Origin of the sequence: Streptomyces sp. NPDC007901, assembly GCF_042959465.1 — a bacterium.
GTDB lineage: Bacteria > Actinomycetota > Actinomycetes > Streptomycetales > Streptomycetaceae > Streptomyces.
This window is the reverse complement of record NZ_JBIBKW010000012.1, coordinates 114,106-342,930: the sequence shown is the minus strand read 5'-3', so window position 1 is coordinate 342,930 and position 228,825 is coordinate 114,106. Positions and strand designations below refer to the sequence as shown.

Below are 228,825 nucleotides of genomic sequence, written 5' to 3'. Positions count from 1 at the left end.
GTCGGCGCCTACGGCCACAGTCCCGACCGCCTGACCTCGATCGCGGAAACCGCGTTCGCCCTGCTGCCCCGCCCCCGCCACCCCTGACAAGGACACGGCCAGCCCCGTCGCACAGGCGTCGTCCCCGACGTCGGTCACTTCCTGCACATCGAGTCCCCCGAGGCGATCGCGAAACGGATCGCGGCATGGGCCGAGTAGCGGATCACTCGACCCTCACGGCGAGACCACCGGGATGGGCGGAGCGGGGCGGACTCTGACATGGCGTTGTTGTGGACTGCGGACTGCGGGATGGGGCGGATCTCCGCCCGGTGACCAGCGTGCAACCTTCAACCCAGTCGGTCAGAACCGTCAGGTGAACGGTGCTCGCCGATGAAGGCCACCGTCAGCCGTTGCGGGGGGGCGAGCTCCCCGACGAAGAAAGTTGTAGCCGCCTTCAGGATCGCCACGTCCTCACGCAGCCGGCGGATCTCCTCGTTCTCCTCGATCGTGACCCCGGGCGCCTCGCCACCGTCAATCTCGGCCTGAGCGCCCCAGCGCCACAACGACTTCTGCCTACCCCGACCTGCTTGGGCACCGTCAGTACCGCTGCGGTATTTGGTCGGGTATTCGGCTGGTGCTACAGCACCAGCCGGACGGCTCGGGCCCTCAGCTCGGGATCCACCTTCTTCGGCATGACATGCATCCTTCCAGCTCAGAAAGATGCGGCCCAAGCCGACCGCACTTGACAACTCAGTACAGAACCGCCTAGGTTTCTGACTGTTCAGTACATAACCGTCCTGAGCTCACCGGACAGGCTGCGTGCACGCCTGGCGCCTCACCGTCCCGTCGCTCTACCTGTACGGGGCCATGACCCGGTGCAGGGCACTTCCTGCACCTCGAACAGCCCAAGACGGTCGCCGACCACATCCTCGGCTTTCTGAACAGCTGACCCCCCTGCAAGCACCCGGAACTCGAAGGGCTGACCGAACCATGACTGACAAGGAAAGGCTGGAGACCATGGCTGTGGCGACTCCTCCGTACGCGAGCGACGCACTGGCCGAGGGGACCGTTGACGCGGTGGTGATCGGCGGGGGCGCCGCGGGGCTGAACGGTGCACTGATCCTTGCCCGTTCCCGCCGCTCGGTCGTCGTGATCGACAGCGGCTCCCCGCGCAACGCCCCCGCCGAGGCCGTGCATGGCCTGCTCGCCCTGGACGGCACCCCGCCGTCCGAGATCCTTCGACGGGGCCGGGAGCAGGTACGCCAGTACGGCGGACGCGTCGTGCACGGCGAGGTGGTCTCGGCCGAGTCCGCCGCCCCGTCGGCGGACGGGGACCTGCGGTTCACCGTCACCCTGGCCGACGGCCGCCACATCACCGCCCGCCGCATCCTGATCGCCACCGGCCTCACCGATGTGCTGCCCCAGGTGCCCGGGCTCGCCGAGCACTGGGGGCACAGTGTGGTGCACTGCCCGTACTGCCACGGCTGGGAGGTGCGCGACGAGCCCATCGGCATCCTCGCCACCGGCCCCGCCTCCATCGGCCACGCGTATCTGTTCCGTCAGCTGACCGAAGACCTGACCTACTTCACCCACGGCACCGACCTGGACCAGGACAGCCGCGCCCGCTTCGCCGCCCGCGGCATCCGCGTCATCGACACCCCGGTCACCGAGGTCGTCAACGACGAGGACGGTGCCCTCGCCGGGGTGCGCCTGGCCGACGGCCAGGTCGTGGCCCGCCGCGTCGTCGCGGTCGCCGCGCCGATGCAGGCCCGCACCCAGGGCCTGGAAGGTCTGGGCCTGCCGGTGCAGGACCTGCCGAAGGGCCGCGGGTTCGCCTCCGGCACGGCCGGCGCCACCGAGGTGCCGGGTGTGTGGGTGGCCGGCAACGTCACCGATCTGGTTGCCCAGGTCGGGGCCTCCGCAGCGGCCGGCGCACTGGCCGGCGCCGACATCAACAGCACACTGGCCACCGCCGACACCGACGCGGCCCTCCACGCCATCGCCGAGGCAAGCCCCGAAGCGGCCACACGATGATCTCGAAGCCCTGAGATCCCAGCCCGTCACCCGCTCGCCCCACCTTCGCCGGCGAGGAAACCGACCTGTTCTCCCGTCTGGAAGCTGATCAGTTTCCAGACGGTTCTCAGCCATGCCCGGCAAGCAAGCAGCAGGAGCGTCCCACCGAGGTCAACGCCCCCTTCTCGACCTCCTCGCCCGCCTCGACGACTCCACATCCTCGGCTTCCTGAACGGCCGACCCACCCCCCCCACAAGATGAAGGACACGACAATGTCGGAGCGCAATCCCATGGACAAGAACACGGCATCGCGACAGCGGGCCCTGGTGGTCGGCCTCGGGATAAGCGGGATCACCTCCGCGCTGCGACTGCATCGCGCGGGCTGGGACGTGGTGGTGCTGGAGAAGGCCCCCGAGCGGCGCCGCGGCGGATACTTCCTCGCCCTGTTCGGGGCCGGGCTCGCCGCCGCCGAACGGCTGGGCTTCGCCGATGCGGTGTCGAATCGCGTCGCTCCGGAAAGCGTGAGCTACGACGTCGACCGCACGGGCCGGCGCCGCCGCGGTGTGGGCTACGCCGATGTGTTCCCCGGGTCTCGACTGACGGTGCGGGGCGACATCGAAGACGCGGCCTTCACCGCCCTGCCCGACGAGGTCGAGATCCGGTACTCGACCGTGCCGGTCGCGCTGGACCAGTACCTCGACGGGGTGGACGTCGAGATCCGCGACCTGACGACGGAGACGACGACCGTCGAACGGTTCGACCTGGTGGTCGGGGCAGACGGACTGCGCTCGACGGTGCGCCGGCTTGCGTTCGAGCCCGAGCCGAGCCCGATCCGTCGACTGAACTACATGATCGCCGTGTACAGCCTGCCCGAGCCGGTACCCGGCTACCGCCCACAGGACGGGCTGACCATGGCCGAGGCGGGCCGATCGGTGTGGGTATTCCCGTTCGCCAACCGCCCGCCGTCGGTGCTGTTCTCCTACCGCACCGACGACGTGGACGCCGAGTTCACCCGGCCGGCCATCGACTCGCTGCGCGCCGCCTACGGCGCCGAGCCCACCGGCTCCACGCTCGGTTGGCTGCTCGACCAGTTTGAGAAGGCCCCGGACCACCTGTTCGACTCCACCGAGCAGGTGCACCTCGACCACTGGTACCGCGGCCGAGTCGTGCTCGTCGGCGACGCCGCGTGGTGCCTGACCCTTTACTCCGGCATGGGGGCATCCGCCGGCCTGGCCGGGGCGGACCTGCTCGGCACCATGCTGGAACGCCACCCGCACGATGTGCCACGAGCGCTGCAGGACTGGGAGGACCACCTGCGCCCGTTCATCGACTACCACCTCGGCAGCGGTGTGAGCCAGCGCGGTTTCCTCACCCCGGGCAACCGCGCCGAGTTGCTGCTTCGGTCCGTGATGATCCGCCTCGGTCGGCTACCGATCGCCGGCCGGCTGCTCGCCAAGACGAGGGCCAAGAGTGCGCGGATGAAAAGTCTGGATATCGCCGCCGCCGCAGCGTGAGTGGAGTTCCTCGAATACGAGCGGGAGAACGAGGTCGTCTGGGCCCGCAACTTCGTCGACGAATGCTTGGACGCAGGTTGCGGGGATGGCCGGGAGAGGCATGTACCGGAGAGCAGGCTGTTAGCCGCTGCATCGGGGTTCACCCGAGCTGCTTGTTCCACGCGTTGCAGCAGCCGCGGTCGACGAGCCTGGTCCAGTCTGCGTCGAGGGTGGCGACTACCGTGGTCTGGCTGCGGGTGCCGCACCGGCTGCACGCGATCCCGGTCTTGCGGTCGAGGCGGTGGAGCTGCAGCGGACCCTGGGCGGGTTCAGAGCGCACGACGCGGTTGGCGAGGCGGGTCATCGGCGCCGCGGCTTGGTCGTGGAATCGCCGCCACCGAGTCTGCCGCGGACGACGAAGGAGCCGGGTCCGATGCTGGTGCGTGCGTTGTTGAGGAACGAACGCAGCCGGCCGGTGTATGCATCGTGCAGTTCGCTGGCCATGCCTGTAAGGCGAGCAGCCACAGCACAGATCAGCCGCGGGCGGGCCTGGGTAGCCGCAGCGGCCGGTAGCCGTCGGTGTCCAGCTTGGCCAACTCGCCGTCGATGTCCACCGAGTGAGTTTCCGTAAAAGTTGACGTCGGCGTGGTGGCTGGGCCAGATGTGCGCCACCAGCTCATCGTCGATGGGCCGGCCGGCACGACGCAGCGCGGTTACCGCCAGGCCGTAATAACTCGGTGCTCCAGGTAAGGATCGCGTTGGTGGCCAGCAGTACGCCGTGTTTGCCGTCGAACGCGGCGTAGAGGCTGCCGCGGCCCAGGCCGGTGGCGGTGCTGATGTCGTCGACGCTCGTGCCGTTGTAGCCCGAGGTGCGGAAATGCCGCTCGGCGGCGTGCAGGACGTGGTCGGGGTCGAAGCTTCGTGGTCTGGCCATATACCGAAGGTAAAGCCGACCCACCCTTCTTGACAACCCAGTACAGAACCGCCTAGGTTCCTTACCGTTCAGTCCATAACCGTCCTGAGCTCACCGAACAGGCTTGGTCCGGGAGTGCAGGACCGCGATGCCGCGCAGGCGGCTTGGACGTTGAACTCATGACGTTCAGGGCGTCGCACGCAGCTCGGCGCAAGAGCGAGCCAGCCGATGAAGGCCGCTTCAGAACCAAATACTTCGGAGGAGCTCATGACCGCGGTCAGTACGTACAACACCGCACCGGAAGGCACGATGTCCCGTGATTGCTGCTGACGAGACGTTCGACGGCACGTGGCCGTATCCCGCCCGCTTCAACGAGGCGGCCGGCTTCCGCCAGCACTACGTCGACGAGGGCCCCGAGCGGCCCGATCAGACGATCGTCATGCTGCACGGCGAGCCCACGTGGGGCTACGAGTGGCGCCACCTGATCGGGCCACTGTCACGTCACCATCGCGTGGTCGTTCCGGACCACATGGGCTTCGGCAAGAGCGAGACGCCCCAGGACCGCACATACGACGCGAGCGAACACATCCTCAATCTCGAATCGCTGCTCGTCGACATGCTCGACCTCACCGACATCACCCTGGTGGTCCGTGACTGGGGCGGCCCCATCGGCACCGGGTTCGCACTGCGTAATCCCGGCCGGATCTCCCGGATCTTCGCGGTGAACACCGTGCTGCCTCTCGCCCAGGGCATCGAGGATCTGATGAAGGCCAACGGCGCCGAGAGCCGGTGGTTCCAGTGGGCCCATTCAGCGCTCGCGGACGGTTCGTTCGAGCAGATCCTCGGAAACGCGGGTCACACCATCGCCCAGCTGATGATCGACCTGCAGCATGTCGCCCGACCGGAGATCGCCACGCCGACCTGGATCCGCGCCTACTCCAGCCCCTTCCCCACCCCCGCCGAGTCCCGCGGTGTCATCGCCTTCCCCCGGCAGGTCCTGGAGGGCCCGCAGGGCCCCCCGCCCGGCCCGCCGCCCATGGAAGCCATCGCCGCACTGCGCGCCGTGCCGGCAATGCTGGCCGTCGGGATGCGCGACACCGCACTGCTGCCCCAGTACGTGATCCCCTCGTTCCGGCTCAGCTACCCCGACGCACCCGTGGTCGAGATCCCGGGCGCCGGCCACTTCCCGACCGAGGACGCTCCCGAGACGCTGCTGGCACTGCTGGAGCTGTTCCTGCAGACGACGCCCGCCCGCACCTGAACCCTCAATGCCGAACGGGCAGCTCCGCGCGCGCGAAGCCGCCCGTTCACCGTGCGGCAGGTCGTGGCTACGAAGCCGAGCCGCCGCCGGGACGACGGTGCCCGGCCACGACACTCCGTCGTCGACGGCTTTCCCCCGTCCTGCGACTGCACCTCACCCAATCAGTTTCCAGACGGCTTTCAGTCCTGCCCGCAAGCAGGCAGCGGGAGCGTCGCGCCGAGGCCAACGCCACCCTCCTCGGCTTCCTGAACTGCCGACCCACCCCCCCCCACGAGATGAAGGACACAACAATGACGGAACGCAATCCCATTCTGATCACCGGCGCCGGCGGCCAAGTCGGTGGCGTGAGCAGGCTGATGGTCGGCATGCTGCTCGAACAGGGCCAACCGGTGCGCGCATTCGTGCGACGGGACGACGAACGCGCGCAGTCGCTGCGCGAGGCCGGGGCCGAGGTCTTCGTCGGCGACCTGCTCAAACTCGCGGACGTGGCCGCCGCGCTGAAGGGTGTCAAGCGCATCTACTTCAGCATGACCCCGCAGCCGTACTACGTCGATGCCCTCACCGTGATGGCCGCGGCGGCGCGAGCCCAGGGCGACATCGAGGCCTTCGTGCACCTGTCCAACTACGAGCAGTCATACATGACGCTCGAGAAGATGACCGCACCGGATGAGGAGCGGCATTCCTGGCTCGGCGGAGTGGTCACGGACTGGTCACCACAGCAGCGGGCCCACTGGGTCTGCGAGCGGGTGCTGGACTGGTCCGGCCTGCCGACCATCAACGTGCGTCCGACTCTGTTCGCCGAGAACCCCCACCTGACCTGGATGCAACAGGGCCCGCTGAGCAACGGTGAACTGCGCCTGCCCTTCGGCAAGCAGCGGCTCGCGCCCATCGCCGTTCACGACGTGGCAGAGGTGTGCGTGAAGGTGTTGGTCGACCCCGCACCGCACATCTCGAAGTCCTACGCGCTCACCGGCCCGGAGCTGAAGGACATGTACGGGTTCGCTGAGGACTACGCAGCCGTGCTGGGACGCGAGGTCACCTACATCCCTGAGGAAGTGGAGGCCTGGAACGAGGCATTCCTCGACGAGACCGTCCTGCAGGAGTCCCTGGGCGATCCGGGTGCGGCCCGGCACGTGGCGGCGCACCTGAGGATCCAGACCAGGCTGATCGCCAGCGGGCGGTACGACGCCCTCTCCGACCAACTGGAAACCCTGCTCGGGCACCCGCCGCGGACCGTGCGGTGGGCGCTGCAGAACAACACGCGCCTGGGCGAACTGGCGGGTGCTCCGAGCCACTGAGCGCTCCGGAGCAGAACATGACGCCACGCGATGGGCAATTCAGAGCTTCCGCTCGTCCGCCCCGTCCGACTTAGGAGCTACTGATGCCCTTCCTTGCGCATACCCCCGTGGAGAAAATGACCGGGCCGTACGCGCGGCGCTGGTGGGCGCTGCTCGTGCTGTGCCTGAGCCTGCTGATCACGGTGATGGCGAACACCTCGCTGATCGTCGCCGCCCCCGACATGACCACCGACCTGGGCCTGAGCAGCAGTGATCTGCAGTGGGTCGTCGACTCCTACACCGTTCCGTACGCGGCGCTGATGCTGGTGCTGGGTGCGATCGGCGACAAATACAGCCGGCGCGGCGCGCTGGTGCTGGGTCTGCTGATCTTCGCCGGTGGTTCGGTGATGGGGAGCCTGGTCGACGAGACCTCGCTGGTCATCGTGGCCCGCGCGATCATGGGTGTCGGTGCCGCGGTCGTGATGCCGGCCACGCTGTCCCTGGTGGTCGCGACCTTCCCCCGGAGCGAGCGGGCCAAGGCCATCACCGCCTGGGCCGCGACCTCCGGGGTGGCGGTAGCCGTCGGCCCGCTGGTCTCCGGCTGGCTGCTTGAGGACCACGCCTGGGGCTCGACCTTTCTGATCAACGTGCCGATCGCCGTCCTCGCCGTGTTCGGCGCGCTCGCCCTGGTACCGCCGTCCAAGGCGGAGGGCATGGGCCGGATCGACTACGTCGGTGGTCTGCTGTCGATCGTCTCCGTCGGCTCCCTGGTCTACGCCGCCATCGAGGGCCCGCACTCCGGCTGGGGCTTCGGCCCCGTCACCGCCGCCGTGGTCGCCGGTGTCGGTCTGGTCGCCTTCGTCGCCTGGGAGCTGCGGCACCCGCACCCGATGCTGGACGTCCGAAAGTTCGCGCTGCGGCCCTTCACCGGCTCGATGCTCGCGGTGATGTTCTTCTTCTTCGGCATGTTCGCCGTGATCTACTACTCGACGCAGTTCCTTCAGTTCGTCCTCGGCTACGGCGCCCTGGACACGGGTGTACGGCTGCTGCCGCTGGGCGGTGCGGTGTTCCTCGGGTCCGCGGTGACCGGGGTGCTCGCCCCGAAGCTGGGGGTGAGGGTGATGGTCGTGACCGGCATGGCCGTCGGCACCGCGGGCATGTTCCTGCTCACCCAGATCGACAAGGGGTCGACGTACGGGGACTTCCTGGCGCCGCTGATGATGCTGGGCCTCGCGCTCGGACTGGCCATCTCCCCGGCGACCGACACGATCATGGGCTCCTTCCCCGAGTCCGAGCTGGGCGTCGGCGGCGGGGTCAACGACACCGCGTTGGAGCTGGGCGGGGCGCTGGGCATCGCGGTGCTGGGCTCGCTGCTGGGAACGGCCTACCGGGACGAGCTGACCGACCTGGTGGGCAACCGGCTCCCGGCGCAGGCGATGGAGACCGCCAAGGACTCGGTCGGCGCCGGCCTGGCCGTCGCGGAGCGGGTCGCGCAGGATCCCTCCGCCGGGCCCCAGCAGGCCCAGGCCGCCGTGGACGCCGTCCACCAGGCCTTCGCCCACGGAGTCGCCCAGACCAGCCTCATCGGCGGGATCATCATGGCCGCCGGAACACTGATCGTCCTCGCCATCCTGCCGGGCCGGCGCGGCTTCGCGAAGCAGCGCGCCGAACCGGGGGCCGGGACGACGGCGAGCGAGGCGGCCACTGTGCAGGAGCACACCGGGTCCACCCGCTAGATCACCGGCGGGGCGTCCACTGGATCGCCGGGGACGCGTCCGCGGGATCGACGGGCGACGCGTCCGCCGGGCACCGGCTCCGCCGGATCGCCCGCCAGGCGCGTCGAGCAGGAGCCCGGCGGCGCGAGACGCGCAGGGCGCGCGTGGTCCACGGTCCACGGCCAGTGGATCTCCTACCGGAACACCTCACCGTCCTCGGCCTCCGGGCCGCCCCGGGGCTCTCCTGAGGGGCGGCCCGGAGGCCAAGGGCCGTGAGGTGACAGCGGCGGTCGCCGCAGACGCTGACCTGCGACGACAGGCGACCGCCGTTCTCCTCCGCTATGCCGCACCCACTGCTACGCCGCACTCCGCTATGCCGCACCCCACGCTGCTCACACCCACGCGGCGGCGTTGTGTCACCGCCCTTTGATGCTCGTGCCCTGCGGCCCTGCTCGCGCCCCCGCACTCTGAGCCTCGCGCCCCCATGGCGCCGCTCGCGTCGGCACCCCTCTGCCGCCGTCACCCTCAGCCGCTCGCACCCCCGCGACGGAGCCACGCACTCACGCCTGCCCCCTCAAGACGCAGGCGTCAGCCACAGGTTCTCGGCCGGCTGGCGGGAGGGCCTCGACCATAGCCGCGGTTCGGAGGTGTGGGCCGGCCGGGAAGCGGGCCAGACGGCCGCGATGCGGCGGTGGCCCGCCACCGGCACCGCGGGGCAGGGCCACGGTTTCGGGTGGGGCGCCGGTGAGGGCGAGGGTAGGGACCACGGCCACGCAGAGGCCCGCTCGGACCAGGGACAGTGCGGTGGGGAACCCCCGAGCGGCGTGGGCGCGGCTCGGGGTGTAGGCGTACTGCGCGGAGATGCGCGCGAGGGCACGGCCGCACGCCGCCCCGGGCGGGGCGGTCACCCAGGGGCGGTCGGCGAGGTCCCTGACCGAGCGGAGCGACGGTGACCAGTCGGCCGGGGTGACCACGCGGTACTCGTCGTCGGCGACCGGCGCGGACGCCAGGTCGCGTCACTGCTCGTGCTGATCGGGATCGTCGCCGTCGTACTCGACGACCAGGCGGAGGCCCGCCGTGAACTCGCCGAGCTGACCGGCCGTTCGACAGGGCCGGCGACGATCGCCGCGTTCTCCTCGGGCAACTGCTCGTCCCGGCCCTCACCGCCCTCGCCCGCCTACGCCGGAAAGCTCGTCGACTGGGCGAAACAGCACCTCAACTTGACCGCCAAGCCGGTCAGCCGCCCCAAGGACGACTCTGCCTTCGTCGTGCTGCCCCGCCGCTGGGTCGTCGAGAGGCCGCTCGCGTGGATGATGCACGCACGCCGCCATGCCCGGGACTCCGAACGGCTCATCCGGTACTCCGGGACCTGATCACCTGGGCCGTCATCACCCTCATGACCAGGCGTCTCGCACCGAAGGGGACCACCCCCAGCTGGTCGAGGAAACCCACATCGGCCACGAGCGCCTGACAGGCGTGGTCACCGTTCCCCGGTTCTGCGGATCCCCGCAGCCCGTGCTCCATCTGCTCTCTAGGCGGAGGCGGCAGCCACGAAGAACGGAATGGCGACGAGAAAGCGGTCGGCCTCCGAGCGTCGGCGCTGTTCGGCCAGCCACGCATCGGCCTGGTCACGGCCGACGGCACCGCTCATGCAGGCCGACTCGGCGAACCCGGTGAGCAGCGACAGCATCGCAGGATCGGTGAACACGATGGTGTGCACCTCGACGGTGACGTCGTTGAAGCCGCCGTCCAGGAGCAGGTTGCGGTACTGGCGGGCGGCGCGGGGCGTGCCCAGGAGGTCGGCGCGGGCGTGCACGATCGTGCGGGTGAGCTCCGCGTCATCAGAGTCGACCATGATGGCGTCCCAGTCCTGCCCGACCAGGACGATCCTGCCGCCCGGGCAGAGGACGCGCCGCGCTTCCGCCACCGCGCGCCACGGCTCCTGAAGTGCGTGGAAGACCTTGTCGGCACGGTAGCCGCGCATGCTTCCGTCGGCGAACGGCAGATCCTCCGCCCCCGCCTCCCAGAACTCAGCCGCCGACCACCGTTTCCGCGCCTCGGCCAGCATCCACGGATCGGGATCCACACCCACCGCGTGAACGCCACGCTCGGCCAGCTCGGCGACGGCCCGCCCGGCACCGGAGCCGACGTCCACGACAGACGAGCCCGGGACAAGAGACAGCAGCTCGTAGGAGCGGGCCCGCAGCAGGCTGGCGCTCGGCATCTGGTCCATCGCGTCGAGGAGGGCCAACATGGCCTCGGTGCCACGGTGCTTTTCCACGAAAGGAGTCGTCACAGCCATGGCATCCTGCCGTTCCTTGTCAGTCATGGTTCGGTCGACCCTTCGAGTTCTGGGTGGTTGGCGGGGGGTGCAGTCGTTCAGGAAGCCCAGGATGTGGTTGGCGACCGGTGCCCTGTGCCGGGTATGACGATGCGTTCGAAGCCGTTCGTGAACAGGCCGTCCATGCCGTCGCTCACCTCCACGCAAAAGCAGTTGTCGTCGGCCCCGTAGAGGTAGAGCGACGGGACGGTGATGGCGCCGGGCGTGCGCGCAGCCCGTCCGGTGAGCTCTGGACGGTTTTGTACTGAACGATCAGAAACCTAGGCGGTTCTGTACTGAGTTGTCAAGTATGTCGGACGGTGGTCCCGGCGACCACGGCGGGCGCGTTCACCGGGCCGGGGCCGGCCTTCACTGGGCCCTGCGCCGAGACCCCGCGCGAACGGGCAGGGAAGCCCATTGTCGTCAGCTCGGACCATGTGGGCCGGCGCGGCCATGCAGCCCATCGCAGTGCTCTCGACGTCGGACACGGGTGTGATGTCCAGCAGCAGGTCGAGGGTGAACCTCGCAGGCCTGTGGCCAGCGCAGCTCGAACTGGAACCCCTGAGCGGCGACTTGCGGCCGGGTGCGCGGTGGCGGCCGTGGGCCTGGGCGATCCTGCCGCCATCACAACCATCGAGAACGGCACCCGCGCCGTTCTCGAACGCGCCGGAAAGCTGCTCGTCCTCGGCGGCGACCACACCATCGCCCTGCCCGTCCTGCGAGCCCTGCACGCTCGGCACGGACCGATCTCCGTCCTGCACTTCGACGCGCACCTCGACACCTGGGACACCTACTTCAACTCGCCCTACCTGCACGGCACGCCCTTCCGCAGAGCCGCCGAGGAAGGACTGCTCGACCCCGAGGGCTGCCTGCACGTCGGCATCCGCGGCGGCCTGTACGGGCCGGGTGACATGAAGCAGGACCGCACCCTCGGATTCGTGCCCATCCGCTGCGAGGAGATCGAGGACATAGGCGTGCGGGGCACCATCGAGCGGATGCGCGCCCGCCTCCAGGACCGCCCGGTCTACATCTCGGTCGACATCGACGTCCTGGATCCCGCCTTCGCACCGGGCACCGGTACGCCGGAGCCCGGCGGGCTCACTTCCCGCGAACTGCTCATGATGCTGCGCGCGACGAGTGGGCTGAACGTCGTGGGCGCGGACATCGTCGAAGTGGCCCCCGCCTATGACCACGCCGAGATCACCGGCGTGGCCGCCGCCCATGTCGGTTACGAACTCCTCTCCGCCTGGGCGCCGAAGCCGACACCAGGGCGAGCGCCCGACACGACGCGCGGAACCTGACTGCGGCCGGCTCGGCAACCGGGCGAGGGCTCGGAAGGGTTGTAGAGGTTCAACACGTAGGACTTGACAGGGAACGGACCTGGTCAGCACATGCCACTTGGGCCAGAACCGGACCTAGGTGACGATATCGAACACCTGCTGGACGGGGCCGTTGGTGGCCAACGGGATGGAGGAGGTCATGTTCCTCCCCCGCCCCCGCGCACCTGTCGCTGGCGAGCTTCGACAACTGCTTCCTCGCCAAGATCCGCCACCTCTCCCTCACCAGCGTCGACATCGGCGCCCACGAGGTGGGCCGACGCGTCACCCGCGCCCCGCTCGACTGGACTCCCGCCGAGAACGGCAGTTTGACCGACACACGCACACGCTCTTGAAACGGCACCCAAGTCCGCGATGAACGGGCTTCTCGCCTGCGCCGCAACCCACCTGACACTCCATCACAAACGGCCACGGCCCGAGCCCAAGCCGGGCTACTCCTGGCCCGGCAGGTTCAAACAACCGCTTTACATAGGTCCGCCACCCCTTTGGCCTGCACTTATTGCTACAGGACCCAAAGAGCGGCGAATTCGACCCGGATTCGACCCCACGACCTCATTACACGGCGACGCGCACGCCTGATCAGCGATGACGCAACTTCTGCCGCTGTACCAACGAATTGCGGAAACTTAATCACCACGAGAGCCCCAATTAGGATCAATCTCGCAAGTCGACAACCCTGAAGCGGACACGCAGCCCAGCGATGCAGACACAGTGGCGCGTGTTGGCCCGAGCCCATCCCGACTCAACCCCACGAGGGACTACATACCCTGAACAGGCCTTTTACTGATCTACTTCCGTGAGGCGGAAGAGGTATTGCGGCGCAGTGACGCCCTTCCGGACGATGTCGCCATCACCCAACGACGGGAGCCGCAGCCATGCCGCACATGACGACTTTCGCCAGGAACCAGTGGTACAGCTAGCGCAACTTTCTGACCTGCGCTTGTGTGGGGGCGATGAGGCTGTGACCTGCTAGGACGGGTTGCAGAGGCGATCGGAGGCAGTCAGAGGAAATCGCTCTGATTCGACCCCGGTTCGACCCGGGTCGCTCGGAGGCAGTCAGAGGCATCAGCCTCTGTAACTGGCCTTCGAGGGACCTGAGTTGGCCGGTGTGGATCACGGGTGGACGCCTCTGGTGGTGCTCTGTTTCGATCTCGGTCGAGCTGTGATGGGGATGCCTGCCTCCGCTCGGGGCCGGTATTGCGAGGGCTTCCAGGACGGCCATCCTGGGGACCTTGCCGGCGCCGATGGAGGTCGGTTCCGGATGCCACCCGTGGTTTTAGCGGGCCTGGGTGGCGTCCACGTCTTTGCGAGACGACCTCACCGTGACAGACAGCACCCATCACGCCCTCTCTCAACGAAACTCCGCCGCATTCCGCGGCATTGTCGGCCACGCCCAACTGTCGTCGGCCGCGACCGATCTCATTCTGCTCGGCGACCTCACCGGCCGCTACGCCGCTGGTAGTTACAGCCGACTCTCCTCCGACGGGCGGACCGTGATCCTGCGCGGGGACCGCCAGGGCGCGGCCGAGCACGGCCACCGGATCACCGCGGCCATCGCCTGCCACGTCGCCCGCGCCGGCGGCAGCATCGACCAGCTCACCCAACTCCTGCTGCACCCTGAGCACGAAGGCGGACGGCACACCCGCAGCATCGCGCTGCGCTCCGGGCAGGCGCGAGCCCTGGACTACATCGACCGGGTCTGGACCAGCGCTTCCAAGACGGTCAGCATCACCGCGGCGCTGAGCTCCCGGCACGACGCGTACGAGGTCCTCGCTTCACTGCGCGACCGGATCGAGACGACACAGTGGCGTGGTGAGCGAGGACGGACCGCGCTGCGGGTGCTGCGGGCGCACCTGAACTTCGCCGAGATCGCGGGCGGTCCCCTGCACCACGCCAGTGAGCGGCAGACCGCGGAGGAAGCGGGGGTCTCCCGCACGACGCTGCGGGTCGTCTACGAGACGGTCCTGAAGCCGGGAGGGTGGTTGCGGCGTCTGCGGGTGGGTCATGGCCGGGAGGGCTCGACCTGGTACCTGGGCGACGGCACCATCGCGGGTCACGGTGACCCGGCTCTGCTGTCTCGTTTCCGGTCCACTCAGTTCCCCCCCGACCCGGCACTTGGGGAGTGGAGCACCCCTGAGACGGCCACGACGGCCGACATCGACTCCACCGTCCTCAGCCGACTCATGGGCCACGACACCTTCGCCCACCACGCCCTTGGCAGCGCCGCCCTCGTGATCATCAGCGCCCTGCATGTGCGCCCGGACCAGACGGTCATGGAGCTCGTCGGCACTTCCTCGGTCTCCCGCGCCACCACCTACCGGACCCTGAAACGCCTCGCCGACCACGGTCTCGTCCAGCACACCGGGGAGACCTGGACCCTCGCACCGCGTGCGCTGGAGGGATTCGGCATCCGCCTCCCGGACGCCGACAACGGCCACACCGCAGCGCCGGCACAGGGCTGGGACAGGGTCGCCGAGCTACACGGCACCTGGGGCGTAGCGGCCCGGCGCAAGGCCCTGCACGCGGCCGAACGGGCGGCCTACCAGGAGGCACTGGACCGGCTTGCGGAGCACCGCAGCAGGGCTCTCGTGATCGTCCGCGACGGCCGTCAGGTCCTGGTACCCGCGCCGCGCCCCGACGAAATCCCGCCCACGTGGCACGCCCCGGGCGGGCGCGTCCTCGACCCGGCCACCGGCCGTCCGGCCGCGGGCTGGCGGGTCGCCACCGACGGCCGCCTGATCTTCATCACCCCCGCCGACCAGCGCAGTTACGACGAGCTGGCCGCCGCCCATGCCGAAGCCCTCAGCGAATGGGAGTCCGCAGCATGACCTCACACGCCCAGAACACGCCTCCCGAGAGCGAACCGCCAAGCCCGCAGGCCTTGCGCGCGCGATACGAGTCCGGTGCCACGGTTGACGAACTCGTCGCCGATAGCGGGCTGTCGTATGGCACGGTTCTCAACCGGCTGCACGACGCCGGGACCGTCATGCGCACCTCCTGGCAGACCCGCAGAATGCGGCAGAACCCACAAGCCCGCAGGCGCCTCGCCGCCCACATGCGCACCCTGTATGAACAGCACGGCGCAACCCTCACCGAACTCGCCACAGCAGCGGGAGAGACGAGGCGCGGTGCCCGACGCCTGCTCATCGAGGCCGGCGGCACCGTACGCACCACCCAACAGACCCTGCGGATGCGCACCGCAGCCCGGGCCGCCGAACGGCACAAGCTCGCACTGTCCCTGCGCGCACGGTACGAGGCCGGAGCCACAGTGCCGGAACTCGCCACGGAGCACAGCTACTCCATCGCCAATGTCTACCGGTTCCTGCACCAAGCAGGCACCCCCATGCGGCCCCAGCACCGCCACGGCCCGGCCCATGACACGAGGAAGCGCCCATGAGCACCGCCGTCCTCGTAGGCATCTCCTGCGGTGCCACTCGGCTCGACGACCCGCCCATGCACCCTGCCCGCCTCGGTTGCGCAGCGAGAGCACCCCCGCTCGCCTGCAAGCAGCCAGGCCCACAAGCAAGCGTCGACGCCGTCGGCGACCGCCAACTCAACGACAGTTTCAGGAGATCAAGCACACGTGAACGAGAACACCCGTCACAAGACCCTGGCCGCGGCCACAGCCCGCGCCTGGGACGCCTTCATCATCGTCGTCGGCATGCTCAAGGGCGGCACCGGCAAGACCACCTCCGCCTGGTTCATCGCCCTCTACTACGCCGTTGTCCTCGGCGTCCCGACGCTGCTGCTGGACGCCGACGCCACCAGCCAATCCGCCTACGACTGGTTCAAGGTCGCCCAGGCCGAGGGCTTCGAGATCCCCGAAAACCTGGTTGTCGAACGGTACCCGTTCGACGACATCGCCGAATACATCCGCGCCAAGCGTGCCGAGTTCGGCGCGATCGTGGTCGACGCCGGCGGCGGCAGCGCCCGCATCTTCCACGAGGCTGTCACCGAGGCGAACCTCCTGCTCGTGCCGGTCGCCCCCACCAAGATCGAGCGCCGCAAGCTCGTGGCCACCTTCGACGAGGCCGAACGCGCCGCCGCACGCAACACCCACGGCGTCACCGCCCACGTCGTCATGGTCAAGGCCGACGACCGCACCAGCCTGCCCAGCCGGGCAAAGGACCAACTCCTCGACCCCGCCCAGGGCGAGGGCATCGGCCCCGACCGCGACGAGGCATTCCCGCTCGCCGAGACCACCATCCACTCCTGGGTCCACTACATGGAGGCCTTCGGTGAGATCCCGACCGAGCTGAGCGAGTACGCCAAGCTGATGAAGGAGCTGACCGCAGCATGACCGAACGCATGAAGCCGCCCGCCCGCCGCACGGGCGGCCGTACCTTGGGCGGAGCCAGGAACACGACCCCTCCGCCTCCTCCCCCGGCCGCCGAGCTCACCCCCGAGCAGTTCGCCACCGAACAGGCCGCCGCACGGGGCGAAGGCCAACCCGCTGCCAGCGAGCCGCAAGTACAGCCCGCCCCTTCCACCGTTCCCGTCGAGGGGGCGGCGCACAATAAGACCGAGACGGTGGCTGACGTGGCTCAGGCGTCCCCCCAGTCGACCTATGCGGTCGCGCCGAGCGGCCCCGCGCAAGAGGCGAACGTCAGTCAGTCGGCTCACCAGTCCGTCATCGCCCCCGAGGCTCGGATGGATTCCGTCGGCGATCCGGTGAAGGAGCAGGTGCCGCCCGGGGTCCCGACTGCCGAGCCCGCGCCACCTGCGGTTCAGCCCGCGCAGCCGCCCGAACCCATTGCTCGGCACGGGCTGTCCAACGACCCGTCCGCGGCTGCTGGTGTGGCCCCGGTCGCCGAGGTGGCGGTTCGCCCAGCAGCTCCTCCGGTCGCAGGCGACATGGCATTCCCGGTGAGGACCGATACTCCGGGGCCTCGTCAGGAACAGGACGCGCGGTCGCAGGCAGCACCCAGCGAGGGAACGCCGTGGGCTCACGGCCCCGGCCGCCCCAAGGACATCCCCGAGACAGCCGTGATCCTCAACCAGCGCATTATCACGCGCGAGAGCCTCGACTCGTCGGTTCCCGCTGCGCTGAAGCTGAAGAAGCGGATCAAGCGCTTCGCGCTGGACAACGAACTCGACCACCTGCCCATGGGCGACATCGTCGCGGTGGCACTGGACGAATGGCTCACCACCCGCGGCTTCTGACACACCGTACGGCACAGGGGGTGGCCGCCAGCTCGCTGAGTGCCCGGCCACCCCTTCCGCCGACTATTCCAATAGCCCAATAGGCGGCTAACTAGCCGCCTAGCCGGACCGACCGGAGCAGCCTTCGTGCCCAATCTCTCCCACCACGCCCGTCGTCTACGCGACGTGGCCGACGCACTCGAAGCGCAGTCCGAGCCCGCCGACGATCCACTCACCCCGCATCCAGACACTCTCGCGGTCGTCGGCGACCGCCGCATCAAACGCGGACAGCTCAACTACGCCGTCCCCGACATCCTGCAACTCCAGCGACGCATCCGCCGCTACAACGCCGACCAGGACGTCCCCCACGGCGACATCGTCGCCCTGGCCCTCGATAGCTGGCTTCGTGCCAAGGGCTACCCGCCCGATCTCACCCCGCCCCAGGCTGAAACGTCATGAGCGGGCAGCCGGACCAACTGCCGCTGGGCTCCCTCGCCTAGTGTCCTGCGCCAGGAATTCGTTCAAGATATGAGGCGAAGCACCGACCGAACGCTCAGACGCCGGCACCCGAACCCCCAAGTCGTTGCGGGCGGTTATCGAGGCCTGCTCTTCTATCCTGCGCACCGCAGCCTGCAAAAATTGACACCCTGGCTGATCAGCCTGTCGGTATCCGGACCTACCTTCAGCGGAGCCGGCACCGTACCGACACCGACCCGCCTGCGCGCGATCCGCCACTCCTGCCGTTCCTGCTCAGCCGCGGCAAGCTCGGTCTGGACGCGGTCGGCCTCCTCGTGCATGATCCGGCCCTCGTGAACAGGGCGCTCAGGATCCTGCCGGCGTACTACGGGAGAAGGCCCCCGCGGCGGGCGGCCACCACGGCCTCGAACCGTGTGCGGGCGTCGAGCTTGCGCATGGCGCTGCGCAGGTAGGCCTTGACCGTTTCCGGCCGGAGAGACAGACGAGCGGCCGCCTCGATGTTGCTGCATCCCAGGGACACTTGCGCCAGGGCATCGATCTCGCGGGGCGAGAGCGGTGAACGGGCCTGCGGTTTGTGTGCTGCGCCGAGGCCGGCCAAACGCTGGGAGGCGTCGAGGAGCCGATCGCGCAGTGTGTCGTCCTGCACTGCCTGCGCGATGACGCGGAGCTCCGCGTGCAGTTCGCGGATCTCCTCGGCCGCGCCGTGGCTCGTGCCGCGGCCCGATCCGGTTTCCGAGGCCAGCCGGAGCTTCAGCCGCCGATCGACCTCGTCCCGGAGGGCGAGTTCGGTCGCCAGTTGCCGTGAGGCGCCGACCATGGCGTCGGCTGCACGGTCCCCGAGCGGCGTCGAGGCGCGTGTCGCTCCGTACAGCACCCCGCGTACCGAACCGGACACGACGACGGGAACGGCCACGACGGAGCGGATACGTTCCGCCAGGACGGGGGCGTCGTAGTCGTGGGTGATGGAGTCGTCCGATCCGTAGTCCGCCACGGCGGCGGGGCGGCGCTCCACGAGGACATGCCCGCCCAGGCCGGTGGCGGCGAAGACGGAGAGTCCGCGCAGCCCCGCCGTCTGAACCCCGATGTGCTGTGTCAGGTGAAGGACTGCACCCTGGACCGGGCCGCCGAAGGCGATGGGGAAGTCGCAGCGCCGCTGAGCCAGTCGCAGCGCCTGCCGAAACGCGTCACCATCGTCAGGACGCATCGATATATCCGAAATGGGCCTCATTGCCCCTGCCCCTTTCCGGGGGTAGTCGGCCATCCACGTGATCCGGAGCATAGGTCGCCGTAGCGCCACCGCAAAGAGTCGGCCGACCGTGCCAGAAAAGGGGCTGATCATGAGCAGCATCGGTCAATCCGTCGGTGAACAAGGGGCTGACGTTCCGGCCGCTGCGTCGGAGCGGGTCCGGGAACTGCTGGCCCGGTTCGGCTCTCCGGGGGCATGTGCTGCGGAGTTGCTGTGCGACCGGCACCCTGCCGACGCCGTGGCTTTCACTGTCATCGAGGCGGATCTGTCGGCCCGCGATCTCACCTTTGGCGAACTCCGGCGTGACTCGGCGCGATGCGCCGCCGCTCTGGCCGGAATCGGTGTCGACCCTGGCGACGCCGTGGCCGTTCTGATGGGCAAGTCGGCCGACCTGATCGTGGCGCTTCTGGGTATCTGGCGGCGCGGTGCGGTGCACGTTCCGCTGTTCACCGCTTTCGCGCCGCCAGCCATCGCCCTGCGCCTGGAGGCGAGCACGGCGAAGGCCGTCGTCGTCGACGCCGATCAGCGGCACAAGCTCGCTCCCGGCGAGGACATGCCCGCCGACGCCCCGTGGCAGGTCGTGGTCGCGGGCGGTGAACCGGCCGAAGGCGAGTTGTCGTTTGACCGCCTGCTCGGCGCGTGTCGCGGAGACGAGCAGGAGGGCCAGGCGGTCGCCGTCGGCGGGGACGCGGCGCTGGTCCATCTGTTCACCTCCGGCACCACCGGGACACCGAAGGGCGTTCCCGTCCCGGTCAAGGCGCTGGCGTCGTTCCAGGCATACCTGGAGTTCGGCCTGGATGTCCGGCCCGACGACGTGTTCTGGAACGCCGCCGACCCGGGCTGGGCCTACGGGCTGTACTACGCCATCCTCGGCCCGCTGGCCGCGGGCCACCGGAGCCTGCTGCTGCACTCCGGCTTCTCGTCGGCGCTGACCTGGCAGGTCATGCGCGACTTCGGCGTCACGAACTTCGCCGCGGCCCCCACCGTCTACCGCAGCCTGCGCAGTGCCCCGGAGCCCGTGCCGGACGGTCTGCGGCTGCGCACCGCCTCTTCCGCCGGTGAGCCTCTCACGCCCGAGGTCATCACTTGGGCCGAGCAGGCGCTCGGCGTCCCCGTGCGCGACCACTACGGTCAGACCGAGCACGGCATGGTCATCGTCAACGGCTGGGCCAACGCCGTACGATCCCCGGTCCGGCCGGGATCTATGGGCAGGCCTCTGCCCGGCTGGTCGGCCGAGGTCCTGCACGACGAACGGGACGAACCCGCCCCGGCGGGGACGGCAGGCCGCGTCGCGATCAAGGTGGCCGACAGCCCGCTGATGTGGTTCTCCGGATACGCCGGCGCCCCGGATATGACCGCCGAACGCTTCACCGCCGACGGCCAGTGGTACCTCACCGGCGACGCCGGAACCCGGGACGAGGACGGCTACTTCTTCTTCTCCGCTCGCGACGACGACGTCATCATCATGGCCGGGTACCGCATCGGCCCCTTCGATGTGGAGAGCGTTCTGCTGCAGCACGACCTGGTGACCGATGTCGCGGTCGTGGGAGTGCCTGATGCGCTGCGCGGGGAGGTACTCGAAGCGTTCGTGGTGCTGCGTGTCGGCGCGGTCGGCGACGACGCACTCGCCAAGGAACTGCAGCAGCTGGTCAAGTCACGGTTCGCCGCCCACGCCTATCCGCGCACCGTCCACTTCACCGACCGGCTGCCGAAGACCCCCAGCGGGAAGATCCAGCGCTTCGTCCTGCGGAAACAGCGCCGTGACGAACTGGACGGCCACTGACACCGCCAGTCCCGTACGAGATATCCGGAGTCCCCTTTCCATGCCTGTCTCACGCCTGCTGCCGACCGAAGAGGCGGCGGACCTGCTCGACCTGACACGCGAGATCGCCGAGCGTCACCTGGCGCCCCGCGCCGCGGAGCACGAAGCGGCGGAACGCTTCCCTCGCGAGGTGTTCCGGACGCTCGGCCGGTCCGGTCTCCTCGCCCTGCCGTACCCCGTCGAGTACGGCGGTGGTGGACAGCCGTACGAGGTGTATCTGCAGGTCGTCGAGGAGATCGCGGCCCGTTGGGCGAGCGTCGCCGTCGGGATGAGCGTGCACGCGCTGTCCTGCTTCCCGCTGGCCACGCACGGCACCGACGCTCAACGCGAGCGCCTGCTGCCACAGTTGCTGGCCGGCGACCTGCTCGGGGCCTACTGTCTGTCCGAGACGCACGCGGGCTCGGATCCGGCCGCCATGACCAGCCGGGCCCGGCGCGACGGTGACGCGTACGTGCTGCGCGGTGCCAAGGCATGGACGACGCACGGCGGGCACGCGGACTTCTACACGGTCATGGCGCGCACCTCCGACGACCGGGCGCGAGGCGTCTCCTGCTTCCTCGTGCCGGCTGACGTATCAGGTCTCCAGGCCGATCCACCGGAGCGCAAGATGGGCCTGACCGGGTCGGCCACCGCGACCATGCGCTTCGATGACGTCCGGGTGCCGGACGACCGGCTCATCGGGGAGGAGGGCCAGGGACTTGCGATCGCGCTCGAGGGCCTGGACGCCGGCCGGCTCGGTATCGCCGCGGTGGCCGTAGGACTGGCTCAGGGCGCGCTGGACGACGCGCTCACCTACGCCCAGCAGCGGGAGACCTTCGGCCGCAAGATCATCGATCACCAGGCGATCGCCTTCCTGCTCGCCGATATGGAGGCCGCGGTCACGTCCGCCCGGGCGACCGTGCTGGCCGCGGCGCGCCGCAAGGACGTCGGGCTTCCCTACGGCCGACAGGCCAGTATCGCCAAACTCGTCGCCACCGACGCCGCGATGTGGATCACCACCGAGGCGGTCCAGATCTTCGGGGGCGCCGGCTACACCCGTGACTTCCCCGTGGAGCGCTACATGCGGGAAGCCAAGGTCATGCAGATCTTCGAAGGAACCAACCAGATTCAGCGCATGGTCATCAGCCGCGACCTCGCCCGCGGCAACCCCGGCCCCACCACCCACGTCGTGCCCGTCGCGCCCACGGAGGTCCACCCATGAACCCCAACGCATCGGTCGCCCTGGTCACCGGCGGCGCCAGCGGGCTCGGCCGCGCCGTCGCCACGGAGCTGCTCACCGCAGGAGCCCATGTGGTCATCGCCGACCTCCCCACGTCCCCGGGATCGGACGTCGCCGCCGAACTGTCCTCCCTGGGCAAGATGGTGTACGCCCCCTGCGACGTGACAGACCCCGAAACCGTACAGGCCGCCGTCGACACCGCCGCCGGGCTCGGACCGCTACGGATCGCCGTGAACTGCGCCGGCGTGGCCACCCCCGGCAAGCTGCTGTCCCGCCGCGGGCCGTTGCCCCTGGAGGAGTTCGAGCGCGTCGTCCGGGTCAACCTCGTAGGAACATTCAACGTCTTCCGGCTCGCCGCCGAGCGCATCGCCGAGGCCGAGCCGGTGGCTGGGGAACGAGGCGTGCTCATCGCCACGGCGTCGATCGCGGCTTACGACGGGCAGGTCGGCCAAGCCGCCTACGCCGCCTCGAAGGGCGGGGTGGTCGGGCTCACGCTCCCGGCCGCACGGGAACTGGCACAGCATCAGATAAGGGTCGTCACCATCGCGCCGGGAATCTTCGACACTCCGCTCATGGTCGGACTGCCGCTGGAAGCTCGGGAATCCCTGGGCCGACAGGTGCCACACCCGGCACGGCTCGGCGACCCGGCCGAGTTCGCGGCGCTGGTCCACCACGTCGTGGCGAACCCGATGCTCAACGGCGAGGTCATCCGGCTCGACGGCGCCGTCCGCATGGCCCCGCGCTGACGAGCCGCCCCTCGGCCGCCACCTGTCACTGTCACGATTCAGCCGCTTCTCACTCCCCGCTCAGGCGCGGGTCGACATGGATCTTCGGGCCGGCTCCCCCACCCGCGGGGCGATCACCGGCGAGTACTGACCCGACCTGGTCCAGGCTCACGGTCGCCCCCAGCAACGGCCGGGGATTCACGAGCCCGTCCGCGTACGCGGTGACGGTCGCGTCGAGGGCGGGAGACGCCGAGAGCACACCGACCGCGGTGACGTCCTTGAGCGCGAGCGTGCGGGTATCGATCCCGCTCGGTTCGCGGGCCAGACCGATGTAGACAACGCGGCCACCAGGCTCGACCAACTCCAGTGCCAGAGCGGGCAGTTGGGAAGCATTGGAGGCGTCGACGACCGCGTCGAAAGGAAGGTCCGGGAGGGTGCCCTCCCGCCAGAGCCGCTCGAAACCGAGGCTGCCCGCGAAGTCCAGGGAACTCTGTGTCTCGCCCATGAGGTGCACGTCGGCGCCCATGGCCCGCGCGAACATCGCGACCAGCAGCCCGATGGTTCCCGGACCGAGGACCAGTACCCGTTTGTTCCGGTCCGGCACCGCGGCGCGGGCCGCGCGCAGGGCGTTGCCGCCGGGTTCCACCAGGGCGCCGAGCACTGCGTCGACGGATGCAGGCAGGGCGTGCAACGAGGAGGCCGGTACGGCGACTTGCTCGGCCAGTGCTCCCGGCCGGGGGCCGCGGACGCCGAGTTCCTCCCGCCGCTCGCACACGTGCTGCTGACCGCGTACGCAGCGGCGGCACGTCCCGCAGCCCAGCATGGTGTCCCCCGTGACGCGCCGCCCCAGCCAGCCAGCGTCGACGCCCTGCCCGACGGAAGCGACGCGGCCGGACCATTCGTGGCCCAGGCGCAGCGGGTAGGCGGCCAACCCCTGGTGCAGGTAGGCCATGTCGCCCGTGAACAGCTCGACGTCGGTCCCGCACACCCCGACCCGTTCGACGTCGACCACAACCTCGCCGGGTGCCGCGGACGGCTTCGGCAGGTCCTGGACTTCGTACGTGCGAGGAGCAGTGACGACGAATGCCCGCATGGCGCGCGCTCACCGGGGCCCGACGACGCGCTGGCACTGTGCGCCGAGGCCGCTGATGCCCAGCTCCATCACGTCACCGGGCTTGAGCCACAGCGGCGGGTCGAAGCCCATGCCGACGCCGGACGGAGTGCCTGTGTTGATGAGGTCGCCGGGCTCCAGGACCATGAACTGGCTCAGGTAATGCACGATGAAGGACGGGTCGAAGATCATCGTTTTCGTGTTGCCGTTCTGGCGGCGCACCCTGTTGACGTCCAGCCACATGTCGAGCGCGAGGACGTCGTCGATCTCATCGGCGGTCGCCAGCCAGGGCCCGGCGGGGTTGAAGGTCTCGGCGGACTTGCCCTTGGCCCACTGCCCGCCGCGTTCCAACTGGAAGGCACGCTCACTGACGTCGTTGACGACGACGTACCCGGCGATGGCGTCGCGCGCCTCTTCCATTGAGCCGAGGTAACTGGTGCGCCGGCCGATGACAATACCGAGCTCCACCTCCCAGTCGGGCTTGGTGGAGCCGCGCGGGATGCGCACATCGTCGTTGGGACCGACGAGGGTGTTGGGCGACTTGGTGAACAGTATCGGTTCGTCCGGCACCGCCATCCCGGATTCAGCCGCGTGGTCGCGGTAGTTGAGGCCGATGCAGAGGATCTGGTGCGGTCGCGCGATGGGGGCGCCGATGCGCTCCCCGGTGAGGCGAAACACCTGGCCCGTCGCTGCACGCTCGGCCACTACAGGACGTACGCGGTCGAGCCCGCCGGTCCCGAAGAACGTCTCGCCGAAGTCGGTGACGACGTCGGACAGGTCTACGTATGTGTCGTCGTCCACGCGGGCGACGGGCCTCTCGGCGCCGACGGCACCGATGCGCATGAGGTACACGGGCTCAATCTCCAGATTCGGGTGGGCAGTTCAGGAGCGGAGCGGGCCAAAACGGTCGACGGTGGGGCTCGCCGGTCGGGGCCGTGAGGGCTGTCGTTCAGCGGAGCGGTTCTCCCCACGGGCCGAGCAGCCCGCGGACTTCGTCGTACGCGCCGACCAGCGCGTTCAGCGGCGTGCGATAGGTCAGCGCGCTGATGCTCACCGCTCCGGACGGGGCCGTCGCCGAGGTCGCGTATACGGGCAGCGCCAGGCAGTTGATACCAGGTTCGTTCTCCTGGTCGTCCAGGGCGTAACCCCGCTCCCGGGTGGTCTCGAACTCCAGGTGCAGTTCGGTGGACGTACAGCGCGTCCGCGGGGTGCGTCGCTCCAGAAGGTCGTCGCCGATCCAGGCCCCGACGTCGGCGAGGGACCTCAACTCGTGGGCGAGCAGCAGCTTTCCGACACCGGTGGCGTGCGCAGGGTTGCGGCCCCCGACCGTGGAGGTCAGGCGGACCGCGCCGGCTGGCGGGTCGACCTTGGCGCGGTAGACGACCTCCCGGCCGTCGAGCACCGCGTAGTGCGCGGTCTCGTTGAACCGCTCGGCCAGTGCCTCCAAGACGGGCCGTACGCGGACATGCTCAGGGCGCGCCTCATGGTGAGCGAAGGCCATGCGCAGGAACTCGTCCCCGAGCAGGTAGTGCCCCCGGGCGTCCTGGTCGGCGAGACCCGCTCGGCGCAGAGATTGCAGGGCGCGGTGCACGGTCGGCTTGGGGCTGGCGATCACGCGCGTCAGCTCGTCCAAGCCCGCGCCGTCCGGGTGGCGCGCGAGTTCCTTGAGGACGGCGAGCACCCGATCGGATCCCACAAGTCCCTGGTCCTCGCGCTCAGTTGAACGGGCTGTCGGGGGCACACCCTTCTTGTCGCCGGGGGCTTTCGGTCCGTCGAACGTCTGCGTATTATCCATGGCGTTCCAAATATTAGACCGCTGTACCGACTATTGGAAAGATTCGCGGGTGAAGCTTCGAAGCTCACAGTGGTACGCGGGCCAGGACCGCAACGCCTACATCCACCGGGCCTGGATGCGCCGGGGCGTACCGGACGACGCCTTCACCGGCCGGCCGCAGATCGCCATCGCCAACACGGCCTCGGATCTGACCCCCTGCAACGCCCACCTGGACGAGGTCGCCGCCCACGTCCGCAACGGCGTGTACGAGGCGGGCGGCATCCCGCTGGACCTGCCCGTGGTGTCGCTCGGCGAGACCAACGTGCGGCCGACCGCCATGCTCTGGCGCAACATGGCCGCGATGGCCACCGAGGAGATGCTCCGGGCCAACCCCATCGACGGCGTCGTCCTGTTGGGCGGCTGTGCCAAGACGATCCCATCGCTGCTGATGGCCGCCGCCTCGGTGGACCTGCCCGCCGTCGTCGTGCCAGGCGGCCCGATGCTCACCGGGACCTTCCGCGGCAGGCCGCTCGGCTGCGGCACCGACGTGTGGAAGCTGTCGGAAGAGGTGAGGGGCGGCACCCTCACCCAGGAGGACTTCACCCGCTCCGAGTCCGCGATGATCCGCAGCCGGGGCCACTGCAACACCATGGGTACCGCCTCCACCATGGCCCTGGTCGCCGAGGCCCTCGGCACAGTGATACCCGGTACGGCCGGAACCCCCGCGCCCGACAGCCGCCTGCTGCAAGCCGCACACGGCGCCGGGCGCCTCGCCGTCGAGATGGTCGGCGCCGACCGCCGCCCCGCAACCTTCCTGACCAGGGCGTCCTTCCACAACGCGATCGTGGCGCTGGCCGCCGTCGGCGGTTCGACCAACGCGGTCGTCCACCTTCTCGCCATCGCAGGCCGCCTCGGCATCGATCTCGTCCTCGACGACTTCGACCGCATCGGCTCGCGCGTCCCGGTGCTCGTCGATCTGCAGCCCGCCGGCCGTTTCCTCATGGAGGACTTCCACCGCGACGGAGGCCTGCTCGCGGTGCTGCGCGAGATCCGCGACCTGCTCGACCCCGACGCCCTCACCGTCACCGGGCAGCCCCTCGTCAACTACCTCCAGGACGCGCTCATCTCGGACGGTGACGTCATCCGCCCCAGGGAACAGCCCCTGATCGCCCACGGGGGCCTCGCCGTCCTGCACGGCAATCTCGCCCCCGACGGCGCCGTCATCAAACCTGCTGCCGCCTCCCCCCACCTGCTCAAGCACCGAGGCCGGGCCGTCGTCTTCGACTCCATCGAGGACTTCCACGCCCGCATCGACGACCCCGACCTGGACGTTGACGCCGACTCCGTCCTCGTACTGCGCGGCTGCGGCCCCAAGGGCTACCCGGGCATGCCCGAGGTTTCCAACATGCCTCTGCCGAAGAAGCTGTTGGAGCAGGGCGTCCGTGACATGGTGCGCGTCTGCGACGGCCGGATGAGCGGCACCGCATACGGCACGGTGGTGCTGCACATGGCCCCCGAAGCAGCAGCCGGCGGGCCGCTCGCCCTCGTCCGCACCGGGGACGTCGTCAGCCTCGACGTCGCGGCCCGCCGCATCGACCTCGACGTATCCGAGGACGAACTGGCCCACCGCACCCCGAACAAGGCCACCCTCGACGGCTTCGCCGCCCCGCGCCGCGGCTGGCAACGCCTCTATGTCGACCACGTGCAACAGGCCGACACCGGCGCCGACCTCGACTTCCTCATCGGCTCCAGCGGCTCCGACGTCAGCCGCGAATCCCACTGACGAGCCTGGCCGTACGGGCCACCAGGCCCTCGGCTCCTCACCCCTGACGACCCACAGGAGAGGCATGATGACGACCCCTGCCAGGACCGCCCTCGTCACCGGCGGCGCCGGCGGACTCGGTGCCGCCATCGCCGAACGCCTGCGAGCCGACGGCATCACGACGACCACCCTCGACCTCGCCGGTACCGCGGCCGACATCGGGGTGGACGTGACGGACGAGTCCGCGCTGCGTCAACTGGCTGTCGATATAGGGCCGGTGGATGTCCTGGTCAACTCGGCCGGCATCGTCGGACCGAACACCCCGCTCGTCGACACCATGCCCGAGCAGTGGCGCCGTGTCCTCGACGTCAACGTCATCGGGACCGTGAACACCATGCGCGCCTTCGTGCCTGGCATGCGCGAGCGCGGCTGGGGCCGCGTCGTCAACTTCGCCAGCATGGCGGGCAAGGAGGGCAACCCCAACCTTTCCGCCTACTCCGCGTCCAAGGCCGCAGTCATCGCCTTGACCAAGTCCGCCGGCAAGGAGCTGGCCACCAGCGGCGTCCTGGTGAACGTCGTCACACCGGCCGTCATCGCCACGCCCATGAACGATTCCACCGCCCCCGACGTGCTGGAACACATCACCGGACTCATTCCAATGAAACGCATCGGACGCCCGGAGGAGGTGGCCGAACTCGTCGCGTTCCTCACCTCCGACCGCGTCAGCTTCTCCACCGGCGCCGTCTATGACATCAGCGGTGGAAGGGCGACCTATTGACGGTCGAGGTCCATGCTCAGGTGGCTGGGGCCTGGTCCTGGACGGGCTCAGCATGGCCTGAGCCTTGATCCAGGTGCCTTCTGGCGCGCCTTCGGGGTCGCTACGACGTGATCCGCAGGACAGGCCCTATCCCTTGATCGCGCCTTCGGAAAGCCCCGAGACGATCCGCCGCTGGACGAACAGATAGGCGACGACGAGCGGCAGGCTCGTGAGCACGACGTGCGCGAAGATCAGATTCCATCGCACGATCGACGTGTCCGGCGACGCCGATGCGAACTGGTAGAGGGCCATCGGGAGCGTTGCCCTTTCGCTGCCCTGGAGAAGGAACGCCGCGAAGAAGAACTCGTTCCAGACGGTGATGATCAGGATCATGGATCCGACCAAGAGCACAGGAAGCAACAGCGGCAGAATGACGTGCCGGTAGATCTGAAGTCTGCCCGCGCCGTCGACCTCCGCGGCGTCCTCCAGTTCGGCCGGCATCGCCCGGATGAAACCGGTGGCGAGGAAGACGACCGTTCCCAGGCGGGTCCCTGTCATAGCGAGAAAGTAGCCGAGCCGCGTGCCGTCCAGGCCGGTCAACTGCAGCTCGTAGATGGTCGGGAGGACGGCCGGCGGAAGCAGGATCGACAGCACCGTGAGGTTGTAGGCGAACTTCATCGTCGTACTGCGCGATCTCGCGTACGCCCATGCCGCCAGCGAACCGAGAAGTACCGCCGAGGCGATGGTCGGCACGGCGATGAGAACGCTGTTCATGACGGCCGTGCCGTAATGGCCCTCGTGGATGACCGTGGAGTAATTGTCGATGAGGCTCCAGGCTTTCGGCAGCCCGAGCCCGAGCACACTGGCCTCTCTGAGGGGCTTGACCGAGTTCACCAGCAGGAGCCACAGCGGGATTCCGATCCAGCCCACAGCGACAGTCGTCAGGAGCACGACTCGGGTGGTCTCCCGGAGGCCCTTCCGACTGACACGGACTGCTGGACGTCGGCGAACCACCGCCTGAGGCCGAGAGCCAGTAGCGATGCCGGCCATCACGCCTCGATCTCTCGACTGCGCAGGAACGCGATCAGCGGAAGGGCGATCCCGGCCACCAACGCGGTCACCACCAGGCTCAACGCGCTCGCGGTTCCGAAGAAGCCCCCGCCGTACTGTGTGAACACCGCGATGTTGAGCACTGTGGTGGCATCGCCGGGACCTCCGCGGGTCGTCGCCATGATGATGTCGAAGGCGCTCAGCGCCCCAATGAGTGTCACGACGATTGTGAAGGTGAAGGCCGGCGCCAGGAGGCGAAGGCGGATGCGCCAGAACCGCTGCCAGGCGTTCGCGCCGTCCACCGTCGCGGATTCGATGACGGACCGTGGGATCGCGTTGAGTCCGGCGATGTAGACCAACGTCGTCAACCCGCTCCACTTCCAGGCGTCGATGAAGGCCGTGGTGGCCAACGCGCTGAAGCCGTGCCCCAGCCAGGCGTAGTCGAAGCCCGGTACGACCAGGCCCATGGCCCTGTTGAGCGGTCCCGCCGGGGCGACGATGGCCGACCAGATGTATCCCGCAGCGACCGGGGCGATGAGAACGGGCAGGAAGAACACGGCGCGGAAGACGCCGTTGACACGGTCGGAACGCTGCAGGGCCAGGGCCAGGGTGAGGCTGGAGGCGTTCTGGACGATCATGGCGATGACCGCGTACGTGAGTGTGGCCTCGATCGCGCCCGCCAGGATGCCCTGCTCGGCCATGCTCCGTAGGTTGTCCAGGCCGTTCCAGCTGATGTCTTCGACATAGCCGGTCCATCGGGTGAACGCGAAGCGCACGTTCAGCAAGAACGGGAGTAGAAAGAACGCGCAGACCAGGAGGAAGGCCGGCAGGGCGAAGGGCCACCACCGACTCCGGCCTCGGCGGGCTTTTCTCGATGGGCGGGCGCTCACCGAGAAAGGCCCGCCGGGCGCCGGAGGCACGTTCGCCATCGTCTGCGCTGATCGAAGGGATCGCATCGACTCGTCACCACCCCGGCAGACCAGCGGCCTCGGCGCCCTGCTCGAAGGCGGTCTGCGCCTTTTTCCCCACACCCTGCGGTGCCTCCTGGCCGCTGAGAATCCCGGTGGTGTAGGTGGGGAAGCGGTCACTGAAGCCCACCAGGTCGGTGTTGAACGCCAGAGCCGAGTTCCTTTTGTACGCATCGGTGATCTGCTGCTGCAGGTGCTGCACGCCGGATGGCTCTTCGAAGCCCGAAAGGAGCGGGGGGGTCTTGGATTCGTCGATGTACTGCTGGTACCCCTCGCCGGTGGCGTACTTGATGAAGGCGAGTGCCGTGCTCTGCCGTCTGGCATCCCCGGTTTTGGGGACGTACCAGGTGCCGGACACATTCGGCGCCCACGCAGCAACGGGAGCGTCGGCCGACACCGCGGCGAAGCCGACGGTCGCGTCCGTCTTGCGGGTGTCGCCGCCGAACTCCTCGTTGAACGGGCTGAGATCGGAGCCGAGTGCCACCATCGCGCTCGACCCGTCGGCGACGGATCTCACCGACGCCTCGAACGTGGCGGTGGTAGCGTCCCTGTTGAAGCAACCGTCCTTGCGCAGCCGATCGTATGCGGACACTCCGGCGACGAACGGGCCGTTCCGGTCGTCGAAGACGGTCTTCTTGTCCATGACCTTCTGCGCCCAGTCATCCTGCTTCTGAGCCGAGCTCATGTACAGGATGCCGCCCAGGATCTGCGTGGGCCATTGTGAACCGCCGCTTTCCCAAAGGGGGTTCACGGCAGGATCCTTCGCTTTGAGCACCGAGCAGATGTGGCTCAGGTCGTCGTACGTCTTCGGGGCTCGCAGTCCGGCTTTCTCGAGCACGTTCTTGTTGTAGAAAATGCCGAAGAGCCCAGGGCTCTGGGTGACCACGGCGTACACCTTTCCGCGGTACGCCCCGACGTGCTTGTAGAGGTCGCCGGACTTGGCGACGTACGGCATGCTCGACAGATCCACCATGTTCCGGGCCGGGTTGAGGGCCCAGAAGGCGGAGGTCGCATGGTATTCGAGGATGTCGGGCCGGTCTCCGCCGGCCCACTTCGTCTGAACCTGGTTCTCGAAGCCGTCGGCGGCGATCTCGATGATGTTCATCTTGACGCCGTACTTCTCCCCGAACCGCTCGTACACGTTTCTGATCGATTCGGGATCAGCGCTGTTGGTCCAGACGGTCAACTCCTTGGCCTGGACGGTGGCCTCCCTCGTCCCAGGAGGTCCGGAGTCTCCGCCGGCGCCGGGGTTCGAGCACGCGGTCATCGCCAGAACTCCGAGGATTCCCGCTGCTGCGCCTCTACGCGTCACGCCCTTCATCAGGCAACCTCCTCCTGTGCGTCTGCGGAGCCTGTCTCCGTGCATGAAGTTCGTGTCCGACGGGCGAGGGCAAGGACCTCGGCAGTCCTCGCCCTCGCCGCTGGACGCATCCGTCGCGCCGAGCCGACAGCTCAGCCGACCCGCAGGTTCGTCGGCGTGATCGTCTCGCCTGCCGTCACGTTCACGGTGACCGGGCGGCCCCCGGGGACCTTGATGACAGCCATGCCCCGGTCATCGGTGTAGGCGTCCTGACCTGGGGAGTCGATCCGCGCGTGGGTTACCGGCCGGGTGTCGACAGAGGTCTCGTTCGGTCCCATGCCGGCGACGCTCGCGGTCACCTTGATCTCGTAGCGGCCGTTGCCGAGGCTCTTGGCGGTCGCCTGCATCTGCGGCTTCTTCGGCAGTCGCTCGGGGCAGGAGCCCTTCTGCGTCAGCCACGAGGGAGGTCCCGTTACGGTCTTGCCGTCGTAGGTGGCGGTGGAGGAGCCCTTGTAGGTCGGCGTGCCGGTGACGTTGCCGCCGGTGATCTCGAGGTCCTTGCGGAGCGAGCCGGTGTGCTCACCCGTCATCACGAGGTTGGTGACCTCGTGGACCTTGGTGATACCGGGTTCCAGGACGTCGATCTTCTTGGTCCCGTCGAGGAACGTCTTGCCGTCCTCGGAGTAGTTCTTGTACGTCGCGGAGAAGTCGCCGTAGACCGCGCCCTGCTTGCCGTTGTAGTGGATGTCGACCGTGCCGCCGCCCGGACCGTCGAGGGTCACGTCCCCGACGTAGCCGAACGCAGGGTGCCAGTCCGCCGGGGCAGGGGCCCAGTCGCCGACATTGGAACTGACGACGGGTTCCGGCTTGGTCGGCTTGCGGCTGGACAACTTCGCGACGAGCAGATAGTCGGGCGCGTCGCCCGAGAAGAGTCCGGCTCCCTCCTTGAGCGCGGTGGGCGCGAACTTCGTGCCGTCCGGACTCCACGCGCCCCACCCCGAGACGGTGTCGTGCGCGTGGATCTCCGGGGCGATGATCGGCTGGCCGGACACCGAACCGCCGTGGTCACCCTCCCCGGGCATGAGCCACATGACGCCACCGCAGGCAATGTTGTTCGGTGTGTTGATCAGCATGCCGGACTCGGCGCCGATCATCGGCGCGTCGATGAAGCTGCGGTGCGGCATCAGGCCGCCGAGCGCGTCCCACATGTGGAGGGTCCGGTTGCTCCACACCATGGCGCTCTTGCCGTCGGGCGCCCCGGCGTAGTCCTCGTCCCAGTCGGGGTGGTTGGTCAGCCGCTTGCGGACGCCGGTCTTGAGGTTCACCTCCCAGACCTCGGGGTTCTCCGAGCGGGTGCCTCCCGCATGCACGTACGTCACATCGCGTCCGCCATGGGTGAAGGTCTTCAGCTCGTAGAGCCCGGTGCTCTCCGACCAGGCGTCGATGTTCCGGTCGGTCGCCGAAGTGGGGCCGGGCGGGTTGATGACCTTGGGGTCCTCCGCGACGTACTTGTCCTCCTTGCGTACGAGCCTGGCAACCACCATCTGCTCGAGGCCGTCGGTGCGGACGTCCGAGTAGCCGATGTGCTTGCCGTCCTGCGCCAGCGTCGGGTAGGCGCCCTGGCGGACGACGGACTGCGGTCTGTTCGCCGCTCCGCCCGGCGGGATCACGCCGCCCGGAGGGTTCGCCGTGGAGAGGTCGTACGGCAGGTACTTGGACGTGCGGCAGTTCACGATGCTGGGCGCGCATTCGAGCACACCGCTGAAGCCGAGGAAGACCCGTTTGCCGTCCGCGAACGGGAAGACGTAGGGGTAGGGGAGCGTCCGGGATTCCTCCCCGATCGAGCAGGTGAGGCAGCGGACGCCCTTGCCCTTCATGTCGGCGATCCACACATCGCTTCTCGACTTGCCGTCCACCGTGTGTGTCCCCGGGAACAGCAGATGCTTGCCGTCGGGGGCGAAGGACGGGCTGCCCGCCCGGATCTCCGGGGGCGCAGGGATGCGCTCGAAGCCGATCGGCTCGAACGGAACGTCGCCCGCCCTGCTCGCGGGTGCGGCGGCGCGTTCAGCCCCCGCTTCGTCGCTGCTGGCTCCGGCATCCGTCGCGCCCAACGTCAGGAGCAGGGACGCGGTGGCGCCCAGAGCGGGCAGGATCCGCCAACGGACGCTCGCGCTGACGGACGGATACCTCGACCGCGACGGCGCCCTGGCGGCGCGACGGCGCGAACCGGAAAGTGACATCTTTCCTCCCTGCGGGTGGATGTGGGTGGGGTGCTGTGGAGATGCGCCGCGTTCTTTACTTCGCGTCAAGCTAGGGTGGAGCTTTACACCGCGTCAAGAAGTCGTCCTATACTTTCTTGTCATGTCCGTCCGCACCGCGCTCGGCCCGAGTGGCCGCCGCTTCGACGAAGACCAACTGCTCGACGCCGCCCGTGGCGTGTTCCACGCGGCTGGCTACAGCGCTGCCCAGATCGCCGACATCGCACAACGGGCAGGGACCACCAGGCCCACGCTCTATGCCCGCCTCGGCAGCAAGGAGCAGATCTACCGTCGCGTCATCGAACGCGAGGCGGACATCCTCAATGCCTGGATTGCCGACGCCTACGAGCACGGGGCCGACCTGTCGCTCACACAACTCGCACGGACGGGAATGGAGCCGCTCTTCCGCCTCGCCGCACAACGCGCCGAGGGCTTCGACCTGCTCTTCCGTGGGGACAGGACCGGCGACCACCCCACAAATCTTCGGCGGCAGGTCCTGGGCGCGGTGACAGAACGGCTCGCCGGCCTCATCGAGCGCCGCCGGCACCCCTACGGCCCGGCGCTCGGGCCGACCGCCGAAGCACTCGCAGCCGCCTGCGTCGGCGTCGCCATCCAGGTCTGTGAGCACGCCATCGACCGCGGCGACGACCTCGACGAGGCCGGGCACCTGGCCGCGCACTTCGTCGCCAACGCGTTCCGCAACCTCGACTTCGACGCACTCACCGAGTAACGCGGCACTTCGGTACCAGGAAGGTCGAGGACGGGGAGGATGCCTGGTGTTCGCTCAGGATCCGTCCGTCACGCGCACCTGGAGCCGCGCCAGGTTCTCCACGACCCTCACCGGGTCCGAGGTGTCTCCTTGGCGATGGCTTGCCACGCGCAGCACGACCACATGGGTGCCCGCTTCCGTGAAGCTGTGCTCCACGTCGATCGTCAGGTTCGACGCCGGCTCCTTGATCTGGGCCTTCTGCTCGAAGCGGCCCGTGCCGTCCAAGTCCCAGGCCGCCTCGACCACCGAGCCCGCATCGGGCGGGACCTCGACGTCGGCCGTGAATCGCACGGCCTCCCCGGCCCTGGCCTCGACCGGTCCCTCGATGGAGACGAGCGGTTGGATTCCGCCCCGCTGCCCGGCTGTCGGCGCCAGCAGCGTCCTGTTCCAAGCGTCCAGCTCGTAGGAGGTGTCGGCCGGCGGTTTCACACCGTCCTCCACCCATGCCACGAGGTCATCGAGCGCCTGCAGCGCGGCACCGAGGAACCTGATGAACCGCAGGTTGATCTCGGTGCCGAGCTCGGGTGAGGCCTCGCCGTGCATGGCGTTGTCGAGGATCCAGAGCCGTATACGGTCGTCGCCGTCCCCGCATCGGGCGCGCACCGTCTCGACGTAGTCGTGCGCGAAGACCGGCGGGCACAGGTGGTCGAGGGCGCTCTGGACGACGATCATCTTGCCCTCGAACCGGCCGGTCGGAAGGGTGCAGAGCACGGCCCGGCGCTCGGCATCGGCGGGGCGCTGCGGCCAGATCGGCCGGCCGTCGTTCGCCCAGTGCCGCATGGTCGGCCGCGCCGGGTCGACGATGTGCCGGTGGTAGTGCGACCAGGCCTGTTCGAAGGTGTTGTCCAGGGTGATCTCGTCGCCCACCTGCGGTGCCGGGCGCTCGTGGAAGTCGACGAAACCGATGCAGTCACCGGCGACGGCCGTACACACTCGCAGGACCTCACGGCCGGGCTCGCCGACGGTGAACCGGCCGCCGATCAGGTCGCTGGTGAGCTCGGCACCGTCGAGTCGCGCACCGATCACGTGCTGGGGCGCAAGCAACTCACGGAACCCCTCGATGAGCGGCTCCATCAGCGCGGGAGCTTCGCGATCCGACGCGCGGACCAGGCCGGTGACGGTGCCGGTCAGGCGGAACGGTTCCTTGCCTTCGCCCGCATAGCCTGGGAGGTTCCAGTAGTCCTGTGCGTACTCGGGGTCGACGAGAGGCGTCCAGTTCGCCCAGTCGGACGCAGCCATGCTGAGCAGGTTCTCGGCCCTCTTCGGATATCCGGCGAAGTAGAGCTCGGACAGGCACTGCCGCTGCTCGTCCGTGTCGAGGACCGTGAAGGGGTCGGCGCCCGCGTCGACGGCGGCGGTGATCTCGTCCTTCTTGTGCCGCAGGGCGACTTCCGCGCGGATCCAGACCGACCAGTAGTGCCAGGCCAGGTGCTGATTGACCATGACGATCGGGACCGCGCCGTCCCACAGACCGGGCACCTGCTCCATGCCCGACACCGACCGGGCACCGCCGCCACTGCCGCCGATGAGGTAGGCGTGGTGCGGCCGCGCGCCCAGCAGCTCCGCCGCGGCCGTCTTGGCATAACGCGCGGTCTGCGCGCTCGCCCGGTGCGACAGGATCGTGAGGTCCTTCGGGAGCCCCGGCCCGCCGACCCCAGGCCGCTCAGGGGTCAGGATCCAGCCCTGGTTCGATGCCACGACGAAGGCGCCCAGCCGGAAGGCGCTGCGGAGCAGCTTCTCCAGGTACTCGGGAGGATGCTCCTCGGATCCTCCGACACCGCCCGCGAGTTCCTGGACCATCCGGCCCTGATAGGCGTCGCGCTCCGGCAGGTACATCACGAAGCGGGTCTCGGTGCCCTCGAAACCGCCGTGCAGGTAGCGGTGCGGGATGGGGCTCTCGCGCCACTCGTCGACATCGATGAACGCGGGGCCGAACCCGGGATCGTCCTGGTGGGGCGCATCCGCTACGGCGATCAGGTCCTGATCGGTCATTTCTCGGTGACTCGCAATCTCGGTCGTGAAGGCATCGGTCATGAAGGCATCGGTCACGGGCGGGATGACGATGGGTGGATCGGTACGGGGACAGCGGGTGGGCTCATGCGGCGCAGGCCAGCGCCGCCGCGTTCAGGTCGCGGGAGCGCCGTACGACGCGGACGTCCTTCCGGTCGCACCCGTTGGTCAGGTAGACGAAGGACAGGCCGCTGTCCGGATCGGCCCAACTGATCTGGCCCGCAGCCCCGTTGTGCCCGAACGTCCGCGGTGTGGCGCCTCCACCGCCGACGCGGTGGAGGCGCGTCGGGTCGTCGCCCTGCAGCTCAAGGCCGCGGGTGCGGTTCGCGATGATGTTGAACGGTGTGGCGGTGAACGTGTTCCGTACGTTGGTCGTGACGTCGTGCCGGATCGCTGGGTCCCATACGTGCTTGGGGTCGTGCAGCAGGTGCTGGTAGAACAGCGCGAAGCTCGCCGCGTCGCTCACTCCCCCGGCTCCAGGGAAACCGAACGCGACCAGGTCGGGCCGCTGCCACGTGATCAGGGCGGTGTCCGGGCGCACACTCGCGTTCCCCGCGGCCGCCGTGATCGCCTCGGTGATTTCGAGCGGCAGCGAGTCGACGCCAAGGAGGTCCTTCACTTCCTCCTCCGTGCTGGGCTCACCGGCGCCGAGGATGCGCTGGAGGTCGCCCTGCCGGTCCTCGGGAACGCCGAGTTCGAGCCGGTCGAGGCCCAAAGGATCGAGGATCCGCTCCCGCAACGCCGTGCGGTGGTCGGTGCCGGTCACGCGCTCCACCAGCTCCGCCATCACGTAATGCGCACTGAACCCGTGATAGCCATAGGCGGTGCCCGGTTCGAAGGAAGGCTTCCACTGTTCCATCTGCCGCACCCGGGCCGCCCGGTCGAAGATCGAGTCGCAGTCGAGCTCCGCCTCCGGGAATCCCGCGGTGAACAGCAGGAGGTGTTCGAGTGTCACCCGGTCCTTGCCGTGCGCCCCGAACTCGGGCCACAGGTCCACGACCGGTGCGAGGGGATCCAGCTTGCCCTCGCCCATCAACTGCCACACGAGCGAGCTGAACACCGGCTTGGTCGTCGACCAGATCGAGAACCGCGCGTCCGGCGGCGCGTCGCCGAGCGTCTCGTGCACGAGCACCTCGCCGTGCCTGGCCAGCGCGTACTGGCACGCCGGCAACAGCCCCTCGTCCACGTCCCGTCGCGCCCGCGCCTTCAATTCGGCAACGCGCTGTACGGACAGTCCTGACATGTCGGCTCCTCGCGCTTGGTGGTCGCTGACCGGCTGGGGGTGCAGGCCTCGGTCCTTGACCGCTCCACGGTGGTGTTTCGGCCACGGGGCAGTCCTCGACCGGTTCTCAGGGCGACTGCTGCTCGGCGCTCTCCGCGTCCCGCTCGTCCCCAGCGCAGGGCACCCTCGAATTGAATCTCAAGTGCAACTTGAATTTCATAGTGTCGGCTGCCCGGGTGCACGTCAACAGCGGGGCGAGAGTTGCCCGTTCCCATCGATGCTCCGCCGGTCACGTCGTCGTGCAGCGAACGGGCCTGCATGCGGAGTCGGATACGGTGCTGGCATGCCAGAGCCCCGTCGGCGCGGCCCGTATGCACGGACGCGCGAACGCCGCGCAACTATCGCCCAGGCCACATTGGCGCTGGTGGTCGAGCACGGCCACCGCAGTGTGACCACGCTCGGGGTAGCGAAGCGAGCCGGCATTAGTGAAGCGGGGCTCCTCTACCACTTCCCCTCCAAGGAAGCACTCCTCGTCGCAGCTCTGGCCTTGTTCGACGAGCAGGAGATGAGCCTGCTGGGGCCGGGCGAGTCCGTCGCGGCCGCCCCCGCGCTCGCCGTGGACGGCGTGCACCGCACCAACATCGTCCACCTCTACGCGTCCCTGCTCGGCGAGGCCAGCAACCCCGAACACCCTGCGCACGACTACTTCAAGGAACGCTGGCGCCTCTCGCGCGCACGGCTGGCCCAGGACATCTCGCTGCTCCAGGAGGCCGGAGAGGTCGGCCTCGCGGTCGATCCAGAACAGGCCGCAGCCTTGATCATCGCGGCCTGGGACGGACTGCAGAACCATTGGCTGGTCGATCCGTCGTTCGACATCGGCGCCCAGCTCGGAGCCCTCATCGACGCCGTTCTGCTGCGCTCCCCCAGCGGGCACCGGGGCAGCACGCGCAGGGTCACGTCGTAGGCGGTCGGGACTCGGCAGCCGCCGGTTCACCCACCGGCAGTTCAACATCGGTAGCCGGTGCGCCCGCTAGGGCACGTATTGAGTCGTGATCAATGGTTGGTCCGGGTGAGGTCTCTTATCCAGATCATCGAGGCGCGCAGGTGGAGGCCGGCGAGGTAGCTGTCTGGGGTCTTGTCGTACCGGGTGGCGATGCCTCGCCAGGCCTTGAGCTTGTTGATCAGGCGCTCGACCGTGTTCCTCTCCTTGTAGAGATCGGCATCGCGACTGACGGGCCGACCGCCCCGGGAGCCCTTCTTCTTCCGGTTGGCGGCCTGGTCCCTCTTCTCGGGGATGACGGCCTTGATGCCGCGTCTGCGCAGGTGGGCCCGGTTGCAGCGGGACGAGTAGGCTTTGTCCCCGGCAACGGCGTCCGGCCGGGTGAGAGGGCGGCCGACGGGGCCGCGGACCCGTATCTTTCCCAGCACGGGGATGAACTGTGGGCTGTCCGCGGCCTGGCCCGCGGTCAGGACGAACGCCAGCGGGCGGCACTTGCGGTCGGCGGCGAGGTGAACCTTGCTGGTCTGCCCGCCCCGGGAGCGTCCGAGGAGGGCGACCTTCAGGCGCAGGGCGCGCCGACGCCGGATGCGTCGCCGCTCCTCCCGTTCGGGACTGGGCTCGGCGTCCTGCCCGTTTTGTTCTTGGAGGCTGCCCCTTTTGACCTGGCCTTCCCTTCCTCGGCGGCGGCCTTCTCCAGTGCGGAGAGGACGTCTTCGTCCAGGTGGATCCCGGCAGCGTCGTGGTGAGCGCGCGCGGTGGTGGAGTCGATACTGACCAGGGACAGGTCCACCTCCCCCGCTTCGCGGTTTCCGCGATCAGACCCTCCAGCAGGGCCTCGAAGACGCCGGCGTCACGCCACTGCCGGAAGCGGTTGTGGACGGTCGACCAGGCGCCGAACTCCTGGGGCATCTCCCTCCACTGCCCGCCGGTCTTGAACCGCCAGATCACGCCCTCGAACTGCTGCCGCAGCCGCTCGGGGTACGGGCCGTACGTGCCGATTGGCAGGTACGGCCCGATGAACTCCCAATCCTGGTCCGTCAGTTGCACTCGCGTCACGCAAGAACATCTACCGGTCCGGGTCCCGCCGCGAGGGCGACTCCCGCAGATTGAGAAGCACCGGCGGAAGGTTCCTCTCGCCGGTGACGGAAGCCGGTTTCAGGACCAGGCGATCTCGCCGTGGCGGGAGAGGAAGCGTCCGGTGCCGGCGCCGGGCCCCTCGGTGGCGAGGGCGACGATCGCGTCCGTGCCCTCGGTGACGGTCTGGGGGCCGTTGTGACCGTTGAGGTCGGTCGCGGTGTAGCCGGGGTCGGCGGCGTTGACGCGGATGTCCTTGAGGCCCTTGGCGTACTGCGTGGTCAGCATCGTCAGGGCCGCCTTCGAGGAGGTGTACAGCGGCGCGACAACGTGCGACTCGGGCCGGGCGGGGTCGTGGGTGAGGGCGAGGGAGCCCATGCCGCTGCTGACGTTGACGATCACAGGGTCGTCCGAGCGGCGCAGCAGCGGCAAGAACGCGGTGGTGGTGCGGACGACGCCGATGACGTTGACGTCGAGGACGGTGCGGGCGTCGGCGGCGGTGAGGTCGCTGGGATCGCCGAGGGGGCCGTGCACACCGGCGTTGTTGATCAGGACGTCGATCCTGCCCTCGTGTTCGGCGACGTTCGCCACGGCGGCGGCCACGGACGCGTCGTCGGAAACGTCGATGGGGACGTAGCGTGCGCCGAGCGCGGCGGCGGCCTCCTCGCCCTGCTCGCGGTGGCGAGCTCCGACGAGCACGGTGTGCCCACTCTCGATCAGGCGGCGGGCTGTCTCACGGCCGAGACCCTTGTTGGCTCCGGTGATGAAGGTGATCGTCATGCGTTCGATACTGGCCCCGACGACGGAGGCGGGCCAGGGACGCTTCGACGGTAGGAAGACCAGTACCACCCTCGCGCCCGCACACACGATCGGGGATGCCGGAGGATGGAGATCATGTCGACGACACCCGGAACCGGACTGGGCGCGATGATCCGCACGTGGCGGGACCGGCTGCCCCCATCGGCCGCCGGGCTGCCGGCGGCCCGCGGGCGCCGGGCGGCCGGACTGCGGCGCGAAGAACTGGCTGACCTGGCCGGGGTATCGGTCGACTACGTCGTGCGCCTGGAACAGGGGCGGGCCACGACACCCTCCGCGTCGGTGGTGGCGTCCCTGGCGCGCGCCCTGCAACTGTCCACCGCCGAGCGGGACCACCTGTACCGGCTGGCCCAGCTCGTACCGCCCGTGGACGGCGCGATCTCTGACCATCTCCCGCCCGGCGTGCAGCGGGTGCTCACCCGCCTCGGGGACGTGGCGGTTGCCGTGTTCGCGGCGGACTGGCAACTGGTGTGGTGGAACCGTGGATGGGCCGCCCTGCTGGGCGACCCCTCCGCCTCGCCGCCGCGCCTGCGCAACTTCGCCCGCGACAGGTTCCCGGTGAACGCCGGCCCCGCCCACCTCGCGCTGTGGCCGGTGACCGAGGCGGACCGCGACGCCACCGACGCCGCCATCGTCTCCGACCTGCGCCGCGCCACCGGCCGCTTCCCCCAGGACAACCGCTTGGCCGCGCTGATCCGCGATCTGAACGCGGGCAACAGCAGGTTCGCCGAGCTGTGGGCGAGCGGAGAGGTGGCCGCACACCGCGAGGATCACAAGACGATCGACCACCCGTCAGTGGGCCCGGTCACGGTGGACTGCGACATCCTGGCCGACGGCGACTCCGAGCTCAAGATCGTCATCATGACCGCCGTGCCCGGCAGCGAGGACGAGACCAAGCTCCGGCTCACCGCCATCGCCGGCCCACCGGCCACCACCCACAACTGATCCGACCTACGCAGCGATCGACCGGCTTCATGTGCGCGGCGAGTGCCACACCACGATGCCGACCTCTCGGGAGAGGAACACGGTCGAGCGCCTGATCAACAAGCTCAAGGCATGGCGAGGCATCGCCACCCGGTACGACAAGTCCCCCGGACAGCTACCTTGCCGGTCTCCACCCGCGCGCCTCGATGATCTGGATCAATGACCTCACCCGGACCACTCATTGATCACGACTCGATACGCGCCCTAGTTCAGATTCCGCCGCCGCCACCGGTGAGGCCGGCGTTTCAGATGCGGCATCCGCCGGCGGTTCGCCCGGGCGGCCATACCCGCTGCCCACCCGACCGCTCGCCGCGCCTGAATTTCAGCGTGCGCTCGATATTGACGGCGTGCTGAACCCAGCCCTACCTTGAGCCCGAACTTCAAGTGTCACTGGAAATTCAGCGGTCCGAAACCGGTCTGGAACATCGACCGCCGTCGGCATCCGATCCGACCCACCTCCGGAGAGCGCCGTGCGCAAATTGCCTACCGCCGTGCCGTCACTCATCGCCTCCCCGTCGGGCGCCGCTCGTTCCGCGCCCGCAGGGAACCTGTCCATGCAGGACCTGCCGTGCTGAAACTCCTCGGGCACCGCCTGCTGTGGTCATTGCCCGTCGTCTTCGTGGCCACAGCCCTGTCGTTCGTACTCACCAGTGTGGTCCCCGGCGACGCCGCGCAGATGATGCTCGGTCCGCAAGCCACGCGGGCCCAGATTGTCGCCCTCCGTGAGAGCCTCGGCCTGGACAAGCCGATGTTCGAGCAGTACGGGAGCTGGCTGGCGCACGCGGTGCACGGTGATCTCGGAACCTCGATCATCTCCGGTGAGGGCATCACCACCCAGCTCAACGAGCACCTCGAGGTCACGTTCTCGCTGCTGATCCTCGGCACGCTGGCGAGTGCCGTCCTCGGTCTGGCGCTGGGCATCACCTCGGCGGTGCGCGGCGGTGTCACCCGCAGCATCGTCGACGTCCTGTCGCTGGGCGGCATGGCCATCCCCAACTTCTGGCTGGCGGTGGTCCTCACCTCGTTCTTCTCGGTCACACTCCGGCTCCTTCCGGTCGCCGGCTACGTCAGCTTCGCGGATTCACCGGGGCAGTGGGCGCGGTCCCTGGTACTGCCGGTGACCTCTCTGGCGATCGGGGGGGCCACGATCATCGCCAAGCAGACCCGCGACTCTCTCGGGCAGGTCCTGGGCCAGGACTTCATCAAGACGCTCCGGGCGAACGGCCTCGCGCACCGGTCGATTCTCTTCCGGCACGCGCTCCGCAACGCGGGTGTGCCGATCATGAGCGTCATCGGCGTCGTGTTCGTCGGGCTGATCGGCGGCACGATCTTCGTCGAGCAGGTCTTCGCGATGCCCGGCCTCGGTTCCATCGTCCAACAGGCAACGGCATCCCGGGACTTGCCTGTGCTTCAGGGAGCGGTTGTGTACTTCACGTTGCTCGTCGTCGCGGCGAACCTCCTTGTCGATCTCTGTTACGGCGCGATCGACCCCCGGGTGCGTGTCCGGTGACCGGCATCGAGCAGACGGCGGTGGACCCCACGCCCGGCGACATAGGCCTGAGGGACGATCCGGCAGAGCAGCCGTCGGTGACCCAGCGGCAGCCGCGGCGCGGGTCGGCACTACGGGCGTTGGTGCGCAGGCCGCTGGCGGCCCTCTCACTCCTGTGGCTGGTGGCGGTCGGCGTGATGAGCGTAGGGGCGGACGCGCTCGCTCCGTACCAGCCCACGAACACCGACCTGACCCACGTCCTGACCGGGCCCAGCCGGCAACACTGGCTGGGTACCGACCAGTTGGGCCGAGACATCCTCAGCCGCGTCCTGTTCGGTGGTCAAGGGGTGCTGCTGGGAATCGTGGAGGTGACGCTCGTCTTCGTCGTCACCGGCACCGCCATGGGCGTGCTGGCCGGCTACTTCGGCCGCTGGGTGGACTGGGCGGTGCTGCGTTGGATCGAACTCGCGGCGGCGCTCCCGGCCATTCTGATCCTCCTGCTCGTCCTCGCCGTGTTCCCCGGAAACCAGCACGTCGCGATGGTCGCTCTCGGCGTGCTCGGTGGGTCGGGACTCGCCCGGGTCATCCGCGGGGAGACGCAACGTGTCCGTACGGAGCGGTACGTCGCGGCGGCCCGAGTGTCCGGCCTCGGCGACGGTCAGATCCTGCTGCGGCACGTCGTGCCACGCCTCGCGACGACGATCCTCGTGCAGGCGTCGCTGGTGGCCGCGGGCGCGGTCGGTGTGCAGGCGGGTCTGTCCTTCCTCGGGCTCGGCGTGCAGGAACCGGAGCCGTCCTGGGGCGGTCTGATCACTGAGGCGAGCCAGGTTCTCGACCGATCCAGCTGGATGCTGGTGCCGTCGGGCGGCGTCATCGGTCTGACCATGCTCTCCCTCGCACTGCTCGGCGACGCCGTGCGCGATGTGATGGTGCAACGGTGGAGCGCCGCACCGGCACGGCACGGTGGCGCGCGCAGCGGTGAGCCGCCCCTGCGCGAGGAAGGCGAGGACGAGTCGACCGAACCCGGTGGCGCGACAGGCCAGTCGGCGCCGAGCACCCTGCTGGCGGTGCGCGGGCTCACGGTCGCCTTCAGTACAAGTGGCACGCGCACCACGGTCGTTCAAAGTGCCGGCTTCCACGTCGACAAGGGCGAAATCCTCGGCATCGTCGGCGAGTCGGGCTGCGGCAAGTCCGTCACGGTCGCCGCCGTACTCGGCCTGCTGCCCGCTGGCGCCGAAGTCCGTGCCCGGTCCTGCCGGTTCGACGGAGCCGAACTCCTGTCGCTGTCCGACCGTGACCGTCACGCACTGCGCGGAACCCGCATCGGCTACGTGTCCCAGGAACCCATGACGGCGCTCGACCCCACGTGCCGCGTCGGCGATCTGCTCGCCGAGGCCGTGCGCCGGCACCACCGTGTGGACCGGCGCGCCGCGCGGGCGCGGGCCGTCGAACTCCTCGACCTGGTCAACGTCCCGGATCCGGGTGCCGTTTCACGCCGGTACCCGCACCAGATCTCCGGGGGCATGGCCCAGCGGGTCGCCATCGCGCTCGCCCTGGCCGGTGACCCCGACCTGCTGGTCGCGGACGAACCGACGACCGCGCTCGACGCCCGCGTCCAGGCCGAGATCCTCGCACTGCTGCGACGCCTGCAGGCGGAGCGCGGACTCGCCATCGTCCTGATCACCCACGACTGGGGCGTCGCGGCGCAGTTGTGCGCGCGTGCGGTCGTCATGTACGCCGGGCAGGTCGTCGAGCAGGGACCGGTCGGCACCCTCTACCACTCGCCGGCGCACCCGTACACGGCCGGCCTCCTCGCGGCCAACCCGCACCGCGCACTCGACCGCACCTCGGCCGACGGCGGCGCCACCACCTTGACGAGGTTGCCGACGATCCCGGGCACTGTGCCGCCCCCGGCCGCCTGGCCCGTCAGCTGTCACTTCCGGGACCGCTGCCCGCTCGCCGCCACCGACTGCGCGCAGCGCCCGATCCCCCTGGCCGCGCTCGCCGCCGAGCACCACAGCCGCTGCATTCACATCGACCGCGTGCGGGAACTCGACATGGAGGATGCCTCGTGAGCCGGACCGACACGGCGGCGCCCACTCAGCCTCTGCTGAGCGCACGCGGAATCGTCCTCGACTATCCACAGGGGTGGCGCCGCAAGCCCGCCCGCGTTCTCCACGGAGTCGACATCGACATCGCCGAGGGCGAAACCCTCGGCCTGGTCGGTGAATCGGGCTCGGGCAAGAGCTCGCTGGCCAACATCGTCCTGGGCTTCCGGCCCCCGACCGAAGGGCACATCCGGTTCCGGGGGCGCGACATCACCGGAGCCGGCCGGCGCGAGCGCCGGGCCCTCAGTTCGGAGATCCAGGCGGTCTTCCAGGATCCCTACAGCTCGCTCAACCCCACGCGGCGGGTGGGCACGTCCATCGCCGAGCCGCTCCTGCTGAAGTCGTCCTCGCTGTCGCGGCGGGACATCGCCGCGCGCGTGCGGGACATCCTCGTCCGGGTCGGCCTGCCGCCCGACGCCGCGGACCGCTATCCGGCGCACTTCTCGGGCGGACAACGGCAACGCATCGCCATCGCCCGCGCCCTGATCATCAATCCGTCGCTCGTCATCTGCGACGAGCCGGTCAGCGCGCTCGACCTCTCCGTGCAGGCCCAGATCCTCAATCTCCTCGCCGAACTGCAGGAGTCGATGGGCCTCAGTTATCTCTTCATCGCGCACGACCTCGCGGTGGTGCGCTTCCTGTCCCACCGCATGGCGGTGATGCACCAGGGCCGCATCGTCGAGACCGGCCCGGCGGAGCGCGTCTACAGCGCGCCCACCGACCCGTACACCCGGCAGCTGCTCGCCGCGGTGCCCGACCCGGATCCCGAGCGAGCACCCTCCCAGCGGCTCACCGTCGCACAGGACTCCCGATAGCACCCCCGCCGTACGCGAACCGGGCCGCCGGCACCGACACCCGCTCCGGGCGCGCGGCACTCCATGGAGGAAGTTCCATGAACAGAGGATTCACCCGCACCACGACATTGCTGGCCGGCGTCGTGTGCGCCGCACTGACCGCGACGGCCTGCAGCGGCACGGCCGACTCGTCCACGGGCAAGTCCGGAGGCACGCTCAACGTCGTCTCGCTCATGCCGCCCAGCACCTTCAACCCGGCGCGCGCGGGCATCACCGTAGGGGAGAACTGGTACACCCCGCTGGCGTACGACTCACTCATCCACCGTGGCCCGAACAGCAAGTACGAGCCCGGCCTTGCCACTTCGTGGAAGTACGTGGGCAAGGGCAACCGTGAGTTCCAGCTCACCCTGCGCCCAGGTGTGAAGTTCGCGGACGGCACTCCGGTCACGACGGCCGCGGTGGTCAATTCGCTGAAGTACACCTTCGCCGATCCGAACAGCCCGCAGGCGCCGTCGCTCGGGAAAGTGACCGTCGAGGCGACCGGCGAGCGCACCGTCACCCTCAAGCTCGCCCGGCCCAACCCGGAAATGCCGTACAACCTGTCGTCGACCACACATCTCAGCTCGGTCATCAGCGCGAAGGGGCTCGCCAACAAGAAGGCACTGGGACACGAGACGTTCGGCGCAGGGCCGTACGTGCTCGACGAGAAGGCAACCGTCTCCGGCGACCACTACACCTACACGCCCAACCGGAACTACTACAACAAGTCCGCGATCCACTACGACAAGATCGTCATAAAGGTCGTCAGCTCGACCAACGCGGCGCTCTCCCTGCTGAAGACCGGCGCCGCCGACGTGGCGCAGGGCGACGTCAACACGCTTGACAGCGCCAAGAGCGCAAATCTCAAGACGTACTCCACCCTGGTCGCGGAGACCGGAATCCAACTGACCGGCCGTGCGAAGGGTGCCGGGGCGAAGCCCATGCGCAGCAAGCTCGTCCGGCAGGCGCTGAACTACGCCGTCGACCGCAAGGCCATCGCCGAGGGCCTGTTGCACGGCACCGGCAAACCGGTCAACCAGATCGGGACACCGGGCACGCCGGACTACCTCAAGTCGGAAGCCGACCGCTACGCCTACGACCCCGACAGGGCGAAGTCCCTGCTGGCGAAGGCGGGTTACCCGAACGGCTTCAGCGCCACCATGCTCAGCCTGACCGTGAACCCACCGGCCGGCGACGTCGCACAAGCCGTGATCTCGGACTGGGCCAAGATCGGTGTGAAGGTTCGCGTGGTCAACGCCAGCGACGGCGCCAAGTACTCACGGGAGTATCTGAGCGGGGAGCATCCCATGGTGTCCTACGGGTACGGCTACATCCCGCTCTTCCTTTACGCGAAGCAGTTCTACCTTCCGACCCCTGGCCTGATGTACGGCGGGGACGACCCGAAGGTGGCGTCACTGGTCAAGCAGGGCGATACGGCGACGGGTGCCGAGCAGCGCTCGCTCTACGACCAGGCCACGCGGCGGGCCATCGACCAGGCCTGGCTCGTGCCGGTGACCAGCTTCTCGGTCTTCTACTACACGTCACCCAAGGTGAAGGGTGTGAAGGTCGACCTGCAGCGTCCGCTCCTCGACCTCACCGAAATCTCCCCCGCCTGACAGCGGCAATTCCGACACCAGTCGCGCTCGGCGTCGACTCGGCGGTACACCATCCCGCCGGGTGACATCGGCCTGGCACGACGGGGCTCGGGCCGGTGGCCCGAGATCTCTGCCACGTGACCGTACGCGTGTCCGACCGGCCCACGACACCGTTCGAGCCGCACGCGGCCAACTGTCTCCGAACGAGAAATGGACACCATGCTCTCAGCACAGTTCGAAGCCGCCGGCGCGGTGTTCGTCGGCTCGCCCGAACGACGCGTGGGCGAGCCAGGCGATCCGGCGGTGTACTTCCGGACCGAGTTCGAAGCCTGCCCGGACCTCCTGAGCGCAACCCTCCACATCACCGCCCTCGGCGCCGTCGAGACCTATCTGAATGGATCCGAGGTCGGCGACGAGGTCCTGGCCCCAGGCTGGACGTCCTACCGGCACCGGCTCCTCGTCCGCAGCCACGACCTCACCGCCACGGTGCGCACCGGCACGAACGCGTTCGGCGCCATCGTCGGCGACGGCTGGGCCGTCGGCCGCCTCGGCTTCGAGGAGATCACGCGTCCCCGGATCTACGCCGACCGTCCCGCCCTGCTCTCCCTGATCGAACTGCGCTACCCGGACCGGACGGAGTACGTCGCCTCTGGCGAGAGGTTCCGGTGCGGGCAGGGCTCCGTACGCGCCAACTCTCTCTACGACGGGGTCACCATCGACGCAACGCTCGAACCAGCGGGGTGGACCGAGCCCGGATTCGACGACCGCACCTGGCACGATTCCGAACCGGTCGACTGGGACATGGCCACCCTGGCCGAGGCCACCGCGGAGCCGATCCGACGCGTCGAGGAGCTGCCGCCGCTGAAGATCTGGAAGTCCCCGGCCGGAACCACGGTCGTGGACTTCGGGCAGAACCTTCCCGGTTGGGTCCGGCTTCGCCTGGACGGGCCCCGCGGAACCACTGTGTCCGTCCGGCACGCCGAGGTGCTCGTCGACGGCGTGCCGGACTACACGACACTGCGCACGGCCGAGGCGACCGACCGGTACGTGCTCGCCGGCGACGGACCAGAGGACTTCGAGCCGCGGTTCACCTATCACGGCTTCCGATACGCCGAGATCGACGGACCCCCCGGCGACCTGCAGCCGGAAGACGTGCGAGCCGTCGTCGTCCACAGCGACATGACCCGTACGGGATGGTTCGAGACATCGAACGACCTGCTGAACCGGCTGCACGAGAACGTCATCTGGTCGATGCGCGGCAACTTCGTCGGCATCCCCACCGACTGTCCGCAGCGCGACGAGCGACTCGGCTGGACGGGAGACATCAACGCCTTCGCCCCGACGGCGACCTACCTGTACGACGTGCGTGGGGTGCTGATGTCGTGGCTCGGCGACCTCGCACTTGAGCAGAAGGACCTCGGGTTCGTCCCGTACGTCGTACCCGATGTGCAGCCCGGCCACGACACACCGACGGCCCTGTGGAGCGACGTAGCGGTGCGGCTGCCCTGGCAGCTGTACTGGGAGTACGGCGACGAGGAGATTCTGCGCCGCTGCTACGACTCGATGGCGACTTTCACACGCAGCGTGGTGCCGCTGCTCGATCCCACGGGCTTGTGGAATACCGGTTTTCAGTTCGGGGACTGGCTCGACCCCTCCACCCCGATGGACCGCCCCGGCCAGTCCAAGGCCGACCGGTATCTCGTCGCGACGGCCTTCTTCCACCAGACCGCACGTGAAATGGTGCGCGCCGCGGACGTGTTGGACCGTGCGGACGACCTCGCGTACTTCACGGAGGCCGCGGATCGAGTCCGAGCGGGGTTCCGGGCCGAGTACGTGAGCTCCAGCGGCCGTATAACCGGCGAGTGTGCGACGTCATACGCCCTGGCCATCCGGTTCGGCCTGCTCGACGAGGGCCAACTGCCCCACGCCGGCGCGCGCCTGGCCGACATCGTGCGGCGCGACGGCTACCGCATCTCCACGGGCTTCGCGGGCACACCGCACGTGGCGCACGCCCTGACGGCGACCGGGCACCCGGACGACGCCTATCGCCTGCTGCTGCAGACACGGGCGCCCTCGTTCCTCGATCCGGTCGTCCGCGGAGCCACCACCATCTGGGAGCGGTGGGACGCCATCCTGGCCGACGGCACGGTGAACCCGTCCGGAATGACGTCCCTCAACCACTACGCGCTCGGCTCCGTCGCGAACTGGATGCACACCGTCATCGGAGGCGTACGGGCGACAAGCCCGGGCTACCGGACGATGCGGATCGCGCCATGGCCCGGCGGCGGCCTGACCCATGCCCGGACCGCGCACGACACCGTCCACGGGCGAGTGAGCGTCGAGTGGGAACACGAGGACGACGCCATGACCGTCCGTGTCACGATCCCGTGCGGCACCACCGCGGTGGTGGCGCTGCCCGAGCATCCGGACCGGGCGGAGCACGCCGTGGGTGCCGGCCGGCACGCATGGACGTACACGCACACTACGACACCCGACCTGCTCACTCTCGACAGCCCGGTGGAGCGCCTCGCTGCGCACGACGCGGTCCTCGCGTCAGTGTCCGGCATCCTGCGGGATCACCTGCCTCCCCACCTGGACGTGGAGCAACTGCTCCGCCGGTCCATGACCCTGCCGTTGTCCGTGCTCCTGAACGAGCTCCCAGGAGTGACCGACCACATGCGCCGCGAACTGACGGCGGCCATCGAGTGCAACAACACCTCTTCCGAAAGGCCTCTGCTTCCATGACGTATTCCGTGCAGCTCTACTCGGTCCGCAACGCGCTGGAAGCGGACTTCGACGGGACGATCCGACAACTCGCCGAGATCGGCTACCGCCGGGTCGAACCCTGCGCCTTCGAGGCTCGTACCGAGGAACTCGCCGCAGCGTTCGCGGAGCACGACATCACGGCTCCCACGGGCCACACCCTCCTGATCCCCATCGGCGCCCCTGCGGACATCGCCGCCGACATCCCCGCCGAAACTCCCCCCGACCAGGAAAGGATCTTCGCCGCCGCTCAGCGACTCGGCATCGGCACCGTGGTCCACCCCCTCGTCCCGGTCCAGCGCTGGCAGGACATCGAGGCGATCCGCGACACCGCGGCCCACCTGAACGCCGCGGCGAAGAAGGGGTCGGAGTACGGAGTTCGCGTGGGGTACCACAACCACGACTGGGAGATCTCCTCGAAGATCAAGGGCACCACCGCTCTGGAGGTTCTGGCGGACCTGCTCGACCCCGAACTCGTCCTTGAGGTCGACACCTACTGGGCCGCCGTAGGCGGCGAGGACCCTGCCAAGCTCCTGGAGCGCCTGGGCGAGCGCGTGATCGCCATCCACATCAAGGACGGCCCGGCCACGAAGGACACGGCCGCTCAACTCCCCGCGGGACAAGGCGAGATCGACGTGTGGGGCATCATCGAAGCGGCGAAGCACCTCGAGGTGGGCATCGTCGAGTTCGACGACTACGCCGGTGACATCTTCGAAGGCGCCGCCTCCTCGCTGCGCTACCTCGAGGCCGGCCCCGGAGCCGACCGCACCAAGGGCGATGCCCGATGAGCCGCGGGCCGGTCGGGGTCGCCGTAATCGGCGCCGGCGTGATCAGCAAGGAGTACCTGAACAATCTCACGACGTTCCCGGACCTGAGGGTCCACGCCGTCACCGACCTTCTCCCTGAAGTCGCGAAGGTCCGCGCGCGGGAGTACGGCATCGCCGAGTACGGCACTCCTGAACTCGCCCTGGACCACCCGGACGTGGAGATCATCGTCAACCTCACTACACCGGCGGCTCACGTCGAGATCGCGACCGCGGCGGTGCGGGCGGGCAAGCACGTGTGGAGCGAGAAGCCCTTCTCGCTCGACCGGGAGAGCGGGCTCGGCCTGCTGAAGGAGGCGGACGACACCAGCCTGCGGCTCGGGTGCGCGCCGGACACGTTCCTCGGGGCCGGCCTGCAGACAGCCCGGCGGATCATCGAGCGCGGGGACATAGGGGTGCCGCTCACAGCCCAGACCATCCTCCAGTACCCGGGGCCGGAGTCGTGGCACCCCAATCCGGCCTTTCTGTTCCAGCGTGGCGCGGGGCCGCTGTTCGACATGGGCCCGTACTACCTCACCGCACTGGTGCAGACCTTCGGCAGCGTCCGCCGGGTCTCGGCGCTCGGTTCCATGGCCAAGGCCACCCGCACCATCGGCTCGGGCCCGCGAGCGGGCGAGGAGTTCGAGGTCGAGGTGCCCACGCACGTGAGCGCCCTGATCCAGTTCGCGTCCGGTGGCTCCGCGAACAGCATCTTCAGCTTCGAATCCCCGCACATCCGGGCGGGGTTCGTCGAGATCACCGGCACCGAGGCGACGCTCTCACTGCCCGACCCGAACACCTTCGACGGCGAGCTGAAGATCTGGGCCACCGGCGCCAGCGAGTGGACGACGGTCGAGACCACAGGCCCGGCGGACGGTCGCGGCATGGGCGTCCTCGACATGGCACGCTCCCTGCGACGCGGTGTACCGCACCGCGCGACCGGGCAGTTGGCCCACCACGTCCTGGACACGATGGTGTCCGTCGCCGAGTCGATCGACACGGGCTCGTTCATCGACGTCGCCAGCTCGGTACAGGCCTCCGGTCCGCTTCCGGAGGACTGGTCGCCGGGTGAGGCAACTTTGTAGCCTCCGTCTGATCTTGCGCGAGGAACCCTGGGCGTTCACGCCGGGGCTGCATGCCGGGTAGCGGCAGCGGTCGGCGCCGCTGCCGCTCACCTCCCCTGACCTACCTGACGCGGAGCATGGCGACGGCCCCGATCGGCGCCGCCGGCATTCACCACCGCCGCTGATGAGCGAGGCCCAGGCGATCTGCACTCGCTGACCTGAGCTGATGCCTCACTTCGTGCCCCATCTGACCCACGAGGAGACAACCGACGATGAGCTCGACGAGCCGGCCCTTGGCCGCGATGCGTGAGTGTATCCAGGCCGCGGTCGACGAAGGCATCTGGCCTGCGGCGCAGTTCGCCGTGGCCCGGCACAACGAGACGGTGGTGTTCGAGTCGTTCGGGGACGCCCGGGAGTCCGACCGGTTCTGCCTGTTCTCAGCCACCAAGCCGATCGTGGCCTCCCTGGTGTGGCAGTTGATCGGAGAGGACCTGATCGGCCTGGAGACCCGGGTGGCCGAGGTATGGCCCGAATTCGGCGCGCACGGCAAGGACGTCGTCACCATCGAGCAAGTACTGCTGCACACTTGCGGGTTCCCCAACGCCGCCATCGAGCGGGAGACCGTTGTCACACGCGAGGGGCGATCCGCGCGCATGACGGACTGGCGATTGGAGTGGCCGCCCGGCACCCGCTACGAGTACCACCCCCTCGCGGCGCACTGGGTGCTGGCGGAAGTGGTCCAACGGGTGACCGGACAGGACTACCGGGAGGCGCTGCGCGCCCACGTGCTCGACCCGCTGGGGTTGGAGCGTCTCGAACTGGGCGTGCCCAACGAGCGGCAGGGCGACCTCAAGCCGGTCACCGCAACCGGCAAGCATCGGATCGAAATGCTCGAAACGCTGTCCGGACGCCGCGTCGACGAAGCGGTCCTGGAAGCGAACGAGTCGGTGGTGCTGGCGCTCGCGAACGACCCGGAACTCATCGCGGTGGGTGCGCCTGGCGGCGGAGCCTTCTCGGACGCGGCGAGCGTGGCGCTGTTCTACCAAGAGCTCATCTGGAACTCGACGGAGCTGTGGCGGCCGGACGTGTTGGCGGACGCCACGGGCCACATCCGTAATACCTTCCCTGACCCGGACCGGGTGGGTGCGAGCGCCAACCGAAGCATCGGCCTGGTCATCGCCGGGCCGGACGACGGCGCGGTGCTGCGGGTGCCGTCGCGCGATGCCGCGATACCGATGCGGCCGTTCGGCGGCTGCACCTCCCCGCGGGGCTTCGGGCACGGCGGGGCCGGCGGGCAGTCCGCTTGGGCGGACCCGAAGACCGGCCTTTCGTTCTGCCTGCTCACCAGCGGGCTCAACCGTGACGTTCTGGCCGATTACGAACGGCACATCGTGATCGAGTCGTTGGTGTCGCAGTGGGCGTGACGCTTCCGAGGGCCGCGCGCTCGCGATCCTGCGCCCCACCGGGCCGGGCGAGATCTGCCTGCCGCCTCGGCGCGGGACTGCGCTCCCGTGTTGGTCAGGGCCGAGGTGCAGGAGGGACGTTGAGGGACATTCTTGCGCTCTCCATCGCTGATCACCAGTTTGCCCCGGCAGAACAACTGCCTTACGTATCAGTGGCCTTCGGTGACCCGCCGCGCATCGACTGCGTCCCGGGTTCCGCGTTGGGAGGACCCCGTGATCCCCTCGTTCATAAAGCACGGTCGCAAGCCCCTCGGCCGCGGAGAGTCCGCACGCCCTGGGACTTCGCGGAGATCCATCGGCCGGACAGCCGACCGGATTTGGCTCCGCACCGTGCTCGCCGTGACCGTCGCGGCGAGCTGCCTGACACTCGTCGCCGCCCCACCCGCCCTCGCAGCCGAACATGAGGACACCGCGGGCGGCGAGGGACGCGTCGACCAGCGGACCTACGAGGCGTCGACGGGCGTCAACGACTACCTGGTCTATGTACCCAAGGGCTGGAAGCCGGCCGACAGGCTCCCCCTGTACGTGATGGTGCACGGCTGCGGCACCACGGCCGAACAGCAGATGCACGCCAACCTGCTCAACCCGCTCGCGGACCGCGAGCGCTTCCTTGTCGCCTACCCCGACAACGGCGGACAGTGCTGGCACGCGGTCAGCAACGACAGGGCGAGCACCACCCGAGGCGGAGGCGGCGACGCGGACGACGTCGCCGGTATCACCCGGCAGACCAGCTCCGCCTACAACGTCGACACCGACCGCGTCTACCTCATGGGCATGTCCTCGGGCGCCTTCCAGTCGAGCGCGACAGCCGCCGCCTACCCCGAGCTGTACGCGGCGGCCGGCGTGTCGGCGGGAGGCGGCTACGGCATGGACTTCCTTTCCTGCATGGTCCTGCCCGACGCCACCGCCCCGCTCTACGCACCACAGGCCGTCGAGCAGATGGGGCCGCGGGCGCACGTGATGCCCTTCTTCTCGATCGGCGGGACCAGTGACCCGCTCGGCGAACAACCCGTGCTCGGCGGGTGCGCCCGACACGCCTACCTCGAGTGGCTCGCCGTCAACAATCTACTGAAGCCGGGGACGGACGGCGCCACCTTCCAGGACGACCCGGCATCGACCCGAACCGGCCAGGTCCCCGACGGCTACGCGTGGACCAGCAAGGTGGCACGGGGCCGGGACGGCTGTCAGATCGCCGAGCGGTGGATCGTGGACGGCATGTCGCACTACTGGCCCGGCGGTACCACGGACCCGGAGTACGCGGGCACCTTCAACGACCCGAAGGCGCCCAGCGCTTCGGAGGCCTCCTGGCGCTTCTTCGAGCAGTTCACGCGCAGCGGCGGGAACACCGCCTGCCGCAAGTGACCCTGCGGCGCCTCAGCGCGCTCGGGCAGCTCGCGCAGCGTCGACAGAAGTGCAGTTCCCGCATGCGCAACTGTGCACTGTCGGCGCGTTCCAAGCGCGGGGCCCGCTCCCTAGCGTTGCGGCCGCCGCAATTCCGCCGTTCGGAGGCGTGCCGGATGACCTCAGGCACTGGGTCCGGCCACGTCCTTCTGATTCCGAGGAGAAGTTATGAGATCCGCCTTTGTGCGTGCACTGACAGCACCCGTCATCGCGGTACTCACGATGGTCTCGCTCCCGGCGACGTCAGGGGCCGCGCCGGGGCCACCCGCCAGGTGCGAAGGGCTCGCCGAACTGGCCATCCCCGCAGACGCCCTGGGCCTCCCGACATCGGGAGGACGAGTCACCGAGACGAAGACCGTCCCGGCCTCCGGAACGGGTTCCGGAGCCGTCGGGGAGTACTGCCAGGTCGACGCGGAACTGTTCCCCGTCGACCCCGAAGCCCCGAACATCGAGATGCGCATCGCGCCCCCGGCCGAGTGGAACGGCAAGGCGATGATGTTCGGTGGCGGAGGCTACGACGGCGCCATTCCTTCGCTCACCGACAACGTCCCCTTCGGCGATGCCGCCGAGGGTGTTCCCCTCGCCCGCGGATTCGCCGTCTTCGCCGGCGACTCGGGCCACCAGCTCGCCCTGAACGACTGGAATCACGCGGGCGCCTTCGCGATGAACGACGAGGCACTGCGCAACTTCGCCGCGGACGCGCTCAAGAAGACACGCGACGCCGCGATGTTCCTCATCGCCGAACGCTACGGCACCCAGCCCCGCCGCTCCTACTTCGCGGGCGCATCCAGCGGCGGCCGCGAGGCCCTGGCCGTGGCGCAGCGCTGGCCCCGTGACTTCGACGGAGTGATCTCCGCCGCTCCGGCCTGGAACGCCGCTGCGCTCGACCTGTGGTTCGGCCACATGACGCAGATACTGCAGCGTCCCGGCGCCTTCCCGAGCCGCGAGAAACAGCAGTTGATCTACGACCGGGTCATGCAGAGCTGCGACGGCGACGACGGGGTACGCGACGGCGTCATCTCCGACGAGGCCGGATGCCACTTCGACCCGCGGGTCCTGCGTTGCCCCGGCGGCGAGGACCGCGGCCCCACCTGCCTGTCCGACCCGCAGATCAAGGCGGTCCAGGACCTGTCCTCACCCGTCGAGTGGGGCTACAAGCTGGCCAGCGGTGAACGCGGTTATCCCGGCACTCCCTTCTTGTCGGGCGCGGATCTGAGCACACCGGGGCTCGGGATCGGCAGCAGGCTTCCGGCCCATCCCCTGAATTTCACAGCCGCCTTCGCCGCCCTGTTCTGGGACCAGTGGGCGAAGTACTTCATCACACGCGATCCCGACTTCGACGGCCTGACCCTGGACCCGCAGAAGCCCGGGAAGTGGAAGGAGCGCATCAGCGAACTGACCGCACTGCAGGACATCAACAACCCCGACCTCACCGAGTTCGTCAAGGCCGGTGGAAAGCTTCTGCTCGTACAGGGGATGGCGGATCCGGCCGTCAGTTATCGCTCAACTGCCCAGTACTACCAGCGGGTCCGCGCGACGATGGGGCCACGCGCCACGTCGAAGTTCCTGCGGATGTACACCATCCCTGGCATGGGCCACGGGGGCCCCGCCGCGTTCACAGCCAGCTGGGACTCGCTGACGGCCGTACAGCGGTGGACCGAGACGGGAATCGCACCGCGCGAGCCGGTCGTCTCCGACCTCAACCCGGCCGCCTCCGGGCGCACCCGGCCACTGTGCGATTATCCGGAATGGCCCCGGTACAACGGTCATGGCGACCCCGACCGGGCCGAGAACTTCACCTGCGTGCGCTCGTGAGCGACTCTCCCGGAGACTTCACGCCCCCGGGGCGGTGGTGGTGGACAGCACGTTTCCCATCTCCTTCATCGTCCGCCTGAGTTGCTTCACCATGGCGGCGACCGCGGGGCGTCGCAGGGTGTCCTCGCGGGCGTCGAGCCGGTAGGCCATGTCGACCGTGACCTCTCCGGGAAGCAGCCTTACGACGTCACGGTGCGGGGCGATCATGAAGGTGGGCAGCAGCCCGATGCCGCCGCCGGCGCATGTGGCCTCGATGTGGGCGAAGACGTTGGTGGACGTCACCGCGTCGCGCATCTCGGGGAGAAAGCGGCCTCCCACGTCCAGGTCGTCGACCTGGAGCCTGGACGAGATGAAGTAGATCAGGCGGTGCCGAGCCAGATCGTCGAATCCCGTCGGCTTGCCGTGACGCGCCAGATAATCGGGGGTGGCGTACAGGCCGAGGACGTAGCCGCCGAGCCGGAGCGCGCGGGCCCGCAGCACGCGTGGCTCGCCGACGACGATCTCGATGTCCAGGCCATAGCGGTGCTGCGCGGCGCGCCGGGTCGCGGAGACGATTTCCACGCTGATTCCCGGGTGGTCCTGGTGCAGACGGGCCGCCGCAGGGGCGGCGACGAACGTGGTGAAGCCGTCGGGGCCGGCAGCCGGACGACATCCTCGATCTCCGCCCCGACCTCGGAGCCGGACTCCAACTTCTGCAGCACACCGTCGACTTGCTCCGCTGCCGCCAGCGCACGGCGGCCGAGGTCGGTGAGTTCCCATCCGGAAGCCGCGCGAACGAGGAGCTTGCCGCCGACCGCACGCTCCAGCGCGGCGATCCGCCGCGAGACGGTGACCTGGTTGACGCGCAGGGACTCAGCCGCCCTGCTGAAGCGGCCGCTGCGTGCGACCTCCAGGAGGACGAGGAGGTCGTCGGCGCTCGGACCCGGGGTCTGCATCTGCACATTTTTGCAGGGCGGTACTGCGAATCAAGCCCTTCACTGCGCATTGACTTGACTTTCCTGTCGATCGAGACTCTGTCGCACGCCACTCGTCGACACGATCCACCTCGCAAGACGTGTGTAAACGAGACGTGTGTTGTACCTCCGCGACCCCTGAACCTGGTGCGCCCGGGCCGACTCCGTCCTGCATCGCGGTCGCCTGCGTCAAGGAGACATGCGGCATCTCCTTGACGGCCCACGATCCTCCTGCCGGCTCCCACCAGTGCAAGGAAACCCGCACATGAATTCCGATACGTTCCAGCACACTTGGGACTCGGCCGTGCGTCGGCACACCAACTCCCTCTTCCTCGTCTTCCGTGCAGATTCGGGAGAGGCGGCCGAATGGACCTACGGGGGGTTCGACGCCGTAGTGGCCCGTGCACGACACCCGCAGCTGATCCGCGATCAGCAGTTGCACGCGCGAAAGCGTCCACCGCTCATCCGTCCAGCCCTGAGCCATCGCGCCTTCCAACAGGACCGGCTCGAGCGCGGCGAAGTCACGGTCGCCGACCTTCGGCCGCTTCGCCGGGCCCGACCTACAGAGCGCCCCTCTTCCGCCCTCCCGCCAGGACCGTCGCCACCGTTCCACCGACCGCGTACTGCCCCGGAGCCTTTTGGCTATCACCACGTTCTTCTCACCCTGAGCGAAGCCATCGGCGGCAAGCATGCGCACCCGCTCACGCGCGACCTGGCCCTGCGGAGTGAGACCACCACCCTGCGCATACCTCATGCCCACGAACTACCGCAGGGATCAAACGATGTCACTCCCCGACAACTCAACGGAAAGCCCAGTAACAAAGTGGCCCTGGAATGCGGGCAGTTGTGGGGCTGCTGACCGGCACATGGGGAAGGGGCAGCAGCCGCCGTGGATCGTGACGGTTGAGCTGTGGCCGCATCCTCCCGCAACAGCGTCTTCTACCAGCAGTTCCTGCAACTGGTCGAGGACACCCAAACTGACAGGTGAGATCTGGATCACCACCAACAACCTGCCCTCATCACAACAGACTGTCCACCCGGACCTGGTTGGAGGATCACCCCCGGATCCGTCACCCGTTCAACCCGCGCGGTGCGTGCTGGCTGAATCTGCAGGAAGGCTGGTGGCGGATCTCCCGCTAGACCGCCCTGGCCGGGCGGTCCTTTGCCAACCCCGACGACATCACCCAGACCGCCGTGGCCACCACACAACCCGCCCCTGGCTCTGGGGCCGGTCTGCCCCGTTCACTCGTGTCGGCGTACGCCCGAACGCGGCCAACGAGGTATAGAGATACGTCCCCACGCCGAAGAGAGGCTGGTGCGGGCCGGAGAGCCGGGGCCGCCCGATCTCTGAGGGTGCAGGACAGGGCGGCCCCGGCCCTGTGACGACCGCGCAGCTGGCCACGTTCGCGTGTACCTGACTGGGGAGAAACCCCGTCCCCGGACAACTCGCCGACTACGACGCCGATATGTGTACATCCATTGAGGAATCCAGCGCTCGTAGAACTCCGTCAGGTCTGACTCGGAGTCCTACGAGTCGGTGGCGAGGGTGCGGTTGAAGTAGTCGATACCTTCGCGGATTTGTCGCTGTGGGTCCGGGGACATGTCGATTTCTGCGACGCCCCAGCCCCGCCATCCCTGGTCGCGGAGGATCTGGGTCCACTTGGCCCAGTCGACGACGCCGTCGGGTCCCATGACGCGGAAGTACTTGATCATCACATCGTGCCGGGTCATGGGAGGGCCGCTGAGGGTGTGCGGGGGAAGGTGGCTGGCGCAGTCTTTCCAGTGCAGGACGGGGGCGCGGCCAGCGTGGCGCTGGACCACGGCGAGCGGGTCGCCGCCGTCGAGGGCGATGTGTCCGGCGTCGATGCAGAGCTTGACTCTGGCGGGGTCGGTCAGCGACATCAGAAGGTCGATGTCGTCCGTTCGGGACGCCAAGGAGTAGGCGTCGGTGTGGACGGCGACGTGCAGCCCTTCAGCGGCGGCGACTCGGCCGATGCGGTCGAGTTGTTCAGCGACGACACCCATGAGGTGTTCATCGACGGGGGCGTCGAACGCAGCCGCGGAGGCCTCGACGCCTGCGATGTCGGAGAAGGGGGCGCGGGGAATGGTGCTGGTCACCATGGTGGGGCAGCCAACCTCACGGAGGAACGCGGCGTGGCGAGCGGTGTCCTCTTCCAGTGCCCGGTTCGCGTCGGCCTGGGCCCGGGGGTCAGATGCGTCGATGGCGGCCTTGAGGAACACGGGCAAGACGTAGCTGGACGACATCTGCAGGTTGCGGCGGTCGAGTTCCCGCTTGAACGCGGCGGCTGTCCCGTAGGCGTTCAGGGCGTTGACCCAGCCGCCGGGGGCGGGTGCCAGCTCGATGCCAGCGAGCCCGACCTGGGCGGCTTCGTCGAGCATGCGGTCGAAGAAGCGGCGGGGATCGTTGTCGACCTCTCGCTCCCAGTCGTCGTAGGGGAGGTCGGCGGGCAGACCCCAATAGGGCGGGTCGAAGAAGGTGACCAGGTCGGTGGACCAGCGCAGGTCGAGGCTCATGCCTTCACCTCGTCGACGGTGACCCACTGGTGGCTGTCGGCGGACTGCATGACGGCGGTGATGACGCGCTGGGTGCGGGTGGCGTCCGCGAAGTCGGGTGAGCCGGACCGACCCTCGACGATGGCTTGCACGAACTTCTGCAACTGTAGGGCGTGGTCGTCGATGTAGCCCGATCCCATGCCAGCGATGGGCCACCAGACATCTTGGTGGTGCTCGTTGACGATAATGGTGCGAAAGCCCTGCTGCTCGGGGGGGTCGTTGACCAGGCTGAGCTGAACCTCGTCGGAACGGTTCCAGTCGAACTGGACAGTGCCACCGGTGCATTCCAGCTCGAAGAACATGCGGTTCTTACGACCGGAGGCGTACATGGTGGCCGCGAAGGAGCCGATGGCTCCGTTGTCGAAGGTGACCATCCACAGGGCGGCGTCGTCGAGGTGGCCTCCCTCGCGGCGGTCATTGTCGGAGAGCCAGCTGCTGTTCTCGACGGGATCCTTGGCCCCGAGGATGGCGTTGACCTGCTCGATGTCGCCGACCAGGTAGGAGGCCATGTCGATGATGTGGGAGCCGATGTCGCCGGTTACTCCGGATCCGCCGGCGCCCTTCTGGGCGCGCCAGCCGCTGATGACGCGGCCGAGGACGCCGCCGTCTTGGGTGTAGTGGGCGCGGAACTGCAGGGGATGACCGAGCGTGCCGTCCTCAAGCATCCGCTTGACGAAAGTGATGGCGGGCGCGTGCCGGTAGTTGAAGCTGACCTGGTTGACCACGGTGCCGGCCGCCGCGGCGACGGCCATGGCTTCGGCCTCTGCCAGGTCGTTGCTGATCGGCTTCTCGACAAGCACGTGCTTGCCGGCCTCGATCGCGGCGATGGCGATCTCGGCGTGCGAAGCGGGCGGAGTGACGATGTCGATGACGTCGATGTCGTCGCGGGCGATGACCTCTCGCCAGTCGGTGGACCACTCCTCCCAGCCGAGTCGCTCGGCGGCGGTCGCGGCGCGCTCGTCGTCGGCTTCGACGAGGACGACCTTGCGGATGCTGGCGCCGGGGTCAGCAGCGATGGGGGCCACCGCCCAGCCCAGGCTGTGCGCGAAGCCCATGAATCCAGCGCCGCCAACGATGGCGACCCGAATCTCGGTCATGACGGGTGCTCCTTCAGTGAATCTGCTCGAACGGTCAAGACTGTGGCGGGGAGCGGCTGCGGGGATGTTCCTGTGCCGCGCTGCCGGGGTGACTGGCCGAGGGACATGGATGGGTGTGCTGGCCGCGAGGCTCGGGTCGGGTGGCTATCCCGCGGCGGCCCGGCCGGCTGTGACGCTTCTCGATGTCCGGGCAGCGGCGACGAACTCGGTGAGGTCCGTCAGGGTGGGCATGGCCAGAGAGCACTCGCGGCGGGTGGCGACCAGTGCCCCGGCAGCGTTAGCCAGGTCGAGGGTCTCCTGTAGCGGGAGACCCCGCATGAGGGCGTGACACAGGGCGCCGCCGAAGGCGTCGCCGGCGCCGAGCCCGTTGACGACGTCGACGGGGATGGGAGCGGCGACGACTCGTTCGTCGCGGGTCCGGGCGAGGACTCCGCGGGGGCCCATTTTGACAATGGCCAGCTCGACGCCACGCTCAAGGAGCGCTTGGGCGGCTCGGTCGGGCTCGGTCTCGCCGATGGCGACACGGCATTCCTCGAGGTTGCCGACGGTGACGGTCACGTGGTCCAGGGCGGCGTCCATGGCGCAGTGGGCGTGATCCTCGCTGTCCCAGAACATGGATCGATAGTCCAGGTCGAGGATGGTGTTGGGCCGGCGTCCGCGGGCCTGCCAAGCCGCGTGGTGAGCACCGCGGGTGGGTTCGCGGGACAGACCTGTAGCGGTGGCCCAGAAAATAGGCGCCTGCTGGATCAGGTCCAGCGGGAGGTCGTCCTCGTCGACGTACATGTCGGGTGCGGTGGGCTTGCGCCAGATGTAGAGCGGGAAGTCATCGGGAGGGTGGATCTCGCAGAAGGTCAGCACTGACTGGGAGTCGGGCACGGGGGTGACCCAGGTGGTGTCGACCCCGAGTCGGCCGAGCTCGTCACGAGCGAACCTTCCGAACGGATCGTCACCGGTGCGGGTGACCAGGGTGGCGGTATCGCCAAGCTGTGCGATCGCGACGGCGACGTTGGCGGCGCTGCCGCCGATGGACTTGCTGAAGGTTCGCACCTGCTCCAGGCCGACGCCGACCTGCTCGGGGTACAGGTCGATGCAGATCCGTCCGACAACGAGAACGTCGGGGACGCCCGTCGGGCTTGGGTCGTGCGCACCGGCCACGCTTGCTTGTGCGGTGGCGGACCGTTTATTGGCGGGTGTGGCTGTGGTCATGAGACGGTGCCCCAGATGTGGTCGGTGAGGCCTTGCAGGTTGGTAGCGGCGTGGGACCGCAGGTACTCGTGAGGATCGGGCGAGGTGGCCGCGCCGCTCCATACCGCGCGTCCGGCGAGAAACCCGCTGGCTCCGCCTGCGGCTGATGCGGCGACTGCGGTCGCGAAGTCGTGGGCGGCGACGCCGGAGGACAGCACGACCCACGGGCAGGCGATCACATCGGTGATGGCCTCGGCGGTGGTGGTGGCCAGGCGCCGGTCGGCCGGTGAGCCGAAGACGACCTCGGTCTTGTAGAGGTCGGGCTGGGTGGGGGCGAGGTCGACTGCGGCGGCAATGAGGGCCTCGGCGAATCCGCCAGAGGTGGTGGCTCGACCGTCACGGGGTCGTACGACACCCTCGAGCACTCCCGGAAGCCCCAGGTCGCGGCAACGGGCCATGAAGGCGTGAGCGAGGTCGATGGCCTCGCTGCGGTGCTGCGGATGCCAAGGCAGGAGCAGCTTGAGGGCCTGGGCACCGAACTGGCTGACGGTCTCCGCGGTGACGGTGTCGTCGATGGCAGCGATGTCGACCGGTCCTCCCGCCTCGGAGGAGGACAGGATGTCGGCAGCGAGGATGACCGGGCACTGGGCTCGCTGTGCGGCCTCGAGGCCGTACTGCTGGTCGAGCAGGATGCCGCTGGCGGCTCCGCTGATGGCGTCCACGACGGCGGTCTTGAAGCCGGCCAGCGTCGCGTCGTCGACCTCGTCCAGCAGTTGGCCCTCGCGCAGCATGTGCCGGAGGGACTCGCGCTGGTCGACCGCGACCATGGTGAAGAAGCCGTGGGAGTCGCGGAAGACGTCGATCGCAGCGGCTGGGCCGCACTCGGCCATGCCACTCGTGGCGCCGACCATCTCGGCAGACGAGGTCGTGTGCGTGCCCGGAGGTGTGCTGGCAGGTGGGGTTGGGGAGGTGGTCATCGGATCACCAGCGGGTTCACTGGTGCTCCGCTGCCGCCGACGATTTTCAGGGGGGCGGCGGCGTAGAGGAAGGTCCAGCGCTGGTCGTCGGCGCAGGCGGTGGCCAGGTCGTCGAGTTGGCACAGCTCGGTGAAGGCGACTCCCAGGTTGCGCATCAGGGCGCAGTGCAGGGGCAGTTGGAGGCCGCCGGGGTAGAAGCTGAGCTCGTTGGCGATGGTGTCGGTGACCAGGTTGGGGATCTCCATGGTCTGGAACCACTTGACGAGTTCGGGAGTGTAGGCCAGTCCGGGCTCGTTCCAGTCGCGGTAGAAGTCCTCGCGGGCGGTGCGGTAGTAGGAGCCGATCCAGCCGGTGCGAATGATGAGGATGTCGCGCGGCTCGATGGTGGTTCCCTGCTGGTCGGCGGCAGCGAGCAGGTCGTCGAGCGAGATCTGCTCTCCGCTGTCGAGGACGTCTTTGCCACGGGCACGGGCGATGTCGATCAGGACACCGCGGCCGACCACGCCTCGTTCGCCGATGGGCAGGACCGAGGCACGGGCCAGGGCGCCGATGGTGGTGTCGGCCGGGTAGCCGTTCCACACCTGGTCGCCGTACCAGTAGTGCGCGAGTGCGTCGTACTGGGTGGATCCCTGGGTGAACATCTCGATCTTGTCGTCGGCCCAGTGATGCCCATCGGAGGGTTCGGGCTCCTCGCCGCGGGCGAAGAACCCCTCGTCCATGACCTGGGTACGCACTGCCGGGGTGCGGCCGGGCCATACGGGGTCGGACCGGTCCGGGTCACCGATGGGCACTTGGAGGGTGAACACCTCGCCGCTGCGCACTGCGCTGACCGCGCGAAGGATCTCGGCGGGGCCGAGGTAGTTCAGGCTCCCCACCTCGTCGTCGGGGCCCCATTTTCCCCAGTTCGATGGACTGTCCGGGCCCAGCAGTTGCTCGATGGTGGCTGCCGGGGAAGCTGCCGGGTTGTTGTCGGCCATGAGTTCTTTCTTTGTCGAAGTCATCGGCTGCCGGTAGGCCGTGGCGGCCAGGTCTGGCGGTGGTCGGATCCGGTTTCAGTCCGGGAGGCTGACGCCTCCTGCGAGGGCAGGAGTAGTGGGCTGACGGGCGTGGGTCACCCCTTGGCCGGCGGGTTCACCGGTGCGGTGGTCGTGGTGCTGTCCGGGTTGGTGACGGCGGCCTGCTCGAGCAGCCGCTGGATGTAGAGGGCTCGGTGGATGTCGATCTCGTGGGACTTCCCCGAGGCGACGACCTCGGCGAATTCGCGCCGGATCACGCCGGGCACGGCGGGATCGCCGTCCTTGCCGACGAACTCGCACTCAAGTTCGCCCTGCTCGGTGTAGACCTTGACCCCAGCAACGTCGCGGACGACCGGGCTGGTCAGGGACATGAAGGCCTGGCTGATGACACCGTTGGAGTGGGTTGCGGTAATGACGTACCAGCTCTGCGGGTCACCCTGTCCCTGGATGTCCACGATGGGACCGACGGCGGCGTCGAGGGTGTCCAGGACGTGGGGTCCCAGGTCGAGCAGGCCCCCCTTCTCCACCCGCCAGGGGGTGGCAAAGAATCCACCTGGGAGAGCGGCCTGGTTGACGTAGAAACCCACGGCACCGATCGGGGTCTGCTGGCCGGCCTGGTCGAGGAACTCGCGGATGCGAGGGCTGTATCGGTTGGTGAACATCACCTGAGTGGGCACCCCGGCGGCGTCGATCGCGGCGACGAGCTTCTCGGCCTGGGCCAGGTCGAGCCCGATGGGCTTCTCCAGCAGCAGCGGCTTGCCGGCGGCCGCGGCCTGGGGGGCGAGCTCGGCCTGCACGAAGGGCGGAACGGCGAACACGACGGCGTCGACGGCGTCGAGCAGGTCCTCGAAGGTGTTCGAGACCGTGGCCCCGAATTCGGCGGCGATCTCCTGGGCGGCCTCGGGGCGTCGCGCCCACACGGTGGTCAGCTCGGTCTCGGGACCGCCGGTGATCATCGGGGCGTGGAACACCTTGGCCCACGGCCCGGCACCAACCAGTCCGATCTTGACTCCGGTCATGACTGCTAACCCACTTTCTGTGCAGCTGTTGCTGGTGTGTCGGTTTGTTCGATGGGTGTCCCGCAGTGACGTGCAGGGTGTTGCGACCCGGTGCGTGCCCCGCCGCCAGTTGCGGGCCGGCGGCCGGCACTTGACCACGCTGATGCCTGACTACGCTGGACGGAGCGCTGACGGGGTGACGCCGCTGATGGCGGGGCACTGGGGCGGGTGTGGGTCAGGAGCCGCTGGTGGCCTCCAGCTTGGCCTCCATCTGGGCCTCGCCGGTGGGGTCGGTGGCGACGTTGTCTCCCTCGGCCCGACCGAGCATGGCGTACAGGTCGGGCCGGTTCCGCTTCATGTAGTAGGCGACACCGGAGCCCGCGGCCAGGAAGGCGATCAGCACCAGGAGCATCCAGAGGTTCTGGCCGGGTGCGCCGCCGACGAGAAGGTCGAAGCGGATGACCGCGAAGATCACGACCGCGGCCAAGAGCACGAAGGCGATGATCGGGGCGACGGTGACGCGCCAGGCGGTCTCGCCGGCCGGCCGGCCGGTGGCGGCGAAGTAGCGCCACACGGCCAGGCTGACCAGCGCCATCAGGACCAGCACGCCGGCGGTACCGATGCCACTTCCGGCGCCGATGACCTTGTTCTCGTCAGACACGAAGAGGGCCGCCAGGATGATGAGCAACCCGACGATGATCGAGTTGGCCAGAGAGGCCCGGTAGGGCGACTTGTGCTGGGGGTGGACGGCGGCGAGCCAGGTGGGCAGGGCGTGGTCGGCGCCCAGGTTCTGCAGGTAGCGGGCAACGACGTTGTGCGTGGACAGCACCGAGGCGAGGGCCGAGGTGGAGACCAGCAGGAGTGTGACGGTGGCCAGGTTGCTGCTGACGTAGACGGACATGGCGTGGTCGAACATGGTGGTGGGGTCGCTGACCGCTCGGCCGGCCGCACCGGAGCCGTAGGCGATGATCAGTGAGTAGGCGGACAGGGCGTAGAAGCCGCCGATCAGGAACACCGCCAGGTACGTGGCGCGGGGGATGGTCTTGCTGGGCCGGCGCACCTCGTCGCGGTACAAGGCGGTGGCCTCGAAGCCGATGAAGTTGCCGAAGGCGAACAGCAGAGCCAGGCCGGTTCCGCCGTTGAAGAAGTCCCCGGGGTTCAGTGGCTCGACCGACAGGCCGCTCTCGCCGCCCTTAGCCAGGACGAAGAGGTTGAAGACGCTGACGAGGACGACTTCGAAGACCATGACGGTGCCCAGCACCTTGGCCGACAGTTCGATCTTGAAGTGGCCGAGGATGCTGATGAGCACCCAGCAGCCGGCGGTACACGCCCACCAGGGGACGGAGGGGCCGCCGAGGTGGTCGATGGCGGCGGAGACCATGACGCCGGAGAAGGTGTAGATGCCGACGGTGATGAGCATGTACGAAACCGCAGCCAGGTAGGCCCCACCGACGCCGAGAACGCGGCCCAGCCCGAGGCTGATGTAGGCGTAGAAGGCACCCGGTCTGTGGATGTGACGGGTCATGGTCGTATAGCCGACCGCGAAGATGAAGAGGCTCACGGTCGCGACGACCCAGGCCAGGGGTGCCGAGTCACCGACGAAGCCGATCGCGAAGGCGATGTAGCCGGACACGGTGACGATGGGGGCGGAGAAGGCGAGGACGCTCAGGACCAGTGAGGTGGTCCCGAGGTTGCCGGACAGACGGGTCGAGGACTCGGTGACGCTGACGCCGGCAGAACCCGGACAGTTGGTTGCTTCGCTCACGGTGGCTCCCTCTGAGGGGCTGATCGGCAAGGTCACGGGAGATCGACGGAGATGTCGCGTCGCGCTTGCTCCAAGATGACTGGGGACCCTACCTAACGTTCGTCAGCATGGGAAGGGCCGTCTTGGAATTCCTGGCCCACCCCGCCAGCGAGCTCGATGACCTGCGGCTATATCGCCGCGACCGATCGCCGGGCATTGCGCGACGCCATAGGGGTCCGTTAATTGGCGGCCGACCACCGAGGCGATTTTCGCTATGTCAACGTCTAGACTTACTAACGGTCGTTAGGTATGTTCCCGGCATCCAATCTCGGGATCAGCCGAGACGCCGACGCCACACGGAGACGGTCAGATGACGCCCAACTCGTCCGGGAACACCGGTGGTTCCACCGGCTCTGTCGCCGCCCGGCCAGTTCGTGATGCGCGGCCTGCTCGTGATGTTCGGGCTCGACGCAATGTCCGGACGGGACTCGCGGACGCTGGCAACTCGGGGGTGACCGGAGAGGTCGCTGTCGTCGGCTGCGGACCGTCCGGCTGCTACACCGCGCTCGCCCTCCGGCGGTTGGCCCCAGAGGTGAAGATCACCGTCTTCGACGGTCGCCCCACCCCCTATGGCCTGGTCCGCTACGGCATAGCCGCAGACCACCAGGGCATGAAAGGCGTGAGTCGGCAGTTCGACCGGCTCTTCGCCTCCGAAGGCGTCGAGTTCGTCGGCAATACCGTCATCGGCCGCGACATCTCTCTCGCGACACTCGAGCAGGCCTTCGATGTCGTCGTCATCGCCACGGGACTCTCCGATGACCGGCCGCTGCAGGTGCCGACGCACCCGGAGGCGAAGGTCTACGGCGCCGGCCAGCTCCTCCGCTTCCTCAACGGCGACCCCGACAGCCGGATGCGCTCGCTCGGCGGCTCTCACGGGCCGCTGGGAACCGACCTCCTCGTGGTCGGCGCCGGCAACGTCGCCATCGACGTCGCCAGGCTGCTGTGCAAGACCGAAGAGGCGTTCGCCGGGACCGACATCGACGACGAGGCGTGGGCCAGCCTCGCGACCCACGACCTCCACCGGCTGATCCTGTTGGCCCGCGGACCCCACGAACGCGCCCGTTGGGACGCCTCGATGTTCACCGAGCTGTGCCGCCTGCCCGGCGTCGTGATCACGGTCGACGGTGAGGTCGTGGAACGCAGCCTGTCCCGCGGCGATGAAGCTGCCCCCGATGCCGGTTCCGAGGGCGAAGCGTCGGCCGTGCGTGATGCCATCCACATCGACATCCACTTCAACCGGTCCCCCACAGCGATCGAGTACGCCGACGGCCGAACCCTGGTCCGCGCCCGCCGGACCAGTGAGACCTCCACGACCACCCCCTCAGGCGAACCGGAGGAGTCCGGAAACTCGGGAGAGCGGGCCGGGGCGGGCGAGAAGGCCTACGTCGTCGACACCGTCGTGACGGCCATGGGTTTCGTCCGCCCGACCGTCGAGCAGAACCCGGTTGCGCATGCCGACCCCGAACGTCAGGTGTGGGCCGGTGGCGCTCACAGCGGTGCGTTGGGCAACCTGGCCGAGAACCGCACGCTGGCCAAGGCCGCCGCTGAGGAAGTGGTCGACCGGCTGCAGCGATCCTCCGGGCGGCCGGGCCTCAAAGGCATCCGTGACCTGCTGCCGCCGGACGCCGTCTCCTTCGAGGGCTGGAAAGCCATCGACCGTGCCGAGGTAGCGCGTGCGCGGCCCGACCGGCTGCGGTGGAAGTTCACCACCCGCGAGGAGATGGCCGACGTGGTGGAGACCCGCCGCGGGACCACCGCCCCCAGCCCGACCAACCTGACTGGCCCGACCGACCCTGTCACCCCTCAAGCCACTGATTCAGTCGAGGCCGACCGGGCGACCGACGCGACGCACGACGACGTGAGCGCGACGGACAGGCAGTAGTCGATCAGCAGACCAACACGAGACACGGCAACCCCGGAACCGAAGGAACACTCGCATGACACTCATCCATGTCTGGTACGGCACTGAGTCCGGCAATGCAGAGATGGTGGCCGACGAGATAGTCGAGACCCTCTCCAACGCCGGCATCGACACCCAGCTGACCGAGATGACCAAGCTGGAGGTTGGCGACGTCGCTGATGCCCAGATCGCGGTGGTCATCACCTCCACCTACGGGGAGGGCGGCCTGCCAGCCACCACCAAACCCCTCTACGACGCTCTCAGCGACGAGCGGCCGGACCTGAGCCACCTGCGCTTCGCCGCCTTCGGCCTGGGCGACAGCAGCTACGAGAACTACAACAACGCCATCAAGACCATGTCGCAGCTGCTGGTCGACCTCGGCGCCACCCAGATCGGCGTCACCGGACGCCATGACGCCGCGTCCGGGCTCGACCCCGCCCAGGCCGCCGCGGACTGGGCGGACAACGACGCTCTGCCCATCCTCATCCCCGCCACGGAAAGGACCACTGTGACGCCCACCACGATCGAGGACGACCTGTTCCCGTGGAGCGACAACGAGTTCCAGAACAACCCCCACCCCTGGTACGACCGGGCCCGCGAGCTCGGTCCGGTCCACCAGACCGACGAGCGCACCTTCGTGGTCCTCGGATACGAGGAGGCCATGCAGTTCGTCAAGGCCCCGGTGATGAGCATCCGCGAGCCCAGCTGGGTCGACGAGAACCCCTGGCTGGCCTTCGGGAACACCGTCCTCTCCCTGGACCCGCCCGAGCACACCAGGGCCCGCCGCCTCTTCTCGCGCTGGTTCACCCCCAAGCTGATCAAGCAGTGGGTGGAGGCCACCCGCGTCTCGTTGCAGGGGATCCTGGATGACTACCAGCCCGGCGAGGTCATCGACGCCCACTTCGATCTCGGGGTCCTGCCCACCCACACGACCATGGCCCAGGTCCTGGGCCTGCCCGACGGCGAGGTCGAGCCCCTGTTCTGGGCACTGTGGAACGCCATGCTGGTCCAGGCCACCGACCCCGGCGAGGGCATCCGGGAGAAATCCATCAAGAACCTGAAGTACATGTTCGACACCACCGAGGCCCTGCTCAAGGAGAAGGAGGCCAACCCCGGCAACGGCCTGGCCGACGAGTTGCTGGCCGCCAGCAAGCGGGGCGAGGTCACCCCGCGCGAGGTGCTGGAGAACATGGTGCTGTTCTACATGTCCGGCGCCCCCAACCCCGCCTATCTGGTCGGCGCCGGGTTCGAGCTGTTCGCCGAACGACCCGACATCATGCGCGACTACCGCGACAAGCCCGAGGCCCGCGAGCGCATCATCAACGAGCTCGCCAGGCTCCACCCCGTCGAACTGCTCCTGACGCGATTCCCGACCGAGGACGTCGAGATCGCCGGCACCATCATCCCAGCCGAGTCGATGATCAAGTTCCCCATCGGCGCCGTCAACCGGGACCCGGCCGTCTTCGACAACCCGCACGAGTTCGACTACGAGCGGCCCATGGAGACCAGCCGGAACCTGACCTTCGGTCTCGGAGCCCACAGCTGCGCGGGACAGCTGATCGCACGAGCCGAGGTCGACGTCATCCTCACCATGACCGCCGAGCGGTTCACCAAGGTCGAGCTGCTCCAGCCTCCGACCCGCGTGATCACCGACCGGCTAATCGCCTTCGAGAAGATGCCGGCCATTCTCACCTGACTTCGGCGAACCTCGGCCTCACACAGCTGGCTACGCACCAACCAACCCCGAGACCGACGGCGTCGGCCGGCCAGGGAGCCCACGACCCGCAGGCCGGCCGACGCCGAACCCTGCCACCGCCCAGCCTTACGGCGCCGTCGGGGCAAACGCGGCTCGCCTACCCACACCTCATTCCAACGTCCTCGCGACACCCCCCGATCTCACACAGAACGGACGTCGATGAACAGCAGAACTGCACCCAACGAGGCAGCGACCACGGCTCGGCTGCGGGAAACCGCGCTGAGTCAGGTCCCCGTCGGGCTCTTCATCAACGGCGAGTGGCGCAACGCCTCCGACGGCCGCACCATCGCAGTGGAAGACCCGGCAACCGGTCGCACCCTCACGGACGTCGCATCGGCGGCCATCGGTGACGGCGCCGCCGCCCTGGACGCCGCAGTCGCGGCCCAGACCGAGTGGGCGGCCACCCCGCCGCGACGGCGCGGAGAGATCCTGCGTGCGGCGTTCGAGCTGCTCACCGAGCGCTCCGACTACTTCGCCATGCTCATGACCCTGGAGATGGGCAAGCCGCTGGCCCAGGCCAAGGGCGAGGTGATCTACGGCGCGGAATTCTTCCGGTGGTTCTCCGAGGAGGCCGTGCGCATCGACGGGCGCTGGTCGACGGCGCCCGACGGCAAGACCCGGTTGTTGACCATGCGCCAGCCGGTCGGCCCGACGCTCATGATTACGCCCTGGAACTTCCCCCTGGCGATGGGCACCCGCAAGATCGGGCCCGCAATCGCCGCGGGCTGCACCATGGTGGTCAAGCCGGCCTCCCAGACGCCGCTGACCATGCTGGCCCTCGCCGACCTTCTCACCGAGGTCGGGGTCCCCGCCGGCGTCGTCAACGTCATTCCCACTGGTACCAGCGGCCAGGTCATGACCCCGCTGATCACAGACCCGCGCCTGCGGAAACTCACGTTTACCGGGTCCACCCCGGTCGGGAAGGCGCTGGTGAAGGAGTCAGCCGACCAGTTGCTGCGAGTCTCCATGGAGCTGGGCGGCAACGCACCGTTCCTGGTATTTGACGACGCCGATCTCGACGCTGCCGTCGACGGCGCGATGCTGGCCAAGATGCGCAACATGGGCGAGGCGTGCACCGCGGCCAACCGCTTCCTCGTCCACGAGTCCGTCGCCGACGAGTTCGGGCGGCGGTTGACCGCGCGCATGGAAGCCGAGGTCGTCGGCCCGGGGACCCATGAAGGAGTCACCGTCGGGCCCCTCATCGACGCCAAGCAGCAGAACAAAGTCACCGATCTGGTCAACGACGCCACCAGCCGCGGCGCCGACGTGCTCACCGGCGGCCAGCCGGGCAACGGCCCTGGCTACTTCTTCACCCCTACCGTCCTGGCCAACGTCCCCCAGGAAGCCAACGTCTTCCGCGAGGAGATCTTCGGGCCAGTCGCCCCGATCACCACCTTCTCCGACGACGACAAAGCCGTGCAGCTCGCCAACGACACCGAGTACGGTCTGGTCGCCTACGTCTTCACCGCCGGCCTGGAGCGGACGATCCGAGTCGCTGAGAGCCTGGAGTTCGGGATGGTCGGTATCAACCAAGGCATCGTGTCCAATCCCGCCGCGCCCTTCGGCGGTGTCAAGCAGTCCGGCTTCGGCCGCGAAGGCGGCCCCGAGGGCATCAATGAGTACGTGGAGACCAAGTACGTCGGCATCAACCTGCCTTCGAGCTCCTGACGGAAGACGCGGAGAGGCCAAAGGTCGAGGGCCTGCCATCGACACCCTGGACCCACGCGCAAGACCGGTCGTCGACCTTTGAAACAGCCGAACCTCGGGCTTCGACGAGCGGGCTTGCCAGCGGGGCCCATGAGGCAGCCGATGATCGAACTGACGAGTGTCGGGGGAGGAATCGCTGGATGACAGACGAACATCCAACACTACCCGGTGCGGACAACGGCAGCGACAGCATGCGTTCCATCCGGAGCTTGACCCGAACAGGCCTCCACTCCGGGCATGCGTCCAGGTAAAAGCCAGGGCGACGTCTGAGTCGTGAGCCGGGCGCGCTGCCGGTTGAACGGGCCAGCCGCCTGGCTCCCATAGACTCTCAACTGTGTCCAATCAGCGAGTGGGATCGGCGCCCTCCGCGCTGTCGGAGCTGCCCGTCGGCATACGTACGTCACACCGTCAGCAAGCCCTCGACGAATTCGTCCAGATAATCGGATCCGACAGCTGGACCGGCATGACCGCAGCTAAGCGGCGCGTCCTCGAAGCATTCCTGCAGCTGTGCATTCGCCACGGCATGGAGTCGGTCAGCATGCGGACGCTGGCCAAAGAACTCAACATCAAGGCACCGAGCATCTACTCTCACTTCCCCGAGGGTCGCGACGAGATCGTCGCGCAATCCCTGCGGTGGCACTTCCAACAGTTCGGACGAGCTCTCTGCGAGGCTGTCACTGAGGCAGAGGACGCGCCGGAGTTCTGGGACGCGATGGTGAGGCTTCACTTCACCCGCCAGATTCGGCTGCCCGAAAGCAACCTGTGGGACCTCTTGGTGGCCACCGACCGGATGGTACACATGCTGCCCACTGACCTCAGTGAGCAGGTGACGCACTGGGTCGATCTGTACGAAGCCCTCTTCAAAGCAGCGGCGCTCGACATGGGCTTTCCCGACGCCGAGCGACGCATCAAGGTCGTGATGACCGTACTGGAGGGGGCGACCCGTTGGTTCGACCCGGACAGTTCCGACGCTGAACTGGCTGCCGGCGCCGACCAAGCAGTCCTGATCTCCCACGAGCTTCTGAACCTGAGATCAGTGACCTAGAGGTCATCTCATGTGGTGAGTCTGCGGTAGCAGATCAGGGTGCAGGCGATACTGGTGACGGAGAGGAAGTGGTCGGCCTTGCGCTCGTAGCGGCGGTGCAGATGTCGGCGTCCGGCGAGCCATGCCGTACAACGCCCGCGGCGTCGACTGAGTCGCCAGCGACTTGGCCACCTGGGAGAACAGGGCCTTCAGCGGTCCCGGCCCAGCCTGTCCCGGGCCCGGGAAATCGCCGCCGTGTCGGTCACCTGCCATGAGCAGCGCTTCGCCCAGGCCAACCCTGCATGAGCAGCCGCGCCACCTTCTCGTATTCCTGCCCGGCGAACGGGCAGATACGCAAGCGACAAATAGACCACCACCCGCGCCCGCAGCTGCCGGTTGCACTGCCCGGACCTCCCGCACTCGGCCACCACCCACCCGACCAGCTCCGGCGGAAATGACCGTGCCAGTAGCCCATCCACGACTCTAGCGAACTAACGGACGTTAGGCTAAGTTGCTGGCTGCGAGATACAGCTCGCTAAGGCTCCTCAGAAGTGGCGACTCGGGCAGGTCTCTCACTGATGAGTCAGCCCGGTTCGAGGGTCGTCCGAAGACGACACCCCGGCGCCGATCGGTCAGGGTCCACGACGATCGGCAGTGAAGAACGGAGAAGACGATGATCAGCGTGAAGCGAGCCGGCGAGCCTCCGACCACGTGAACATGGCCGTACCGGACCTGGACCAGGCTGAACCCGCCGAAGCCACGCCCTGCCCCGCAGACCCGACGGCTGGCATCTGATCATCCACGTCGATGACATCCATGCCGCCGCCGAACTCGAGCAGGGTCCCGACGTCCAGTCGCTGTCCGGAGTCATCTCATAGGTGGGGCCGCCGCTGGACGGACTCCTGGGGACCTGCTTCCGCACTGACCGGGGGATTGGTCCTTGAGCTCGTCCAGTTGCGGCCCGGTTTGCCGTACAAGGCGAGTACCCACCGGCGGATGTCCGAGCCCCGCTGGGCAGCGGGCCCAGTCCTCTGCCCAACCCGCCGTCTCGCCACGCCCTCACCGGCTGCTACCCACCTACCGCCTGCCACTTCGGCTCACGAAGAGGGCCAGTTGGCTGCGGATCCTTGATCACCTGAGCGACGGGCCCGTGCCGCTGAGGTGACGCAGGGGCCGGCCCGCCCAGCGTGCAGTACTCACCAAGTTGCCTCCCGAGGACCACCCCATGACCTCTCCCCCTCCCCGGGCCGAGACCGACGGCCCCGCTTTCGCCGGACCGCAAGCAGCCGACCAGTCGACCCCAGCGACCGCTGTCGCGCCCCCCGCTCAGGCGCTGGCACGGTCGGGCGGAGGAGTAGCCACCAGCCCGGGCTGCTCGACCACCGTGCGGGTCGAGACGACGACCGCGCCGATGGCCATCGCCCGCCTGTCGCAGGCGGTAGCCGAGGCCAGTGGGGCGATCACCGCCCTTGACGTGGCCGAGTCCACCGAGGAGCGGTTAGTCGTCGACACCAGCTGCAACGCCGGGCGCAGCGCGGCGATCACCAAAGCGCCGGCCGCCCTACCGGACTGCACCGTGGTCGAGGTCTCCGACCGGACCTTCCCGATGCGCCTGGGAGGGAAGATCGAGGTGACGCCCAAGGTGCCGCTGCGGCACCGGGATGACCTGTCCCGCGAGTACACGCCGGGGGTAGCGCGGGTATGCCCGACCATCGCCGAGAACCCCGCCGACGTACGCCACCTGACCATCAAGCGCAATCGGAAAGAGGCGCCGGCCGACGCCGACGTGTTCATCGACGTCTCCGGGCCGAACCTGCTCGACGAGGCCGACGTCGCCGCCATGGCCCCGCGCGCGGTGGTGCTTGCGCTGGCCAACCCGGTGCCCGAGGTGCACCCCGTTGCCGCCCACCGGCACGCCGCGGTGGTGGCCACCGGCCGCAGCGACTACCCCAATGCCCACATCAGCGACACCATGCTGACCGCCGCGGCCAACGCCATCGCCATCGCCATCGCCATCGCAGGCACGGGTCGAGCCCAGCGAGCTCAACGCCAACTGCATCATCCCCAGCGTCTTCATCCCGACCGTCTCCCCCGCGGTCGCCGAGGCGGTCCGCCACGCGACCACCCTCAATGACGCGAGCGCCGAGAGCTTCCCCGCGGCGAGCGCCGAAAATCTCTGGCCGCCCGCCTCACTCCCTTCTCCAGAAAGAAGCCGATGCCGTCGTTGTCGCAGCAACGCGTCGCTCTGACGTCCAACTTCCTCACCCTGGGTTTCGTGCTCGGAGTGTGGGCCGTGTCAATCCCGTCGATCAAGGACAGGATGCCCCTCTCCTACGGGCAGGTAGGGCTGACGCTGCTGGTCCTCGGACTGAGCTCGCTCTCGGCCATGTCCGTCTCGGGACGACTGATGTCGCATTTCGGTGAACGTCGAATCCTGATCTGTGGAGGTGCGGCCTTCGGCCTGTCGGCTCTCGGACCGGCCGCTGCTGGCACCTGGCCTGAGCTGTTGGCGGCCGCTGTGGTCCTTGGCGCCTGCAGCGGCACCTTCGACGCCTCGCAGAACGCCCTGGCCGTGGCACTCGAACGCAAGATCGGCCGACCCGTCATCATCTCCTTCCACGCCTGGTTCTCAGCCGGGGGTCTGCTAGCGGCACTCCTGGGCAGCGTCGTGTCGCAGGCAGGTATCGATGTCAGGTGGCTGCTCGTCGGAACCGCGGCCGCAGCCGCCACCCTCAGCCTGTGCCTGGCCCCTTGGCTACCCGCTGCGCCCCGCCCCGCCCGCACCGAAGACGAACCCGCGGGGCAGCCGGCACTCAGGAACAGGCGAATCATCGTGCTGGGACTGGTCGCCTTCGCGCTGTTCACCGCCGAAGGGGCGGCCTACGACTGGTCCAACCTGTACCTGCGCAACGTCATCGGAGCCGCGCCCAACGTGGCCACCCTCGCCTTCGGGGCCTTCTCTGTCGGCATGATAATCGTGCGCGTCATCGCAGACCGGGTCGTCGCGCACGTCGGCCCCGACAAGTACTGCCGGGCCGCCACCATTCTGGCCGCAGCAGGACTCGGTCTGACCCTCCTGTGCAACAACGCACCCATGGCCATCCTGGGCTGGACCCTCGCGGGGCTCGGCATCGCGGGCACTGTGCCTCTCACGTTCTCCGTGGCCGGGAACGTAGATCCACGCCACTCTTCGACCTACGTCTCGAGGGTGGCGGCGTTCGGGTACTGCGGGCTTCTCGCAGGACCCTCTCTCATCGGATTCATCGCCCAGGTCACGACTCTCCGAATCGCCCTGATCGTCCCGGTCGTCTGCTGTCTCTTGGTCGCCGGGGCCGCCGGGATATTTAAGGCACGGCCCGCGCGTCCAACCGCCCGAAGACCGGCCTGGAGTGGTCGTCCGTAGCGTGCTGCAGGCGCCGGGGTGGGCTGTGAGAGCGGACAACCATCTTGCGCTGTCTGCTCTCGGGACGACGGTCCGCGGCCATCCGCGCCTGCTCCATCTGCTTCCTTGACTGCCCAGACGTAGAGCGCGCGCCATGAAGGTATTGGCCCGAGGGCGGTTCTGCCACTCGGCCATGTCCTTGAGGACCTTGTCGGTGATGGTGGAGATGATCTGCCGGGACACGTCGGCGCGGTAGACCTCCGCCACCGGCCCCACGTCGGTCAGCACCGTCTTGGAGCGTTTGCCATTGCGGGAGTTGCCGCCGTCCTTGCCCGCCGGATCGTGCTTGTCATGGCCGAGGTGATCGTGATTTCGGCCTCAAGGGCTGCTGCAGCAGCCCGCCCCCACCCGTCAACTGCAGGCCCTCAGACCGGGCACGGCTCGCCAGCTCGTCGATCAGCTGGTCTGCGAACTGCAGACACTCCTCGCCTCTGGGCCGGCGCCTGCCCCGCCTCGGCCACCCATCTGGGCATCTCAATGGCCGTTGACGCTCGGCGACTCGCGCAACAGCAAACAGATTCAGTACACGACAAATGAAGGGTGCGGAACACCGTCCGGCGCCGCTGCCGAACGAGGCAGGATGCACCAACGTCTTACGTCGATCCTGGAGACCACGGTGCTGCTGTACATGTCGGGCGGCCCGAACCCCGCCTACCTCATCGGTACCGGATTCAAGCTGTTCGCCGAACGACCGAACCTGATGGCCGAGTTCGACTACAGTTGACCGCCTGATTCGAGCCGGAACCTCTGCTTCATCGCCGAGCGGTCCTCGGTCGAGCTCGCCGGTGAGCTGCTGGAGGTCTGCACCGACGGTCTGGTCGCGTTCGACGAGCTGCCTGTCCGACTCTCCTGAGCCGGGCTCAGTCCTGAGCAAGAGTCGCGCGGGCATCTCCCGCGGAGCGCCGTACGGCGGTACCGGTCAGTTCCTTCACCATGTCTGCGGGTACCAGGAGGCCCGAGGTCTCGGAGAACCAGTGCCACTTCTCCGCATCGGTCAGCCCTTCGGGCTGTGCGGGCAGGTACGGCTGGACGTAGACGGGGGTACCCGGCTCGCTGCGCCAGCTGTCGGCAAGGGTTCCTATGTCGACAGCGTCGTAGCCCAGCACGTCCAACAGCTCGGCCACCTGTGATGTCCCGTCTCACGTGATCCCGTCTCTTTCTCATGGCGTCGTGTCGGATTCGCTACTGGTCTCAGCCTGTGGTGTCTGTACGGGCTGACGTGACGCGGCGAGTCTCACTGGATCGTGTTCGTCGGACCGGTTTGTCTCTGTGGTCCGTGTATGTGGGGCGGGTTCGTCTCATCTGGGTTTCGCCCGCCGGGGCGGTTTGAAGTGGTTTCTCTTGTCGCTCCGGCTGCTGTTGTGGCTCTCTCGTGTTCAGCAGTCGGACGGCGTCGAGGGGGTGTCACGGTGGTCTTGCTGGAGGGGCCAGATAGGTTCGAGGTTGAGTACGTCGACGCCGAGGGCGTACGCCGTCGGGTGAGGTTGGCGGAGTGCTGGGCGGAGGCGTTCGGGCGGCTGCCGCCGGTTCGTACGGTGCGGACCTATCCGGGGCAGAAGTCGGTGACGCGGCAGTACTGGGCCGCGACGACGCGGGGGCCGCTGCTGGTTGAGTCGCGCCTGGAACGGCACCACGCGATGCTGCTCGACTTCGATCCGCAGGTGACGGGGCTGGCCGCTCAGCCGTTCCGGCTGTTCTGGCCCACCCGCCGGGGCCGGCGCGGACACGTGCCGGACTTCTTCGCCCGCCGCGCGGATGGGGAGGGCTTGGTGGTCGACGTCCGGCCGGACGACCGCATCGAGCCGGATGACGCGGAGGCGTTCGAGGCGACCGCGCGAGCCTGTGACATGGCCGGATGGCGATTTATGCGGGTCGGGGCGGTGGATGCGGTGCTGCTGGCGAACGTGAAGTGGCTGGCGGGCTACCGCCACCCCCGTTACGACCGGCCGGAGCTACGGCAGGCCCTGCTGGAGGTGTTCGCCGCTCCTGCAGCGCTGTTCGCGGGGGCGGAGCGGGTCGGTGACCGGTTGGCGGTGCTGCCTGTTCTCTATCACTTGCTCTGGCGGCAGCTCCTCCATGTCGACCTGGACAACGGGGTGTTGGGTCCGCACAGCATGGTCAAAGTCGCGGAGACGGGTCGGTGAGCGTGGTCCGGCGGCCGCCCGTGGTGCGTCCCGGGGACCGGGTGCGGTTCGACGGCGCGGTGCACACGGTCGTGGGCATCAGCGGGATGCTGGTGCGGCTCGCGGACGAGTTGGGGCAGTCCAGCGCGATGCATCTGCCGACGCTGATGACCTCGCCGGGGTTCGAGGTGGTCGGCTCGGGGCCGGGCCGATTACTGCCGCCGGGCCTGCTGGACGGGCTGGAGCCCGGCCTGGCCGACAAGGCCCTGTGGTGGCACCGGCACATGACCGAGGTGCTGACCGGGCTGGCCCCCGATGCTCCGGCGGGCACGCTCTCGCGGCCCGAGTACGACCCGGCCTTGCGGTCGCTGGCGGATCGTGAGGAGGCCAAGGCCGCCGAGCTGTCTGCGGAGTTGGGGCACCCGGTGAGCCGTCACACGGTTCGGCGCCGCCGCCAGCGCTACCAGAAACGCGGGGTGCTGGGCATGGTGGACGGGCGCCATACCCCGCGCCGTCCGGCCTGGGGGCAGGTGGACCCCAGAGTCGTGGACGAGCTGCGGAAGCTGATGGACCAAGCCGTGGACGGCTCGACCCGCACCGTCAGCTACTACTTCACGCGGGTCGGCCAGGCGGTGAAGAAGCTGGACGGGCCGCCGGCCACGATGCCGTCGCGGGCGACGTTCTACCGCCTGTTCAACAGGCTGGAGACCGGTCGGCACACCACCGGTTCGGCCCGCACCCGCCGCTCGCTGGCCGCCCAGCCCGACGGGGCCTTCGACCAGGTCACGGTCTGCCGGCCGGGCGAGCTGATGGAGATCGACTCCACGCCGTTCGACGTGCTGGTGCGGCTGGACAATGGGGTGGTGGACCGCTGCGAGCTGGTCGGCATGGTCGACGTCGCCACCCGGTCGATCACGGCGGCGGTGCTGCGGCCGACCACGAAGTCGGTGGATGCCGCCCTGCTGCTGGCCCGCTCGGTCACCCCGGCATCGATGCGGCCGGGCTGGCCGGAGGCTTTGCGGATGGAGCACTCCGCGCTGCCCTACCAGCGGCTGCTGTCGGTGGACGAGCGGCTGCGGCACGCGGCCGCGGTGCCGCTGATCATCCCGGAGGCGATCGTCGTGGACGGCGGGAAGGCGTTCTTGTCGAAGAACTTCCACACCGCCTGCAACGCGTTCGGCACCGAAGTGATCCACGCGCCGCCCCGCACCCCGACCCACAAGCCCCACATCGAGCGAACTCTGGGCTCAGCAGCCTCGCTGTTCGCTCAGTTCGTCACCGGGTACACCGGCCGCTCGGCCGAGCACCGCGGCCGCAAGATCGAGGACGCGCCGCTGTGGTCGCTGCATCAACTCCAGGGACTTCTCGAAGAGTGGATCAGCTCGTGCTGGCAGACCAGGGCCCATGACGGTCTGCGCGACCCGCTCGCGCCCAGGCGGACGTTCTCGCCGAACGAGAAGTACGCGGCCCTGGTGGAGACGGCCGGCTACCTGCCTCTCGCGCTGAGTGCGGAGGACTACCTGGAGCTGCTGCCGACCCGCTGGCAGGCGGTCAACTCCTACGGCATCAAGGTCAACCACCGCATCTATGACAGCGACGAGCTGAACGGACTACGCCGGGTGAAGTCCGGGATCACCGAGCGGAAGGACCGCTGGGAAGTCCGCCACGACCCCTACGACATCCGACTCCTCTGGCTGCGCGACCACCACGAGGGTCGATGGATCACCGTCCCCTGGCGACTGCTGTCAACCACCGTCACCCCCTTCGGCGAACTCGCCTGGGACCACGAAGCGCGCAACCTGCGCGAGCAGGGCGGCCAGGTCACTGAGGACGCCGTCGCTGAGGCCGTCGGCGACCTGCTGGAACGGGCGGGCACCGGCCCCGAAGCGTCGGCCCCGGCCAAGCCGGCCCGCCGCGGCCGGGGCCGCGGGGCGAAGGTCGCAGCCCGCACCCGGGCGACCGCCCAACCCGCCTGGCCCCACCCCGGCCCTCCGGAGCCCGCGTCGGCGCGGGCGGCCGACGACGGCCCCGGAACGGATGAGGACGATGGCGAGCCGATCGCCGACGTCGTGCCGCTGAAGGTCTTTGACGCCCGTGAGGAGGCGAAGAAGTGGTGGTGAATTTCCCGGAGTTCGGGATGTCGGATGAACGGCGCGTGCCGACCACGACATTGGAGGGGTGGCGCCGGTTCGTGAACGCCGACCCTCTCACCTTCGACCTGCTACCCGCGGACGAGTGGCAGGCCCTGGAGCCGTCGGCCCGGCACGAGTACGACGAGGCCCGGGTGAACTACCACTCCGAACTGATCGTCGTGGAGACGCCCACGATCCGCGAGGTCACCCATCAGGGCAGGCTGCTGACCCTGGTGAACCGGCGGGAGATCAGCGCCCGCCGCGGCCTGATCGTCTCCGGGCCCTGGGCGACGGGTAAGTCCACTGCGATCAAGCAGCTCGGCCGCATCCACGAACTGCGAGTACGCCAGCGTTTTCCCGATCACGACCGTATCCCAGTCGTCTACGTCTCCGCCCCGCCCAACGGCTCTCCGCGCAAGCTCGCCACCCGCTTCGCGCACTTCCTGGGCCTGCCGCTGAAGTCGCGGCACAACGAGATGGACATCGCCGACACCGTCTGCCAGATCCTGACCGACGCCCGTTGCGACCTGGTTTGCGTCGACGAGATCCACAACATCAACATGGCCACGTCCACCGGCAAGGACATGTCCGACCACCTGAAGTACTTCACCGAGCACGTCCCCGCAACATTCGTCTATGCGGGCATCAACGTCGAACGTGAGGGCCTGTTCAGCGGGGTGAGGGGCCGCCAGATCGCGGCCCGCTGCGTGATGCGCACGACCGGGAACTTCCCCGACACCGCCGACTGGAAGTCGATGATTGCCACGATGGAGCACGCGCTCCGGCTCCACCGCCACCCCAGCGGGACCCTCCCCGGGCAGGCGAAGTATCTCTACCAGCGCACCGGCGGCAGCATCAGCAGCCTGTCCCACCTGATCCGGGCGTCCGCCATCAGCGCGATCATCGACGGCAGCGAACGCATCACCCGCCGCCTGCTCGACTCCGTCCCGGTCGACCACAGCACCCAGTCCGACAACCCGGCCCCGACCGACGACGAGGACGACGGGATTGGGGACGCCGCGTGAGTACACCTTCGCTGCCCGGCCTGAGGCTGCGGCAGCTGCCCCGCACGATCGAACCGCTCCACCGTGAGACCTCCGGCTCCTATTTGGGCCGTCTCGCCGCCGCGAACCGTCTCTCCCGCCAGGAACTGTCCGCGCACGTCCAGGACCCCGACCGCGTCCACCCGGGCAAGCTCACCACCCTGCACGCTCTTCACTGTCTGTCCGGGCACGCCGTCGACCGGCTCCTGCGAGCCCTGCCCGACCTGCGGACCGAGGAACTCACCTCTCGCTTCACCGCCCAGCCCCTCAAGCCGCTGCCAGACAAAGGGTGGACGACCCAGCCCGTCTGCACCCGCTGCCTGGCCGGCCTGGGCATCACCACCCACGCCTCACACCACGTCCCGGTCACAACCAACCTTTGTCTGCGGCACGGCCGTTGGATTGGCCGCCACGGACAACAGCTCGACCTGCGCGCCGTCCCAGAGGTGATCCGCGCGCAGCGGCACCACTACAACCTCGTTCGCCGCCACGGCCAGCGGATCGTCACCTATGCGATGGCCGAAGCCGCCGACATCTGTTTCCGCTGGTGGGATAGCAACCGGTTCGACCGGCGCTGGCGCCGCCGCATGACCGCGCTCAGCGGCCCGAAATGGCACGCTTTCAAGGAAGACATCGAGCTCGTCGCCTGCACCTACCCGGACGTCGTCGCCCTCGCCGGTCTCTTGGCCTCGCCCTGCCTGAGGTTCTTGCCCTTCACAGGCCAGGACCGGGACCTGCGACGGTTCATCGGGGAAGTCCACGACCGGGCTGCCCCCGGCTACGGCTTCGACGCTATCGGCAAACGCGACCCGCTGATCCGCTGGATCGAGCAAGAACCCTACGACCGCAGTCTGCCGTTCTATCCCTGGCGTCCTCCGGGCTCTTCCGACCGTGAGCAGGTGAGCACCCGATGACGACCGCGTCTTCCCTGTTGCGGGCACCGTCGGCCCCGGCCGTCGTCGGCTACGTCCGCGCGGCCGCGGGACAGAGCCCGGTCCCGCAGATCAACGCACTCATGCGGGCCGGCGTCGCCGAGGAGTACATCTACATCGAGCGCACGAACGGCCATAAGACTGCCTGGCCCGAGCGGGACTCACTGCTGCCCCAACTCCGCTCCGGCGACACCATCACGATCACCCGGCTCGACCGGCTGTTCTACTCCGTCCAGAACCTCATCGTCGTCGGCACCGACCTGCGCGACCGCGGCATCCGGCTCCACGCCGTCGAGCAGGACATCGACAGCAGCACCCTCGAAGGACGCGACTTCTTCAGCGTGATGTCCGTCTTCGCCGGACTGCACCACGAATTCGTACGCGCCGCCACCAACGACGGCCTCGCAGCCGCCCGGGCCCGCGGCAAGACCGGCGGGCGACGGCCACTGCTCACTCCTGAACAGGCCGAGCAGGCACAACAGCTCTACGACTCCGGCGCCTCCATCCCGAAGATCGCCCAGACGTTCAAGACCGCACGTTCCACCATCTATCGCTACATCACGCCCAAATGTCACTGAGCTCTTGAGCTGGCCCGCGAGCTGCATAGGATCCCTGGATGGCAATCACCAGTCACCTCCTGCAAGGGCCGCGGGTGGTCATACGCCACGTCCGTCGCCAGGACTACGACGAGCTCGCAGCGCTGGCCCAGGAGAGCGCCGAGATGCTTCACCGCTGGCTGGGCGCCCGCGAGAACACAGTGGAAGCGTTCGAGAGCCACCTTGAGCGGTTCGAGCAGCCCACCCATGAGGGCTTCGTGATCTGCCTGCGCGACACCGGCACGATCGTGGGCGGCATCAACATCAACAACATCGTCAGGGGCACCCTCCAAAGCGGAACTCTGGGCTATACCTCCTACGCCTCTACGACCGGCCGTGGCTATATGACCGAAGGACTGAGGCTCGTGGTCCAGCTCGCCTTCGGCCCGCTGGAACTGCACCGGCTGGAGGCGAACATCCAACCGGACAACACCTCCTCGCTGAACCTCGTCAAACGTCTGGGCTTCCAGCGCGAGGGCTACTCGGCTGCCTTCCAGTACATCAACGGCGAGTGGAGGGACCACGAGCGATGGGCCATCACCGCCGAGACGACACGAACAGCGGCACAACTCACGAAATGACCTTTCCAGACACGATGAACTGAGACGCAGCCTCAAGCCCGAACCCGGCGGGCACGATGAACTGAGACACCGGCCCCGATCCGTCTCACCGCACAATGCGTCATGCCTGCTCAGAGCACTGACCGAGAGCTAGATCCAATGAGACGGGACATGTGACTTGGCGAGGGCGTCGTCGCCGGCGATGGGCAGGGCACTGCGGTCGTCGGCGCCGGCGCGCCGGGCGGAGGTGAACAGTCGCACGAAGTCGATGTTGTTGAAGGCCTTGAGCACGTTGGAGTTGGCCAGGTGCCTCTGCACCAGGGCACTGGAGGTCTGCTCGCCGGCATCCAGCTCCGCCTTCCGGTCGTCGCGCTCGGGATAGTAGTTCATCGTGTCGATGACGGTCTTGCCGACCAGGGTGGCGGCGGGGAGCTGCTGGTAGGAGTTCAGCGGGACCGTCGTCACGACCAGGTCACCGGCCTGTGCAGCCTCGGTGGCTGTGGCCGCGCGTGCGTGCTCACCGAGTTCGGCGACAAGGTCGGTGAGGGTCTCGGGGCCGCGAGAGTTGCTGAGTACGACATCGAGGCCGGCGACGACGGCGAGACGGGCCAGCGCGCTGCCGATGTGGCCGGCGCCGATGAGTCCGAGGTTCTTGGTCATGGGTCATGCCTCGATTCCATGGGTAGAAGTGGGAATCGCGATGCGAGATATCGGCTGCGGGGGCTCACGCTTCTGTCGTGGGCCACGGCTGACTGCTGATCCAGGCGGCGCCGTCGGGCAAGAGGACGGCGCCTGGCGAGGTCGGCGGGTTTCCCCTGGTGTGGATGCGCTGCAGACGTGCTGCAGTGCCATGGCGTGCAACTGCCGACGGTCCTGCTGCGGCCGGGGCTCGGCCATTTCCGCCGCGAGTGCTTCGAGAAGGTCACCGTCAACGACCTGGCCGCGGCCGCCGGAGTATCGCGCAGCACTTTCCTGCGCTACTTCGGCAGCAAGGAGGATGTCGTCCTCAGCGCCGTTGACGCCTAGGACGAGCAGATCGCCGATGCTGTACGGGCCCGGCCCGCCGACGAAGACGACTGGACGGCATTGCGGCGCGCACTGGACACCGTCATCAGGCCCCACCGCCAGGACACGGACGGCGCACTCGCAATGTCCCAGCTGATCATGCAGACGCCCGCGCTGTGTGCCCGCAGCCAGGAGAAGCAGAACGGCTGGCGCCCCGCCATGGCACAGGCGCTCGCCGAACGCGACGACCCGGCGCGGCCTCCCACCCTGGGCCCTCTGGTGCGCGCCGCCGCCGCGGTGGATTGTCTGAACATCGCGGTCAACCACTGGACCGCCTCCGACGGCCGCTGCGACCTCGACGATCTGCTCGACGAAGCCTTCGCCGCACTCGCGCCGCGCTGAACAAGACGGATCGGATCGGAGTATCCGAGTCGCACGCACGGACGGCGCTCCACTCGATGTCGTGGGGCGCGCCGCCGGTTGGTCGATCAGCCGGCGGATGACAGCGGGCCGGATCGATGTCGACAAAAACCCTCCGCGCCAGGGCGACGCACGCTCCTCATGGCGTGCTTCCAGGGGGAGCCACCGCCGGGACCAGTGTCCAGGTCAGCGGCTGTTCCCGTGGCAGTCGAGCGGGGCGGCACCTGAGGTATCCGGGCGGGGCCTCCCACTCCTGCCGGGTGCGCAGGATGCTCGACTCAGGCAGAAGTCCGAACTCGGGGAGGCTGTGCAGTGGGCGGGAACGGACCTGCACTGCCTCCGCCGCGCCCGCGCGCGGCGTACCCGGCGGTCGATGCGGGCGGCCGTCGACGGGCCTTCCGGACCCACGACCGACGCGCGTGCGGGCCGCGGCAGCGGGCGCCGCAGCAACCGCCCCGCAGTTCGGAGGTAAGACCCTGGCACGCCACATCCCGGCGGGCACCGACCCGCCTGCACCGACAGCGCACGGGCCATAGCCGGAGCCCGCCTTGTCGGCAGACGCGTTCGGGGCCATCGTAGGCTATGACACTTACGGCAAAACGGTCAGGATGATCATCATGGGTGTCACATTCGATCGGCTCGTTCCTGGACCGCCTGGCGCCGACAAAAACACGTCCGCCGTCGTCGTCATGACGGACCCGAGCGGCCGCGTGACCTGTTGCAGCCCCGCGGCGCAGCGACTGCTTGGATACGCCCCTGCGGAAGTCATCGGCAGGCCCGTGGCCGAGTTGCTCTCCGAGGACGGCACGCGATTTCGTGACCGGGAGGGACGGGGGCTCAGTGCGGAGGCGCGTCTGGGTTTGCTGCAGGACGGTGAGCGGGAGGTCGGTTTTGCACTCATAGCCGTGGCCACCGAGCGAACCGGCGTGGTGACGGAGAATGCTGATGCCCGCGAGGAAGAAGCGCTCATGCGGCGGGAGTTCGACCAGTACCCCACCGCTCTGGTGATCTACGATCGGGATGGTCGGCTGCTGCGGATCAACGAGAAGATGGCGGAAGTGATCGGCCGTCCCGAGGACGAAGTCCGCGGCCTGCACCTGACCGAATTCCTGCAAGGGCCGACCTTCGAGGAAGCCGAGCGGCGGGTCCTACGGGTGGCAAAGACCGGTGAGCCGGACTACATGGAGCACGAGGTCAGTACACCGCCCGGAAGCAAGGCGCACCCTTGGGTCGCCCAATTCTTCCCGCTCAAGGATGCGGCCGGCGACGTGAGTGCGGTGAGCCTGGCGGTGTACGACTACACCCAGCAGCATTACTCACGGCAACGGCTACAACTGCTGAGCGAGGCCAGAACCCGCATCGGCACCACCCTTGACGTGGCCGGGACGGCCCGGGAACTGGCCGAGGTCGCCGTTCCCCGCTTCGCCGACTTCGTCACCGTCGACCTGTTCGACGCCGTTTTCCAGGGTGAGCAGCCCGGTCCTGTTCTCGCCGGCCGTGGTGCGGCGCTGCGCCGGGCCGCGAACCGGTCTGTTTACGAGTGGGCGGGGGAAGCCGCACTTTCCGTCGGCCAGAGCCAGGTCCACCTATCGTCTTCTCCTGTCACCCGCTCCGTCATCACTGGCCGTGCGGAACTGCATGGCATCACCGACCCGGAGATCGTCGGTTGGCTCGCCGATGATCCGGTACGCGCGGACCTGTGCCGCAGGTATGGGGCGCATTCGCTGATCACAGTGCCGATCCGCGCCCGGGGCACGACCCTGGGTACGGTCCTGTTCCTGCGCCACGCCGCATGTCCGGAGCCCTTCAGCCTCGAGGATCTGGCGTTCGCGGAGGACCTGGTCGCCAGGGTCGCGCTCCACGTGGACAACGCCCGCCGGTACACGCGCGAACGTGGCATCGCGCTGGCGCTTCAGCGCGCCCTGCTGCCCCCGAGCCCGATCCCCCATGCCGCGGTGGAGATGGCCGCCCGCTACCTGCCGGCGGGCGGCGATGCCGAGGTGGGCGGCGACTGGTTCGACGTGATTCAGTTGCCCGGCGCACGGATCGGCCTCGCAGTCGGCGATGTCGTCGGGCACGGCATCAACGCCGCCGCCACCATGGGGCGCCTGCGCACCGCCGTGCGGACCCTGGCGGACGTCGACCTGCCTCCGGACGAGCTCCTCACCCACCTCGACGACATCGTGACCCACGCCGCGTATGAGCGTGAGGCGCAGAGCTCCGAGAGCGCCGGCGACATGGGCGAGTCTTCCGGGGACGTCGGAGCGAGCTGCCTGTACGCGATCTACGATCCAGTCTCCCGCACCTTCTCCATAAGTCGGGCAGGCCATCCCGCCCCGATCCTGGTCCATCCGGACGGCACCCCACACGTCCTCGACCTGCCTGCCGGCCCGCCGCTCGGCCTGGGCAGCCTTCCCTTCGAGGCAACCGACATCACGGTGCCCGAAGGCAGCCTGCTGACAGTGTTCACCGACGGGCTCCTCGAGACGCGCGAGCACGACATCGATGAACGGCTCGATACGCTCTGCCGCGTCCTGGCCCGTCGCGTTCCCACGCTGGAAGCTCTTTGCGACACGGTCCTGGAGACACTGCGGACCGAGTCCCAGGCCGACGACATAGCACTGCTCATCGCTCGCACCCGGGCCCTCCACCAGGACCATGTCGCCGCCTGGGAGATCCCCGGTGATCCGGCTGCCGTGGCCGAGGCTCGCAAGCATGCCTCCGACTGCCTCACGGCATGGGGGCTACAGGAGTCCGCCTTCGTGACCGAGCTGGTGGTCAGCGAACTGGTCACCAACGCCATCCGTCACGCCACCGACCCGATACGGCTCCGGCTGATCAAAGACCAGTCGCTGATCTGCGAAGTCTCCGACGGCAGCAGTACGAGCCCGCATCTGCGCCGGGCACGCCTGTCCGACGAGGGCGGCCGGGGTCTTTTCCTTGTCGCCGAGTGCACCGAACGCTGGGGCACTCGCTACACCCACGACGGCAAGATCATCTGGGCCGAGCAGCGCCTCGTGCCCTCCCCCGTATGAACGGGATTAAGTGCACAGACGTGAGCTGTTGCACCAGCCCACGTACCGGCACGCCAGATATGAGCGAGGCATGTGCGCCTCGCCTGCCTGACGAGTGGAGGCAGTCCTGCCACCAGGGCGACACCATGGCAATGGCCTGTTGCGGGTCGAGGCGCATGTCCATGGCCGGCCGCATTGGTCCCGCCAGGTAGGTGACCGCATCACCCAGCGTCATCACACCATCGGCCCCGACGATGCTGCGGCCGTTGCCGCAGCGGGCGGTTGGTCGGAGAGCTGGCTCGCGGTGGCCTTCTCCGACGAGACGATCGGCACCAGGACTTCTGGCCGCACTCTGCGCGAGTTGGCCGACCGCCCCGAGCCAACCGAGGCCGCGATCGTGGTCTCGGGCGGGGTCGACGCCTCCCGTACCGAAGTGGCCGCCGGCTGGTTCTCCCGCACCAATCCGGACCGGCCACCGGCCACCGGCCACCGGCCAGAGCGTGCCACCGCAGCTGTGCGTCGCTATCGGCATCCCGCCGCCGTCCAGCACCGCATCGGCATGGATGCCTCGAGTCCGCACAGCTAAGCCATGAAACTGAGTGTCATACTGGCAACCAACAGGCGAGGCTGGGAGTGAGAGATGACTGCGCGGGTGGGCGTGCCAGGCGTACGCACGAAGACCCGGGACATCGCGCGCGCCGCCGTACGGGCCGAACTGGCCCAGATGGCATTCGACCTGTTCCTGCGCGAAGGGTTCGAGAAGGTCACTCTCGATGACCTGGCCACTGCGGCCGGGGTCTCCCGCAGCACCTTCCTGCGGTACTTCGGCAGCAAGGAAGAAGCGGTCCTCAGCGTCCTCGAGGCTCATGGCGAACAGGTCGCCGACGCCGTTCGCGCCCGCCCGGCCGAGGAAGACGACTGGACGGCGCTGCGTAGAGGGCTGGACGCCGCCATCGAGCACTACCGTCAGGACCCGAACCAGGCCCTGACGACGACCCGGCTCATCCTCGGCACCCCCGCCCTGTGCGCCCGCCAGCTGGAGAAGCAGCGCGGATGGCTGCCCGCTCTCGCGAATGCCCTTGCCGAGCGCACCGATTCACCGCAGCTCGTGACGCTCGACATCTCGGTGAAGGCAGCTGCGGCGCTGGCCTGTCTCAACATCGCGCTCGACTACTGGACCGCCTCCGACGGCGACCTCGACCTCGTCGATCTGCTGGACCAGGCCTTCGCCGCACTCAGCCCACGACAAGGTGACAGAACCCAGGCCAACTAGGCCGCAGAAAAACCGACCCACAGCAGCGCCAGTTCGCCTGGACGCTGCTTTTTTCATACCCGACTCTCATTTTCATAGTCGACTAATCATTGCTACTGTGACACTCAGTTCCACAATTGACCGCCGGTTTCCCAATAGCTTGGAGTCCGATGTCCACCCCGTTGAACGGCAAGACCGCACTCGTCACCGGATCCACCAGCGGTATCGGCCGCGCCATCGCCGACGCACTGGCCGAGCGCGGCGCCCATGTCATCGTCTCCGGCCGCAACGCCGAGCGCGGCGAACAAGCCGTCGCCGGAATACGCGAAGCCGGCGGAAAGGCCGACTTCATAGCGGCCGACCTGGCGTCCGCGGACAGCGCCCGGGCCCTGGCCGAGCAGGCCCGAGCGGTCACCGGCCAGATCGACATCCTTGTCAACAACGCGGGCGTCTTCCCCGAGGGCTTCACCGTCGACACGGCGGAGGACGTCTTCGACACGGTCTACAACACCAACGTCAAGGCGCCGTTCTTCCTGGTCGCCGCGCTCGTTCCGGCCATGATCGAGCGGGGCTCCGGCGCGGTCGTGAACATCAGCTCCTTCGCCGCCGACAAAGCGGCACCGGACAGGGCTGCCTACTCCTCCAGCAAGGCCGCGCTGAACAACCTCACCAAGGCATGGGCCAAGCAGTACGCCCCGTCAGGCGTGCGGGTGAACTCTGTCGCTCCCGGCCCCGTACTGCCCGAAGAGGTACAGGCCGCAATCGCCGGTGACCCCCGTGCCTCCGCCGTCCTGGACGCCCTTCCCGCACGTCGGTTCGGTCTCCCCCGCGAGATCGGCGAGGCCGTCGCCTACCTCGCCTCCGATGACGCCGCCTTCGTTCACGGCGCGTTCCTGAGTGTGGACGGAGGCGCGGGCCTGGCCTGACCGGCGTCAGGCGATGTGCACAGTCCAACCCGTCATCGAGGACGCGCCAGGATGCCCGAGCGACAGGGAGCGAACTCATCACCGCGCCGGGCACACCACCGATGACGATCGAGCCAGGGTGGCCGTGACCGAGGTCGACCCCGGTCACCGTCCGTCAGGCCCTCCCGTGGCAGCGGAGGCATTGGAAGCCTCCGGCGATCACGGTGCGCGGCGAGAAGCGTGGCAGGCCGGGCGGTCGACGCCGGTGGCCAAGTCGGCCAGGTCCTCGCCGATGAACTTGGCGGACCAACCGCCTCCATGAGGTGACCGAGCCGGCCGGGGCGGCCCACCTCGGCAGCCAGTGCGGCGGCCCGGAAGTCGCTGGTCGCGTATCCGATAGGGCGGGTACTGGGCCAGCGACAAGTGCGAATGCTGGAGCGTCAGTCGGTCGACATGGCGGCCAGCATGGCGGCCGGATAGCGGCTGCCCGCGGAACCCTGGGGCAGGATCGTCATGATGTGCTCGAGGTCGGCGTCGGTGAGTTCGACGTCGACGGCGCCGGCGTTCTCCTCCAGGCGCGTGGCGTTGCGGGTGCCGGGAATCGGAACCACGTCGTCACCCTGGGCGAGCAACCAGGCCAGTGCGAGCTGGGCGGTGGTGATGCCCTTGGCGGCGGCGAGCTTCTTCAGCTGCTCGGTGGCGCGCAGGTTGTACGTGTAGTTCTCGCCCTGCCAGCGCTCGTCCCAGCTGCGCATGTCGTCCGCCGGGTACTCGGCGGCGGGCTTGACCACGCCGGTGAGAAAACCGCGGCCCAGCGGGGAGTACGGGACCAGGCCGATACCCAGCTCCCGGAGTACCGGCAGGGTCTTTTCCTCCACCTCACGTTCGAAGAGGGAGTACTCGAACTGCAGAGCCGTGACCGGGGTGACGGCATGGGCGCGGCGGATGTACTGCGGGCCGACGTTGCTCAGGCCGAAGTACTTCACCTTGCCCTCCGCGATCAGTTCGCCGACGACACCTGCGACCTCCTCGACCGGCACCTCGGGGTCGGAGACGTGCTGGTAGAAGAGGTCGATGTAGTCGGTCTGCAGGTAGCGCAGGCTGTTCTCGGCGACCTTGCGGATGTTCTCCGGCCGACTGTTGAAGCCTGCACCGATCTGCTGCGCGATCATGTCGTAACCGAACTTGGTGGCCAGGACCACCTCGTCACGGAAGTCCTTCACAGCCTTGCCGAGCAGGATCTCATTGCTGCCCGTGCCGACGCCGTACAGCTCGGCGGTGTCGAAGAAGTCGATCCCGAGTTCGTGCGCACGACGGACGGTGGCGATGCTCTCCTCCTCGTTCGAGGAGCCGTAGGCGAGGGTCATCCCCATGGTGCCGAGTCCGAGCGCGGAGACACTCAGGCCTTGGGAGCCCAGGTTGCGGTGGTGCATGAGATTTCTCCATCCGTAGCTGCCAGCCAGGTCATCGTCAAACCAGACTGTTTGGTTTGAGTGTAGGCGTCAATCGCCCGCAATGCCAAACCAAACAGTTCGGCCGCTTATCCTGGTCGTATGCCTCGCCCCGCCACCACCGACCCGACCGCCGAGCCTCCTGCCCCGGAAGGCGCCGACTCGACCCGTGAACGCATCGTCGCCGCCGCCACGGACGAGTTCGCCCGCCATGGAATCGCCGGTGCCCGGGTGGACCGCATCGCCAAGCAGGCCAGGACCAGCAAGGAACGTGTCTACGCGTACTTCCGCGGCAAGGAGGCGCTGTACGGCCACGTTGCGGCCAAGGAGCTGACCGAGCTCGCGGAGGCCACCAGGATGGATCCGGCCGACCTGCCCGGCTACGCAGGCTGTCTCTTCGACCACTTCACGGCCCGCCCCGATCACCACCGCCTGATCACCTGGGGACGCCTCGAACTGGCCGACTCGGCTGTCGCCGACACCGGCACCGACCCCACAAGGGCGGCCATCGCCCGCAAGCTCGACCAGCTCCGGCAGGCACAGCAGGCCGGACAGCTCGACCCCGCCTGGGACCCGGTCGATGTCCTCGCCCTGGTCAACCAGATCGCCACTACGTGGGCGGCTCAGACCGAGATCGGCGCCGCCGCCGAACAGGCCGCGGACCCGTCCATCGCCGCTCGCCGTGCCGCAGTGGTTGCCGCGGTCGAACGCCTCTTCCCACGCGTGAAGCGGTGACAACCCGGCTGACCGTTTTTCGGGGATCGGCTACTCGACGCTGTGCACTCACCGCCACGACGCCCGGGGACGGCAGTGCCCTGACCGCGGCACTTGTTCTACGGCCGGGGCCAGTCCGGTCGCCGTCAGCCCGAGGCGGACCACATCGGGGCAGAGGAACCTGCCGCCTCGAAGGGCCGCTCCCAGAACAGCGGGGTCTCCTCGATCGCGACGGGAAACCGGAGCCGCTTCACCGGACGGCCGTCACCGCTGACGAAGGTGCGGCCCTCGTATGGTCCGTCGAGGGGCAGGCGGATCTCCGGTTCCTCGGCGACGTGGCCCGCGCTGATCAGCATCGCGGCGGTCCGGGCGAGCGAGAGACGGGAGACCGAGCCTTCGCCTGTTCTCACTCGGTGCGTCAGCCCCCGGATCGCGGCGGCGGCGATCTGGTATCCGGTCGCGAAGTCGAGTGCCTCGACGGGCAGGTGCCGGGGTCGGTCGGCGCCGACGAGCCTGCCGAGCGCGTTGATCGGGGTCCTGTTCGCCGGGTCGGCGAGGGCCCAGGCCGTCGTCGCGTCGGCGAGGCCGCTGCTGAACTGGACGAGGGTGTCGAAGCCTCTGCGGTTCTTCCACGGACCCGTCCAGCCGTATGCGTTGAGCGCCACTTCCACCAGGCCGGGTCGTGCGGCGGCTCGGACCTCCGGGGCGACGAGGCTGTCCAGGCCCCCGGGGCGGTATCCGTGGACGAGTACGTCCGCCTGGGACAGCAGCTTGAGGAACCGGTCGCGGCCGTCCTCGGTCCGCAGATCGAGGAACGCCCACCGCTTGCCCAGCATGATGTCGCTGCCCCGCCCGAAGACGCTGCTCTCGTCGGAGCCGGGTCGGTCGAGGCGCAGCACCTCGGCACCGGCGGCCGCCAGGAACCGGGTGGCCATCGGTCCTGAGATGACGCGGGTCAGGTCGAGCACGCGGATGCCGGCCAGCGGACGTCCTGGTGTGGGCTTCCAGGTGTCGCCGACCGCTTCACCGGTATCGGTGTGCACGATGGGTTCTGTGGCGACGGCCCGGCCCTGAGCGTGTCGTCGCCATTCCTCGACCGAGCGGCTGACCGCGACAGCGGCGCCCGCGTCCACCAAGAGCCGTTCGACGTCCTCCGCGGGATGCTTGCGGGTCTCGGACTCGAACTCGCCCCGGTCCTCTCTCGTTCCGAGTGCGCGCGCGATGCGGGAACGCAGCGTCGGAAACGTCGCCTGCATGCGAAGCCATCGGTCGTCGGCCGTCTGGAACTCACACATCCAGGTGTGGGAGACGTGCTGCCGCGCCGAGGCGTCGAGGGGCTGAGAAGGGCCGACCGGCAGATCGAACCATCCGCTGGCAAGAATCCGGTCCACCCGTACCCGCGGTCCCTCGCCGCCGACCGTGGCGAGGAGGTCGCTGAGGGCCAGCCCTGCTGCGGCGAACGACGCCGCGGCCAGGTCGGTCACCGCGAACGGCGACCGCAATGCCCCGTGTCCTTCGAACCGCACTCGGTCCAGTGCTTCCTTCTCCCCTCCCAGGGAGTCCCAGATCTCGGAGAGGAAACCCCGCGCGACGGGGTGAGCGGAGTCGGTCATGGCGCCGTCCTTCCCGTGGCCGCCGGTGCAGGGAGCTGCAGTGCCTTCGGCTGGAGGAACTCCTCCAGCCCGTGGACGCCCAGTTCACGGCCGTTGCCGGACTGCTTGTACCCGCCGAATGGGGCGAGCAGGTTCAACCGTGCGCCGTTGATGTGGACCATGCCGGTGTCCAGGCGGCGGGCGAAGGCGACGGCACGTTCCTCGCTGGCCGAGAACACCGCGCCGGACAGGCCGTACAGGGAGTTGTTCGCGATCCGCAGGGCGTCCTCCTCGTCCCCGTATGCCATGACGACGATGACCGGGCCGAAGATCTCCTCCTGGGCGATGGTCATGTCCTCGGTGACATCGGCGAAGACCGTGGGGCGCACGTAGTAGCCGGTGAGCAGGCCGGCCGGGGGCTCGACACCGCCGGTCACCAACCGGGCACCCTGGCCGACGCCGTCGACGATGTACGCGCGCACCCGGTCCCGATGGGCGGCCGAGGCGACCGGGCCGACCTGGGTCCGCTCGTCGGCGGGATCACCCACCACCGTGCTCTCGGCCGCCTCTTTGGCCAGTTCCACCGCACGCCCGTAGGAATCCCGGTGCACGAGCATCCGGGTCCACGCCGTGCAGGTCTGGCCCGAGTTGCTCAGGACGTTGGCCACTCCGTCGCGCACCGCGGAGTCCAGGTCGGCGTCGGGGAGGATGATGTTGGCGGACTTGCCGCCGAGTTCGAGTGCGACCTTCTTGACGGTGGCCGCCGCGAGTTCGCCGATGCGCTTTCCGGCTCGGGTCGATCCGGTGAAGGAAACCATGTCGACGTCCGGATGGACGACCAGCGCCTCACCGGCGACGGACCCGATGCCCGGCACGAGGTTGAAGACACCGGCGGGGAGTTCGATGGCATCGACGATCTCGGCGAGGAGATAGGCGTTGAGCGGGGTCACCTCGGACGGCTTCAGCACGACGGTGCATCCCGCGGCCAGGGCGGCCGCCACCTTGGCGACGACCTGGTGCAGCGGGTAGTTCCACGGGGTGATGGCGGCGACCACGCCGACCGGCTCCTTGACGACGAGCGAGGTGGCGATGCGCTCCTCGAAGTCGTACGTCTCCAGCAGCCGTGCATACGACTCGGCGACCGCGATCGGCAGCCCTGCCTGAACCCTCGCCGAGAGCTGCCGCGGCGCGCCCATCTCCGCGGTGACGGTCGCGGCGATCTCGTCGGCGCGCTCCACCAGGCCCTGATGGAGCCGGTCCAGGAAGGCCTTGCGTTCGGCGGGGGTGGTGCGGGACCAGCCGGGCAGCGCCGCGCGGGCGGCGGCGACGGCCGCGTCGACGTCCTTCGCGGAGGCGGCCGGCACGGTGGCGATGACCTGCTCGGTGGCCGGGTTGACCACCTCGGTCCTCTCGTCGCCGGAGGCCTGACACCAGGCGCCGTCGATGTAGAAGCTCTTGTGTTCGAGCACGATGTCCGGAACTCCCTCTTCGTGGTGGCGCATGTCAGTGGCGGCCGAACATCTGCGGGTTGCCCTCATCGATCCAGACGGACTTGGTCTCGGTGTAGTCGTCGAGCGCGTCGGGGCCGAGTTCGCGGCCGATGCCGCTCTGCTTGAACCCGCCGAACGGCACGGCGTAGTGGACGACGCGGTAGGCGTTGACCCAGACCGTGCCGGCGCGCAGCCGCTTGACCATGCGGTGGGCGCGGCCGATGTCCCGCGTCCACACGGCAGCGGCGAGACCGAAATCGATGTCGTTGGCGAGCCGGGCCGCGTCGTCCTCGCCGCTGAACCGCACGACACTGGCCACGGGCCCGAAGATCTCCTCCTGGGCGAGCCGTGAGGAGTTGTCGACGCCGGAGAAGACGGTGGGCCGGACGAAGAGGCCGCGGGCCAGCTCCGTGGTAGAGGCGTCCCGGACACCGCCTGCGGCCAGGCGCGCCCCTTCGGACTGCCCGATGTCGATGTAGTCGAGGACCTTGTCGAACTGGTTGCGGCAGGCGAGCGGGCCCACGTCGGTCGTCGGGTCGAGCGGGTCGCCCAGGACCAGTTTGTCCGCGGCCGCCGACAGGGCGTCGACGAACTCGTCGTACACGCTGTCCTCGACCAGGACCCGGGAGCCTGCCATGCAGGTTTGCCCCGTCGCCGCGAAGATGCCGCCCATGACGCCGTGCACGGCGTTGTCGAGATCGGCGTCGGCGAAGACGATGTTGGGTGACTTTCCGCCGAGTTCCAGGGTGACCCGCCCGATGCGGGGTGCGGCGGCGTTGAGCATGGCCTTGCCCGCCGCTGTGGAGCCGGTGAACGCGATCTTGTCGATGCCGGGGTGGCCCGTCAGAGCGGTGCCGGTGGGCTGTCCGAAGCCGGTGACGACGTTGACGACGCCCTTGGGATAGCCGGCCTGCTCGCAGAGTTCCGCCAGGCGGAGGGTGGAGGTGGGGGTCACCTCCGACGGCTTGATGACGAGCGTGCACCCGGCCGCGAGCGCGGGGAACAGCTTCCACGACAGCAGGGTCAGCGGTGAGTTCCACGGGGTGATCGCCGCGACGACGCCGACCGGTTCGGGCACGGTGTATGCGGTGAAGCCGGGGTGGGCGGGGAGGGTGGAACCGTGGTGGTTCTCCGCGAGCCCCGCCACGTAGCGGGCGTGGGCCGCCATCGCCCGCGCTCCGGGCAGCATCTCGCTGATGAGTTTGCCGTTCTCGTGGATCTGGATGAAGGCCAGTTCCTCGGCGTGCTCCTCGATCAGGTCGGCGAGCTTGCGCAGCAGGCCGGCGCGCAGGGCTGCGGGGGTGCGGGACCAGCCGTCCTCGTCGAAGGCCCGCCGGGCGGCGCGTACGGCCCGGTCGACGTCCTCCGCGGTGGCGGCGGGGACGCGGCCCCAGGAACGGTTCTCGTACGGGTCGAGGCAGGCGAAGGTCTCGCCGTCGGAGGCGGGGACCCACTCGCCGTCGATGAGCATCAGGTAGTCGCGGTCCGTACCGGCCGGAAAGCGCTCCGAGCGCGAGGAGGCCGCCGGGGCCGCCGTGTGGTCCGTCATTTCTCGTTTTCCCATCTGAGTGGTGCCTTGCATGGCTCAGAGCAGTTGCTTGAGGGGGACCGACAGGTCGCGGAGCGCTTCGGGGGCGACCCTGGCCCGTGCCGCGACCAGCTTTCTGGCGGCGGTGAATTCCCGGGGGCTGCAGACCACGTCCGCAGCGCGGACCAGGCCGTCCTTGAGGTAGAAGGCCGCGAACGACCGCCCGGTCTCGGTGGTGCCACGGATCACGACCTCGTCGTAGCCGGTGGACAGCCCTGTGGTCTGGAGCTTCACGTCGTACTGGTCGGACCAGAACCACGGGATGGCGGTGTACGGCTGAAGGCTCCCGGTCACGGTGGCGGCGGCGACCCGCGCTTGTTCGGAGGCGTTGGGCACCGACTCCAGTCGGCGGCGTCCGCCGTGCTCACCGCAGGGGTGGCTGGTGCAGTCGCCGATGGCGAGGACGGCGGGGTCCTCGGTACGGCAGTACTCGTCGACGACGATGCCGTTGTCGACGGCGAGCCCGGCCTGTTCAGCGAGTTCGGTGTCGGGGACCAGGCCGATGCCGACGAGGACAAGGTCGGCGTCGATCCGCTCGCCGCTCTTGAGCTCCACGGCGGCCACCGAGCCGTCGGGGGCGAAGGCGAAGCCGGTCACCGCGGTGTCGACGCGGATGTCCACGCCTTCCTCGGTGTGCACCCGCTGGTAGAACGCGGAGACCTGCGGCGCGGTCACCCGGGCCAGGACACGGGGCAGCGCCTCGATGACCGTCACGTCCAGCCCGACCTGCCGGGCGACCGCGGCCACCTCGAGTCCGACATATCCGCCGCCGACGACGGCCAGCCGGGCGCCCGGCACGAAACGGTGCCGCATGGCGGCCACGTCAGCGAGGGTCCTGAGGTAGTGGACGTTGGGCGCGTCGTCCAGTCCCGGGGCAGGCAGTCTGCGCGCCCGACCGCCGGTGGCGAGCACCAGGTGCGCGTACGACAGCCGCTCACCGTCCGCGAGGACCGCATGGCGGGCGGTCCGGTCGATCGCGGTCACTCGGGTGCCGGTGCGCAGGTCGATGCCCTGCTGCTCGTACATGGCGGGCGGCCGGATGTGCAGGTCCTCGGCCGTGGCCTTGCCGGACAGGTACGCCTTGGACAGCGGCGGGCGGGCGTAGGGGTAACCGGGCTCCGCGCCGACGAGCGTCACGGGCCCTTGGTAGCCGGCCATGCGCAGGGCGGCGACGAAGTCCGCGCCGGCCTGACCGCCGCCGACCACGACGATACGGTCGGTCGCAGTGGGTTCGATGTGCATGGTGTGCTCCCGCCCGTCCTACTTCTGGGTCTTCGGGATGTGCACGACGATGCCGTCGAGCGAGGCGTTCAGCGTGATCTGGCAGCACAGCCGGCTGGCGTCGGTGGGTTCCTCGGAGGTCGCCTCCAGCATCTCCTCCTCGTCCTCCGACCGCGCGGGCAGCGCCCTGAGCCACTGCTCGTCCACGAAGACGTGGCAGGTGGCGCAGGACAGCTCGCCACCGCACTCGGCGACGATTCCGGGTACCAGATGGGCGGTGGCGGCCTGCATGACAGAGGCTCCGTCGGGGGCGTGGGCCTCCTGCTTGGTCCCGTCCGGACGGACGAATACGACACGGGGCATGGCGGTCTCCTGATCGGGAGTGTGCGGGTTAGGGGTGCGGGAGGAGGTCAGTGGAGGGACGACGGCCGGTCAACGCCGCCGAGGAGCGCGTCGAGGGCGTGGTCGTCCAGGTGCTCGGCGTTGTCTCCGAGGGCAGGCGCGGGAGCGGGGTCGGGCGGCGTGTGGCTGTGCAGGATCATGGGGAATCCCTTCAGCCACTCCGGTACGCGCAGTGCCGCACGGCGCTCGCGGTAACGGGGGTCGCGTGCACGGTCCGCCGCGGTGTTCACGGGTACGGCGGGAACGCCCGCGCGGCGCAGTTTCGCCACGGCCTTGTCACGGGAGTGCCGGACCGTCCACTCCGAGATGGTCGCGTCGACGGTGTCCTGGTGGTTCAGCCACCAGTCCTCCGGCTCATGGCCGGGCAGTGCGGTGATCACCTCGGCCAGCGCGCGCCGGTGTCCGGCGCTGGTGCAGGCGATCGCCAGCCAGCTGTCGGGCTCCGCGGTGGGGTAGGTGTCGTGGGGGGCGGCGCCGGGGCGGCGGTTGCCGTCCGGTGCGGGCATGCGCCCCGTCCAGACGTACTCGCCGAGCTGATCGGCCAGGGTCCAGGCGACGGCCTCCCGCTGCGAGACGTCCAGATGGATGCCGCGCCGGCCGCTGCTGACGGCGTCCGCGACCAGCGCGGCACCGACGAACGACACCACCTGATCCGGATAGTTGACGTCGCCGCCCGACCACATGGGCCGCTCCCCCGGGTAACCCGTGACGGCCGCAAGGCCGGAGAGCAGGTCCAGAGTCGAACCGAAGGAGCCGTACAAGGCCTCGGGTCCGAAGACGCCCTGACTCGACAGGGACAGGTAGACCAGGTCAGGGTTGAGCCGGTGGGCGGTGGCGTAGTCGATGCCCATGCGGGCGGTGACGCCCACCCGGAAGTTCTCGACCAGAACATCCGCCCTGCGGATGAGCCGGTGAGCGACGGCCCGGCCGTGTTCGGTCTTCAGATCGAGGCTCAGACCGCGCTTGCCGGCGTTGTTGGAGGCGAACATCGGGGAAGCCGGTGCCTGTGCCCCGGCCGCCTTGTCGGCGCTGCCCGGCATCACCCACGCCCGGAACGGGTCCGGGCGGCCCTGCGACTCGATCTTGATCACTGTCGCGCCGTAGTCGGCGAGCAGGCGGCTCGTGGCCGCCCCGGCTGTGATGGTGCCGAAGTCGAGAACCACCAGACCGTCCAGAGGTGCCGCGTCCCTGTGCTGCCCGGCCGCGCTCGAGCGCGGCGTGCGGGCCGCAGCCGGTCGTGGCCCGGCCGTGAAACTGCCATCGTCGTCGCCCAACCGGGGTGCCGCGACCGTGGATGACGGCGCTCCAGGCACGGTCCACGGAGGGCCGACCACAGGGGCGTCCCTGCGACGCATACCGGGCGGAAGGACGAAGCCCCGGGTGCGGAGCTGTTCGTCGGCCATCAGGCTCTCGGCGTCGGCGGCATGGCCGAAGGGCAGTCCGAGGCGCTGCGCCTCGGTGTACAACTCCACGGCCTCACGGCTTGCCGCCACCTCCGCGATCACGGCCCACCACTCCTCCGAGCCCCGGGCACGCTGCTCGGGGTCGTCGAGGCCGGGCGCACTCAGGCGCGGGTCGCCGAACAGCTCGACAACAGCAGGCCACTGGTGTGCGGAGAAGATCACTCCGACCCAGCCGTCCTTGGCCCGCACCACACGCCAACCACCCTGCGAGGAGCCCGCACGCTTCGGGACCCCACCTCCGAGGTCGTGAAGGACGTCGCTCTTCCAGTCCATGTAGGCGGCGACGTCGCTCAGGGCGACCTCGACCACGTCGCCGCACCCGGTGCGGTCGCGGTTGCGGAGGGCGAGCATGGCGCCGTACAGGCCGACGAAGGCAGCCGAGTGCGCACTCTGTTCACCACCCAGGCTCAGCGGGCGCCGGTCCGGCTCACCGACCATGGTGGCCAGTCCTCCGTACGCCTCCGCCAGGAGGCTGTCGCCGACGCTCTCGGCGTACGCTCCGGTCAGCCCGAATGCGGTGAGCGAGACCGTGACCAGTCGGGGGAAGCGTTGCCGGAGCTCTTCGAGATCCAGGCCTTCGGCGGCGGCCGCGGCCGGCGTGAGATCGGTGATCAGGACGTCGGCCGTGGCCAGCGGGCTTGTCTCGTCGGCGGCCAGCTGCTCGGGGCGGAGGACGGCGCTGCGCTTGCCGGCGCCCAGGGCCGCGAAGGTGAACTCCCTGGACCGCAACGGCGTGCCGGTGGGCGGTTCGCACAGCAGCACATCGTGGCCGAGGGCGGCGAACAGGCGTCCGCACGCCGCGCCCGCGACCGACTCGGTAACCTCGACCACCCGGAAGGTGCGCTGCCCGGACATCAGCCTTGCCCCGGGTTGCGCTCGCCCGACCGGAACCGGTCGAGGCCCTCGGCCAGAGCGGTGCTGCGGCCGCGGAGTTCATCGGCGATCTCATGGCCGTAGGCGATGGCCTCGGTCCACTCGGAGATCTCACCGGGGATCTTCCACAGTGCCTTCTTCGACCATTCCAGCGTGGTCGCGTCGAAGGAGGCGACGCGTTCGGCGAGGGCGGTGGCCGCAGCGTCGAGGTTCTCCAGAGGAACAGCGCGGTTGACCAGCCCCCACTCGGCCGCGGTGGTGCCGTCGATGCGCTCGGCGGTGAGGACCAGCCAGGCCGCGTGCTTGGGCTTGAGCCGCAGTTGGGCGGCCGGACCCGCGAGAGTCGGGTAAAGGCCGAAGCCGATCTCCGGCATGCCTATCTGGGCCTCGACGGCCGCTACGGCCAGGTCGGCGACGTTGATCAGGGTGGAACCGCCGCCGAGGGCGGCGCCGTTGACGGCGGCGATGACGATGGCGGGGTGGTTGCGGATCTCCTCCTGTACGGCGGCCCACTCGCTGCGCCTGTCGAGTTCCGCGTCCCCGGTGCTGACGTCGCCCTCCTTCAGGTCGACGCCGGCGCAGAAGGCGGGGCCGTTGCCGGTGAGGATGATCACCTTGGAGCGGCCCCGGCACTCGTCGAGAGCACGCACGATCCCTACGCGGGCCGCCCGGTTCATGGCGTTGCGCTTGTGGGGGCGGTTGAAGGTGATGCGGGAGATGCCGTTGTCCAAGTGCTCCACGAGGACGACCTGGTCAGTCTCGGCCGGGGAGGTTGTGGTGGCGCTCATCCGGACACCACCTTGAACTTCGGGATGGCCCGGTCCTCGGAGATCTGCTCGAAGACGACCTCCAGCGGCATGCCGCACTCCAGATGCTCAGGCGGATCCGCAAGGGTGGTCATCAGGTACGGCCCCTCCTCCAACTGGACGAAGGCCACCAGGTAGGGGACCTCGCCGGCGAAGGCAGGGAAGTACTTCTGATACATGACGATCCAGGACCACAACGTGGCCCTACCGCTGGCCGCGCGCCACTCGAAGTCCGCGTCGAGGGTCACCGGGTCTACCGGCGACTCGGGGTAGCGGGGGGTGCCGGAGTCGCCGTACTGGAGGCGGAGTTCACCGGCGAGGGTGCCCTCCCAGAAGTCGCGGTTGGCGTCCGTGACGGGCGGGAGCATCTCGACGAGTTTCTGGTTGTCCATGGGTGTGCTCACTCCCCGACCAGGATGTGCGATGTGGTGATGGGTGAGGCGCAGATGTACTGGGCGACGTTGCAGTCCGTCACCTGTCGGGGGCCGGCCTCGCCACGGATCTGGCGCACGGCCTCGACGTGGTGTCCCCAGCCCTGCATGTAGCTCTCGCCGGTGTGTCCGCCGGCGGTGTTGACGGGCGTCTCACCGTTGCGGGCGATGCGGTCGAGGGTGGCCCACTTCCATGCCTCGCCCCGCGGCGCGTGGTCGAAGCCCTCCAGGCTGAACAGGACAGTGGGGGTGAAGTTGTCGTAGATCTGCAGGCAGTCCATGTCCTGCGGGCCGTAGCCCGAGGTGGTGTACACGCGCCGAGCCACGTCCTGGGAGGCGGAGTGGAAGAAGTCCGTGCTGGTGTAGTAGTTGCTGACGCTGGCACGTGCGGCGGTGGCCGCCACTCGTACCGGCCGCTTGGCCAGGTCGCGGGCCTTCTCCAGGGTGGTGAGGATCAGCGCGACGCCGCCGTCGTTGATGATGCAGTAGTCGTACAGGCGCAATGGGTCGGCGATGTAGCGGGCGCCGAGGTACTGCTCCTCGGTGATCTCCTCGCGCATCACGGCCACCGGGTTGAGGGCTGCGTTGCGGCGGTTGTTGATCGCGATCGAGGCAAGGGCGCCGTCGGGCACGCCGTACTCGTGCGCGTAGCGGCGGTACATCATGCCGACGTACGCGCCCGGGGAGGTCATGCCGTACATCGCGTCGTAGCGGGTGGTGGGGCTGTCGGTGTAGGCGCCGCCGTAGGTCATCTTCACCGAACGGCCGTTGTTGCCGTATACACAGGCCACGACGTCGGCCTGGCCGGTCTCGATCAGCGAGACGGCGTGCTGGACTGCGACGCCGCTCATGCGGCCGGATCCCTCGAGGGCGTTGATGACACGGGGATTGGGGATGCCGAGCACATGTGCGCCGTGCTCGTAGTGGATGCGGGCGGTGAGGAGGCCGTCGACCTCGTCCTTGCGCAGGCCGGCGTCGTCGAGCGCGAGGCGCAGGGCCTGCGCGCCGAGGGCGTAGGCGTCGCGGTGCGCGTCCTTGTTGGCGTAGAGGGCGCCGAAGTCGGTCTGGCCGACGCCGACGATCGCCACTTGCCTTCGTTCAGGCATGGTTCAGTCCTGAGTTCTGGTCATTCCGGGAATGACGGAGTGACGCGATGGGCCGTCATGGCGCGGTTTCCGCTGCGCGGCCGCCGATCGCGGAAAGGTGAGGAGTGAAACGGAGAATCTGAGGGGGCGGGTGACCCTGGAGCCGACTGCCACGCGTGGGGTGGCGCGGACGGCGAAGGGTTCTGCTCAGCCCTGGGAGAAGGGGCACTGGGACGCGTCGCCCGTGCCGTCGTGAGCGTGGTCGTCCGGACCGTCAAGGAGGGGAAGAGCCTGGATATCGGCCATGAGATCGCGCGCGTGCTCCATGGCGAAGGCACGGCTGTGCGGATTGGTGGCGATGACCGCCGTGCCCTTCAGCAGGCCGTCGAACGCCATACCGGCCACCACAGCGGGCTCCTGGGCGAACGGTTCGATGGCCGCGGCCGCATGCGGATCGGCGGCGACGAGTGCGCTGACCCTCTCGGTGCGGACCCAGCCGGGGGCGAGGAGGGAGACTCCGACGCCGAAGTCCTTCAGGTCGCGGCGTGCCGTGTCGGTGAGGCCGAGCGCGGCGTACTTCGACGCGGTGTACGTACTCATGGGCATCACATGAGGCGGCACGCCGAGAGAGTGCTCGGAACCGGTGTTCAGGATGTACGCCGATCCGCCTCGCGCGGCGGCGTCCTTCAGCAGCGGTGCGAAGGCGTGGACGACGTGAAACATGCCCAGCACGTTGACGTCGAAGAGACGTTTCGCCTCGCCCGGGTCCACGTCCTGGAGTGCACCGGCCACACCGATGCCGGCGTTGTTGCACACCACGTTGACGGTGCCGAACCGCTCGACGGTGGCCTCAGTCAACCTTTTGACCTGCGAGTAGTCCGAGGTGTCGGTCCGCAGCCAGTCCGCTGTGGCACCGTCGGCCCGCAGGCTCTCCACCGCCGCGCCCGCGTCCTCCACATCGGCGATCATCACCCGGGCGCCGCGTGCTGCGGCTTCGCGGGCGAGGGCCAGTCCGATGCCGGTGGCACCGCCGGTCACAACGACGACGGCATCCGTCAGAGTGGTCATGAGCGGGCCTCCCGCCGGTCGGCCGTGGTGACGACGATGGGCAGCGACAGCAGCTTGTTGATGAAGGTGCTCCAACCCCGCCTGGGCTCACCGTTCATGGCGATGGAGACACCGCGACGGTGCATCTCCTCAAAGAGGATCTTGAGTTCGAGCTTGGCAAGGTTCTTGCCGATGCAGTGGTGCGGACCGTTGCCGAACGCCATGTGCTCGTTCGCGGTCCGCAGCGGCTCGAAGCGGTGCGGGTCGGCGAAGACGGCCGGGTCTCGGTTGGCGGCGGTGAAGAACATCTGCACCAGGTCGCCCTTGCGCATCTGCGTGCCGTGGAAGTCGATGTCACGGGTCACCGTGCGAGCCATGTTCATGGCCGGGGTGACGTACCGCAGGAACTCGTCGACCAGCCCGTCCAGGTTGCCGGCGGCGATGGCCCGGTCGGCGGCATCGGCGATCTGCGGGTCCTCCAGGACCAGTCGCATCGACTGGGCTATGACCGTGTGAGTCGTCTCGAATCCGGCGATGAGGAGCAGGGTGAGATAGTGCAGGTACTCTGGCTGACTGATCTCACCGCGCTCGGCGCACTGGGCGAGCACGGTGGCGAAGTCGTCCTGGGGGTCTCGCAGCTTGTCCATGCGCAACTGTTCCAGGTACGCGTGGACGTCCGGGAGCAGCGCCAGTATGGACTCGCCGCCGTTGGGCTGCTCCGCGGCGTCGAAGATCGTGAGGGTCCAGTCCACGATGCGCTGGCGGTCCTGGTGCGGCACGCCGATCACCCGTGCGATGACGCGGGACGGGACGATGGCCGCTACGTCGCCCACCCAGTTGACCTCGCCGCGGACGGTGATGTCCTCCAGCACCTCCACGACGATCTCTCGGACCCAGGTGTCGAAGTTGGCGATGACCCGCGGTCCGAAGGAACGGGCAGCGGCCCGGCGCAGCCGGCTGTGGACCGGCGGGTCATTGTACATGATGTTGTGGCTGAACTCAGGATGCGGCGCGGGCAGGGTCGGGAAGAACGGACCCCACTGGGAACTGAAGACCTCAGGGTTCCGTTCGATCTCGACGATGTCGGCGTGCCGGGTGATGCACCAGAAACCGCCGTTGAGCGTGCCTGCCTTCGCCGGCTGCCAGTACAACCCGGGCATCTGCCTGACCGCATCGAAGGTCTGATGGGGTACCCCGGAGGCGAAGGTCGCCGGGTCCGACAGGTCTGGTATCGCCGGGGCGATGGTGTCCGTACTCATTTCCGCACTTCCTTGTGCTCTTGGTGTTCTTGCCGACTTCCTCGGCTTCTTCCGTGTCTTCGGGTTCCTGGTCCGTGAGCCGTACGCGGGCAGCCGTCCTCGACCGCGTCAGTCGGCTTCCCCCTTGAGCAGGCCCATCGCGACCTCGGCGGACGCTCGGGCCGCGGCAACGTGCCGACGGGCCACCTCCGCCGCGTCGGCGGCGGAACGGCGCCGGATCGCCTCGATGAGATCGGCGTACTCCTGCTTGGTGACGGTCATACGGCCAGGGGTGGCGGCCGAGATGCGGCGCAGGGCGTGGATCCGGCTGTACAGGCCGCCGAGCAGTTCCGCCAGCATGGGGTTGCGGCAGCCGGCGAGCAAGATCCCGTCGAAGCGGTCCAGCACGTCCTTGTTGGCGTCGCCCCCCGGGTTCAACTCTTGGGTGACGGAGGCGAGTTCGTCGACCTCCTCCTGGGTCGCACGCTCGACGAACAAGCGCACCGCGAGCGGTTCGAGTTCGGCGCGGATCTCATAGATCTGTTCGATCTCCTCCGCGGTCGGAGTGGTCACCCGCAGTCCTCGGCTGGGCGACTCTTCGACCAGCCCTTCGGCCTGGAGACGCCTCAGCGCCTCCCGCACGGACGTGCGACTCACTCCGGTGAGCTCGGTCAACTCGCGCTCGGTGAGTCTGCGACCAGGCTGCAGGGCCCCGTCCAGGATGGCCTGGCGCAGGGCGTCGACCACCTTGTCCCGTACGAGCTTGTCCTGCGTCACCCGAAGATCGAGTCCAGACCCGGCCACGTCACACCTCTGCTTCCCAGGGATGAACTTTGTATGACGGAATACAGAGTGCCGTGTACCAGGAGCCATCGTCAATGGGGCAGAGGGGACCTTCTTGTACACGGCACTGAGCGAATGAGCTGGGTCGCCGAGATCCAGATGCACAAGTGCGGGCGACGACTCCGCAGGCCAGGCAGGCCTTCGGCCAGTCGATCAACGCCCTGAGGGGAACCGGCCAGAAGGGCAGCCCTTTGGGGGCATCAGCGGTTGGAGTGTGTCGCCACGCCAGTCCACGCTTGGTCGCCCGCACACAGAACCAAATACGAGGCTCGAACCCCGGTGCTCCGTGCCTCGGGCCGTCCTGTCGGCGTACGTCCGGCCCCATGTCTTCCCCCGCGCACGGCGATCAGCTCTGCTGGCACGCGTCGCGCGAGCGCCTACGAGACGGCACTAGACACGACATCAACTACCCTGGCCGCAGCCGCATAGCCCGTGTCCAAGATCCGGGTCAAGGCCCGCCTGAGGGCCGAGGTGCTCTACGTGCGGGTAACTCGGAGACTGGTCGCGTGGCAGGAGGAGCAGCAGGCGTGACCGGGATCGTGGGCAACCTGCCTGTTGCTCTGACAAGTTTCGTCGGTCGGCAGCAAGAACAATCCGAGGTCCGTCGTCTGCTGGGCAGGGCGCGGCTGGTCACGCTCACGGGCATGGGAGGTGTGGGCAAGACTCGGCTGGCGACGGAGGTGGCGGCCGCGTCCCGGAAGGCGTTCGCCGACGGCGTGTGGCTGGTGGATCTCGCCCCGGTCCAGCAGCCGTCGGCGGTGGCCGGTGCCGTCGCAGCGGCGCTGCGGCTGCCGGACCAGGGATCGAAACCGGTCCTGGACCAGCTCTCGGAGCACCTTTCTACCCGCCGGGCCCTGATCGTCCTGGACAACTGCGAGCATCTGGTCGACGCCTGCGCCCAGGTGGCGCAGGTGCTCCTGTCGACCGCTGACGGGTTGCGCGTCCTCGCGACCAGCCGCCATGTGCTCGGCGCGCCGGGGGAGTACGTCTTCAATGTGGTCCCGCTGTCGGTGCCGGACGAGGCCGTGGAACTGCTGCGGGAGCGGGCGGTCGCGGTCCGGCCCGGATTCGCGGTCGACGAGACGAACCGGGATGCGGTGGCGCGGCTGTGCGCCGACCTCGACGGAGTGCCGCTGGCGATCGAGCTGGCCGCGGCCAGGCTGCGGGTCCTCACGCCCGAGCAGGTGGCGGCCCGCCTGGAGGACCGTTTCGCGCTGCTCACCGCCAGCAGCCGGACAGCGCGGCCGCACCAGCGGACACTGCGTGCGACGCTCGACTGGAGCTTCGAACTGTGCACGTCGGCCGAGCAGCTGCTGTGGACCCGGCTCTCGGTCTTCGTCGGCGGCTTCACCCTTGAAGCGGCGGAAGAGGTGTGCTCGGGCGACGGCATCGCCCGGCACGAGGTGCTGGACCTGCTCGACCGGCTGATCGTCCAGTCCGTCGTGCTCACTGGCGAACGCGAGGACCGGTTCTCCTACCGGATGCTGGAGACCGTCCGCCAGTACGGCAGGCCCCGGCTCGCGGCATCGGGTGAGGAACAGCGTGTACTGCGGCGGCACCGGGACTTCTTCCTCGCGCTCGCAGAACCCCTCGCCGACGGCTGGTGCGGCCCAGGGCAGCAGGAAGCCCTCGTCCTACTGCGGGCCGATCATGCCAATCTGCTCGCGGTCCTGGACTGCCCCGGCGATCCACAGACCAGACTGCGGCTCGCAGCCGCCTTGCGTTTCCACTGGTGCGTCGGAGGGTTCCTCACCGAAGGACGGCACCAGCTCGAACGAGCACTCGCGGCCGCGCCCGAGCCCACCGCGGACCGTGCCCACGCGCTGTGGGTGGCCGCCTGGGTGGCCCTGCTCCAGGGAGACCTGGCGGCGGTCGAACGGTGGCTCGACCAGGCCGAACCCCTCGGCGAGGCCCTGGACGACGCGGTGGTGCGCGGCCACGTTCAGGGTATGCGCGGCGCGGTGGAGTTCCGCCGGGGACGGTTGGACCGAGCCCTGCGGCTGATCCGGGACGCGCTGAGATGGCAAAGGGCCTCGGGGGACGACTTCACGCTCATCGTCGGGCTCTTCGAGCTGGCCGTGATCCAGACAGTTCTCGGGGATCCCGAAGCCGAGGGCACCGCCCGACAGGCGATGGGTGCCGCGCGGGGGCACGGCGACCGGTGGGGTCTGGCGCACGCGCTGTGGGTTCTCGCCCTGCATGCCTTCCTGCGCCATGACCTGGAGACGAGCACCGAGCTACTCCGGGACACGCTGAAGGCGGGACGAGGGCTTGTCGACTACACCTGGACCGCCCTAGTGCTGGAGCTGCTCGCCTGTGTGACTGTCTCCCGCGGCATGCACGAGCGGGCGGCGGGGCTGGTCGGCACGGTGCACGCCCTTCTGGAGCGCAGCGGCAGCTCGCTGCTGGTGACCGCCCCGTTCCTGTTCGGCCACCATACGCGCTGCGAAGAGGAGATCATCCGGTCTCTGGGGCGGACCGCGTACGAGAAGGCGATGGCAGGTGGCGTCCACCGGGCGACGCCGGCCGAGGCGATCGACTACGCCCTCGGCACCGGGGCGCAAGCGGTCGCCTCGACCACGCCGACCACCCCGTTGACCCGCAGGGAGCGGGAAGTGGCGGCGCTGGTCGCCAAGGGTCTGAGCAACCGGAAGATCGCCGCCGAGCTGGTGCTGTCGCCGCGCACGGTAGACGGTCACGTGGAGAACATCCGGGCCAAGCTCGGGTTCGCCAGCCGGGCGCAGTTGGCTGCCTGGTGGGCCAGGCGGGAACCACCCACTTCGTAATACCCGTAAGAACACCCATGGTCCGGAACACACCCCGGGGCCGAAGCTTGTGCCACGCCAGAGTCACAGCGGGCGACCCCGGAACCCGGTATGCGGCAGCGCTACAGACCCGCCGGCCCGGAGACGCCAGCAGTACCGGCCCGATGCAGTGCCGGTGCCACCGTCCTGACCTGGCCATCCCTCATGTCCCGCGCAGCCGGGTAGCCACAATCCGGCACGTCGCGTACCTGGAGAGTGCAAGGACCATGAACGAACCGGTCACCATCGAGGTCTCTGAGCCGGCCTCAGGCGGTCAACCGACGGCCGCGCCACCGAGCCGGCACAAGAGCCGTGTCCCCGGCATCATCACCAGGCCCAGAACGGTCGCTTCCGTCCTGGCCGCCGTTGTGCTGGCGCTGGTCGCCAGTCTGATCGGTCCCCTGGGGGTGGTGCAGCCCGCGGTCGCCGAAGACGGCAACCCCACGTTCCATGTCGGGGATGACGACGGGCTCGACTACTTCCACTTCATCAACTCGATCCGCGCAAGGGTCCACGACGGCGGGTCAAACTCGGTAGCGGGTGCATCGAACCAACTCGTGGACCACACCAATCCGTCGGCCACCACTTCGTATCTTCAGGTCGACGTCCACATGTGGGGCAACTCGAACTTCGTGCGCCTGCAGATACGCCGATCGGACCTATACATCCTCGGCTGGTGGGACAAGGGAAACAACTACCGCTACATGGGCAACCGCACAGTCCCGGACGCCGAGAGCGGGCGGGCGGAGAGCGGCGTCTGGCGCCCCGCCAACAAGACCATACGCACCCCATTCGCCGAGAATTACGGAAGTCTCGAAAGCTATGCCCACGAGACGCGCGCGGGCATGGGGATCAATCGCTCAGCCATCAGCTCGGCGGCCTGGTACCTCTACGACTCCGACAACAACACGAACATGGCGCGCGGAGTCCTGAGGATGACCCAGTTCATCGCGGAAGCGGCCCGTTTCCGTCCTATCCGCGACAGCATACAAGCCGTGATCGGGACAAACGGCGCCTGGTTCATCCCCGCGCAATTCGCCGCGCAGGAAAACAACTGGGGCGCCCTGAGCAGCCGCTTCAACGCTCTCAACATGCTGCCCCGGGGCACCAGGGACCAACACCCTGTCACAGCTTGGCGTCGAGGAGCCTTCAACGAGGCCGTGGCGATCGTTCTCTACACCGCGATCCAGTACGCCCAGTACGTCCTCGAGACATCGAAGGGCCGCTGACCGCGCGCCTGTATGTATCCGACAGTACGCCACACTTTTAGAGGAACACGATGCGAAGATGGAATCCGGTCGGGGCTGTACGTGCAGCGGCCTCTGTCCCGGCCTCGACACGACGACGGAAGTCCGCCGGTCTCGTCGCCGCTCTCTCCCTGACGCTGGTCGCCGGAGGGGCACTGATAACCGCAGCCCCGGCACAAGCCGACGTCACTGACGGCCTGGTGCTGCGCTACAAGCTGGACGAGACCTCCGGCACGGTCGCGCACGACTCGTCCGGCAACGGCCGCGACGGTACGGTCAACGGCACCGCCGACTGGAAGGGCGCGGACGGGCTGCGTTTCAACGGCTCAAACACCTACGTCAAGGTCCCGGACAACATCATGGCCGGGCTCAGCTCGATCACCGTCGACTTCGACGTATGGATCGACCCCACCATGGGCAAGCCGTACGCCTTCTACGGCTTCGGCAACACCAACGGCAGCAACGGCAACGGCTACCTGTTCACCACCGGGAACTCGTTCCGGACGTCGATCTCGATGACCGACTACACCGCCAAGCAGGACACCATCCCGTCGAACACCTCCTACCAGCTGGCGCGCGGCATGTGGAAGCACGTGACGTACACCCAGACGGGCAACACGGGCGTCCTGTACGAGAACGGCGTCGAGAAGGCACGCAAGACCAACGTGTCCATCACCCCGGGCGCGATCGGCGGCGGAACGACGACCGCGGACTACCTCGGCCGGTCACTGTACGCCAACGATCTGTACTTCAAGGGCCGGATGCGGGACTTCCGCGTCTACAACCGGGCGCTGTCCTCCGCCGAGGTGCAATCTGTCGCCAACGAGACCGAGGAGCACTGGGAACAGGCGCAGGAGCTGGCTTCGTACAACGGCGCGCTCGACGTCTTCCAGGACCCCACCGTCGGGCCCGTCATCATCTTCCCGTCGGACTACACCGGCGACATCGACAACCTGTCGGTCCCGACCGACTGGACCGACGCCTACGGGAACGTCCCCACTTCCTGGCCCACCTTCACGACTGCGAAGAGCCCGCTGTTCACGGTCGAGCAGATCGCCACCGTCGAGGACGCGGTCACCGCCCAGGTGCAGCCGAACGGTGACCTCACCTACCGGCTGGACATCACCTACGACGGAACTCAGGACCGGGTGGTGGCGAGGACCAACGCCCCGGCGTCGGTCACCGATCCGCTGGCCACCCAATACGTCGGCCGGCTAGTGATCGAGTCCGACACCACGCCGTCGGGCAAGTGCAGGCCGGACCAGACCAGCGTGGCCAATTCGCTCGCCACGATCGCGACGCCGGCCGGCGGTACCGGCGATGTCACCACGGAACTGCAGTGGAAGCAGGTCCAGGCGCTGGCCGACTACAACTGCGCGCTCACCGCCTTCGACGACCCCAACATCGGGCCTGTCATCATCTTCCCCTCCGACTACACCGGCGACATCAACAACCTTCAGAAGCCGCCCGGCTGGACCGACCAGTACGGGCAGGTTCCGGCCGACTGGCCTGCCCCCACGACCGCGAAGAGCCCCCAGTTCACCGTCGCCCAGATCCAGGACATCCAGACCTCGGCCGTCAACCAGATCGCGGGAGCGAGCAGTGACACCACCAACTACAGCGTGACCGTCCACTACGACGGCCCCAGCGACCGAGTGGTGGTCGAGACCGACGCCCCGGCCTCAGTGACCGGCCCGCTGCTGACCACGTACCCGAACAAGGTCGTGATCGCCACCCCGTCCACGCCGCCCCTCGCTGACAACTAGGAACGCATATCGAGTAAGGGGGGCCGGAGCCACCCGGCCCCCCTTACTCCCGAGGGCGCATGAGCGTGACGACCACGGCTGGGCACTGATGCGCGCCCCTGGAAGCGCACCGTCGTCGGATCCCCAGCATCGAACCGAGCGACAGCCCCGAACAGCACCAGCGCCATCTGTGTCGGCGGCGGTTGAATCCTGGCGGCTGATCCGGGCCATGCCCGATCCGCCGACAACTACGCCCAGAATTCTGGGCGGTGACGACTTCGCCCTGCGACGGGGCCACGTCTACGGCACCGTCCTGATCGACATCGAGACCCGCAGGCCGATCGACTGCTGCCCGACCGCGAGGCCGCAACCCTTGCCCGCTGGCTTGCCGAACATCCTGGTGTCGAGATCATCTGCCGCGACCGGGCCACCGCCGACGCGGAAGGCGCCCGTGAGGGCGCCCCGGACGCCATACACGTGGCCGATCGCAGGCATGTCTGGCACAACCTCGTCGAGGCGTCGGGCGCTGCGTCACCCGGCACGCCGCCCACCTGCGCGAACCCGAACCGCCCCCGACTCCCGCGGCATCGGCCGCCGCCCTCGCGGAACTGGAGAGATCGCCACGGCGGGCCACCCAGCCAGCACCGCCCACCGGTATGCGGACCGGACCCGCGAGCGTCATCGGGCCGTGCACGCCCTGGTCGACCAGGGCCGCCCGCAACGCGCGATCGCGCGGGAACTGGGCCTGTCCCGCAACACCGTCCGCCGTTTCGCCCGCGCCGCCACCTGGCAGGAACTGGTGACCGGCAAGTGGCAGTGCCTCCCCAGCATCCTCGATGACTTAAAGCCCTACCTCCACCAGCGCTGGAACGAGGGCTGCACCACCGCCGCCACCCTTTTCGAGGAGATCACGGCCGCTGCTTACCGCGGTGTGATCGACCTGCTGGCCTGGACGCGCGCCCTACTGCTGGACAGCGAACTCGCGGCTGCCGAGCCGAAGAAGCTCCGCTACCTCAGCCAGCCGCGCGACTTCCTCCCGCAAGCCCTCCACCCGCACGCGGGCAGCCGCCTCTCGCTCCTCCAGCATTCCCAGCACCGACGCCACCGCGCGCCCCTCGACCAGAAGCGGACACAAGACGTCGCGAGGTCTCCCTCAACCCGAGCGAAACCATGCCTGCCCAGCAGGAATCAAGGGATCACGTTCGGTTGGGATACGGCTTCTGAAGCCAGGCGCATTCCTCAGGGCTCGCCCGGCTTGTCCGGCGCGCGGCGCCGGTGGCGCGGGGTCAGGGTCGGGGTCGGGCTGCTTCGCACAGCAGCCGCAGCTGGCGGGTGACCATCACCGGATCCACGGCCTCCGGGTTCACCAGCCACTGGTTCTCCGCTCCCTCGCCGACAGCCAGGACGAGTGCGGCGAAAACCTCGGGGTCCACATCGGCACGCAGCTCGCCGGCCGCGATGGAGCGCCGTACCGCATCCGCCAGTACCCCGCGCAGGGTCGCGTACCGCCTGGCCACCCACTCCCGGGCCGGGTGTTCCTCACCCGAGGCTTCCGCCGTGAGGATGTGCGCGAGCTGGACAAGCGCCCGGTCGCCGACCACCTGTGCGGTGAACGCGTCCAGGTTCTCCAGGATTTCCAGCAACGTCAGGCCGAGGTCAGGCTGCACGACGTGCAGCTCGGCGTCCCGCTGCTCCAGCAGAGCAAGCAGGACGGCCTGCTTGTTCGGGTAGTAGTGCAGCAGTCCGGCCCTTGTCAGGCCTGCTGCCTCGGCGATGTCATTGAGGCTCCCGGCACGGAAACCGCGCGCGGAGAACACGTCCAACGCCGCCTTCAGGATGCGCTCGCGCCCGGCGCCGGATCCGCCGCCGGAGCGGCCGTTTCTGTCCATGTCGCTCCATGATATGGGCCTGATCAATCACAGCTGTGCAGGGTTCCACGCCGGTCCGGGCTCCCCGACCGTGCCGCTCACTGTCGGACTGGCTGCCGGGCCAGTCGGCGCTCACGTTGACGGACGGGATCGGCCACGGGTGCGGCCAACTGCAGGCGTTGGGTGTACGGGTGTTGTGGCCGATCGCACACCTGGTCGGCGTCTCCCTCCTCGACGATCTCGCCGTGCAGCAGCACCGCGACCCGATGGCTCATCCGGCGCACCACGGCCAGGTCGTGGGTGATGAAGAGGTAGGCGCACGCCGTGTCCTGCTGGATCTCGAGGAACAGGTCCAGCACCGTCGTCTGGGTGGACAGGTCGAGCGCGCTGGTGGGTTCGTCGCAGACGATCAGTCCGGGCCTGAGGGCCAGCGCCCGGGCGATGGCGATGCGCTGCCGCTGGCCGCCGGAGAACTCCCTCGCGAGCCGCTGCCCGGCGTCGGCGGGCAGCCCGACCCGGTCCAGCAGGCGGCGTACCCGGTCACGGCCCGTCTCCCGGCCCTGCCGGAGCAGGGGTTCAGTCAGGATCTCCTCGATGGTCATGGACGGATTGAGCGAGGAGTAGGGGTCCTGAAAGACGACCTGGACGTTCTGAGCGGTGCGGCGGCGCTCCTTCATACTCAGCGTGGTCAACTCGACCCCGCCCAGCCTGATCGATCCGCCAGTCACCGGCGCGAGGCCCAGAACGGCCCTGCCGACCGTGGTCTTACCGGAGCCGGACTCGCCCACCAGCCCGAGGGTCTCACCGGGCCGGATGTTCAGAGAGACGCCCTTCAGCACCTCAACGGGCCGGGACCGCCATCCCCGCACCGGATAGGCGACCCGCAGATCCGAGACGCTCAGCAGCGCGTCGTCGTTCATGCCGGGCTCGTCCATCCGGCACTCGTTCACGCCGTGCTCGTTCACGCCGACCTCGTCCAGGGCTCGCGGACGACGGAGCCGTCCAGCATCGAATCGAGCAGCGTCCGCGTGTATGCCTCCCGCGGCGCACGGAACAGGCCCTCGGTGTCGTTGGTCTCCACCACGGCTCCCTGTCTCATCACACTGACGCGGTCACAGATGTCGGCGACGACACCGAAATTGTGCGTCACCAGGAGGACGGCCATCCCACGCTCCTGCTGGAGGACGCGTATAAGGTCGAGCACCTCGGCCTGCACGGTGACGTCCAGGGCGGTGGTGGGTTCGTCCGCGATGATCAGGTCCGGTTCCGTTGCCACGGCACCGGCGATCAGGACGCGCTGCGCCATACCGCCGGAGATCTGGTGGGGATAGGCGTCGAAGGTGCGTCGCGGGTCCTTGATCCCGACCCGGCCGAGCAGGTCCGTGAGTTCCCGGCGTGCCTGGGCCCTGTTGATGTCCTTGACGGCTCGCAGGCCGTGGCTGAGCTGTGCGCCAACGGTGAACGACGGGTCGAGGTTCGACATCGGCTCCTGCGGCACATAGCCGATGCGTTTGCCCCGCACCTCGCGCAGGACCTTGCCGTCGCGCAGGTCGAGGCCGTCAAAAGTGACGGCACCACCGAGGACGACCGCCTGGCGCGGCAGGATGCCGAGGACGGAGAAGGCCGTCTGCGATTTACCCGAGCCCGACTCGCCGACGAGGCCGAGAACCTCGCCGCGGCGCAGCTCCAGGCTGACGCCGTGGACGACAGTCTTCAGCCGCGCGTCGGAGGTGGGATATCCGACAACCAGGTCACGCACGCTCAGCAGCACGTCCGTCGACCCCGAGGCGGCTGTCGACACCGAGTCGGAGGCGGTGGACCTCACAGCGGCTTCGGACTCGATACTCCCGGCGGAGAGACGGTGGCCGGCACGCAGCCGCGCGACTGCTTTGGGGTGCAGCGGCCGAGCCTGGGTGTGCGCGGTCTGCAGGACGTCCCGCAGCGCGTTGCCGACGAGCACCAGGCACAGGGTGGTCGCGGTGATCAGGATCGCGGGCCAGACCACGTTGAGCCGGGCCACGTAGATGTTGTTGAACGCGTCCTGGAGCATTCCGCCCCAAGAGGGCGCCGTCGGGTCGCCGAGTCCCAGGAACTCCAGTCCGGCCTGGATGGCGATGCCCGCGCTCAGGACGAACGAGCTCTGCACGACGACCGGTGCCCGGACGGCGCGGAGCACGTGCCGGAAGATGATCCGTGCGTCAGTCAGGCCCGCCACCTTGGCGGCGTCCACGTACAGCTCCCGCCGCACACCGAGCACCAGCGTGCGGACCAGCCGGTGGTAGGAGGGGGCGATCAGCACACCGAACACCGCCATCGCGGTCAGGGTCGACGGCCCGATCACCGAGTACAGCGCGATCAGCAGCACCAGGCCCGGAAGTGCCATGACCGTGTTGGACACCCAGGAGGCCACGGTGTCGAGCCGGCCGCCGAAGTAGCCGGCGGCCAGGCCGGAGGTGACTCCGAGCACCAGCGCCACCAGCAGCATCACCGAGGAGGCGGTCAGGGTTCCGAGCGTGGCGTGCATCAGCCGGGACAGGACGTCCCGTCCGGACTGGTCACCGCCGAGCAGGTAGCCGCTGGTCATGGGGGGAGCGTTGGTCAGCTCCAGCCGTGCCTCGTTCGGGTCGTGCGGGGCGAGGAAGGAGGAGCAGAGACCGAACAGCACGATCAGCAGGAGTGCCACGGAACCGACCAGGCCCAGGGGATTGCGCAATAGTCGTTTGACCGTCATGACACGCGCGCCTTCGGATTGAGCCAGCCGACCAGCAGGTCGACGGCGATGTTGACGATGAGGACGACGACGATGCTGAACAGCACCGATCCCATGACGGCCGGAATGTCACCCTGAACCGCGGAATCGTTGGCGAGCAGACCCATGCCCGGCAGAGCGAAAACCCGCTCGATGATCACGACGCCGCCCATCACTGCGACCGTCTGGAGCGAGAGGATCGTCAGGCCCGGTCCGGCCGCGTTGCGCAGCACATGGCGGAAGATCACGGCCCGCTCACTGATGCCCCGGGACCGGAGCGTGCGGACGAAGTCCTGTTCCAGGACGTCGATGACGGCTCCGCGGAACTGCTGGGCGGCCCCGGCGACCGAACCGATCAGTACGGCCAGCACCGGCAAGGCCAGCGAGCGGGCCCAGCCGACCGGATCGACGTCGGGCGAGACGTACCCGGTGGCGGGGAAGGCCCGAAGGGCGATCGCGAAGGCGAAGACCAGCACGATCGCGACCACGAAGTTCGGGATCGCGGCCCCGACGACGCCTGCCACCTGGAGGAAGCGGTCCAGCCCGCCACCGCGCACGGCGGCGGTGACCCCGACGAGCACGCTGAGGATCATGGTGAACAGCAGCGCGGGCACGATGACCGCCAGCGTCACGGGGACCCGGGTGGCCAGCATGTTCGTCACCGGCTCGCCGGTGAAGTAGCTGGCGCCCAGATCTCCCCTGACCAGCCCCCCGAGCCACTTGAGGTACTGGGCGGCTACAGGCTGGTCGAGACCTAGCTCCGTGACCTTGGCGGTGACTTGTGCTTGGGTGGCGCTCTGGCCCAGCACGCGCCGGGCGATCCCGGTGCCGTCACTGAACACCAGCGCGTAGGTGACAGCTGTGACAACGATCGTGAGGACGACGCCCGACAGCAGCTGCCGCACCGCGAACCTCAGCATGGTTTTCCTTTCCTCGCTGCACTTCCTCGTTCTTTCGCCGGCCGCCTGTCAGGCGGCCGGCTTGAAGCTCCGCAGATACGGGACGACGCTGCCCAGGTACGGCCGCGCGGACGTCGTCTTGTCCGTCGCGTAGAAGTTGGTCGGCAGCACCCACGGGCAGAACCAGGCCTGCTCGACGAGGAACTCGTTGGCCGCCTGTGCGTTCTCGGCGGCCGCGGCGCCGTCGAGTACCTGGGCCTTGTCCAGCAGCGGCTGCAGCCGGGGGTCGGCCGTGTGGGTGACGTTCCAGACCGCCTCGGGCGCCACGGTCTGGACGAGGTCCCACAGCGGGGTGCGCGACTCCATGAAAGTGAAGAAGATCGGGTACTTGCCGCTGAACAGCGCGGGGAGGACCTGGTTGGCGGCTATCTTCGCCTGCTTGGCCTTGATGCCCAGCAGTCCCAGCTGCTGGGTGATCAGCGGCGTGGCGAACTCCAGGCCGGGGATGACGGGGAGCTCGAAGCTGAAGCCGTCCGCGTAGCCGGCCTTCTCCATCAGCTTCTTGGCCTTCGCCACGTCGTACGCGTAGTGGTCGACCATGCCGGCCAGATAGGCCGGGCTGCCGTCGTGGAAGATCTGGTTGGTGACCTTGCCCTGGCCCTGGAAGAGCGCCTTCAGGATCGCTTGGCGGTCGAAGACCATGTTGATGGCCCGGCGCACCTCGACATGCTTCAGCGCGGGGATGACCTTGCCCTCCGGGTCGCCGAGGAAGAGCCCCGCCCAGTTCACCTCGTTCTTCAACAGGGTCAGGCCGGACGACTGGACCTCGGTCGTGGTCTGCGAGCTGATCGGAGCGGCATTGATCTGACCGGACTTGAGGGCGTTGACCCGGGCGGTGATGTCGGTCATCTGCCGCATGACGATCTTGTCGTAGGCGTACGCGGTCTTGTTCCAGTAGTCCTCGTTGCGCACGAAGGTGTAGGTGGAGCCCGTGGTGGTGGCCGCCGCGTCCAGCTTGTACGGGCCGGAGCCGACGGGAGTGGTGTCGCGATTCTTGGCGGTGTGCGACTTCGGGCTGGAGATGATGCCCGGGGCCAGGCAGAGGAACGTCGGCAGCAGACCCTTCGGCTTCGGTGTGGTCAGCACCACCGTCGAGGCGTCCTTGACGGTGACGGTGACGTCGGCCAGACGGCCGGCGTCGGAACCCCCACCATTCTTCATGTGCTCAAGCGAAGCCTTGACCGCGGCCGCGTCGACTGCCGTGCCGTCGCTGAACCTCATCCCGGAGCGGATCACGAGGGTCAGTTCCGTCTTGTCGTCGTTGAACGTGTAGCTCTCGGCCGCGTTCGGGGAGACGGTGCCGTCGGGCTCGTATCTGAGCAGCGTGTCGAAGCATGCCTGCCAGGGCAGGACGAGGGAGAAGGCGCTCTGCTGCTTGGCCGGGTCGAACGAGCCGTAGGCCATGTCGAGCGCCAGGCTCAGCGTCGTCGATCCGGCCGTGCCGCCGGTACCGCTGCCGGTCGCGCTGGTGCAGCCGACCGCCGATCCCGCCACGAGGGCCCCGAAGCCGAGTCCCAGCATGCCCTTGCCGAACGAGCGGCGATCCATGCCCACCATGAGATACTCCTTTGCATTGGTAAACGTATAGAAGAAGGTTGACGAGGTCGGGTCGGACGGGTGGGGATCGAAACCGCCGACGGCGGCCCACCTGGCGGATGCCGGGAGGCACCCGAAGCGAAAGACGGGACCGGCGGCAGGGCAGGGCGGTGCGCCGGCCTGCCCTGCCGGGCGCCACAGCAACCCGTTGAGGGTGCCGGTTCGGGCTCAGGCTGCTTGGCGTTCGGACATGAGGGGTCCCCTGATGCGGCGAAACGCGATAGCGAAACGTGGGCGACCCGGACGAGCGGACGCGCCGCTCGCGGACCTGTCGGCCCCACCGACAGCTCGCGCTCAGCCGATCCTGCCGGTGCGAGATGTGGCCGTAACGTAGCCGCCCCAGCGGACACAGGCAAGCCCTCTTCGTGAAACGTTTTAACCTCTCAGGCTGCAATGCGGCCACCGTTCAGGCACCGAATGGAGCGCGCCAGAGTAGGCGTTTTCCAGCCACATGAGCCTTCAACAGGCCCCCAAAAGCCGCGCCACGAGGGCAATCATCGACACGTCGACGGGGTGGGGGTCTGGACATACCTCCACACCCTCCGTCATGCCGACGGGAACGCGTGAATCGATTCAGAGCCTGGATTCCGTTCGGCCTTCCTCCCTGCAAAGCCCTGCCGCGTCCCCTACCAACTAGTTGGGAGGTGTGCTCTACTGTGCCTGCTTTACCTGTCCTGACGAGGCTGTCCTGAAAGGTGCGCCATGCACGCTGCCGTCCCGTCTCCCTCGCGCACCTCCCCCGTGGTCCTGCGGGACCCGTCCTGGCAGGGGCACTGGATCGGGCCGAAGGCGCAACAACCCGAACTGGCGGGCTTTGGCCAACCGGTCTCCCGCGCCCCGTTCGGCCGGTATCTGTTCCGCACGTCGTTCACCCTGACTGCTGTGCCGGGCTCCATACCGGCCCGGATCACCGCCGACGCCCGCTACGTCGTCCACCTCAACGGAGCGGAAGCCGGGCGCGGCCCCGTACGTTCGCAGCCTCGGCGGCTGCACTACGACGATCTGGATCTGGCGCCGCTCGCACGGCAGGGCGAGAACACCCTGGTCGTCCTGGTCACCTACTACGGCCAGGCCAACTCCTTCTGGCAGCCCGCCGTCGCGAACGCGACCCTCGGCCGGGACGCGGTGCTCGTCCTCGAAGCGGATCTCGGTGACCGGCTGCTGGTGACGGACGACACCTGGCAGGTGCTGGACCCCGGCGCCTGGCACATCGCCGCCGCCGAAGGAATCGACGGCCTCCCCGTCGAATGCCTCGACGCGCGCAAGCTCCCCCACGACTGGAAGACCGGATCGCCCGACGCCGCTTGGCGCTCCGCGCACATCATTCCCGCCCTCCACATGGGTGCCCTGGCCCGCAGTCGGCCGCCCACCGACCCCTACGGGCCGCTCCTCCCCCGCCCGATCGGACCGCTCGGCGGTGCCCGGCTCACCCCGACCATGGTCGCGGCCGCCCCGCCGGCCGAGGCCACGGACCATCCTCATCCGGTCGCCCGAGTCCGCGCCCACCTCGGCGATCCGTCGTGTCCGGCTCCCACCACGGCCGTGTTCCCGGTGGAACTGGCTCCCGGCCCGGGCAAAAACCAGCACCTGGTCGTCGACATGGGGCGGATCGTCTGCGGCTTCCTGACGGTTGACCTGGACGCACCTCGGGGCACACAGGTCGACCTGATGTACCGGGAGTCACCGCACAGACCTGGTGTGCCGGAGCCGATGTCGTCCCCGAACACCGGTGCCCGATACACCGCCCGTGGCGACGCGGACCGTTTCGAGGCCCTGGAGGTCAATGGGTTCCGCTATCTGCACGCCCTGATCAGCGGCGACGGCCCCGTCCGCGTCAACGGGATCGAGGTGCGGGAATACCTCTACCCCCGCGCCGGGAACGCGTATTTCCGCAGCAGCGATCCCGAACTGAACGCCCTCTACACGGCCGGGGTACGCACCGTGGAGCTCAACTCCCACGACGCCTTCACCGACTGTCCGACCCGCGAGCAGCGCGCCTGGGTCGGGGATGGCGTGGTGCACCAGATGGTGCACCTGACCACCTCCACCGACTGGCAGCTCGCCCGCCGGTACGTGGAACTGGGCAACTCACCGCGCCCGGACGGCATCCTGCCGATGAGCGTGGTCGGCGAGATCGAGCAGAGCGGTGGTACGACCATCCCGGACTGGTCCCTGCACTGGCTGCACGGCGTCCACAACCTCTACCGCTACACCGCCGACCGCGACCTGCTGGCGGAACTCGCCCCCACCGCACGGCGGATTCTGGCCTGGTACCTGCCCCACCTCACCGGCGACGGCGTACTCAGCGACGTACCCGAGTGGAACCTGGTGGACTGGTCGAGCGTGTTCGCCACCGGCGCGAGTTCCGTCGTCACCGCCCTGTGGGCGCGGGGCCTGCGCGAATACGCCGACATCAGCGTCCTTCTCGACAACCACGGCGACGCGGCCTGGGCGAACGGCCTGTGGGAGCGGGTCCGCGACGGCTTCGAGATGTTCTGGGACGAGCGGCGCGGAACCTACCTGGACCACATCGTGCAAGGCACACCTCAGCCCGCGACCTCCCAGGCGGCCGGCGCCGCCGCCATCGTCTCGGGTCTCGCTCCCACGCACCGCCACCAGCGGATCATCGACCGCGTCATGGACCCCTCCCGTCTGGTCACCCGGTCCTGGATCGGTGGCGACGGCGGCTACGACGACCGGAAGATCGGGGACGAACTGCGCGGTGTCCGGCGCGTCGACTGGGACGCCGAGGAAGAAGTCGTCCGGGCCCAGCCGTTCCTCAGCTACCTGGTCCACGACGCGGCGGCCGTCGCCGGAAGAACCGCCGAGCTGATCGGAGCGATACGTGACTGGAGCGTCTTCCTCCGCGACGGCTACGACACCTTCGGTGAGTGCTGGGACTGGGGATCACCGGTCCACGGCTGGAGCTCGACCCCCACCCGTGACCTGGTCACCCACGTCCTCGGCGTCACCCCCGGCGAACCGGGCTTCGGCCGTGCCCGTGTCGCCCCTGCCTACGGCCTGCTGGAACGGGTCGAGGGCGCGGCGCCGACTCCGGCGGGCCTGCTGTCGGTCGCATTCGACGCCGCGGGCATCGAGGTGGACAGCCCGTTGCCGTACGTACTGGTGCTGCCCGACGGGCAGGAGCGGCGGCACGGCGCCGGGCACCTCCGGCTGGCCTTCACAGTGTGAAACCTCAGGTCACCCTGTGTTGGTCGCTGCCTGCTGCGCACGGGTGCGAGAGAGGCGGTATGAGTCGGTTCCGGTCTCGGTGAAGTTACTGCCGACGGTCAGCCGGTCCAGGATTCCCGCGCGGAAGAGACTGCGCTGACGAACCACCCCTTTCGTCGCACCGCCCCCATGGTCAGCCGATCTCAAGCACGATCTTGCCGCGGACCCGTCCGGTCTCGCTGAGGCGGAAGGCGTCGGCGGCCTCCGCCAAGGGCAGCACACGGTCGATGTGGACGGTGAGCCCGCCGGCGTCTGCGAGGCTCGCGAGGGTGGCGAGGTCCGAGGGATCGGGCTGCGTCCATACCTGGTGTCCGCCGTGCTGAGTCACCTCGGGGTCGACGATCGAGGCGACCCGGGAGGGGTCCTTCAGCAGTTCCTGGGAGACAGCCACGGCGTCACCACCCACGCAGTCCACGGCGGCGTCCACACCCTCGGGAGCCAGCTCCCGCACGCGCTCGGCCAGGCCATCGCCGTAGACGACGGGTTCGGCGCCCAGGGAGCGCAGGAACTCGTGGTTGCGTTCGCTGGCCGTACCGATGACCCGGGCGGCCCTGGCCACGGCGATCTGCACGGCGACGGAACCGACACCGCCGGCCGCCGCGTGCACCAGGACCGTCTCCCCCGACCGGGCACCCACCCGGGACAGCGACTGCAACGCGGTGAGCCCGACGAGCGGGAGGCCGGCCGTCTGCTGCCAGGTCAGCGACGCGGGCTTGCGCGCGAGGGTGTGCACGGGTGCGGCGACGAGTTCCGCGTAGGTGCCGTGCTGCACCTGCTCCGTCCGGACGTAGCCGAAAACCTCGTCACCGGCGGAGAACTCCGTGACGCCGGGGCCGACGGCCTCGATCACGCCCGCGACGTCGAAGCCCGGCACCAGCGGAAGGCTCACCTCCAGGATCGAGTCGAGGTGGCCGGCGACGACGTGCCGGTCGACCGGGTTGACCCCTGCGGCCTTCACCCGTATCAGCACCGATCCGGCACCGGGCTCCGGCTTTTCGATCTCCATCAGTTCCAGGGCCTCGGGGCCGCCGTAGCGCCGGGCGACAACCGCTCGCATACGCCTCACCATTCCTCTTGATCCATGACGCCCGGGGCTCGGGCACGACCGTTACGCTAGAACCTCACAGTGGTGTCAGGGGCAAGGCCCGTGTCGAGGGTCACAAGGTGGGGGCGACATGCGGATCGGCGAGCTGGCATCGCGTTCCGGCGTCAGCGTCCGCTCCCTGCGTTACTACGAGGAGCAGGGTCTGCTCACCAGCACCCGCAGTGCCAGCGGACAGCGGCACTACACGGACATCGACGTGGAGCGGGTCGAATTCGTCCAGCGGTTGTTCGCCGCGGGGCTGTCCAGCCGTACGATCACGGAACTGCTGCCGTGCGTCGACGCACCCAGTGAGAGCAACTCCGACGCCGCGCTGGAGCGCATGGAGCAGGAGCACGACCGGTTGACCCGGCACATCGCCGACCTCGTCCGTACTCGGAACGCACTCGACGCGCTGATGACCACTGCCCGAGCCCATCGCGAGGCGCTGCGGGTGGCAGCGGTCGACTGACCTACGGCGCCGGATGCGCCATCGGGCCTCACGCGCCCGCGGCGGGGCCGCCCAGTCGTCGTGGGGCCTCTGCCGCGACCCCTTCCTCGATCCGGCGCACCGCGTCCTGCAGGTCATGCAGGTGACGACGCGCCACTTCCTGTGCGGACATGACCGTCCTGCGCCAGGTCACGTTGACGCACCCCAGCACCTCTCCGTGCACACGGATCGGAACAGCGATCGAGTTGCGTCCGTCGAAGTCGTACTCAGGTGCCCGCACGCTGTACCCCCGTGACCGAGTGGTCGCCAGCAGGCGGCGCAGCCATTCAGGGTCGTGGGCGTACTCGTTCCCGGGCGCGTCGTGTTCGCGGAGGCGGCGCAGGACCGCTTCCCGCTCTCGTTCGGGAGAGAAGGCGATGTAGGCCCGGCCCGAGGCCCCGAGCAGCATGTGCGAGCGGAAGCCGATGGGGGCGACGGGGACGACCTCGTCGAAGTAGGCCTTGGGGCTGTTCGTGTCGATCGTCTCCATGTAGTCCAGGCGCGGCACGGTCAGCACGGAGGGCCACATCACGCGTTCGCACAGCTCTTCCAGAACCTGCGACGCCAGTTCGCCGAGCCACTCGGCGTCGTCGTACGGGGCGCGCTGCGGTCTGAGGCTCGCGATGAACGCCCCGTCGGCCAGCCGCTGCCACACCAGGTCCTGCTGGTTGCACGTGTGAAGGATCCGGAGCAGCGTGGCCTTGGGGATGCCGGTTACCTGATGCAGATCGTGGAGGCTCGCGGCACGCATCTCCTGAAGGACCCGCAGCACCTGAAGCCCGCGTTCCAAGGAGCTGATCGTTTTCACCTGGTAGTTCCGCATGGGACCTGCTCTCACCTGCGGAGATGTCCTATCGATTTCACTGGGTGAAAAGTTAGCAGGCGATGGTTGCCTGGGCCATGGCCTGTCGTGGACCGTTCGCTTCGTGACGCAAGGAGGCGACATGGCCGTCGAGGCAGCAGCGAGCTCACCGGTCCCTGATTCGAGGCCCGGCACGGCCGACGAGCCCGTGATGGTGGCAGAAGGCGAGCTGCTGTGGACGCCCGGCCCGCAGCGGCTTGCCGAAGCGAACATGACGGGCTTCCTGGACTGGCTGGTCCGCGAGCGCGGGCAGCGGTTCGACGAATACGACGAGCTGTGGCGCTGGTCCGTCACCGACCTGGAGGGTTTCTGGGGTGCGCTGTGGGACTACTTCGGCATCCGGTCAGTGACGCCGTACTCCGCGGTGCTCGGCAGCCGGGACATGCCGGGCGCGCAGTGGTTTCCCGGAACCCGGCTGAACTATGCCGAGCATGTTCTGCGCCACGAACGCCCCGGGACCGACGCCTTGCTGTTCTGCTCGGAGGGCGCTGCTCCGGCCGGGTTGCCGTGGGAGGATCTCGCGGGCCAGGTGCGCATCCTGGCGACCCGGCTGCGCTCGCTCGGGGTACGTCCTGGCGACCGCGTCTGCGGCTATCTCCCGAACGTGCCGCAGGCCGCGATCGCGATGCTCGCGACGACGGCCGTGGGCGCGGTCTGGGCGAGCGTCTCCCCGGACTTCGGATCGCGAGGTGTGGTCGACCGGTTCGGCCAGCTGCGTCCGAAGGTCCTGTTCTGCGCCGACGGCTACCGCTACGGCGGGAAGACCTTCGACCGCCGGGAGGAGGCACGCCTCATCGCCGAGGCCCTGCCGGGCCTGGAGCACGTCATCCACCTGCCCGGACCCGGCGACGGGGACACCCGGCCGGTCGTCGACGGCGGCCTGCGGTGGGAGGAGGTTCTCGACCACCCGCCCGTGTCGGCCGAGGACTTCGCGTTCGAGCATGTTCCCTTCGACCACCCGCTGTGGGTGCTCTTCTCGTCCGGTACGACAGGGCTGCCCAAAGCGATCGTGCACGGCCACGGCGGCATCCTGCTGGAGCAGCTGAAGCTGCAGACCTTCCATATGGACCTGCGCGAGGGCGACCGGCCGCTGTTCTTCACCACCACCGGCTGGATGATGTGGAACTTCCTGATCAGCTCCCTGCTGGTCGGGGCCTGCCCGGTGCTGTACGACGGGAACCCGGCCCATCCGGAGCCGGATGTGCTGTGGCGGATCGCGCAGGACGCCAGGACCACCTTCTTCGGCGCCAGCCCGGCCTATGTCGACCTCATGAGCAAGTCCGGCATCGTGCCCGGCGAGCGCTACGACCTGTCGGCCCTGCGCACGGTCATGCCGGCCGGTTCACCGGTGTCGCCGCAGTGCACCGCCTGGTTCTACCGCAACGTCAAGGCGGATCTGTGGGTCACCACCGGCAGCGGCGGCACCGATTGCTGCACCGGCTTCGTCGGCGGGGTGCCCACTCTCCCCGTGTACGCCGGTGAGATGCAGGCACGGTCCCTCGGTGTCGCGGCGTACGCGTACGACGAGAGCGGTCACGAAATCGTCGACGGGGTCGGCGAGTTGGTCATCACCGAGCCCATGCCGTCCATGCCGGTGACGTTCTGGGGTCCGGACGGGGACGAGCGGTACCGCCGCTCGTACTTCGAGGACTTCCCCGGTGTCTGGCGGCACGGAGACTTCTTCAAGGTCAACACGCGCGGTGGCTGCTTCGTGCTGGGCCGGTCCGACGCCACGCTCAACCGGCAGGGTGTGCGTATCGGCACCGCGGAGATCTACCGCGTGGTCGAAGCCCTGGACCAGGTCGCCGCGGCCTTGGTCGTCAGTCTCGACCTGCCGGACGAGAAGTTCTTCATGCCGCTGTTCGTCGCCCTCGATGAGGGCGTGGCCCTCGACCCCGGTCTCGAGGACACGATCCGCACCCGGCTCCGCCAGGAGTACAGCCCCCGGCATGTACCAGACAGGATCATCCAGGTCCCGGCCGTCCCGACCACCCTGACCGGCAAGAAGCTCGAGGTGCCGGCGCGCAGGATCCTGCTCGGCACACCCGTCGAGCAGGCGGCCGACCGCAGCACGGTGGCCGACCCCCGCGCGCTCGACGCCCTCGCCCGGTACGCCCGTACCCAGCGCGACTACCCCCTGACCGCTGCCGCCATCTCCGCCATCTGAGCCGCATCCTTGGAGAGCACCGTGAACGATGCCAGACCCGCCTCCTCCTTCCCGCTTCCCTCAGAACTCACCGACGTTGCCGGCGCCGAGAACTGGGCGTCGATGTACCCCTACTACACCCGGTTCCAGCCCGAGGACGACCAGCGGTTCTGGTTCTACAACGCGATGCACTTCCCCGAGCCGATGCCCGCGTTCGACGCCGTCACGGCGGAGACGCCCTACACCGCCCTCGGCGCCAACACGGCACGCATGTTCGTCTTCCCCACGACGCTCGGCATCGAGCACCGCATCGTCAACGGTCGGGTCTACATCACCGCGAACCCGGTCACCGATCCCGAGGAGATCCAGCGCAGGCTCGCGGTGTTCAGCGAGCGGGCCGGGCACTACTACGAGAACTGGGACGAGCTCTACCAGGGCTGGGTCACCCGCATCACCGGGCTGATCGACGAGGTGCAGCGCATCGAGGTGCCCCGGCTGCCCGAGTTCGAGGACCCGGACGTCGTCTTCCAGGCCAAGGGCGTGCCCCAGAACCACTACGTGCGGGAGAACTACCACCGGCTCCTGGACCTGTACTCCAAGATGTGGCACCACCACACGGAGTTCCTCATGCTCGGATACGGCGCCTACGTGGTGTTCTTCGAGTTCTGCAAGACGTCGTTCCCCGAGATTCCCGACCAGGACGTGGCCCGCATGGTCGCGGGGATCGACGTGATCCTCTATCGCCCCGACGACGAGCTGAAGAAGCTGGCGAAGCTTGCCGTCGAGTACGGCGTCGACGATCTGTTCGTCGAGGGCTGCGACCCGGACAAGGTACTGGCCGCACTCGCCGCCTGCGGGGACGCTGGCCAGAAGTGGCTGACGGCCCTGGACGACGCACGGGAGCCGTGGTTCAACATGTCGACCGGCGCTGGTTTCTATCATCACCACCGCAGCTGGAACGACGACCTCACGGTGCCGTTCGCGGCGTTGCCCGGCTACGTCGACCAGGCACGGCGCGGCGAACTGCTCGACCGCCCCACAGAACAGCTCAGGACGGAGCGCGAACGCATCGCCCAGGAATACCGCTCCCTGCTGTCCGGCGAGGACGAGCAGGCGGCCTTCGACCAGATGCTCGGTCTGGCCAGAGCCGTGTTCCCCTTCATCGAGGACCACAACTTCTACTGCGAGCACTACTTCACCACGAAGTTCTACGGGAAGGTCCGCGAGTTCGGTGAGCTGCTGTGCGACCAGGGTGTCCTGGCCGACACCGAGGACATATTCCAGCTGAGCCACACCGAGGTCGGCCAGGCCCTGACCGATGTGATGCTCGCCTGGGCGGCAGGAACCAAGCCCGTCGGGTCGGCCCGGGTCCAGAGAATGGTCACCGAGCGGAGAGGGATGCTGAAGACCCTCGCGGGCTGGTCCCCGCCGCCGGCGCTGGGCCCCGTCCCCGAGGCGCTCAACGACCCGGCGGTGCGCATGCTGTGGGGCATCACCGCGGAGACCATCCAGGCCTGGTCGACACCGGCGGTGGCGGGCGACCACGAGGTGCGTGGGTTCGCCGCCTCGCCGGGCGTGGTCGAGGGCACCGCCCGGGTGCTGATGAGCGCCAACGACATCGGCCAGGTACGGGAAGGCGAGGTGCTGGTCTGTCCGGTGACCGCGCCCAGTTGGGGGCCGGTCTTCGGCAAGATCGCGGCCGCGGTCTCGGACATCGGCGGCACCATGTCGCACGCGGCGATCGTGGCCCGCGAGTACGGGCTGCCCGCCGTCGTCGGCACCGGACACGCCACCAAGCGGATCACCACGGGTCAGCGGCTGCGGGTGGACGGCGACCGCGGCATCGTCACCATTCTCGACTGACCTCCTCGACCACGCAGGGAGCACCACGATGGACACCTCACCCCTCGTCCGCCGGTTCGGGGATCTCCGGCTCACCGACCGGCCCACCGTCGGCGGCAAGGGCGCCAGTCTGGGCGAACTCACCTTCGCCGGCGCCCCCGTACCGCCCGGCTATGTCGTGACCACCGCCGCCTTCGAGGCCTTCCTCCACGTCCTCGACCCGGGCGGCGAGATCCGCGCCCGCGTCGAGGCTCTGAACGCCGAGGACACCGAGGCGATCGCCCGCGCGACCGCGCCCATCAGGGAGCGCATCGAAGCGGCCGAGCTGCCGGAGGAGGTCGCGGCAGCGATCCGGGACCGCTACCGGGACCTGGACAGCGAGTCCGACACCCCCGGTGAGCCCGCCCCCGTCGCCGTACGCTCCAGTGCCACCAGCGAGGACGCGGAGGACGCCAGCTTCGCCGGGCTCCAGGACACCTACCTGTGGGTGCGCGGCGAGGGCTCCCTGGTGGAGCACGTCCGGCGTTGCTGGGCCAGCCTCTACAGCGTGGAGTCGGTCAGCTACCGGCGGCGGCTGGGCCTGCCGGAGCAGGACCTCTCGATGGCCGTCGTCGTCCAGCGCATGATCGACCCGCGCTGCGCCGGTGTCATGTTCACCCGCAGCCCACTCACCGGAGACCGATCCGTCGTGGCTCTCGAAGGGTCCTGGGGCCTGGGATCGGCACTCGTCAGCGGCGATGTGACGCCCGACAAGTACGTGGTCGGCAAGGTCACCGGGGACATCTGCTCCCGTACAGTATCGGCGAAGCTGCGCCAACACCGGATGGACCCCAGCGGGGCCGGAGTCGTCGAGGAGGACGTACCGGAGTACCTGCAAAGCGAGCCCTGTCTGTCCGACACGGAGATCCACGAACTGGTACGGATCGGCCGGCAGGTCGAATCCCACTACGGGACCCCGCAGGACATCGAGTGGGCGATCTCCCGCAACCTCGTGCCCGGTCACAACATCTTCCTGCTCCAGAGCCGCCCCGAGACGGTATGGGCGAATCGTGAGAAGGCGCCGACGGCCGCACCCAAGGCCAGGGCGTTCGACCACGTGTTGTCGCTGCTGGGCGGAGCCGGCAAAGGCGGAGGCACCCCGTGAGCCTGACCGGCGAGGACGTCCAGGACATCCTGCGGATCATCGACGACATGGACGTCGATCGCCTCCAACTGCGCACCGGCCGGTTCGAACTCTCGCTGCGCCGTGCAACCGACGGCGAGTGGACACAGTCCGCCCGTACGACTGCCGAGCCGGTGCTGGTCGATCGTGCAGCGCGGGAGCAGCCGGCGGACGGGGGCGGAACCCCACCGGACAAGCAGGCGGTGTCCGCCCGTGAAGGCCTGACCGAGGTACGTACGCCGTTGCCGGGAGCCTTCTACCGCGCGCCGAAGCCCGGCGCACCGCCCTTCGTCCAGACCGGGGACGAGGTCACCGAGACCACGGTGGTCGGGATCGTCGAGACGATGAAGTTGATGAACTCCGTGTACGCCGGGGCGAGCGGCACGGTGGCAGAAGTCGCTCTGGCCGACGGTGACTTCGTCGAGCAGGGCGCCGTGCTGATGCACATCGACACGACGTCCGCAGGGGCGGCGACGCCGTGATCCTGCGACGTGTCCTGATCGCCAACCGGGGCGAGATCGCTCTGCGGATCCTGCGTACCTGTCGGCGGCTCGGCATCGAGTCGGTGCTCGCCGCCTCCGACGCCGATCTCGCCTCCGTACCCGCCCGGCTGGCCGACCGGGTGGTCCGCCTCGGCCCTCCCCCGCCGTCGGCCAGTTATCTGGATGTGGACGCCGTGCTCGCGGCGGCGAAGACCGCGGGAGTCGACGCCATCCACCCCGGCTACGGCTTCCTCTCCGAGAACCAGCGGCTGGCCCAGGCCTGCGCCGAGGCGGGCATCGTGTTCATCGGTCCCACCGTCGAGCAGCTCGCGGCCGTCGGCGACAAGTTGGAAGCCCGTCGGCACGCCATCGCGGCCGGGCTCCCGGTGGTACCGGGCGGACCGCTCGACAACGCCGGGGACTCCGCGCGACTCGCCGCGGAGATCGGTTTTCCCCTCCTGATCAAGGCGGTCGGCGGTGGCGGTGGCCGGGGAATGAAGCAGGTGCACGACCCGGCCGCGCTGGCCGCCACCATCGACCTGGCCATGGCGGAGGCGGGCGCCGCCTTCGGTGACCCCCGTGTCTACCTCGAACGCTTCGTCGCGACCGGACGTCACGTGGAGGTCCAGCTTCTCGCGGACGGCGAGAACGTCGTCCACCTCGGCACCCGGGACTGTTCCGTGCAGCGCCGCTACCAGAAACTCATCGAGGAGGCCCCCGCTCCCGCCCTCGACCCGGCCCTGCGCGAGGAGATGCACCGCGCCGCGGTGGCCCTCGGCAAGCACCTGGAGTACCGGGGCCTGGGCACGGTCGAGTTCCTCGTCGACGTGGACCGGGGCACCTTCTACTTCCTGGAGATGAACGCCCGTATCCAGGTCGAGCATCCGGTCACCGAGGCCATCACCGGGCTGGACCTCGTCGCCGAGCAACTGGCCGTCGCCGAAGGGCGATCGCTCTCCTTCGGTCAGGCGGACGTCTCCTTCTCCGGCCACGCCATCGAGTGCCGGATCAACGCCGAGGACTGGGCCCGCGACTTCCAGCCGAGCCCGGGGACGGTGACCGAGGCGGTCTGGCCGCTCGGGGAGGGCATCCGTATCGACACCCACCTTCAGGCAGGCGCCACCGTGCCGCCGTACTACGACTCCCTGCTGGCGAAGCTGATCGTCCACGGCCGGGACCGGGACGAGGCGCTGGTCCTGTTGCGCCGAGCCCTCGCCCGATGCGCGATCGACGGGGTCAGCACCAACACCGCCCTGCACCAAGCGGTGCTGGAGGAAGCCGACTTCGCAGAAGGCGGGGTGGACACCGCCTGGTTCACCCGGTTCCTTCGCGACCACCCGGCGACCCGATCGACCGACACCGCCGGATCGGCCACCGGAGGAGGCAGTCATGGCTGACATCCAGCTCGTCGACGTGTCGCTGCGCGACGGCAACCAGAGTCTGTGGAGCGCCACCGGACTGGACACCGGCAAGATCCTCCAGATCGCCCCCATTCTGGACCGCGTGGGCTTCCGGGCCCTCGACTACACCTCCAGCACCCACATGGGCATGGCGGTGCGCACCCACCGCGAGGACCCCTGGGAACGCATCCGGCTCACCCACCGCGCCATGCCGAACACCCCCCTGCAGTTCATCGGCACCGGGCTGCGCTTCATCTCCTGGGAGGTCGCCCACCCCGAGTTCATGCAGCTGGTCTACGACCGGCTGGTGGCCAACGGAGTCGCCCGGTACGTCGTCCTGGACCCCATGCACGACATGGACGCCGTACGCGCGTCGGCGCGGATGATCCGTCAGGCCGGCGCCACCGAGATCGTCGGGGCACTGACCTTCACCGTCAGCGACGTCCACGACGACGCCCACTACGGTGCGCTCGCCGCGCAGATGGCCGCCTGCCCGGACATCGACCGCGTCTACATCAAGGACCCCGGCGGACTGCTGACTCCAGAACGCGCCGTCACGCTGATCCCGGCCGTCCTGGGCAACCTTCACGATACCCCCCTGGAACTGCACTCCCACTGCACGATCGGCCTGCCAGGCCTGACCTACCTCAAGGCCGCCGACCTGGGCGTACAGGCCCTCCAGGTCGCCTGCGGAGCCCTCGCGGGCGGCACGTCCCTGCCCAACGCCCAGCAGGTCGTGGCCAATCTGCGCGAACTCGGCCACACAGTGGACATCGACGACCGGTTGCTGGGAGTGGTCTCGGACTACTTCCAGCAGATGGCGGCGGCCGAGGGGCTGCCCGTGGGTGGCCCCCGGGACTACGACGCGGCGTTCATGCGCCACCAGGTGGCCGGCGGTGTGATGACCACCCTGCACCGCCAGCTCGACGAACTGGGCTTCGGCGACCGCTTCGACGCGGTCATCGAGGAGGTGACCCGCGTCCGCGCCGAACTCGGACACCCGATCATGGTCACCCCCTTCCCGCAGATGGTCTGCACCCAGGCGCTCTACAACGTCATCGGCACCGAACGCTACGAGAACGTCTCCGACCAGGTGATCCGCTATGTGCTCGGCAGCTTCGGCCGCCCCACCGCCCCCGTGGACCCGGAGGTCGCCGACCGCATCCTGCGCCGGCCCCGGGCGAAGGAACTCGCCGCCGAACCGCCCCCGCCCACCGTGCCCGAACTCCGGAGGCGCTTCCCGCGCGGCATCAGTGACGAGGAACTGCTCCTGCGGGCCACCATGCCCGCCGAGCAGGTGGACGCCATGGTGGCGGCCGGTCCGGCCCGGCGGCACTACAACCCCCGGTTGAAGCCCGTGCTCGACCTGCTCCACGGGCTGCGGACGCGCCCGGCAACCCCCGAACTGGTCCTGGACCGGCCCGACTTCCGACTGGAGCTGCACCGTGACCGCCGAACCGGCTGACGAGACCGCCGACCTGACCGACCGTCTGCAGGCGATCAGAGGCGTCGTCTTCGACATGGACGGCACGCTCGTCCTGGGCGACCGACGCAACCACGGGCTCACCCCCCTCCCCGGCGCTCTGGAACTCACCGCAGCCCTCACCGCCCGCGACCTGCCCTGGGTCACCTTCACCAACGGCACCACCCGCACACCCGAGGCATACGCACAGACACTGCGTGAGATCGGCTTCGACCTGCCCGACGACGCCATGCTCACCCCCGCAACCAGCGCCGTCGACCACTTCCTGGCCATGGGCCACCGCAGCGCGCTGGTGCTCGGCGGCGACGGACTGAAGGAGCCCCTGCGGCGGGCCGGCATCGAGATCGTCACGCCGAAGGGAAACCCGAAGGCCGACGCCGTACTGGCCGGCTGGTACCCCGAGTTCACCATGGACGACCTGGAAGCCGCCTGCCACGCCGTCTTCGGCGGCGCCACCCTGTACAGCAGCTCGCAGTCGGTGTTCTTCGCCAGCGCCGCCGGCCGAGCACTGGGCACCTCCCGGGCCATCTGCGCCATGATCAGCAGCGTCACGGGCGTCACCGACCAAATCGTGGGCAAGCCCTCGCTGACCGGCCTGCGCTGCGCCGCGAAACGTCTGGGCGTCGACCCGCACCGCCTTGCCGTCGTCGGAGACGACCCGGAACTGGAGATGACGATGGCCCGGCGCGCAGGTGCCCTCGGCATCGCGGTGACCACCGGTATCCACACGGCGGACCGCTCCGCCTCGCTGCCGCCCGAACAGCGCCCGCATCTCACCGTCGCCGGCGTGGGCGAGCTCACCGACCTGTTGCCCACATCGCGCCCCCACCCCTCCGAGAACGGATCCGTACCGGCATGACCACCATGACCGCCGTCCTTCGGCCGAACGACCGCCCAGGGGTCCTCGCCGACCTCATCCCCGGATCCGCCCTCCTACGGGACACCCTTCTAGTCGTCGGCGGCGCGGGCATCACCGGCCTGTGCGCCCAGATCTCCCTGCACACCCCGCTCAGCCCCGTGCCCTTCACCCTGCAGACCCTCGCGGTCCTGTTGGCCGGCACCGCGCTCGGCACCGTTCGCGCGGCGACCGCCATGCTGCTCTACCTCGCGGCCGGTACCGCGGGAGTCCCCTGGTTCGCCGGCCACACCCACGGCCCGGGCGGCCCCGGCTTCGGATACATCATCGGCTTCGTCCTCGCCGCCGCCCTCGTCGGCGAACTCGCCCGCCGCGGCAACGACCGCGGCATCCTGGGGACCATCGGACTGATGACCTTGGGCAACGCCGTCATCTACCTGGCCGGAACAGCGTGGCTGGCCGTGGACCTGCACCTCGGAGCCCAGCGCGCCATCGCCCTGGGCGTCACCCCGTTCCTCGTCACCGACGCGCTCAAAACCACCCTGGCGGCAGGACTGCTGCCGCTCGCCTGGCGAGGCGTGGCGTTCCTGCGGCGCTGACGCACTTCGCCCGCGGGCGTCGGCGCGTACGTGCCACCGCGCCATCCAACAGGCTCCAGCGCCGTCGACGAACGCCAGGTGATCTGGGGCGAGCACGGTGCCGTCTGCGGTTACGCCGAGCCCACGTCGTCGGCCGTGGCGGGTACGTCGGCATCGACGGCGCGCCTCCCGGCCGAGCCCCCGGTGTGGGCCCCGGTCTCCACCGCGGGGGCCAGGAAGGCGGCGCATACGACACAGGCCAGAACGACGAGCATGGCGGGGCGCAGGCCGACGTGGCCGCCGAGAAAACCGAGTCCGGGCGGTCCGACGAGAAAGGCGACGTAGCCGATGACGGCGACCAGACTGACCCGGGCCGTCTGGTCCGGGCCGGACTCCCCGGCGGCCGAGAGCGCGAGAGGAAAGCCGAGCGAGGCGCCCAGCCCCCAGAGCAGGACGGCGGCTCCGGCAAGGACAGCGTTGTCGGAGACGATGACGATGAGCAGGCCGAGCGCACCAGAGAGGGCACTGGCGCGGACGACGACCGTGCGGCCGAAACGGTCGAGGAAGAAAGTGCCGCCAAAGCGGCCCAGCGTCATCGCGGCGGCGAACCCGGCGTAGACGAGGGAGCCCGATGTGGCGTCCATGCCGTGTCCGTCGACCATCAGCAGCGGCAACCAGTCGTTGGCCGACCCCTCGGCCAACGCCATGGCCAGCACGATCGCGCCGATGAGCAGAAGCCGCCCGTCCTTCCACACCGCCGGGCGACGCTTGCCCACGCCGCCCTCGTGCGGCTCTTCGGGCGCGGCACGACCGGTGCCCGGCGGGATGGCGCGTGCCGCGTAGACGAGGAGTCCAGCGGCGAACAGGACGATCGCCGCCAGGTGCCAGTGCACCGGTACGCCGGCCGCCGTCGCCGCCATGCCCGCCCCGGCGCCCAGCACAGTGCCCAGGCTGAAGCAGCCGTGCAGCGCGGGCAGCGTGGTCCTGCCGCCGACCCGCTCGACATCCGTGCCGTCGACGTTCACCGCGACGTCGCCGACGCCCAGCCCGGCGCCGAAGGCGCACAGGCCCGCGGTCACCATCGGCGCCGAAGCGGAGGCGCTCCCCCAGCAGATCACGGCCATCCCCGCGATGAGGAGCCATGTCCCCCAGACGATGACGGGCCGCGTCCCGAACCTGGACACCAGCCGCCCCGAGCAGGAGATACCCGCCATCGAGCCGAGCGACAGCCCGAACAGCACCAGCCCCATGTGCGCGGTGGAAAGTTCCAGCCGGTCGCGGATCGCGGGCGTACGGGTCACCCATGAGGACATGGCGATCCCGGCCAGCAGGAAGAGCAGGAACAGCGCGTGACGCCGCCGCCGTACGGCCTGATCCATGAGAACACTTCTCCGTCCGACGTGGGGCGGCTCCCGGCCGGGGCTCGACACCCCACACGCGGCCGGGATAAATGTACATGCCATTTCACCACGACAGAGAGCGCTTTCAGCGCTGAGGTGCAGCGCTCTACGAGGCGGATCCGTCCTTGCCCTCCGCAGGCGGATCCAAGCGCGTGTAGGCGTGCACGCGGCTCTCCAACCCCTGTGGGTTCGGAGCGTAGACGGCCACCATGCGGGCGTACTCCGGTGCCCAGTAGCGGCCGACACTTCCGGCCGGCACCCGGACCACGTCGCCCGTGACAGCCTCGACGGTCTCACCGTCACAGGCGACGAACAGGTGGCCTTCCAGCACGTAGTTGAACTCGTCGTGCGGGTGCTCGTCCGTCCATGACTCGCTCCGCAGTTCCCACTCCATCAGGGCGACTCCTGGCCGAGGACCCTCACCCGGGGGCACGAAGGCGTGGCCTTGGGGCCGCCCTTCCCGGCGAACGAGGGGACTGGAGGGGTACTTGTCCGGCGCCATCGTCTGTCCCTTCAGACCTTGGCGACTTCCAGCAGGGCGAGGGTGGCGCTGTTCGCCTTCTCGGCCAGCGGTACGAGCGACCGCCGCTTGCCGTCCCACATGGCCCAGCGGTTCGCGCCTTCGAGGACCGTCATCACGAGCTTGACCTGCTGGACCGAGGCGCCGAAACCCATGTCCTCGGCCGCGGCCCGGTAGAGCGCCTCGTACAGATCGACCCAGGCGTCGACTTCGTGGCGGAGCGTCGGCGGCAGGAAGTGGACGACCTGGTCGGTCGCCACCAGCAGGTCCCACAGGTTGCTCTCGGGAAGCTCGATCTGTCGGGTCAGGTGCACGTGCACCATCCGGCGCCAGCCCTCCCTGGCGTCCGTGATCCCTCGCACCTCGTCGAGTACGGCGGCACCGAACTTGTAGAAGTGCCAGCGAAGGGACTCGGCCACGATCTCGTCGCGGCCGTCCGGGAAGTGGTTGTACAGGCTCGGGGCCTTGATGGACATCTCCTTGGCGATCATCCGCATGGTGACCGAGTTGAAGCCGTTCTCGGTGGCCAGCCGGAGGAACACCTCCAGGATCGCCCGCCGAGAGGCGCTCTGCCGACTCCAGTCGAGCTCTCTGAGATGCTTGTCGAACTCCTCGACCGCGCGGGGCCACCGCTCCTCGGCCACTGACTCCTCCTTCACCTGCTTGCACCGCCGTGCGGCGCCGGAAACTACCTTACGTTAGTCAGGATCATCCGTGACGCCGCAGTAGCGAAGCTACCTTACGTTAGTTAGTGTGAGGCATGCCCGTTGACGCACAGCACGACCTCGCCGCCGCTCTTCGCACTGCGGGAGTCGAGTTCGACGACTCGCCCCTGACACGAGCTCTGTACTCTTCCGACGCGAGCCTCTACCGCGTCGTCCCGTCCGCGGTCGTGAAAGCGCGCCGCGAAGACGACGTGATCGCGGCCCACGAGGTGGCGCGTGGACTGCGGATGCCGGTGACAATGCGCGGCGCGGGCACCAGCATCGCGGGCAACGCGGTTGGCAGCGGCATCGTCATCGACACCCGTCGGTTCAACCGGGTGCTCGACATCGACCCGGTCGCGCGCACTGCGCGAGTGGAACCGGGCGTGGTGCACGCGGATCTGCAACGCGAGGCTGCCCTTTACGGGCTGCGGTTCGGACCGGACCCGTCCTCCCACAGCCGCTGCACGGTCGGCGGCATGATCGGCAACAACGCCTGCGGTTCGCGGGCGCTGGGCTACGGGCGGACGGTGGACAACGTCGAGTCGTTGCGCGTGCTGTACGGAAACGGCGAACTGTCCCTGGAACAGGGCGGCCGGGTCGGCGGCGACACCGCAAGACGGCTGGCGGCCGTCGGGGATGCCCACCTGGCCCATCTGCGTACCGAATTCGGCCGCTTCGGCCGCCAGGTCAGCGGCTACGGACTGGAGCACCTGCTGCCCGAGCGGCGCCGCTTCGAACGGTTCCTGGTCGGCAGCGAAGGGTCGCTGGCCACGGTCCTTGAGGCGACCGTCCGGCTGGTCGACGACCGGGTCGAACGCAGGATGCTGGTGCTCGGATACCCGACGATGGCCGAGGCGGCCGATGCCGTGCCGGCGCTGCTCGCCGCGGCGCCGGGCCGGCTCGTCGCGTGCGAGGGCATGGACTCGCGCATCGTGGATCTGGTGCGGACCACGGGTTCGCCGGTCCCTGATCTGCCACGGGGCCAGGGCTGGCTGTTCGCGGAAGTGGCGGGCGAGGACGCGACCGACGCGGTGCGGCGGCTAGTCGCCGCGGCCGCCGCACTGGACACGCGGCTCGTCGACGACCCGCGTGAGGCCGCCGCGCTGTGGCGCATCCGTGAGGACGGTGCCGGGCTCGCCGGCCGGTCGCTGTCCACGCCGGCGTACGGCGGATGGGAGGACGCCGCCGTACCGCCGGAGCACCTCGGTGCGTGGCTGCGCGACTTCCAGGAACTCCTGCGGGCGCACGGCCTGCAGGGCGTTCCGTACGGGCACTTCGGCGACGGCTGCGTCCACTGCCGCATCGACTTCCCGTTCCGGCCCGGCACCCCGGCCTCGGCCGCGGTGTTCCGCGAGTTCATGACCGCTTGTGCGACACGGCTGCGTGACTACCGCGGCACGCTGTCCGGAGAGCACGGTGACGGCCGGGTCCGCGGGGAGCTGTTGCCGTTGATGTACAACGAAACGTCCCTGTCCCTGTTCCGGCAGGTCAAGACGGTGTGCGACCCGGACGGCCTCCTCAACCCCGGCATCATCGCCGACCCGGTTCCGCTCACCGACGACCTGCGCCCGGTGCGCCCCCAGGCGCCGGTGCGTCCCGGTCTGCTGCTGGTGCACGACGCCGGGGACCTGGGCGCCGCCGTGCATCGCTGCACCGGCGTCGGGAAGTGCGTGGCCCCGAGGACCGCGGGAGTGATGTGTCCGTCCTATCTCGCCACGAGCGACGAACGGGACTCGACCCGCGGCCGGGCCCGGGTGCTGCAAGAGGCGCTCGACGGCGGCCTGCTGAGCGGCGGCCTGCAGGACCCGGCCGTGGCCGAGGCGCTCGACCTGTGCCTCGCGTGCAAGGGATGTTCGAGCGACTGCCCCAGCGGCGTCGACATGGCCACCTACAAGAGCGAGGTGCTGCACCAGCGGCACGACGTCGCCGGGCTGCGCCGGCCGCGTTCGCATCTGTTCCTCGGGCGGCTCCCGAAGTGGGCCCGGCTCACGGCACCGCTGGCGAAGCCGGCCAACCTGCTCCTGCGTGCCGGACCGCTCGCCGCGCTGGCCAAGTGGGCCGCCGGCATCGACCACCGTCGGTCCGTACCGCGGTTCGCCTCCCCCACCCTGAGAAAGGCGACGGACGCGGCGCACGCGAGGAACACGCCGACCGATGTGTGGATCTGGGCCGACTCCTTCACCGACCACTTCTTTCCGGCCTCCGGCCTGGCGGCGATCCGGTTCCTGGAGTCGCACGGCCTCACGGTCCGTGTCATCCGGGAGGACGCCTGCTGCGGCCTGACCTGGATCACGACCGGCCAGCTCGACCGGGCGCGAACCATCGTCGACCGGACCCTGCGAACCCTTGCGCCCTACGTCCGCAGCGGGATCCCCGTGATGGCTCTGGAGCCGTCGTGTCTCGCGACAATGCGCAGCGACGCGGGAGAGTTGTGCGACGCCGAGGAGGCGGACGTGCTGGCGTCGGGGCTGCTGAGCTTCGCCGAGCTCGTCGAGCGCTTCGACCTGCCGCTGCCCGACCTGACCGGTGTGGAGGTGGTCGCGCAACCTCATTGCCACCACAGCGCGGTCATCGGCTGGGACACCGACCAGCGTCTGCTGGAGAAGGCCGGCGCGACGGTCACCAAGGTGCAGGGGTGCTGCGGCCTGGCAGGCAACTTCGGTGTGGAGAAGGGACACTATGAGGTCAGCGTCGCGGTCGCCGAGACACACCTGCTGCCGGCAGTGCGGGTCCACGCGGACGCGGTGGTGCTGGCGGACGGCATGTCCTGCCGCGTCCAGCTCGACGACCTGGCTCACGTGCCGACGCAGCATCTGGCCGAGTTGTTCGCCTCCCGCGTCTGATGCCCGGTCCTTCCGGCCACCGTTCGGGGCGGCGGAAGGACCTGGCAAACGTCTGCGGAGCCGGCCCGGGGGTTCGGCTCCGCAGAGGGGTGATGCGGGGCAGCTCAGTGGATCTCGTTGCGCAGGGTCCCGACCTTCTCCAGGACGACCTCGACCTTGTCGCCGGGACGCAGCCAGAGGGGAGGGTTCCGCTTCGCCCCGATGCCCTCGGGGGTGCCGGTGGCGATGACATCGCCGGGGCCGAGGGTGAGGAACTGGCTGATGTAGGAGATGACCCTCGCGACCGGGAAGATCATGTGCCTGGTGTTGGAGCCCTGGACTCGGGCGCCGTTGACGAAAGTCTCGATGTCCAGGGCCTGCGGGTCACCGATCTCGTCCAGGGTGACGATCGCGGGCCCGAAGGGCGTCGCCCGGTCCACGGCCTTGCCCGCGAGCCACTGGGTACCGCGGTACTGGAGGTCGCGGGCGGTGATGTCGTTGAGGACGGACAGACCCGCCACGTACGCCAGGGCGTCGCTCTCCTTCACACGGCTGCACTCCTTGCCGATGACGACCGCCAGTTCGCCTTCGAAGTCGAGGTTGTCGGTGACGTCGGACCGGTCGATGGCGTCGTACGGGCCGATCAGACTGCTGGCGAACTTGGCGAACAGATCGGGATGGGCAGGCATGGCACGGCCGGTCTCACCGACGTGGTCCGAATAGTTCAGGCCTACGCACAGGACCTTGAACGGGTCGGTGACCGGCGGCCCGAGCCGCACGGAGTCAAGGCTCCCCACGGGCTTCAGGGCCCCCTCATCGAGGACTCGTCCGATGGCTGCGGCGATCTGAGGCAAGTGGCCGCCGTGTGTCTGGAGGAAGGCGCGGACGGACGGCAGGTCGGAGGAGGCCCTGCGGCCGGCGGCCCAGAGCGCGGCGTTGAGGCTGAACACCTGGTCGCCGTGGAGAAGGCCCGGCTGCCAGCCGGCGCGGGAATCGTAGGAAACGAGCTTCACGTCATGTCCTTCGGGGGTGAGTCGCAGGGCGGTGTGTGTACCGTTCACGGCTGCGCCCTGCCCGCCGGGGAGGGTTGCGGGCAGGGCGCCGTGTGCGGGACGGAACCCGTCAGGAGAGACGGATGGTCTTCTTGTTGGCGAACTCGTCCAAGCCGAGCCGACCGAGCTCACGGCCGATCCCGGAGGCCTTCACGCCGCCGAAGGGCAGGTCGGGCTGGCTGCGGATGAGGGTGTTGAGGCCGACCATGCCGACCTCCAGCCGCTCGGCGATGTCCGCGGCGACGTTCTCATCGCGGGTGAACACGGCGGACCCGAGCCCGAAGCGGGAGTCGTTCGCGAGGTCGACGGCCTCCTCGACGGAGTCGACCTTGTACAGGACGGCGACGGGGCCGAAGAGCTCCTCGCTGTGGGCGCGCATGTCCGGGGTGACCCCGGTGATGACGGTGGCCGGGTAGAACGCACCGGGGCCGTCGGGGACCACGCCACCCAGGTGCAGCTCGGCGCCCTTGGCCACGGCATCCTCGACCTGTTCGGCGATCTCCCGTCGGCCGGACTCGGACGCCATCGGGCCGATGCGTGTCTCCGGGTTCAGCGGATCGCCGGTGTTCCACTGTTTCGCGCGGTCGAGGAACCCTTCGAGGAAGTGGTCGTAGAGGTCGCTGTGGACGATCATCCGCTTGGAGGACGTGCAGGACTGGCCGGCGTTGCTGAACCGGCCGGTCGCGGCCAGGTCGAGTGCGAGATCGAGGTCGGCATCGGGCAGGACGATGAAGGGGTCCGAGCCGCCGAGTTCGAGGACGCACTTCTTGAGATGCCGGCCAGCCTGTTCGGCCACGGTCCGGCCGGCTTCCTCGGAGCCGGTCAGTGAGACGCCCTGGAGACGGATGTCGGCGATCAGGGCGCCGATCTGCGAGGACGACACGATGAGGTTCTCGTAGACGCCCTGTGGCGCGTTGGCGTCGGCGACGACGGCGTCGATGAGGAGCGCTGTGCGGGTGCAGGAGCGGGCGTGCTTGAGCAGGACGGTGTTGCCGAGCAGCAGGTTGGGGGCGACGAACCGCGCCACCTGGTAGAGCGGGAAGTTCCACGGCATGATCCCAAGCACAGGGCCCGTGGGCGCTGTCCGGACAACAGCCCGTCCCCCGGCTCCGATCTCGATCACCTCGTCGGCCAGCAACCGGGCGCCGGCGCCGGCGTAGTACTCGTAGATCGAGGCGGAAAGGTTGACCTCACCCTCGGCCTGGGCGAGCGGCTTGCCCATCTCGGTCGCCATCGCCTCGGCGAGTTCGGCGCCGCGTTCCCGGTGCAGCTCGGCGATACGGGCGAGCACGGCGACCCGGTCCTCGATCCGGGCCCGGGCCCAGTCACGGTAGGCGTCGGTGGCCCGGGTGAGCGCCTCGGCGGCCTCCGTGTCGGACATCATCGTGTACTCGGCGAGCACCTCACCGTTGAACGGCGAGATGGTCTGGTAAGTAGGCATGGCGTGCTTCTCCAAACCGCGTGCGGGGGTGGGGGGGTCAGACCGCGGACGGGACGCGGACCTCGTAGCTGGGGTATCCCTGGGCCGCTTCGGCCTCGGAGATCGCGATGTACTTGTCGAGACCGCCGACGTAGAAGTTGGCGGTGCGGGCCTTGCGTTTGCCGGGGATGTTGTTGCCGAAGATCCACGACCCGGTCTCCAGGAACAGGGAGCCCTTGAGCGCGTCGAGGCAGGTCCGCAGCCAGTTCTCCTCGGCCTCCTCGCGCAGCCAGATGGAGGCGCCGGGAGTGTCCTTGACGTTCTTGACGGCCTGGGCGATCCACTTGGCCTGGACGCCGATGCCGGCGGGGTTGTTGACGAACGGGCCGTTGGGCCCGAGGACCATGAACAGGTTCGGGAAGCCGGACACGGTCATGCCCATGTGACTGCGGGGGGCGTCGGCCCAGTGCTCCTTGAGGGTCCTGCCGCCGATGCCGCGGATGTCCATGTTCCGGTAGCTGCCCTCGACGGCGTCGAAGCCGGTGGCCAGGATCAGGACGTCCAGCTCGTGAAGGGTGCCGTCCTGGGTGACGATGCCGTCGGCCACGAACTCCTCGATAGGGTTCTCCCGGGTGCTGACGAGGGTGACGTTGGGCTGGTTGAAGATCTCGAAGTAGCCGGAGTCGCAGATGGGGCGCCGGGCGAACAGCTCGGTCGGGGTGAGGTTGCGTGCCGTCTCCGGGTCCTTGACGGTCTCCTTGATCTTCCGCTTGATGAAGTCGGCGGCGAGCTCGTTGGCGGCGCGGTCGCTGGTGACGTCGCAGAAGGTCTCGTTGGCGAAGGTGTAGTTGCCGCCCTTGCGCCAGGCCCACTCGAAGATGGCCTCGCGCTCCTCCTCCGAGACACTCCAGATGCTGCGCGTGGTCTCGTCGACACCGAAGCCGATCTTGGAGGTGCGGAACTCCTCCCAGCGGTCCTCGCAGGTGGCCTTGAACTGCTCCAGCTCGGCCTCGGACCACTCGCGGTTGCCGGCCGGGACGGTGTACTGCGCGGTGCGCTGGAACGAGGTCAGGTGGGCGACGGTCTTGGCGGCCTCGGTCATGAACTGGATGCCGGTGGAGCCGTTGCCGATCACGCCGATGCGCAAGCCCGTGATGTCGAGGTCCTCGGGCCAGTCGGCGGTGTGGACGATGCGGCCCCCGAACCGGTCGATGCCGGGGAAGTCGGGGATGTTGATCCGGGAGAGCAGGCCGGCGGCGGTGATGAGGAAGCGGGCGCGGAACTCCCCCTTGTCGGTGACGACGTGCCAGCGTGCGCTCTCCTCGTCGAAAGCCGCGCGGAGGAGGGTGGTCTCCAGCTGGATCCGGGAGCGCAGGTCCCAGAAGTCGACGGCGTCCTCGACGTACCGGCGGATCTCGGGGCCGGGGACGTAGCGGGTGCGCCAGTCGGTCCGCTGGAACAGTTCCCTGTCATAGGGCAGCTGGTACATGAAGCTCTGCGTGTCGGAAAGCGCCCCCGGGTAGCGGTTCCAGTACCAGGTACCGCCGACCTTGGGCGCCTTGTCGATGGCGATCGCGTCGAGACCGGCGTCGGCGGTGAGGGTGCGCAATGCCATGACGCCGCCCATGCCGGTTCCCACGACGAGCGCATCGATCTCACGCACGGTTTCTTCGCTGCCCATGTATTGCTCCTTTGCGGGATCTCGCGCACAAAAAAGCGACTCGACCGGCAGTGCGGACGCACGCGCGACACGCGGTCATTTGTTTTCGCCTGGATTGCCGGATGGGAGTCGAGTGCGATTTCGACAACGTGACGTTACTTCCGGGAAATGTTGATCGCCAGATGGAACTGATGCGAAGGTGGCGGACGATTGTTTCCGGAACTGAAATGATCAATGCGGCGACGAGAGTGTTTCAGGCGACGGCGGACGCGCGTTCACGCTGCAGGTAGCGGCGCAGGTGTCCGAGTGCGGCTTCGACGGGTGGGTCGGCGGACGCGGATCGCCACGCCGCGCGCAGGTGGACGTCGGGTACGAGTTCGCATTCGCGTCGGGTGAGCGGGACGAAGACGACGTTGGGATTGGCCGTCGAGCGGGAGACGGATCGCAGGGCGAGATGGCAGCCGACCTCGGCCCCGACCAGCGCCAGACAGGAGGAGGTGTCGGGGGCCCACTGGACGTTGTTGATGCCGCCGGTGCCGTGGGCGTAGCCGAGGCGCCACAGTCGGTCGGTGGTGACCGATCCGGTGGCGTAGGGCAGAGAGACGAACGGCTCGGCGGCCACGTCCTGGAAGGAGACGACCTGGGAGCCGGCGAGCCGGTGGGTCCGGGGCACCGCGACCACGAGCGAGTCGTTGATCAGGACCTCGCTGTCGAGGCCGGGGGGCAGGTTGTCGAAGCGGCCGAGTCCGACGTCCACCTCTGCGTCCAGCAGGCGCCGGATCGTCGGCCTGGAGACGGTCTGTGAGGTCAGATCGAGGCGGATGCCGGGGTGGTCGGCGCGCATGCCGCGGGAGAGGGCGGCCACCAGTGGATGCGCCGCGACGCCGCAGAACTCGACCCGGACGGTGCCTGACTCACCGGAGACAGCGGCACTGACCGCGGCCTCGGCGACTGCGACCGCATCGAGTACCTCGCGGGCCGGCCCTATGAGGGCTTTGCCGGAGGGAGTGAGGGAGACCGAGCGGGTGTTGCGCTCGAACAGGCGGCTGCCGAGCTCGCTCTCGAGGGCCTGGATGGTTCGACTCAGGGGTGCCTGGGCCATGAAGAGCTGCTCCGCGGCACGGCCGAAGTGCAGGTGTTCGGCGACCGCGAGGAATGCCTGAAGTTGTCGCACGTTCACGGTCGTACACCTCCGCTTGTGATGCTCGACACCTACCATATGCTAACGTTCGTTAGTTAGCTAGAGTCTCGGGGCAGCGAGATTAATCCGGTTCCGACAACACACCGTTTCCAGTTCGGACGTATTCCGATCCCATGGCCCGGGACCCGTTGACTGACAGTTCGGCGGTCCTTACGTTTCATTTCACTTTCCCCGCGAACAGATTTAGGCGGCTGTTGAAATGTCTCTTGCAAGCAGCACCGAAATCCCGGTCGGCACCGGTCGTTCCGGTGGTTTGCTCCTCGTCGGTCCTCAGCAATACCCGAGCCTGGAGCGGGAGCGGGCGCTGGCCGAGGAATTCGGGCTGGACTTCGTGGTGGCGCCGGACCGGAAGGCGTTCCGTGCGTCGATCCCGGAAGCGACCGTGGTCATGGTGACCCCGTACGCGCCCGTGGAGGCCCAGGACTTCGCCGCGATGAAGAAGTGCATCGCCGTGGTGCGGTACGGCATCGGCTACGACAACATCGACGTGCCGGCCGCCCGGACGAAGGGTGTGCCGGTCGCGATCGTGCCGGGTGCGGCGACCGAGGAGGTCGCGTCGCACGCGCTCACCATGGGGCTGCTGCTGGCGCGGCGCATCCCGGCGGGGCAGTCGGCCATCGAGGCCGGCCGGTGGGCGGGCAGCGTCGGGATGGACACGCCGCGGTTCTCACAGCTGGACGTCGCGGTCGTGGGCATGGGCCGGATCGGCCGCCAGGTCGCCCGGTGGTATGCCGCCCTGGGCACGAACGTGCGCGCCCACGACCCGTTCGCGACCTTCGACTCGGTACCGGCCGCGCCGCTGAGGGAGCTGCTCGAACACTCCGACGTGGTGTCGCTGCACCTGCCGCTGTCGGCCGAGACCCGAAACCTTGTGTCGGCCGAGGTCATCCGGCGTATGCGACCACGCTCGGTCATCGTCAACGTCTCGCGCGGAGGACTCGTCGACGAGGCCGCGCTGGCGGACGCGCTGCGGTCCGGCCATCTGGCGGGTGCGGGCCTGGACACCTTCACGACCGAGCCGCTGCCGGTGGATCACGTACTGCGCGGTGTGCCGAACCTGGTGATGACCCCGCACGTCGCGTGGCGGTCCGACCTGGCGATGGACGCGCTCCAGGAGGCCGTCGTGCTGCGCGCCCGGCAGGCGCTGACGGGCAGGCCGCTGTCGGATCTGGTCACCTGACCGGACCGGCATCCTGCCGCGGCCACCTCCCCCCACTCCCGAACGTCTGCGCGGGCATCGGTTCCGGCGCAGCGAGCTCCACGCGGTGAGCCCGTACCTGAACAGGACGGCATCACACGGGGAGGCGACACCTACACCCAACCGGCCCCGCGGTAGCTCGGTGGGCCTCACCAGGAAGAGAAACTCATGGCACGACACGAGCAGGTCCCCACTGTGAGTGGTGAAAGACGAAGGGCGGAGGTCGTGGACCAGCCGCGGCATCTGCAGGGCAACATGGGCGTCGGCGAGCTCGCCATGAGTGTGCTCGCGTTCTCCGCGCCGCTGACCACGGTGGCCGGGTTCATCCCGGTGCTGCTGATGTTCGGCGGCAAGACCGGGCCGGCGATCTACATCGTGGCCACGGTCATACTCCTGGCCTTCTGTGCGGGCTTCACCGTGATGGGCCGTACCGTTCCGAACCCCGGCGGCTTCTACGCCTTCGTGACACAGGGCCTCGGCCGCTCGGCCGGTCTGGGCGGCGCGTTCCTGGCGACGTTCGGCTACTTCATGATCGGGTTCTTCGCTCCGCCGTTCTTCGCCATCACCATCCAGAGCTACGTGGAGAAGAACCTCGGCGGTCCCCACATCGGCTGGGGCTGGTACGCGCTGGCGATCGTCGCGGTGACCACCGCTCTCGCCTACCGGCGCATCGACCTCTCGGCGAAGGTGCTGACCGCGGTCATGGTGCTCGAGGTCATCGTCGTCATCATCTTCGACGTCGCGTCGTTCGCGCACGGCGCCCCGTCCGGCGCGGGAGGTGCTTCGCTCAGCCTGCCGTGGGTCACCGACCCCAACATCGGTGTCGCCCTCCTGTTCGTGGTCGGCAACTTCTTCGGTTTCGAGGCAACCGTGATCTTCCGCGAGGAGGTCAAGGACCCCGACAAGACCATCCCGCGGGCCACCTACCTGTCCGTGGCGGGCATCGGCGTCTTCTACGCCCTGGCCGCGTGGGCCTACATCGCCTTCACCGGCGCCGACAAGGCGCAGGCGGCCGCCACGGCCAACACCGGCGGGATGTTCACCGACGCGCTGACCGCGCTGGTCGGCAAGACCGTGGTGGACATCGTCACCGTCCTGCTGATGACCTCGATCCTGGCGTCGATGCTGTCCATCCACAACGTCACGGCGCGGTACATGTACTCCCTCGGTACCGACGGTGTGGTGCCGACGGCGCTGGGCAAGGTGCACCCCAAGCACGGCTCGCCCTACGCGGCCGCGTCCATCATCGGTGCGCTGTGGGCGATCGGCGTGGTGCTGTTCGTGGCGCTGGGCAGCGACCCGAACGTCCTGTACGCGCGTGCCTCCGGCATCGGATCCTTCGCGATCCTGCTCCTCCTGTTCGCTGCCAGTGTGGCGGTGTTCTTCTACTTCCGCCGCAACCCGTCCTCCCAGCCCGCGTGGAAGACAGCGGTGGCACCACTCCTGTCGGCCGCCGGGATCGGCGTGGTCGCGTACCTCGCGGTGGCGAACTACTCGGACCTGCTGGGCGGCTCCGGCTTCCTCACCTCGTTCTTCCTGTTCTTCACATTCGCCCTGTTCCTTCTCGGGATGGCCCACGCGCGCATTCTGCGTCGCCGACGCCCCGAGATCTACCAGCGCATCGGTCGCCAGGAACTGTGACGACCTCCCTCTGACGGCGGCCAGCCGACCTCGAACAGGCAATCACACGTCTCGCCCGACCGGGGTCGGCACCACTCTCCTATACTTACGATCGTTAGTTAGTTAACCGTTCATCGCACCTGTCGAACACTTCCGCAGCAACCGAGGCAGCCATGAAAACACCGGCACAAACAGCGCACGCGATCCCGTTCCGGGTCGCGGTCGTCGGCGCCGACCCCAGCGGGTGTTACGCGGCCCCGGCTCTGCGCAAGGGGCAGCCGGACATCGAGATCGCAGTCTTCGACTCGCTGCCGACGCCGTTCGGGCTGGTCCGGTACGGCATAGCACCGGACCACCAGGGCGCCAAAGGGGTCTGTACGGTCAACTGGACAGACCCGCCGCCGTGATCACTTCCAAGTTCCGCCGAGGACAAGGAAATACCACGACCTGTCCGTTCAAGCGGCAGGCCAGCTGCCTACTCCGAGGCCGAAGGACTCCGACAGCATGTCGTAAGCCTTGCGCTGGGTACTGGAAGTCGACTGGGAGCCATCGTCCGGCAACCCGAGTTCCAGCCTAGAGGCCGGCAGCGCGATCACGATCAGAGCAGCGACAGCCGCGACCATCACCCTCACCGGGCGGCGCAGGATCAAGGCCGCCCAGCGCTCGCCGAGCGAAACCTTGCCACGTTTGTTGCGCGGGGACCGCGCCCGGTCCGGGGCGTCGGCCGACATGCGTGCCCGAGTACGCCCGCGGGAGCGTTCCGGAGCGAAGCCCAGCATCGCCGGCACCAGGGTGACCGAGATCAGGACGGCGACGGCCCCGGCAGCGGCCATACCCATGGCCGTGAGGACGGGCAGGTCGACCACGGCCAGGCCGACCAGGGCGATCATCACTGTCAGACCTGCGAAGACGACGGCGGACCCCGCAGTCCCGTTGGCCCGCCCGGCGGCCTCTCGCGGGCCATGGCCCGCTGCACGTTCGGCGCGGTAGCGGGACACGATGAACAAGGCGTAGTCGATGCCGACCGCGATGCCGAGCATGGAGGCGAGGGTGGACGTGCTGCTGTTCAGGTCGAAGGCAGCGCTCACCGCGGTGATCGCACTCGTGTTCACGGCCACTCCCACCAGGGCCGTCACCAGCGGCAACCCCGCTGCCACGAGTGAGCCGAGCGTCATGAGCAGGATGACGGCCGCAAGGGCGAAGCCGACGGCCTCCGCGGAGACGCCCGACTCTGCGGGAGCGAGCGCGCTCCCCGAGGCTTCCACGACGAGCCCGGCATCCCGGCCGTCCTCCAGCGCACGTTCGAAGCGCTCGTGATCGCCGTCGGTCAGCTCGGTGGCCGCGGCCTTGTAGACGACCGGCACGTATGCCGTCGTGCCGTCCTCGCTGACGGTGCCGCCCACGAACGGATCACCGACCGACGCGACACCGGAGGACGAATCCCGCAGACCCTCAAGGATCGCGGCTATGTCAGCCTTGTGAGCGCTGCTGGTGATCTTCTCCCCGTCAGGGGCCCGCAGGACCACGCGGGCGGTGGCGCCTTCGACGTTCGCGGTGGGGAACTTCTCGCCCAGCAGGTCGTTGGCGCGCTGGGCCTCCGTACCCGGAAGCGTGAAGGAGGAGGTCGCGCTCTCGGAGCTGTTCGCCGCGGCCGCACCTACGGCGCCAAGGACGACGACCCAAAGGAGCAGCGTCAGCCAGTGCCGCTTGAAAGCGGCCCGACCGATGCGGTGCAGGAAAGTGGCCATGAGGGGATGACGAACTCTCTGTCGGCACGGATGGTGATCGGCAGCTCGGCCTCTGATGAAGTGCCGCTCGCCGTGATCACCATGCTTTCGTCGTACCGTGGCCCGCGGCCCGCGGCGTCAGCCGTGGGGCCCGAGTGGGCACGGGACTGTCGGCCATTCGGCCGACACCCACCCCGGCTCACCTCGGCTCTGCGGCCGACCCACTCCCCGATTCCCGTTCCTAAGCTGAGGGTATGGACCCGAGGTTTCCGCTCACCCCCGCCGTCAGGCGGCTCCTCATCATCAGCGGCATCCTCACCTTCGCCAGGCGGCGTTCCGGTGAGCGCCGGGCCGGGTGCGGACATCCGCGGGGTCGGGGTCGTCGGCTGCGGTCTGATGGGTGCGGGGATCGCCGAGGTCTGCGCCCGGGCCGGCCTGGACGTCGTCGTGCACGAGGTGAACCCGGGTGCGGCCGAGGCCGGCCGGGCCCGGATCACCGCCTCGCTCGACCGCGGCGTACGGCGCGGCAAGCTCTCCGGGGCGGACCGTGACGCAGCGCTCGGCCGGGTGCGGGTCTCGACCGACCTGACGGACCTGGCCGACCGGGACCTGGTGGTGGAGGCGGCGACGGAGGACGAGAAGGTGAAGGCCGAGCTGTTCGCCGAGCTCGACCGGATCGTCGTCCGGGAGGATGCGCTGCTCGCGTCGAACACCTCCTCCCTGCCCATCATGAAACTGGGCATGGCCACCGCCCGCCCGCACCAGGTGATCGGCGTGCACTTCTTCAACCCGGTGCCGGTGCTGGAGCTCGTGGAGATCGTGCCGTCCTTGCTGACGGCCCCCCAAACACAGAGCAGGGCAGAGGAGTTCGTCACCCGGGTCCTGGCCAAGAAGGTGATCCGCGCCCAGGACCGGGCCGGCTTCGTGGTCAACGCCCTGCTCGTGCCCTACCTGCTCTCCGCGATCCGGATGCTGGAGTCCGGCCACGCCTGCGCGGAGGACATCGACACCGGCATGGTCCTCGGCTGCGCCCACCCGATGGGCCCGCTGAGCCTGGCCGACCTGATCGGCCTGGACACCCTCACCGCCATCGCCGAGGCGATGTACGCGGACTTCAAGGACCCGTTGCACGCCCCGCCGCCCCTGCTGCTGCGGATGGTGGAGGCCGGACTGCTGGGCCGGAAGTCCGGGCGCGGCTTCCACCACTACTCCGAGCACGACTCTTCCAAGAAGGGCAACTGACCTCATGGCACGAGAAGTTCGAGGTGTACAGGATGTCAGGAGAGCGCCGGCTGCCGCGCGAGGCGGTGGGGCCTCGCCCCCGTAGTCGGCCTTCCGCGCATCTCCTGGATGGCCCCTGACGCCCGGCAGGTCGGTCTCGGCCAGGAACCGCCAGCCCCGGGCCGTCGCGCATCAACCGCCCCGCCTGAACTTGTTTCCGCAGGACATGATCGCGAAAGGCGTGCACCACCTGCAGCGAAGAATCTGCTGGTGAGTTGCCTCCCTTTGGCAGCCGACTACAGCCACTCAGCATCTGTTCAGCGGCTCGTCGGTCTGACTGCTAGCCGCGCCGCCCCCATCCCCGATGCGATCCAGCGCGTGACTTCACACCATCCTGACCAGCGGCAACACGCTCAACAGCCTGAAAGGGTGCGGATTCGACCCGGATTCGACCCGAGGGCCCCAGAATCCAAAACGAACCGTAGTTGACCTGCAGTGATGCTGATTCTTGCCGCTGTACCGAGCATCCGCCGACAGAGGAGCCTCGCAATTGAAACTAAGTAGACATTTTTGGGCGATTAACGCCACGCGGTGAGTAGTCGCACTCGCCGTCGCCCTCTCCGGCTCCCCCGAGCACGAACCGAATGGCCGCACCACGCGGCACTCCACTCTGGCGACTAGGGGCTGACAGAACAGAGCTCTGACCAGCCTCTTTACAGAAGTTCTTCCGCCTGGCAGAAGCCGTCTTGCCGAGCCGATGCAAGCCTCACGACCCTGATTCCAACCACGGCACGCGGGGCGAGGACGCCCCGCCGACAGGGACGGGAACTGCCATGCCGCACATCACCGCTTTTGCCAGGAACCAGTGGTACAGCTAGCGCATCTTTCTGACCTGCGCTTATGCGAGGCGATGAGGCTGTGACCTGCTAGGACGGGTTGCAGAGGCGTTCGGAGGCAGTCAGAGCAAATCGCTCTGATTCGACCCCGGTTCGACCCGGGTCACTCAGAGGCAGTCAGAGGCATCAGCCTCGATAACTGGCCTTTGGCGGACCCGAGTTGGCCGGTGTGGATCACGGGTGGGCGACTCTGGCGGCGCTCTGTTTCGACCTCGGTCGAGCTGCGATGGGGACGCCTGCCTCCGCTCGGGGCCAGGCTTACGAGGTCCTCCAGGACGGCCATCCTGGGGATCTCGCTGGCACGGACGGAGGACGGTTCCGGACACCACCCGTGGTTTTAGCGGGCCTGGATGGCGTCCACGTCTTTGCGAGACGACCCCACCGTGACAGACAGCACTCATCACGCCCCCTCTCAACGCAACTTCACCGAATTCCGCGGCATTGTCGACCAAGCCCAACTCCCGTCGGCCGCGACCGATCTCATTCTGCTCGGAGACCTCACCGGCCGCTACGCCACCGGCAGTTACAGCCGACTCTCCTCCGACCGTCGGAGCGTGGTCCTGCGCGGGGACCGCCAGGGCGCGGCCGAGCACGGACACCGGATCACCGCGGCCATCGCCTGCCACGTCGCCCGCGCCGGCGGCACCGTCGACCAGCTCACGCAGTTCCTGCTGCACCCCGACCACGAAGGCGGACGGCACACCCGGCACATCGCGCTGCGTTCCGGGCAGGCGCGCGCCCTGGACTACATCGGCCGGGTCTGGGCCAGCGCTTCCAAGACGGTCAGCACCACCATCGCGCTGAGCTCCCGGCACGACGCGTACGAGGTCCTCGCCGCACTGCGCGACCGCATCGAAACCACGCCCTGGCGCGGGGAGCGGGGCCGGACGGCGCTGCGGGTGCTGCGGGCGCACCTGAACTTCGCCGAGATTGCGGGCGGACTCCTGCACCACGCCAGTGAGCGGCAGACCGCGGAGGAAGCCGGGATCTCCCGCACGACGCTGCGGGCCGTCTACGAGGCAGCCCTGAAGCCGGGAGGCTGGCTGCGGCGTCTGCGGGTGGGCCACGGCCGGGAGGGCTCGACCTGGTACCTGAGCGACGGCGATATCTCCGGTCGCGGTGGCCCGGCTCTGCTGTCTCGTTTCCGGTCCACTCAGTTCCCCCCCGACCCCGCACTTGGGGAGTGGACCACCCCTGAGACGGCCCCGACGGCCGACATCGACTCCACCGTCCTCGCACGTCTGATGGGCCACGACGCCTTCGCCCACCACGGCCTTGGCAGCGCCGCCCTCATGGTCATCAGCGCCCTGCACCAGCACCCCCACCAGAGCGTTGCCGAGCTCGTCAGTACGTCCTCGGTCTCCCGCGCCACCACCTACCGGACCCTCAAACGCCTCGCCGACCACGGCCTCGTCCAGCACACCGGAGAGACCTGGACCCTCGCGCCACGCGCTCTGGAAGGCTTCGGGACCAGCCTCCCGCACACGGACACCGGCCACACCGCAGCGCCGGCACAGGGCTGGGACCACATCGCCGAGCAACACGGCACCAGCGGCCTCGCGGCCCAGCGCAAGGCCCTGCACACGGCCGAGCGGGCGGCCTACCAGCAGGCACTGGACCGGCTTGCGGAACACCGCAGCAGGGCTCTCGTCATCGTCCGCGACGGCCACCCAGTCCTCGTCCCAACGCCGCGACCCGACGAGATCCCGCCTACGTGGCACACCGCCGACGGACGCGTCCTCGATCCGCTCACCGGTCGTCCGGCCGCTGACTGGCGGGTCGCCACCGACGGCCGCCTGATCCTCATCACCCCATCCGACCAGCGTAGTTACGACGAGCTGGCCGCTGCCCATGCCGAAGCCCTCAGCGAATGGGAGTCCGTCGCATGAACCCAGAACCCCCGGCCACCTCTGACGCGAGCGAGGCGGTGACGCCCCAAGTCCTGCGCGAGCAGTACGAGTCCGGTGCCACGGTCGACGAACTCGTCGCCGCCAGCGGCCTGTCCTACGGCACCGTCCTCAACCGGCTACACGACGCCGGAACCGTCATGCGCACCTCCTGGCAGACACGCCGGATGCGGCAGAACCCACAAGCCCGCCGGCGCCTCGCGGCCCACCTGCGCACCCTGTACGAGCAGCACGGCGCGACCCTCACCGAACTCGCCGCAGCCGCGGGAGAGACGAGGCGCAGTGCCCGGCGCCTGCTGATCGAAGCCGGCGGCACCGTACGCACCACCCAACAGACGCTGCGGATACGTGCCGCAGCCCGGGCCGCCGAACGGCACAAGCTCGCGCTGTCCCTGCGCGCCCGGTACGAGGCCGGAGCCACGGTGCCGGAACTCGCCACGGAGCACACCTACTCCGTCGCCACCGTCTACCGGCTCCTGCACCAGGCAGGCACCCGCATGCGGCCCCAACACAACCACGGTCCCACTTGCGGTGAGGGGCAACGGCCATGAGCACACCCGATGGAACTCTCCATCGCTCCGCCCACCGCATTCCTCAGCTGCGCCACCTGTCCGAAAGCCATCCCGACAGCAGCCACGGCGCGCGGGCACCTCCCCTGTCCGCACGCCGACGCACCTACCGATCAGCACCGCACGAGACATCACCCCTTCCCCTTTCAGGAGATCAAGCACACGTGAACGAGAACACCCGCCACAAGACCCTGGCCACAGCCACAGAACACGTCTGGGACGCGTTCGTGATCGTCGTCGGCATGCTCAAAGGCGGCACCGGCAAGACCACCTCCGCCTGGTTCATCGCCCTCTACTACGCCGTCGTCCTCGGCCTGCCCACGCTGCTGCTGGACGCCGACGCGACCAGCCAGTCCGCCTACGACTGGTTCAAGGTCGCCCAGGCCGCCGGCTTCGAGATTCCCGAGAACCTGGTTGTCGAGCGGTACCCGTTCGACGACATCGCCGAGTACATCCGGACCAAGCGCGCCGAGTTCGGCGCGATCGTGGTCGACGCCGGCGGCGGCAGCGCCCGCATCTTCCACGAGGCTGTCACCGAGGCGAACCTGCTGCTCGTCCCGGTCGCCCCCACCAAGATCGAGCGCCGCAAGCTCGTGGCCACCTTCGACGAGGCCGAGCGCGCCGCCGCCCGCAACGAGCAGGGCGTCACCGCCCACGTCGTGATGGTCAAGGCCGACGACCGCACCAGCCTGCCCAGCCGGGCAAAGGACCAGCTCCTCTACCCCGCCGAGGGCGAGGGCATCGGCCCGGACCGCGACGAGGCGTTCCCGCTCGCCGAGACCACCATCCACTCCTGGGTGCACTACATGGAGGCCTTCGGTGAGATCCCGACCGAGCTGAGCGAGTACGCCGAGCTGATGAAGGAGCTGACCGCAGCATGACCGAACGCATGAAGCCCCCGGCCCGCCGCACGGGCGGCCGCACCCTGGGCGGAGCCAGGAAGACGACCCCGCCGCCCCCGCCGCCGGCCGCCGAGCTCACCCCCGAGCAGTACGCCGCCGAACAGGCCGCCACCCAGGACGAAGGCCATCCCGCTGCCAGCGAGGCGCAGGCCCAGCACGCACCTTCCACCGTTCCCACCGAGGCGTCGGCACAGGGCAGAACCGAAGCGGTACCCGAAGTCACACAGATCTCCGCCCAGCCGACTACCGAGGCGCCAAGCGGCTCCGTGCCGGAGCCGACCGCCAGTCAGCCGGTTCGCCCGGACGTCGTCGCCCCCGAGGCGGGGGCTGGTGGGGAGCCGGTGGAGCGGCAGGTGCCGCCTGTGGTCCCGGCCTACGAACCTGCAGCTCCTGCGGTGCGGCCGGCGCAGCCGAGCGAACCCGCTGTGCGACACGGCCTGTCCCACATCACGTCCGCAGTTCCTGATGTGCCCCCGGCCGCCGAGGTGGCGGTCCGACCGGCGGCTGCTCCAGTCGCAGGAGGTACCGCGTTCCCGGTGAGGACCGATGGTCCGGGATCTCACCAGGAGCAGTACGTGCAACCGGAGGCAGCCCCCAGCGAGGGAACGCCGTGGGCTCACGGTCCTGGCCGTCCCAAGGACATCCCCGAAACGGCCGTGATCCTCAACCAGCGCATCATCACACGCGAGAGTCTCGACTCGTCGGTCCCCGCGGCGCTGAAGCTCAAGAAGCGGATCAAGCGCTTCGCGCTGGACAACGAACTCGACCATCTGCCCATCAGCGACATCGTCTCGGTCGCTCTGGACGAATGGCTGACCGCACGCGGCTTCTGATGCCGCGTTCATCTCCCAGGGTGTCCGCGAACGCTTGTCTCGTTCGCGGACACCCGTCCCACCAACTATTCCACTAGTCGACTAGGCGGCTGGCTAGTCGACTAGTGGGCCGGACTGGAGCAGCCCGTGCCCGATCTCTCGCGCCACGCCCGTCAGCTGCGTGAACTGGCTGACGCTCTCGACGCGCAATCTGACCTGACCGACGACCCGTTGGCGCCTCATCCGGATACATTGGACGTCATCAATGGCCGCCATATCAGTCGTGGGCAGATCAACTACGCCGTCCCCGACGCTCTCCAACTGCAGCGGCGCATCCGCCGGTACCACGCGGACCACGGTGTTCAGCACGGCGACATCGTCGCCATAGCTCTCGACACATTCCTTCGCGCCAAGGGTTACCCTCCCGACCTCACCACGCCCAAGACAGAAGAACAGTAGTCACTCGGCCGGCCCGCGATGTCCTGCACTTTGGGCGAAGTCAGTGAAGCCCTCGAAATGTCCAGGTGCCCAGCCTCCGAGTCTCCTCCCCCATGCGTGCACCGGTCGTTGTCAGTGGTCCCTCCTATCCTGAGTTGACGTGGACCACGCGTGAAGGAGGAGGATCACTCCATGGGGTGGGACAACAACGCGCGGCCTCGGCCTCCCAGATCCGGCCGGGCTACGACGGGCACTCTGGTGTCCTTCTCGGAGCACTGATCGGATGCCGCAGCGCAGCGTCCAGCAGCGGGCTGGGTTCCGGGGCGAGGCATTCGTCGACAAGGCCGTCTCCGACGCCAGCCATGTGTGGAACGACACCAAACGTGACTTCGCCATCGACGGTCAGATCGAGTTCGTGGACGCCGACCGGGAAGTCACCGGTGTCGCTGTCCTGGCCCAGGTGAAGGGCACAGAGGTCGGGTTTCGGGGCGAGACCGCGACCGGATTCAAATTCACCTGCAAGGCCGACCACATCGCTTACTGGCTTCGGCTGGGCCGTGCGGTCGTGCTCATCTGCGTGGACCTGCGTGTCCAGCAGGCGTGGTGGAAGCGCGTCGATACCTGGTTCGCCGACCCTGAACGCAAGGCACGGCGCGTCGTTCAGTTCGACAAGGCCGCAGACCGCTTCGACCTCGATGCCTTCAGCCGTCTGTCGGCCCTGGGCGTGCCTGCCGGAGAGCCGCTGCCACGGCTCGAAGGAAGCGAACAGCTCGTCTCGAACCTCCTCACGATTGAGGGCTTCGCCCCGCTCATCTACGAGGCGTCCACGCCGTGCCGTGACCGCGGTGATGCCTGGGAGCGGATGCGCTCGAACGAGGGGCTTCGTCCTGGCCGCCGGACGGATCTACTCGCTGTGCCGACTGGACGAGGGCCCGCTCGCCGTGCTCTGCGACGGGCCGGTCACCTCCATCCCCACACAGAACTGGGCGACCACCGAGGACCCTGACCTGCAACGCCGCTTCGTTTCCCTGTTGAACTTCACCCTTCGCTCCGCCCACCATCCCGAGCTGGTCTGGCATCCCACGAAGAAGATCGTCTACATGCAGGCCCCACCGGACCGATCCAGCCGAAAAATCAAAGGACGCTACCGCGGCAGCCGCGGGCGCACCTTCTTCACCCCGTACTTCGGCAAGGACGACACAACCAAGATCAGCTTCTGCCGTCACTACGCTGCCAGCCTGTACTTCCGCCGCTGGAGCGAACAGTGGTACCTGGAGATCAACCCCACCTACCACTTCACCATCGACGGCCACCGCGACTCCCTGTACGACGCCGAGTACGTCCAGAAAATCAAGCGACTCGAACGAAACAACGCCGTCTACCAGCTCGTACGCGCCTGGGCCGACTACTTGCAAGGCGACGACACCCTGTTCAGAAGCCGCGATGAGCGCATCCGATTCAGTCAGCTCCTCACGCTCGACTGCGACGCCGCCATCGACGAAAGCGTCTGGATCCCGCAAGAACCAGCGTCGAAACCGAGCGTGAACGGGCTGGCCGAGGGACTGTGGGAGCTGCCGCAATGAAAGCACCAGTGCTGCACGAGCCGGAACTGGAGTTCCGCGCCGGAAACCGCCACATCGATCCCCGCTACGGCATCAGCGTGTACGGCCCCGCCGACGCCGACTCCCCCACCGGACCACACCAAATCCCCATCGCCCTGGTCGGCCCCACCCCTGCGGTCGACGGCATCCGAAACTGGCTCCAGCGCTGCCAGAACCACATCGAGGCCAAGGACACCAAACCCGGCCAGGAGAACCTGCACCAGCCGTTCCCCGGCTTCAGCACCGACTCCCCATTCGGCGCCGAACTCGTCTTCGACGACGCCCTCGTCCGCGAGATCCCCGAACGCCAACTGCGCCGCCTGGCCCGCGCCGACACAGCCTCCGCCACCAAGGACGCAGTCGATCTCTACGCCGACGCCGCCCGGACCCTGGCCGAGACCGGACGCTGCCGCGTCGTGATCTGCGCCCGCCCGGAAGAACTCCAGGACCGCGAAGACCACCCACCGTCGGAGGAGCCCACAGGCGAGCACTTCGAGGAGCAGGAGGAGCGAGAGACCGGAGGCGACTTCCACGACCTGCTCAAGGCCACCGCGCTCACGCTGTCCGCTCCCCTGCAGCTGATGCGCAAGGAGACCTGGACCGGGATCCCCAGCAGGACCAACGGGCAGACCGTCCGCCCTCTGCAGGACGAGGCCACCCGGGCCTGGAACCTGCACACCGCCCTGTACTACAAGGCCGGCGGAACCCCCTGGCGCATGCAGCGCCACAGCTCCGACCTGGCCACCTGCTACGTCGGCGTCAGCTTCTACCGCAGCACGAACGGAAACGAGCTGCACACCGCCGTCGCCCAGGTGTTCAACGAACGCGGCGACGGCGTCGTCGTCCGCGGCGGCACCGCACAGATCTCCAAGACCGACCGCCAGCCCCACCTGACGCTCCCCGACGCCCGGCAGCTACTGCTGGACGCCCTGGCCGAGTACCGCACCACCCACGGCCACCAGCCCGCACGCATCGTCGTCCACAAGACCTCGAACTTCACCACCAGCGAGACCGACGGCTTCCACGAGGCCGCCGACATGCGCGACATCGACCATGTCGACCTGCTGTGGATCCAGCGGCGCGGCGCCCCGCGCCTGTACCGCACCGGACAGCTCCCACCGCTGCGCGGCACCAGCGTCCAACTGGACCCGCGTTCCCTGCTCCTGTACACCCGCGGCTCAGTGCCCTACTTCCGGACCTACCCCGGCCTGTACGTCCCCCAGCCGTTGCTGATCCGGCCCGCGACGCACGGCACGGATCTGCTGTCCGCCAGCACCGACATCCTCGCCCTGACCAAGATGAACTGGAACAACGCCCAACTCGACGAACGCGACCCCCTCACCCTGCGCACCGCCTACCGAGTCGGCTCCATCCTCAAACACGTCCCCGCCGACGCCCGGATCGCCACCCGCTACGCCTACTACATGTAGAACTCGATCGCCGCCCCGGCCACCGAGCTTTCCGCGGTTTCGGCTGCGGCGGCAGCGGTCGTGGCGGTGGCCGATCCGACCATCCGCCGCTTCCGCGGCGCGGCCGTCAGCGCGCTATTGGTAGACGGTGCTGATCGGCGTGGAGACGCTGGCTCCGCTACCGGGGGCGGCGTAGGAGATGGTCCACGCGGCGGATGTCTTGTTCGGGTAGCCGTACAGGTAGCCGCCGTTGTCGCAGCCGTAGTTCAGGCGCTGTCCCGCCAGCGTTGCGGTGCCGCCACCGGCGAACGTACAGCGGGCGCCGTTGGCCAGGACGAGGATGATCGGTTCGATGTCGGGTCCGCCCGGCATGTGGTCGTTGTTGCCGGGAAAGCCCTCGGGGACCGACAGTTCGACCATGCGGTCGGGGGCTCCGTCCAGGCACAGCGCGCTGGTGTCCGAGGGATCGGAGTCCGGGGAGAAACAGGGGTCGAGGATCCGGTCGCCGGCGGTGCAGCGCCAGGCGTCCGTGCGCATGGTGGATTCGGCGGTGCCGAAGCAGGAGCCGCTGGCCCGGTCGGTGATGGTGATGCCGGTTGCCGGGGTGCCGCCTGGGGACCAGGGGCTGAGGGTGACCACCTGGGTCTGCGTCGGCGCGGACGACGCCGCGGCGGTCGGGGTCTGTGACTCGCTGACGGCGGAACGGGCGAGAGGTGACGTGGTCGCAGCCGGTGTGGCGCCAGCACTGGAGCGGGCCGCGGCCGGCTGCGGGGAGTGGGTGGCGCGCGCTGAGGCGTGGCCCGGGGCCAACGCGAACCACGTCCCTGTGGCGGCCGCGGCGAACACGGCGGCCGCGACGACGATGAGCCGGGCGCGCCGGTAGGGAGGGCGTATCGTGGAAGCTGGCCAGGCCGGGTCTTCGACGGTCGGGGGGTGCCACTGCTCTGCGATCAGGTTCGGGACCTCGGTCGGCCGGTCGCGGACATCCCCGAGGACCTGGGTCGCCTGCTCACCGAGCAGCGCGGCGGTCTTGTGCGCCACGAGGACGGACGACGGCCGATGGCCGGGGTCTTTGGCGAGGCATGCTGTCACCAGGCTGAGCATGTCGTCGGGGACACCGTCGAGGTCCGGCTCGGCGCTCAGGACGCGGAAGGCGACGGCCTCGGCATTGCCGATGCCGAAGGGGTGGCGGCCGGTAGCCGCGAAGGCGAGCAGCACACCCCAGGCAAAGACATCCCCGGACGGCCCGGCGGTGCCATCACGGTAATACTCCGGGCTCAGCCAGCCCGGGGTCCCGGTCAGCATGCCGGTACGGGTCACCGCGGTGCCGTCAGCGACGTGGGCGATACCGAAGTCCAGCACCCGCGGCCCGTCCGGGGCCAGGATCACATTCGCGGGCTTCAGGTCGCGGTGGACCACCCCGGCGACGTGCACGGCCGCGAGCGCCCCGGCCGTCCCCGAGGCGAACAGGTGCAGCTGGATCCCGGCCAGCGGCCCGTACACCGCCGTGTGCTCTCCGAGCGTCAAGCCGGGTACGTAGGCCGTCGCCAGCCACGGGATGTCCGCCTCGGGATCGGCCTCCAGCAGCGGCACCAGACACGGACCCGACACCCGCCGCAGAACCTGCACCTCGCGCCGGAACCGGGCCCGGAACTGGTCATCCGCCGCCTGCCCGGCGTGCACGGCCTTCACCGCTACCCGCTCGCCCCGCTCCCCCACCGCGGCGTACACGGTGCCCATCCCACCCGCACCCAGCACCCCAACCACCCGGAAGCGCCCGATCCGAGCCGGGTCCGAAGCACGACGAGCAGCAATCCGCGACACGAACAAGACCCCCGCCAAGAGCAATTGTGGACGAGACGTGAACCCTAGCGGGATCGCCGACGCCACACGCCAGTCGGCATCAGATGAGATCCACCCGTGCCATGCCCGCGCAGCCGGACGCCGAGCCCTCCTCGATCAGCCTCCATTGATCACGGGGCGTCGTGCGGTGGGCCGGCACCCGGCACACCTTCGCCGGGCCACGCGACGGCATACTCTGAATTCCTGGATTGCAAGTTGACGCCACACCCCTCTATCGTATCTCTCAATCCCGGGCTTCAAAGTATTGCCGGGCTGGAGAACAGAGGGCTTGGCCATGCTCACCATCGCACTCGGCACCTACCGCACGTTCCCGGCGGACGAGTACGGGAAGTCGTTTGCCGGCTGGCGCCCGGGACTGACCGACGAGGAGGTCTACGAGGCGGGCCGGGGCCGATGGCGGCTCGGCGCCCGCGCCGACCGCGAGCGCCACGCGCTGTTCACCGCCAAGGGCATCGTCGTCCTGGCCGTCCGGATCGACAGCATCACGGCCGCCGACCCCGACGGCCGCCGCACCATCAACGGCACCATCCTCAAGCCCGGCGACCCGGTGTACGACAAGTACGTAGGCAGCCACGCCCCGGTGGGCAAGAGCCAAAATCCCGTCCAGTACATCGACTCCCCATTCGACAGGACGCTCTGCGCCTGCGGATGTGGCAGCCAGACCCCCTCGGGCCGCAGCTTCATCGCCGGACACGACCAAAGAGCCATTCACGACCGGATCGCCAAGGTCGGCGGAGTCGTGGCCTTCCTCGCCTGGTTCGACAGGACCTGGACAGAAAGCAACTGACCACCCGGCTCAGCGACACCTTCCCGCACACCCACAACGATCCGCCGGTCGCCGCTGCCAGCGGCGCCGAGCAGAAAGAGGAGTCCCCGATGGCAGCAGAGAGATCCATCCCGGTCCCAACCACCGCCGGTCACCCGCGGCCCGACTATGCGCTGGTGATCTACCGTTCGAACGACAAGCACGGAATCGGCTCAGACGGCCACCTCTACGGTGAGACCGGCCAGACCGACGCCGTCCAGCGGGAAGCGGACAGCCGGTACTGGAGCGTATCTCCGGCCCGAAGGCCGACCCTGCGCCTGCTCATCGTGGTTGCCGGCGGAGTGGTCTGCCGAATCTGGTCCGTCGACGCCGACGCCGACTGGATTGAGGAACCGAGCGGAACCGGAAAGGTCGCGCTGCCCCTTGCTGACCATCCGCTCGACCCCGACGAGGTCCAGGTGCTCTATCCGCACCTCGGCATGGCTGTTGGAGACGAACTGCCCGCACGCCGAGGACCCATACGCCACTACATGCCCATCGCCGCAGCATAGGGCTGAGGTTGAGGCCCGGCTCACCGCTCGGGTTCGGCGGTCGGCTCAGCGGGGGCCGATCCTCATCAGCGCTCTGTTGGGCCGAATGCCGCGGAATGAGACAACTCCTGTCAGTGTTCGAGGTGATGGCGTTACTCTGGCTTGGGGACGATGCACTGTGGGGGGCATGATGGCGGGGGCGACGCGTGCTCTGCTGGTCGGGGCGGGTTCTTCCTCCCAGTCCGCTTTGCGTCTGCCGCCCGGGACCGATCGGAATGTCAGCGCGTTACGCGCGGCTCTGACCGATCCGATGGTCGGGGGGCTTGCACCAGATCTGTGCCAGACGGTCCAGCCTGCTGGTGGAGACAGCGTGCTGCGCCACATGGCGAAGGCATCGGCTGGTGACGGTGGTCTCATCGTCTACTGGACGGGGCCGCCACCCTCTCTGCCGAAGGCGCGCTCTACCTGGCCCTGCCTGGCTCACTGCCAGGGGACCTGACGACGTGGGTGCCGGCGCGTCGGGTGACCGAGGCAATGACCGTCGACCGCTCCGCTGCGGCAGAGGAGCGGCTTCCTGGGATACACCCACCTCATCGAGCACACGCTCGGATACGTGGAGAACTACCACCCACTCATCGAGCACGGTACGGAACGTCCCCAGGCGGGGCTTCAGTTCGATCTGCGGATGCAGGACGACCACCCGCCCGGCACGGGACCGATCCGCGTCGTACGGGCCGTCGAAACCCATGCCGACATCAGCGAACGCTCCTGCAAGCAGGACCTCGGCGAGGCGCTGAGCGACCCGTTCATCCGCGACCACATCCTGGTCTTCGGAGCCCACGGCTGCGGTGAGCGGCAGGACCAGCGAGGCACGACACAGGCTCAGCTCACCCTCACCGACGGCGAGGCCATCTGCAGCTCCGACCTCGAATACTGGCGCGCCGCCCGGCAGGAACGGCTGCCCGACCCCCTGTGCTTCATGATGGTCTGCGAGGGAGGCCGCACCAGGACCTTCGTCCACGAGGGGCTCGGCCGCCCGCTGTTCGACCTCGGCGTCGGCTGCCTGATAGGCCCCGAGATAGAGATACCGAAGACCTTCGGCAGCCTGTACACCTGCCGATTCTTCGAAGAGTTCTTCAAGGGCGAGCGCGCCGCTCCCGTGGCGCGCAGCCTCACCCGGGAGTTCGTGACCAAGCACGCCACCCCGCTGGGCCTGGTCTTCACCCTGCTCCGGGGCATCGACAACCGTCTCGTGGACGCGTCCGCGGCAGGCAAGGAGCCGGCATGACAGTCGTGGACCTGCTCGACCTCGACGACAGCGGTCACCTCCTCGACCCCCACCACGGAAACCCGGTTCCCTCCGAACAGGTGCCGGCAGCCATCGAGAAACACCTACGTCTCCACGACGACACGACGGACATCTTCCTCTACGTCCACGGATGGCGCACCGACGCCGACCAGGCGGAGCAGGCCGCCACCCGGCTCTTTCAGCTCATGGAAGACCTGTCCGCACAGCAGCCCGATGCCTACCCGCGCATCAGCCCGTTCCGTCCCCAGTACGTGTGCGTGCGCTGGCCGTCGAGCAGCGCACCGACGAAGGCCGGCTACCGCACCATCCGCGACCGGACGTCCGCCATCGCCCACAGTGGACATGCCTCCCACGTACTGGCTGCCGTCCTGGGCTACTTCAACGAGCATCGCACCCTGCCCGAACCCGGACCGGACGTCCTGCGAGGCTCGTACGGGCAATATCTGCACGCCATCGGGCACTCGTTCGGCGGACGCTTCCTGTGCCACGCCATCGAACAGGCCAGCAACCGACTGGCGGACGGACCGGACACGTTCGCCTGGCCATGGAAGTCCGACGCATACCCCTGGACCCTCGACAGTCTCACCATGTTCCAAATGGCCGCCCCCGCCGACGCCTTCACCGCCGCACCCTACGCCCGACTGCTCGACGACAGCGTCCTCAACGCCCCCGTCACCATGACATTCTCCCCCCACGACCGCGCCCTGGGTCTCTGGCATCGTCAAACGGAAGACGTAAGCAACGGCATCGGCTTCCTGGGGGCGACCGGACCACGGGAGCACCTGAACACCACGCCACTACATCGCACTACCGACGCCTACGCCTTCCCCACCAACAGACTCATCAACATCGACGCCAGCACCTACTACCGCAGCTCACCCTGGCGGCTCGAAGGCGCGCACTCCGACTACTTCCACCCCGAGTCGGCGCACCTGCTTCTTTCGCTGACCAATCACGCACGCTGACCTCGGCACCCCGCTCGACACCGCCTGGAGCAGGTCGCCTGCCCGTGGCGTTCTCCGGGGCCGGAGGGGCAGTCTCACCATTGCAGCCGGGCAAACCAGGCGGTGCACAGCTTCCCCGTCAGCCGCCCGCCCCAGCAGCGATCCGGACCAGAACCTGTCCCCTACTGCCTACTGGCGCCGGAAGACGTCCACCTCGAACGCCTCCAGCGGTCGCAGCGGCACCTCGGACTCCTCATTGCCCAGCACCGCCGTCTGGATCCGCCATACAAGCCTCCTGCGCGGCCAACCTGCATGCCCTGGTAAACCCGGCTCCACGGACCGCCGTCGTGAGTGACCCATGGTGCCCTTCGGATTGATGCAGCAGTGAGCGCGGCACCGGATACGTCCGTACGTATCCGGGACACAGGAACCGGCCCCGGAGACATGACGTGGTGCGACGACAAGTGGACGACGGAAGGCGCACGATCGGCTCGCTCCTGGTGGTGATCGCCGTCCTTGCCTGTGTTCTTCTCCAAGGTGCGGCTCCCGCCTCAGCGCACGCGGTGCTGACAGGCAGCGACCCGCGCGAGAACAGCGTGCTGAAGGCGGCGCCGAAGCAGATCACCGTGACCTTCGACGAGTCGGTCGCGCTCGTCGAGGATTCCCTGCGTGTGCTCGATCCCGACAACCGACCGGTGACGGACGGCGATCCCCGGCACGCGGGCGGGCGGGGCAACACCGACAGCGTGCGGCTGGCAAGCGGACTGACGCAGGGTACGTACACCGTGTCCTGGCGGGTGGTGTCGGCGGACAGCCACGCTGTGTCCGGCGCCTTCACCTTCTCCATCGGCGAGCCGTCAGCGACCCGGGCCACTGCCGCTCCCCCGCCCGCCGTGGATCCCACCGTCGGCGCGTTGTACGGGGTCGGCCGCTACGTCGCCTATGCCGGGCTGGCGCTGCTGATCGGTCTCGCCATGTTCGTCCTGGCCTGCTGGCGCTCGGCCACGGCCGCGCGCGTGGTGCACCGGCCGTTCCTGGTCGCTTGGTGGGCGCTGTTCGTGTCCACGGTCGTACTGGTACTGCTGCGCGGCCCCTACGACAGCGGCGATGGGCTGGGCGGTGGGTTCGACCCGGGCGCGCTGCGGCAGACAGCCGGCAGCCGGCCGGGGCTCGCGCTGCTGGCCCGGTTGATGCTGCTTGTGGTGGTGGCCGTCCTGGTGCGGAGCCGGCGGGCGGAACAGTTGCCCGGTCGGCGTTCCCTCGCGGCCGGTGGCGTGCTCGTCCTCGGTCTGGCCGCCACCTGGGCGGCGGCCGAACACGCCTCCGTCGGCATCCAGGTGCCCGTGGCCGTGGCCTCCTCGATGTTGCATCTGCTGGCCATGGCAGTGTGGATGGGAGGTCTGGCCGCGTTGCTGCTCGCGTTGTACCGGGCCCCCGCAGAGGATCCGCTGCCACCTGTCGCGGTCGCCCGCTTCTCGCGCATCGCCCTCGGCTCGGTGGCCGTTCTGACCGTCACCGGCGTCTATCAGTCCTGGCGCGGGCTCGGGTCGTGGGACGCGTTCTCCACGACCTACGGCAGGGTCCTCGTCTTCAAGGTCTGGGCGGTGCTGGTGATCCTGGCGGCGGCTTCGTACTCCCGGCGCTGGACGGCCCGTCTGCTGCACGCCCCGCGGGAGGAGCGGGTACCGGTGGCTGCGGGACACGGCGAGAGCGCTCCCCCCACCGCCGGGGACGAACACAACTCGGACAGACCGGGGCCGCAGGCGCAACGGCGCGGGCTGCGCCGGTCCGTCCTGGCCGAGGTCGTGGTCGGCGTGCTGGTCCTCGTCCTGACGACGGTGCTGACCGGCACCGAGACGGGCCGTGCCGCGGAGACCATGTCGGCCACCTCCGTGGCCGGGCACCCCGAGGTGTCCCTGACCCTGATCCCGTACGACACCGGCAAGAACACCCTGTCCGGGCGCGGCAAGGTGCAGGTCACCCTGGAACCGGGCCGGGTCGGCCGGAACGTGGTGGAGGCGATCGTCTACGGCGCCGATGGCAGCCCCGTCGGTATCCCCGAACTGCGTCTGACCTTCACCCTCGCCGACCAGCAGGTCGGCCCGCTGGACGCCGACCTCGTCGACGAACGCGGCTACTGGGGCAGCGACACCCTCAACCTCCCGATCGCCGGGACCTGGACGATGAAAGCCACGGTCCGTGTCTCCGAGATAGACCAAGTCACCGTGTCGAAGACGGTGAAGGTCGGCCGATGACCGACCGCCGCGGACACCTCCGGGGAGCACTTGTGCCAGGGCGTGAACGCGGACGCCCCGTCAGCCGTACCCAACGGCAGCCCGACAAGGGCCCAGCACGAGCGAGTTGACGTCAGGGAGTGGTCGGATGTCCCGGGGGAGCCGCCACGGCGGACCGAGCCCGGGGCGCGGTGCGTTGGCCGTCGACGGAGGCGCCTTCGACGTCCCGCGGCTGGCGCGGGCCTCGGTCTTCGCGGCCGTCTGCGTGACGACGACCGCCCTGGGCCACGCACTCATGTCCGGGGACACGCTGCCCTGGTGGGCGATCACCTACGCGTTCGCCGGAACGGTCTCGGGCGCCTGGTGGCTGACCGGTAGGGACCGTGGCGCTGCGGTGGTCATCGGTGCCACGGTCGTCACCCAGGCGCTGCTGCACCTGCTGTTCGCCCTCGCCCATCAACTGGCCCACGCCCCCGTCACGATGTCTCCCCACTCGGGCATGGCGATGCACCATTCGGGGTCCATGGCAATGCCCTCCGGATCCATGAGGATGCCCTCCGGCTCACCGCTCGCGTCCGCCCTTCCGCACCTGGGCTCCGCCGGGATGGTTCTGGCGCATCTGCTGGCCGCCGTCGTCTGCGGGCTGTGGCTGTGGCGGGGTGAGACGGCGGCCCACCGGATCGCCAGTGCTCTGGCGGCGGTGGTGTTCGCGCCGCTGCGTCGGGTCTGCTGTGCCCTCTTCCGTGCGGTGCCCGAGCCCGAGTCCCCGTCGTGCAGGCCCGCCGCCGGTGGTGAGCAGCGCCGTCAGCCGACGGCGGCCTCATTGAGATTCGCGGTCGTGCGCCGAGGTCCGCCGCCGAGTCGTTCGGCAGTCAGCCGCCCGTCTCCCGATCCACTGCTCGCCGTAGGACTGTGATCCCGGTCTGAAACCGGCGGTCGCGCGGCCGGGGGACAGGCGGACGGTCGGCGTGCGCATATGCCGTCGACCGCTCCTCTCCACCTCCGGCCCGGGCCATGCCCTGACGTCGGCCGTCCGACGTGCCGATGCCGGCAACGGCCCAGCCCGTCATCGATCGGGAGTTTCATGTCCACGTACCCACACACGGGCCGCGCCTTCGCCCGTCTCGTCACCTGCTGCGCCACGGTGGCCGCGGCGGCCGCCTTGCTGTCCGGCTGCGGCGGCGATTCCTCGGGCAGCACGTCGCAGAAGGCCGCCGCCTCGCCTTCCGCATCCCCTTCCAAGAGCATGGGCGGCATGTCCGACATGAACATGTCGTACGGGGACCCGAAGGCCACCCCCGCCGACAAGGTGCCCGGCGCCGCCGTGGTGAAGGGCGCGTTCAAGCTGCTGGACACCCGCCCGCCCGGCATGGACGACGTCAAGGGCACCGCCTGGCTCGCCCAGGGCTCCAAGGGCACCACGGTGACCGTGTCCCTGACCGGCCTCAAGCCGGGCCACCACTACATGGCCCATCTCCACGCCCAACACTGCTCCGCCGACAACGGAGGCGAGCACTTCCAGTTCACCAAGGGCGGCCCGGCCAAGCCGCCGAACGAGGTGTGGCTGACCTTCACCGCCGACAAGTCCGGCATGGGAATGACGACGGTCGACAACGCCAAGAAGACCGGCAAGGGCGCAGTCGCCCTCGTCGTCCATCCCATGGAAGCGATGGACAACCGGATCGCATGCGCGGACTTCGACTTCTGAGGGCGCCGGCCGCCCTGCTGGGATGTCTGGGCGTGCTGCTGCTCCTCGGCGGCACACCCGCGTACGCCCACACCGCGCTGAAGGACGCGACACCGGCTCCCGGCTCCACGGTCGGGACCGGCACCAGCGTCGTCGAGCTGACCTTCGCCCAACTCAGGCCGGGCACCACACCGAAGGTCAGCCTGGTCGGACCCGACGGCGCCAAGGTGCCCGTCGGGCAGCCCGCGATGGCCGGCGGCTCCGTCACCTGCGCCGCCGTCAGCCCCCTGCGGGCGGGGGTGAACACCCTCACCTACACGGTCACCGCCACCGACGGCGACACCCAGACGAACGCGTTCCAGTTCCAGGTCGCCGACAGCGCCCAGGCCGTCACCAGTCCCACCGCCTGCAAGGGCCTGAGCCTGTCCGCGCCGGTCACAGCCACGAGCGCGGACACGGACGCGGACGACACGATCCTCGGACTCGGCCGCACCACCGCGCTCGTCGTTCTGACGGCGGTCGCCGTCGTGGTCGTCGGCGGGGTGCTCGTTGCCGTACGCACGATGCGCGGGACGCGACCAACCGGAAGGAGACGGGCCATCTGATGAACCGACAGGCCCGGCCCGGTGGACAGCCGGGCCGGGCCGCCGCCCGCCCGCGGTAACCCCGGCGTCCGCCGCCGCGCGGGCGGCTGGAATAGTGGCGTGCGCCATGAACGTCCCGGTACGGGCTGCCGCCGATCTGAGACTGCTGAGGGCCGCGGTGTTCTCAGCGGTGTGCGTCGCGCTGTCCGCGAGCGGGCACGCGCTGGTCTCCGGCGCCGCGATCCCGATCTGGTCCCTGGCGGCCGGCTGGGCCGGCGTGGTGTGCGTGGTGGGCCCGCTGGCCGGTCGGGAGCGCTCGCTGCCCGGCATCGCACTCAGCCTGCTGGCCGGTGAGACCGGTCTGCACCTGGTCTTCTCCCTGGGCCAGGGTTCCATGGCGCCGGCTCCCGCCGACCGGTCCGCTCAGGTGGTGGCTCTGGCCCAACGGTTCCTGTGCGGCGCCGGATCGGCACAGCTCACGCCGGAGAGCGCGGCGCGGATCCTGCGGCAGGCACGGATCGATCCGGCCCACGCCGCACACGGTGCGCCGGCCATGGCGGGGATGACCGGTCACGGCGGGCACGCGATGATGCTGGGCTCGATGCTCACGCCTCCGATGCTCGCCGCGCATGTGGCCGCGGTCGTCGCGACCGGCTGGGTGCTGCGCCGCGGTGAGATCGCGCTGTGGCAGGCCGTCCGGCTCCCGGCGGTCGCAGCGGGGCAGGTGGCCCGCCTCGTTCTGCTGTGGATGCTGTGCGGCCTGCTCGTCGCGGCCGCTTCGGTCCTGGTGCCGCTCTCCGCGCTGCTGAGGCGGATGCGGCGCGCGCTCGCCGCACGCCGTGCGCGGGGGAATACCCGCCGGTTGCTCACCTGTCTCCTGTCGTCGTGCGTCGTCCGGCGTGGTCCGCCCGCGGTGGTCGCGGCGGCCTGACCTCCCTGCGTCGAAGCACGGCGGGTGCGCGAGGCCGCCCTGGTGTCATCGGGTGAGATCCCCGCATGCGGCGAGCGGTTCGGCTGTCGGTGACGGCCTCGGACGCCACCGCGTACGTGTGCCGTTCGGCTGCTCGCACAAGCGTCGGCACGGCGAGGGCGTCTCGCCTCTCCCACCCGTGCGTACGCCGCCTTCCCCTGTCCGGAGAGCGCCGTATGCCCGCCGCTTCACACGCAGGAGTTCCTCATGCACGCCTTTCCCGCGCGCCGCGTCGCCGTGGCCGCGACGCTCGTGACCACGGCCGGTCTCGGCCTGACCGCCTGTGACGACGCGTCGGCCGACCAGTCGGCCGCCGTTGTCTCCACCCCTTCCTCCTCGGCGGCGCCCGGCACCGTCACGCTGGACACGCCGGACGCGAAACCCGCCCTGCACCTCACCGACCAGAACGGCCACTCCTACAACCTCGTCAGGCAGACCGCGGGCCACCCCACCCTGCTGTACTTCGGCTACACCCACTGTCCCGACGTATGCCCCACGACCATGGCCGACATCGCGCTGGCCGCGCGCAAACTGCCGACGGCGGACCGACGCGAGCTGCGGGTGGTCTTCGTCAGCACCGACCCCGCCCGTGACACCCCCCGGCGCCTCAAACAGTGGCTCGGCGCCATCGACCCCTCCTTCACCGGCCTCACCGGCGACTTCGCCGCCGTACAGAAGGCGGCGCGGAGTCTGGGCGTCGGCATCTCCCCACCGGTGAAACACCAGGACGGCACCGTGACCGTCAGCCACGGCGCCGAGGTGTTCGCCTTCTCCCCCAAGGACGACAAGGCGCACCTCTTCTACACCTCAGGGACCTCCCAGCAGCGGTACGCCGCCGACCTGCCCAAGATCGTCAAGGGACAGACACCGTGACCCGCTCCTTCGCCACCGCGCTCCTGCTCTCCGCCACCGCTCTGACCGGCTGTTCGTCGTCGTCCGCGGCGGCACCGGCCTACGACACTCCCGTGCTGAAGGTGACGGGCGCCTACGTACGTCAGCCGCCGACCTCCGACATGGCCGCGGGCTACTTCACCGTCACCAACACCGGCCGGCAGCCGGACAGGCTCACCGGCGTGAGCAGCGGCGACGCCACCAGCGTGACGATGCACCGCACCACGGCCCAGAACCGGATGGAACCGGTGACGGCGTTCACCATCCCCGCGGGCGGGCGCCTGGTGCTGCGCACCGGGGGCAACCACCTCATGCTCATGGGCTTCAAGAAGAAGCCGACCGTGGGCGAGACGATCACGTTGCGGCTGCGCTTCGCCTCCTCCGACTCGATCACGGTCCGGGCACCGGTCGAGTCGACGATGTACCAGCCCTCGAGCTGACCCACGGCGAGGGCCTGTCCGCGCGCCCGAACGCAGCGGCGGCCCTCGCCCCGGACATCCGTACTCCAGAGGTTCAAAGAGGCTTCGACATGCGCGAAGACAGCACACACCGTCACGAAGGACAGCGCGCCATCTCCCGCAGGCGGCTGCTGGGTACAGCGGGCGCCGCCGGCACCGCGGGCATCCTGGCCGGAGCGGGCGGTGGCACGGCCGCCTACGCCGCCAGGCACGATCCCACCCCGCTCACCGCGGTCGGCAACAGCGCCGTCCCCTTCCACGGCACCCACCAGGCAGGCATCACCACCCCTGTGCAGGCGGTGGGCCACCTCATCGCCTTCGACCTGGCCGCAGACGCAGGCCGCAAGGAGGCCGCCGCGCTGATGCACCGCTGGTCGGTGACGGCCGAGGCAATGACCCAGGGACACTCGCCCGCCGGCGCCGACGACGACCGGATCGCCCTCGACGCCGGCCCTTGCAGACTGACCGTCACCTTCGGCTTCGGCCGCACCTTCTTCACCAAGACCGGCCTGGCCCATCGCTCCCCGGCCGCGCTCGTGCCCGTCCCCCGCTTCCCGTCCGACGCGATCGACCCGAAGCGCAGCGCCGGCGACCTGTGGATCCAGATCGGCGCCGACGACCCCCTCGTCGCCTTCCACGCCCTGCACATGCTCCAGCGGGAGGCCACCGGAAGGGCCGACATCCGCTGGCAGATGAACGGCTTCAACCGCGCCCCCGGCGCCACCACCCGCCCGAGTACCGTCCGCAATCTGATGGGCCAGCTCGACGGCACCGCCAACCCCAAGCCCACCGACACCGACTTCACCGCCGAGATCTTCGCCCCCCACGGCCACGGCGCCGAGGCGTGGATGAACGGCGGCTCCTACGCCGTCGTACGCCGCATCCGCATGCGCCTCGACCACTGGGCCGACCTCACCCGCACCGAGCAGGAAGAGGTCATCGGCCGCGCCAAGGACACCGGCGCACCCCTGTCCGCCCCCCATGACGCCCCCGAGACCACACCCATGGACCTGAACAAGTTCACCCCCCACGGCTCCCTGGCCATCCCCGCAGACGCCCACATCCGCGTCGCCGCACCCGAGTCCAACGACGGGGCGAAGATGCTCCGCCGCGGCTTCTCCTACCACGACGGCTACGACACCGACGGACAACCGGACGCGGGACTGCTGTTCATCGCCTGGCAGGCCGACCCCGCCGCCTTCGTCAAGGTGCAGACGAAACTCGACGGCGCCGACCACCTCACCCGTTTCATCCGCCACGAGTCCAACGCCGTCTTCGCCGTCCCGGGCGGCGCCGCACCGGGCGAATACGTCGGCCAAAGCCTGCTGGAGGGATGACATGACAGGCATGCACGGCATGCAGCACATGAACATGACCGGCCCGATGTGGATGCCCACCGCGCCGCCGACCCTGGGACGACTGCTGGCCTGGCACCCCCAGCCTCTTCCCGTGGAGCCCCTCGTCTGCCTCCTCGCCCTGGCCGCCTACGGGCTGGGCGTGTGGCGGCTGCAGCGGCGCGGCGATGGCTGGCCGCTCGCCCGCATCCTGCTATGGACCGCGGGCGTGCTCACCGCCGCCGCGGTCACCTGTACCGGCGTGGGCGGCTACGGCATGGAGATGTTCAGCGTCCACATGGTGCAGCACATGGTGCTGTCCATGCTCGCCCCGATCCTGCTCCTGCTCGGCGCCCCCATCACGCTCGCCCTGCGGGCCCTGCCCACCGCCGGACGCGGCCGCACCGGCCCCCGGGAACTACTCACCCGGCTCCTGCACAGCTACGCGGCTCGCGTGCTCTCCTCCCCGCTGTTCACCCTGCCGCTGTTCATCGCCAGCCTCTACGGCCTGTACTTCACCCCGCTCTTCGGCTTCCTGATGGGCAGCTGGCTCGGCCACGAGTGGATGCTGGCCCACTTCCTGGTGACCGGCCTGCTGTTCTTCTGGCCCATCCTCGGCGTCGACCCCGCACCCCGCCGCCCCTCTCACCTGCTGCGCCTGCTGGAACTGTTCATCGGCATGCCGTTCCACGCCTTCTTCGGCATCGCCGTGATGATGTCCAGCACCCTGATCGCCACCTTCTTCGCCCACCCCCCGACCGCCTGGCACCTCAGCCCCCTGGCCGACCAGAACACCGGCGGCGGCATCGCCTGGGCCTTCAGCGAGATCCCCACCCTGCTGGTCCTGATGGCCGTGCTCGTCCAGTGGGCCGGCAGCGACCGCCGCACCGCCGCCCGCACCGACCGCCAGGCCGACCGGGACCACGACGCCGAACTCGCCGCCTACAACGCCTACCTCACCCACCTCGCCGCCCGCGACCACTCCACCTGAGACGCGGCGGTCCACGCGTTCGTGCCCTGCTCCGCCCCATCGGCTCAGCACGGAGGAACAACTCCCCATGGATATATACCGATTCACCCACTACACCCCCATGAACCGCCTGCCGTTCGCGCGGGACCGACAGCACGGCCGCAAGCGACCTTGGCACAATGCAAAGATGACAGGAACAGCCGCATGTACCCGCGCAACCCTGATCGCATTCTGTCCGTGGCCCTCGCTGTTCTGACCGCGGGCTGCGCGGACACCAGCCATGACGGCACCTCCAGGACCACCGCGGCCGACGGCGGGACCGCCTCGGGCGTCGCCTCGTCCCCCGGGCGCCTCAGCGTGCACACCGCCGATGTCGATCTGACGATCACCGGTGCCGTCGCGCGCCTCGGCCGATCCGGTGACGGCACCCTCACCATGTCGGTGCGCAACGACGGCGCGGTACCCGAGCACCTGGGCATGGTGGCGACCCCGGACAAGGGGCGGGGTGAACTGGTCGGCGGGAAGCCGGCCGAGGGCAACGGATCGCTGTCCACCGCGGGGATCCTGCTGCTGTCCGGTACCACCGTCGTCTTCCGGGGCGACGGGCCGCGCGTGGAACTGCATCACGTGCATGGCATCACCAGCCGGCACACACTCCCGCTGTCCCTCCAGTTCGGGGTGGCCGGGCTGGTCCACCTCCAGGCACGCGTCGCCTCGTCCTGACCGCCGCCGATCAGGCGGGTTTCAATGCCCCGGGCCCGCCGCCGTGGCACCGGGGAAGGCCGCAGCGAGGGCCTGGGCGCGGTCGGCATAGCAGGTGATGCGCGTGACGAGTCCGTCGGTGACGTCGAACACGTGGTATGCGACGGTCTGCGGGTCGGCCGGAGGCACGGTGCCGTGGATCCGGAGGCCGAGGACCACAGCCGCCGGGTAGGTGAAGGTCTCCTCTATGCCGGCCCACAGCCCGAGAGCGTGCAGGCGGGCGCACCGGCTGAGGACATGGGAGCGGGTGTGACAGCCGGTGCCGCTTCCGTCGGACGGGTTCCAGCACACATACGGGTGCAGGACATCGGCCAGCGACCGGCAGTCGGCGGTGTCCAGGGCTTCGCGCAGCCGAGCGGTCACGACACCGGGACCGGGCCGGGAACGTGGCAACATGTGGGTCTCCCGAGCATGCGACGTGCGGAACTGTTCCTGTCGAGGGGTCACGGCGCCCCGCCCTGACCCGGCTCAACTGGTCGGCACCGCGGCGAGTTGCCGCAGAGGGGGCCGCTGCTTCCCGGCGAGCGAGGTGCCGGCGAGGCGGCTCGCGACCGGCAGGCCGGCGAAGCGCAGGGCTGCACGGCGGACGCGCAGTCGCCGTGCCGTTTCGGGGACGAACCAGCGGGCCGTTCTGCGCGCGGCACGCTGTCTGTCCCTGATCACTGGCCGCCACAGGCGTTCGTAGCCGTGCAGCGCGTCCTCGACGCGGCGCGTACCGGCGAGCTGGTCGGCCAGGATATAGGCCCCGGCGATCGCCAGGGAGGCTCCCTGCCCGGCGAGCAGGGACACGGCCTGACAGGCGTCGCCGACCAGGACGACCCGTCCGCGGCTCCAGCAGGGCAGGTCGGTCTGGGCGACCTGGTCGTAGTAGACCTGCGCGGAGGGCGGACAAGCCGCCAGGGCGCGGGGCACGAGCCAGCCGAGGGAGCCGTACTCGCGATACAGGGCGGATCGCGCATCGTCGGGACGGCGGGGATCGGCGCTGCGGTGGACGGCGAAGGCGGCGACCGTGCCGTCCCGGAGGGCGTAGAGGCCCATCTGCCGCTCGGCGGTGTCGGTGAGGCAGAACCGGTTGCCCAGTTCCGCGTGGACGTACGGGTCGTCGAAGGTGAACGCAGCGGTGTGGTAGCCGAGGTAGCGCAGGCACCGCTGTTCCTCGCCGAAGACCATGGCCCGCACGGTGGAGTGGAGGCCGTCGGCCCCGATGAGGAGGTCGGCGTCGAGGACCGTGCCGTCGGTGAGGGTGACGCGGATGCCGTATGCACTTGGGTCGATGCGTGCCGGGCCGACGCCGAAGCGCAGGCCGACGGCAAAGGACAGCCGTTCGCGCAGGGCGAGTTCGAGGTCGGGCCGCATGATGCTGAGCAGGCGCCCGTTCAGGGTGCGGGCGAACCGGTCGTAGTCGAGCCGGGCGCGGCACCGGCCCTGGTCGTCGAGGAAGGCGGCCTCGGAGACCGGGTAGCCGAGCTCCTCCAGCCAGGGCAGCATGCCCATGGCCTCGGCCGCGTCATAGCCCGGGCCGAAGAAGTCGATCATGTATCCCTCGGTGCGGGGCTTCGGGGCCTTCTCCAGGACCACGACGTCCCAGCCGAGCACGTTGTGCAGGCGGCCGGCCAGCGCGAGTCCGGCGATACCGGCTCCGCAGATCACTGCTCTCATCGGTGCACATCGCCTTTCCGCTCGCCTGGGCGTTCCTCCCCACCCCCACTTTTGCACTATGCAAAACTCGATGGCAAGAAGCCCAGGATTCGCCCGGCCGGCCGGCGTGAATCTTGATGCGTCCCTAACGCCTTGATGACGGCTTTCTGACGTAGCGTCGACTGCGGTGTGCCGGGAAGTCGGGTCGGCGAAGTGTCCCTGTGAGTCGTCCGTACCAACAGCGATGAGTCGCCCGTGCGGGCATCAAGGAAGGTCTTCGCGTGACTTCGTCGAAGCCGGCTGCCGCCGTCGCAGCCGTCCCGTCCCTCGCCGTGCACGGCCGCAGCCCGCGCCGTTCCGTGCTCTTCTTCGCGTTCGCCTTCGCGGTGATCGCCGACCCGGTCTCCTCGGTGGCGTACGCGATCGAGGCCGCGCTGCGTGCCCTGCACGGCGATCTCGCTCTGCTGCTGCCGACGATGAGCCTGGTCATCGGACTGGTCGTGGTTGTCACCGCGAACTATTGGCAGCTCGTGCGGCGCTTTCCCAAGGGCGGCGGCGCGGCAGCCGCGGCCGGGCGGGCCTTCGGTCCGCGCTGGACGTTCCTGCCGATCGGCGCGCTGGTCGTCGACTTCGTGCTGACCATCGGCATCTCGATCGCGGCGGCGTCCAGCGCGGTCATCGCGCTGTTCCCGGCGCTGGCCCCGTGGCGCGTCCCGCTGGCGCTGGTCCTGCTCTTGGTGGTGGCGGGGCTGACCTGGTTCGGGCACGGCGGGCGGCTGCTGTTCGCGTTCATGACCGTGGCCTTCGTCCTCATCTGTGTGGCCGTGCTCGTCCTGGGCTTCACCTCGCCACACGCCATCGGCCACGCCGCCGCCACGGCCGACCCCGGCCGCTCCGCCGTACTCGCGGTGGTGCTGGCCTTCCCGGTCGCCATGGCGCTGGCCACCGGCATCGAGGCGCCCTCGACCGCGATCGCCCAGCTCGGCCAGCTCGACGACACCCACCGCCGGCGTTTCGGCCGCGGCACACTCGCCCTGCTGCTCGTCATCGTCGGCGGTCTGACCCTGGCCCTGACCGCGCTGGCCGTGCGCCTGCACATCGGCATCCCCGGCGCCGACTCCACCCAGATCGCCGACATCGCGCACGCCGCCGCCGGACCGGGCTGGCTCTACGGCGCCTTCCAGCTGACCAGCTCACTGCTGCTGCTCGCCGCGGCCAGCTCCTCCTTCCAGGCCGGACCCGGACTGCTCAAGGCTCTGTCCGGCACGGCGGAGCGGCCCGGTGTGCTGCCGCCGGTCCTGGGCCGGACCAACCGGCACCACACCCCGTACTGGTCCGTGGTGGTCTACCTGGCCGCAGCCGCGCTGATCATCGTCGCCGCGGCCGGTCAGGAGCAGGAGCTGGTCCTGTTCTACGCGGTCGCGGTCTTCGTCAGCTTCCTGGTCGGCCTGCTCGCCATGGCCCGCTTCGCCACCCGGGAGAACAAGACGGCGCTGGCCTGGGTCAACGGGCTGGCCGCCGCGGCCGTCGCCTTCACCCTCGCGGTGAACCTGCTGCGCGGCTGGCCGATGCTGTCCCTGGCCGCGACGCTGCTCATCGCGGCCGGCCTGTACGCGCGGTGGACACGGGCCGGGCGCCCCACGGGCATCGAGGACGTCGAGGCGCGCGCCGAAGCGGACTGACACCCGGGGAAGGGGCAGGTCAGGTCATGTCGGCACGGACGACGAGCACCGGGCAGGTGGCATGGTGCACACAGTGGTTGCTGACCGAGCCGAGAAGCATTCCAGTGAAGGCACCGTGGCCGTGGCTGCCGACCACCAACAGGTCGGCGTTCTGGGCCGCCTCGGCCAGCACCGCCGCCGGATGGCCCTCGACGACCTGAGGGGCGACGGGCACGCCGGGATGCTCCCCCAGCGTCTCCTCGACCGTTCGCCGCAGGCTCTCACGGGCCTGCTTCTCGAAGTCGGCGTCCGAGTAGTCCACCGGCATGCCATACGTGACCGGCAGCCGCCACGCCTGCACAGGGCGCAGTTCCGCACCGGTCAGCCGGGCCTGGTGGGCCGCCCAGCGCAGCGCCGCCCGGCTCGACTCCGACCCGTCGACGCCCACCACGATGAGGGATGGGGAAGCCTGACTGCTCATTGCTCACCTCTCATGACTTGCACCTCTGCCGACATTCCCGCGAGCGCGTCCCGGGCCGTTCACCGGCCCCGGTGGGGCCGGTGAACGGCCCGGGACCTGCCCCCTTGACTAGTTTTGCATAATGCAAAGATAAGGGAGCGAAATCGACGAGCGCCATACCGGCGGCAACGGACGGGAAGCACGTGCCTAGCAACGCAACAAGTGGTTTCACATCTACGCCGAGACTTCCGGGACTGCGGACCGCCCCGTGGGGCCTGATGGCGCTCGCCGTGGTGGTCGGCGCGGGCGCCGGCGTGGGATCGGTCGTCTTCCGCTGGTGCATCAAGACCTTCACGCGTCTCCTGTCCGGCCACGCCGACTACGCCGCCTCCCCCGGCGCGGGCAATCCGCACGCGCCCTGGCTCGGCCCGTACTTCGTCCTGCTCGCCCCGGTGGCCGGCGGCCTCCTCTACGGGCCGCTGGTGAACCGGTTCGCCAAGGAAGCCCGCGGCCACGGCGTACCCGAGGTGATGCTGGCGGTCGCCCAGCGCGGCGGGCGGATCAGCCCCAAGGTCGCCGTCGTCAAGACTCTGGCCTCCGCCCTGTGCATCGGGTCCGGCGGCTCGGTGGGCCGCGAGGGCCCGATCGTGCAGATCGGCTCGGCGCTCGGCTCCACCCTCGGCCGGGTCACGAAGGCGACCGAGGGCCGGATGAAGCTCCTGGTCGCCTGCGGCGCAGCAGGCGGCATCACCGCCACCTTCAACGCACCGCTCGCCGGCGTCTTCTTCGCCATGGAGCTGATCCTGGCCACCTTCAGCGCCGAAGCCTTCGGCGCCGCCGTGCTGGCCAGCGTCACCGCGAGCATCATCGGACGCGCCGCCTTCGGCAACAACGCCTTCCTGACCCTTCCCGACTTCCACGTCGACCACCTCGCCCAGTACGGCCTGTTCGCCGCGCTCGGCGTCGGCGCGGCGGTGGTGGGAGTGGGCTTCTCCCGCTTCCTGTATCTGATCGAGGACGCCTGCGACTGGCTCTGGCGCGGCCCGGAGTGGTTGCGCCCGGCGGTCGGCGGCCTCGCACTCGGGCTGGTGCTACTGGCCCTGCCGGAGATGTACGGGGTCGGCTACCCCGTGCTGCAGAAGGCGACCGAGGACCACTATGCGGTCGGCTTCCTGCTCCTGCTCCTGGTGGGCAAGATGCTGGCCACCAGCCTGACCATCGGCATCGGCGGCTCGGGCGGCGTCTTCGCCCCCAGCCTGTTCATCGGCGCGATGCTCGGCTCGGCGTACGGCATCGGCGTCCACCATCTGCTGCCCGGTTCGGTCGGCGCGGTGGGCGCGTACGCGCTGGTCGGGATGGGCGCCGTCTTCGCCGGCGCGGCACGGGCACCGATCACCGCCGTGGTCATCCTCTTCGAGCTCACTGGCGAGTACTCGATCATCCTGCCGCTGATGCTGGCGATCGTGCTGGCCACCGCCACCAGCCGCCTGCTGACCCACGACACGATCTACACCCTCAAGCTGCGCCGGCGCGGCATCGACCTCGAAGGTCCCGCCCCCGGCGCCCGCATCGGCACCCAGCACGTCAGCGCCGTCATGGAGCCCCTGCCCTCCCCGCTGGCCACGTCCACGACCCTCGCGGACGCCGCCGACCTGCTGAGCCTGTCCGGCCACGGCGCCCTCCCGGTGGTCGACGACGGCGGGGACTACGCCGGTGTCGTCACCGCGCAGGCGGTGGCCGAGGCGCTCGCGGAACAGCCGGAGGACGCTCCGACGCGGGTCGGGCAACTCGCCGAGACGCCCGCGCCCGTCCTCGCCGACCAGCCCCTCGCCAGGGCCCTGCACGCCCTGCTGTCGGCCGCTGGAACCGGCGTACCGGTCCTGGACGCGGAGCACGGCAAGCCGATCGGCTGGCTCAGCCACCAGAGCGCCCTGCGGGCAGTGCACACAGCTCCCCTGACGAAAGCGGCGGGCGGCTCATGAAAGCCCTATTTTGCACTGTGCAAGACTGGGTACCGGGGGCTGTACACCCGGATCGCCCGAAAGGGGAGTGGACCATGCACACAGAGCACGTCCAGCGCTCCTACTCGTTCGCGTGCCTCGACTGCGGCACGGCTGGGAAGACACGTACGACATCGACGCGACCGTGGACGAGCACGAGAGGATCACCGCGACGTACCATCTCGGCGCCAGTCGCGTACCGTCGCCACTGCAGTCACCCCACTGTCCCGCCTGCGAGAGCCGCAAGATACGCATCATGCGACCGGGGCGGGTCGCGACGGCGCGCCTGCATGAGAGGTGATGGCCACGGAGCCGCACCTCAAGCCTCCGGCATGGCTGGAGGCTCTGGGCCGGGCCACTCCGACCATGGCGGTATCAGCGCCCTGACGATCGCGGCGGACATGCCGCTGCGCGGTTACCCGCAGCGCATGTGGATCATGCATGTGGTGTATCCGGTCACAGCTCTGCAGTGGGATCCGTCCGCCCTGTAGTTCCACGTCCGCCGCGGTCAGCGTACGTTCCGGCCGGTGATCGAGCGGGAAGGCGAGCCGGATCCGGAGAAGCCGCCGGGCTGGCTCTCCTCCGCCAAGGCCATCAGCCACTGCGGTGCCGGATGTGCGCTCGGCGACATCGCGGGCGAGTGGCCGGTGCGGGCGACCGGCATGGAGATCACCGACAAGCGCTTGTGCGCCGACTTCCTGATGAACCTCGCCGATTTCGACCAGCGCCCCATCGCCCTGTGACGTCGTCCGCCGCACCGACGGATCACCTCCACTGCGAGTCGGCAACCCCGAGAACACAACTTGGCATAGTGCAAGCTTTACCTGAAGCAAGGATTCTCTTTCCCTTGCCGGCTCGTACCTGCCGACGTACCCGCCGTCCGCACCAGGAGGCACGATGCCCCTCTCGCGCAACACGATCGGAACCGTCTTCGTCGGCGGCGCGCTGAGCGTCACGCTCGCCGCCCTGGCCTACCCGAGCATGCTCGGCGTCCAGAACGCGTCCACGAACCAGGCGCGCGTGATCGCCAGCACCCAATGGGGGCCGCTCACCGAGGCCGACCGCAACTTCGTGGTCTTCGTGCGCTCCGCCGGGCTGTGGGAGGGCCCCTCCGGGGACCTGGCCATGAAGAAGGGGACGACCGCGGCCGTACGCGAGGCCGGCCGGCACCTGGTCATCGGGCACGCCGCGCTCGACGCCAACTGCCGCAGGATCGCACCCGAGCTGAACATCACCATCCCCAACCAGCCCACGCCACAGCAGCAGGGTTTCCTGGACACGTTCAAGTCCGACACCGGCAAGCAGTTCGACACCGACTTCGCCAACATCCTGCGCGTCACCCACGGCTCGATCTTCAACACCATCGCCAAGATCCGCTCCACCACCAAGAACACCCTGGTGCGCGCGCTCGCCGACCAGGCCAACGACGTGGTCCTGGACCACATCACGCAGATGGAGAACACCGGGCTGGTCAACTTCGACCAGGTCAACTTCCAGGAGACGACCCCGCCGAAACTCCCCTCCAGCCAGGTCACACCACCGGTGCCGCAGCCGGGGGCACCCATGGTCACCCTCACCGTGCCCCCCGGACTGCCGACCGAGGGAGTACCGACGGGCCCGGCCGCGACAGCCGCGCCGTCCCCCTCCCCCACGACAGGATGACCTCACTATGTGACGCAAAAAACAGAGCGGAATGCAAACTTTACTCAGAGCAATGATCGATGCGTCCCGCCCCTCCGTACCCCCTGGCGTACCAGCCGCTCACGCCTGGAGGCCGCATGCCCATCTCCCGCAACATGGTCGGATCCGTTGTCGTGGTCGGCGCACTCGGCCTGACCCTCTCCGCACTCGCCTACCCCGCCATGCTCGGTGTGCAGACCGTCTCCAGCGATCCGAACCGGGTCATCGCCAGCACGCAGTACGGCCCGCTCACGGAGGGCGACCGCGACTTCGTCGTCAAGGTGCGCTCCGCCGGACTGTGGGAGTACCCGCTGGGCGAGCTGGCGCTCCAGAAGGGCTCCACCCTGGAGATGCGGGAGGCCGGCAAGCACCTGATCGTGGGGCACGCCGGTCTCGACGAACTGTGCCGCAAGATCGCCCCCGAGCTGAACATCACCCTGCCCAACCAGGCCACCCCGCAACAGCAGCAGTTCGTGCAGACCTCGGCGGCCCAGTCCGGCACGCAGTTCGACACCACCGCCGCCAACATCATGCGCGTGACCCACGGCCAGATCTTCCCGACCATCGCCAAGATCCGCGCCAGCACCAAGAACACACTCGTGCGTCAGCTCGCCGACCTGGCCAACGACACGGTCCTCGACCACATCACCGTGCTGGAGAAGACCGGCGTCGTGAACTTCGACCAGGTCAACTTCCAGCAGACCACCCCGCCCAAGCTCCCCAAGGAGCAGCTCACGCCACCCGCAGCCCAGCCGGGCGCCCCGATCGTCGTCCTCACCGCCCGCCCCGACCTGGCCATCAACACCGCCTCCCCGATGCCCAGTCCGTCGGCCGGCTGATCAGCGGTGGTCGGGCTGACCAGTGCCGAACGGGATCACGGTCTGTCCGGGGCGGGAGAGCCGGTAGGAGCGGACGACGGCGAGCAGAGCCCCTGCTATGAGGGCTGCGGCCCAGGGGGCCAGGTCGCGCAGTGGTCCCGACACACGCGCCCCCGCCTGTGCACCGCGCGGGGGCACCCGCCCCTCGGGATCCGACACGACGGCGAGCGCGTCTCCGGGCCGGGTCGCTTCTCCGCAGCCACGCCAGATGCGGACCTTTAGCGGGACGCCGTCGGTGTCCGCCACCGAGCACAGGTAGCGGGCAGTCCCGCCGTCCGCCGCCCGGCCGTCCTCGACCGACGTCACCACCACGGACTGCACCTGCCCCCGTGCGGCCAGCACCATCCCGGTGGCTGCCTGCGGGGCCTGCAGCGCGAGGCACATACCGAGCAGCGCGGCGATGCCGATCAGCGCTCGCCCGGCCCCCACGAAGGACAAATACACGGCCAGCGCCCCCGCGCACACCAGGCCCGCCTCGCCGTCGGCCAGCGAGGGCCGACCCGTCCAGGCACCGAAGAGTGCCGTACCGACGATCCCCCCGGCACCGAGGACCCCCGCCAGGAGCCCCTCCGCCACGAGCCACCAGGGCGGCCGCCCGACGAACTCCGCCGGGCCCCACACTGAGGTGCGCAAGTACGCCATCAGGTGACGTTCGGACGGGGACAAGTGATGACGCCTCCGGCGCACGCGTGTCACACCCCGGCACCCTTCCCGTCCATGGCGACCGCTGACGCCACCGCCCGCAGACACACTTCGCGAGCGGCACCCGCACGCCGCAGCACTGCCGGAGCACGGCAGTGCAGCCGACGTTCGCAATTCCCTTGCATTATGCAAAATCTTTCGGACTCAGAAAAGAGCCGTCCGGGAATCGTGACAACGGCCGGGAGAAGCGTCAGGTGTCGTGCGCCATGACGCCGTCGACGACCCAGCCGAGCGGATGGGGTTCCTGATCGTCCAGGGCGGGAGCGGGAGGCTCGCCTCCCGCCTTGTTGAATGCGCCCAGGGCCTCGACCAGCGCCAGGCGCTGGATCGGGGAAAGCCGCTCGACGATGGCGGCGATCTCAGTACGGCGCCGGGCCGTGACGTCCTCGACGGTGCGCTGGCCTTCCTCGGTGAGCTGCAGCAGGGTCTCGCGGCGGTTGCCCGGGTTGGTCTGCCGGTCGGCGAGGCCAGTCGCGATGAGCCGGTCGACCATCCGCATCGCCGTGGACGGCGCCACCTGGAGCAGATCGGCCAGCGTCACCAGTTTGGTGGCGCCGCGGGTGGACAGCACGACCAGCATCCGGAACTGCGGGAGGGTTACCCGTTCCTCGACCTCGGCAAGCGAGCGGGCGGAGACCGCCACCAGCAGGCGGGACGCGGTCAGCACCGCACGGGTGACCGCGTCGACGTCGTCCATGGCCCCCGCGGGGTTCTCACGCTCCAGCATGTGTCCTTTCTACCCTGCCGAAGGCGGTGCCCCCTCACCCGATGGGAACAGATTTTCCTTCCCCATGACCGTGGTACCGCAGCAGCAGCATGGCGGCGTCGTCATGGAGCGGCCCTGCGACGTGGCGCACGAGGTCCTCGCGCAGTGCCTCCAGGGCGCGGCCGGCGTCGGGTTCCTTGAGCAGGTCCGCTCTCTCGCCGAGGGGGTAGAAAGTGCCGTCCGCGTCCCGGGCCTCGGTGACCCCGTCGGTGTACAGCAGCAGCTGCTCGCCGGGGGCGAAGTCCACCCGATAGGGCGTGGGTCCTTCGCTGCCGTGAGCACCCAGTCCCAGGGGGAGGGCGTACGCGGGTGGCTGCGGAAAGTCGACGTCACCGTCGCGGCGGACGACCATCGGGGCCGGGTGACCGTAGTTGAGGAAGACGACCCCATGGTCCGAACCGATCTCGGCGAGGACGGCGGTGACGAACTTCTCCCCCTCCAGCTCCCGGGCCACGCTGCGCTCCAGCCGCTCGCCCAGCCCGACCAGGTCGGGTTCGTCGTGGGCCGCCTCCCGGAAGGCGCCGAGGACCACGGCGGCCGTCTCCACCGCGGCCAGCCCCTTGCCCTGCACATCGCCCACGATCACCCTGATGCCGTGCGGTGACGCCACCATCTCGTACAGGTCACCGCCGATCCGCGCCTCGGCGACCGCCGACGTGTACGACACCGCGGCCTGCAGCGGGCCCGCGGTGCGTGGCACCGGCCGCAGCAACACCCGTTGCGCCACCTCCGCGATCGAACGGACACTGGCCAGCTCCGCCTCCCTGCGCGAGCGTGTCACCGCGGCCGCGATGCCCACGCCGGTGACCCCCGCCACCGACGCCATCGCCGTGAAACCCCGCCGCTCCTCGAACAGCCCGTCGTACATCCCCAGTGCCACGCACACGAGCAGCGCCACCGCACCCATCAGCGCCGTACGCCGCCATCCACCGACCAGCCCGGAGAACGCCGGCCCGAGCGAGACCAGCGGCAGGAGTCCCACCCCCGGCCCGGCGACGACATCAGCCCCGGCCACCACGGCCATCGCCGCCACCGGCATCCAGGACAGCACCGCAGAACCCTGCGTCGGCTTCTGCCCGGTCATGCATCCTCCAGAAGAAGTTCCAGCGCATGAGAGCCGTCTGATCACTTTTGGCACAGACACCCCTCCCCGGATTTAGACTATGCAAAGGTTCCTGTGAGGAAGGGACTCTCGGTCCAGGCCTTTACCCAACAGAGGCCGAGAGCCGACATGTCCGACGTCGGAAGGCGAAGATGCCCCACAGACACACTCCACCGGAATGGCCTCGACTCCCCACCGGATGGCGGCGGTTCCTCGCCCGCATGCCGATCTCCCTCTTCCGCTGCGGACTGGGATGGGTCTTCGGCGGTCGGTTGCTCCTGCTGCATCACACGGGCCGTGTCACCGGACGCGACCACCGCGTGGTGCTCGAAGTGGTGGAGTACGCGCCGGACGACGGCAGTTGGACCGTCGCGTCCGGCTTCGGCCCGAAGGCGGCCTGGTACCGCAATCTGCGCGCGGAGCCGAAGACCCTGATCGAGGTGGGCACCCGCCGTCACGCCGTCACGGCCCGCTTCCCCACACCGGACGAAGGCGCCGAGATCATGGCCCGCTACGCCCGGCGACACCCACGCACCGCACGCCGCCTGTGCGCGTTCATGGGATTGCCGTCCAACGGCACCGACTCCGGATTCCGGGAGGCAGGCCGGGCCATCCCCTTCGTACGCCTGGACGCCGGCCCGGGAACCCGGCTGCCGTGAAGGCCAGGCACTACGAGGGTTCAACTCCAGACCAAGACCACCCCAAAGCTCTGGCGATCAGATTTTGCACTGTGCAAAACTTGCACTCGGGGGGCCGAGTCGGCGGTCGGTGTCGCCCAGCGCCCAGGAGTGATCGGCACACTGTCCGAAGTGGGGGCGACATGCCGACCGCCGACAGGTCTCCCACCACCCGGTTCCCGGAGACGCGTGCCCTCCGTACCCACTCCGCCTATCCGCACGGTCCGCCGCGGTCCGCAGAATGGACCCGGCCGAGGAGAGCCGAGAAGGAGGGGGAGCGTGGTCGCTGAAGACCCGGGTCGGGGCGGAACTCCGGACGACGGGGGCGGCGTTCCGCCCGTCCCTGACACCGTATGGCGGAGGTTCCTCGGCGATACCGAACAGGCCATCCGGGCCTCCGCACCCAGGGAACTCTCCGCACGGGAGCGGGCAGCCGGGAGCCGCCCCGATCCGGCGGACTCACACGGCGCGCGGCAGGAGCGGCAAGGGGGCGCACCCGTCGAACCCCGGTCGGCATCTTTCGATGCGGTGGGTGAGGTGTGGCAGCCGGAGGAACGGCGGCCCTGCCCGGCATGGCGGGACATGGACGGCCCGGCCCGGTGGCGACGGGCGGGCCGCGTCCTCGCGACGGTCGCCGCGGTGCTCGTGGCCGCCGGGGCCCTTACCCAAGCGCCCAGCCGTTCAGATGCCCCGGGCGGCACGCCCACAGGTGTCACCTCACAGCAGTCCGGAGAGGTGGTGTCGGACGGCGTGCCCACCTCGACCGCCCCGCCGCCCGCTCCGGCCTACGCGGGCACGCCCCCGCCGAGGCCCCGTACGGGGTGATGCGCGCCAAAGGCACAAGGCGTGCCGCCCCCGCACCCCTGGACAGCGATTGAACGATCGTTTAGTATTCTGCACATGCGTTCAATCCGCGACGACCGGACCACCCGCGCGGTCATCCGTGACGAGGCCCTGCGCCTGTTCGCCGCAAGCGGTGCGGAGGCGGTGACGATGCGGCAGATCGCCGCTGCCGCCGGCGTGTCGCCAGGGCTGGTCATGCACCACTTCGGGTCGAAGGAGGGCCTGCGCCAGGAGGTCGACCAGTACGTCCTGGACGTCTTCGAGGCGATGCTCGGTGAGTTGACAGGGGACGGCGGGGCGCAGCTGCTCGATCCCGGGGCCGGGCCGAGTTCGCTGAGCGAGGTGTTCGCGCGGCACCTGCCCGACGACTCACCGCTGCCCAGCTACCTGCGCCGGCTCCTGCTGTCTGACACGGACGCCGCACGCCTGCTGTTCCGGCGTCTGTACGAACTGAGCAGGGCCGCGCTGGACGGCCTGGCGGCAGCGGGACTGGCCGCCCCCGGAAGGGATCCGGCGGTGCGCGCAGCCCTGCTCCTCGCCAACGACCTGGCTCTGTTCCTGCTGCGCGACCGCCTGGCCGAAGTCCTCGGCACGGACCCGCTGTCGGTCGACGGGATGACCCGCTGGGCCCCGGAGATGCTCAGTATCTACGCGGGCGGACTGAACGCGGTACCACCGGAACCGCAAGGAGACGCACCCTAGGGAGGCGGCGCATGGCGCCCGGCTCAACACCCGCACCATCACACGTACTTCAGGCCCACAACATCCACAAGTCCTACGGCAAGCATCCCGTCCTGCGCGGCGCCGACCTCACCGTCGCCCCCGGGCAACTCGTCGCCGTCGTGGGCGAGAACGGCGCGGGCAAGTCGACGCTGCTGAAGATCCTGGCCGGCACTCTGCCCGTGGACCACGGCGAGATCGTTCTGTCCGGCACCCTTGGCTACTGCCCGCAGGACCCCGTCCTGAACGCGAGCCTCACTGTCGAACAGCACTTGCGCTACTTCGCCGCCGCCCACCGCCTGCCCGATCTGGACCGCGGCCGTGAACTCGTCCGCCTCCTCGGCTACGACCAGTACGAAGCGTCCCTCGCCGGCGAACTGTCCGGCGGCACAAGGCAGAAGCTCAACCTCACCCTGGCCCTGCTGCACGACCCGGACGTCCTCCTCCTCGACGAGCCCTACCAGGGCTTCGACTGGGAGACCTACCTGCGGTTCTGGAACCTGGTCGAGGACCTGCGCGCCCGTGGAAAGGCCATCGTGGTCATCACCCATCTCGTGTTCGAACAGGACCGCTTCGACCTGCTGGCCGATCTGACCGACGGCCGGCTCACCCCGCGTACGACGTCGAGGGAGGACCACCATGTCGGTGCCTGACGCACTGCGACTGCGGCCGCTGTACGGCCAGTTCCCCACCGCCCTGCGCTTCTGCGTGCGCGACCAGACCCGCAACCGGCTCGCCGCACTGCTGCTCGTCCTCTTCGTACCCGCCTGGTACCTGATGATGGCCGCCTTGGCCGGACACACGCCGCTGGACTTCAAGCTCTACGCCACCGGCCGGGTCCTGCACGTCGACGGCGGCCACCTGACCCTGATCTCCGCCGGCCTCAACTCTGTCACGATGATCGCCGGGTTCGTCGTCTTCGACGCCGTCCGCAAGGCCCTCGCCTTCGACCGGCGCCTGGTGTTCGCCGGATACCGGCAGAGCACGCTCATCGGCGCCAAGTCCCTGGCCGTCGCCCTGGTCGCGGGGGCGATCGCGCTCTACACTGCGCTCGCGATGCTTCCCTTCTGGCGTCCGGATCCCGGCGGCTGGTTCGCCGTGCTCACCGGCTTCAGCGCCATCTCACTCACCTACGGCGCGCTCGGCCTGTTCCTCGGCGTCCTGGTCAAGCACGACCTGGAAGGCTTCTTCCTGATCATCATGGGCGGGCTGATGGACACCTTTCTGCAGAACCCGCTGGGCAACCCGCTCGCCAACAAGCCCGTCCTGGAATGGTTTCCCTCCTTCGGGCCCATGCAGTTCGCCGTCGGCGGCTCCTTCGGGAACACCGCACTGTGGGGCCACCTCGCGCTCGGCCTGAGCTGGGCGGCCGGGTTTGCCGCGATCGGGCTGGTGATCTTCCGGATCAGGACCCGCAACCGCACGCGCACCGGTGACTGAAGGCCGTCGTACTCCCGCCGCAGTAGTCCTCCACTCCCCTCGGAGTAACCCCAACCCGCTCCGTCCGTACGACGACCGCGAGGACCCGCCGATCGAGCATGAAGGCATGATTCTCATCGAGGTCTTCGCACCCGCGGGCGTTCTCGACCCGGCACGACACCAAGAAGTCGGCAAGCGGCTCATCGACGCGCTCATGGGTACCGAGGACGCCCATGCCGAAGCCGTCATGGACTCCGCACGCGCCCTCACCCAGGTACTCATCCACGAACCCGCCGCCTGGATCACCGGCGACCGTCCCCCCGTCGATCCCGCCGACTCGCCCCGCTACCTGATCCGGGTCAGCGCCCCGGCCGCCTGGCGCAAGGAGATGAGCGCCCACGCCATCGACCGCCTCACCCAGGCCCTCGCCGACACCGAGGCGGAGGCCGGCCGCGACCCCGACCGGCTCCGCGACCAGCCGCACGCCCTGATCCACGTCGTCGGCATCCCCGAAGGCAGCCTCGGCATGTGCGGCCGCACCATGGGCAGCCTCGACCTCATCCAGCACATGACCGCCCCGCACCGCGGCGCCATCGCGAATAGCCCCACCGACGAACTGCCGCCCGGCACCGTCATCGACCCCGTGTGCGGGATGACCGTGGACCTCAACTCCACCGATCTCACTCTTGAGGTGGAGGACACCGTCGACGGCTTCTGCAACGGCCAGTGCCGACGCATCTTCGCCGACGAGCACGGCGTACCGCTGACCGCTTAGAACTCAGCGATAGTCCGGGTTCGGCGCATCGGAGCGGCAGCCCGCATCCCACTCCGAGCGCTGGTTGCCGTGGGCGGGGATGCCCTTGGCCCGCTTGAGCATGGCCGCCAGGTGCATCAGGTTCCACGTCATGAAGGCGGTGTTGCGGTTGGTGAAGTCATTCTCCGCCCCACCCGAGCCGGGGTCGAGGTACGACGGGCCCGGGCCCGCCGGTCCGATCCAGCCGGCGTCGGCCTGCGGCGGGATCGTGTAGCCAAGGTGCTGGAGGCTGTAGAGGATGTTCATCGCGCAGTGCTTGACGCCGTCCTCGTTGCCGGTGATCAGGCAGCCGCCGACGCGGCCGTAATAGGCGTACTGCCCCTCGGAGTTGAGCAGGCCGGAGCCGCCGTAGAGCCGCTCGATCACCTTCTTGGTGACCGAGCTGTTGTCGCCCAGCCAGATCGGCCCGGCCAACACCAGGATGTCCGCGGCCATCACCTGCTCGTACAGTGCCGGCCACTCGTCCGTCGAGAAGCCGTGCTCGGTCATGTCCGGGTAGACACCGGTGGCGAGGTCGTGGTCGACCGCGCGGATCTCGGATGTCGTGACCCCACGCGACATCATGATCTCCGCGCTCTTGTCGATCAGTCCCTGGGTGTGGCTCTGCTGCGGCGACGGCTTGAGTGTGCAGTTGATGAAAAGAGCGGTGAGGTCGTCGAAGCGGTAGCTGTCGTCGGTGGCGTTCACGGCGGCTCCTTGTGCGCGAGGCGGCGTCTTGTCCCGGGAGGAACGGATCCAGCCGCAGCTTCTCGCGTGGATCTCCGTTTGTCGCGCTTTGTCCGCCATCCGTCATCGTTCCGACCGATGTCGTGCGCACGGGGACGTCGGCTGGGATCCCGGCCCCGTGGCAATCGCCGTGACGGCGCGGCGCGCGATCCCGCTGCCGCCCGGGCAGGTGGCGGCGTACGCCATGGACTGGCGTCACGACACCTGGTGGCACCTCCCATGCCCGTTCAGGGCTATGGGGGAAGACCCAAGGCATCCGGCAGGCGGAGGTGACCAGGGAAGCGGACGGCGGCGGGTTCGGAGTGGGCGCCGAGGGGACCCGTACGGCGTACTTCCCCGGCAAGGCGCATCGACTACGTCCTGCGGGTGACCGCACACGAGCCACCACGACTGCTGGACATGATCGCCACGGCCGCCCCCATGCCCCTGCACGTCACCTACACCTTCGAGACCCACCCACGCGGCACCCTGGCCGGCGTCCGGGTGCGCGGCGGCCCTGGCGGTCTCCTCCGCCTGGCGGCACCGCTGATGCCGGCCAGGTCCGGTCCAGTCTCGGCAAGGACCTGCGTGACCTCGAACGCCGGCTCACCGGCCTGGAAGGCGGCACGTGATGGCGTACGACGAAGGGCTGACCGAGCGCATCCGGCAGCGCTTGGGGGCGGATCCCGACATCGCAGAGAAGCGGATGTTCGGGGGCATCGCGTTCCTCCACCACGGCAACATGGCCGTCGGGGTGAGCGGCGACGACCTCATGGTCCGGGTCGGCCCCGAGGCCACCGACGAGGCGCTTGCCCGGCCCGGTGCGCGGATCTTCGACATGGCGGGCCGCCCGATGCGTGGGTGGGTCGTGGTCACGGGCTCCGCAGTCGCGGAGGACGAGGCGCTCGGAGAGTGGATCGACGAGGGCACGCGTTCGCGGCGAGCCTGCCGCCCAAGTGAGGATCGGGTCGCGGCGTCGCCGGGGAGCATCGCTCGACCGGTCCCTTGTCACGCTGCGATTCGGCCGCCGAAGGCGTGCAGCGCGGCGTCCACCGTCGCGTGCAGTGATTCGGCGTCGGCCCCCGCGCGGGAGCGCAGGTTCACGCCGTAGGCGAGCAGCGCCAGCAGTTCGGCGGCGGCGTCCGGTTCGGTTCCGGCAGCGAGTTGTCCTCGCTGCTGAGCCGTGACGAGTGCTGTGCGCAGTGCCTCCCTCAGTTCCCGGTGGTGCCGGTCGAGAAGGGCTCGGACCTCGGGATCGCGGTTCTCGGCTCCGGCATGCGCATTGGAGACCATGCATCCCCAGCGAGCGTGCTCGCCCGAGCAGCGCGCCTTGATCAGCCCGGCGAAGAATTCCGCGACGGCCGGCAGCCCTCGGCCGTCTTCGGCGAGGCGGCGGAAGGCGGGCCGAGACCGGCTCTCCAGGTAGCGGCGCAGCGTGGCGCGGTAGAGCTCCTGCTTGCCGCCGAACGTGGCGTACAGGCTGGAGCGGTTGACCCCGGTCGCCGTGACGACGTCCTGGATCCCCGTGGAGGCCACCCCCTGGCGCCAGAACAGCCGGACCACGGACTCCAGGACCGTGTCCGGGTCGAAGTGCTTGATGTCCGGCATGCCGTTACCACCCTCCCCGCTCCGCCATCTTGAAACGAGGGTTCCAGGATAAGCTCACGCCCGCTATCTTGGAACGGTCGTTCCGAGTTGATCGATTCACACTTCAGGAGGGACCGTCCTCATGACCCTGAACGCCGAGCTGCGCGCCTTCTACGAAGCGCGGCAGCAGCAGATCCCCGCCGAGATCCGGGAGATCATGCGCCGGGCCGGGCAGGAGCTCGCCGACTCCGGTCAGGCCGACCGCGCCCTGACCGTCGGCGACCCGGCTCCGCGCTTCCGATTGCCTTCCGCCACCGGAGAGTTCGTGGCGCTGGACGACCTGGTCGCTCGCGGCCCCGTTGTGCTGGCCTTCTACCGCGGCGCCTGGTGCCCGTACTGCAACATCGCCCTGCGCTCCCTCCAGCAGCACCACGACGCCATCACCGCGCGCGGGGCTCACCTGGTGGCCGTCTCCCCGCAGATCCCCGACGAGTCCCTCACCCTGACGGAGAAGCACCAACTCGCCTTCGACGTGCTGAGCGACGTCGGCTCCGACACCGCCCAGCAGTACGGCCTCGCCTTCGACCTCCCCGACGACCTCGCCGCCGTCTACGACAAGCTCGGCTTCGACCTCCAGCACGTCAACGACGGTCACCCACGCACCCTGCCCATGCCCGCCACCTACGTCATCGACCGCGACGGCACCATCCGCTGGGCTTTCGTCCACACCGACTACACCCTGCGCGCCGAACCCGCCGACATCCTCGCCGCGTTGGATGTCTCCGGCACGACCCGCTAGGGAACGCGCACCCACAGCGCCTTGGACGGTGTGCCCTGGTCGTCGGTGACGAAGAGCATGTACCAGCCGGCCGGGACGAGGTCGCGGTTGTTCGGGACGGTGACCTGGATGCCCTTGCCGTCCTTCGTCTTCTTGAAGTCGAGTGCGATGGAGCGCTGTTCGACGTCGGTGACGTGGGTGGTGGAGCTGGGGTGGATCAGCCGCGCGGTCTTGATGACCGAGGCGTACTTGGTGGCGAAGGTCGCGGTCGCGCCGAGCTTGACCGTGCTGGGGCCGCTCGTGAGTGAGGGCCGCGAGTCCCGGTACAGGTAGGGCGGGGTGTAGATCTCAAGGCGCTGTTCGAAGACCCCGGGCTTGGACTTGGCCTTGTCGGCGAAGAGCGAGTCGCGGCCGAAGGTGATGACCCGACCGTCGGGCAGCAGGATGGAGCCGGAGTGGTAGTTGCGGCCCACCTCGGGGTCGGCGACGCGGCGCATCCTGCCGGTCCTGGCGTCGTAGATGCGGGCCTGGTGGACGTTCTCGGAGGCGGGGCCCCGGTAGTCCTGGGAGCCGCCGGTGATCAGGACGGTGTCGTCGGGCAGGATCGACAGTTCCGGGTAGCGGGTGCTTTCCTCCAGTTGGGGTCCGTCCGTGAAGTGCGGGCTGGCCGCCTTGAGGTCGATGACCCGGGTCTTCTTCGACGACTTGGGCGACTCGCCGATGCCTCCGCCGCCGACCACCATGAACTTCTCGTCCTGAGCGGGCGGCAGCATCACCGTGCCCGAGGTCTCCATCAGGTTCGCGTCGTCCAGGCCGGGCAGCTTGGTGAACTTGTTGGTGTCGAACTGCCAGATGCCGGGCGTGCGGCCGACGTTGCTGGGTCCGTAGCCGGCGTTCGAGCCGGAGTAGAAGAAGGTGCCGTCGGGCAGTTGGAAGACGGCCGGGTAGGTGGGGAACTGGCGGATCTTGCCGCTGTAGTGCCAGGTCTTGGTCTTCGGGTCGTAGATCTCGCTCTTGCCCGGCACCACCTGGCCGATGTCGTCCAGGCCGGACAGCGCCAGCACCCGGCCGTCCCCGAGCCGGGTCAGGGTCGGGTACCAGCGCGCCTCGTTCATCGGGGCGACCTTGGTGAACTTCTCGGTGTACGGGTTGAACTCGTACGCCTGCCGGATCCCCTGGAAGTCCTTCTTGTCCAGGCCGAGTTTGTTGGCGATGCCGTACACGTTGTGGGTGTCGGAGCCGGTCAGGCCCTGGATGCGGTAGTTCTCCTGGGCGCCGGTCTCGTACTTGGCGCCCTTCTTCTGTGCTTCGACGTAGATCCGGCCGACACTCGCCTCGGTGCGCAGGAACCTGCCGGTCTTCTTGTCGAAGATCTTCTTCGCCGGTTTGACAGTGACTGGGTCTTTGGAGACGAAGGTCTTGCCGTTTTCCTTGCCGGTGAAGCGGGTGCCGGCGGGTAGGGTGATCGGCTTGTCCGGGTTCTCGTTGTGGACGACCATCAGTCCACCCGCCTTGGTGACGTCACCCTTGAGCTTCTCGTAGCGCTTGGCACCACCCGCGAACAACAGGTTGCCGTTGGCCAGATGGATGTGGCCGGTGCAGAACAGGTCGGCCGGGGTCTTGATCTCGTCGTACGTGTTCTTGACGGGATCCCAGACCACCGAGCGGAAGTTCTTCGCGTCGAAGTTGTCGAGGTTGTTGCCGGAACCGGCGACCAGCAGCACCTTGCCGGTCTGCAGCAGCGCCCCGTGGATGGTGTTCTGCCGGAACTCCTTCGGCACGTCCACCAGGTCCCAGTGGCCGTTCTCGGCCTTGTACTCCGGTCTGTTGATCTTGTACGTGTGGTACTTCTCGCTCCCGAAGCGGTACAGCCACGGCCCGTTCAGCCCGGCCAGTGCCAGCACCACCACGGTGCCGACAGCGAGACGGCGGGCGCGATGGCGCGCGCCGAATTCACGTGCGGAACTCATACCCACATCCCCCCGGAATGGGTGCAGCAGCGATCAACGACCACCCAGAGTGGCGGCCGCGCGACAAAGCGCCATCTTATTTTGCACCATGCAAAGGAGAGCCCAAACTCGTGTAACGGCTGCGATAACGACGCCACGCCTGCACCACCCGCCTCACGCGTCCGGTCGTCGGGAGCATCGACGGGAGGACACTGAGAACAAAGCGACGGACCTGTCAGTGCTCGCGAAGGGGGTATCGGCCGTGGCAAAGACCCGATGCGGCAAGGTGCGGATGTGGCGCTGGCGCCGCAATCCTCCTCCACTCTCGGCTTCGCTCGAGCGGGGGACCCCCATGGCGCCGCAGTGACGTCGTCGACGCCTGGATCGTGCTCGCGGCATGGTTGATCGCGCTCTGTGGAGGTGTGCTCACGGGACTGGCGGCCGGGTCCGCGGTGGACCACGGGCTGGACCGGCAACGGGCCCAGCGCCACCTGGTCTCCGCCGTCCTCACCGAGAACGCGCCGGGCAGGACGTCGGCATCGGCCCTCGTTGGCAGTCAGGTCTGGGCCATCGTGCGCTGGACGGCGCCGGACGGCTCGATACATACCGGCCAGGCGAAGGTGCACCCCGGCGCGAAAGCGGGCGCCCCGGCCACGGTGTGGGTCGACCGGCAGGGCCGGCTGACGTCGAAGCCGCTCACGCCCGTGAAGCGTCGTTCCAGGCGGCCTGGACCGGCGTGCTGGTCGGCCTGGGGGCGCCCAGCTGGTCCGCCTGCGCCTGGCCCGGCGGCAGTCGAGGCAGTGGGACGAGGAGTGGGCTCGTGTCGACACGCCCTGGGGGTGGAAGGCCGGCTGACACGGCATGGGGCAGCGTCATGAACGACGACGTCGTACAGCTGCCCGACCGTTTCCAGGGCCAGACATCGCGAATCGTGGCACGATGCAAAGACGGCCGGAACACAAGCTCGTGCCGCACGACGAGGGGGGTGACCGTGTCCGCCATCACCATCGCGATGCGCCGGGCGATGCGCCTCGACGGAGCGCTCGGCGTTGCGGTCGTCGACTACGTCAGCCGTATGACGCTCGGCACCCTCGGCGAGCCGGACGGTCTCGACCTCGCCAAGGCCGCGAGCAGTGGCACGGACGTCGTACGCGCCAAACTGTCGGCCATGGACCTGATCGGTTACCCACCGGCGCGCCTGGAGGACATCCTCATCACCCTGGACACGGAGTACCACCTCATCCGGCCTCTGACCCGCCGCACGCACGAAGGACTCTTCCTCTACGTCGTCCTCGACCGGGACCGCACCGATCTGCCCGGCATTCGCAAGGAGTTGCGGCAGATCGAGCAGCTCCTGTGACTGCTCTCCGCCAGCCACTCACGGCACCGACGCGGCAGAGATGGGGATGCGCCGGACCGCAACCGGGCAATCCTGTCCCAGTCGATCGCCCGCCGTGTGTGGCGATGCCCGGCCCTCAGCACCCCACGCTCCGCGCGACAGCCGCGAGTTCCTGAACCCACTCCGGTACAGGCGAGTACGCAGGACCTGATTCCTTTCCAAGGGCCCCGGTGGGTCAGGTCGAGTCACTGGGGTGTTCGAGTGGTGAGGGTGGTCACGCCTACTTCGAGCTGGGCTTGTGAAGCCTCTGGTTAGAGCGTGCGGACGATCCTCCTGCTTGTGCTGGTGGCGGTCGTGTGGGCGCCGAGCGGACGTCTTCACGCGACTTGGTCGACGAGAGGCCTACCCAGAGAACGGCGGCGCTCGACGTCTTCACGGCCGCCACGACCGAAGCGGTGGGTGGTGATGCTCCATGGGCGTCGAGCGGACGTCTTCGCTGGACCTGGCCTCGATGCGTCCAGGCACGGTGGGGTGGTAGGACGCTGAGGCGGTTGCGGCTTCGGCAGCGGCATCCGGCGGGATGGATGCGCGTGTTCCTGCTTCCGTGTCCCAGTGCAACGCGGCCTGGCGGGCCTTGAGCGACGGGGCGCTCCCCGGTGCGGGAACGTCAGCCCGGTAATGATCAGGATCGCGCCCACCAACAGACCGGTGAACCTCCAAACGCCGGGCGTGCACTGCGAGTTGGGAGACGATGAGTCAGTTTCCTGGTCGGTCTGCTCGCCATGACCCGCTTCGCCCGCCGCGAGGGCAAGCCTGCGCTGGCCTGGGTCAACGGTCTTGCCGCGGCCGCGGTCGCGTTCACCCTCCTGGTGAACCTGCTGCGCGGCTGGCCGGTGCTGTCCATGGTGGCCACGCTCATCATCGCCGCCGGTCTGTACGTGCGGTGGAACCGGGCCGGCCGACCGACCGGCATCGAGGACGTCGAGGCCCAGGCCGAAGCGGCCTGACCGCACACCGCTGCCGCGTTATTCCCCAAGGATCCGGGCCCCTGCGATGAGGACGGTGAGGCGCAGCAGGACAAGGCCCAAGGGCAGTCTCGGTCGCGTATGACGCTCAGCCATGTGCCTGGCCAGACCGCCAGCGGGATTGCGGCGCCTTCGACGCACGCCCACCTTGTGCAGAAGATTCAGTCCATGACAGTGCACCCGCTTGGGTTCGGGGGTCACGATAGAGACGACGGCAGCGACAGGAACCCAGCGAGCCCGGAGTCGAGCAGTGAGCGAGATCGCCGACATCGCGGTCGGCTTCCCAGTAATCGTGTTCACCACGGTGCTCGTGGTGGTGCTCGGCCTGTGGCTGCTGGTGCTGCTGGGCACGGCCGGGCGCGACAGTTCATACGACGCCGTCAACCTGCCGGTCGCCGCCGCCGCGTCCGCCGTCGTCGCCCTTTCCTGGCTGCTCAGCACGGCGGGCTCTCTGGCGCTGCGCCGGATCGAACTGGCCGGTCCCTGGTACGCGCTCGCGACCTTGGCCGTCCTTGGCGCCTCACCGACGCTCGCGTATATGGCCATCCGGCGAGCCACACGAGCATGGCGCGAACGATCTGCACGCGATGCGACGGGACGCGACGGGACGCAAAACGGGTGACTGCATACCGCTATGGAGCGCTAGCGTTCGAAATCGACCTGCCCGCCAACATCGCCGACAAACGGAAACGGCTGGCGGCCGGCAACCGTTCGGATCCCCGCCGACTTCCAGGCCGACGACCTCGCCGAGTCCCTGGACCGCGGCTTTCGCCTCGACACCCTGACGTTGTTCGTCTGGGAGGCCGTGACCCAATACCTGACGGAGGACGGCGTACGCGGGACCCTTGCGCTCCTCGCTACAGCCGCCGCCAACAGCCGGATGATCTTCACCTACGTCCGTAAGGACTTCCTCGACGGAACCTTCCTCTACCGCGCTGACGGGACCTACCAGGGCTTCGTGGCCAAGACCCCGATGCGGCGCTTCGGACTCGCCCCGAACGACATCGACCGACTGCTCCAGGAGTACGGCTGGGCCGAGCGCGAGCAGGTCGGCAGCCGCGAGTACATCAACCACTACATCCGGCCAACAGGGCGCGACCTGCCCGCCTCCGAAATCGAACGGTTCGTCTACGCCGAGAAATCGTAAGGCTGCTCGCGTGACACTCTCGGATCCCGTGGATCTCGTGCGCGCCCGATCCGCAGGAGCTGGGACAGCAGGTCGGCGCGGAACAGTAGCGGTTCGACGAAGTCCCGCACGGTGTGTACGCGTTCCGCCTCAGCGTGCTTGTTTCCCGCTGCATCATGGCCAAGCCTGCGGGCGAGCACCCGGAGCCGGGCCGACTCGTGATGACGTGCAGTCATCCCAAGTACCTCCTCGCGTAACACATGGGCGCGGCTCTCCATCTGATGCCCGCAGGGAAGACGGTCGGTCGTTCCCGATGGTTGTGCTGTCCGGTACACGCACCGTCGAACAGGGCCCGGTCCAGGTGATGCCGTCTCTCGTGGCCGCGACCAGATCAGGGAGCAGTCGGGCTCTCTGAGTCGGACGGTTGAGACCGTGATGGTGCTGGTCCGTGCCGCGTGGTGACCTTCTTGGTCCTCCAGCGTCGGCGCAGCCAGTCGCCAGCCTCTCCGAGCACGACGAAGAAGGCGGACGAGGCCGCGCACTGCGCGACCGAGGCAGGCTGGTCGAGCACCTTGCCCAGGAGCCACAGGACGAACGCAAGCAGCAGCCACCAGACAAGGAGGGAGACGACGACGCGCCTCGCAGGCTCCGTGCCGGTCATGACGCAGCCCTGCCGCGGCGCGGGGCCAGCGCTGCGTATGTGCAACCAGTCGCAGCCACGACACCTGCGCTGGCTGTGGCGACCAGGGTGATCACGGGCGGGGACTCGGCCAGTCGCGGGATCGTGTTCAGCGGCGCGACGGCGTAGAGGGTGAGCAGGGCTATGCCTCGGGGACGCATGGGGGCGAGACGGTGCCGCATGCGCTGGGGTATCCGGCCGCTGATCAGAGCCAGCCCGGCCGGGAGCAGGGTGAGGGAGAAGAAGACAAGGCCGATCCAGTGCCAGGTCATGGGCGCGAGAACTCCTGTGGTGGGCAGAGGGTCATAGAAGGTGGCCGCCCGCGGTCCTCACGGGCGGTTTCCGTCGCCGTCGACCAGTTGAGCGGTGAGCGCCCCGATGAGCAGGCCCCAGACCGCCGCGGCGCCTCCGATCTGCTGCCAGCCCAGCACCAGCACGGCTGTGGCCACCGCCGCCCCGGCGGCCACGGCGCGGTGGTCGGTAGCGAAGGCCCACTGTGCTCGGGCACTGCCCGGGTTTCGGAGTTCGCTCAGGTCCGTCCTAATCACCAGGGCGGCGGTCACCATCGCGGGCGCGAGCAGGGAGGAGTCGGCCGCCATCAGCCGAACCTCCCCTCAGGCCGGTCCATTCCGGCACACGCTGGAGGGGCCTGGTGATGGACGTCCGGCATGCCTTCCGCATCCGGGTCGGTGTCCTCCTGCTCGCACAGGCGCCGGTAGAGCAGGTTGCGACGGCGCAGCAACAGCGCGGCCAGGAGGGCGGAGATCAGAGAGGCGAGGAGGACGGCGGCTTTGACATGCTCGCCCAACGCGGCTTGGGGGAAGGCGAGTTCGCCGATGAGGAGGGCGACGGTGAAGCCGATACCGGCCAGAGCCGCAAGAGCGAACACGTCTGCCCAGGCCAGGTCGGGGTTGAGCCGGGCGCGGGTGAAGCGGGCCGCGAGGTAAGTGCCGCCGAAGATGCCCAGAGTCTTGCCGAGCATCAGGCCCACGACCACGCCCAGCGGCTCCGGGCTGGTGAACACTTCGCCCAGAGCATCTACGGAGATGCTGACGCCTGCGGCGAACAGCGCGAACAGCGGTACGGCCATGCCGGCGGAGACGGGGCGCAGGAGGTGCTCGGCGCGCTCGGCGGGCGGTGCCGTCTCGCCGTCGTCTCGGGTGGTGCGCAGGATCAGGCCCATGGCGACGCCGGCAGCGGTGGGATGGATTCCGCCGTTGTACGTCAGCACCCAGATCGTGATCCCCAGGGGCAGATAGCACCACCAGCCGCTCACTCTCGCCCGCTGCAGGACGTAGAAGGCGATCAGGCCCGCGAACGCCCCGGCCAGCGCATACGGGTTGAGGTCGGTGGTGAAGAAGACGGCGATGACCAGGATCGCGCCGAGGTCGTCGACCACCGCGAGGGTGAGCAGGAAGGCGCGCAGTGACGCGGGCAGATGCGTGGAGACGACCGCCAGGACGGCCAGCGCGAAGGCGATGTCCGTGGCCATGGGCACCGCCCAGCCGTCCAGGCTGCCGCCGCCGAGACCGACAGCAGCGGCGTAGAGGGCCGCGGGTACCGCCATGCCGCACAGGGCCGCTATGACGGGCAGCGCAGCCGTGGCCGGGGTACGCAATTCTCCGAGGACGAGTTCGCGTTTCAGCTCGATCCCGGCGACCAGGAAGAACACGGTCAGCAGTCCGTCCGCGGTCCAGTGGCCGACGGACAGATCCAGTCCGAGGGCCGGGATGCCGAAGTGCAGATCACGTATCCGCTCGTAGGAACCGGGGAACGGGCCATTCGCCCACGCCAGGGCCACCACCGCGGCGGCCAGCAGGACCAGGCCCCCGACCGTCTCCGTGCGCAACGCACGGGCGACGGCCTGGCGCTCCGGGACGGGGAGCACGCCGAGGAACAGCGCGCGGGCGCGCGGGTCGGGCGCCATGAGGGAAGACCTCCGGGCATCGGCGACGACGGGCCCGCAGGCCCCTTCCACGCCGACCAGACTTCCCGGCACACCCCGCGCTTCTTGACGCGTTCTTTACACTCTAACTGGCGTCGGCGCCGACGTCCAAGGGCCGGGAGAACGGGCGGACCACTGCGGGCCGGTCGCCGGCGCCCGGTGAGCGCTCGGGTGGGGCGTTCAAGACGGGCGCCATGACGGGGGCTGACTCGTAGGCTCGCGCATACGCGCGACTCGGCGCAGTCCCGCCACGGCTGTACGTATATGGACGGAGAGCCATCGGCAGCGCTACGACCGCCCGGAACGGCCGTGCTCAGATCGTCTCTGTCTGATGCGTCTCTGGTGCGTGGTCCGGCCGGGCGGGTCGGACCGCACCCATCTCCCTAGTGAAGGTCAACGGGTCGCTGTCGAAGCCGCGGATCATTTCGTGCAGCTCCCATGCGCCGGAGCCGTTGCGGGCGAACTCCGCGACTGTGGTGGCGGTGGAGTCGGCGACCCGTGTGAAGTCGTCGGCCAGGAGTTCGGTGTATTTCTCGACGACCAGGACTCCCGCGTTCGCTAGGTCGCCGAAGGTCCGACGGCCGCGGTCCTGGTGGATGGCTACCCCCACCACGATCCGGCCGAAGGTGGGGGCCAGACGGTCGAGTTCGAGCACCATCACCTCGACGAAGCCGAACCCCTGCCCGGTCTGGCTGTGCCGGGTCATGTTGATGGTGCCGTCCGGGGAGCGGCTGTCGTAGTGGACGACGTACGCGGGCCGCCCATGGGGATCGTCCGCGGAGTAGGTCGCGGCGATGATGTCGAGGTGGCGAGGCGGCTCTCCCAAGGGACTCGGGTCCCACTTGAGTCGCACTTCGACTTTCCCGAGGCCGTTGTCGGCACTGCTCACCGGGCGTCGCCTCCCCCGTCTGGATCCTCAGCGGGACCGACCTGACCCCGCTCGTCAAGTATGGTCTGTGACCAGCCACTTGATGCTTCCTTGACGTGCTTCTTGCCAACGGGCCAGCAGTGGAACGGCGGTAAGGCTGTGATCCGGGCCCGTCAGCGTGCCCCGTCTGTGGGGTTGTCCGCGAGGAAGGCGCGGATGCTCGGAGCGATCTCGGGCCAGTCGGCCCCGAACCATACGAGATGACTGTCGGCCCGGCTCTCGACGAGTTCCGCATGAGGGATGGCCCCGGCCAGGGACTGGGCGTGTGCGAACGGCACGCCGCCGTCCGTGCGAGTGGCGATGATCAGGGCGGGCTGGCGGACCTCGGCGGTGAGATCCGGGGTGGGCCGCAGATCGTTGAGGAAGCCGTGGCCCGACCGCATCCGGCAGAACAGCTCGACCATTCCCGCGCGCTCCTGGGGGCTCAGGCGGGCCAGTACCTCCGTGACCGGCAGGGTGGTGAGGCCGCTCAGCAGCAGCCGCAGCCCGGTCTCGGGCGCACGGCGCATGAGCACCCGCACCGCGCTCCAGGTCGCTCCCTCGGTACGCGCCGCGAACGCGAGGTGCGCGCCGAGCAGGGTGCGGCGGTCGGGCCAGGGAAGCCAGCCGACGGCGCTCTGCAGGATCAGCCTCTGTACCAGATCGGGATGGCGGGCAGCCAGCGTCACCGCGGTCGGCCCGCCCCCTGAGGTGCCCACCACCGCTGCGACCTCAGTGATGCCCAAGTGATCGCAGAGGGATCGGACAACGTCTGCGAATCCGCTCGCAGTGGTGCCGGTCGACAGCGGGGTGAAACCGTAGCCGGGCCGGGAGGGCGCCAGCACCGTGTATCCGGCTTCGGCGAACACTTCCTCCCCCACCACCAGACCGGCCCGGGTGTGGCCGCCATGCAGCACCACCACGGTGGCCGGACCCCGACGCTCCAACCGGTACTCGACCAGACCCGCCTCCAGCCGTACGACACTCGTGGCCCTCTCCGCCCCCTCCACCACGCGCCTGCACCTCCTGGCGGACGGCTGAACACGCTGTCACAGCGAATGTAGTCGCCAGCCGTACTCGTCCCGGCGGCTACGCCGGGCCGTGTTGCTCCCCGGCTGCCCGCGCACGCCGATTCGCAGCACCCGTGTTCCACGGCGAGGAATGGCAGAACCGCTACGCTGCTGGCCCGCCGTCGCCCCGTCTCCCCGTGAGGCCGCATGGGTCGCGTATGTTTCGCAGCGATGACCTGGCGCGTGGAGCGGGACCTGTACGACGCTGGGCGCAGGGACGTATCGGGAAGACGGGAGCCGGCCGTGCGGGCACGTGATCTGGCGGTTGAGTACGAGTCGGTGAGCGTCGACAGCGACGCCATGGAGGCGGCGCGGCTGATGGCCGAGCACAGGCTGCCGGGGCTGCTCGTGCTGGACGAGCGCGGGGAGCCGAAGGCGATCCTGCCGGCCTCCCAGATGGTCAAGGCGCTGGTCCCGTCCTACGTCATTGAGGACCCCACGCTCGCGGCGGTGGTCGACGAGCAGCATGCCGACCGGCTGTGCCAGGCGCTGGCCGGACGCCGCGTCGGCGACTGCCTCTCCCACACGGCGACCGCCCCTCCGATCGCCGACCCGGACGACACCGCGCTGGAGGTCGCCGCGCTGATGGCGCGGGTGCGCAGTCCCCTGGTCGCGGTGGCCGAGCGGGACAAGGCGGGCACCCATCTGCTCGGGGTCATCACCGCCTCCCACCTGCTGCACGAACTCCTGGGCAAGGCAGGCACGTTGAACACACCGACTGCCTGACCGGCAGGGAGCGAAGTGGTCCTGGGTCGCCCTCGCGGCCAGCACCTCTCTCAGCCGGTCTTCCGGCCCCACTGAGTGCCGATCCGGTCCCACTCCTCGCCCCACTGCCGCAAACGTTGCCGGTCCAGGCGCACGCGGACAAGGCGTCCGCCGACCCACACCGCCCCGCCCGCACCCGCCGCAACCAGCACACCGGCTATCGCCGCCCGCAGCCACGCATCGGCGCCGGACAGCGGCTCGTCGACCAGTCGGCCGCGCTGGTCGGTCCAGACGGTGATGGTGGTGCCCGCGCGGGTGCCGGGCGGCACGCGGGTCCGGCCGGTGTGCGCCGAACCGTCCGGCGTACTCCAGCGCACCGTGGCCCACACGGACCGGGCTCCGATCTGCTTTACCGGTGCCTGGTCCGCCGCAGCCACCGCATCCGTGGTCACCACGGCGGGGCTCTCCCGGCGCTCCGAGCGCTGCCGGTCGAGATCCCGCTCGACCGTGCCGGTCGTCAGCAGACCCGCAAGCAGCCCGCCCGCCACGGCGAGCAGCCACGCGCCGAGCAGAACCCAGGCTTCGGCGACGTCGATGCGCCGCCGCAGCGGACTGCGCCGCCACCTCCACCACCGCGTGGCCGTCCGACGTGCCCTCGCCACCGCCTGCACCCCCTTGGGAGGAGAGACGCCCTTCGCCTCCAGAGTGCTCCCGGGCTTATGGCGTCACTGCCGCTGACTCAGGTCAGTACGAAATAGCGCAGCCACAAGTACAGCGCACTGATCGCCACGGTGGCGAGGGTGATGACGAGCCCATACCGGGTGAACTGCCAGAAGGAGATGGGCTGCCGGTTGCGCTCGGCGATACCGAGAACGACGACGTTGGCACTGGCGCCGATCGCGGTGGCGTTGCCGCCGAGGTCGGCGCCCAGGGCCAGGGCCCACCACAGCACGTGGTGGCCGTCGCCGCCGCCCATGTCCTTGACCAGGTCGGCCGTAATGGGTGCCATGGTGGCCACGTACGGGATGTTGTCCACAATGCCGGACAGCAGCGCCGAGCCGCCCAGCAGGGTGAGGGTGGCGCCGAGTTCGTTGCCTCCGGTGGCGTTGGCCAGCGTGCGGGAGAGGTGGCCGATGACACCCGTCTCGATGAGCGAGCCCACCATGACGAACAGGCCGGCGAAGAAGGCGAGGGTGGGCCACTCCACCTCGCCCAGGACCTGCCGGGTCTCCACCTTCGAGACGGCGATGAGCAGGCCAGCACCGAGCAGGGCCACCACGCTGGGCTCGTAGTGCAGCACAGGGTGGAGGACGAAACCGGCGACCACCAGGCTCAGCACGGCCAAGCCCTGCCACAGCAGCCGCGGATCGCGGATGGCCTCACGCTCCTGCAACGCCATCACCTGCGCGGCGCGCTCCTCGTCGTACACGAACGCCTTGCGGAACATCACCCGGCACGCCACCAGCAGCACCGCCGTCAGCACGGCGGCCACCGGGGCGAGGTGGACCAGGAAGTCGTTGAAGGTCAGTCCGGCCCGGCTGGCGATGATGATGTTCGGCGGGTCGCCGACCAGGGTCGCCGTACCGCCGATGTTCGAGGCGAACACCTCGGCGATCAGGAACGGCGCCGACGCCAGGCCGAGGCGTTCGCACACCAGCAGGGTGACCGGGGCGACCAGCAGCACGGTGGTGACGTTGTCGAGGAGTGCGGAGGCCACCGCGGTAATCAGGACCAGCATGGCCATCACACGGAAGGGTCTGCCCCGGGCCCGCTTGACCGACCAGATCGCCAGGTACTCGAACAGGCCGGTTTGCCGCAGCACCCCGACGATCGCCATCATCCCCATCAGTAGGAAGATCACGTTCCAGTCGATGCCGGTGTGCTCGGAGTAGAACGCCGCCTTGTCGTCGGTGGCGCTGATCGCGAGCATGGCCCCGGCGCCGCCGAGGGCCGCGGCCGTGCGGTGGACGCGCTCACTGATGATCAGTGCGTACGCGCCGACGAACACGGCCACGGCCGTCCAGCTGTGCCAATCACTCATACAGCGGTCTTTCTCTCCTGGCCGATGGTGCGGTTGTCGTGGTCGTCCTCGTCGTCGGGGATGCCGACCAGGTCCTCGACGTCGAACATCCGGGCGATGGGTACGTCGGTGCTGGAGTGCGCCACGATCGAGAAGGCGATGCACACCGCGATCAGCGTGTACGCCTGCTCGGCCTGCGGGATGCCGGACTGCAGCACCAGCAGCCCGTACACCACCGAGGCGAAGCCCTTCGGCCCGAACCAGGCCGCGGTCAGCTTCTCGCGCCGCTCGAAGCGGGTACCGGCCAGCGAGATCAGCAGCGAGGCCGGGCGGATCAGCACGATTGCCAGGACCACCGCGACGTAGCCCTGCCACGGCAGATCCGCGAACAGCTGCGGGGTGAGCAGCGCTCCGAACACCAGCAGCGCGGCGAACTTCGCCAGCTCCGCCAGTGCCTCGCCCAGCGGTTCGAACGCCGCCTTCGCCTCCGGCGAGACGGCGGCGAGCACGGCGCCTGCCGAGAAGGCGGCCAGGTAGGGGTTGGCGTGGGTGAGGTGGCACAGTCCGTACAGGAGGATCCCGGTCGCCAGCAGCAGCAGCGGCTGCAGCTTGGGCTCGGCGCCCAGCAGCCGGAACCGTACGAGGCCGTTGACAGCGAGCGGTAGCAGGATGCCGAAGGCCAAGCCCAGGGCCAGCTCCAGGGCGATCTTTCCGATCGACGCCTCGTCCGCGTGGCCTGCGGCGGTGGGGCCGGCGGCGACGATCAACAGCAGCACCACGGGCAGGGCCAGGCCGTCGTTGATGCCGCTCTCGACGTTGAGCAGCTCGCGCAGCTTGGCCGGCACCTCCTTGCGGCCCACGATCGCCGATGCGAACACCGGGTCGGTCGGCGCGAGCACCGCACCCACCAGGAACGAGGTCGTCCAGTCCAGGCCCACCAGGTAGTGCGTGAGCAGTGCCATGAACACGAACGCCAGCGGCATGCCCAGGCCCAGCGCCCGTGCTGGGTTGCGCCAGCTGGAGCGCAGCTTGGCGAAGGAGACATGCTGGCCGTCAGTGAACAGCACCGCGAACAGCGCCAGATCCGCAGTGACCGAGACGAGTTCACTGTCCGGCGTGATGTGGATCAGACCGAGGAAGCCGTCGCTGACCAGCGCCCCGCCGACGAGGAAAAGAAGGGATGTGGACAGCACGGTGCGGGCGGCGAGACCGGACAGCAGCACCGCGATCAGCAGCGCCACCCCGAAGACAGCAACAAGAACCACCGCAAACGCCCCCGATCGGAAGAGAGATCACACCTCTGTTCGCCGACCAGGCTTCCCGGCACACCGAGGGGAACCCTACCTGCTCTTGATGCGTCTTTGACAGAACGCTTATGCGCACTGTTGGGGCAGCCAGACTGCCGAGGTCCGGCAAGGAAGACAGCCCACAGCTCGATCGCAGGCACTGCAAGGGTCGAGCGAGAGCCGTTCATTGCTGCTTTCCGGCAAGAGCGACTACTCTCCCCCGGGCCGGCGCCGTCACGATTGCGCCAGCAGAACATCAAGGAGGGGGCCGGGTGACCGAGCCGAAGACGGCACAGCCATATCTGCGCGGGTACGCGGAGATCCTGGCCGAGGTCTCCGCCACCGGGCGCCGCCTCACCCGCAACGAACTCGACGAGCGCCGCGCCCTCGGAGAACAGGCCGCGGAGGACGGGCACAGCCTGCGCAGCCTCGTACGGCATCACCTCGCCGCCACCCGCACCGCCTGGCCCGGCACATCGGGTGCACTCGACAGCGTCCTCAGCGCGGTGGAACAGGCCGTCGACGCCTTCGCCGAAGGGTACGAGCGGGCGCAGCGGCTGGCCGTACGCGAGGAGGAAGCCGCCAGACGGGAGTTCATCGACGACCTGCTCTACGGCCGCAGCGACCTGGGACGGCTGGCCGAACGCGCCGAACGCTTCGGACTCGTCCTGTCCCGCGCTCACGCGGTCGCCGTCGCCCAGGGACCCGAAGCGTACGACGACGCTGCCACGGTTACCCGCCGGGTGGAGGCCGCCGTGATAACCCGCTTCGGCGACCGGCGCATCCTGCTCGCCACCAAGAACGGGCAGCTGATCTGCGTCGCGCCGGGCGACCAGGACGACGTCCTGGCCTATTTCGCCAAGCAGGCGCACGCCGCCGCCGACGGCAGCCGGGTGGCCATCGGCCGTCCGCAGCCCGGCGCGGGCGGCGTGGTGCACTCCTACGAGGAGGCGCTGAGCACCCTCGAACTCGCCGACCTGCTGGGGCTGGACGAGCCCGTCGTGCGCGCGGCCGACCTGCTGGTCTACCCGGTGCTCACCCGCGACCGGCAGGCCATGGCCGACCTCGTGCTCAGCGCGCTGGGTCCGCTGCAGGGCGCCCGCGGCGGTGCCGAGCCGCTGCTGCAGACGCTGGAGGTGTACTTCGAGTCGGGCTGCAATGCGGCCGAGACCGCCCGCCGCTTGGCGCTCAGCGTGCGGGCGCTCACGTACCGGCTGGAGCGTATCCACCAGTTGACGGGGTCCAACCCGGCCGACCCGATGCACCGGTACACGCTGCAGACCGCCGTCATCGGAGCGCGGCTGCTGGGCTGGCCCGCCCAGGAGATCTGAGACGCACCAGGCCCGCCGCACCGTGCGCACGATGCAGCGGGCTGTGCGGTTCACCGCTGCGTCAGCCAGTGATCTCCACCTTCCCGTTGGCCTGCGCCACCGACCGCTCTCCCGGCTCGGCAGCCTGCTGGGTGACGCCTTTCAGCAGCTCGGCCAGGTCGACTCCGGTGGTGGAGCCGAGCAGTTCCAGGCCCTGGGCGACGTTGTCGGCGACCGCGCGGGGGATCCGTCCGGCTCCGTCGGTGGAGATGACGGTCATCTTCTGCACCGCGCTGAGCGGCTCGGACGCCTTGGCGACGACCTGCGGCAGCACCTCGACGAGCATCTGCAGGATGGCCGCGTCACCGTACTGCCCGAACGCGTCGGCCTTCTTGCGCATGGCCTCGGCCTCGGCCGCGCCCTTGGCGCCGATCGCCGCAGCCTCGGCCTCACCCTCCAGCCGGACCGCCTCGGCGGCCGCCGCACGCCGGGCCCGCTCGGCCTCACCCTGCTTCAGACCCTCGATGGCCTCCGCCTCGGCCAGTGCGGACCGCCGCTGCTTCTCTCCTTCACCGGTCAGCCGGGCCCGCTCCGCCTCCGCCTGCGCGGCGGCGATGCCCGCCGACTTCTCCGCCTCGGCCTGCTTGACCCGGGCCACCCGGCGGGCCTCCGCCTCCTGCTCGGCGGCGTAGCGCTGGGCATCGGCCGGCTTGCGGACCTGAGTGTCCAGCTGACGGTCGGTCAACGCGGCCTGCCGCTCGGCGACCTTCTCCTGCTCGGAGAGGATCTCCTGCTGCCGGGCCGCCTCGGCCAGTGGCCCCGCGGCGGCGGCGCGGGCCGCTGCCTCGTCGGTCTCGGCCTTGATCTCCGCCTGCTTCAGGGCGAACGTCCGCTGTGCGACGGCGATCTCCTCCGCGGCCTTCAGCCGCGCCTGCTCGGCCGCGCGCTGGGCCACGGCCTCGGCGATGTCCGCCTCCTGCTTCGCCCGTGCCGCCTCCGGCCGGCCGAGGTCTTCGAGGTAGGAGCCCTCGGTGGTGATGTCCTGGATCTGGAAGGCGTCCAGCACCAGGCCCTGCCCGGACAGACTCGCCTCCGCCTCCTCCGCGACCTGACCGGCGAACGCGGCCCGGTCGCGGATGACGTCCTCCACCGACATCCGGCCCACGATCGCGCGCAGCGCGCCGGAGAGTACCTCCTGGGTGAAGCCGACGATGCCGTCCTGCTGCATCAGGAACCGCTGGGCGGCGGCCCGGATGGAGTCCTCGGTGCCGCCCACCTTGACAATGGCGACACCGTCCAGGTTGGCCTTCACTCCGCGCAGGGTGACCGCGCCGCGCACCGCGACCGGGATGTGCCGTGAGGACAGGTCGAGGGTGAACTTCTGCTGCACGAAGGGCACGACGAAGACTCCGCCGCCGACCACGACCTTCTGCCCGCTGTTGTCGGTGAAGACCCGGCCGGTCGCCGGATCGGTGGCCTTCTTGCCGCGCCGGCCGGTGACGATGAACGCCTCGCTCGGCCCCGCCACCTTGTAGCGGGTGATCACGACCAGTGCCAGCAGCACAAGGAGTACGACGACTCCCACCACGGCGACGACCACGGAACTCATGGCTAAGCCCCCGAATCAAACGTAGGGAAGAGAAAGGAAGTTGCAGTGAGGTGAGGTGGCTTCAGCGATCCGCCGGGCGCACCACGACCGAGGTCGCGGAGGGCACCGCCTCCACCCACACCTCGGACCCCCGCGCCACCGGCACGGCGCTGCGAGCGGCGAGCTTCACGCGCTGGCCGGCCAGGCTGAGCAGCACCTCACCGAAACCGTCGGCCGGGATGGCGGTCACCACGCTGCCCGAGGTGCCCACGAGGTCGTCGCCGCGCGGGGTGAGGGCCGTCTGGTCGCGCATCAGGGCACGACTGAATCGGTACGTCAGCCAGGCCGTGCCCAGACCGCAGACGGCGCCCGCCGTAGTGGCGAGCGCGGGGCCGGCGTCCGCCGTCCCGGTGGCGATGGCCCCGCCGAAGCCGGTCATCGCCGTGAATCCGGCGACGACCGGCAGCGACAGCCACCCGTCCAGGACGCCGCCCAGCACGCCGTCGAGCGCACCGTCCAGCACCCCGTCGAAGACCAGCGACAGGGCAAGCAACACGACCCCCGTAATGCCGATTCCGAGAAACCAGGCCATGCGCGCCGTCCCCCTCTCACCCGCCGCTGAACTCCGACTTGACGGGATCCTCACACGGGAACGGGTGCCGATTCATTGCCGTATTCCGGCAATCTTTACGTGCAGTTGATGCCGCACTGACACGGCTGCGAGGAACCGAAAAGCACGCGGCGGCCTTCCACGTGCGCCGGCCGTCATTCGCGTAGCGCTCTACGACGTGACGCTCGCGGGAAGGTCGTCGGAGGCGATCGGTGAGTGGTCCGCCGCCACGGGCAGGCTGAGAACCATGGTGAGGCCGCCGCCGGGGGTGTCTTCGGCGTGCAGGGTGCCGTCCATGGCCTCGGCGAAGCCGCGGGCGACCGCGAGGCCGAGGCCGACGCCGTTGCCGCGCGGGGCGTCGCCGTAGCGTTGGAAGGGTTCGAAGATGCGTTCCTTGGCGTCGTCCGGGACGCCGGGGCCACGGTCCAGGACCCGGACCTCGACCCGGTCACCCAAGGCGCTGGCGCAGACGAGGACCGGCTCTTCGGCAGGGCTGTACTTCACTGCGTTCTCGACGACATTGGCGACGACGCGCTCCAGCAGGCCCTTGTCCACATACACCATCGGCAGCGTCTCGGGGATGTCCAGCTCCACGCTGTCCTCCGGCACACCGGCCAGGGCCATGGGGACGACCTCGTCCACGTCGATCTCGCGGATCAGCGGTGCGACGGTTCCGGTCTGCAGGCGGGACATGTCCAGCAGGTTGCCGACGAGGTGGTCGAGGCGGTCGCAGCCCTCCTCGATACCGGCGAGGAGTTCGGCCTGGTCCTCCTGCGACCAGGCCACGTCGTCGGAGCGCAGCGAGGTCACCGACGCTTTGATGCCGGCGAGCGGGGTGCGCAGGTCGTGGCTGACCGCGGCGAGCAGCGCGGTGCGCATCCGGTTGCCCTCGGCCAGCACCTTGGCCCGGTCGGCCTCCTCCTGCAGGCGCTGCCGGTCGAGGACGACAGCCGCCTGGGCGGCGAAGGCCGCGAGCACCCGGCGGTCCTCGGCCGGCAGCACCCGGCCGGAGAGGGCCAGGGCCATGTGGTCGCCGACCGGGACGTCGACGTCGGCGTCCTCGGGGCGTTCGATCCGCGCCCCCAGCCCGGCGCGGCCCGCGCAGGTCCACGGTGTGGCGTCGGACGCGCGCTCCAGCAAGGCGGCTGACTCCATGGCGAACGTCTCACGGACCCGTTCCAGCAGGGCTTCCAGGCTGGTCTCGCCGCGCAGCACGTTGCCGGCGAGGTAGGAGAGGATCTCCGACTCGGCGCGCAGCCGGGCCGCCTGGTGGGTGCGTCTGGCCGCGAGGTCGACGACGGACGCCACCGACACGGCCACCGCCACGAAGATCACCAGCGCGAGGATGTTCTTCGGGTCGGCGATGGTGATGCGGTGCACCGGCGGGGTGAAGTACCAGTTGAGCAGCATCGACCCGAACGCTGCCGAGGCCAGCGCCGGCAGCAGCCCGCCCAGCAGGGCCGCCGCGACCGTCAGGGTCAGGAACAGCAGCATGTCGTTGGTGAGGCCGAGGTTGGCGTCGACATGGGTCAGCAGCAGTGTCAGCAGCGCTGGTCCGCCGATGCCCGCGAGCCAGCCCCAGATGACGCGCGAGCGCCCGAGCCGTGCCCCGCGCGCGACGGGCAGTCCGCGTCCCTTGCCGGCCTCGTCGTGGGTGATCAGGTGGACGTCGAGGTCGGGCCCCGAGTCCCGGGCCACCGTGGCACCGACGCCCGGGCCGAAGATGTACTGCCAGCTTCGGCGGCGGGAGACACCGAGCACGATCTGGGTGGCGTTGACCCCGCGCGCGAAGTCCAGCAGCGCGGCGGGCACGTCGTCGCCGACGACCTGGTGGAAGGTTCCCCCCAAGTCCTCCGCCAGGGTGCGCTGGACGGCCAGTTCCTTCGGCGAGGCGGAGGTCAGCCCGTCGCTGCTGGAGACGTAGACCGCCAGCACCTCACCGCCGGCGCCCTTCTCCGCGAGGCGCGCGGCCCTCCTGATCAGCGTCCGCCCCTCTGGCCCGCCCGTCAGGCCGACGACGATCCGCTCGCGCGAGCCCCAGATCGTCGAGACCCGGTGTTCGCTGCGGTACTGGTTCAGGTATTCGTCGACCCGGTCCGCCACCCACAGCAGAGCCAGCTCGCGCAGGGCGGTGAGGTTGCCGGGCCGGAAGTAGTTGGACAGGGCCGCGTCGACCTTGTCCGGTTTGTAGATGTTGCCGTGTGCCATGCGGCGGCGCAGCGCCTCGGGGGACATGTCGACCAGTTCGATCTGGTCGGCACGTCGTACGACTTCGTCCGGCACGGTTTCCTGCTGCCGGATGCCGGTGATGGACTCGACGACGTCGCCGAGCGATTCGAGGTGCTGGATGTTGACGGTCGTGATGACGTCGATCCCGGCCGCCAGCAGTTCTTCGACGTCCTGCCAGCGCTTGGTGTTGCGGGAGCCGGGGATGTTCGTGTGCGGCAGCTCGTCGACGAGTGCCACCTGCGGGCGTCGGGCCAGCACCGCGTCGACGTCCATCTCGCTGAAGGTCGCATCCCGGTAGTTCAGTTCCTTGCGCGCGATCTCTTCGAGCCCGTGCAGCATCACCTCGGTGCGCTGCCGGCCGTGGTGCTCGACGAAGGCCACCACGCAGTCGGTGCCCCGCTCCACGCGCCGGTGTGCCTCCGAGAGCATGGCGTACGTCTTGCCGACGCCCGGTGCCGCGCCGAGGTAGATCCGAAGCTTGCCGCGTGCCATCTGTCTCGTCTCTTCGTCTGTGCCGTTGTCCCGGGCGTCACGCCTCGAAGCGGTAGCCCATGCCCGGTTCGGTGATCAGATAGCGGGGATGGGCGGGGTCCGCTTCCAGTTTCCTGCGCAGCTGGGCCATGTAGACCCGCAGGTAGTTGGTCTTGCCGCTCTGCGACACTCCCCACACCTCCTGGAGGAGCTGTTTCTGCGTGATGAGCCGGCCGGGGTTGGTGACCAGGATCTCCAGCAGATGCCATTCCGTAGGCGTCAGACGCACCATGTGCCCGCCGCGCATGACCTTCTTGGCAAGCAGGTCGATGGTGAAGGCATCCGTCTCCACGAGCGTCGTCTCGGGGACGATCGGCGCGTCCTCGGTGCGCCGGACGGCGGCCCGCAGCCGCGCCAACAGCTCGTCCATGCTGAACGGCTTGGTGATGTAATCGTCCGCCCCTGCGTCGAGGGCGGCGACCTTCTCGTCCGAGGCGCGGCGCGCCGACAGGACGAGGATCGGCACCCGGGTCCAGCCCCGCAGCGCCCTGATCACGTCCACGCCGTCCATGTCGGGCAGCCCCAGATCCAGTATCACGACATCCGGCTGGCGGGCGGCGGCCAGGCGCAGGGCCGTGGCGCCGTCGGGCGCCGCGTCCACGCCGTACTGGCGCGCCTGCATGTTGATCACGAGGGCCCGTACGAGTTGCGGGTCGTCCTCCACCACCAGCACCCGGGTCATCGGTGTGCGGCCTTCCTCATGTCGGTGGGATCAGCGTTGCGAGGACGGCGGCGGGAGCCCGCGAGCCGGAGATTCCCGGTTCGCAGGCTCCCAGCCGTCCGTGGCCATAAGGCCATTACTTCTGGGCCAGTGCCTTGAGGGCGATGTTGAGCTCCAGGACGTTGACGCGCGGCTCGCCCATGAAGCCGAGCGCACGGCCCGTGGTGTGGTCCTTCACCAGCTTCTGGACCTGGGCGAGGGACAATCCGTTCGCCTCCGCCACCCGCTTGACCTGGATGTCCGCGTAGGCCGGGGAGATGTCCGGGTCAATCGCGGAGGCCGAGCCGGTGACCGCGTCGGCGGGCACCTTCGACTCAGGGACGCCGTTGAAGGCTGCAACCTGGTTCTTGGCCGCCTTGACGGCCGCGACCAGCTTGGGATTGCTGGCGCTGAGCTGGCTGGAGCCGGTGGTCAGCGGGTCGTAGTTGCTGTTGGACGGCCGTGGCTGGAACCACTTCGGGTCGGGCTTGTCTGTGCCCTCGATGTTCCAGCTCTGACCGATCAGCTTCGAGCCGACCTCCTTGCCGTCGACCTTCACGATCGAGCCGTTGGCCTTGTCGTGGAACAGGGCCTGGCCGATCCCGGTGACGACGAGCGGGTAGATGATGCCGGTCACGACGGTGAGGACGAGCAGCATGCGCAGCGCGGCCCACGCCATGCGGGTGGAGTTCGCGAGAGAGGTGTTCATGTCCTTCACCCGATCCCGGGGATCAGAGAGATGAGCAGGTCGATGATCTTGATGCCGATGAACGGGGCGATCAGGCCGCCCAGTCCGTAGATCGTGAGGTTGCGCCGCAGCATCTTGTCGGCGCTGACCGGCTTGTATTGCACGCCCTTCAGAGAGAGCGGCACCAGCGCGATGATGATCAGCGCGTTGAAGATGACTGCGGACAGGATCGCGGAGTCCGGCGAGGACAGGCCCATAATGTTGAGCTTGTCCAGGCCCGGGTAGACGGCTGCGAACAGCGCCGGGATGATCGCGAAGTACTTCGCCACGTCGTTGGCGATGGAGAACGTCGTGAGCGCGCCCCGGGTGATGAGGAGTTGCTTGCCAATCTCGACGATCTCGATGAGCTTGGTCGGGTTGGAGTCGAGGTCGACCATGTTGCCGGCCTCTTTGGCGGCCGACGTGCCGGTGTTCATGGCCACGCCGACGTCGGCCTGGGCGAGGGCCGGGGCGTCGTTGGTGCCGTCGCCGGTCATCGCGACCAGTTTGCCGCCCGCCTGTTCCCGTTTGATGAGGGCCATCTTGTCCTCGGGGGTGGCCTCGGCGAGGAAGTCGTCGACGCCCGCCTCCTCGGCGATCGCCTTGGCGGTCAGCGGGTTGTCGCCGGTGATCATGACGGTCTTGATGCCCATGCGGCGCAGTTCGTCGAACCGCTCCTTCATGCCGTCCTTGACGACGTCCTTGAGGTGGATGACACCCAGGATCCGGGCGCCCCGGTCGTCGTTCACGGCGACCAGCAGGGGTGTACCGCCCGCCTCGGAGATGCGGTTGGCGATCTGGTCGGCGTCATCGGAGACCGTGCCGCCCTCCTCCCGCACCCAGGCGATGACAGAAGCGGTGGCGCCCTTGCGGACCTTCCGCCCGTCCACGTCCACGCCCGACATGCGGGTCTGGGCGGTGAAGGCGATCCATTCCGCGTGCGCCAGCTCGCCTTGATGGCGCTCGCGCAGTCCGTACTTCTCCTTCGCCAGTACGACGATGGAGCGGCCCTCGGGCGTCTCGTCGGCCAGCGACGACAGCTGCGCGGCGTCAGCGACCTCGGCCTCCGTCGTGCCGCGCACCGGCACGAACTCGGCGGCCTGACGGTTGCCGAGAGTGATGGTGCCGGTCTTGTCGAGCAGCAGGGTGGACACGTCACCGGCGGCCTCGACCGCCCTTCCGGACATGGCCAGCACGTTGCGCTGCACCAGCCGGTCCATGCCCGCGATGCCGATCGCCGAGAGCAAGGCGCCGATCGTGGTCGGGATCAGGCAGACCAGCAGCGCCACCAGCACGACCATGCTGAGCTTGGAACCGGCATAGTCCGCGAACGGCGGCAGGGTCGCCACCGCGAGCAGGAAGACGATCGTCAGCGAGGCGAGCAGGATGTTCAGCGCGATCTCGTTGGGCGTCTTCTGCCGGGCCGCGCCCTCGACCAGGTTGATCATCCGGTCGATGAAGGTCTCGCCGGGCTTCGTCGTGATCTTGATGACGATCCGGTCGGACAGCACCTTCGTGCCGCCGGTGACGGCGCTGCGGTCTCCGCCGGACTCGCGGATGACGGGCGCCGACTCACCCGTGATCGCCGACTCGTCCACGGACGCGACACCCTCGACGACGTCACCGTCGCCGGGGATGATGTCGCCGGCCTCGCAGACGACCAGGTCGCCGATGGTCAGCTCGGTACCAGGGACCTGCTCCTCGGTCTTGCCGTCCTTGGCCAGGCGGCGCGCCACGGTGTCGGTCTTGGCCTTGCGCAGGGTGTCGGCTTGCGCCTTGCCGCGGCCCTCGGCGACCGCCTCCGCCAGGTTGGCGAAGATCACGGTCAGCCACAGCCAGGCGCTGATCGCCCAGCCGAACCAGTCGCCCGGGTCCTTGAAGGAGAAGACGGTGGTCAGGACGGAGCCGACGAGGACCACGAACATCACGGGCGACTTGATCATTACCCGCGGGTCGAGCTTGCGGCAGGCGTCCGGCAGCGACTTCAGAAGCTGCTTGGGGTCGAACAGCCCGCCGCCGACCCGCCCGTCGGCCTTGTGCCCGGTGGGTGCGTCCTGGTGGGGCGCAAGGGTGGGATTGGACATGGAGCCCTGCTTCTGTACGTCGGTTTTCTGAGTGTTGGTCGTCATCACGCCAACCCCTCGGCCAGCGGGCCCAGCGCCAGCGCGGGGAAGAATGTCAGGCCGGTGATGATCAGGATCGCGCCCACCAACAGGCCGGTGAACAACGGCTTCTCGGTGCGCAGCGTGCCGGCCGTGGCCGGGATGGGCTTCTGCTCGGCGAGCGAGCCGGCCAGCGCCAGGACGAACACCATCGGCAGGAAGCGGCCCAGCAGCATGCAGAAGCCGAGCATCGTGTTGTGGTACTCGGTGTTCGCCGCGAAGCCCGCGAACGCGGAGCCGTTGTTGTTGGACGCGGACGTGTAGGCGTACAGCACCTCGGAGAAGCCGTGCGCCCCCACGTTCGTCATGGACGACTGGCCCTTGCCCAGCGCCATCGCCAGCCCGGCACCGATCAGCACGAGAGCCGGGGTGATCAGGATGTAGCAGGCGGCCAGCTTGATCTCGCGGGAGCCGATCTTCTTGCCCAGGTACTCGGGGGTCCGGCCGACCATCAGACCGGCGATGAACACCGCGATGATCGCCATGATCAGCATGCCGTACAGGCCGGAGCCGGTACCGCCGGGCGCGATCTCGCCCAGCATCATGCCCAGCAGCAGCACACCGCCGGACAGACCGCTGAAGGAGTCGTGGAAGGAGTCGACCGAACCGGTCGAGGTCATCGTCGTGGAGACCGCGAACAGCGAGGAGTTGCCCTCACCGAACCGCGTCTCCTTGCCCTCCATCGCTCCGCCCGCCAGCTGTGAGGCGGTCCCGGGATGGGCGTACTCCAGCCAGGTCACGGCGACCACGGCGAAGAACCAGATGATGCCCATCGCGGCGACGATCGCGTAGCCCTGCTTGACCGAGCCGACCATCTTGCCGAAGGTGCGCGGCAGCGAGAACGGGATCACCAGCAGCAGGAAGATCTCCAGCCAGTTCGTGAACCCGTTGGGGTTCTCGAACGGGTGGGCAGAGTTGGCGTTGAAGAACCCGCCGCCATTGGTGCCCAGGTCCTTGATGGCTTCCTGGGAGGCGACCGCGCCGGGGCTGATGGCCTGCCTCTGGCCGGTCAGCGTGGTGACGTGGTGGATGTCGCCGAAGTTCTGGATGGCGCCCGCGGCGATCAGGACCACGGCCGCGACCACGGAGAGCGGGATCAGGATCCGGATGATGCAGCGCACCAGGTCGGCCCAGAAGTTGCCCAGGTCGCCGGTGCGCGAGCGGGCGAATCCGCGCACCAGGGCCACCGCGACGGCGATGCCGACCGCCGCGGACACGAAGTTCTGCACCGCCAGGCCCACGGTCTGGGTGACGTGGCTCATCGCCACCTCGCCCGAGTAGGACTGCCAGTTCGTGTTGGACACGAAGGAGGCGGCCGTGTTGAACGCCTGATCCGGGGTGATCGGCTTGAAGCCGAGGGACAGCGGCAGCTTGTCCTGCACCCGCTGCAGCACGTACAGGAAGAGCACGCTGACCGCGGAGAAGACGAGCATGCCGCGCAGGTAGGCGGGCCAGCGCATCTCCGCGTCCGGGTTGGCGCCCACCGAGCGGTAGATCCAGCGCTCGACGCGCAGGTGCTTCTTGGACTGGAAGACGGCGGCCATGTAGTCGCCGAGGCGACGGTGCACGAGGGCGAGCGCGCCGATCAGCGCGGTGACCACGAGCACGTCAGCGAGAACGGAACTCATGACGGCGGCTCAGAACCTCTCCGGGAAGACGAGGGCGAGGACGAGGTAACCCAGCAGGGCGACGGCCACGACCAGGCCGACGATGTTCTCGGCGGTCACAGCTTCGTCACCCCCTTGGCGACGAGAGCCACCAGCGCGAACGCCGCAATGGTGGCGATGACGAAGGCCACGTCGGCCATCGCAAGCTCCTGAATGAGGTTCGAATACGGAATCGGACCAGTACAGGGAACCCGTCATTCGGCCGGTTTCCAGCGTCCTTAACGGCCCTCATACGGCGACTCTGGCAGCCTTGACGGAACTCTTACGCCGCGCCGCGCCTGCCGTTCGGATGATCATGGACCGTGCGAAAGCAGCCGCTTTTCCCATCCGGCAGCCCTGCTTCCGCCGGGGCGTCAGGGATCCGTTGGCAACCCGTTAGCGGTGCGTCAAGAAAAGGGGCCTGTCCCCTTCGCCCGCCTATTGTCACGTCCATGCGACGCCGCACGTACAGGCGCAGGGAGAGCCCCGGAGCCGACGGGCGTCGAGCGCCGCACGAGCACGAGATCGTCGACCGCCGGTGGGCCGCGGACCTGCGAGGCACGCTCCTCTGCGTCGGTTCCTTCCTCTCACTGCTCGTCCTGATCGACGAGGCGGCCGGTACGCTCACACCGGCCCGCGCGGCGCTGTGGAGCGGGCTCGCCCTGCTGCTGCTCCTCGTCCTGATGCCTCCCCGCGTCAGCGTGTGCGAGGGCCGGCTCACCGTGCGCACCCTCGGGGGCACCCGCTGGGTGTGCACCGACCGCCTCGTCGCCGCCCACACCACCGGTCATGAGGGTCAGCGTCTGGTGCTGCGGGACGCCCTCGGCGGACGGGTCGAGTTCGACTCCCAGGTCTTGGCGGCCAATCCCGCCCTGTGGCACCGCCTGGACACGGATGCCCGCGTCTCCGCCCGCGAAGAGCACTCCGCCGCTCACCTGGCGGCCCTGCGTGCGCTGGCGGAACGCATTGACCGTGAGACCGCCCGGGCGGTGTTCCAGGTCTCCGGGATGGCACCCGGCACCGACGAGCCCGCTGCCCCGTAGAGAATGGAGCCGTGCACGCCTACATCAAGATCACGTCGGGTCAGGCCCGTGTGCGCCTGTTCGTGAATCCGGCGGTGTCCAGGGCGGCGCCAGCTTGGTCGGCGAGCGTCACCGCGACCAGCCGGGCCTTGAGCGAGGGGACGGCTCCCGGTCCGGGGGTCAGCATGAACCGCCCGAAGTAGTGGCCGTTGCCGTAGGCGCGCACTTCGATCTCGCCCTCGGGCCAGCCGGTTGCGTCGACGTCCCAGTGCCGGCGCCCGACCGCCACGGAGCCGTCCTGCTCCAGCCGCGGCGGCTGCCCCATCAGGGTGCCGTACTCGAAGCGGCAGCCGCTCAGGTCTAGTAGTTCGATCAGCTGGCGCCGCACATGCTCGACCACGGCATCGGCGGAGCTGGTGGTCCGGGCCAGGTCGGCCGTCTCATGGATGCGGCGCAGGTGGTCGGCGTCGGTCACCGTCACCACCTCAAGACGCCGCGCGTGAGCGGCCAGCTGGGAAACAATGAGACCGACGACCAGCAGCAGTACGGCGGTTTCGATGTCATCGGTGTCGGTCATGGTGAACCGCTCGTAGGGAACGGTGAGGAAGAAGTCGAACCAGACCGCCGCCGACAAGGCCGCGACCGCGCCCGCGATCCGGTTGCCGACGGCCGCGACCGCGACGACCACCACGACCAGGATCAGGGCCGCGTTGGTGTTGGACAGATCGGTCCGGAACGGCACGAGCGCGAGGGCCACCAGGAACGGCCCCAGCAGCGCGGCGGCCGCCGCCATCCGGTCCCGCAGCACAAACCCAGTCATCTCGTTTCGCCTCCCGCGCTCATACGGCGCCTCGTGTGAACTGCGTACCACGGGCCTCGCCCATCCGCTCGTCGGCGGCGACCGGCAGGGCGAGGACCATGGTCAGTCCCCCGCCGGGAGTGTCCTCCGGCGTGAGAGTCCCGTCCATGGCCTCGGCCAGGCCACGCGCCAGGGCGAGGCCCAGGCCAAGGCCGGTGGTGTTGTCGGTGTCGCCGAGCCGCTGGAAGGGCTCGAAGGCGCGTTCTCGGTCCTGGGCCGGCAGGCCGGGCCCCCGGTCGACGACCCGGACCTCGACCCGGCCGGCCAGGGCGCTGGCGGTGACCAGCACCTTCGTTCCCGGCGGGGTGTGGCGGGCTGCGTTGGCGACCAGGTTGGCGATGGCCCGCTCCAGCAACGGCGGGTCGACCAGGACTTCGGGGATCCCCTCCAGCTCTGCCACCTCGACGCCCGGAGTGTCCCCGAGAGCGGCCGGCAGAACCTCCTCCAGGGTGGTGGCCCGCAGGTTCAGGGTCAGCGCACCGGCTTGCAGGCGGCTGAGGTCGAGCAGGTTCTCCACCAGCCGGTTCAGCTTGGCCATGGACTCGTCGGCGGTGGCCAGGAGCTCCTCGCGATCCTCGGCCGAGAAGTCGACGTCACGGCTGCGCAGCGAGGTGACAGCTGCCCAGCCCGCCGCGAGCGGGGTACGCAGGTCGTGACCGACGGCCCGCAACAGCGCCGTACGCAACCGGTCGGCCGCCTTGACCGGCTCTATCTCGGCTGCCGCCTCGGCGAGCCGGGCCCGCTCCACCGCCGATCCGACGTGCGCGGCAAAGGCAGCCAGCACCCGCCGCTCGGAGGACGGCAGCGTACGGCCGCGCAGGACGAGGTAGGAACGGGAGCCGACCGGCACGCTCACGCCGTCGAAGGTACCCGGGTCGGATGGCTGTTCGACCAGGTCCGCCGACTCCATGCCGAAGGTCTCGCGCGTGCGCTCCAGCAGCGCCGGGATCGTCGCGCCGCCGCGCACGATCGTGCCCGCCAGCGACGACATCGTCTCCGCCTCGGCGGTGGCTCGCGCCGAGCGCCTCGACAGTCTGAGGGAGCGGTCGACGACGGCCGCCACGGTGGCGGCGACGATCGCGAAGACGACCAGGGCCAGAAAGTTGTTGGTGTCGGCGAAAGTGAACCGGCCGGTGGGCGGGACGAACCAGTAGTTGAGCAGCAGGGACGCCGTCACCGAGGCGACCACGGCGGAGACGACTCCACCGATGCAGGCCACGCCCACGACCGTGAGCAGGAACAGCAGCGCCTCGCTGGTGAGGTTGAGGGTGCCGCGCACCTGCTCCAGCACCAGCGTGAGCAGTACCGGCAGCGCGAGGCCGGCGACCGGGCCGGCGATCAGACGGGCGGGCGAGAGCGTGCGGCGCCGCGACGGCAGCAGCCTGCCCCGGCCGGCCCGCTCGTGAGTGACCATATGGACGTCGATGTCCCCGGAGAGCGCGACGGTCGTCTCGCCGATGCCCCGGCCGGTCAGGAACTGCTCCAGCCGGCCACGGCGGCTGGTGCCCAGCACCAGCTGGGTGGCGTGCTCGGCGTGGGCGAAGTCCACCAGTGCGGTGGGCACGTCGTCGCCCACCACCGAGTGGTAGCTGCCACCGAGGTCCTCCACCAGCCGCCGCTGCCTGGCCAGCGAGGCATGCGAGGCACCGGCGGCCAGCTCGTCGCTGCGGGTCACATGTACGGCAAGCAGATCCCTGCCGGCGGACCGGTCGGCGATGCGGGCGGCCCGCCGGATCAGCGTGTCACCCTCCGGACCGCCGGTCAGCGCGACCGCCACCCGCTCCCGCGTCTCCCACACCCCGCCGATTGCATGCTCGGTCCGGTAACTGGTGAGCGCCTCGTCGACCCGGTCGGCCACCCACAGCAGCGCCAGCTGCCGCAGCGCCGTCAAATTGCCGGGTTGGAAGTAGTGCGCGAGGGCCGCATCGACCTTCTGGGGCGGGTAGATGTTGCCGTGCGCCATACGGCGGCGCAGTCCCTCGGGCGGCATGTCCACCAGCTCGACCTGCTGCGCCCGGCGTACAACCTCGTCGGGCACCGTCTCGTGCTGCGGCACCCCAGTGATCTTCTCGACGACATCCTTGACCGACTCCAGGTGCTGGATGTTGACAGTGGTGACGACGTCGATGCCCTCCGCGAGCAGCTTCTCGACGTCCTGCCACCGCTTGGCGTTGCGGCCCTCCCCCGGGACGTTGGTGTGCGCGAACTCGTCCACCACCGCCACCTGCGGACGCCGGTCGAGAATCGCGGTGAGGTCCATCTCAGCGAACTCCCCGCCCCGGTAGGCGCAGTGGAGCCGCTCGACGGCCTCCAGGCCGTCCAGCATCTCCTCCGTGTGCGGGCGGCCGTGGCACTCCACGAACCCGACCACCACGTCGGCGCCCCGCGCCGCTCTGCGCCGCGCCTCATCCAGCATCCGGTAGGTTTTGCCCACCCCGGGAGCCGCCCCGAGGTAGACCTTCAGCCGTCCCGGCCGTACATCGTTCATCGGGCCCGTCTCAGAACCTCTCCGGGAACTTCAGCGCCAGCACGAGGTACCCGACCAGGCAGGCCGCGACGATCAGACCCACGACATGTCCCACACTCACTGGCACTCAGCTCCTCGGGCTCCCGGGCGGATCCTGTCCCGTGCCGCCCGGGTCTGTATCCCACACCGAAGCGCTCCTTCCGGCTTCCCGGCACCGTTTTGACGCATCCCTGGCGCCCAGGGCAAGGACCTTGACGCCGCCTTGACGGGCAAGCGTCCCCTGCGGATCACCGGAACTCGGCAAGCCGCGGCCGCAGCCCCAGCGCAGTCAGTGCGCACGCCGCCAGCAGCAGGCCGCAGCACCAGGGCAGCAGGCCGGTCAACGCCGAGTGGCCGGCCTGGATCGACATCGCGAAGTGGTCCTGGTTGATGGTGATCAGCTTGCCCAGGGCGTCCATGTACGCCCCGAAGTGCGCGTTGGACATGCCGGGATTCCAGCTGATGCAGAACTCGACCGCCCGCTGCTCCTTCCCCTGCTCGACGAGCGCCCGGATGCGGCGGTCGTCACGCTGGTACACGGCATAGGTGTCCACGGTCGTCTCGGCAGTAGAGCGCTCACCGGTGTAGGTGATGTTGTCCAGTTCGCGCCGGAACTCGCCAGTGAACCGCAGGTCGCCGTGGTTGTGCCCGTACGCCTGCCAGGTGGTCGCGAGTCCGGAGTCGTACGTCGACAGGGTGGCGCCCTTGATGCCGTACAGCTCCTGGGATTTCGTGAGGAACGCCTGCGCGTACTGGTCGCGGCGCTCGGGATCCAGGAGATAGCGGCTTTCGTCGGCGTTGGCGTCGTAGGCGATGGCGCGTGCGCGCGAGAGGGCCACGACGGAGTCGAAGGCGTCACGCCGGGCGGCGCGCAGGTGTTCCTCGCTGCCGGACAGCAGCTGCCCGCCGAGGACGACGGCGAGCAGGGTGCACACGGTGGCGGCGAGCACCCCCGGGTTGAGGATCCGGCGGAAGCGGCGGGCCAGATACCACTGCAGGACGCCGAGCACGGCCAGCAGCAGCACGCCCAGCGCGAGGACGGCGGTGAGCTGTGCGGACAGGGCGGAGCGGGCGGCGTCGTACCGCCGCTCGAAGGCGCGGTTGTTGGAGTCCACCAACGTGCGTGCCTCCGGGAGGAGTTGGCGCTGAAGCAGGTCAGTGGCCCTGCGGTAGTCGGCGAGCGCGGCCGGTTTCCCGCCCGCGCGCCCGTCGTTTTCCAGGGCGCGGCCGATCAGCTCCTGGTACTCGGCGAAGCCGTCGGTGAGGGACTCAACGGTCTTCTCGGCCGTGCGGTCACCCTCGGCTGCCACAGCCAGCGTGCGCACCTGGTGGCCGATGGAGCGCCGGGCGTCGGCGTAGAAGCCGACCGCCTTGGTGTACGGCACCGTCATCCGCCCCTTGCCCGCGTCGCCGCTGGACAGCAGGATGTTCGCGGCCTGCGCGTCCATGTCGTTCAGGGCGAGGTCGAGGTCGGTGGCGCTGGTCGTGCGCGGAGCGTCCCGCCCGGCGACCGCGTCCCAGGTGGCGGAAGCAGACAGCCCGGAGAGCAGGAGCAGTACCGCAAGGACCACACCGATCAGGGCCGTGGTCGCGCGCAGAAGACGCAGCCGCGCGGGCACGGTGGCCCAGTAGCGGCGGCGCAGAGCGGCCCAGGCGGCCCCAACCTCACGACGGAGGCGGCGCGACCCGTCCGGGCTCGGCCCCCCTCTCGGTGGCGGCCCCGGAAGTGCCGGAGCTGGGGCGGCCGTTCTGTGCTGAGTCTGTGGCGCAGTCTCGGCCCCCGCCTCAGGACTGCGCGTGGTCCCGGCCGTGATCGACACGAGCCCTCCAACGTCACGCCACGGACGGTCGCCCGTCCCCCGTGCCGATCAGTCTGCGCCGGAATCGAGCCACACGCGGGCTGCGTTGACGCGTCCCTGACGTCGGCTCAGGTTCCTTGACGCAGGTTTGACGCCGCGCGACATGCTCGGGCGAGAGCCGCGCGGGCGCTCCCCGTTGGCCTTAACGGATCCTTGACGCGCCCGCCGGAATCTTCCGTGGGCCCACGTGTCACTCTCTGCTTACGCTGGTGCGGCCGTCCGTGTGATGGCCCGAGCCCCACGCTGAGCCGCACACCGGGAGAGCACGTCGATGGCCATCACCGAACACCCGCCGCCGAGCCGACTGCGGACGTGGATGCTGGAGGGCCTGTCCGACATGGGCAAGCACGGCGGCCACACCGGCCCGCACGCCGAGCCAGAACCCCCGCACAAGGGCCAGCGCTGGTACCGGGTCATGTGCCTGACCGGCGTCGACTACTTCTCCACCCTCGGCTACCAGCCGGGCATCGCGGCCCTCGCGGCCGGTCTGCTCTCCCCAGTCGCCACCCTCGTCCTCGTCATCGTCACACTCGCGGGCATCCTCCCGGTCTACCGCCGGGTGGCCGAGGAGAGCCCGCACGGCGAAGGCTCCATTGCCATGCTGGAACGGCTGCTGTCGTTCTGGAAGGGCAAGCTGTTCGTCCTGACCCTGCTCGGCTTCGCCGCCACCGACTTCCTGATCACCATCACCCTGTCCGCGGCTGACGCCTCCACCCACCTGGTCGAGAACCCGCACCTCAACAGCGCGCTCCACGACAAGCAGATGCTGATCACGCTGCTGCTCGTCGCGCTCCTCGGGGCGGTGTTCCTCAAGGGCTTCATGGAAGCGATCGGCGTCGCCGTCGCCCTGGTGGTGGCGTACCTGGGCCTCAACGCGGTCGTCGTGGCCGTCGGCCTGTGGCACGTGCTCACCGAGGGCCACGTGGTCACCGACTGGACCAGCGCCCTGACCGCCGACCACGGGAACGTCTTCGCCATGATCGGCGTGTCCCTGCTGGTCTTCCCCAAGCTGGCCCTCGGTGTGTCGGGCTTCGAGACCGGCGTCGCGGTCATGCCGCACGTCCAGGGCGACCCGGACGACACGGAGGTGCGGCCGAAGGGCCGCATCCGGGACACGAAGAAGCTGCTGACGACAGCCGCGCTGATCATGAGCGTCTACCTGATCACGACCAGCTTCATCACCACGGTGCTGATTCCGGCGAAAGAGTTCAAGTCCGGCGGCCAGGCCAACGGCCGCGCACTGGCCTACCTGTCCCACGAGTACCTGGGCAACGCCTTCGGCACGGTCTACGACGTCTCGACGATCGCCATCCTGTGGTTCGCGGGCGCCTCGGCGATGGCCGGCCTGCTCAACCTCATGCCGCGCTACCTCCCTCGCTACGGCATGGCCCCGCACTGGGCCCGCGCGGTGCGCCCGATGGTCATGGTCTTCACCCTGGTCGCCTTCCTGGTGACCTGGATCTTCGACGCCGACGTCGACGCCCAGGGCGGCGCCTACGCCACCGGCGTGCTCGTCCTGATGTCCTCGGCGGCGATCGCAGTGACCATCGCCGCCCGCCGTGCCAGGCAGCGCAACTGGGCCATCGGCTTCGGCGTCGTCTCCGCGGTCCTGCTCTACGTCACCGGCGCAAACATCGTCGAACGCCCCGACGGCGTCAAGATCGGCGCCTGCTTCATCGTCGGCATCATGCTGGTCTCGCTGCTGTCCCGACTGGCCCGCGCCTTCGAGCTCCGCGTGACGCACGTCGAACTGGACGACATGGCGCAACGATTCATCCGCGACATGTCCCACCGCCGCATCCGTTTCATCGCCAACGAGCCCGGCCGACGCGACAAGGCCCAG

General features: G+C 69.1%; 197 protein-coding genes and 8 pseudogenes (1 of these 205 only partly in view). 113 read left to right on the top strand and 92 right to left on the bottom strand.

Annotation, left to right across the window (positions count from 1 at the left end):
* Nucleotides 1–326: 326 nt before the first annotated feature.
* Nucleotides 327–542 carry a hypothetical protein gene (locus ACFZDK_RS34755; protein WP_390978059.1) on the bottom strand — a complete coding sequence of 72 codons (216 nt, stop codon included), beginning with the start codon at nucleotides 540–542 and terminating at the stop codon, nucleotides 327–329.
* Nucleotides 543–996: 454 nt separating this feature from the next.
* On the opposite strand from ACFZDK_RS34755, the gene ACFZDK_RS34750 reads away from it, so the two are divergent.
* The gene (locus tag ACFZDK_RS34750; RefSeq protein WP_390978098.1) at nucleotides 997–2,013 is read left to right on the top strand and encodes an FAD-dependent oxidoreductase; all 1,017 of its coding nucleotides are present in this window, start codon (nucleotides 997–999) and stop codon (nucleotides 2,011–2,013) included.
* A gap of 251 nt (nucleotides 2,014–2,264) precedes the next feature.
* Complete coding sequence (locus tag ACFZDK_RS34745) at nucleotides 2,265–3,506, top strand: FAD-dependent monooxygenase (RefSeq protein ID WP_390978057.1); 1,242 nt, start codon at nucleotides 2,265–2,267, stop codon at nucleotides 3,504–3,506.
* 139 nt (nucleotides 3,507–3,645) lie between these two features.
* On the opposite strand, the gene ACFZDK_RS34740 is transcribed toward ACFZDK_RS34745, so the two are convergent.
* From ACFZDK_RS34740 to ACFZDK_RS34730, 3 genes and pseudogenes are all read right to left on the bottom strand, one after another.
* Nucleotides 3,646–3,825 (bottom strand): hypothetical protein, encoded by a 180-nt coding sequence (locus tag ACFZDK_RS34740; protein ID WP_390978055.1) that lies wholly within the window; start codon nucleotides 3,823–3,825, stop codon nucleotides 3,646–3,648.
* Between the two features lie 20 nt (nucleotides 3,826–3,845).
* Nucleotides 3,846–3,989 carry a hypothetical protein gene (locus ACFZDK_RS34735; protein ID WP_159027346.1) on the bottom strand — a complete coding sequence of 48 codons (144 nt, stop codon included), beginning with the start codon at nucleotides 3,987–3,989 and terminating at the stop codon, nucleotides 3,846–3,848.
* A gap of 250 nt (nucleotides 3,990–4,239) precedes the next feature.
* A pseudogene (locus ACFZDK_RS34730) lies at nucleotides 4,240–4,419 on the bottom strand (TetR/AcrR family transcriptional regulator); the annotation flags it as partial.
* A gap of 295 nt (nucleotides 4,420–4,714) precedes the next feature.
* Between ACFZDK_RS34730 and ACFZDK_RS34725 the strand changes: the two are divergent.
* The 3 genes from ACFZDK_RS34725 (at nucleotide 4,715) to ACFZDK_RS34715 (ending at nucleotide 8,672) form a co-directional block, all read left to right on the top strand.
* Nucleotides 4,715–5,659, top strand: a complete 945-nt coding sequence (locus ACFZDK_RS34725; protein ID WP_390978053.1) for an alpha/beta fold hydrolase — start codon at nucleotides 4,715–4,717, stop codon at nucleotides 5,657–5,659.
* A 290-nt stretch (nucleotides 5,660–5,949) separates the two neighbouring features.
* Complete coding sequence (locus ACFZDK_RS34720) at nucleotides 5,950–6,957, top strand: NAD(P)H-binding protein (RefSeq protein WP_390978050.1); 1,008 nt, start codon at nucleotides 5,950–5,952, stop codon at nucleotides 6,955–6,957.
* A gap of 83 nt (nucleotides 6,958–7,040) precedes the next feature.
* Nucleotides 7,041–8,672, top strand: a complete 1,632-nt coding sequence (locus ACFZDK_RS34715; RefSeq protein WP_390978048.1) for a DHA2 family efflux MFS transporter permease subunit — start codon at nucleotides 7,041–7,043, stop codon at nucleotides 8,670–8,672.
* A 539-nt stretch (nucleotides 8,673–9,211) separates the two neighbouring features.
* On the opposite strand, the gene ACFZDK_RS34710 is transcribed toward ACFZDK_RS34715, so the two are convergent.
* On the bottom strand, nucleotides 9,212–9,661 hold the full coding sequence (locus ACFZDK_RS34710; RefSeq protein ID WP_390978096.1) for a LysR substrate-binding domain-containing protein: 450 nt from the start codon (nucleotides 9,659–9,661) through the stop codon (nucleotides 9,212–9,214).
* A 15-nt stretch (nucleotides 9,662–9,676) separates the two neighbouring features.
* On the opposite strand from ACFZDK_RS34710, the gene ACFZDK_RS34705 reads away from it, so the two are divergent.
* The gene (locus ACFZDK_RS34705; RefSeq protein WP_390978046.1) at nucleotides 9,677–10,024 is read left to right on the top strand and encodes a hypothetical protein; all 348 of its coding nucleotides are present in this window, start codon (nucleotides 9,677–9,679) and stop codon (nucleotides 10,022–10,024) included.
* Nucleotides 10,025–10,182: 158 nt separating this feature from the next.
* Here ACFZDK_RS34705 and ACFZDK_RS34700 read toward each other — a convergent pair whose 3' ends face one another.
* Nucleotides 10,183–10,905 carry a methyltransferase domain-containing protein gene (locus tag ACFZDK_RS34700; RefSeq protein ID WP_390978094.1) on the bottom strand — a complete coding sequence of 241 codons (723 nt, stop codon included), beginning with the start codon at nucleotides 10,903–10,905 and terminating at the stop codon, nucleotides 10,183–10,185.
* A 656-nt stretch (nucleotides 10,906–11,561) separates the two neighbouring features.
* Between ACFZDK_RS34700 and speB the strand changes: the two genes are divergently transcribed.
* The 6 genes from speB to ACFZDK_RS34670 all read left to right on the top strand — a co-directional run bounded on the left by speB (nucleotide 11,562) and on the right by ACFZDK_RS34670 (nucleotide 17,909).
* The gene (speB, locus tag ACFZDK_RS34695) at nucleotides 11,562–12,272 is read left to right on the top strand and encodes an agmatinase (protein ID WP_390978044.1); all 711 of its coding nucleotides are present in this window, start codon (nucleotides 11,562–11,564) and stop codon (nucleotides 12,270–12,272) included.
* A 1,358-nt stretch (nucleotides 12,273–13,630) separates the two neighbouring features.
* Nucleotides 13,631–15,136 (top strand): transcriptional regulator, encoded by a 1,506-nt coding sequence (locus ACFZDK_RS34690; protein WP_390978042.1) that lies wholly within the window; start codon nucleotides 13,631–13,633, stop codon nucleotides 15,134–15,136.
* Complete coding sequence (locus ACFZDK_RS34685; protein WP_390978040.1) at nucleotides 15,133–15,705, top strand: helix-turn-helix domain-containing protein; 573 nt, start codon at nucleotides 15,133–15,135, stop codon at nucleotides 15,703–15,705. Before ACFZDK_RS34690 ends, ACFZDK_RS34685 begins: the two co-directional genes overlap by 4 nt.
* 186 nt (nucleotides 15,706–15,891) lie before the next feature.
* Entirely contained in the window at nucleotides 15,892–16,608 is a 717-nt protein-coding gene (locus tag ACFZDK_RS34680; RefSeq protein ID WP_390978038.1) for a ParA family protein, read from the top strand.
* Nucleotides 16,605–17,471: a hypothetical protein gene (locus ACFZDK_RS34675; RefSeq protein WP_390978036.1), complete on the top strand. Its 867-nt coding sequence runs from the start codon at nucleotides 16,605–16,607 to the stop codon at nucleotides 17,469–17,471. The genes ACFZDK_RS34680 and ACFZDK_RS34675 overlap by 4 nt, the downstream gene beginning before the upstream one ends.
* Before the next feature lie 126 nt (nucleotides 17,472–17,597).
* A complete protein-coding gene (locus ACFZDK_RS34670; RefSeq protein WP_390978034.1) occupies nucleotides 17,598–17,909 on the top strand; it encodes a hypothetical protein in 312 nt (103 codons plus the stop codon).
* A 382-nt stretch (nucleotides 17,910–18,291) separates the two neighbouring features.
* On the opposite strand, the gene ACFZDK_RS34665 is transcribed toward ACFZDK_RS34670, so the two are convergent.
* Complete coding sequence (locus ACFZDK_RS34665; RefSeq protein ID WP_390978092.1) at nucleotides 18,292–19,155, bottom strand: LuxR C-terminal-related transcriptional regulator; 864 nt, start codon at nucleotides 19,153–19,155, stop codon at nucleotides 18,292–18,294.
* Between the two features lie 109 nt (nucleotides 19,156–19,264).
* On the opposite strand from ACFZDK_RS34665, the gene ACFZDK_RS34660 reads away from it, so the two are divergent.
* Genes ACFZDK_RS34660 through ACFZDK_RS34650 form a run of 3 tightly spaced genes read left to right on the top strand, consistent with a single transcriptional unit; the run spans nucleotide 19,265 to nucleotide 22,960 of the window.
* Nucleotides 19,265–20,956, top strand: coding sequence for an AMP-binding protein (locus tag ACFZDK_RS34660; protein WP_390978032.1), 1,692 nt, complete (start codon nucleotides 19,265–19,267; stop codon nucleotides 20,954–20,956).
* A 40-nt stretch (nucleotides 20,957–20,996) separates the two neighbouring features.
* Nucleotides 20,997–22,196, top strand: a complete 1,200-nt coding sequence (locus ACFZDK_RS34655; protein ID WP_390978030.1) for an acyl-CoA dehydrogenase family protein — start codon at nucleotides 20,997–20,999, stop codon at nucleotides 22,194–22,196.
* Nucleotides 22,193–22,960 carry an SDR family NAD(P)-dependent oxidoreductase gene (locus ACFZDK_RS34650; protein ID WP_390978028.1) on the top strand — a complete coding sequence of 256 codons (768 nt, stop codon included), beginning with the start codon at nucleotides 22,193–22,195 and terminating at the stop codon, nucleotides 22,958–22,960. Before ACFZDK_RS34655 ends, ACFZDK_RS34650 begins: the two co-directional genes overlap by 4 nt.
* A gap of 49 nt (nucleotides 22,961–23,009) precedes the next feature.
* On the opposite strand, the gene ACFZDK_RS34645 is transcribed toward ACFZDK_RS34650, so the two are convergent.
* The 3 genes from ACFZDK_RS34645 to ACFZDK_RS34635 all read right to left on the bottom strand — a co-directional run bounded on the left by ACFZDK_RS34645 (nucleotide 23,010) and on the right by ACFZDK_RS34635 (nucleotide 25,746).
* Nucleotides 23,010–24,032: a zinc-binding dehydrogenase gene (locus ACFZDK_RS34645; RefSeq protein WP_266392409.1), complete on the bottom strand. Its 1,023-nt coding sequence runs from the start codon at nucleotides 24,030–24,032 to the stop codon at nucleotides 23,010–23,012.
* Nucleotides 24,033–24,041: 9 nt separating this feature from the next.
* Nucleotides 24,042–24,902 (bottom strand): fumarylacetoacetate hydrolase family protein, encoded by an 861-nt coding sequence (locus tag ACFZDK_RS34640; RefSeq protein WP_390978025.1) that lies wholly within the window; start codon nucleotides 24,900–24,902, stop codon nucleotides 24,042–24,044.
* Between the two features lie 97 nt (nucleotides 24,903–24,999).
* A complete protein-coding gene (locus tag ACFZDK_RS34635) occupies nucleotides 25,000–25,746 on the bottom strand; it encodes an IclR family transcriptional regulator C-terminal domain-containing protein (RefSeq protein WP_390978023.1) in 747 nt (248 codons plus the stop codon).
* A gap of 148 nt (nucleotides 25,747–25,894) precedes the next feature.
* Here ACFZDK_RS34635 and ACFZDK_RS34630 point away from each other — a divergent pair, with 148 nt between their 5' ends.
* On the top strand, nucleotides 25,895–27,607 hold the full coding sequence (locus ACFZDK_RS34630) for a dihydroxy-acid dehydratase (protein ID WP_390978021.1): 1,713 nt from the start codon (nucleotides 25,895–25,897) through the stop codon (nucleotides 27,605–27,607).
* Nucleotides 27,608–27,671: 64 nt separating this feature from the next.
* Complete coding sequence (locus ACFZDK_RS34625; protein WP_390978019.1) at nucleotides 27,672–28,364, top strand: SDR family oxidoreductase; 693 nt, start codon at nucleotides 27,672–27,674, stop codon at nucleotides 28,362–28,364.
* A 126-nt stretch (nucleotides 28,365–28,490) separates the two neighbouring features.
* On the opposite strand, the gene ACFZDK_RS34620 is transcribed toward ACFZDK_RS34625, so the two are convergent.
* The 4 genes from ACFZDK_RS34620 to ACFZDK_RS34605 all read right to left on the bottom strand — a co-directional run bounded on the left by ACFZDK_RS34620 (nucleotide 28,491) and on the right by ACFZDK_RS34605 (nucleotide 33,901).
* A complete protein-coding gene (locus ACFZDK_RS34620; RefSeq protein ID WP_390978017.1) occupies nucleotides 28,491–29,237 on the bottom strand; it encodes an ABC transporter permease subunit in 747 nt (248 codons plus the stop codon).
* A 155-nt stretch (nucleotides 29,238–29,392) separates the two neighbouring features.
* Entirely contained in the window at nucleotides 29,393–30,169 is a 777-nt protein-coding gene (locus ACFZDK_RS34615) for an ABC transporter permease subunit (protein WP_390978090.1), read from the bottom strand.
* Nucleotides 30,170–30,356: 187 nt separating this feature from the next.
* Nucleotides 30,357–31,682, bottom strand: a complete 1,326-nt coding sequence (locus tag ACFZDK_RS34610) for an extracellular solute-binding protein (protein ID WP_390978015.1) — start codon at nucleotides 31,680–31,682, stop codon at nucleotides 30,357–30,359.
* Between the two features lie 131 nt (nucleotides 31,683–31,813).
* Nucleotides 31,814–33,901, bottom strand: a complete 2,088-nt coding sequence (locus ACFZDK_RS34605) for a hypothetical protein (RefSeq protein WP_390978013.1) — start codon at nucleotides 33,899–33,901, stop codon at nucleotides 31,814–31,816.
* A 121-nt stretch (nucleotides 33,902–34,022) separates the two neighbouring features.
* Here ACFZDK_RS34605 and ACFZDK_RS34600 point away from each other — a divergent pair, with 121 nt between their 5' ends.
* Nucleotides 34,023–34,649 carry a TetR family transcriptional regulator gene (locus ACFZDK_RS34600; RefSeq protein WP_390978011.1) on the top strand — a complete coding sequence of 209 codons (627 nt, stop codon included), beginning with the start codon at nucleotides 34,023–34,025 and terminating at the stop codon, nucleotides 34,647–34,649.
* 54 nt (nucleotides 34,650–34,703) lie between these two features.
* Here the strand turns inward: ACFZDK_RS34600 and ACFZDK_RS34595 are convergent, their stop codons facing one another.
* Nucleotides 34,704–36,680: a PKD domain-containing protein gene (locus tag ACFZDK_RS34595; protein ID WP_390978009.1), complete on the bottom strand. Its 1,977-nt coding sequence runs from the start codon at nucleotides 36,678–36,680 to the stop codon at nucleotides 34,704–34,706.
* 103 nt (nucleotides 36,681–36,783) lie between these two features.
* The gene (locus tag ACFZDK_RS34590; protein ID WP_390978007.1) at nucleotides 36,784–37,941 is read right to left on the bottom strand and encodes a serine hydrolase; all 1,158 of its coding nucleotides are present in this window, start codon (nucleotides 37,939–37,941) and stop codon (nucleotides 36,784–36,786) included.
* Between ACFZDK_RS34590 and ACFZDK_RS34585 the strand changes: the two genes are divergently transcribed.
* The gene (locus tag ACFZDK_RS34585; protein ID WP_390978005.1) at nucleotides 37,940–38,884 is read left to right on the top strand and encodes a TetR family transcriptional regulator; all 945 of its coding nucleotides are present in this window, start codon (nucleotides 37,940–37,942) and stop codon (nucleotides 38,882–38,884) included. The two genes, ACFZDK_RS34590 and ACFZDK_RS34585, sit on opposite strands and share 2 nt — an antisense overlap.
* A gap of 89 nt (nucleotides 38,885–38,973) precedes the next feature.
* Here ACFZDK_RS34585 and ACFZDK_RS34580 read toward each other — a convergent pair.
* Nucleotides 38,974–39,976 (bottom strand): annotated as a pseudogene (locus ACFZDK_RS34580) (IS5 family transposase).
* Between the two features lie 99 nt (nucleotides 39,977–40,075).
* Nucleotides 40,076–40,774, bottom strand: coding sequence for an SDR family NAD(P)-dependent oxidoreductase (locus ACFZDK_RS34575; protein WP_390978003.1), 699 nt, complete (start codon nucleotides 40,772–40,774; stop codon nucleotides 40,076–40,078).
* Between the two features lie 105 nt (nucleotides 40,775–40,879).
* Between ACFZDK_RS34575 and ACFZDK_RS34570 the strand changes: the two genes are divergently transcribed.
* The 11 genes from ACFZDK_RS34570 (at nucleotide 40,880) to ACFZDK_RS34520 (ending at nucleotide 57,128) form a co-directional block, all read left to right on the top strand.
* On the top strand, nucleotides 40,880–41,755 hold the full coding sequence (locus tag ACFZDK_RS34570; RefSeq protein ID WP_390978001.1) for a helix-turn-helix domain-containing protein: 876 nt from the start codon (nucleotides 40,880–40,882) through the stop codon (nucleotides 41,753–41,755).
* Nucleotides 41,756–42,362: 607 nt separating this feature from the next.
* Nucleotides 42,363–43,304 (top strand): ABC transporter permease subunit, encoded by a 942-nt coding sequence (locus tag ACFZDK_RS34565; RefSeq protein ID WP_390977999.1) that lies wholly within the window; start codon nucleotides 42,363–42,365, stop codon nucleotides 43,302–43,304.
* Nucleotides 43,301–45,358: an oligopeptide/dipeptide ABC transporter ATP-binding protein gene (locus ACFZDK_RS34560; protein WP_390977997.1), complete on the top strand. Its 2,058-nt coding sequence runs from the start codon at nucleotides 43,301–43,303 to the stop codon at nucleotides 45,356–45,358. Before ACFZDK_RS34565 ends, ACFZDK_RS34560 begins: the two co-directional genes overlap by 4 nt.
* Nucleotides 45,355–46,206, top strand: coding sequence for an ATP-binding cassette domain-containing protein (locus ACFZDK_RS34555; protein ID WP_390977995.1), 852 nt, complete (start codon nucleotides 45,355–45,357; stop codon nucleotides 46,204–46,206). The genes ACFZDK_RS34560 and ACFZDK_RS34555 overlap by 4 nt, the downstream gene beginning before the upstream one ends.
* Before the next feature lie 77 nt (nucleotides 46,207–46,283).
* On the top strand, nucleotides 46,284–47,840 hold the full coding sequence (locus ACFZDK_RS34550; RefSeq protein ID WP_390977993.1) for an ABC transporter substrate-binding protein: 1,557 nt from the start codon (nucleotides 46,284–46,286) through the stop codon (nucleotides 47,838–47,840).
* Between the two features lie 198 nt (nucleotides 47,841–48,038).
* Complete coding sequence (locus ACFZDK_RS34545; protein WP_390977991.1) at nucleotides 48,039–50,564, top strand: family 78 glycoside hydrolase catalytic domain; 2,526 nt, start codon at nucleotides 48,039–48,041, stop codon at nucleotides 50,562–50,564.
* On the top strand, nucleotides 50,561–51,370 hold the full coding sequence (locus ACFZDK_RS34540) for a TIM barrel protein (RefSeq protein ID WP_390977989.1): 810 nt from the start codon (nucleotides 50,561–50,563) through the stop codon (nucleotides 51,368–51,370). The genes ACFZDK_RS34545 and ACFZDK_RS34540 overlap by 4 nt, the downstream gene beginning before the upstream one ends.
* Complete coding sequence (locus tag ACFZDK_RS34535; protein ID WP_390977987.1) at nucleotides 51,367–52,470, top strand: Gfo/Idh/MocA family oxidoreductase; 1,104 nt, start codon at nucleotides 51,367–51,369, stop codon at nucleotides 52,468–52,470. Before ACFZDK_RS34540 ends, ACFZDK_RS34535 begins: the two co-directional genes overlap by 4 nt.
* 251 nt (nucleotides 52,471–52,721) lie before the next feature.
* Nucleotides 52,722–53,873, top strand: coding sequence for a serine hydrolase (locus ACFZDK_RS34530; RefSeq protein ID WP_390977985.1), 1,152 nt, complete (start codon nucleotides 52,722–52,724; stop codon nucleotides 53,871–53,873).
* A gap of 378 nt (nucleotides 53,874–54,251) precedes the next feature.
* Nucleotides 54,252–55,274 carry a PHB depolymerase family esterase gene (locus tag ACFZDK_RS34525; RefSeq protein ID WP_390977983.1) on the top strand — a complete coding sequence of 341 codons (1,023 nt, stop codon included), beginning with the start codon at nucleotides 54,252–54,254 and terminating at the stop codon, nucleotides 55,272–55,274.
* A 207-nt stretch (nucleotides 55,275–55,481) separates the two neighbouring features.
* A complete protein-coding gene (locus ACFZDK_RS34520) occupies nucleotides 55,482–57,128 on the top strand; it encodes a tannase/feruloyl esterase family alpha/beta hydrolase (RefSeq protein WP_390977981.1) in 1,647 nt (548 codons plus the stop codon).
* A gap of 18 nt (nucleotides 57,129–57,146) precedes the next feature.
* Here ACFZDK_RS34520 and ACFZDK_RS34515 read toward each other — a convergent pair whose 3' ends face one another.
* From ACFZDK_RS34515 to ACFZDK_RS34470, 10 genes and pseudogenes are all read right to left on the bottom strand, one after another.
* Nucleotides 57,147–57,887, bottom strand: coding sequence for a LysR substrate-binding domain-containing protein (locus ACFZDK_RS34515; RefSeq protein ID WP_390977979.1), 741 nt, complete (start codon nucleotides 57,885–57,887; stop codon nucleotides 57,147–57,149).
* Nucleotides 57,888–57,922: 35 nt separating this feature from the next.
* Nucleotides 57,923–58,021 (bottom strand): annotated as a pseudogene (locus tag ACFZDK_RS34510) (LysR family transcriptional regulator); the annotation flags it as partial.
* A complete protein-coding gene (locus ACFZDK_RS34505) occupies nucleotides 57,981–58,772 on the bottom strand; it encodes a hypothetical protein (RefSeq protein ID WP_390978088.1) in 792 nt (263 codons plus the stop codon). The gene ACFZDK_RS34505 and the pseudogene ACFZDK_RS34510, both read right to left, overlap by 41 nt.
* An 836-nt stretch (nucleotides 58,773–59,608) precedes the next feature.
* Entirely contained in the window at nucleotides 59,609–60,616 is a 1,008-nt protein-coding gene (locus ACFZDK_RS34500) for a TIM barrel protein (protein ID WP_390977977.1), read from the bottom strand.
* The gene (locus tag ACFZDK_RS34495; RefSeq protein ID WP_390977975.1) at nucleotides 60,613–61,752 is read right to left on the bottom strand and encodes a Gfo/Idh/MocA family oxidoreductase; all 1,140 of its coding nucleotides are present in this window, start codon (nucleotides 61,750–61,752) and stop codon (nucleotides 60,613–60,615) included. The genes ACFZDK_RS34500 and ACFZDK_RS34495 overlap by 4 nt, the downstream gene beginning before the upstream one ends.
* A 144-nt stretch (nucleotides 61,753–61,896) precedes the next feature.
* Nucleotides 61,897–62,958, bottom strand: coding sequence for a 5-dehydro-2-deoxygluconokinase (gene iolC / locus ACFZDK_RS34490; RefSeq protein WP_390977973.1), 1,062 nt, complete (start codon nucleotides 62,956–62,958; stop codon nucleotides 61,897–61,899).
* Complete coding sequence (locus tag ACFZDK_RS34485; RefSeq protein WP_390977971.1) at nucleotides 62,955–63,914, bottom strand: hypothetical protein; 960 nt, start codon at nucleotides 63,912–63,914, stop codon at nucleotides 62,955–62,957. Before ACFZDK_RS34485 ends, iolC begins: the two co-directional genes overlap by 4 nt.
* Entirely contained in the window at nucleotides 63,911–64,915 is a 1,005-nt protein-coding gene (locus ACFZDK_RS34480; RefSeq protein ID WP_390977969.1) for a cyclase family protein, read from the bottom strand. Before ACFZDK_RS34480 ends, ACFZDK_RS34485 begins: the two co-directional genes overlap by 4 nt.
* A 110-nt stretch (nucleotides 64,916–65,025) precedes the next feature.
* On the bottom strand, nucleotides 65,026–65,949 hold the full coding sequence (locus ACFZDK_RS34475) for a Gfo/Idh/MocA family oxidoreductase (RefSeq protein WP_390977967.1): 924 nt from the start codon (nucleotides 65,947–65,949) through the stop codon (nucleotides 65,026–65,028).
* A gap of 214 nt (nucleotides 65,950–66,163) precedes the next feature.
* Nucleotides 66,164–67,693: an amino acid permease gene (locus ACFZDK_RS34470; protein ID WP_390977965.1), complete on the bottom strand. Its 1,530-nt coding sequence runs from the start codon at nucleotides 67,691–67,693 to the stop codon at nucleotides 66,164–66,166.
* Nucleotides 67,694–68,183: 490 nt separating this feature from the next.
* On the opposite strand from ACFZDK_RS34470, the gene ACFZDK_RS34465 reads away from it, so the two are divergent.
* The 4 genes from ACFZDK_RS34465 to ACFZDK_RS34450 all read left to right on the top strand — a co-directional run bounded on the left by ACFZDK_RS34465 (nucleotide 68,184) and on the right by ACFZDK_RS34450 (nucleotide 74,140).
* The gene (locus ACFZDK_RS34465; RefSeq protein ID WP_390977963.1) at nucleotides 68,184–69,614 is read left to right on the top strand and encodes an FAD-dependent oxidoreductase; all 1,431 of its coding nucleotides are present in this window, start codon (nucleotides 68,184–68,186) and stop codon (nucleotides 69,612–69,614) included.
* A 55-nt stretch (nucleotides 69,615–69,669) separates the two neighbouring features.
* On the top strand, nucleotides 69,670–71,328 hold the full coding sequence (locus tag ACFZDK_RS34460) for a cytochrome P450 (RefSeq protein ID WP_390977961.1): 1,659 nt from the start codon (nucleotides 69,670–69,672) through the stop codon (nucleotides 71,326–71,328).
* A 219-nt stretch (nucleotides 71,329–71,547) separates the two neighbouring features.
* Entirely contained in the window at nucleotides 71,548–73,056 is a 1,509-nt protein-coding gene (locus ACFZDK_RS34455) for an aldehyde dehydrogenase family protein (protein ID WP_390977959.1), read from the top strand.
* 373 nt (nucleotides 73,057–73,429) lie between these two features.
* A complete protein-coding gene (locus tag ACFZDK_RS34450; protein WP_390977957.1) occupies nucleotides 73,430–74,140 on the top strand; it encodes a TetR family transcriptional regulator in 711 nt (236 codons plus the stop codon).
* A 188-nt stretch (nucleotides 74,141–74,328) separates the two neighbouring features.
* On the opposite strand, the gene ACFZDK_RS34445 is transcribed toward ACFZDK_RS34450, so the two are convergent.
* Nucleotides 74,329–74,547: a transposase domain-containing protein gene (locus tag ACFZDK_RS34445; protein WP_390978086.1), complete on the bottom strand. Its 219-nt coding sequence runs from the start codon at nucleotides 74,545–74,547 to the stop codon at nucleotides 74,329–74,331.
* Between the two features lie 983 nt (nucleotides 74,548–75,530).
* On the opposite strand from ACFZDK_RS34445, the pseudogene ACFZDK_RS34440 reads away from it, so the two are divergent.
* Both ACFZDK_RS34440 and ACFZDK_RS34435 read left to right on the top strand, forming a co-directional pair.
* Nucleotides 75,531–76,368: pseudogene (locus ACFZDK_RS34440) on the top strand (hypothetical protein).
* On the top strand, nucleotides 76,335–77,522 hold the full coding sequence (locus ACFZDK_RS34435) for an MFS transporter (RefSeq protein WP_390977954.1): 1,188 nt from the start codon (nucleotides 76,335–76,337) through the stop codon (nucleotides 77,520–77,522). The pseudogene ACFZDK_RS34440 and the gene ACFZDK_RS34435 overlap by 34 nt, the downstream one beginning before the upstream one ends.
* A 150-nt stretch (nucleotides 77,523–77,672) precedes the next feature.
* Here the strand turns inward: ACFZDK_RS34435 and ACFZDK_RS34430 are convergent.
* Nucleotides 77,673–77,979: pseudogene (locus tag ACFZDK_RS34430) on the bottom strand (IS256 family transposase); the annotation flags it as partial.
* 162 nt (nucleotides 77,980–78,141) lie between these two features.
* On the opposite strand from ACFZDK_RS34430, the gene ACFZDK_RS34425 reads away from it, so the two are divergent.
* Nucleotides 78,142–78,285 carry a hypothetical protein gene (locus ACFZDK_RS34425; protein WP_390978102.1) on the top strand — a complete coding sequence of 48 codons (144 nt, stop codon included), beginning with the start codon at nucleotides 78,142–78,144 and terminating at the stop codon, nucleotides 78,283–78,285.
* 136 nt (nucleotides 78,286–78,421) lie between these two features.
* Here ACFZDK_RS34425 and ACFZDK_RS34420 read toward each other — a convergent pair whose 3' ends face one another.
* Nucleotides 78,422–78,685 (bottom strand): hypothetical protein, encoded by a 264-nt coding sequence (locus tag ACFZDK_RS34420; protein ID WP_390977952.1) that lies wholly within the window; start codon nucleotides 78,683–78,685, stop codon nucleotides 78,422–78,424.
* Nucleotides 78,686–78,970: 285 nt separating this feature from the next.
* On the opposite strand from ACFZDK_RS34420, the gene ACFZDK_RS34415 reads away from it, so the two are divergent.
* The 6 genes from ACFZDK_RS34415 to ACFZDK_RS34390 all read left to right on the top strand — a co-directional run bounded on the left by ACFZDK_RS34415 (nucleotide 78,971) and on the right by ACFZDK_RS34390 (nucleotide 84,968).
* Nucleotides 78,971–79,705, top strand: coding sequence for a TnsA-like heteromeric transposase endonuclease subunit (locus ACFZDK_RS34415; protein ID WP_390977950.1), 735 nt, complete (start codon nucleotides 78,971–78,973; stop codon nucleotides 79,703–79,705).
* Entirely contained in the window at nucleotides 79,702–81,804 is a 2,103-nt protein-coding gene (locus ACFZDK_RS34410) for an integrase (protein WP_390977948.1), read from the top strand. The genes ACFZDK_RS34415 and ACFZDK_RS34410 overlap by 4 nt, the downstream gene beginning before the upstream one ends.
* 71 nt (nucleotides 81,805–81,875) lie before the next feature.
* The gene (locus tag ACFZDK_RS34405) at nucleotides 81,876–82,841 is read left to right on the top strand and encodes a TniB family NTP-binding protein (RefSeq protein ID WP_390977946.1); all 966 of its coding nucleotides are present in this window, start codon (nucleotides 81,876–81,878) and stop codon (nucleotides 82,839–82,841) included.
* Nucleotides 82,838–83,773, top strand: a complete 936-nt coding sequence (locus tag ACFZDK_RS34400) for a TniQ family protein (protein ID WP_390977944.1) — start codon at nucleotides 82,838–82,840, stop codon at nucleotides 83,771–83,773. The genes ACFZDK_RS34405 and ACFZDK_RS34400 overlap by 4 nt, the downstream gene beginning before the upstream one ends.
* Nucleotides 83,770–84,369, top strand: coding sequence for a recombinase family protein (locus tag ACFZDK_RS34395; RefSeq protein ID WP_390977942.1), 600 nt, complete (start codon nucleotides 83,770–83,772; stop codon nucleotides 84,367–84,369). Before ACFZDK_RS34400 ends, ACFZDK_RS34395 begins: the two co-directional genes overlap by 4 nt.
* 38 nt (nucleotides 84,370–84,407) lie before the next feature.
* The gene (locus ACFZDK_RS34390) at nucleotides 84,408–84,968 is read left to right on the top strand and encodes a GNAT family N-acetyltransferase (RefSeq protein WP_390977940.1); all 561 of its coding nucleotides are present in this window, start codon (nucleotides 84,408–84,410) and stop codon (nucleotides 84,966–84,968) included.
* A 147-nt stretch (nucleotides 84,969–85,115) separates the two neighbouring features.
* Here ACFZDK_RS34390 and ACFZDK_RS34385 read toward each other — a convergent pair.
* Nucleotides 85,116–85,607 (bottom strand): annotated as a pseudogene (locus ACFZDK_RS34385) (NADPH-dependent F420 reductase); the annotation flags it as partial.
* A gap of 177 nt (nucleotides 85,608–85,784) precedes the next feature.
* Here ACFZDK_RS34385 and ACFZDK_RS34380 point away from each other — a divergent pair.
* The 6 genes from ACFZDK_RS34380 (at nucleotide 85,785) to ACFZDK_RS34355 (ending at nucleotide 91,564) form a co-directional block, all read left to right on the top strand.
* Complete coding sequence (locus tag ACFZDK_RS34380; RefSeq protein ID WP_390977938.1) at nucleotides 85,785–85,973, top strand: TetR family transcriptional regulator; 189 nt, start codon at nucleotides 85,785–85,787, stop codon at nucleotides 85,971–85,973.
* Between the two features lie 60 nt (nucleotides 85,974–86,033).
* On the top strand, nucleotides 86,034–86,354 hold the full coding sequence (locus ACFZDK_RS34375) for a hypothetical protein (protein ID WP_390977936.1): 321 nt from the start codon (nucleotides 86,034–86,036) through the stop codon (nucleotides 86,352–86,354).
* Nucleotides 86,355–86,920: 566 nt separating this feature from the next.
* A complete protein-coding gene (locus ACFZDK_RS34370) occupies nucleotides 86,921–89,407 on the top strand; it encodes a SpoIIE family protein phosphatase (RefSeq protein ID WP_390977934.1) in 2,487 nt (828 codons plus the stop codon).
* A gap of 139 nt (nucleotides 89,408–89,546) precedes the next feature.
* The gene (locus ACFZDK_RS34365; protein ID WP_390977932.1) at nucleotides 89,547–89,972 is read left to right on the top strand and encodes a hypothetical protein; all 426 of its coding nucleotides are present in this window, start codon (nucleotides 89,547–89,549) and stop codon (nucleotides 89,970–89,972) included.
* 54 nt (nucleotides 89,973–90,026) lie between these two features.
* On the top strand, nucleotides 90,027–90,659 hold the full coding sequence (locus tag ACFZDK_RS34360) for a TetR family transcriptional regulator (RefSeq protein WP_390977930.1): 633 nt from the start codon (nucleotides 90,027–90,029) through the stop codon (nucleotides 90,657–90,659).
* Between the two features lie 149 nt (nucleotides 90,660–90,808).
* The gene (locus ACFZDK_RS34355) at nucleotides 90,809–91,564 is read left to right on the top strand and encodes a glucose 1-dehydrogenase (RefSeq protein ID WP_390977928.1); all 756 of its coding nucleotides are present in this window, start codon (nucleotides 90,809–90,811) and stop codon (nucleotides 91,562–91,564) included.
* A gap of 419 nt (nucleotides 91,565–91,983) precedes the next feature.
* Here ACFZDK_RS34355 and ACFZDK_RS34350 read toward each other — a convergent pair whose 3' ends face one another.
* Nucleotides 91,984–92,976, bottom strand: coding sequence for an aldo/keto reductase (locus tag ACFZDK_RS34350; RefSeq protein WP_390977926.1), 993 nt, complete (start codon nucleotides 92,974–92,976; stop codon nucleotides 91,984–91,986).
* Nucleotides 92,977–93,096: 120 nt separating this feature from the next.
* Here ACFZDK_RS34350 and ACFZDK_RS34345 point away from each other — a divergent pair, with 120 nt between their 5' ends.
* Nucleotides 93,097–93,729, top strand: coding sequence for a TetR family transcriptional regulator (locus tag ACFZDK_RS34345; protein WP_390977924.1), 633 nt, complete (start codon nucleotides 93,097–93,099; stop codon nucleotides 93,727–93,729).
* Nucleotides 93,730–93,854: 125 nt separating this feature from the next.
* Here the strand turns inward: ACFZDK_RS34345 and ACFZDK_RS34340 are convergent, their stop codons facing one another.
* The 12 genes from ACFZDK_RS34340 to ACFZDK_RS34285 all read right to left on the bottom strand — a co-directional run bounded on the left by ACFZDK_RS34340 (nucleotide 93,855) and on the right by ACFZDK_RS34285 (nucleotide 107,721).
* Nucleotides 93,855–95,321 (bottom strand): CoA transferase, encoded by a 1,467-nt coding sequence (locus ACFZDK_RS34340; protein ID WP_390977922.1) that lies wholly within the window; start codon nucleotides 95,319–95,321, stop codon nucleotides 93,855–93,857.
* Nucleotides 95,318–96,769: an aldehyde dehydrogenase family protein gene (locus tag ACFZDK_RS34335; protein ID WP_390977920.1), complete on the bottom strand. Its 1,452-nt coding sequence runs from the start codon at nucleotides 96,767–96,769 to the stop codon at nucleotides 95,318–95,320. The genes ACFZDK_RS34340 and ACFZDK_RS34335 overlap by 4 nt, the downstream gene beginning before the upstream one ends.
* 34 nt (nucleotides 96,770–96,803) lie before the next feature.
* On the bottom strand, nucleotides 96,804–98,339 hold the full coding sequence (locus tag ACFZDK_RS34330) for an aldehyde dehydrogenase family protein (protein WP_390977918.1): 1,536 nt from the start codon (nucleotides 98,337–98,339) through the stop codon (nucleotides 96,804–96,806).
* A 36-nt stretch (nucleotides 98,340–98,375) separates the two neighbouring features.
* A complete protein-coding gene (locus ACFZDK_RS34325; protein ID WP_390977916.1) occupies nucleotides 98,376–99,620 on the bottom strand; it encodes an FAD-dependent oxidoreductase in 1,245 nt (414 codons plus the stop codon).
* Nucleotides 99,621–99,638: 18 nt separating this feature from the next.
* Complete coding sequence (locus tag ACFZDK_RS34320; protein WP_390977914.1) at nucleotides 99,639–99,962, bottom strand: 2Fe-2S iron-sulfur cluster-binding protein; 324 nt, start codon at nucleotides 99,960–99,962, stop codon at nucleotides 99,639–99,641.
* A gap of 47 nt (nucleotides 99,963–100,009) precedes the next feature.
* Nucleotides 100,010–102,319, bottom strand: coding sequence for a CoA transferase (locus ACFZDK_RS34315; protein WP_390977912.1), 2,310 nt, complete (start codon nucleotides 102,317–102,319; stop codon nucleotides 100,010–100,012).
* Nucleotides 102,319–103,125 (bottom strand): enoyl-CoA hydratase-related protein, encoded by an 807-nt coding sequence (locus tag ACFZDK_RS34310; protein WP_390977910.1) that lies wholly within the window; start codon nucleotides 103,123–103,125, stop codon nucleotides 102,319–102,321. Before ACFZDK_RS34310 ends, ACFZDK_RS34315 begins: the two co-directional genes overlap by 1 nt.
* A complete protein-coding gene (locus tag ACFZDK_RS34305) occupies nucleotides 103,122–103,535 on the bottom strand; it encodes an OB-fold domain-containing protein (RefSeq protein ID WP_390977908.1) in 414 nt (137 codons plus the stop codon). The genes ACFZDK_RS34310 and ACFZDK_RS34305 overlap by 4 nt, the downstream gene beginning before the upstream one ends.
* A gap of 8 nt (nucleotides 103,536–103,543) precedes the next feature.
* Nucleotides 103,544–104,680 (bottom strand): thiolase family protein, encoded by a 1,137-nt coding sequence (locus ACFZDK_RS34300; RefSeq protein ID WP_390977906.1) that lies wholly within the window; start codon nucleotides 104,678–104,680, stop codon nucleotides 103,544–103,546.
* 186 nt (nucleotides 104,681–104,866) lie between these two features.
* The gene (locus ACFZDK_RS34295) at nucleotides 104,867–105,727 is read right to left on the bottom strand and encodes an SDR family NAD(P)-dependent oxidoreductase (RefSeq protein WP_390977904.1); all 861 of its coding nucleotides are present in this window, start codon (nucleotides 105,725–105,727) and stop codon (nucleotides 104,867–104,869) included.
* A complete protein-coding gene (locus ACFZDK_RS34290) occupies nucleotides 105,724–106,965 on the bottom strand; it encodes a cytochrome P450 (protein WP_390977902.1) in 1,242 nt (413 codons plus the stop codon). Before ACFZDK_RS34290 ends, ACFZDK_RS34295 begins: the two co-directional genes overlap by 4 nt.
* A 108-nt stretch (nucleotides 106,966–107,073) precedes the next feature.
* The gene (locus ACFZDK_RS34285) at nucleotides 107,074–107,721 is read right to left on the bottom strand and encodes an FCD domain-containing protein (protein WP_390977900.1); all 648 of its coding nucleotides are present in this window, start codon (nucleotides 107,719–107,721) and stop codon (nucleotides 107,074–107,076) included.
* A gap of 593 nt (nucleotides 107,722–108,314) precedes the next feature.
* On the opposite strand from ACFZDK_RS34285, the gene ACFZDK_RS34280 reads away from it, so the two are divergent.
* The 3 genes from ACFZDK_RS34280 (at nucleotide 108,315) to ACFZDK_RS34270 (ending at nucleotide 113,604) form a co-directional block, all read left to right on the top strand.
* Nucleotides 108,315–110,573 (top strand): LuxR C-terminal-related transcriptional regulator, encoded by a 2,259-nt coding sequence (locus ACFZDK_RS34280; protein ID WP_390977898.1) that lies wholly within the window; start codon nucleotides 108,315–108,317, stop codon nucleotides 110,571–110,573.
* A 245-nt stretch (nucleotides 110,574–110,818) separates the two neighbouring features.
* On the top strand, nucleotides 110,819–111,820 hold the full coding sequence (locus ACFZDK_RS34275) for a ribosome-inactivating family protein (protein WP_390977896.1): 1,002 nt from the start codon (nucleotides 110,819–110,821) through the stop codon (nucleotides 111,818–111,820).
* Nucleotides 111,821–112,038: 218 nt separating this feature from the next.
* Nucleotides 112,039–113,604, top strand: a complete 1,566-nt coding sequence (locus ACFZDK_RS34270; RefSeq protein ID WP_390977894.1) for a LamG-like jellyroll fold domain-containing protein — start codon at nucleotides 112,039–112,041, stop codon at nucleotides 113,602–113,604.
* Between the two features lie 279 nt (nucleotides 113,605–113,883).
* On the opposite strand, the gene ACFZDK_RS34265 is transcribed toward ACFZDK_RS34270, so the two are convergent.
* Nucleotides 113,884–114,078 carry a hypothetical protein gene (locus ACFZDK_RS34265; RefSeq protein WP_390977892.1) on the bottom strand — a complete coding sequence of 65 codons (195 nt, stop codon included), beginning with the start codon at nucleotides 114,076–114,078 and terminating at the stop codon, nucleotides 113,884–113,886.
* 193 nt (nucleotides 114,079–114,271) lie between these two features.
* Here ACFZDK_RS34265 and ACFZDK_RS34260 point away from each other — a divergent pair, with 193 nt between their 5' ends.
* Nucleotides 114,272–114,919, top strand: a complete 648-nt coding sequence (locus ACFZDK_RS34260) for a hypothetical protein (protein ID WP_390977890.1) — start codon at nucleotides 114,272–114,274, stop codon at nucleotides 114,917–114,919.
* On the opposite strand, the gene ACFZDK_RS34255 is transcribed toward ACFZDK_RS34260, so the two are convergent.
* From ACFZDK_RS34255 to ACFZDK_RS34235, 5 genes are all read right to left on the bottom strand, one after another.
* A complete protein-coding gene (locus ACFZDK_RS34255; protein WP_390977888.1) occupies nucleotides 114,870–115,472 on the bottom strand; it encodes a TetR family transcriptional regulator in 603 nt (200 codons plus the stop codon). The genes ACFZDK_RS34260 and ACFZDK_RS34255 overlap by 50 nt on opposite strands.
* A 77-nt stretch (nucleotides 115,473–115,549) precedes the next feature.
* On the bottom strand, nucleotides 115,550–116,386 hold the full coding sequence (locus tag ACFZDK_RS34250) for an ATP-binding cassette domain-containing protein (protein ID WP_390978084.1): 837 nt from the start codon (nucleotides 116,384–116,386) through the stop codon (nucleotides 115,550–115,552).
* Nucleotides 116,387–116,412: 26 nt separating this feature from the next.
* Complete coding sequence (locus ACFZDK_RS34245; protein ID WP_390977886.1) at nucleotides 116,413–118,182, bottom strand: ATP-binding cassette domain-containing protein; 1,770 nt, start codon at nucleotides 118,180–118,182, stop codon at nucleotides 116,413–116,415.
* Complete coding sequence (locus ACFZDK_RS34240; RefSeq protein ID WP_390977884.1) at nucleotides 118,179–119,120, bottom strand: ABC transporter permease subunit; 942 nt, start codon at nucleotides 119,118–119,120, stop codon at nucleotides 118,179–118,181. Before ACFZDK_RS34240 ends, ACFZDK_RS34245 begins: the two co-directional genes overlap by 4 nt.
* A gap of 48 nt (nucleotides 119,121–119,168) precedes the next feature.
* On the bottom strand, nucleotides 119,169–120,716 hold the full coding sequence (locus ACFZDK_RS34235) for an ABC transporter substrate-binding protein (RefSeq protein WP_390977882.1): 1,548 nt from the start codon (nucleotides 120,714–120,716) through the stop codon (nucleotides 119,169–119,171).
* A gap of 741 nt (nucleotides 120,717–121,457) precedes the next feature.
* On the opposite strand from ACFZDK_RS34235, the gene ACFZDK_RS34230 reads away from it, so the two are divergent.
* The gene (locus tag ACFZDK_RS34230) at nucleotides 121,458–123,947 is read left to right on the top strand and encodes a family 78 glycoside hydrolase catalytic domain (RefSeq protein ID WP_390977880.1); all 2,490 of its coding nucleotides are present in this window, start codon (nucleotides 121,458–121,460) and stop codon (nucleotides 123,945–123,947) included.
* A gap of 172 nt (nucleotides 123,948–124,119) precedes the next feature.
* Here the strand turns inward: ACFZDK_RS34230 and ACFZDK_RS34225 are convergent, their stop codons facing one another.
* Nucleotides 124,120–125,043, bottom strand: a complete 924-nt coding sequence (locus tag ACFZDK_RS34225; RefSeq protein ID WP_390977878.1) for a zinc-binding dehydrogenase — start codon at nucleotides 125,041–125,043, stop codon at nucleotides 124,120–124,122.
* 118 nt (nucleotides 125,044–125,161) lie between these two features.
* On the opposite strand from ACFZDK_RS34225, the gene ACFZDK_RS34220 reads away from it, so the two are divergent.
* The gene (locus ACFZDK_RS34220; RefSeq protein ID WP_093790033.1) at nucleotides 125,162–125,539 is read left to right on the top strand and encodes a MerR family transcriptional regulator; all 378 of its coding nucleotides are present in this window, start codon (nucleotides 125,162–125,164) and stop codon (nucleotides 125,537–125,539) included.
* 28 nt (nucleotides 125,540–125,567) lie between these two features.
* On the opposite strand, the gene ACFZDK_RS34215 is transcribed toward ACFZDK_RS34220, so the two are convergent.
* The gene (locus tag ACFZDK_RS34215) at nucleotides 125,568–126,347 is read right to left on the bottom strand and encodes an IclR family transcriptional regulator C-terminal domain-containing protein (protein ID WP_390977875.1); all 780 of its coding nucleotides are present in this window, start codon (nucleotides 126,345–126,347) and stop codon (nucleotides 125,568–125,570) included.
* Nucleotides 126,348–126,501: 154 nt separating this feature from the next.
* Here ACFZDK_RS34215 and ACFZDK_RS34210 point away from each other — a divergent pair, with 154 nt between their 5' ends.
* Genes ACFZDK_RS34210 through ACFZDK_RS34175 form a run of 8 tightly spaced genes read left to right on the top strand, consistent with a single transcriptional unit; the run spans nucleotide 126,502 to nucleotide 136,389 of the window.
* Nucleotides 126,502–128,586, top strand: a complete 2,085-nt coding sequence (locus ACFZDK_RS34210) for an acetoacetate--CoA ligase (RefSeq protein WP_390977873.1) — start codon at nucleotides 126,502–126,504, stop codon at nucleotides 128,584–128,586.
* A 21-nt stretch (nucleotides 128,587–128,607) separates the two neighbouring features.
* A complete protein-coding gene (locus ACFZDK_RS34205) occupies nucleotides 128,608–130,428 on the top strand; it encodes a PEP-utilizing enzyme (protein WP_390977871.1) in 1,821 nt (606 codons plus the stop codon).
* Nucleotides 130,429–130,456: 28 nt separating this feature from the next.
* Nucleotides 130,457–131,551 (top strand): PEP/pyruvate-binding domain-containing protein, encoded by a 1,095-nt coding sequence (locus ACFZDK_RS34200; RefSeq protein WP_390977869.1) that lies wholly within the window; start codon nucleotides 130,457–130,459, stop codon nucleotides 131,549–131,551.
* The gene (locus ACFZDK_RS34195) at nucleotides 131,548–132,051 is read left to right on the top strand and encodes a biotin/lipoyl-containing protein (RefSeq protein ID WP_390977867.1); all 504 of its coding nucleotides are present in this window, start codon (nucleotides 131,548–131,550) and stop codon (nucleotides 132,049–132,051) included. Before ACFZDK_RS34200 ends, ACFZDK_RS34195 begins: the two co-directional genes overlap by 4 nt.
* A complete protein-coding gene (locus tag ACFZDK_RS34190; RefSeq protein ID WP_390977865.1) occupies nucleotides 132,048–133,448 on the top strand; it encodes a biotin carboxylase N-terminal domain-containing protein in 1,401 nt (466 codons plus the stop codon). Before ACFZDK_RS34195 ends, ACFZDK_RS34190 begins: the two co-directional genes overlap by 4 nt.
* Nucleotides 133,441–134,916, top strand: a complete 1,476-nt coding sequence (locus ACFZDK_RS34185; RefSeq protein ID WP_390977863.1) for a biotin carboxyl carrier protein — start codon at nucleotides 133,441–133,443, stop codon at nucleotides 134,914–134,916. The genes ACFZDK_RS34190 and ACFZDK_RS34185 overlap by 8 nt, the downstream gene beginning before the upstream one ends.
* Nucleotides 134,897–135,793, top strand: coding sequence for an HAD family hydrolase (locus tag ACFZDK_RS34180; protein WP_390977861.1), 897 nt, complete (start codon nucleotides 134,897–134,899; stop codon nucleotides 135,791–135,793). Before ACFZDK_RS34185 ends, ACFZDK_RS34180 begins: the two co-directional genes overlap by 20 nt.
* Complete coding sequence (locus ACFZDK_RS34175; RefSeq protein ID WP_390977859.1) at nucleotides 135,790–136,389, top strand: biotin transporter BioY; 600 nt, start codon at nucleotides 135,790–135,792, stop codon at nucleotides 136,387–136,389. The genes ACFZDK_RS34180 and ACFZDK_RS34175 overlap by 4 nt, the downstream gene beginning before the upstream one ends.
* 110 nt (nucleotides 136,390–136,499) lie before the next feature.
* Here the strand turns inward: ACFZDK_RS34175 and ACFZDK_RS34170 are convergent, their stop codons facing one another.
* The 3 genes from ACFZDK_RS34170 to ACFZDK_RS34160 form a co-directional block, all read right to left on the bottom strand.
* Entirely contained in the window at nucleotides 136,500–137,798 is a 1,299-nt protein-coding gene (locus ACFZDK_RS34170) for an MFS transporter (protein ID WP_390978082.1), read from the bottom strand.
* 76 nt (nucleotides 137,799–137,874) lie between these two features.
* Complete coding sequence (locus tag ACFZDK_RS34165) at nucleotides 137,875–138,270, bottom strand: cupin domain-containing protein (protein ID WP_390977857.1); 396 nt, start codon at nucleotides 138,268–138,270, stop codon at nucleotides 137,875–137,877.
* Nucleotides 138,271–138,281: 11 nt separating this feature from the next.
* Nucleotides 138,282–138,932, bottom strand: coding sequence for a TetR family transcriptional regulator (locus ACFZDK_RS34160; RefSeq protein WP_390977854.1), 651 nt, complete (start codon nucleotides 138,930–138,932; stop codon nucleotides 138,282–138,284).
* A 116-nt stretch (nucleotides 138,933–139,048) separates the two neighbouring features.
* Between ACFZDK_RS34160 and ACFZDK_RS34155 the strand changes: the two genes are divergently transcribed.
* Complete coding sequence (locus tag ACFZDK_RS34155) at nucleotides 139,049–141,838, top strand: FAD-linked oxidase C-terminal domain-containing protein (protein ID WP_390977852.1); 2,790 nt, start codon at nucleotides 139,049–139,051, stop codon at nucleotides 141,836–141,838.
* A gap of 104 nt (nucleotides 141,839–141,942) precedes the next feature.
* Here ACFZDK_RS34155 and ACFZDK_RS34150 read toward each other — a convergent pair whose 3' ends face one another.
* From ACFZDK_RS34150 to ACFZDK_RS34135, 4 genes are all read right to left on the bottom strand, one after another.
* Nucleotides 141,943–142,830, bottom strand: coding sequence for a fumarylacetoacetate hydrolase family protein (locus ACFZDK_RS34150; RefSeq protein ID WP_390977850.1), 888 nt, complete (start codon nucleotides 142,828–142,830; stop codon nucleotides 141,943–141,945).
* Between the two features lie 109 nt (nucleotides 142,831–142,939).
* Nucleotides 142,940–144,310, bottom strand: coding sequence for an aldehyde dehydrogenase family protein (locus ACFZDK_RS34145; RefSeq protein WP_390977848.1), 1,371 nt, complete (start codon nucleotides 144,308–144,310; stop codon nucleotides 142,940–142,942).
* Between the two features lie 37 nt (nucleotides 144,311–144,347).
* Entirely contained in the window at nucleotides 144,348–145,970 is a 1,623-nt protein-coding gene (locus tag ACFZDK_RS34140) for an FAD-dependent oxidoreductase (protein WP_390977846.1), read from the bottom strand.
* 232 nt (nucleotides 145,971–146,202) lie between these two features.
* Nucleotides 146,203–147,129 carry a LysR substrate-binding domain-containing protein gene (locus ACFZDK_RS34135; RefSeq protein WP_390977844.1) on the bottom strand — a complete coding sequence of 309 codons (927 nt, stop codon included), beginning with the start codon at nucleotides 147,127–147,129 and terminating at the stop codon, nucleotides 146,203–146,205.
* A gap of 220 nt (nucleotides 147,130–147,349) precedes the next feature.
* Between ACFZDK_RS34135 and ACFZDK_RS34130 the strand changes: the two genes are divergently transcribed.
* The 3 genes from ACFZDK_RS34130 to ACFZDK_RS34120 all read left to right on the top strand — a co-directional run bounded on the left by ACFZDK_RS34130 (nucleotide 147,350) and on the right by ACFZDK_RS34120 (nucleotide 150,375).
* Nucleotides 147,350–148,330, top strand: coding sequence for an NAD(P)-dependent oxidoreductase (locus ACFZDK_RS34130; protein WP_390977842.1), 981 nt, complete (start codon nucleotides 147,350–147,352; stop codon nucleotides 148,328–148,330).
* Nucleotides 148,331–148,573: 243 nt separating this feature from the next.
* Nucleotides 148,574–149,989, top strand: coding sequence for an amino acid permease (locus ACFZDK_RS34125; protein WP_390977840.1), 1,416 nt, complete (start codon nucleotides 148,574–148,576; stop codon nucleotides 149,987–149,989).
* Nucleotides 149,990–150,141: 152 nt separating this feature from the next.
* Nucleotides 150,142–150,375, top strand: coding sequence for an NAD(P)-binding protein (locus ACFZDK_RS34120; RefSeq protein ID WP_390977838.1), 234 nt, complete (start codon nucleotides 150,142–150,144; stop codon nucleotides 150,373–150,375).
* 48 nt (nucleotides 150,376–150,423) lie between these two features.
* On the opposite strand, the gene ACFZDK_RS34115 is transcribed toward ACFZDK_RS34120, so the two are convergent.
* Nucleotides 150,424–151,716: an MMPL family transporter gene (locus tag ACFZDK_RS34115; RefSeq protein WP_390977836.1), complete on the bottom strand. Its 1,293-nt coding sequence runs from the start codon at nucleotides 151,714–151,716 to the stop codon at nucleotides 150,424–150,426.
* A gap of 375 nt (nucleotides 151,717–152,091) precedes the next feature.
* Here ACFZDK_RS34115 and ACFZDK_RS34110 point away from each other — a divergent pair, with 375 nt between their 5' ends.
* The 9 genes from ACFZDK_RS34110 to ACFZDK_RS34070 all read left to right on the top strand — a co-directional run bounded on the left by ACFZDK_RS34110 (nucleotide 152,092) and on the right by ACFZDK_RS34070 (nucleotide 161,471).
* Nucleotides 152,092–152,937, top strand: a complete 846-nt coding sequence (locus tag ACFZDK_RS34110; RefSeq protein ID WP_390978080.1) for a 3-hydroxybutyryl-CoA dehydrogenase — start codon at nucleotides 152,092–152,094, stop codon at nucleotides 152,935–152,937.
* 1,258 nt (nucleotides 152,938–154,195) lie between these two features.
* Nucleotides 154,196–155,701 (top strand): MarR family transcriptional regulator, encoded by a 1,506-nt coding sequence (locus ACFZDK_RS34105; RefSeq protein WP_390977834.1) that lies wholly within the window; start codon nucleotides 154,196–154,198, stop codon nucleotides 155,699–155,701.
* The gene (locus tag ACFZDK_RS34100; RefSeq protein WP_390977832.1) at nucleotides 155,698–156,270 is read left to right on the top strand and encodes a helix-turn-helix domain-containing protein; all 573 of its coding nucleotides are present in this window, start codon (nucleotides 155,698–155,700) and stop codon (nucleotides 156,268–156,270) included. Before ACFZDK_RS34105 ends, ACFZDK_RS34100 begins: the two co-directional genes overlap by 4 nt.
* Before the next feature lie 182 nt (nucleotides 156,271–156,452).
* A complete protein-coding gene (locus tag ACFZDK_RS34095) occupies nucleotides 156,453–157,169 on the top strand; it encodes a ParA family protein (RefSeq protein WP_390977830.1) in 717 nt (238 codons plus the stop codon).
* Nucleotides 157,166–158,023 (top strand): hypothetical protein, encoded by an 858-nt coding sequence (locus ACFZDK_RS34090; protein ID WP_390977828.1) that lies wholly within the window; start codon nucleotides 157,166–157,168, stop codon nucleotides 158,021–158,023. The genes ACFZDK_RS34095 and ACFZDK_RS34090 overlap by 4 nt, the downstream gene beginning before the upstream one ends.
* 126 nt (nucleotides 158,024–158,149) lie before the next feature.
* Nucleotides 158,150–158,461 (top strand): hypothetical protein, encoded by a 312-nt coding sequence (locus ACFZDK_RS34085; protein WP_390977826.1) that lies wholly within the window; start codon nucleotides 158,150–158,152, stop codon nucleotides 158,459–158,461.
* Nucleotides 158,462–158,723: 262 nt separating this feature from the next.
* The gene (locus ACFZDK_RS34080) at nucleotides 158,724–159,446 is read left to right on the top strand and encodes a DUF4365 domain-containing protein (RefSeq protein ID WP_390977824.1); all 723 of its coding nucleotides are present in this window, start codon (nucleotides 158,724–158,726) and stop codon (nucleotides 159,444–159,446) included.
* Between the two features lie 25 nt (nucleotides 159,447–159,471).
* A complete protein-coding gene (locus tag ACFZDK_RS34075; RefSeq protein WP_390977822.1) occupies nucleotides 159,472–160,023 on the top strand; it encodes a hypothetical protein in 552 nt (183 codons plus the stop codon).
* Complete coding sequence (locus tag ACFZDK_RS34070) at nucleotides 160,020–161,471, top strand: hypothetical protein (RefSeq protein WP_390977820.1); 1,452 nt, start codon at nucleotides 160,020–160,022, stop codon at nucleotides 161,469–161,471. Before ACFZDK_RS34075 ends, ACFZDK_RS34070 begins: the two co-directional genes overlap by 4 nt.
* A gap of 114 nt (nucleotides 161,472–161,585) precedes the next feature.
* Here ACFZDK_RS34070 and ACFZDK_RS34065 read toward each other — a convergent pair whose 3' ends face one another.
* Nucleotides 161,586–163,274, bottom strand: coding sequence for a protein kinase (locus tag ACFZDK_RS34065; protein ID WP_390977818.1), 1,689 nt, complete (start codon nucleotides 163,272–163,274; stop codon nucleotides 161,586–161,588).
* Between the two features lie 313 nt (nucleotides 163,275–163,587).
* Here ACFZDK_RS34065 and ACFZDK_RS34060 point away from each other — a divergent pair, with 313 nt between their 5' ends.
* The 14 genes from ACFZDK_RS34060 (at nucleotide 163,588) to ACFZDK_RS33995 (ending at nucleotide 176,713) form a co-directional block, all read left to right on the top strand.
* Nucleotides 163,588–164,100: a hypothetical protein gene (locus ACFZDK_RS34060; protein WP_390977816.1), complete on the top strand. Its 513-nt coding sequence runs from the start codon at nucleotides 163,588–163,590 to the stop codon at nucleotides 164,098–164,100.
* An 89-nt stretch (nucleotides 164,101–164,189) separates the two neighbouring features.
* Nucleotides 164,190–164,630 carry a hypothetical protein gene (locus ACFZDK_RS34055; protein WP_390977814.1) on the top strand — a complete coding sequence of 147 codons (441 nt, stop codon included), beginning with the start codon at nucleotides 164,190–164,192 and terminating at the stop codon, nucleotides 164,628–164,630.
* Between the two features lie 592 nt (nucleotides 164,631–165,222).
* On the top strand, nucleotides 165,223–165,897 hold the full coding sequence (locus ACFZDK_RS34050; RefSeq protein ID WP_390977812.1) for a hypothetical protein: 675 nt from the start codon (nucleotides 165,223–165,225) through the stop codon (nucleotides 165,895–165,897).
* Complete coding sequence (locus ACFZDK_RS34045) at nucleotides 165,894–166,883, top strand: hypothetical protein (RefSeq protein ID WP_390977810.1); 990 nt, start codon at nucleotides 165,894–165,896, stop codon at nucleotides 166,881–166,883. Before ACFZDK_RS34050 ends, ACFZDK_RS34045 begins: the two co-directional genes overlap by 4 nt.
* Before the next feature lie 443 nt (nucleotides 166,884–167,326).
* Nucleotides 167,327–169,117, top strand: coding sequence for a copper resistance protein CopC (locus ACFZDK_RS34040; protein WP_390977808.1), 1,791 nt, complete (start codon nucleotides 167,327–167,329; stop codon nucleotides 169,115–169,117).
* Between the two features lie 127 nt (nucleotides 169,118–169,244).
* On the top strand, nucleotides 169,245–170,012 hold the full coding sequence (locus tag ACFZDK_RS34035) for a hypothetical protein (protein WP_390977806.1): 768 nt from the start codon (nucleotides 169,245–169,247) through the stop codon (nucleotides 170,010–170,012).
* 168 nt (nucleotides 170,013–170,180) lie between these two features.
* A complete protein-coding gene (locus ACFZDK_RS34030; RefSeq protein ID WP_390977804.1) occupies nucleotides 170,181–170,804 on the top strand; it encodes a superoxide dismutase family protein in 624 nt (207 codons plus the stop codon).
* Nucleotides 170,783–171,388, top strand: a complete 606-nt coding sequence (locus tag ACFZDK_RS34025) for a copper resistance protein CopC (protein WP_390977802.1) — start codon at nucleotides 170,783–170,785, stop codon at nucleotides 171,386–171,388. The genes ACFZDK_RS34030 and ACFZDK_RS34025 overlap by 22 nt, the downstream gene beginning before the upstream one ends.
* Nucleotides 171,389–171,494: 106 nt before the next feature.
* Entirely contained in the window at nucleotides 171,495–172,298 is an 804-nt protein-coding gene (locus ACFZDK_RS34020) for a hypothetical protein (RefSeq protein WP_390977800.1), read from the top strand.
* Between the two features lie 246 nt (nucleotides 172,299–172,544).
* Nucleotides 172,545–173,210 carry an SCO family protein gene (locus ACFZDK_RS34015; RefSeq protein ID WP_390977798.1) on the top strand — a complete coding sequence of 222 codons (666 nt, stop codon included), beginning with the start codon at nucleotides 172,545–172,547 and terminating at the stop codon, nucleotides 173,208–173,210.
* Complete coding sequence (locus ACFZDK_RS34010) at nucleotides 173,207–173,668, top strand: copper chaperone PCu(A)C (RefSeq protein ID WP_390977796.1); 462 nt, start codon at nucleotides 173,207–173,209, stop codon at nucleotides 173,666–173,668. Before ACFZDK_RS34015 ends, ACFZDK_RS34010 begins: the two co-directional genes overlap by 4 nt.
* 89 nt (nucleotides 173,669–173,757) lie before the next feature.
* Complete coding sequence (gene efeB, locus ACFZDK_RS34005; RefSeq protein WP_390977794.1) at nucleotides 173,758–175,023, top strand: iron uptake transporter deferrochelatase/peroxidase subunit; 1,266 nt, start codon at nucleotides 173,758–173,760, stop codon at nucleotides 175,021–175,023.
* A 10-nt stretch (nucleotides 175,024–175,033) separates the two neighbouring features.
* Nucleotides 175,034–176,011 carry a cytochrome c oxidase assembly protein gene (locus tag ACFZDK_RS34000; RefSeq protein ID WP_390978078.1) on the top strand — a complete coding sequence of 326 codons (978 nt, stop codon included), beginning with the start codon at nucleotides 175,034–175,036 and terminating at the stop codon, nucleotides 176,009–176,011.
* A gap of 216 nt (nucleotides 176,012–176,227) precedes the next feature.
* Nucleotides 176,228–176,713: a hypothetical protein gene (locus ACFZDK_RS33995; protein ID WP_390977792.1), complete on the top strand. Its 486-nt coding sequence runs from the start codon at nucleotides 176,228–176,230 to the stop codon at nucleotides 176,711–176,713.
* Nucleotides 176,714–176,734: 21 nt separating this feature from the next.
* On the opposite strand, the gene ACFZDK_RS33990 is transcribed toward ACFZDK_RS33995, so the two are convergent.
* Both ACFZDK_RS33990 and ACFZDK_RS33985 read right to left on the bottom strand, forming a co-directional pair.
* Nucleotides 176,735–177,148, bottom strand: a complete 414-nt coding sequence (locus ACFZDK_RS33990; RefSeq protein WP_390977790.1) for a hypothetical protein — start codon at nucleotides 177,146–177,148, stop codon at nucleotides 176,735–176,737.
* 72 nt (nucleotides 177,149–177,220) lie between these two features.
* Nucleotides 177,221–178,411 carry an FAD-dependent monooxygenase gene (locus tag ACFZDK_RS33985; RefSeq protein ID WP_390977788.1) on the bottom strand — a complete coding sequence of 397 codons (1,191 nt, stop codon included), beginning with the start codon at nucleotides 178,409–178,411 and terminating at the stop codon, nucleotides 177,221–177,223.
* Nucleotides 178,412–178,671: 260 nt separating this feature from the next.
* Here ACFZDK_RS33985 and ACFZDK_RS33980 point away from each other — a divergent pair, with 260 nt between their 5' ends.
* Nucleotides 178,672–180,072, top strand: a complete 1,401-nt coding sequence (locus ACFZDK_RS33980) for an amino acid permease (RefSeq protein WP_390977786.1) — start codon at nucleotides 178,672–178,674, stop codon at nucleotides 180,070–180,072.
* Nucleotides 180,073–180,091: 19 nt separating this feature from the next.
* Here the strand turns inward: ACFZDK_RS33980 and ACFZDK_RS33975 are convergent, their stop codons facing one another.
* The gene (locus tag ACFZDK_RS33975; RefSeq protein ID WP_390977784.1) at nucleotides 180,092–180,532 is read right to left on the bottom strand and encodes a universal stress protein; all 441 of its coding nucleotides are present in this window, start codon (nucleotides 180,530–180,532) and stop codon (nucleotides 180,092–180,094) included.
* 257 nt (nucleotides 180,533–180,789) lie between these two features.
* Between ACFZDK_RS33975 and ACFZDK_RS33970 the strand changes: the two genes are divergently transcribed.
* From ACFZDK_RS33970 to ACFZDK_RS33950, 5 genes are all read left to right on the top strand, one after another.
* Complete coding sequence (locus ACFZDK_RS33970; protein ID WP_390977782.1) at nucleotides 180,790–182,493, top strand: chloride channel protein; 1,704 nt, start codon at nucleotides 180,790–180,792, stop codon at nucleotides 182,491–182,493.
* Between the two features lie 350 nt (nucleotides 182,494–182,843).
* A complete protein-coding gene (locus tag ACFZDK_RS33965) occupies nucleotides 182,844–183,002 on the top strand; it encodes a hypothetical protein (protein WP_390977780.1) in 159 nt (52 codons plus the stop codon).
* A 36-nt stretch (nucleotides 183,003–183,038) separates the two neighbouring features.
* Nucleotides 183,039–183,254 (top strand): DUF4396 domain-containing protein, encoded by a 216-nt coding sequence (locus ACFZDK_RS33960; RefSeq protein WP_390977778.1) that lies wholly within the window; start codon nucleotides 183,039–183,041, stop codon nucleotides 183,252–183,254.
* 154 nt (nucleotides 183,255–183,408) lie between these two features.
* A complete protein-coding gene (locus ACFZDK_RS33955) occupies nucleotides 183,409–184,173 on the top strand; it encodes a DUF4142 domain-containing protein (RefSeq protein WP_390977776.1) in 765 nt (254 codons plus the stop codon).
* A 116-nt stretch (nucleotides 184,174–184,289) separates the two neighbouring features.
* Nucleotides 184,290–185,030, top strand: coding sequence for a DUF4142 domain-containing protein (locus ACFZDK_RS33950; protein WP_390977774.1), 741 nt, complete (start codon nucleotides 184,290–184,292; stop codon nucleotides 185,028–185,030).
* Here ACFZDK_RS33950 and ACFZDK_RS33945 read toward each other — a convergent pair whose 3' ends face one another.
* From ACFZDK_RS33945 to ACFZDK_RS33935, 3 genes are all read right to left on the bottom strand, one after another.
* Nucleotides 185,031–185,711, bottom strand: a complete 681-nt coding sequence (locus ACFZDK_RS33945) for a hypothetical protein (protein WP_390977772.1) — start codon at nucleotides 185,709–185,711, stop codon at nucleotides 185,031–185,033.
* A gap of 250 nt (nucleotides 185,712–185,961) precedes the next feature.
* Nucleotides 185,962–186,498, bottom strand: a complete 537-nt coding sequence (locus ACFZDK_RS33940; RefSeq protein WP_390977770.1) for a MarR family transcriptional regulator — start codon at nucleotides 186,496–186,498, stop codon at nucleotides 185,962–185,964.
* A 34-nt stretch (nucleotides 186,499–186,532) separates the two neighbouring features.
* Nucleotides 186,533–187,621 carry a SpoIIE family protein phosphatase gene (locus tag ACFZDK_RS33935; protein ID WP_390977768.1) on the bottom strand — a complete coding sequence of 363 codons (1,089 nt, stop codon included), beginning with the start codon at nucleotides 187,619–187,621 and terminating at the stop codon, nucleotides 186,533–186,535.
* Between the two features lie 170 nt (nucleotides 187,622–187,791).
* On the opposite strand from ACFZDK_RS33935, the gene ACFZDK_RS33930 reads away from it, so the two are divergent.
* The 5 genes from ACFZDK_RS33930 (at nucleotide 187,792) to ACFZDK_RS33910 (ending at nucleotide 192,073) form a co-directional block, all read left to right on the top strand.
* Nucleotides 187,792–188,298 carry a nitroreductase family deazaflavin-dependent oxidoreductase gene (locus ACFZDK_RS33930; protein ID WP_390977766.1) on the top strand — a complete coding sequence of 169 codons (507 nt, stop codon included), beginning with the start codon at nucleotides 187,792–187,794 and terminating at the stop codon, nucleotides 188,296–188,298.
* 918 nt (nucleotides 188,299–189,216) lie between these two features.
* Nucleotides 189,217–189,861 (top strand): TetR family transcriptional regulator, encoded by a 645-nt coding sequence (locus ACFZDK_RS33925; protein ID WP_390977764.1) that lies wholly within the window; start codon nucleotides 189,217–189,219, stop codon nucleotides 189,859–189,861.
* An 11-nt stretch (nucleotides 189,862–189,872) separates the two neighbouring features.
* On the top strand, nucleotides 189,873–190,532 hold the full coding sequence (locus ACFZDK_RS33920; protein ID WP_390977762.1) for an ATP-binding cassette domain-containing protein: 660 nt from the start codon (nucleotides 189,873–189,875) through the stop codon (nucleotides 190,530–190,532).
* Nucleotides 190,519–191,319, top strand: a complete 801-nt coding sequence (locus tag ACFZDK_RS33915) for a hypothetical protein (protein WP_390977760.1) — start codon at nucleotides 190,519–190,521, stop codon at nucleotides 191,317–191,319. Before ACFZDK_RS33920 ends, ACFZDK_RS33915 begins: the two co-directional genes overlap by 14 nt.
* A gap of 106 nt (nucleotides 191,320–191,425) precedes the next feature.
* Nucleotides 191,426–192,073, top strand: coding sequence for a hypothetical protein (locus tag ACFZDK_RS33910; RefSeq protein WP_390977758.1), 648 nt, complete (start codon nucleotides 191,426–191,428; stop codon nucleotides 192,071–192,073).
* Between the two features lie 3 nt (nucleotides 192,074–192,076).
* Here the strand turns inward: ACFZDK_RS33910 and ACFZDK_RS33905 are convergent, their stop codons facing one another.
* Entirely contained in the window at nucleotides 192,077–192,799 is a 723-nt protein-coding gene (locus ACFZDK_RS33905) for an NAD(P)H-dependent oxidoreductase (protein ID WP_390977756.1), read from the bottom strand.
* A gap of 649 nt (nucleotides 192,800–193,448) precedes the next feature.
* Here ACFZDK_RS33905 and ACFZDK_RS33900 point away from each other — a divergent pair.
* Nucleotides 193,449–193,928 carry a TfoX/Sxy family protein gene (locus tag ACFZDK_RS33900; RefSeq protein ID WP_390977754.1) on the top strand — a complete coding sequence of 160 codons (480 nt, stop codon included), beginning with the start codon at nucleotides 193,449–193,451 and terminating at the stop codon, nucleotides 193,926–193,928.
* Here the strand turns inward: ACFZDK_RS33900 and ACFZDK_RS33895 are convergent.
* Nucleotides 193,826–194,425: a TetR family transcriptional regulator C-terminal domain-containing protein gene (locus ACFZDK_RS33895; RefSeq protein ID WP_390977752.1), complete on the bottom strand. Its 600-nt coding sequence runs from the start codon at nucleotides 194,423–194,425 to the stop codon at nucleotides 193,826–193,828. The two genes, ACFZDK_RS33900 and ACFZDK_RS33895, sit on opposite strands and share 103 nt — an antisense overlap.
* Nucleotides 194,426–194,546: 121 nt before the next feature.
* Between ACFZDK_RS33895 and ACFZDK_RS33890 the strand changes: the two genes are divergently transcribed.
* The gene (locus ACFZDK_RS33890) at nucleotides 194,547–195,203 is read left to right on the top strand and encodes a redoxin domain-containing protein (protein WP_390977750.1); all 657 of its coding nucleotides are present in this window, start codon (nucleotides 194,547–194,549) and stop codon (nucleotides 195,201–195,203) included.
* Here ACFZDK_RS33890 and ACFZDK_RS33885 read toward each other — a convergent pair.
* Together ACFZDK_RS33885 and ACFZDK_RS33880 are read right to left on the bottom strand one after the other, a co-directional pair.
* Entirely contained in the window at nucleotides 195,200–197,152 is a 1,953-nt protein-coding gene (locus tag ACFZDK_RS33885; protein ID WP_390977747.1) for a galactose oxidase-like domain-containing protein, read from the bottom strand. The genes ACFZDK_RS33890 and ACFZDK_RS33885 overlap by 4 nt on opposite strands.
* A gap of 535 nt (nucleotides 197,153–197,687) precedes the next feature.
* Entirely contained in the window at nucleotides 197,688–197,831 is a 144-nt protein-coding gene (locus ACFZDK_RS33880) for a hypothetical protein (protein WP_390977745.1), read from the bottom strand.
* A gap of 291 nt (nucleotides 197,832–198,122) precedes the next feature.
* Between ACFZDK_RS33880 and ACFZDK_RS33875 the strand changes: the two genes are divergently transcribed.
* The 5 genes and pseudogenes from ACFZDK_RS33875 (at nucleotide 198,123) to ACFZDK_RS33855 (ending at nucleotide 200,642) form a co-directional block, all read left to right on the top strand.
* Entirely contained in the window at nucleotides 198,123–198,491 is a 369-nt protein-coding gene (locus ACFZDK_RS33875; protein WP_390977743.1) for a hypothetical protein, read from the top strand.
* Nucleotides 198,492–199,252: 761 nt separating this feature from the next.
* Nucleotides 199,253–199,477, top strand: a complete 225-nt coding sequence (locus tag ACFZDK_RS33870; protein ID WP_390977741.1) for a hypothetical protein — start codon at nucleotides 199,253–199,255, stop codon at nucleotides 199,475–199,477.
* A 268-nt stretch (nucleotides 199,478–199,745) separates the two neighbouring features.
* A complete protein-coding gene (locus ACFZDK_RS33865) occupies nucleotides 199,746–200,117 on the top strand; it encodes a hypothetical protein (RefSeq protein WP_390977739.1) in 372 nt (123 codons plus the stop codon).
* A 93-nt stretch (nucleotides 200,118–200,210) separates the two neighbouring features.
* Nucleotides 200,211–200,285, top strand: a pseudogene (locus tag ACFZDK_RS33860) (hypothetical protein); the annotation flags it as partial.
* A gap of 15 nt (nucleotides 200,286–200,300) precedes the next feature.
* The gene (locus tag ACFZDK_RS33855; RefSeq protein WP_390977737.1) at nucleotides 200,301–200,642 is read left to right on the top strand and encodes a hypothetical protein; all 342 of its coding nucleotides are present in this window, start codon (nucleotides 200,301–200,303) and stop codon (nucleotides 200,640–200,642) included.
* Between the two features lie 636 nt (nucleotides 200,643–201,278).
* Here ACFZDK_RS33855 and ACFZDK_RS33850 read toward each other — a convergent pair.
* The 5 genes and pseudogenes from ACFZDK_RS33850 to ACFZDK_RS33830 all read right to left on the bottom strand — a co-directional run bounded on the left by ACFZDK_RS33850 (nucleotide 201,279) and on the right by ACFZDK_RS33830 (nucleotide 205,165).
* On the bottom strand, nucleotides 201,279–201,572 hold the full coding sequence (locus tag ACFZDK_RS33850; RefSeq protein WP_390977735.1) for a hypothetical protein: 294 nt from the start codon (nucleotides 201,570–201,572) through the stop codon (nucleotides 201,279–201,281).
* A gap of 57 nt (nucleotides 201,573–201,629) precedes the next feature.
* The gene (locus ACFZDK_RS33845; RefSeq protein WP_390977733.1) at nucleotides 201,630–201,899 is read right to left on the bottom strand and encodes a hypothetical protein; all 270 of its coding nucleotides are present in this window, start codon (nucleotides 201,897–201,899) and stop codon (nucleotides 201,630–201,632) included.
* A complete protein-coding gene (gene nhaA / locus ACFZDK_RS33840; protein ID WP_390977731.1) occupies nucleotides 201,899–203,227 on the bottom strand; it encodes a Na+/H+ antiporter NhaA in 1,329 nt (442 codons plus the stop codon). The genes ACFZDK_RS33845 and nhaA overlap by 1 nt, the downstream gene beginning before the upstream one ends.
* Nucleotides 203,228–203,558: 331 nt before the next feature.
* Nucleotides 203,559–204,158 (bottom strand): annotated as a pseudogene (locus tag ACFZDK_RS33835) (TerD family protein); the annotation flags it as partial.
* Between the two features lie 128 nt (nucleotides 204,159–204,286).
* Nucleotides 204,287–205,165: an alpha/beta fold hydrolase gene (locus ACFZDK_RS33830; protein WP_390977729.1), complete on the bottom strand. Its 879-nt coding sequence runs from the start codon at nucleotides 205,163–205,165 to the stop codon at nucleotides 204,287–204,289.
* Between the two features lie 300 nt (nucleotides 205,166–205,465).
* Here ACFZDK_RS33830 and ACFZDK_RS33825 point away from each other — a divergent pair, with 300 nt between their 5' ends.
* Nucleotides 205,466–205,948 (top strand): CBS domain-containing protein, encoded by a 483-nt coding sequence (locus tag ACFZDK_RS33825; RefSeq protein ID WP_390977727.1) that lies wholly within the window; start codon nucleotides 205,466–205,468, stop codon nucleotides 205,946–205,948.
* A gap of 50 nt (nucleotides 205,949–205,998) precedes the next feature.
* On the opposite strand, the gene ACFZDK_RS33820 is transcribed toward ACFZDK_RS33825, so the two are convergent.
* From ACFZDK_RS33820 to ACFZDK_RS33810, 3 genes are all read right to left on the bottom strand, one after another.
* The gene (locus ACFZDK_RS33820; RefSeq protein ID WP_390977725.1) at nucleotides 205,999–206,589 is read right to left on the bottom strand and encodes a hypothetical protein; all 591 of its coding nucleotides are present in this window, start codon (nucleotides 206,587–206,589) and stop codon (nucleotides 205,999–206,001) included.
* A 77-nt stretch (nucleotides 206,590–206,666) separates the two neighbouring features.
* Nucleotides 206,667–207,968, bottom strand: coding sequence for an SLC13 family permease (locus ACFZDK_RS33815; RefSeq protein WP_390977723.1), 1,302 nt, complete (start codon nucleotides 207,966–207,968; stop codon nucleotides 206,667–206,669).
* Complete coding sequence (locus tag ACFZDK_RS33810; RefSeq protein ID WP_390977721.1) at nucleotides 207,965–209,212, bottom strand: cation:proton antiporter; 1,248 nt, start codon at nucleotides 209,210–209,212, stop codon at nucleotides 207,965–207,967. Before ACFZDK_RS33810 ends, ACFZDK_RS33815 begins: the two co-directional genes overlap by 4 nt.
* 293 nt (nucleotides 209,213–209,505) lie before the next feature.
* Here ACFZDK_RS33810 and ACFZDK_RS33805 point away from each other — a divergent pair, with 293 nt between their 5' ends.
* Nucleotides 209,506–210,564, top strand: a complete 1,059-nt coding sequence (locus ACFZDK_RS33805) for a helix-turn-helix domain-containing protein (protein WP_390977719.1) — start codon at nucleotides 209,506–209,508, stop codon at nucleotides 210,562–210,564.
* Nucleotides 210,565–210,625: 61 nt separating this feature from the next.
* Here ACFZDK_RS33805 and ACFZDK_RS33800 read toward each other — a convergent pair whose 3' ends face one another.
* The 8 genes from ACFZDK_RS33800 to kdpF (ACFZDK_RS33765) form a co-directional block, all read right to left on the bottom strand.
* Entirely contained in the window at nucleotides 210,626–212,152 is a 1,527-nt protein-coding gene (locus ACFZDK_RS33800; RefSeq protein ID WP_390977717.1) for an SPFH domain-containing protein, read from the bottom strand.
* 61 nt (nucleotides 212,153–212,213) lie between these two features.
* The gene (locus ACFZDK_RS33795) at nucleotides 212,214–212,723 is read right to left on the bottom strand and encodes a hypothetical protein (RefSeq protein ID WP_390977715.1); all 510 of its coding nucleotides are present in this window, start codon (nucleotides 212,721–212,723) and stop codon (nucleotides 212,214–212,216) included.
* Between the two features lie 189 nt (nucleotides 212,724–212,912).
* Nucleotides 212,913–215,462, bottom strand: coding sequence for an ATP-binding protein (locus ACFZDK_RS33790; RefSeq protein WP_390977713.1), 2,550 nt, complete (start codon nucleotides 215,460–215,462; stop codon nucleotides 212,913–212,915).
* Nucleotides 215,463–215,499: 37 nt separating this feature from the next.
* Complete coding sequence (locus ACFZDK_RS33785; RefSeq protein ID WP_390977711.1) at nucleotides 215,500–216,183, bottom strand: response regulator; 684 nt, start codon at nucleotides 216,181–216,183, stop codon at nucleotides 215,500–215,502.
* 115 nt (nucleotides 216,184–216,298) lie between these two features.
* A complete protein-coding gene (gene kdpC / locus ACFZDK_RS33780) occupies nucleotides 216,299–216,910 on the bottom strand; it encodes a potassium-transporting ATPase subunit KdpC (protein ID WP_390977709.1) in 612 nt (203 codons plus the stop codon).
* A 5-nt stretch (nucleotides 216,911–216,915) separates the two neighbouring features.
* On the bottom strand, nucleotides 216,916–219,057 hold the full coding sequence (gene kdpB / locus ACFZDK_RS33775; protein WP_390977707.1) for a potassium-transporting ATPase subunit KdpB: 2,142 nt from the start codon (nucleotides 219,055–219,057) through the stop codon (nucleotides 216,916–216,918).
* Nucleotides 219,057–220,718, bottom strand: coding sequence for a potassium-transporting ATPase subunit KdpA (gene kdpA / locus ACFZDK_RS33770; protein WP_390977706.1), 1,662 nt, complete (start codon nucleotides 220,716–220,718; stop codon nucleotides 219,057–219,059). The genes kdpB and kdpA overlap by 1 nt, the downstream gene beginning before the upstream one ends.
* A gap of 9 nt (nucleotides 220,719–220,727) precedes the next feature.
* Nucleotides 220,728–220,817, bottom strand: coding sequence for a K(+)-transporting ATPase subunit F (gene kdpF, locus ACFZDK_RS33765; RefSeq protein ID WP_033264828.1), 90 nt, complete (start codon nucleotides 220,815–220,817; stop codon nucleotides 220,728–220,730).
* A 371-nt stretch (nucleotides 220,818–221,188) separates the two neighbouring features.
* On the opposite strand from kdpF (ACFZDK_RS33765), the gene ACFZDK_RS33760 reads away from it, so the two are divergent.
* Nucleotides 221,189–221,779, top strand: a complete 591-nt coding sequence (locus ACFZDK_RS33760; RefSeq protein ID WP_390977705.1) for a hypothetical protein — start codon at nucleotides 221,189–221,191, stop codon at nucleotides 221,777–221,779.
* Nucleotides 221,780–221,819: 40 nt separating this feature from the next.
* Here the strand turns inward: ACFZDK_RS33760 and ACFZDK_RS33755 are convergent, their stop codons facing one another.
* The 4 genes from ACFZDK_RS33755 to ACFZDK_RS33740 form a co-directional block, all read right to left on the bottom strand.
* Entirely contained in the window at nucleotides 221,820–222,578 is a 759-nt protein-coding gene (locus ACFZDK_RS33755) for a DUF4118 domain-containing protein (protein WP_390977704.1), read from the bottom strand.
* 19 nt (nucleotides 222,579–222,597) lie between these two features.
* The gene (locus tag ACFZDK_RS33750; protein ID WP_390977703.1) at nucleotides 222,598–225,105 is read right to left on the bottom strand and encodes an ATP-binding protein; all 2,508 of its coding nucleotides are present in this window, start codon (nucleotides 225,103–225,105) and stop codon (nucleotides 222,598–222,600) included.
* 10 nt (nucleotides 225,106–225,115) lie between these two features.
* Nucleotides 225,116–225,205: a K(+)-transporting ATPase subunit F gene (kdpF, locus tag ACFZDK_RS33745; protein ID WP_362755787.1), complete on the bottom strand. Its 90-nt coding sequence runs from the start codon at nucleotides 225,203–225,205 to the stop codon at nucleotides 225,116–225,118.
* A gap of 166 nt (nucleotides 225,206–225,371) precedes the next feature.
* Entirely contained in the window at nucleotides 225,372–226,742 is a 1,371-nt protein-coding gene (locus tag ACFZDK_RS33740; RefSeq protein ID WP_390977702.1) for a hypothetical protein, read from the bottom strand.
* A 511-nt stretch (nucleotides 226,743–227,253) separates the two neighbouring features.
* Between ACFZDK_RS33740 and ACFZDK_RS33735 the strand changes: the two genes are divergently transcribed.
* On the top strand, nucleotides 227,254–228,825 hold the 5' portion of the coding sequence (locus ACFZDK_RS33735) for an amino acid transporter (protein WP_390977701.1). 384 nt of this gene lie beyond the right edge of the window; 1,572 of the gene's 1,956 nt are visible here — the first part of the coding sequence; its start codon is at nucleotides 227,254–227,256; its stop codon lies beyond the right edge, outside the window.

Bases quoted from the DNA above. Each gene is read 5' to 3' on its own strand.
- ACFZDK_RS34750 (WP_390978098.1), top strand. From the start codon at position 997: ATGGCTGTGGCGACTCCTCCGTACGCGAGCGACGCACTGGCCGAGGGG.
- ACFZDK_RS34745 (WP_390978057.1), top strand. From the start codon at position 2,265: ATGTCGGAGCGCAATCCCATGGACAAGAACACGGCATCGCGACAGCGG.
- ACFZDK_RS34735 (WP_159027346.1), bottom strand. From the start codon at position 3,989: ATGGCCAGCGAACTGCACGATGCATACACCGGCCGGCTGCGTTCGTTC.
- ACFZDK_RS34720 (WP_390978050.1), top strand. From the start codon at position 5,950: ATGACGGAACGCAATCCCATTCTGATCACCGGCGCCGGCGGCCAAGTC.
- ACFZDK_RS34715 (WP_390978048.1), top strand. From the start codon at position 7,041: ATGCCCTTCCTTGCGCATACCCCCGTGGAGAAAATGACCGGGCCGTAC.
- ACFZDK_RS34700 (WP_390978094.1), bottom strand. From the start codon at position 10,905: ATGTTGGCCCTCCTCGACGCGATGGACCAGATGCCGAGCGCCAGCCTG.
- ACFZDK_RS34685 (WP_390978040.1), top strand. From the start codon at position 15,133: ATGACCTCACACGCCCAGAACACGCCTCCCGAGAGCGAACCGCCAAGC.
- ACFZDK_RS34675 (WP_390978036.1), top strand. From the start codon at position 16,605: ATGACCGAACGCATGAAGCCGCCCGCCCGCCGCACGGGCGGCCGTACC.
- ACFZDK_RS34665 (WP_390978092.1), bottom strand. From the start codon at position 19,155: ATGAGGCCCATTTCGGATATATCGATGCGTCCTGACGATGGTGACGCG.
- ACFZDK_RS34660 (WP_390978032.1), top strand. From the start codon at position 19,265: ATGAGCAGCATCGGTCAATCCGTCGGTGAACAAGGGGCTGACGTTCCG.
- ACFZDK_RS34655 (WP_390978030.1), top strand. From the start codon at position 20,997: ATGCCTGTCTCACGCCTGCTGCCGACCGAAGAGGCGGCGGACCTGCTC.
- ACFZDK_RS34650 (WP_390978028.1), top strand. From the start codon at position 22,193: ATGAACCCCAACGCATCGGTCGCCCTGGTCACCGGCGGCGCCAGCGGG.
- ACFZDK_RS34645 (WP_266392409.1), bottom strand. From the start codon at position 24,032: ATGCGGGCATTCGTCGTCACTGCTCCTCGCACGTACGAAGTCCAGGAC.
- ACFZDK_RS34625 (WP_390978019.1), top strand. From the start codon at position 27,672: ATGATGACGACCCCTGCCAGGACCGCCCTCGTCACCGGCGGCGCCGGC.
- ACFZDK_RS34610 (WP_390978015.1), bottom strand. From the start codon at position 31,682: ATGAAGGGCGTGACGCGTAGAGGCGCAGCAGCGGGAATCCTCGGAGTT.
- ACFZDK_RS34605 (WP_390978013.1), bottom strand. From the start codon at position 33,901: ATGTCACTTTCCGGTTCGCGCCGTCGCGCCGCCAGGGCGCCGTCGCGG.
- ACFZDK_RS34600 (WP_390978011.1), top strand. From the start codon at position 34,023: ATGTCCGTCCGCACCGCGCTCGGCCCGAGTGGCCGCCGCTTCGACGAA.
- ACFZDK_RS34595 (WP_390978009.1), bottom strand. From the start codon at position 36,680: ATGACCGATCAGGACCTGATCGCCGTAGCGGATGCGCCCCACCAGGAC.
- ACFZDK_RS34585 (WP_390978005.1), top strand. From the start codon at position 37,940: ATGTCGGCTCCTCGCGCTTGGTGGTCGCTGACCGGCTGGGGGTGCAGG.
- ACFZDK_RS34590 (WP_390978007.1), bottom strand. From the start codon at position 37,941: ATGTCAGGACTGTCCGTACAGCGCGTTGCCGAATTGAAGGCGCGGGCG.
- ACFZDK_RS34575 (WP_390978003.1), bottom strand. From the start codon at position 40,774: ATGACGATCACCTTCATCACCGGAGCCAACAAGGGTCTCGGCCGTGAG.
- ACFZDK_RS34570 (WP_390978001.1), top strand. From the start codon at position 40,880: ATGGAGATCATGTCGACGACACCCGGAACCGGACTGGGCGCGATGATC.
- ACFZDK_RS34550 (WP_390977993.1), top strand. From the start codon at position 46,284: ATGAACAGAGGATTCACCCGCACCACGACATTGCTGGCCGGCGTCGTG.
- ACFZDK_RS34545 (WP_390977991.1), top strand. From the start codon at position 48,039: ATGCTCTCAGCACAGTTCGAAGCCGCCGGCGCGGTGTTCGTCGGCTCG.
- ACFZDK_RS34540 (WP_390977989.1), top strand. From the start codon at position 50,561: ATGACGTATTCCGTGCAGCTCTACTCGGTCCGCAACGCGCTGGAAGCG.
- ACFZDK_RS34535 (WP_390977987.1), top strand. From the start codon at position 51,367: ATGAGCCGCGGGCCGGTCGGGGTCGCCGTAATCGGCGCCGGCGTGATC.
- ACFZDK_RS34530 (WP_390977985.1), top strand. From the start codon at position 52,722: ATGAGCTCGACGAGCCGGCCCTTGGCCGCGATGCGTGAGTGTATCCAG.
- ACFZDK_RS34520 (WP_390977981.1), top strand. From the start codon at position 55,482: ATGAGATCCGCCTTTGTGCGTGCACTGACAGCACCCGTCATCGCGGTA.
- ACFZDK_RS34515 (WP_390977979.1), bottom strand. From the start codon at position 57,887: ATGGGAACTCACCGACCTCGGCCGCCGTGCGCTGGCGGCAGCGGAGCA.
- ACFZDK_RS34505 (WP_390978088.1), bottom strand. From the start codon at position 58,772: ATGCTTGCCGCCGATGGCTTCGCTCAGGGTGAGAAGAACGTGGTGATA.
- ACFZDK_RS34500 (WP_390977977.1), bottom strand. From the start codon at position 60,616: ATGAGCCTCGACCTGCGCTGGTCCACCGACCTGGTCACCTTCTTCGAC.
- ACFZDK_RS34495 (WP_390977975.1), bottom strand. From the start codon at position 61,752: ATGACCGAGATTCGGGTCGCCATCGTTGGCGGCGCTGGATTCATGGGC.
- iolC (WP_390977973.1), bottom strand. From the start codon at position 62,958: ATGACCACAGCCACACCCGCCAATAAACGGTCCGCCACCGCACAAGCA.
- ACFZDK_RS34485 (WP_390977971.1), bottom strand. From the start codon at position 63,914: ATGACCACCTCCCCAACCCCACCTGCCAGCACACCTCCGGGCACGCAC.
- ACFZDK_RS34480 (WP_390977969.1), bottom strand. From the start codon at position 64,915: ATGACTTCGACAAAGAAAGAACTCATGGCCGACAACAACCCGGCAGCT.
- ACFZDK_RS34475 (WP_390977967.1), bottom strand. From the start codon at position 65,949: ATGACCGGAGTCAAGATCGGACTGGTTGGTGCCGGGCCGTGGGCCAAG.
- ACFZDK_RS34460 (WP_390977961.1), top strand. From the start codon at position 69,670: ATGACACTCATCCATGTCTGGTACGGCACTGAGTCCGGCAATGCAGAG.
- ACFZDK_RS34455 (WP_390977959.1), top strand. From the start codon at position 71,548: ATGAACAGCAGAACTGCACCCAACGAGGCAGCGACCACGGCTCGGCTG.
- ACFZDK_RS34435 (WP_390977954.1), top strand. From the start codon at position 76,335: ATGCCGTCGTTGTCGCAGCAACGCGTCGCTCTGACGTCCAACTTCCTC.
- ACFZDK_RS34425 (WP_390978102.1), top strand. From the start codon at position 78,142: ATGCACCAACGTCTTACGTCGATCCTGGAGACCACGGTGCTGCTGTAC.
- ACFZDK_RS34395 (WP_390977942.1), top strand. From the start codon at position 83,770: ATGACGACCGCGTCTTCCCTGTTGCGGGCACCGTCGGCCCCGGCCGTC.
- ACFZDK_RS34390 (WP_390977940.1), top strand. From the start codon at position 84,408: ATGGCAATCACCAGTCACCTCCTGCAAGGGCCGCGGGTGGTCATACGC.
- ACFZDK_RS34360 (WP_390977930.1), top strand. From the start codon at position 90,027: ATGACTGCGCGGGTGGGCGTGCCAGGCGTACGCACGAAGACCCGGGAC.
- ACFZDK_RS34355 (WP_390977928.1), top strand. From the start codon at position 90,809: ATGTCCACCCCGTTGAACGGCAAGACCGCACTCGTCACCGGATCCACC.
- ACFZDK_RS34350 (WP_390977926.1), bottom strand. From the start codon at position 92,976: ATGCACCACCGCAACCTGGGCTCCCAAGGCCTGAGTGTCTCCGCGCTC.
- ACFZDK_RS34345 (WP_390977924.1), top strand. From the start codon at position 93,097: ATGCCTCGCCCCGCCACCACCGACCCGACCGCCGAGCCTCCTGCCCCG.
- ACFZDK_RS34340 (WP_390977922.1), bottom strand. From the start codon at position 95,321: ATGACCGACTCCGCTCACCCCGTCGCGCGGGGTTTCCTCTCCGAGATC.
- ACFZDK_RS34330 (WP_390977918.1), bottom strand. From the start codon at position 98,339: ATGACGGACCACACGGCGGCCCCGGCGGCCTCCTCGCGCTCGGAGCGC.
- ACFZDK_RS34325 (WP_390977916.1), bottom strand. From the start codon at position 99,620: ATGCACATCGAACCCACTGCGACCGACCGTATCGTCGTGGTCGGCGGC.
- ACFZDK_RS34320 (WP_390977914.1), bottom strand. From the start codon at position 99,962: ATGCCCCGTGTCGTATTCGTCCGTCCGGACGGGACCAAGCAGGAGGCC.
- ACFZDK_RS34315 (WP_390977912.1), bottom strand. From the start codon at position 102,319: ATGTCCGGGCAGCGCACCTTCCGGGTGGTCGAGGTTACCGAGTCGGTC.
- ACFZDK_RS34310 (WP_390977910.1), bottom strand. From the start codon at position 103,125: ATGAGCGCCACCACAACCTCCCCGGCCGAGACTGACCAGGTCGTCCTC.
- ACFZDK_RS34305 (WP_390977908.1), bottom strand. From the start codon at position 103,535: ATGGACAACCAGAAACTCGTCGAGATGCTCCCGCCCGTCACGGACGCC.
- ACFZDK_RS34300 (WP_390977906.1), bottom strand. From the start codon at position 104,680: ATGCCTGAACGAAGGCAAGTGGCGATCGTCGGCGTCGGCCAGACCGAC.
- ACFZDK_RS34295 (WP_390977904.1), bottom strand. From the start codon at position 105,727: ATGACCACTCTGACGGATGCCGTCGTCGTTGTGACCGGCGGTGCCACC.
- ACFZDK_RS34290 (WP_390977902.1), bottom strand. From the start codon at position 106,965: ATGAGTACGGACACCATCGCCCCGGCGATACCAGACCTGTCGGACCCG.
- ACFZDK_RS34275 (WP_390977896.1), top strand. From the start codon at position 110,819: ATGAACGAACCGGTCACCATCGAGGTCTCTGAGCCGGCCTCAGGCGGT.
- ACFZDK_RS34265 (WP_390977892.1), bottom strand. From the start codon at position 114,078: ATGCCTGCGATCGGCCACGTGTATGGCGTCCGGGGCGCCCTCACGGGC.
- ACFZDK_RS34255 (WP_390977888.1), bottom strand. From the start codon at position 115,472: ATGGACAGAAACGGCCGCTCCGGCGGCGGATCCGGCGCCGGGCGCGAG.
- ACFZDK_RS34250 (WP_390978084.1), bottom strand. From the start codon at position 116,386: ATGGACGAGCCCGGCATGAACGACGACGCGCTGCTGAGCGTCTCGGAT.
- ACFZDK_RS34245 (WP_390977886.1), bottom strand. From the start codon at position 118,182: ATGACGGTCAAACGACTATTGCGCAATCCCCTGGGCCTGGTCGGTTCC.
- ACFZDK_RS34240 (WP_390977884.1), bottom strand. From the start codon at position 119,120: ATGCTGAGGTTCGCGGTGCGGCAGCTGCTGTCGGGCGTCGTCCTCACG.
- ACFZDK_RS34235 (WP_390977882.1), bottom strand. From the start codon at position 120,716: ATGGTGGGCATGGATCGCCGCTCGTTCGGCAAGGGCATGCTGGGACTC.
- ACFZDK_RS34230 (WP_390977880.1), top strand. From the start codon at position 121,458: ATGCACGCTGCCGTCCCGTCTCCCTCGCGCACCTCCCCCGTGGTCCTG.
- ACFZDK_RS34225 (WP_390977878.1), bottom strand. From the start codon at position 125,043: ATGCGAGCGGTTGTCGCCCGGCGCTACGGCGGCCCCGAGGCCCTGGAA.
- ACFZDK_RS34220 (WP_093790033.1), top strand. From the start codon at position 125,162: ATGCGGATCGGCGAGCTGGCATCGCGTTCCGGCGTCAGCGTCCGCTCC.
- ACFZDK_RS34210 (WP_390977873.1), top strand. From the start codon at position 126,502: ATGGCCGTCGAGGCAGCAGCGAGCTCACCGGTCCCTGATTCGAGGCCC.
- ACFZDK_RS34200 (WP_390977869.1), top strand. From the start codon at position 130,457: ATGGACACCTCACCCCTCGTCCGCCGGTTCGGGGATCTCCGGCTCACC.
- ACFZDK_RS34185 (WP_390977863.1), top strand. From the start codon at position 133,441: ATGGCTGACATCCAGCTCGTCGACGTGTCGCTGCGCGACGGCAACCAG.
- ACFZDK_RS34175 (WP_390977859.1), top strand. From the start codon at position 135,790: ATGACCACCATGACCGCCGTCCTTCGGCCGAACGACCGCCCAGGGGTC.
- ACFZDK_RS34165 (WP_390977857.1), bottom strand. From the start codon at position 138,270: ATGGCGCCGGACAAGTACCCCTCCAGTCCCCTCGTTCGCCGGGAAGGG.
- ACFZDK_RS34155 (WP_390977852.1), top strand. From the start codon at position 139,049: ATGCCCGTTGACGCACAGCACGACCTCGCCGCCGCTCTTCGCACTGCG.
- ACFZDK_RS34145 (WP_390977848.1), bottom strand. From the start codon at position 144,310: ATGCCTACTTACCAGACCATCTCGCCGTTCAACGGTGAGGTGCTCGCC.
- ACFZDK_RS34140 (WP_390977846.1), bottom strand. From the start codon at position 145,970: ATGGGCAGCGAAGAAACCGTGCGTGAGATCGATGCGCTCGTCGTGGGA.
- ACFZDK_RS34130 (WP_390977842.1), top strand. From the start codon at position 147,350: ATGTCTCTTGCAAGCAGCACCGAAATCCCGGTCGGCACCGGTCGTTCC.
- ACFZDK_RS34120 (WP_390977838.1), top strand. From the start codon at position 150,142: ATGAAAACACCGGCACAAACAGCGCACGCGATCCCGTTCCGGGTCGCG.
- ACFZDK_RS34115 (WP_390977836.1), bottom strand. From the start codon at position 151,716: ATGGCCACTTTCCTGCACCGCATCGGTCGGGCCGCTTTCAAGCGGCAC.
- ACFZDK_RS34110 (WP_390978080.1), top strand. From the start codon at position 152,092: ATGGGTGCGGGGATCGCCGAGGTCTGCGCCCGGGCCGGCCTGGACGTC.
- ACFZDK_RS34100 (WP_390977832.1), top strand. From the start codon at position 155,698: ATGAACCCAGAACCCCCGGCCACCTCTGACGCGAGCGAGGCGGTGACG.
- ACFZDK_RS34090 (WP_390977828.1), top strand. From the start codon at position 157,166: ATGACCGAACGCATGAAGCCCCCGGCCCGCCGCACGGGCGGCCGCACC.
- ACFZDK_RS34080 (WP_390977824.1), top strand. From the start codon at position 158,724: ATGCCGCAGCGCAGCGTCCAGCAGCGGGCTGGGTTCCGGGGCGAGGCA.
- ACFZDK_RS34070 (WP_390977820.1), top strand. From the start codon at position 160,020: ATGAAAGCACCAGTGCTGCACGAGCCGGAACTGGAGTTCCGCGCCGGA.
- ACFZDK_RS34060 (WP_390977816.1), top strand. From the start codon at position 163,588: ATGCTCACCATCGCACTCGGCACCTACCGCACGTTCCCGGCGGACGAG.
- ACFZDK_RS34055 (WP_390977814.1), top strand. From the start codon at position 164,190: ATGGCAGCAGAGAGATCCATCCCGGTCCCAACCACCGCCGGTCACCCG.
- ACFZDK_RS34045 (WP_390977810.1), top strand. From the start codon at position 165,894: ATGACAGTCGTGGACCTGCTCGACCTCGACGACAGCGGTCACCTCCTC.
- ACFZDK_RS34035 (WP_390977806.1), top strand. From the start codon at position 169,245: ATGTCCCGGGGGAGCCGCCACGGCGGACCGAGCCCGGGGCGCGGTGCG.
- ACFZDK_RS34030 (WP_390977804.1), top strand. From the start codon at position 170,181: ATGTCCACGTACCCACACACGGGCCGCGCCTTCGCCCGTCTCGTCACC.
- ACFZDK_RS34025 (WP_390977802.1), top strand. From the start codon at position 170,783: ATGCGCGGACTTCGACTTCTGAGGGCGCCGGCCGCCCTGCTGGGATGT.
- ACFZDK_RS34020 (WP_390977800.1), top strand. From the start codon at position 171,495: ATGAACGTCCCGGTACGGGCTGCCGCCGATCTGAGACTGCTGAGGGCC.
- ACFZDK_RS34015 (WP_390977798.1), top strand. From the start codon at position 172,545: ATGCACGCCTTTCCCGCGCGCCGCGTCGCCGTGGCCGCGACGCTCGTG.
- efeB (WP_390977794.1), top strand. From the start codon at position 173,758: ATGCGCGAAGACAGCACACACCGTCACGAAGGACAGCGCGCCATCTCC.
- ACFZDK_RS34000 (WP_390978078.1), top strand. From the start codon at position 175,034: ATGCACGGCATGCAGCACATGAACATGACCGGCCCGATGTGGATGCCC.
- ACFZDK_RS33990 (WP_390977790.1), bottom strand. From the start codon at position 177,148: ATGTTGCCACGTTCCCGGCCCGGTCCCGGTGTCGTGACCGCTCGGCTG.
- ACFZDK_RS33985 (WP_390977788.1), bottom strand. From the start codon at position 178,411: ATGAGAGCAGTGATCTGCGGAGCCGGTATCGCCGGACTCGCGCTGGCC.
- ACFZDK_RS33975 (WP_390977784.1), bottom strand. From the start codon at position 180,532: ATGAGCAGTCAGGCTTCCCCATCCCTCATCGTGGTGGGCGTCGACGGG.
- ACFZDK_RS33970 (WP_390977782.1), top strand. From the start codon at position 180,790: ATGGCGCTCGCCGTGGTGGTCGGCGCGGGCGCCGGCGTGGGATCGGTC.
- ACFZDK_RS33965 (WP_390977780.1), top strand. From the start codon at position 182,844: ATGGCTGGAGGCTCTGGGCCGGGCCACTCCGACCATGGCGGTATCAGC.
- ACFZDK_RS33955 (WP_390977776.1), top strand. From the start codon at position 183,409: ATGCCCCTCTCGCGCAACACGATCGGAACCGTCTTCGTCGGCGGCGCG.
- ACFZDK_RS33950 (WP_390977774.1), top strand. From the start codon at position 184,290: ATGCCCATCTCCCGCAACATGGTCGGATCCGTTGTCGTGGTCGGCGCA.
- ACFZDK_RS33945 (WP_390977772.1), bottom strand. From the start codon at position 185,711: ATGGCGTACTTGCGCACCTCAGTGTGGGGCCCGGCGGAGTTCGTCGGG.
- ACFZDK_RS33940 (WP_390977770.1), bottom strand. From the start codon at position 186,498: ATGCTGGAGCGTGAGAACCCCGCGGGGGCCATGGACGACGTCGACGCG.
- ACFZDK_RS33935 (WP_390977768.1), bottom strand. From the start codon at position 187,621: ATGACCGGGCAGAAGCCGACGCAGGGTTCTGCGGTGCTGTCCTGGATG.
- ACFZDK_RS33930 (WP_390977766.1), top strand. From the start codon at position 187,792: ATGCCCCACAGACACACTCCACCGGAATGGCCTCGACTCCCCACCGGA.
- ACFZDK_RS33925 (WP_390977764.1), top strand. From the start codon at position 189,217: ATGCGTTCAATCCGCGACGACCGGACCACCCGCGCGGTCATCCGTGAC.
- ACFZDK_RS33920 (WP_390977762.1), top strand. From the start codon at position 189,873: ATGGCGCCCGGCTCAACACCCGCACCATCACACGTACTTCAGGCCCAC.
- ACFZDK_RS33915 (WP_390977760.1), top strand. From the start codon at position 190,519: ATGTCGGTGCCTGACGCACTGCGACTGCGGCCGCTGTACGGCCAGTTC.
- ACFZDK_RS33910 (WP_390977758.1), top strand. From the start codon at position 191,426: ATGATTCTCATCGAGGTCTTCGCACCCGCGGGCGTTCTCGACCCGGCA.
- ACFZDK_RS33900 (WP_390977754.1), top strand. From the start codon at position 193,449: ATGGCGTACGACGAAGGGCTGACCGAGCGCATCCGGCAGCGCTTGGGG.
- ACFZDK_RS33895 (WP_390977752.1), bottom strand. From the start codon at position 194,425: ATGCCGGACATCAAGCACTTCGACCCGGACACGGTCCTGGAGTCCGTG.
- ACFZDK_RS33890 (WP_390977750.1), top strand. From the start codon at position 194,547: ATGACCCTGAACGCCGAGCTGCGCGCCTTCTACGAAGCGCGGCAGCAG.
- ACFZDK_RS33885 (WP_390977747.1), bottom strand. From the start codon at position 197,152: ATGAGTTCCGCACGTGAATTCGGCGCGCGCCATCGCGCCCGCCGTCTC.
- ACFZDK_RS33870 (WP_390977741.1), top strand. From the start codon at position 199,253: ATGACCCGCTTCGCCCGCCGCGAGGGCAAGCCTGCGCTGGCCTGGGTC.
- ACFZDK_RS33850 (WP_390977735.1), bottom strand. From the start codon at position 201,572: ATGACCTGGCACTGGATCGGCCTTGTCTTCTTCTCCCTCACCCTGCTC.
- ACFZDK_RS33845 (WP_390977733.1), bottom strand. From the start codon at position 201,899: ATGGCGGCCGACTCCTCCCTGCTCGCGCCCGCGATGGTGACCGCCGCC.
- nhaA (WP_390977731.1), bottom strand. From the start codon at position 203,227: ATGGCGCCCGACCCGCGCGCCCGCGCGCTGTTCCTCGGCGTGCTCCCC.
- ACFZDK_RS33815 (WP_390977723.1), bottom strand. From the start codon at position 207,968: ATGAGTGATTGGCACAGCTGGACGGCCGTGGCCGTGTTCGTCGGCGCG.
- ACFZDK_RS33800 (WP_390977717.1), bottom strand. From the start codon at position 212,152: ATGAGTTCCGTGGTCGTCGCCGTGGTGGGAGTCGTCGTACTCCTTGTG.
- ACFZDK_RS33795 (WP_390977715.1), bottom strand. From the start codon at position 212,723: ATGGCCTGGTTTCTCGGAATCGGCATTACGGGGGTCGTGTTGCTTGCC.
- ACFZDK_RS33790 (WP_390977713.1), bottom strand. From the start codon at position 215,462: ATGGCACGCGGCAAGCTTCGGATCTACCTCGGCGCGGCACCGGGCGTC.
- ACFZDK_RS33785 (WP_390977711.1), bottom strand. From the start codon at position 216,183: ATGACCCGGGTGCTGGTGGTGGAGGACGACCCGCAACTCGTACGGGCC.
- kdpC (WP_390977709.1), bottom strand. From the start codon at position 216,910: ATGAACACCTCTCTCGCGAACTCCACCCGCATGGCGTGGGCCGCGCTG.
- kdpB (WP_390977707.1), bottom strand. From the start codon at position 219,057: ATGACGACCAACACTCAGAAAACCGACGTACAGAAGCAGGGCTCCATG.
- kdpA (WP_390977706.1), bottom strand. From the start codon at position 220,718: ATGAGTTCCGTTCTCGCTGACGTGCTCGTGGTCACCGCGCTGATCGGC.
- ACFZDK_RS33760 (WP_390977705.1), top strand. From the start codon at position 221,189: ATGCGACGCCGCACGTACAGGCGCAGGGAGAGCCCCGGAGCCGACGGG.
- ACFZDK_RS33755 (WP_390977704.1), bottom strand. From the start codon at position 222,578: ATGACTGGGTTTGTGCTGCGGGACCGGATGGCGGCGGCCGCCGCGCTG.
- ACFZDK_RS33750 (WP_390977703.1), bottom strand. From the start codon at position 225,105: ATGAACGATGTACGGCCGGGACGGCTGAAGGTCTACCTCGGGGCGGCT.